Raw genomic sequence first — 230,686 nt, forward strand, 5'->3', positions numbered from 1 at the left:
AGATAGACCGCCCCCATGCCGCCGCGACCGAGCGTTTTTTCCAGTCGATAGGGGCCCAGTTGTTCCAAAGCCATTCAGCACATCCCGAGTGTTGCGAGCCACGATCGCGCTCTCGCCCTAGAGAAACAAGAGCTGCCGCGCGAATCTTATTGTCGCCGAAATCACTGGGGGCGGCTACTCAACCCGATTCGTCAAGATCGCCGGGTGCTAAACGACACGATAAGTTTCGCCACTCGCTTGGCTATTCGACACGAGTTCGCAATCACCAAAGCGGCGATCTGGAAACATGACAATAGACCCGTCGCCTGAGGAAGTAACAAATTCAGCGACAGGCTGGCAACTTATTTCGCTGCGTCCGGGGGAACATCGTTGGAATCCTGCGACGCGCGGCGCAGTGTCATGTTTTGATAACCGGCCAGGGCGCTCGAACTGACCGCCCAGAGAATGCTCAGTGCGACACCCCCGAGTGCGATGCTCGAATTGGTGCGGACGTAACACAGCACAAACCCCGACGCGACCAGCAAAGCCATGAGCGAGAATACCGTTCGCTTCGTGACTCGCTGGGCACTGCTCTGCTGCTTGTGCGTTTCGATCGCGCCACGAGCCGCCGAGTTCGCCAATTCGCGCATTGCTGCGAGATTGGCGCCTAGTTCAGGTGCCTGACTACGAGGAGCCAAGTCCGACAAGCTTGTGAGCGGCGTCGAATCTGTCTGCTTCACCGGAGCCACCGGAACCACGGGGGCGGCAACAGGGGTTGAAACGCGCGAGTGATTATTTCCCGTGTTCTTCTTGACCGGTTCTTCGACCTCATCACTTTTTCGCAGACGCTGCATCAACCGCGACATGTAAGACTCGATCGAATCATCAGCCTCGCTTTGTTCGCTGGTGGGAGATTCCAACAAGCTGGCCTTCGCCGGAGCACTTCTCGCAAGTAGCGCGAGGTTGTCCTCTGGTTCCTCTTCGACCTGCTCTTCAACGTCAGCTGCGGTGGGCAGATCACCGACAATCGCGCCAACACTGCTCTGCCGGCAGAGACCTTCATCCACGGGGGGATGCGAACTCGGCAACTGATCTGATTTCGCGGTCCCCTCACCCTTCCACAAACCTGCTTCGCGCAGGCGGTCGAGGACGCTGTTCACCGCTTGAGATTGCGTGGGAGGAGCTTCGGGCTCGGCGGGAGCGAGATTATCGGAGCCTTCGTTGCCAGTCGAACTGGCTGCGTTCCACGACGACTTCTCTTGCCGCATGACGCGGGCCATACGGGCTTCGAGCTGACTTTCGAAGTCATCACCTGCGCTTGACTCCTCCGCATTGAACAACGGGGGAGTTGCCTCGACGACGTCATCGGCACTGGGCTGAATGATGAACTCATTGCTGACGGCGTCCGCCACCTCTGCGTCTGCGGGCGAAGTCGTGGGAATGATCAGCGATTCTTCTGCGTCTGGTTCCTCAGCGTTCGATAGCGGTTCTTCCGGGTTGGAGAACGTTGCCGGCGAATCGTACAGGCTATCGTGCACGTTGGCATCGGCCAGAGATACTTGCTCGTTGACAACTTCTTGCGGTTCGCGATAAAGCGCCGCGACCTGGTCGGCCATTGCCGCAAAGGCTTCGCTTTCCGACAGTGGATTGGACTCGCGCTCGGCTTCTTCCGCTCCGCCATACGAGTGCTCGTAATAGTGATCGGCAGCTGGTACGGCAGCAGCGTTTGCCGGCATCGAAGCCAACTGCTGCAATTCTTGTTCGCGGTGCAGGAGCGTTTGTTCCAACTCGACCAGCGAAGCTTGGAATTGCTCTAACTCAATGCGTTGGCGAGCGACGATGGCCTGCTGTTCTTCCAGCTGAGATTGTTGCGCTGCGAGCTCTTCAGCCTGTTCCTGCAACGTGGCCGCGCGAGCTTGCAGTTCGGCCGAGTCCGGCACGTGAGAGACATCGTGCGGAGCCAGGAGGCCACCTGGCACCACGGCCGCCAGCATGCTTTGCTCTTGCAAGGCGGCCAGATCTTGATTGTTAACGTTGATCGTCCGTCCCAAATTTTCTTCTGCCGGCGGGGCTGCAAACGACGACGGAGCACAGGTCACGGCGACGGCTGCGTGAGCATCGGCCAATTGTTGCTGGAGATCGTTGATGGCCGTTTCGAGGTGTTGCAGGCGTTCGTTCGAACTCTGCTGCAAGATCTCGAGCTGTTCCCGCTCCAGTTGCCAGGCAAGTTCTTGACGCTGAAACTTGGCGGCGGCGGCCAGCAACTCTTCGCATTGCAACTTGTTGGTGGTCGCGGCCTCCTGCCAATGCTCGAGTTGTTGCTGCGCGGCGATCAAGGCCTGCTGCGCGGTGTCGACGCGGCGTTCCGCCTCCGACGTTAGTTGCTGGCGAGCCGCTTCTTCAGCAGCGGCCTGTTCGGTGGTAAGACGCGTGACTTCGGTTTGCAACTCGGCAACGCAGAGAGCCAGCGCATTTCGCTCTTGCTCCCATTCGGCTCGCTCGATCTCGAGCTGGCTTTCGACGCCACCGCGATCAATCTGCAACTGCTCCATCGAGACCGTCATTTGCTGCAGACGATTGTTCACGCCATGTTCGGCGGCAAACAGAGCCTCCTGGCTTTGCTCCAATTCAATTTGCAATTGGGTCAGCTGATCTTGCAGCTGACGGCTCTCGCTGCGGGCCAGTTCGTAGGCTTGTCGTTGGGTCGCAAGTTCGGCCTGCAGGCCTGCACAGCGTTCTTCAGCAAGTTGGCGTTCTTCCACACCGGCCGCTTCCAGCCGAGTGCGGAATTCGGTCCAGTCTTGTTGTTGACGCAACATTTGCGCGCGGACGGCATCTCGCTCTTTGCGAGCCGATTCAGCTTCCGCCAGCACTGCCGCTTGCAGCTGACCGGAGTTTTCTCTCGCTTCGTGCAGCAGTTCTTCGCTTTGACGCAGACGGCCATTGAGCGCGACGAGCTCAGCTTCGAGCGATTTGCGAGCCTGGGTCCAACCATCGCGTTCTTGTTGTAGCGACGTCGAAGCGCCCGCCGTTTGCGAGCGGAGTGCGGTGAGCTCTTGTTCGAGTTGAGCAGCCTTCGTATCGGCATTGCTCTGCACTTCGCGCAGTTGACGCAGTGCCGATAACCGAGCTTCATCGGCCTGCGACTGCGCGCGGGCCAGTTGTTGGTCGAAGTTCAGTTGCTCGTCCTGCAGGCGCTGAAAGAGCTCATCGCGTTCTTGCCGAACCAGCTCAAAGGCGTGCGACAATTGTTCGATCTGCGACGCAATCGATTGCCGAGAGAACTCTTCGCTGTGTTCTTTGGTTTCTAGGGCCAGCTTGAGCGCGGCGACCTCCCGAGCCAGGGTCTCTCGCTCATCCGCGATGGCCGTCAGCTCGGCTTTGGTACTGGCAGCAGCGCGAATCGCCGCATCGCGCAGCTGCGCGATTTCCCCATCGTGTTTGGCCTTCAATTCCGCGGCCATCTTGCTCGACTGCAACGCCTGTTCTTGCTGCAGTTCATCGCGCAGTTGCTGCAATTCCGCGGTTCGTCGTTGTTCGGCCTGTTCTTCCCAGTTCGCACGTTGGCGACTGACCGATTGCTGCTCCAGCGCGCGACGTTGGGCGGCAGCCTCGAGTTCCTGGCGAAGTTGCTCGACAGTCTTGGCCAACTGCTGCTGCACGCAATCGTCGATTGCAGCTGTCGAGGTGCGTTCGACGTTCGTGGCGGCGACTGTCACTTGCTCAACCTGCTGCTGCATCGCCTTTAGCTGCTCTGACTGCGACTGAATCGTCGCTTGGAGCTCGGCCTGTTGTTTGCGATCTTGTCGCAACACGTCAAACAGCTGCTTGCGGCGATTGCGAACGCGGGGCGAAGGGCGCTGCGGCGGTTGTGCCTCTGGTGTCTGATTAACCGTTGAACATTCGGCTTCCTCTTCAGCAGGCGCCTCGTCTGCAGGTGCCGGCCGGCCAAGATCCACCACCGATAGCTTGACGGGACCGAGTTGCAGCGAGTCCCCCACGCCGAGGGCAGATTCCGAAAAGCCCCGCTCATTGAGCAGGACATCGGCCGTCCAGCAGCGGACGACCGCGCCGCGAGGTCCCCGCAGGATGAGGCAATGGATCGGGCGAACTCCCCGGGCACGCAGCCGCAGCGTGCAGCCGGTGGCGGAGCCGATTACGCACTTGGCCGCTGCAATCCGCAGCGTTCGGCCGTCGTGCTCGCCGCCGCAAATCTGGAGTACCAGGTCGCCGGTCGCAGAACCAAGCAAACCAGTTTTGAATGTTCGGGGGGGTGTCATCAGTGACTGCATCGTTCGAAACCTTCAAGGGTGGTCGCAACATCCACGAGCGCGAGCTCGCGCAGGGACTGCCAATCGGTACTGCCCAAGGGCATGTAGCTTGCGAACCACCTGTCGTCAAAACTCCACGCCCCTGCCTAACCCTAAAGAACGGCTGAGCCGGCAGGTTTTGCCGATTCTGACGACAAGAACTGAATGCGGCCGCCGAATATGCCGATTATCGGAGTGCGGCGGGGATTGCCGACTGTAGTGAACCGCAGCACGTCGCTGGGGAGTCAATTCTGCAGTTCGGCCAAGGATGTTGAATTGACCGTGTGTCCGCATCACGAACTGTCAAGTTCGCTACCAACGCGTAGCAGGCGACAGAATGGTCGATGCGCTAAGCACTTAGGTCAAATCGAGCTAGTTTCGTCATTTACCTAAGTCGATAAATTCGCCAGCCGCAGTAGCCGGCTTTCGTACTATATTTCGGTTAATGCTGGGCGAACAAATGGGGTGGCAGCACTGTCTTGCGGGCACAAGCACAGAGGCGACCACGGCAGCGGTAATTACGGTACACCACAGAGGCAACGAGTGATTCACAGCGTTTGAGGCGGCCGACATCCAAGCTCTCTTTGGGGCAAACCGGACAAATCAAGCGGGAGGAGACCAGAACAATGGCACGTAAAGAAGCAGTAGCACAACTTCGTCAAATCCTCGTTCGCCGGCGCGACGCTCTGCGTAAAGCCCTTGCGGGCGACTTGAGCTCGCTCAAGGAACTCCGCCAGCAGACTTCCGGCGACATGATGGACGCCGCTATGGACTCTGCCCAGGACGAAATCAGCTCGCAGTTGGCCGAAGTCGAAAGTCGCGAACTCGCGCATATCGACGTCGCCCTCGAGCGGATGCGCCAAGGCGACTACGGCAGCTGCGAAGGTTGCGGTCACGGCATTCCGCTCGCCCGCCTGCAAGCCCTGCCCTATGCCACCATGTGCATCACTTGCCAACGCGAAGCCGAAAAGAATGGCGACACCATCGGCTCCGGTGCCAAGCAAATGTTCGACTTCGGGCTCGACAGCGATGTCTCGTCCGGCGATGTCGAAATCGATATCTCCTAGCATTGCACCGCCCGAGATCGCAGCTCAGCAGCGTCTCCGGCAATCGTCAATGCCTACGAGCCGGTGAAGTGACTTCACCGGCTTTTTTTCGGGCTGTTTCCAAGGAAGGATCTCGGCCATGCCTGTCATTCGTCGCAATTTCCGCTTCTGGCGATTGGTTCGCGCCCACGGCACTGGCCTCCTCCTCTTCGCCGGTGGTCTGACGGCCAGCCTGCCCGCGACTGCCGAAGAGTTGATCTCCATTGATAACCGCGCCCGGCTCTTTGCCGAATTAGCTCGGGACGTCGAACACCTGGAACAACAGGGAAACATCCTCAAGCGAACGGTCAAGCTCGTCACTCCTTCGGTTGTGCACATCGAAGCCAAGCGCGACGACGATGCTCGCAATCTGAACAAGACGGTCGAAGAAGCCGGTTCGGGCGTCGTCATCGAACGGGCTGGCAAGCACTTCGTGATCACCAACCGCCATGTGATCAAGTACTCGTCGCTGGCCAGCATCAAAATCAAGCTCTCCGACGGCCGGTTACTGGCACCAACTCAAGTCTGGGCCGATCGCGAGACCGATATCGCCATTCTCGCCGTTCCCGGCAAAAACTTGATTCCGGCGAACATCGGCGACAGCGATAAGCTCGAAATTGGCGACTTCGTTCTCGCCGTCGGCAGCCCGTTTGGCCTCAGCCATTCGGTGACATATGGCATTATCTCCGCGAAAGGTCGCCGCGACTTGCAACTCGGCGACGACGGCGTCACCAATCAAGATTTCCTCCAAACCGATGCCGCCATTAACCCCGGCAACAGCGGGGGACCACTCCTTAACCTGCGCGGCGAAGTAGTCGGCATCAACACCGCCATCGCCAGCAGTTCGGGCGGTAACGAAGGAATTGGCTTCACGATTCCCGTGAACATGGTCATGGTCGTCGCCGATCAACTGATCGATCACGGCCAGGTGGTCCGCGCCTATCTCGGCGTTCAACTCGATGCCACTTTCACCCGCGAAGAAGCAATCGCTGCCGGCCTGCAACGACCCGAAGGGGCGCGCATCACTGGCGTTACTCCTCGGTCCCCTGCCGAAATGGCCCGCCTGCAGCCCGGCGACGTCATCCTCAACTTCAACGGTTACCGCGTCGAAGACGACGACCATCTGATCAACCTGGTCAGCCTGACTCCCGTCGACAAGGAAGTCGAACTGACCCTCATGCGCGATACTCAGACCGTTCGCCTGCGCGTCCGTGTCGGCAATCGCAGCGATCTCAAGCCCGCTCTCGAAACCTCGCGCAACGAGTAGCGCTCCGCGAGACTGCCAAACACACACGGACGATCTGCCCGGGGTCGGGAGGTTTTTCGGGCGAGTTGACCCTGTCTTCTGCCGCCCGGCGATGACCCGAAAATCCTCCTGAACCCAAACGTGCGAATCCCGAAATCATGCTTCAGGTTGGTACCTCTTGAGGAAACCCGAAGCGTGAGCGAGGAAAGCGAACGGGAGGCATGGAAGCGTATTTCTCTCGTGATTCGTTGGGATGACGCAAGCTGCGCAATTGAACTCGGTAAAGTGAATGGTCTGGCAACCGCGACGGCTCTTCACCGCGATCAGCACGCGCCTCGCTCACGCTTCGGGTCTCCTGAATGGCGGCGAAACCGAGTGTCGGCACGCTGGCGTGAATGGCTACAATTCTGCTAGCGCTGTGACCAGACGTGTCAAGCGGGTGTGCTGGAATGGGGAGAACAACTTTTCCCTTTTTCAGGAGGACGCACCACCATGGTTGCCGAACTGCATGCGCCGCCCAGTGAGCGGGACTTTCAGGTCTTTCGTCTGATTAAAGTCGAACAGCGAACGACTCGCGAAGTGGCCGAAATCGTGGGAATTTCGCAGACTCGCGTTTGTCAGATCGTCCAGCGAGTGCTGGACTTTTTGGTGGCGACGGCCCCTGCTGACGATGATGAAAAACAGCGGGCTCAGCGGCTGTATGTTGCCCGGGAATTGGCCGCGGAACGGTTCGATTTTCTCTTCAAGGCCGCGCTCGATAGTTTCGAAGAGTCGAAAGGTGAAGAGACGATCACCCGCACGGTCAACTCGCAGTTTCGCGCCGGCTTGGAGACGAGCACGACCCGCTCTAGCTGCGGCGATGTTCGCTACCTGGCTCAGGCCGCGCGCATCAATGTAATGGCGGCGAAGCTGGCCGCGTCTCGGTTGCCACCTTGGAACCTCGCGGTCGATGAGAGCATCGCGGATGCAAACGAACACGATACTTCCCCAGCGCCCAGGAACCACCCGTTGGAGGACTGTTCAACGGAGGCGACCGAATCGCCGCGAATGGCTGAGAAGAAGTCCGGTCAACAGGCTGTAAGTCGTGGCAAGCGATACCTTTCGCGCCGCGAGCTGATTGAGTTCTTTCGGGGAATCGAGGGGCGCACAGTACCTGTTCAAGAGGAGGCTGAAGGGTTCTCGCCGCGCGAGGAACTCGAGCAAGTGTTGGCCACTTCCGCCCCGCTGCCAGACCAGCAACCGGCGGCCACGGGCAAGCCGCTGACTGCCAAGCAGCGCCGCGCGCGAGCAAAGTTCTTGCAACGCAAGAGAAGCGCAAAGTAACGCGCAATCGTGGCTGCCCGGTAGTTGGCTTCCAACCAGGCTATGCGTTGCCAACGAGATAGCGTTTTTCGATTTTGGTGGCGACCGTGCCGATGGCGTAGTAGCCCACGCTGATGCTGGCGACGTGCGTGAGCAGATCGTAGGCTCGCCAGCGATCCCAACCATAGTCAGCTTCGAGCCAGAGGATGAGCTTGGCGAAGGCTTCGGCAGTGGCGCGTTCCATCGGGCAACCGGTGGCGACGGTCATGAGTTCGGTGGGTGATTCGATCCGCGGCCCGGAGATTTTTTTACCTTTACGCAGCTCGACGGTGATGGTCGATTCGGCGGGCATCTCGAGGCCACTGGCTGAGAGTTCGCCGTGCCCCATCGCTGCGTGGGCATCGCCCAGGTAGAGATAGCCGCCGGGGACAAACACCGGCAAGTAGATGGTATTGCCGGGGCAGACTTCGATGATGTCCATATTGCCGCCATGCACGCCAGCGGGAATGGTGGTGGGAACACCCCAATCGGGCGCGGTGCCAATGCAGCCCAGCATCGGGCGATAAGGGATCGTGAGCTTGTCGCTCCAATGAATCTGGCCGTCGTTGATGGCGCAGACGTGGGTGCCGTGCGGGCATTCGGTGCCAAGCCATTCGGCCAGTTGGCGCGGGTCGCTGGTGCGCGTGCTGCATTGGCCAATGAGAGGTTTGATTTCACGAATGGTCACAGCTAGCGAATCGCCCGGTTCGGCCCCTTCGATCCAGATCGGGCCGGTCTGGGGATTTCCTTTGGGCTGGATGGATTTGTCGCGGCGGTCGGCATTGGTGCGAATCTGCCCGCTGAAGGCGTCTTCACTTTCGACGACGATCGTTTCGCCCGGTTGAATGCGGAGGCGAGGTTCGTTGTGACGGCTGTATTCGTAGTACAGCGGGCCGATGGGGAGGCGTTGCATGGCAGGTTGTTCCAGGCGGGCGGGTGCGATGGAGGAGGCGAGGGGCGACGACATTTTGACAATGTTTGAGGGCTGCCGCTACGCATGCCGCTGGGCAGGAGGGCCGATTTTGCTACAACGGGAGATTGTGGATTCCCCGTCTCGCTGACCGCTGCCGATTTCGCTCCATGCCTGAAGTTTGGTTACGCACGAACCGCCGAGCCCTGCTGCTGGGACTGATCTTGCCTGCGCTGGTCGCCCTGAGCGGCATCTTTCTGCTGGTGGCTGCCTGGCTCGAAGGTTGGCACTGGGGATTCTTCGTGCTCGCGGGCGCGATCATTGCCGGGGCGGCGTTTCTCACGGGCAATATCCTGTGGCTAGCCGCCCAGCCGCGGCTCGCCTTCGAACCGCACTGGCTGCTGGTCTATTTCGAACAGAACGATCCGGTGCGAGTGCCGCTGGAGATTGTCGAGTGTTTTTTTCTGGGGCAAGGACCGAGCAATTTGCCGAACCTTGAGGGCCGCGAACCAGAAACGAGCAACGTCATCGTCCGTCTCGCCGAACGAGCCAAGGATTGGCACCATCGCGATGTGAAGCCCGCCCTGGGGCATTGGTGCGAAGGTTACATCACCCTGCGGGGCGCGTGGTGCGAACCGATCAGTGGTGAAGCGCTCAAGCATTTGAATCGCCGGCTGGCCGAAGCGCATCGTGCCCAGCGTGCTCAAGCCGAAGTTGCCACAGCGGATGTTGCCGCAGGGGAAGTGACTCAGTGACGCGTCTGCTGGTGAGTGTGCAGGGTCCGGACGAAGCGCTGCTGGCCGTGGAGTGCGGCGCACAGTTGATCGATGTGAAGGATCCGCGGCACGGATCGCTGGGCGCGACATCACCGGCCGTGTGGCAAGCCGTGATGGCTGCGGTGGGCGAGTATATGCCCGTGAGCGCCGCGCTCGGCGAATTGCTCGATCGCGAAGTTCTCGGCCGAGCGCAGGCCACAGCGGGTCTGACGTTCGCCAAGGTTGGTCTGGCCGGTTGTGGCGCGCTCAACGATTGGCAGGCTCGTTGGTACGCTTGGCAACAAAGCCTGGCGACCGGCGTGCAAGCGGTGGCGGTGATCTATGCCGATTGGAATTCGTGCGGCGCACCGGCACCAGACGAAGTGCTCGACCTGGCCGCGCAGGCAGACATCGCAGCCGTGCTGATCGACACGTTCGATAAGACGCGGGGGTCGGTGCTGCAACTGCGCTCCACTGCCGAGCTCGCGGCGCTTGCCAGTGAAGTGCAACAGGCCCAGCTGATGCTCGTGGTGGCGGGCTCGTTGCAACTGGGCGATGTTTCCGCATTACTGCCGCTGCGCCCCGCTTATCTGGCGGTGCGTGGCGCGGTTTGCGATGGTCCGCGCAGTGGTCAATTATCGGCGGCGAAGATTCGTCAGTGGTCGCGCGCGCTGAGCACTCCCCAAGATCACTGTCAAGCGCTGCGTTGAAATTCTCAGCCCTTGGCGACTGGCTTGGCTGCGCCAATTGCTTGACTTGATGGCGACGGAGTTCAATACTGCTGTCGTCGTTGGTGAGAGCTCGCAAGCTCATCTTTCTGCCAGCTCGCTGACGACCCGGTTCATTTCCACTGCTCCCAACGATGTTGCCTCATCACGAGGCATGGGGACGTCAACCACAGGCCGCTCATCAGCACCCAGGCTTGTTGTGTTACATTCAACGACAGTTCCGTTCTGCGTCTAAGGAGATCTACACGTGCCGCGTTCTGTGTTAGAAGCCATTCGCGACGGCGAATGGAATTACGAACCTGAGCAGCAGCCTTCTGAAGGAGTAGAAGGAACCAAGGCCATGCCGGGCACACAGGAAAAACTCGACGTGCTGGCCGAACGATTAAAACAAGGGATGCCCTTGTGGAATCCGCTCGATCGCCGGGATTACGAGCACATGAACGAACGGTAGAATGAAGAGCACTTCGACTCCCTTCATTCGTTAGAAAGTTTGTGCATGCCCTCGCTGAAAATTAAAGTTCCTCACGCTCTGCAAGTCGCTGAGGCCGTCAAGCGACTGCAAACGTTTCTCGATGAGGTTCGCCGCGATCACGCCGATCGGGTGAGCAACGTGCAAGGTGTGTGGCAGGACGATACTCTGGCCTTTGGCTTCACGGCGATGGGCATGAAGATTGACGGCACCCTGGTGGTGTATCAAGAGGAAGTGCTGGTGAGCGGCAACCTGCCGTTCGCGGCCTCGCTGTTTCGCGGGCAGATCGAGCAGACGATTCGCGGCGAGTTAGAAAAGCTGTTGGTGTGACGCAGCTTGTCGGACTTGCATCCGGCCCTGCCAACTTCAATCGAATCTGCCAGATTCCGCTTCTGCCCGTTGTGCCGAAGCGTGCCGGCCAGCCGCGAATTTCTTCTCTGAATTCATAACGGTTCCCGGCTGCCGCGCCATAAGCATCGGGTAAAGTTCACTACCCCCCTCTCTTGGCCGCTGGAAGCGACTGTCGGCAACGGGGCTGCGAATTCAGGAGTCTGCGATGTCGGCCGAGAATGCTTACGACGAAGTTTTGTACGAAAGCCATCCGTTCGCGCAAACGCACCCCAATCGCCTGGCGACGATCGGGCAGTTGTTCGGCATGCAACCCGCACCACTCGCCAAGTGCCGCGTGCTGGAACTCGGCTGTTCGAGTGGCGGCAATATCATTCCACTGGCCGAGCGCTTTCCGCAGAGCGAGTTCGTCGGCATCGATGCTTCGTCGCGGCAAGTGGCCATTGGTCAGAAGACGGTCCAAGCGCTGAACTTGCCGAACCTGCAACTGCTGCACGAAGACATTCTGAAGTTCTCGCCGCAGCAAGGAAAGTTCGATTACATCATTGCGCACGGTGTCTTCTCGTGGGTGCCGCCCAATGTGCAGGACGCGATTCTGCACATTTGCCACGATCATCTCACGCCCAATGGCATCGCCTATATCAGTTACAACACGAACCCGGGCTGGCGCTTGCGGGGCATGATTCGCGACATCATGACTTACCGCGCTCGCAAGATCAGCAACCCGGCTGAGAAGCTGCGTGAATCGCGAGCGTTGCTCGATTTTCTCGCCGAGTCCGTTTCGACCAAGGGAAATGCGTACGGCATTCTGCTGGCCGACGAAGTGAATCACATCCGTCCCAAGCAGGACTGGTATCTGATTCACGAATATCTCGAAGAGGTCAATGAGCCCGAGTATTTTCATCAGTTCATGGACCGCGCTCATCTGCACAACTTGCAGTATCTGGGCGAAGCTGACTACAGCACCATGCTGGCCAGCAATTTTCCGCCCGAAGTCGAAGCCATGCTGAAGAAGCTCGGCACGGACATCATCGAAACCGAGCAGTACATGGACATGGTGCGGAATCGCCTGTTTCGCCAGACGCTGCTGTGCCAGTCGGCTGTGACGCTCGACCGCACGATTCCGCCCGAGCGAATTTTCAACATGCATGTCGCGTCGTCGTCGGAACCAGAAGGGGGCGTGCAAGTCGATCCGCGCAGTTGGGATCCCGTGACGTTCAAGCGTCCTGGCTCGACACTCTCGACCAAAGAACCGCTGCTCAAGGCGGCGATGTTGGAACTACGCGCTGCCTGGCCTCGGGCGATTCCCTTCATGGAGCTCCTCTCGAACGCCCGGGGACGATTGCATCCCGGTACGCAAGTGATCGACGCCGAGCGGGCTGCGAACGATGCGAAGAATCTGGCCCGTCCGCTGCTCCGCTGTTATGCGACGACACACGTCGACTTGCATGCCGAGCCACCACAGGTGGCGTATCTTATTCCGGAACAGCCAGCTATCTCTCGGCTCGCACGGTTTCAGGCGAGTCAGCCGGGCGCTGTGACCAATTTGATGCACGAAGTGGTGCAATTGGGCGACTTCGAACGGCAAGTGGCCAAACTGCTCGATGGCTCGCGCGATCGCGCAGCAGTGATCGAGACGCTAACGGACCTCGTTGCCAAAAAGACACTCGTCGTTCACGAAAAAGGGAAGCCGGTCGCCGATCTCGATCAGGTGCGCGTCATCCTCGGCAAAGTGCTGGAAGATGCACTCCCCTCGCTGGCGAGAAAGAACTTGCTGCTGCCGCAGTAGGCGGAATTATTTTTCGAGCGGCACAATCAGCGGGGCGATAATCACGCTGGCGACAATTGGTTGCAGCGGATTATCGCCATAGCGAACCGTTCGCCCGCGATCGTTCACACCCACAAACAAGCACTGCGAACCCGTGGCGGGTGCATTGAGCTCGCCGCTCAGCGGCACGAGTAACATCTGCTCGAAGCCGGCGAGTTTGACGAGCAAGGCTCGCTCTTGCTTGCGCCCTTCCACGACCCGCTGCACCGTGCCGAAGAAGACCACGCCAGCGCCCGCGCGCGTGACCTCTTTCTCGGCAAATTCATTCAAGACAATGATCTGGCCGCCGTCGTTCCAGGCATGTTGATGCAGCTGCGCTGCCACGCGGTCGGCTTCTTTGACTAACTCGTCGAGCCGATCGCCGAGTTCGCTCTTGGTGGTGAAGTGTTCCGGCACGTTGGCCAGTGTCACACCCCAAGCGAGGTGCTGCAGGCGGGAATAGTCGGACCATTCGTGTACCTGCCACTTGGTGGCGCGGGCTTCGTCGGCCAGTTTCCGCAGCTTTTGCGCCGACGTCTGCCAGGTGGCATCGCGGACGCGGGCGTCGCTCGCGGCAAACCGCTCCAGCGGCTGCACCTCTGGAAGTCGCAGGTTGCTCAGGTTTTTCAGGGCGGCAACGGGCAAGGCATAGCTATAGTCGGATTGGCGGTCGACCCACATATTGAGTCCGATCACTTCTCCTTGGTCATTGGCCAGCGGCCCGCCACTATTCCCCTCCGAGAGTTTCGCCGTGTGCTGGATCCAGGTTTGCTCGGTGTCGCCACCGGTCAATTCGCGCACAAACTTTTGCAGACCGCCCGGCAACTGGCTGCTGTCGATGAGCCGGCTGACTTTGCCATCGAAGGGGGAAAATTCAATTCCCTGCGGATGCCCCCAAGCGATGACAGGCGTCAACTGCGTGGGCGGAGTCTCTGCCAACACAACTGGCTTGAGCGACGACGGCGGTTCTTTCAGTTGCAGGAGCGCCAAATCGTTGGCGGGATCAACGGCCGCATAGCCGGCGACATCGAATACGCGGCCGTCACTCAAGCGAACCACGGCGCTCGTGGCCCGACTGATAACGTGCAGGCAAGTGACAACCTCGCCTTGCGGCGTCAGAACGAACGCGCTGCCGATCACCTCGCGTCCTAAGGGGCCGTCGGCTTCGATGAGCGCGACGCTCTCTTTCAGCTTCGCCAAGCCGGCATTCAAGGCAGGTGCCGGGGTAATGGTCTTTGTTTGCGTGACCAGCGGATCGTGCGGACGATGATCGGGCGGTGTGATGATCACATCGTTCATGCGCGATGAACGTCGATCGGACAACAGTTCATCCCAATAAGACCACGGGCGAATGGCAACAATTCCCAAGACCACTAACAGCGTGATGAGCAATCCGCGCAACAACTTTCCCCGTCCCGTGCGGCGGGGGCGCGGCGCACTCGGCCGCTCGGTCGAGATTGCAGGAACTTCAGGTACTGGCATTGGTTCGCGGTCCACGCTCAATATCTTACCATGCGCGCCCCAGGGTACTATGCCGAAACGATGACTCAAGTAGTGGGCCCCTTTGGGTGCCTGTTGTTTTGCGCAGCAAAACACAGTGCAGCGGGACTGAGTTCCTTCTGCTGTGTTTTGCTGCGCAAAACGACAGGCACCCAGCTTCATTTCTCAAACTAGCCCACTTCCAGAACTCAAAGAAGCGCGTGGCCTATCCTCGCGAAGCCTGCGACTTCAGCCGGAAATAGAGCCGCTGCACTTCAGGCAGACAACACCGCCCATTCGGTGCGGCACTGCTACAGTGGGCCGCGGGCGATTTCGACTTCGCCAGTAGTTCGCGAATCCGCCGCGGAACAGCCTCGGCCGCGTCATCCTCGATATCTTCCAGTTTGAAGCCAAAGCACCCGCAGATTGGTGCCGCGGGATCCTTGGGATAGATCGGCTGATTGAGCGCCGCGGCTTCGATGGCGCCTTCCATTGCATCGAAATAGGCCACGGGACAACTGGTCGTACTGCAGAAGTAGACCGTGTCGCTGAGCTTCTTGCGCAATTCGGCCGACACATAAGAGCTCACCGCCGCTTCGGGTACGGCATCGCCGCTGGCACCGCACTTGGGACAGAGCACATCGTCGGCATCGGGTTCGCGAGTGAAGGCTTTGTTCATGCGCGAATCATCGGCTCCCCGACTTCACAAAGCAAGGACTGCCAGCGGAATTCGCGGGGCTGCGAATGCGGCGTTCAGTACTCGCATCGGCACGCGGGAATCGCTATCGTTTAGCGAACCTGAGTTCTGCCCATTCGTACTTCACCCGAGATTGCCAATGCTCTCCCGAATTGCACTTTGCTTAGGAATTGTGCTCGTGACTTTGCTTACCGACGACGTAGACGCCGCCGACAATCTCGACCGTTTTGAAGCGCGGACCTACGCCGGCGCTGGCGGCGAGAAGCTTAACTATCGGCTGCTGAAACCCAAGGACTATGACCCCAATAAAAAGTACCCGCTAGTGCTCTTTATGCATGGGGCCGGCGAGCGCGGAGATGACAACAAGCGCCAACTCGTCCACGGCATGAATGACTTCGCCTCGGACGAAGTGATGGCCAAGTATCCCGCGTTTGTCGTCGCCCCGCAGTGCCCCAATGGCAAGAAGTGGGTCGAAGTCGATTGGGGTGCTGCGAAACATACAGCACCGGAGAAGCCATCGATTTCTTTGCAGCTTACGTTTGAAACACTCGACGCGATTGCGAAGGAATTCAGCATCGATGACAAGCGGATCTATGTGACGGGCCTCTCGATGGGGGGCTACGGCACGTGGGATAGTATTGAACGAAAGCCCGATTACTTTGCAGCTGCTGCGCCGATTTGCGGAGGGGGCGATGTGGAACAAGCCAAGAAGCTGACTAAGTTGCCAATCTGGGCCTTTCATGGCGACAAAGACACTGCCGTCAAGCCAGAACGCTCGCGCGATATGATCGCGGCAATCAAGGCTGCTGGTGGCGAGCCGAAGTACACGGAGTATCCCGGTGTGGGGCATAACTCGTGGACGGCAACCTACCGCAATCCTGAGTTTTATGCCTGGCTGTTCGCACAGAAGAAGTAGTAGTCTCGCGCAGAGGGAGCAAGGAAGCGGATGGCCAAGTCGAAACAACAGCGTGGAAAAGGAAACGTCAGCAAGAATGCTGCATCTGACCGCGCTGCTGCGCCCTTAACCGACGAAACGAATGCCGAATCGCAAGCAAAGTCCGACCAGCCGACCGATCCGTTGCGAGCTTACCGGGCCGATCCGCCGCGGCAAAATCTCCCGCTGCTGATCGTTAGCGTCGGCCTGTTTGTGATTTGGTTCGGTTACCTGGCCTATGTGGCGCTGCGGGGTTAACCACCCTTGTTCATTGCCGGGAACATTTCGCGGACCATCGTGATTGCGGCCGGGCCAACGAGGATCACAAAGATGCCGGGGAAGATAAAGAGCACCAGCGGGAAGATGAGTTTCACCGCGGTTTTGGCCGCTTTTTCTTCCGCAATTTGTGCGCGGCGAGTACGCATCGCTTCGCTTTGCACGCGAAGCGCTTGAGCGATACTGCTGCCGAACTTATCGGCCTGAATGAGAATGGAAGCCAGCGATTTTAGATCGTCGACACCACTGCGCGAGCCCAGTTCCTGCAGCACTTGCGAACGGACGCGACCCATTTGCAGTTGCAGGTTGCAGAGGCCGAATTCGTCGGCAATGTTGCGATAGGCCTTCTTCATTTCTTCCGCCACTTTTCGCATGGCCTGATCGAGACCGAGGCCAGCTTCGACGCAGACCACCATCAGGTCGAGCGCATCGGGCAGGCCGAGGAAGATCGATTCCTTCCGCTTTTTGGCCAAGTACATGACGACCAGTTCCGGCAGATAAAAGAAGCCACCGGCCAGCAACACGACTTTCATCAGTGCGCCTTGGGTGAAGCCGTACGTCAAAATGGTAATACCACCACCCAGGAACAGGCCAATCATCAGGCCCAGGAACTTCGCGGCTTGAAAGACCATCGGCGCGCCTTCGCTCCGAAAGCCCGCGTACGACAATTTGAGCTTGACCTTATTCATTTCCGCTTCGGTTTTGGGCTGTAGCGGTTTGGCCAGCGCCGGCGAAGCTGCTTCGAGCATGCGCGAGAGGTTATCTCCCTTGCGGCCACCCTCTTCGCGCTTCTTTCGCCCCACGGGGTCGCGGAAGTCTTCGAGCCGTTGTTCGGCTCGGCTGTTGCTGCCTGAGAAGAATTCGATGGCGAGCCACGTCAGGGCCGCAATCAGGCCGAACACCGCGATTTGCACAAAGATTGGGTTGGTGAGGATCTGATTCATATAAACCGCCGAGCTAACAAATGGAACAAACCAATCGCGCGAAACAGAGCCCCGTCGCTACACCTTGATATTCACAATCTTGCGAATGACGAGCGCGCCCACAAACTGCAGCACCACCGCACCGGCGAGCATTTGATGCCCCATCGGGTCGGTGAAGAGGGTCGTCAAATAACCAGGATTCAAGCGATACATGACAATTGCCAGGCAGGGGGGCAAACCGAGCAACACCGATCCCGACAAGCGGCCTTCGCCCGTGAGGGACTGGATCATGCCGTAGATTTTGTATCGTTCGCGGACGAGGTGGCCGATCTTATCGAGAATTTCAGCGAGGTCACCACCTGTCTGGCGTTGCAGAATCACGGCCGTCGCAAAGAATCGCAAGTCGAGGTTCGGTACGCGGTCGGTCATTTCTTCGATGGCATCTTCGAGCGGCTGCCCCAGGTTCTGGGCTTCGTAGCAGCGTTCGAACTCGGTGCCGATTGGCGCGCCCATTTCATCGGCACACAGCTTGAACCCTGCGGCCAAGCTATGCCCCGCGCGCAAGGCGCGAGAGATCAATTCCAATGCTTCGGGCAACTGCTTGGCGAACTTGGCCAGGCGACGAGCACGCCGCATGTAGAAGTAAATGAATGGTCCGCAACCCAGCACCAGGCCGATCGGGGCAAACACCAGTGGCACCCGGCAGAGTACTGGCAAGACAACGCCACCCACGGCCAGGCCCAACGACATCACCACCATCTTGGCTGGCGTGACTTTCGTATCTGCCTGTTGCAAAAACAGACGCAGGTTGAAGTTCTTCGACAACCATTCTTCGAACGGGCTGCTGTCGCCCATTGTGGCCAGCAGGTTGGTATCGTCCTTTTTCTTCGCAGCAGGATTCGACAGACCGGCGAGCAGGTCGAGCCGGTCTTCGACCATGCTGCCTGTGCTCGACTTCGAGAATACGCTCGCGACACCGCCGACGAGACAGGCTACGCCGATGAACGAGGCACCGATGATGAGTAGCGTTAGCATGGCGATGACTTGGTTGAAGCGAAGCGGATTGGAGTTGTCTGTTTTCGAGCTGAAATGCAGAACGTAGTAGTCAGAATGCAGAATGGATGTTGTGGTCTTTCATTCTGCGTTCTGCCTTCTTACTTCTGGATTTCCTTAGTCTGGCAACATTACGCGTTGGCGGAATGCACTGGACGGGAGACGGATACCGGCGGACTCGAGCTTGTGCATGAAGGTGGGGCGAATGCCGGTGGCTTCGAAGCGACCACGAGCACGACCCGTTTCGTCGATGCCTTCTTGCACGTATTTGTAAATGTCTTGCATCACGATCGTGTCTTGTTCCATGCCCACCACTTCGGTGATGCTGGTCACGCGGCGGATACCACCTTGCAACCGGTTCGCCTGAATGAGCAGATGCACAGCGCTCGAGATTTGCTGACGCATGGCCTTGATGGGGAGTTCGAAGCCCGACATCAAGATCATCGTTTCGAGACGGGCCAAAGCATCGCGGGGTGTATTGGCGTGCAACGTCGTGAGCGAGCCGTCGTGACCCGTATTCATCGCTTGCAACATGTCCAGCGTTTCCGGTCCGCGGCATTCGCCGATGATGATTCGCTCAGGACGCATACGCAGAGCATTCTTCACCAGGTCGGTGGCGGTCACCGCTCCCTTACCTTCGATATTCGGCGGCCGAGTTTCGAGACGGACCACATGCTCTTGTTGCAGGCGAAGTTCCGCCGCGTCTTCGATGGTGATCACGCGCTCGTGATTCGGAATGAAGCTGCTGAGCGTATTGAGCAGCGTCGTCTTACCCGAACCGGTACCACCCGCAACGATGATGTTGAGTCGTGCTTTCATGGCCCCTTCGAGCAACATGACCATTTCCGGCGTGAGCGCTTTGTAGTTCAGCAAGTCTTCGAGTTTTAGTGGCGAAGAACCGAAACGACGAATGGAAACCGCGGCACCATCAAGGGCAAGTGGCGGAATGATGGCATTCACGCGGGAGCCGTCGGACAGACGCGCATCGACCATCGGGCAGACTTCGTCGACGCGACGACCGACCTTCGACACGATGCGGTCGATGATTTGCAGCAAGTGGCCGTTATCGCGGAACTCGACGTTTGTCCGTTCCAACTTGCCGCGACGTTCGACAAAGATGTGCTTGGGACCGTTGATCAAAATATCGGAGATCGTGTGATCCTTCAGCAGCATTTCGAGCGGGCCGAGTCCGAACGTTTCGTCGAGCACTTCTTCAATCAGTCGCTCACGCTCGGTGCGGTTGAGGAAGGTTTCTTCCGTATCGCAAAGATGTTCGACAACCAAGCGGATTTCGCGGCGAAGGACATCACCTTGCAATTCGCCGACGCGATTCAGGTCGAGCTTATCGACGAGTTTGTTATGGATCTTGCGCTTGAGGAGGTCGAACTCTTCGGCCTTCGAAGCTTCGGCGGCTGACCGTGCTGCAGTGGGAAGTGGTTTCATTTTGCAAGCTGACTCCGCCCAGGGGATGGGCAACTCGAATTGGGCAAGACGGACGATCAATGGCCTGCCGCGCAACCTTCGCGCAGCAAACCCGACTGGTTCTCCGTCGAAACCATAGCTCACGCGTTGCTAACGAGCGATCGCGATAGTGGCAAAATGTCAACATTAAGAAAGGCGATCCGGTTATGCTGAAAGCACGGTCAGTACCATCCCTTCAAACGGCACAACCACGAACCAAATCAAGTCAACATGCGAGCCGGCGGAATCATTCTGTGCGGTGGAAAGAGCAGCCGAATGGGGCTGCCGAAGGCCACACTTCCCTTCGGGTCAGAGTTCATGCTCCAACGAGTCCATCGCCTGCTGAGCGAAGTAGTGCGGCCGATTGTGGTGGTTGTCGCTGAGGGGCAACCTTTGCCCGGATTACCCACTGGCACGCTCTATGCCTGCGACCAGCGCCCGGATCGTGGCCCGCTCGAAGGCTTACTGGCAGGCATGAAAGCAATCGAGCCTGTTTGCGACTTGGCTTACGTCACTAGCTGCGATGTACCACTACTGCAGCCCAGCTTGGTTCGCCAACTGCTGCAACTGACGGCTGATTTCGATGCTGTCGCGCCGCGGCAAGAAGAGTTTTGTCACCCACTCTCCGCCGTTTATCAGACCAGGATCATTCCCACGATTGAGAAGCTGTTGGCCCGCGACCTGCTGCGGGCGTCGAACTTGCTGCAGCAGATTCGCACGCGATACATTCCGGTCGATGATCTGCGTCTCAGCGATCCAAACTTGCTCACATTACGAAATCTCAATCGGCCCGAAGAATACTTCGAAGCGCTTGCCGTAGCTGGGTTTGAAATTGATCCGACCATCAAAGCCGGACTTTTGGCAAAGTAAGAACTACAGTTGCAACGGTTCGCCGGCGAGCTGTCGTTCGTTACGAGTCAGTTCGTACATATCGTGAATGAGTTGAGCATCGCAGGGCCGCTGCTGAACACTACGGCGGGCAAACATTCGCTGCTGAGTGGCGATCATGATGTCGGCAGGCAATTCAGTGACCTGCCCGAATAGCCGGGCATAGTTCACAAAGCTGGCGACATTCGTCGTCACATAGCCATAGAGCATGCTGCAACAGCCCACAGTCTTGCCAGTGAAGATGCCGGTGTTGATGGCCGACTTGGAATAATCGCCCATCATGCAGCCGACAAACTGCATGCCGGTTTGCACGGCCTCGCCGCGGTAATCCATCTTCACGTTGCCGTACGTGTTCTTCAGGTCGCTATTGCAAGTTCCTGCACCCAAGTTGATCCAACTGCCAAGATAGCTGTGCCCGAGAAAGCCGTGATGCTGCTTGTTCGTATACGGTTCGACGATGCTGGCTTCCACTTCGCCACCGATTTTTGTCGTATGCCCCAGCGACACAGCATCTTTAATCGCCGAGTGCTCGATCACTCGTGCGCGTGGCCCCAAGTAGGCGGGACCTCGCAGGAACGAATATGGTCCGACGGTCGCATTTTCATCCAACAACACGGGACCTTTACTCGTATCGGTTGTGCAATATTGCCCCAGCAAAGCACCCGTCGCAGCAAACACACCGTCCGCAATTTCTTGATACTTGCCGCTGGCAATGCGCCGTTCGAGGCTGGCCGCAATAATCGAAAGGTTGTAACGAACCAGATCGTGGGGCCAGGTGAGCAGCGGCAAATCGCGCTCAATCACTGGCAGCTTCCACAGTGCCGGCGTATGCAGGTACTCGTGAAAGCGATTCACATCGGCGTGCGAGGGAGGCTGTGGACCTTCGCGGTGAATCAAGGCAGCTGCGATGGTTTCACCGTCGCGCACGGTTCCCGGTCGACCTTCAGCGACCAACTGCTTCAATGTTTCGAAGGTACCCACGGAAGGAACCAGACGGGCATTCACGAGCAAAGCGGTTGCTTCACCATTGGCGGGTACCGCGGTGAATTGCGGATAATCCACTTGCTGAATCGTGGTCAGATGCGGACGAACAATGCCACGCAGCGAAGCGCCTAATTCAGTGCTTAATTCGCCCAGCCAATCAATGAGTCGATAACTGCCGCAAGTCATCGCGTACGCGGCTCGGCCCACGGTAATGGGGAAAAGTCGATTGATCCATTCGTCTTCAAAAACGATGATTTGCATCGCAGGCTCGGGCAAGGTGAGGGGGCATGCGCCATTGTAGCGCATCGGGCCGCCTTGCAAGGGTAGCTTGCGGTTTTGCGCGAACGTTATTCCGTATCGCTTGAATAGATTTCCGGCACGAGCAGATATTCGCTACCTTCGGCAATACTCGTTGGCTGAAACGCAGTCACATTCAGCCGCTCGTTGAGCGCAGCCAAACCTTGACAGAAGACAAGGCCAGTCGGACAGCGATCACGAACGACGACAGCCACGTCTTGTTCGCTTTCGGCAAAATGCTCCATCATTTCGTTTAAGGAGGTTGTTTCATCAAACTTGGCAAATTCGGTCTGCATGACATGCCGCACCAGCCGTACCGATGCCTGCCGCGGACGACTTCCCTGAGAACGAACATTGGCCAGTTTAGTAGCTGTGATTAAACCTAAAAGTCGCCCTTCGAGATCAACGACCGGCAACGTGGCCAATTGAGTTTGATCGAAAAGGGCCAGTCCTTGATCGACCGTTTCATCCGCGCCGATCAGCACGGGGCAAGGAATCATCACATCGCGGGCGACGGTCGTTGCAAACAACTGCCCTTCGGATGCCAACTCAGTCCAGCTTTGCTGATCTTCGTCCACCTCGTCGCTATGGACCACGCAGTTGCGACCCGAGACCTTGGCCAACTGCAGCGCGGTTATGGCCCGTTGCAGGGCGATGTCGGCTGGCTCGTCGGTTTGCACCGCAGTAAAGCCCAAGCTGGCGGTGACTTGCACCGAAGTGCCATTCGCCTGTAGCGAAGTCGCCTGCAATGACTTTAGCCATCCGCTGGCGAGAGACTCGGCCGCAGCGTCGTCGTGTGCGGCGAAGAGTATCGCCAGTCGATTATCGTGGAGCACGCCCGGGAGCGCCGTTGCCGGGAGCGCTTTCTTGATCGATTGCGCCGCGCCACGGAGCAGTTCGCGATAGGCAATCAACCCTTGCACGCGGGCAAAGCGGCCAAACGAATCGAAATCCAGCACTGCGACGTAGGGGGGAGTTGCCCTGGCTTTTTCTGCGGCAGAGGCCTGCAACCACGGTTTCCACTGTTTGAGCCAGGCATTTCGTTCGGCTAAGCCCGTGATGACATCGAGCCCGTTCTGCTCGGCGAGGCGGCGTTCGTATTCCAGCACACGTGCGCCGGCGCGTAGGCGCGCCAGCAATTCCCCATAGACAACGTCGCGTGCGAGAAAGTCGTCGAAGCCGGCTTCTAACGATTCAGTAAGTGCGGCGACCTCAGGAAGTTCTACCAGGAGCATGCAATAGGTGAAAACCTGCTGGGCTCCAAGCCTGCGTACTTGTCGACAAAGTTGCTTGTTCGCCAGGCTCTCTGTCGAACCATCGACGAGCAGGAAGTCCGGCGGATTTGCTTCCGCGGAGGCCAGAGTCTGCGCTTCGTCGCTCGCTTGCCGCACTTCGTAGCCAAAGATATCGAGAAATTTCGACATCCGCCGCAGCAAGGTGCGATCGGCCGACACAATCAAAATGGAGAAAGGGCGAGCTGACATCGGTGGCTTTCACCCAAGGGTGCAAAGGGGGCAACGCCAGGCGCGAACACACGTAGATCGCGCGGAAGCATGGCCTCTGGCACAAACTTAGGTTACAGATTCGGTGCTGCCTTAGCCGCGCCAAATATTTCTCAGCAAGATAGCGGCTTCTTGTCAATTCATGACGTACGTTTCAGTTGGCTCGCGCTGCCGAAGCGGTGTCATTGTCGGCAATGCGTAGTCAAATTCGACAGGCTTGGTCGACCCAGATCCAAACCACTGGTCGCAAACCACTGCGGGGCTGTCATGCGAACGAAGATTCTATTGCCGGAAACAAAGCTATCTCCTTATCTCGAGCGTGTTGGGGGGACGCCCGGCGAGCCCGTTGTGCTCGAGAAGTTCCCTTTTACCCTGGGGCGCAACGAGTCGTGCGACTATCAGGTCCCTTCAACGCGAGTCTCTCGCGAACATGCCGCCATCAATAAAGATGGCCGCCACTTTCGGATCAAAGACCTGGGCAGCACGAACGGCACGCTCTTGAACGGCAAGAAGGTCGCCGAAGCGCTACTAAGTGACGGCGATCTGCTCACTTTTGCCGATGCCGAGTTCTGCTTCCGCACGCCTTGTAACGAATCAGCTCGCGTCACAGTGACCCACGTGATGGACGGCGGCTCGGTTGCCGCCCACGACAACGATCTGCAGTCCGAAGACCGCGCTGCCCGCGATTTTATCCTGGCCGTCCGCTCATTGAACGAAGGCTTACTCCATCGAGGCCTGCGCACCCGCTTTCAGCCTGTTGTGGAATTGGCGACCGGGCAAGCCATCGGTTACGAGGCGCTCCGGCGAATCGAGAACCACTCGGGCGAAGTCCCTGCAGGCGAACGAGTCCTGCAAAGCGTCGATTGCCGGCTGACGGAGCGTTGGCATCAGTTGCATCGCCTGCTGGCCGCCGAACAAGCCGCTGAAGCCACGGGCGCGAACCTGCTGTTCTTGAATCTGCAGCCCGCTGAAGTCGGTGCCGATGGACTTCCCGAGACGTTGGCTCAACTGCAAAGTCGCTTGTCGGGCAAAAAGCTGATCGCTGAGATTCCTCACTCTGCGGTCGTCGATATTCCGTTCTTCCGCGACTTCCTCAGCCGGCTACGGGAACTGAATGTCGGCGTCTGCTATGCCGGCTTCAGTAGTGGGCAGAATCAGGTGCGGGCCCACGAGCAATTTGCGCCAGACTATTTGCAACTGGCTCCCGCCTTGGCACGCGGCGTCGATCGCAGCACGCAGCGGCAACAGCAGATCAAGGCGCTCGTTGAAGCCGCCGTTGCAGCCGGTTGTAAGATTATAGCAACTGGAGTGCACAGCGAAAACGAAGCCCAGACCTGCCGCGAACTCGGCTGTCAACTCGCTCAAGGCGACCACTACGGTCGACCTCAAACAATGCAGTGGGCGTCACTTGCGTAAATGCAGAACGTAGAACGAAGAATGCACAATGAAAGACAACAACATATATGTCTTCATTCTGCGTTCTGCATTCTTACTTCTGCATTCCTAGTACTCGTTCGTCTTTTCCTTCTCGACCAGCCCTGCACTGCCGCTGTAGGTTTTGCGCACGCGGCGTTCGGCGATTTCTGCTTGCAGGTGCGCAATAGCAGCATCAAGGGACATGGCACCTAGATCTCCTTCAAGCCGATCACGGACCGAAACGGTTCCTTGTTCGGCGTCGCGCGGGCCGACAACGAGCATGTAAGGAATTAGTTCCAACTGACCGTCGCGAATCTTCGCGCCGAGCTTTTCAGGGCGGAAGTCGCCGGTAACGCGCAGACCGCGGATTCGCAGTTGCTGCTCGATCTTGCGGCCGTACTCTTCGCTCTTTTCGCTGACGGTAATCACTCGGACTTGCTCGGGAGCCAGCCACAGGGGGAACGCGCCGGCAAAGTGTTCGATCAGCACGCCGATGAAGCGCTCCATCGAACCCAACGGAGCCCGGTGAATCATCACAGGCTGATGGGCCTTGTTGTCCGAAGCGGTGTACTCCAGACCAAATCGTGCCGGCAAGTTATAGTCGAGCTGCACCGTGCCTAGCTGCCATTCGCGCCCGATACAATCGGTCACGACGAAGTCGGCCTTGGGTCCGTAAAACGCAGCTTCGCCGGGCTCGGCGGTGTAGGCAATGCCGAGGCGAGTGCAGACATCTTCGAGCGCGTTCTGCGCGCGATTCCACACCTGCTCGCTGCCGACGTACTTGTCGCTCTTGGGATCGCGGAAGCCCAGCCGCACGCGGTAATTGTCGAGCCCCAGCGACTTCAGTACGAACTGAGTCATCGCGATGCAGCCTTCGAACTCGGCGGGAACCTGGTCTTCCATGCAGAACAAGTGAGCATCGTCCTGAGTAAAACCACGCACGCGAGTCATACCGTTAAGCTGGCCGGTTTTTTCAAAGCGATAGACGGAGCCGAACTCAGCGAGCCGCAGCGGCAGTTCTTTGTAGCTCCGCTTTTGCGCCTTATAGATCTGAATATGATGCGGGCAGTTCATCGGCTTCAGCAGATAAGCCTCTTGTTCGTCGAACCACTCCTTGATCGCGTGCATCTTGTCGGCATCGGTCTTGGCATTACCAAAACCACCGAACGAAATCGGCACCAGCCCATCGATGTTGACCTTCAATGCTTCTTCGAAGTGGCCGATGAACCGATTGTCGGCCAGCTTGCCTTGGAACTGCAGCGCAAAGAGTTGCTGCACGCTTTGCATGAACGGATCGAAGTAGAACGGCGGGAACTGGCTTTCCATGTAGTACGGAAAGTGTCCGCTGGTTTGATACATCTGAATGCGGCCGATGTGCGGTGTGTAAACCGGCAAATAGGCCCGCTGAGTCAGCTCCTGCTTGATGAATTCTTCGAGCTGCGAGCGAATCATCGCTCCCTTGGGCAGCCACAAGCACAACCCTGGACCAACGTCGTTGCTCAAGGTAAACAACTGCAGTTGCTTGCCGAGAACGCGGTGATCGCGGCGTTTGGCCTCCTCGATTTTCTTCAGGTGTTCATCGAGTTCTTCCTGAGTGAAAAACGCGGTGGCGTACAGCCGCTGCAACTGCGCGTTGTCGGAATCACCTTTCCAATACGCACCGGCCAGCGAAAGGAGCTTGAACGCTCCGACGGCACTCGCACTCGGAATATGAGGTCCCCGGCAAAGGTCGATGAACTCACCCTGGCGATAGAACGACAATTCGGGGTGAGTCGCCAGCCCGGTCTCGATGTGCTCGACCTTATACTTTTGATCGAGTCCCTGGACGATCGCCAGAGCCTTCTCGCGTGGCACTTCGATTCGCTCAAAGCCTTCATCGAGCGCGATGATCTTTTTCATCTCGGCTTCGATGGCGGGAAAATCGTCGTCGGTCAGCGGTTCGGGAAGTTGAAAGTCGTAATAAAAACCACCTTCGACGGTCGGACCGAAGGCCAGTTGCACCCCCTTCTTCAGCCGCATGACTGCGCGGGCCATGATGTGAGCGCACGAGTGCCGCATAACGGCCAGCGCTTCGGCATCTTTGCGGGTCAGCAGCCGCAGCTTGACCTCACCTTCGCTGGGCAGGACGTAGTCGGAACCGACTACTTTCCCATCCACTTCGGCAGCCAGCGTGGCCTTGGCGAGTCGCGGGCCGATTGATTCGGCAATCGCTCGCGGGGTGGTTGAGGCGGGAAACTCCTTCACGCTGCCATCGGGCAAACTGACCTTAAGCATCGAACCATCTTCCTGAAGAGGGACCAGCTGTTCGCTGCGGCACGCCGCTACAAAGGGTGTGCACCGACAACGTCTGCCGACGCGTAACATAACGGTCCGCCATGGTTTGCGACAAGGCAGGCTAAGCAAACGACAGCACCGTTCGTTCCGATTACCTCCGAGACACAAGGTCATACTCGCGGGTTCAGCGTACGGCCGCCCGTTGTGAGAAATGGCAGTACGACCTACGATGATGGACTCGCAATTTGCGGGCTGCGGCCAGCAGATGCGTCCAGGAAAGTGGAATGTCCCCTCCCAAGCTGATTCTCTGCGAACGAACCCCTCGCTGGCTGGCGGCGTGGCGTCTTGCGCTCCCAGATTCTCGCTGGAGTTTGCTTTCGAGCGCGGTCTCGCTCGCGCAGTGCGAAACTCAGCTTCAAGAATCGCCCGAATCGGTCGCTGCCGTGCATGTCAACGAGCAGAACTTGTCCACCGTTATCCCAATCTTGCATCGCTGGCGGCGCGACTTCCCGGCAGCTCGTTTTCTCGCTCTCTGTTCGAGCGATGTCGCCCAAAAAGTCCCGGCAGTCGCGTTATTGCAAGATGCTGGCGTGCTACTGGTGATCGACCGCCTCGAACAACTGCCCGCTGCCACCCGGTTGGTGCAACGGCACTTGCGCCGCCACGTGGCGACCAGCACGGCATTGCCGACCACCATCTGGCAGCGAATTCCCTGGCCGCGGTTTGCGGTCAGCACCACACCAGTCATCAACTAATACCTTTTGAATTGCAGAGGATGGACGGATGAGTATGGACGTAACGGTAGCGGCTGTCGAAAAAGTATTGGCAGAGTTCAAAGATCCCGAAACCGGCCGCAGTGTCACCCAAACGCAACAAGCGCGCGACGTGCAAGTCGCCGGCGACAAAGTCACACTCACGCTGGCGCTCACCTCCCATTCCGCTCCCATCAAGAACGAGATGAAGGAAAGGTTAGTTGAGTTGCTGCGGCGTCGGTTTCCTTCCCTCACCAGCATCGATGTAAATCTGGTCGTTCACGAACGGGCCGCAGTCAAGCTCGGTCAAATCGGCCTGACGGCCAAAAGCGTGATCGCCGTCGGTTCTGGCAAAGGCGGCGTGGGCAAGAGCACCGTGGCGGCGACGATCGCGCTGGGCCTGAAGCGCGCCGGTTGTAAAGTCGGCCTGATGGACGCCGACGTCTACGGCCCCAGCATTCCGCACTTGCTCGGCCTTAGCGGCAAGCCGGTGATTGAAAACAACAAGCTGCAACCGATCATGTTTCAAGGCATGCCGACCATCTCGATGGGCTACCTTGTTCCTGCTGGCGAAGCAGTCGTCTGGCGCGGGCCCATGTTGCACGGGGCGATCACGCAGTTCTTGCGCGACACCGCCTGGGGCGATCTCGATTATCTGATCATCGACATGCCTCCCGGCACCGGCGATATCGCCCTCACCTTGTCGCAACAACTGCCGCTCACCGGCGCGGTCGTCGTTTGCACGCCGCAGCAAGTGGCACTGATCGATGCGGTGAAGGCTATCGCCATGTTCCGCAAGGTCAACATTCCCCTGCTGGGGATGGTCGAAAACATGAGCGGTTTCATTTGCCCCGATACCGGCAAACGCTATGACATTTTCGGCAGTGGTGGCGCTCGTCAGGCAGCGGAAGAGTTAAAGGTTCCGTTTCTGGGCGAAGTGCCGCTCAACATGCAGATTCGGATCAACGGCGACGAAGGCCTCACCCTCGGCAATTTCGACGATCCAATTCTCGGACCTTACCTCGAGAAGATCGTCACCACGCTGGTGCGCAACATCGCTGACAACACCATGAGCAAGCCACCGAGCATGCAACTACCGATGTTGGGGTAACTCGGTGGCATAAGCTTTCTGCCGGTGAGAAACTGCGTTTCGGCTTTGACAGGCAGGGTGCCCAACCCACGAAAAGAGGAGCACGACCATGGTCGAGTTTGGTAATCCACCGCCGGGAATGCGTTCCATCCAAGCGTACCTGGTTTGCAAAGACGCGGCAGCGGCGATCGAGTTCTACGGCAAAGCATTCGGCGCAAAAGAAAAGTTTCGCATGCCGATGCCGGATGGCAAAACGGTGATGCATGCCGAGCTCAATCTCGGCGATAGCATACTGATGCTCTCGGAAGAGAATCCACAATGGAACACCAAGTCGCCCCTCACGCTCGGCGGCACTCCCGTCACGCTCCATTGTTACGTTGCCGACGTCGATGCGATCTACAATCAGGCTGTCGCTGCTGGCTGCAAATCGCGGATGGTGCCAACCAACATGTTCTGGGGCGATCGGATGAGCTCGGTCGAAGACCCCTTCGGCCACATCTGGTCCATTGCCCAGGCGGTGGAAGATGTCTCGCCCGCAGAGATGAACGCGCGGGCCGCCAAGTTCTTCAACAGCCAAACCGGCGCTTGCACCTAACCACCATCGCTGCTCGCCATTACTCCGCTGGAAACAATCTCGTTTTCAGCGCGTTCGTTGAAAAAGTCGGCGACTTATTCAACACCACACGCAGCCAAACCCGCGTGCGGCGCGCCTGACTGTTGAAAAAGTCTACCCCTTTTTCAACACCCTCCGAATCGGGCAGATGCGAGGTTGCGTTCAACGTGATCTGCCGGCAACCGCGAGTAAAAGACGTGCAGACTTTAAACTTCTGACGTGGGTCGTCTCAGGGCGGAGAACCGACCTGACAAACCGGCTAAAAGTTTGAAATGGCTTCGGGGCACCGTCGGCCAAAGGTTCGGAATTACAGATCAGGAAAAATGGTCTTGCCGGCGAGGATTGCTTGCTCGAGCAGCTCGTCTCGTACGACCTGTAAGTTGTCAGGGGGCGACATGAGAGGTGATTGCAGAAACGGATGAGAGAGTGACGGAGCGGCAAGCTTTTGAAATCTTCGCAGCCGGAGAATGCAGAGGGCTTCCCACGGGATTGATTCGCAATAAGTGGAAAAGAAGTCCATCTCGTCGCACTCACGACTCGTATGGCCATTTGAGACGTGATACTCAGCGGCAGCATCAAGGGCCTCGCCTAGACGTTGGTGATCATCCCAATAACGCCAGATGTCGTCGTAGGCCTGACAAGGACGGCTAATGGAAATTTGCGTGGGGTCAACGTCACGCTGCAGCCAACGGCCGGCGATCTTGTAAACCAGGAGATTGACCGGTGACCAGTCGGGGCGTTTCTGAAACAATTGCTCGCTGTCCACGTCGCTCAGCAGCGCATTGCCCAGCCAGCTTGCCGCTTCATCTTGGTGAAATGCGAAAGCGACGCCGAAAGCCATCGACGTCTTCAACCGATCAGCGAGAATCCGCCGATCCTTTTTGTTCTGAAACCGAAATTGGACAAGGCGAAGTTCCATACGCCGCACCCAGTACATGATCGGGATGCTTTGTAGAATATCTCCCCATCCACTTTGGTCACCGCTCAACACACGCTCGCACCCTATAGCGGCGCAGCGATGGGCAATATCGGCGAGATATACTGACACGACACCCGGATATGCCCCCACTTCCGAGTTTCGTCGAGGGGCCAGAGGATCATTGATCCATGCGCGCACACAATCCGCCGCGCGATTGAGACGGCTCTCGGCATCTCTAAGAATGCCATTCTGAAGAACACGCACTTCTTTCGCGGAGTTCCAAGCCGAATTCATTCTGGCTCTCAACTATTTACCACCACTTGCTAATCGTATTTGCCTGACTACTCGAACTCAGATTGGTGATTTCGATCAAGCCGCCACCTACTAGTCCCTGCCTTCTAATGTCCTTCAATATACTGTCTGCCCTATGTTTTTTACTGCTGCTGATATTCCACTCATCGCGGGCACGCGTCAGCCGAGAAGTTGCATACCAGTTCGGTCCCATTACTTGATCCGTACTCAGAGCTGGGGCTCGATTGCTGCGGCTGGGGGATTAGCGGCGAAGTACCAGTTGCCAAACCCGAGCAACTGGTATGTGTTAATGGCTAGAGAGGAGCAGCTACAGTGACTGACGACAATCCGTATTCTTCCCCATCCCATGCTGGTAAAACCGGGAAACAGGATAACATTGCCGACATACTTAAGCTTCAAATTGTCTGGGCTCTGGCAATAGCAGGACTGGCGTGTGTTGTTTATATCTGGTGCAGGTTGCGATTTCCGCCTAACGGCCGAGACTACAAGTTCGATCTTGAGTTAGCGTCTCTTGCCGGACTTGGATTGAACGTTCTGAGCCTATGCGCTGTGTTCCTTTTGCCAAAGCGAACTGCAATTGTTGCTTTGAATGTTCTTGCACTTGCCTGGAATCTCGCCATGAATCTGCTTGGACCAATTCCATAGATTTGTCGGGCATCACTGGGGCGCAAACCGCAAAAGGGGGGTGTTCAATTAAGCGGTCGCTATTTGGACAGTGCATGGCGTAACTCTCGGGTTTGGCTGCAGGTGTCTGTCCAACTAAGGGTTCCTTGTTTGGACAAGTTGGTTGATTTTGGGAGGGGCTGGGGCCGCGACAGCTCTCGTGGGGCGCAGTTCAGGGGAGGAGAGGTCCGGCTCCCTAAACCACGATCATTCAGCGGGCATACTTGGAGATCTGCAAAGTTGTGGTTTCCGGCCCGTGCGAGTCTTCCCGCGACAAGCTCACCCCCAGGTGGTAGAATAGGCGTGCGGCCAACGGAAAAACCAGCAGGCCGCGAGGAATTGCAAAGTGGGCGGTGGCATGGGTAAAGATGAAACAGCAGGGCTATCGGTTCAACAGGCGCGCGAGATGCTTCGCGCGGCCGACCTGCGTAGCACGGCCTCGCGCCTGGCGGTCCTGCAGTACCTGGCGAACTTCAACAAGCCCCTGAGCCATGCCGAGGTTGCCGACGCACTGGTGCCGCAAGGGTACGACAAGTCGACCCTGTATCGCTGCTTGGTCGAGCTGGCCGACTCGAATTTGCTGAGCCGGCTCGATGCGGGCGATCATGCCTGGCGGTTTGAGTTGCGGCGTACGGACGAGCACGAGGATGGCCAGCATCCCCACTTCATGTGCTTGGATTGTGGCAAAGTGACCTGCCTGCCCGAGGTCGAAGTGAAGATCGTTCCCTCGTCCGGCAAAAAGACGGGCATGATGGGAGACGTGACGGAGATTTTCCTCAAAGGACACTGCACCGAGTGCAAATAAATGAGTGCCGATCAACTGATTGAACGATACCTGGCTGGACCGGCACTGTTGCGGCAAGCGGTGGCGGGCATGACGCGCGAGCAACTGCTGGCCCGACCAGTTGCCGGCAAATGGAGCACACTGGAACTGGTGGCGCACATTGCCGACTTTGAGCCCGTTTACCTCGATCGTATGAAACGGACGATTGCCCAGCACGAACCGACGATGTTCAGCGGCGATCCTGATTTGTTCGCCAGCAAGCTCGCTTATCACGAGCGTGACCTGGAAGAAGAACTGAATCTGATTGCCGCCTGCCGGACGCACATGGGCCGGATTTTGAAGACGCTGCCGGCAGACGCTTTTCACCGGTGCGGCATTCACACCGAAAACGGGCCAATGACGCTGGAGAAGATTCTCACGAACATTGCCAACCACATTCCTCACCACCTGCCATTTGTGCAGGAGAAGCGCCAAGCCTTGGGCGTTTAAACGGGCGACCGTTTGTAGCGTCCCTACATTCGTTGCCAAGCCTACGCTCCGTCAAATTGTCGCGAGCGAGCGACTTTCTTGGAAATTGCAACCAGTTGGTACCTAAATACTTGCGCGCCTGATAGCAACAATCCCTGGTCCCTACGGCCGATTACCGTTTATACTTAAGACAGGCAGCGATCGACCGAGCGTCGATTTTGAGTGAGCTGCGAATTGTTCTCCCCTTGGCCACTGGTGTGCGAGTTGCAATTCAGTTGGTGAAGGTTCCTTAGGACTGCCACGATTCAGACTTTCGTACTACGCCTGCGTTTTCGTTCTCCGCGGCGTCTTGTCGCGACCCGACTCGACTTGGGTTCGTGCTTCTTGGCCACTCGGTGCAGCCTCAGCTGCTCTGCTCCATGATCGAACAGATTATTACGCTTAACGACCCGAGTCAGGCCTTGGCCCTCTTTGGTCCCCGCGACCAGTATCTGCGAGCATTGCGAGAAACCCTCAGCGTGACCATCAGTCATCGCGATGGGCAACTACGCATTCAGGGCGAAGAACCGGCGGTGAACAAAGCGACCTCTGTCTTCGAGCAGCTCTCGGCACTGCTGGCGCAACGGGGTGAGCTCGATCCCGAAACGGTCGGCGGCATCTTGAGCGCTGCTGGGGGCAAAGTGCTGGGCCTGGTGGCTCAGCCCATTGATGTCATTAACGTTGCCAAACGAATTGTCCCCAAGACCGCGGGCCAGGCCCGCTACGTCGACTCAATTCGTGCGCACGACATTACCTTTGCCGTCGGCCCAGCAGGCACAGGCAAAACATACCTCGCGGTCGCGATCGCTGTGGAAGCGCTCAAGCATCATCAAATGCGGAAGATCGTGCTGGTTCGCCCAGCCGTCGAAGCGGGCGAAAGCCTCGGCTATTTGCCCGGCGATATGTTCGCCAAGATCAATCCGTATCTCCGCCCCCTGCTCGATGCCCTGGCGGAAATGATCGACTACGACCAGATGAAGCGGTACATGGAACAGGACGTGATTGAAGTGGTGCCGCTTGCCTATATGCGAGGTCGCACGCTCAACGAAGCGTTCATCATTCTGGATGAAGCCCAGAACACCACCGTTTCGCAAATGAAAATGTTCCTGACTCGCATGGGTCATGGTTCGAAGATTGTGATCTCTGGTGACGTGACCCAGGTTGACTTGCCGCGCGCGAGTGCCAGCGGATTGACCGATGCGTTGCAACGCTTGCGCGATATTCACGGCATCAACACCGTGCATCTCGGCAAGGGAGACATCGTCCGCCATAAGCTCGTCCAAGAGATTGTCCGCGCTTATGAAGACGAACCACGTTCGAATCCGTCGACATCCAAAAAGTCCAAGTAACTCCCTACTCTCGTACTTCCCGATTGCCCGTGTCTCACAGCCTTTCACGCCGACTTCGCAATAGCCGGGTAACCACGCTACCCCCAGGCATGGTCGCGCGCGGACTGTCTGTACTGCGGCGTACCGACGTGCTCATTCGCTTGGGCTTGTGCGTACTCGCTGCGCTGGTGATGTGGGGAGTTACTGGCAGTTGGGCTCCCTCGTTCTCGTATCGCACGGGTTTCATACCGAACCGCGATATCATCGCGCGAGTCGATTTTTCCGAAGAAGATCCCGTCGAAACCGCCAAGCGCAAAGATCAGGCTCGCTCGCAGGCTGAGTTCGTTTACGAACAAGACGCCCGACCGCTGGAAGAATTGCGACAAGAGCTAAAGAACAAGGTCTCGCAGCTCGCGAGTGTGGAAAGTTACGACAAGGTCGAGCCCAAACTGTGGGAAGAGTTCTCGCCAGCTGGCGAAGGGAAGACACCTGAAACGGAAAAGCGAAAGTTTGACGCCCTGAAGGGCTTCTTCATGGTCGGCATGGACTCCGGCCGCTTCGACGAAGCGATCAAGCGGGCCTTTGTTCCGCTCGAACGGAGCGGCGTTATCGATGTGCTGCAACACACCAGCACCGAAGGGAGTCAACAAGGTGTGAAGGTTCGCCCCACGGGCAAGCCCCAATGGACTCACCGCGCTGCAGTCGAAGAGGTGCTGGTCAGCAAGATCAAACCACAGCTGCAGCAACGCTTGATCGAAGAGCTGAAGTCCTTCGGCGGCATGAGCGAAAACAGTCTGACCGTTGCTGACCTGACCTATGCCTGGCTCGATCAGCGATTGCAGAACGCTCGGACATTGCAGCTCGACCGCGAAGCGTCTGAAGCCGAAAAGAAGGCAGCTGCCGATGCGGTTGTAATGGTCATCCGCGAATACAAAGCCAACGACGCCCACCTGGCCGAAGCTCGTCAGCCGCTCGATAGCAGCCACGTGCAGCTGTTGCGAAGAGAGTACGAGGCCTGGCGAAAGCAGATGGGCTGGTCCGAAAAGATTGGCCACAGCCTGGCGACGTTCGGCATGTATGGCGCGCTCTACACGCTGTGTGGTTTCTACATATTGAACCGCCGCCGCAAGTTGGTTGAAGACCTGAACAAGTTCTCGGTCCTTTTGGGCGCGATCGTCGTCACGGTCATCCTCTGCTGGGGTGCTTCCAAAGATCAATGGCGCGCCGAGATCATTCCGCTCATGCTGTTCGGCATGACCGCCGCAATTGCCTATGAAAAAGAACTGGCTCTGTTGCTGGCAGCTTCGGTCGCGCTGATCGTTTCATTCCTGCTCGACCAGGGGCTGGCTGAGTTCGTCATCCTCGTCTCTTCCGTCGCGGCTGCGATCTTGTTTCTGGCCCGCATTCGCAGCCGGACCAAGTTGATTTATGTCGGTGCCATATCAGGAGTCGTTGTCGTTGCCACGACGTTCGGTGTCGGCACACTTGTGGGCCAGGCATTTGGCGCCACCGATAGTGCCCTCAACGTTGTCGAAGATTGGCTCCCCGCGACTTGGACCAATTCCTTCGTAGTTACGCTAGCCATCGGTGCCTTTTGGTTCGGCTCTTGCTCACTTTTGGCCAGTGTATTAATGACGGGGCTCCTCCCTTTCATCGAACGATTGTTCGACGTGCAAACCGACATTAGCTTGCTCGAACTGGGTGATGTGCAGCATCCGCTGCTGCAGCAATTGGTTCGCCGCGCACCGGGAACGTATAACCACTCGATCAACGTGGCGTCGATCGCCGAGACGGCCGCCGAAGCCATTGGCTGTAACGGCCTGCTGGTCCGGGTCGGCGCTTATTTTCATGACATCGGCAAGATGCTGAAGCCGGCGTACTTCGTCGAGAATCAAGGGACCGAAGGAAATCGACATGAGTTCCTCCAGCCTGCTATGAGTACGCTCGTGATTATCGCGCACGTGAAGGATGGCGCAGACTTGGCTCGGCAACATCACTTGCCGCGGACGATTATCGACTTCATCGAGCAGCATCACGGCACCACGCTTGTCGAGTACTTCTATCGTCGAGAGGCTAAGCGACTGGAGTCCGATCCCACAGCCGCCGAACCCGATGAATCGACCTTCCGCTATCCCGGCCCGAAGCCGCAGACCAAAGAGACCGCCGTCTTGATGTTGGCCGACGTGGTCGAAAGCGCCAGCCGAGCCCTCTCCGATCCCACACCGGCCCGCATTGAAAGCCTGGTGCACGATCTGGCTCTCAAGCGTCTGCTCGATGGGCAGTTCGACGAATGCGGCCTCACGCTGCAAGAGCTGCGAATTCTCGAAGATAGCCTCGTAAAATCGCTGACTGCCGTTTATCACGGCCGCGTGAAGTATCCCGAACATCAGACGGTGTGATGCCTGTAAAAGTGACGACCTTGAAGCTGCGCATCGACATCGCCGACGAGCAAGAGACTCATACCGTTAACTACGACCGGCTGATTGCCGCCGTGAAGTTGATCTTTGCTGATGCCGGTTACGTGCGGGGAGAAGTGAGCATTGCCATTGTCACCGATGAAGCGATGCACGACCTGAACCGGCAGTATCTGCAGCACGACTATCCCACCGATGTCCTCAGCTTTGTTCTGGAAGAAGACTCTGATCGGCTCGATGGCCAATTGATCGTCAGCGCCGATTACGCATCCCGCGAAGCACCCACCTTTGGCTGGACAACCGACGACGAACTGCTGCTGTACACCATTCACGGCGCTCTGCATCTGGTCGGCTACGATGATCTGGAACCGGAATTAAAAGCTGAGATGCGCGAGCAGGAAAAGCGCTACCTCGCGAAGTTCGGACTGACACCCAGTTACTCTTGATTGGCAGCAGCCGGCGCATGAGCGCGGTCCCAAAGCAGACTCAGTGAACCACCGGCCGCAGCGATGCCCGCCGGCAACAGGGGAGCATACAGCAAGCCCCAATAAAAATTCACCTCCATTCCCACCAGGCAGAACGCAGCCAGATAACTGGCTGCAGCCACGAACTGTAGGTTGAGTCGCTCATCGCGAAGGCTAAGGAGCCCGAGCAGGCCAAGCAGCAAATACAAAAAGAGGACTGGCCCGATCGCCGTGAACAGGAACGAATTCATGCGCGCGGTCAACAGAACAAAATCAAGCCCACCGAACTTCAACCACTGCGAAATGCCGCCGCCATTCGTTGCCAGATCTGCCGGAGTCAACTGAGCCGCGACTTGCTGACTATGCCAATACAAGAAAGCAACGAAGAGCGTGATGCCGGCAGCCCAAGCAAACGCCTCGGACCAACGCCTGTGATAGACGGCGAAAACTCCTGCCCAGAAGACGAATGGCAACGCAAGTTCTCGAAACATTAAGGCGGTGATGCCGGCAATGATCGCTACCACCTGCCAGCCTTTGCCCATTGCTGCAATCGAAAGCAAGATCAAGACACTCGCCCAGAGTTCTTGCGTGTAAAAGGCCAGACCATCGACCGACCACTTCACCACCCCCAGTAGCAAGAAGGAAGAGACAACCGCGGCAGCCATTCCACGCGCTGAGAACTCCGCTTGGAAGTGCAGGACAAGTGCGACCACAGCCAAAAGCACTAGCAACGCTTGAATAGCCCACGGCCCGGGCAAGAGTGCGAACAGCCAAGCGTAAGTGGGGAGTCGCCAGTTAAAAGTGCTGCGAACCGGGAAGCCACTGGCGATCAGTTTGGGCTTCGCCGCGACGTAGTAGTTCTCACCCCGACGCACCGCATCCACCATGTCGCGATACAGTTGCAAATCAGGTGCGACGGCGTCTGGAGTTTCTGCGACCGCTGCTTCAACTGGCGCTACATCGCGCACGGGTAATTTGCCGCGATTCCAAGACGCGACGCCACCGACAACTGCAACCAAGCTTAAGACGACGAGCACCCACCGCGCGTACAGCGGTGAGAGTTCAGAAATGCGATTGGATTGCGGTAGCATCGTGCGGCTCGCCTTCACATCCAGCGATGGCAATTCCGCAGTCTACCGCTCCCTTGCCCGCTCCAGCTAGATCAGTCGTAGCGTTCACCTTCGTAGGCAGCCGTTAGCCGACTGCGAAAGGGTTGCGATGGTGCCAGCCGAGTATGTTCTTCTTTCCCGTTGCCCGAGGCATAGCCGGCTCCCAAAGAACCGTTGCCAAACATGGCCCGCGTCGGCAGTTGCAAGTTCTCGGGAGCGGTAAGGTCTTGCTCCATCGTGGGAGTCGTGCGCAAATCGAGCGTGAGAGGCATCTCGGCATGATGCTCTTCGGCTGGTGTGACTAGCCCACTTCCTGGTGAATGTCCCATGGCGAAGAACCGGGCATGACGACGACCTTCGGCTTCGTTGGCATTCACGGGGAATGTCTCATAGTTGCGACCGCCCGGATGAGCCACATGATACGTGCAGCCACCGATCGAGCGATTGAGCCAGGTATCGATAACGTCGAACACCAGCGGGGTGTGTACACCGATGGTTGGATGCAAGCAGGATGGAGGTTGCCAGGCGCGGTAGCGGACGCCAGCCACGAATTCGCCGTTCACGCCGGTCGGATGTAGCGGTACGCGACGACCATTGCAGGCGATCACGTGCCGGGTATCAACCAGCCCACTCACCTTCACTTGCACGCGTTCGACCGATGAATCGACGTAACGGGCAGTGCCATTGCTAGAGCCTTCTTCGCCCAAGACGTGCCAGGGTTCGATTCCGGTTCGCAGTTCCAAATGCAGGCCACGTTGAGAAATGCTGCCCAACGTCGGAAAGCGGAACTCGAAGTGTGGGGCAAACCAGGCTTCCTGCAAAGGGAAGCCGGCATGCCGCAGTTCGAAGAGTACGTCCTGCAGATCTTGCTGAATAAAGTGCGGCAGCGCGAAGCGGTCATGCAGTTCGGTACCCCAGCGGACGAGGCGTGCACGATAGGGTTCGTGCCAGAAGCGGGCCAGCAATGACCGGAGGAGCAACTGTTGCACGAGGCTCATTTGCCAGTGCGGCGGCATTTCGAACGCACGCATTTCGAGCAAACCGCGACGGCCTGCCGAACTATCGGGCGAATAGAGTTTGTCGATGCAGAACTCAGCACGGTGTGTATTGCCAGTCAGGTCGGTGAGCAAATGACGGAAGATGCGATCGACCATCCACGGCTTCACGCCCTGCTGATTGCGAATCTCTTGGAAGGCGATTTCCAATTCGTACAGAGAATCGTTGCGAGCTTCATCGACTCGCGGTGCCTGGCTGGTTGGCCCTAAGAACAGACCGCTAAACAGGTACGAGAGTGACGGATGATTGTGCCAATACGAGACCAAACTGCGGAGCAAATCGGGCCGTTGCAAGATCGGACTTTCGGCCGGCGTTGGGCCACCGATGACAATGTGATTGCCACCACCCGTGCCGGTGTGCTTGCCGTCGAGCATGAACTTCTCGGCACTCAGTCGCGATTCATGCGCCAGGCGATACAGCACTTCGGTGTTCGCCGCCAGTTCTTCCCAATTGTCGGTCGGGTGAATGTTGACTTCGATTACGCCGGGGTCGGGTGTGACCGACAGACTGTCCAGGCGATAGTCGTGCGGAGGTCCGTAACCTTCCATCTGCACCGGCATGTTAAGTTCGGCAGCGGTCGCTTCCAGAGCCGAAACCAGGTCGAGGTAATCTTCCAAGATGGGTAGCGGAGGCATGAAGATGTACATCGTGCCGTCGCGCGGTTCGATGCAGAGCGCCGTGCGGACAATTCCCGAGGCGGATTGGCCAGGTTGCGGGCGAGTATCGCTGGACGTTTGAAACTTAACGAGCGTCTCGCGGCGACGATCGCCAGCATTCGGTGTATTGAAAGCGGCAAAGTCCTGTTCGTGCGAGCGCGAAGTCGAAATCGCTCCGCCCGGATAGCCCGGCATCTCCATTCCAAAGTTACGTTCCCAAACCGTTTGCGGTCGATTGGCGGAATCGTAACGCGCCATCAAGTCGCCAGCGTCGGGCGACCAGTAGCGGCCGTCGTTGGCTGCGGGCAGGGGCGGCAACTTGGCGGAAGGATCGACTTCGTCGGGCTTGAATAAATCGCCTGGTGCAACCCAGGGAATACTATCCAGCGGCAAGCGAAAGCCCATCGGCGAGTCGCCTGGGATCAGGAACATGTGTTCGCGTCGCAGGAACCAGCTGCCGCTGATCCAATACGCACCTTCGCGAGTGTGGATCCGCTGAACCGGCAAAGCGTAACCGATGATCTTTTCCAGACCATGATCGAACACCTTGGCAATTCGAGCGCGCTCCTCGGCATCGGCCAAATTGTTGGCAAGTGGATCGACATTGGTGGGCAGGCGGCGCTCGCGCCACATGTAATACCAAACGTCTTCGTAGCCAGGAATTTCTTTGCCAGGATCGAGGCCAAGCCGACGCGACAAGACTTGCGCGAAGCGTTGAGCGTCGCGATCGGTGAAGCTGTAGCTCTTGCCGTCTTCAGCTACGAGGGCTGGGTTGCGCCAGAGCGGCTGCCCGTCTTTACGCCAGAAGCAACTGAGTGCCCAGCGGGGCAACGATTCGCCGGGGTACCACTTTCCTTGACCGAAGTGAAGCATCCCTTGGGGGGCAAAATGGTCGCGCAACTTGCGGAACAAAATGCCGGCTCGTTCGCGCTTGTGCGGACCAAGGGCAGCGGTGTTCCACTCGGGAGCATCGCGCTGGTCGATGGAAACAAACGTGGGTTCGCCACCCATCGTCAGGCGGCAATCGGCGGCTCGCAGTTCGTCGTCGATCTGGGCACCAAGCGCTTCGATCGAGTTCCACTGACGGTCGGTGTAGGGCTTCGTGACGCGCGGATCTTCGTGAACCCGCGTCACCGTCATTTCAAATTCGAAATCTTCCTTCACCTTGGCATCGGCAGGATCTGTGGCGAGCTTGGTCCAGGTGTAGCTGCCTGTGATGGCCGCCGCCGAGATCGGATCGGCCGCACAAGCGAGCGGAATGTGCCCTTCGCCGGCCAGCAGACCGCTGGTTGGGTCGAGACCTACCCAGCCCGCACCGGGAATGAAGACTTCTGTCCAGGCATGCAGGTCAGTAAAGTCTGCAGTCGGCCCGCTCGGACCATCGAGTGACTTCACATCAGCTGTCAATTGAATCAGGTAGCCAGAAACAAATCGGGCGGCTAGTCCCAGGTGTCGCATCAAGTTCACTAGCAGCCAGGCGGAATCGCGGCAACTACCTGAACCAAGCGTCAGCGTTTCTTCAGCCGTCTGAATGCCGGGCTGCATGCGAATGACGTACGAAACTCGTTCTTGCACGGCCTGATTCAGTGCGACCAGATAGTCGACCGTCACCGCCTCGGGGCGGCGCATTTTTTCGACCAGTTCCGCGAGCAGCGGCGTCGCAGCGGCGATTTCAAAATAAGGAGTCAGTTCGCGGGCGAGAATCGGTTCGTAGGTAAACGGAAACTTTTGGGCATATGTATCGATAAAGAAGTCGAACGGGTTAATCGCCGTCATCTCGGCGACGAGGTCGACCTCGAAGACCGCTTCGGTCGCTGGTTCCGGAAATACGAACCGCGCCAGGTAGTTGCTGTATGGATCTTGCTGCCAATTTAGGAACTGCAGTTCAGGCTGCACCCGGAGAGAATAACTCAAGATGGGCGTGCGGCAGTGCGGTGCCGGCCGCAGCCGAACCACGTGCGGCATCAGCGTTACGGGGCGGTCGTAGCGATAAACGGTGCGATGGTGAAGTGCGACGCGGATGGCCATAGCGATTCAGTGCAATCTGGGCGAGTGGTCTGTGGATCGGAGGTATCGGCAAGGCAAAGAGATCGGCTTGGGCAAATCGTGCAGCCTCAATGCAAGCGCTGCGACCGATTCATGCGGCAGGTGCTGGAACTCTGCTCGATCCATCGAAGAGATTGTCGCGCCAGCCTCTGCGCGCAAAGCGCCCGGAGAGCAATTCCCATTCCGTAGGGCTGAAAGTAAGTCATTTCACGCTTTTGCGCTGTTCTAGTGAGCAATTCGCACTTGCGGGAACGAATTGATTCTAGTCACTGCCTGACGTTTGGGCGAATACTGCCCGTTTTCTGGGCCCCGGCGCAGCCCTACAGCAGCGGCAACCGCCAACCGCGGATCAGGGCGATGCCAAGAGCAATCAGTGCGAGACCAAGCAGGCTGAGGCAAACTCTCGCGACATTCCGGCCCCAGAGATTCGTCAACCAGCGTGTCTTGTGCAGGCCCAGAAGAAGTTCGCTGTCGGCCGCAGCACCCAAGATGAACAACAGACCGGTAACGCAAGTAATCGCGCCGACAAAAGCATCTTGCATGGTTGAGCGAAACTGAGGTTGTTAGTTGACATCGCCGGCAGACGCATGCTGCGGGACATCTAGGTGCGGCAAAAAGGTCTGCCAGGCAGCATACTTCGGATTGCGCAGCTTTTGCAGCAGCAGCGGATTGGCAGTCGGCTCGATTGGCTTGGTCATCAAGTGCATATGAGCTTCGTGCGGCGTCCGGTTTCCCTTTTTGGTGTTGCAGCCAACGCACGAGCAGACGACATTCTGCCAACTTGTTTCGCCGCCGCGACTACGGGGCATCACATGATCCAGACTTAACTGGTGTGAAGGAAATGAGCGCCCGCAATACTGGCACTTGTGGCCATCGCGGGCAAACAAGTTTCGCCGGTTAAACCGCAAAACGCTGCGGGGAGCCCGCTCGTACTGGAGCAGTCTCACTACGCGCGGACATTGCACTTCGAACTGGACGGCCCGGACCCAATCTTCGTGCGGCTGCTTTTCCTGCGAACGAAAGGCGCTGATTTCGCACCAACTCTCGAAGTCGTAATTCGTGAACTGACCATCTTCGAGATGGACGATCTCTGCGCACTCGCGATACAACAGAATGAAGGCCCGGCGAACAGATATGACGTGCACGGGCGAATAGAATCGATTCAGCACAAGAACGCTGGAACTCAACACTCGGTCTGAGTCCGCATTGATCACGCAGAGTCCCTCCGCTGGCGCTGGATTCGATCTCAATTTATTCTATCCCGCCTCGAAGCGTTCGGCCAGTCGAGAGCGCAGGATCCCGCCCTATCAGCCGCGGTACTGCCAGCTGATGCATCGAACTGTCGAGTTATTCAACTGCTGCTCGCGCAAACCAATGGGCCGACATGCGAAAAAAAATCAACACCCGCGCGTTAAATTTTTCGCAAGTGGCACGATGTCGCCAAACGACTCGCGCCAAAAGCTGGAACCTTGCGACTTTCTGGTAGAATCATCTTGTGGGTTTTCGGGAGTCGGCGTTAGGATGAAGGTCGTCGTGAGTGGGCACGTCCGGGTGCAGACTCGCAGCTGATCGAGGCTTTAAAGGGGTGGATTGTATGCGTCATTACTCGTGTGATCGGTGCAAACGGGTACTCGATCCGCAGGAGGATCTGCGGTATGTCGTGCGGCTAGAAGTCCAAGCCGTGATGGAGCCGATCAACGACAACGAACTGGCCGATGACCGCGATCATCTGTGCGAGATCGAAGAGATTCTCGAACGGTCAGATGACGAAATGAACGAAGCCATCGGCAACGATGTCTATCAAAAGAAGAGCTTCGATCTGTGCTGCGATTGCTATCGCACCTACATTCAAAATCCGCTGGGACGCGAGCCCAAGGTTTCGCTCAACTTCAGCCAGAACTAGTTCAACGCGCTTGTCAGCATAGGGCCGCAAGTATGTGGGGCCGCTATCGGCGCTGGCCTAGACTGTCACCCTTATTGTTCACCGCTGCTGTCTTGGCCGCGGTTGGATATTTTGGTCGTCAACCGGCGCAGCCGCGCAATCTCCTCGCGGCATTTTCGCAGGCGACAAGTTTCGCGCGCTCAGGGGCGTGTGAAGTTCTGGTTGTCATTGATGGCGATACACTGCTAGTGAAGCAGGCCGCCAGTGAGCGCGCGCCGGAGTTTATCGGCATTGTCCGGCTGCTTGGCATCAACACTCCTGAAACAGTCAAACGGGGCGTTGCTCCGCAACCTTACGGTGCGGAAGCAACGGCCTTCACCAAGTCAGCCGTTGCAGCGAGTGCGGTTAGCTTGCAACTCGATAAGCGTCGAGTCGACCGTTACGGGAGGTTTCTCGCGTACGTCTACACGGGGCAAAGTCTGCTTAACGAAGACCTCGTCACAGCTGGCCTCGCGCGGGTTCACACTTATCCGGGCGATTCGATGACCATCAACCGGCAACTGTTGCGAGCTCAGGACGAAGCGAAACGCGAGCGACGGGGAATGTGGCAAGAGCCTGAGACGGTTCCAATGACCGCCGATGAAGATTGAATCGCTACTTCACGCCCCCTGGCCTGCCCCGGGGGTTTAATGGCTTCCGCACTACTTGTGACTTTGCATTCGGTAGTGGATAAGCCAATGAAGCCCCGCCGCAGGGGCGGAGGCGATTCACGATCTACAGCAACCCGCCCGATTGCGGATCAACGGCTACGCCGTGGCAAAGCTTGGCAAGTCGGGCGAGAACGAGGAGCAAGGTGCCCGGATCAAGCGGCCCGTCATCGTCGTCGATGGAGTCGCCCATTTCTTCGAAATGGAAAACGTCGAACCGGGCATTGCATAGCAGCATGCGGTCGAACTTGGCTTTCTCTTCGGCGGTGAGGGCCTGGCCGCGAAACTCCTTCTTGAGTTCCGTAATCTGCTCGCGGACTTCATCACCTTCGATATAGGTAATGTCGATCCCCGACGAATCGATATGGGACAGGAGCGACATTCCTTCCAGGTTGCCGTCGTCCGAATCGGTCGCTTCGTTGATGTTCAACCCGGCCTTCAATTCCTGCAGGGCCTTTTTTACCGCTGCGGAGGAAGGGCGATTCTTCGCATCAAAAAGCACGAAGTAAGTTTCGCGCCATTGAAAGCGGGAATCTTCGAAAAGGGACATGCGAACGTCTCCCGCCGAGGCAAGTGCTGCGCGAAGTCTGACTACTCGAAATCGTGGCCCCGCTCGTGGCCGTTGTACCACGCTTCGAGCGCCTTGAGCACCCCGTCGCGCTCGATCCGCGACGCAAAAACCGATTCATCCCCTTCGAGACGAACTTCGTAGTCCCCTTCGAAAGTGCAGTCGTCGTTACCGCAAAAATGGGGAACATCTGCGATCCAGACAATGCGATAAAGCGGCACATGCTTATCGTCAATCAACGCGAAAATCGAAGACACAACCGCACTCCTCACAACCAGCCGGGAATACGCTCTCTTGTGCATTTCCACTGACGAGCGTTCATCAGCCCTGAAAAACATTAACGCCAGAATTGTACCCCAAACCGGTCGGTGCGTCGAATGGGACCGGCTGGCAAGAGATACCCCAAATATCCGCTGCTCTACGGCGATTGCGGCAGGAGTTCAATTCGTCGTAGCCAACGCTCCAACCAGTGCCAGTGCAGCAGCAGGGCAGTAAAGAGACAAGCGACAGCAGCGCCCGCCAGGGTATCGCTTAGGTAGTGAGCACTGCTGACCACCCGCTGAAACATGGCCAAGGCGGCCAACACCAAAAACCACCAGGTGCCACGCGGATAAAGGATGCTCAATGCCAGGGCCAGCCCCACTGCGGTGGCAGAGTGCCCCGAGGGAAATGACTGCAGCCCGCGATTCCACTCGCCGGGCAAATCCGAGCGCCAAATCAGCGGCAGCCAGCCCACGAAGGAATCGCGAAAGCCCTCCGGACGAAATTCGGTATTCGGCCGCCACCGGGCGACAAAGATTTTGCAGCAGTCTGAAAAAATTCCGCTACCTAGGCCACCCAGTAGAAGTCGCGGGGCCACGCGCCAGCCACGTACGTCGAGCACTCCCGCCGTGATAATAATCATCACCACACTCAGGCCATAACCAAATACCTCGCCGAGCATAATCAACCGCAACAGATCCCCCTTGATTGGTTTCTGGTCATGCCGAATCCAATTTGCCAGCGGCACATCGACGAAGAACGCGACGAACATTAGCACCACGAGCACTGCGCTCGCTACCAGACAGCCCATGCTGGTGATGTGCCAGGGAGCCAGTTCGTCGTTTGCGGGGAGGTGCGCAACCGCTTCGGCAGAGCGCGGAGCAGGTTGCTGTGGCGAAGGTGTGCGAACAAGCCCGCGAGGTTTCTTCTGAGCTTTTCGGCGATGCTTCTTCATGGTTCCTTCCAGAATGACTCATCCGTGCGCTGAATTCCCCTGAATCCAGGCGTTCTCATTCGTCAAGAAAAGAGCGCGGGCGTCTGTCGCAGTGACAAACGCCCGCTCAATATAGCGAAAGATTCAATTCTGCTGACCAGCGATTTCGCCGGTTAGCCGATCTCGATTCGTTACTTGTTCTCGCTGAGCGACTTCACCGCTTGCGTGGCAGGCTTCTTCTTCGCAGCCTCTTCCGCGCGGAAAGTAGCTTCGCGTGAAGCCCGCACGCCAAACTCAAGCTGACCGGCGGTGAAGTAAGGCTCGAGCGTGCCGTCGAGATGCTTTTTGCCAATCTTATTGGCGAGTTCATTCCAGGGCAGATCGCTGCTCAGGTGCCAGGCAGCTGCTTGAGCCGACTTCTGATCGATTTCACCCTTCGCCAGCATTTTTACAAGCTCAATCACTTCGCCCTTGTTGGTGAACGACTCGATGGGGCGCAGGTCGTAAGGAATTCGCGGGTTTGGATCGTCTTTGCCATGCTCCAGACAAACGGCTACGACCTTCAACTTGCCGACCTTTTCGGGGCCAACGTTGAACAGGCCACCACCACCACCACCGAATCCACCGCCGCCCATACCACCCATCATGCCGCCGCCCATGCCACCCATCATGCCGCCGCCCATGGCTTGGTTTTGCTGATTGTTATTGCCGCCTCCACCGCCCAGGCCGCCACCCATGCCACCCAATTGGGCCAACACAGGCACGCCCACGAAGGCTTCTGGCAATTTGATGGTGAGAGGCTTCTTGGTCTTGTTCTTGATCGTCACCGTGCCAGTGGTCGAGTCTTTGGGAATCAACCGAACTTCGATATCGCCCTTCGCAGCTGCGGCGAACATCTCGACCATTTCGGCCGGCGGTGCTGCATTCGGCGTGGCAGTTTTGACAGGAGTGGGTTCCGCCGCTGGGGTGGACGTAGCGAACGCAACCAAACCAAGGGCCAGAAAATAACCGAGTAGCGACCAGCACTTCATCGTAAGCCTCACCCTTCTAATGTTTTCTGTTCTGAGCTATTCCGGCACTTAGCTCTTACCACAGGACCGAATGGTCGCAGCGCATGGCACTGCCAAAGTGGTCAAAGATTGTCGTTCCGGACTCAGAGCGCCCCTGCAACCGCCGCGATCCTTTGAAAAGTTGTTCCTGCGCGGCCAGCTGGTTGTCTCCCAGAATAATCGAGGCGTCGCCAGAAAACAAACTGAAAAGCCTGGGAAAAAAGGCCCCGGACGGCAATGGGCGAAAATGGTCCCGTGAATTCGGCCCATCGGCAGCCGGAATTACCCACAAAACCGTTAGCCACGCATTGATTGCTGCAACCAGCACCATACTGCAGCTTTTTCGCAACGCCGCAGGTTGCTTTTTCGCTTCATGTTGCCAAATTGAGTGGTAGGCTTGCAGGGTCCCTTACTCTGTTCGCACACAGCCATGCCTACGATTTTCGCCAGTTCGAAATCCGCCTTGTTGCTCGCCGTGTTAACGGTCGCAACTGCGGGTGGCTGCGCGATTCCAGCGATTGATCCCACCGGCGAAGGAATCTTCTCAGGGACCACGACGTTCGCCCGCCTGCGCGATTGCCCCTTGATCGCCCGCCACCATCAACCGCAGCAACCGCCGGTTCCCATCGGCCCACCGGTCATGGGGCCAATTGTGGGACCTGCACCCTGTGGACCGCCACCGGTAATCGCCATCCCCGTCAGTTGCACACCGCCTGCCCCACCGCCGCTGGTTGCCATTCCACTGGCGCCTGCCGTTCCCCTAACACCTGCGGTTTGCGCAGTACCACCGCCGAGTCCGCCGCCGTTGCAGGTTGTGCAGTGCGCCTCGCCTGCTCAAGCGCCCGTCGATGACTGCGAAAATGGACCGACACTAAAAATCACCCCCAATCGCCTGGTGGCAGCCGTCGGCAGTGAGGTTGTCCTCGCCGCCGGCATTTGCGGCAAAGATGGCTACTACGTCATGCGGCAGCCTTTGGAATGGATGCTCGCGCAGGATGGTGCCGGCCAAATTGTGGCCATTGGCCAAGAGAGCCCGCTGAAGGCTTCCTACTTCTTGCGTCATTCGCCCCAAAAAATCTCGCCGCAATACGCGCTCGCTCATACCTCGACCATTTCTCAAAACATCGACCGAGGTACCAAAGACCCCAGTGACGACATTGCCCTCAAGCGTGGGCAAAGCTGGATTAGTGTAACTTCGCCCAAAGAGGGCGCATCGTACGTGACCGTATGGTCACCCAAAGAACACAACTTTGATCGCCGCCGCGCCAATGCGACCATCTACTGGGTCGACGCGGTCTGGACGTTTCCTCCTTGCTCCGTCGCCCCCATTGGTGCTCGCAATGGTCAGCGATTGACGACGGTCGTTCGTCGCTCCGGTGGCGCGCCCGTCACAGGTTGGACTGTCCGCTACGAAGTGCTCGAAGGGCCCGATGCGGCGTTTGGTGCCGGCAAGGCCCGCGCTGTCGAAGTGAAAACGGATATCCAAGGTGTGGCCATCGCCGATTTATTTTCGCTCACCGGTTCGCAGGGCATTACGACAGTCCGAGTGCAGATCATTCGCCCCACCGGTGGCGACGTGCCGGAAATGATCGTCGGCCAAGGGCTGACGAGTGTGAACTGGACGGCCCCAGGCCTGAGCGTTTCGGCCAGTGGTCCCACAACAGTTCCCGGCGATGGCTTGCTTAGTTATCAAGTCGAAGTGATGAACACGGGCGATCAACTGTCGCGCGATGTGGTCCTGAAGTTCACGCCGCCAACAAACGTGACAGTCCTGAATAGTGCTCCCTCGGCCGAGGTTTTTGGCAATCGGCTCGAATGGCGACTGGGAGATCTGCAGGCCCGCTCGCGTGCCGTCGTAAAAGTGAATTGCCGCGCTAGTGTCGATGGCGACCTGCGGTCAACCTTCATGGCAGTCACCAGCGATGGACAATTGAAGGCTGAAGGGGTCGCGGCGACGCGCGTTTTCCGTCAGGCGTTAGCCGTGCGAATGAGCGGACCCGATTCGGTCGAAGTGGGCAAGCGAGCTACCTTTCAAATCGAAATCACCAACACGGGCAGCGAAGTGCTGCGGAATGTCACGCTGACCGATCGCTTCCCCGCCGAACTTGTACATGCCGACGGTCAGCAGAGCCCGATTGTGAAAACGATTGGCGATCTGCAGCCGGGACAAAAGATCAACTCGCCGGCGGTCACGTTCATCGTCACCCGTCCCGGTCAGCATTCGCATCGGCTGGACGTAACTGCCGACGGACAGCAATCGGCCACGGCCCGCAGTGTGGTCACTGGCATTCAAACGCAAGTGATGCCAGCCAAGCTCCAGCTTCGCTTTTCTCAGCCCCAGCAAGTGCGGGCGGGTGAAACCGCAGAAGTGGTGGCCGAAGTAACCAACCTTGGCGGCTCGGTGGCTCGCAACGCCAAGTTGAGTGTCGCCTATGGCGTGAACTTCACACCTGACCGAGCAACGCCCGGCCATCAATTCGACGAAGCTCGCCGTACGCTCTATTGGAACATCGACCAACTGGCCGCGGGTGCGTCGCTGAGCAAGCAAATCAACCTGAAGGCCTTGAATACAGACGAGCGGGCCTTTTTGCAGATCACACTGCAGCCGGAACAAGGAGAGCCCGAAACGCGGCAGATCAATATTCCGATTGTGGCCGGCGCTCGTGCCGCTCCCGCCCCCGTACCGCTCCAACGGAATCCGCCCACACCTGCTCCAGGACCGGCTCCCACGCCGCGCCCCGAAATTCCTCGTCAGCCGCCGCGCGAAGCAGTTCTGCCGGGTGGCAACCTGGAAGTGACGCTCAGCCAGACTGCCAACCCAATTCCCCAGGGAAAGACGACGACCTACATCGTGCGAATTAAAAACGACGGTAGCGGTGCCGACGAAGACCTGTCGATAACCCTGTTCCTGCCCGCGGGACTCAGCTTTAAGAAAGTTGTGGCCACCGAACAAACCGCGTTCAGGGTGCAAAGTTGGAATGCGGATAAGAGTCAGGTCGATTTTACACCGGTCGCTTTGGTGCGAGCACGCGAGGACATGCCGCCACTACAAATCGAAGTTGAAGGGTCAAAGCCAGGCATGTTCAAGTTCCAAGTCGAAGTGCGCAGCAAGCGGAATCCGAAGCCGATCGTCCGCGAGCGCGAAACCACGGTGAACATGCCAGCTGGTGCCCGCTGAACAAGCATCGCACTATGGCCAGAAAGGAAGCACATGTCGCCGGCCAGTGATTTGGATATTCCCCCGCCAATTAGTTCGCTCAGCGGTTTGACAGCGCTCGTTACGGGCGGTGGCACAGGCATTGGCCGCGCGATTTGCCAGCAATTGGCTGCCGCCGGCGCGAAGGTCATCGTTCACTACCATCGCAGCCACTTGGAAGCAGAAGCGACGTTGCAAGCGATTCGCTCCGTCGGTGGCGACACCTACTTGGAACAAGCTGATCTCTCGAATCCCGCTGCTGCTGCCGCGCTCGTCGATCTCGCGGTCACACACACGGGCGGGCTCGATCTGCTGATTAATAACGCGGGGTCCGTCGTCGAGCGCGCGAAGCTCGAAGAATGCTCGCTGGAACTTTGGCAGCAGGTGATGAACGTCAATCTGACCTCCGCCTTTGTCGTCACGCAGCGGGCGATTCCTCATCTGCGTAAAACTGGTCGCGGGGCAATCGTCAATCTGTTGTCGCTCTCGGTGCAAACCGGCGGAGCTAACGGCGCGGGCCCTTATGCTGCTGCCAAAGGTGGACTGCAAGTCTTCACTCGCACCTTGGCGCGCGAGCTAGCGCCGCAAGTTCGCACGAACGCGGTCATGCCGGGAGTGATCGAGACTCGCCATCATGAACAATTCACCACGCACGAACGGATGGAACAATATCGTCGCGAAACGCCCCTGGGTCGCAACGGCACCGCCGATGAAGTGGCTTCAGTCGTTTCGTTTCTCGTCAGCGATGCCGCCCGCTTTGTCAACGGCGCGCTGATCGATATCAGCGGCGGCCGCTTCCTGCGGTAGTCAACAACCTTTCCTGCGCTCACGCTTCGGGCTATTGAATATGCAAATTGTCGTCACTGCCGTTGGTCCAGATAACGTTCGCCTCGCCGATCCGATCATTCATTATCTGACCGGGCAAGGGGCGAACATTGCCGAGATTCAGATGTACGATCACGACGAAGAAGCACTCTTCGCCATGATGGTACGGGTTCATCTTCCCAGTGCGCAACTGGGCGAAGTTCGTTCGGCGCTGAGCCAGATCGGCCAGGCAACCAAACTCAGCGTGCGCGTCTGGTCGCCGGAAGAACGAGCCGCCCGACCACGGTTGGCCATTTGTGCCACCTACCGCACCGAACCTCCGCTGGCGATCCTGCGCGCGATTCGCGATGGCGTGCTCAAGGCCGATGCTGCCGTGATGATCGGGAACCGACCGAACTGCCGCGGCATTGCCGAGCAGTTCGATGTGCCATGGGAAAGCATTGGCGAGAACGATGGCAAGGCGAACGACGACCGAATGATCGACATTCTCGATCGCTACAACGTCGACTACGTAATTCTTGCCCGTTACATGCGAATTCTTCCGGCCGGCAGTTGCTGGAAGTATGCCGGCGGCCGAATCATCAACTTGCATCACGGACTGCTACCAAGTTTCCCCGGCTTGCGACCCTATCACGATGCCTATGCCGGCCGCATGCTGACCTACGGCGCAACTTGCCACTTCATTGTGCCCGAACTCGACGCCGGCAATCAGACCATTCATCAATCGACGTTCACCGTGCCCCCCGGCATGAAGCTGGACGAAATCATTCGGATTGGACAAGAAGACAACGAGCCGCGCTGCCTGGTCGAAGGAGTGCGCCGCGTCGTCGATCGTGAAGTGCAACTGCACTTTCATCGCGTGATTGCGTTGCCAAAATAGTTTGGCATTTCTAGACCGTCGCGAGTTAGGGACAGCTACTTCTCAAGTTTAGAGGCAGCCAGTTTTTCGAGCGGAGGCCGATTCAAGTGGGCTCCGCTGGCCTGCTGATAAGCATGAGCGAGTGCGAGAAGTTTGGACTCGCCAAAGAGTGCGCCCGTGAAGGTGATTGTCCCAGGCTGGCCACTCACGCTGTTGGGACGTTCGCCGTCGGGAATGACCACCGTGGGATGGCCGGTGAAGTTGGTGAGCACCAGGTCGTCGCCACCGATATAGGCGTCGATGCCGTCCATAACTTCTGCCATCTCTTGCATCACTAGCGTGCGAATGCGGCAGGCGCGCAAGTACTCGACGGCGGGGACGAACTGCCCCTGGCGGAACGTCGTTCCCCATCTGCCGATGCCATCGCGAATGCCGGCGCGGGTCAGGTCATCGAAGGCGGCAGCCGCTTCGGTGTTAAGGATCAGAGTCAGAGGCCCGACGGGATACTTTTGCGGCAGTTTGATGGGAACGAGCTTAACACCCAGTTTCCTCACCATGTCGATCGCCCGCATTTCTTCTGGCGGTCGCTCTCCTTCAAAATAGCCGACTTTAAGCGAAGTGATTTCATCCTGCAGTGGCCAGGCAAAGGAACGATCGACCGCCGAAATGTCGTGGGGATCGCTGCCGTGAATCGCGCCGAAAATGAGAGCGCAGTCCTCCAGCGAACGAGCGATTGGACCGATCTTGTCCATGCTCCACGAGAGGGTCATGCAGCCGAACCGACTGACACGCCCGAAGGTTGGCCGCAACCCCGACGCACTGCAGCGACGGCAGGGAGAAACGATGCTTCCCAGCGTTTCGCTGCCGAGAGCAAAGCCCACCAATCCGGCTACGACCGCAGATGTGGAACCGGCAGATGAGCCACTCGAGCCTTCTTCCGGATTCCACGGATTGCGAGTCATGCCGCCGAACCACTCGTCACCCAGCGCCAGTGAGCCGACCGTCAGCTTGGCGACGAGGACCGCACCTGCTTCCTCCAATCGGCGGACAACCGTTGCCTGCACTGCGAGCGACTGGTCTTGATAGTGCCCCGCGCCCCAGGTTGTCTTGTAGCCCGGCACGGCGATGATGTCCTTCGCACCCCACGGAATTCCATGCAATGGCCCTTGATATTTGCCAGCTGCAATTTCCTCATCCGCGCGCTTTGCCTGCTTGAGTGCTAACTCCTCGGTGAGTGTCACCACGCACTTCAGCAGCGGATCGTACTTCTTCAGCCGAGCCAGATAGAGCTGTGTCAGTTCGGTGGACGAGACCTGCTTCGCTTTCAGCAGTGCGGCTAGTTTAGTCACCGGCAGAAAAGCCAGGTCTTCTTCAGAAAGTGGCTTCTCAACGGCTTCTTTGCCGGTCAGGGGCTGAACAGCCTGGCGATCGATTTGTGCTGTTGTTTCTGGCGGCGGAGCGGCAAAGAAAGTGAGCGCGGGAGGAACGCTGTTTTTCAGATCGACTTGGCGCAATAACTCGAACTTTCGCTGATCCCGCTGCACAGCGTCTGCCACCGCCTGGCGATCTTCCTCCGCAAGCTTAATGCCGGCGATCCACTCGGATTGCTGGATGAGCTCCGGTGTCACTCTTCCCGCCTGCTCCGCTTGGACAGCAAGTGCACGCTGAAAGGCGATGGTTCCTACTCCAACGCCAGCCAAGGCAGCCAGGATGTGGCGGCGGGAAACTGGCCCACTAGCGGCCGAAGCTTCGAAAGAGACATCGTCGGAACTTGGCATCGTCGCAATCTCACCGTAAAAAGGCTCAAAGCTGGCGGCACACCAGGCGCAGCCTAACAAATATCCAAGCCAGCCGGAAACCACTTTCATTGAGAGATTGCGTTAAGATACTTTCGTCGCGCCTTACATCAGCGGAATCGCGCTTGCTAACGCGCGGTTTCATTCTTCGTCGGAAGTTTTTATGCAACGCTGCTCTGCCCTGGTCCTCGTCTGCACCTTCGCTCCCTGCTACTTCGCAGTTCAGCCAATCCGAGCTGAGGAAAAAGCTCCTTCGAAAGCAGCGGAACTGGTTGCGACCAAGCGGGTGCTAATCATCGCTCATCGCGGCGCAAGTGCGCATGCTCCCGAGAACACGATCCCCGCGTTCGAGGCCGCGCTAAAGACAAAGTGCGATCTAATCGAACTGGACTATTACCACTCGAAGGATAGCGTGCCCGTCGTCTTTCACGATAAAGTCCTCGATCGCACGAGCAACTCCGTCGCGAAACTCGGCATAGCCAAGATTGGAATTGGCGACTTAACGGCGAAGGAACTGCAGACGCTGGAGGCGGGCCAGTGGTTCAAGCCGCCCTTTCCAGGTGCGAAGATTCCCACACTGGTCGAAGCGCTCGACGTCATTCAAAACGGCGGCAAGACACTTATCGAACGAAAAGGGGGCGATGCGGCGACGGTGGTGAAACTGCTCGACGAAAAACAACTGCGCGGCAATGTAGTCGTGCAGGCCTTCGATTGGAAGTATATCGCCGAGTGTCACAAGCTGGCCCCCGATCTGGTGCTGGGCTGTTTGGGTAGTGAGGAACTTTCTGCGAAGCGAATCGCCGCCGCCAAAGCGGCCGGTGCCACTGCCATCGGTTGGCGTCATGGAGATTTGAACGAAGCAGGAATCGCCTCAGTCCATGCCGCCGGTCTGAAGTGCTGGGCTTACACGGTGAACGATCGTCGCCGCGCGAAGTACCTGATTGAGGCAGGCATCGATGGCCTCATCACCGATGACCCGGCCAACATGCAGGGACTACTCGAGTTGCTGGCCAAAGAAAAAGCGGCGAACAAGTAAGGCGGAATCCTCTCATGGGCGACATCAAGCATCCAGCGCTCCTGTATCTCAAAGGTGGCCTGTTCGTAGCGCTCGGATTGCTCACCGTAACGGCAATTTTGGTGCTCCATCCCAGCTTGCAGTTAGCGGCACTGCTGGCGATTGCGATTTGGTCGTTTTGCCGCGCGTATTACTTTGCCTTTTATGTGATTCAGCATTACATCGATCCGAAGTTTCGTTATGCGGGACTGTGGGACTTTGCCCGGTATGCGCTGAAGAAACGCGATTCCCAATAGTCAGTTGCGGCGTGCCTTCGAGTCCCCGCAAGCCATCTACTGGTTTTCTAGTTGACAACCTACTGGTTATGCCGTAGATTGCCCCTCGTCCTACTTTTCCGATCTGCTGTTCAGCAACTGAGGGAACCATGCGAGCGCACGTTTTAGCCTGCTGGTGCGCGGTCATCAGCGCGATTATTTCTTCGCATGTTGCATCGGCAGCAGAAAAAGTTGACTACGACCTTCTCCCTTGGGCCTTTCGCCCACTTGCCCGGCCTGTAGTTCCCGCAGTCAAAGATGAAAGTTGGCCGCGCGCAGAACTCGATCGCTTCATTCTCGCCGGGCTCGAGAAGCAAGGCATTCAGCCCAATGCCGATGCCGATCGCCGCACGCTGTTGCGCCGAGCTTCGTTCGATCTGACTGGTCTGCCACCAACGCAGCAGGAAATCGCCGAGTTTGTCGATGATCCAGCCAGTGATGACGTGGCCTTTGCCAAGGCCGTCGATCGATATCTCCGTTCACAGCACTTCGGCGAACGCTGGGGCCGGCATTGGCTCGATATTGCCCGCTATGGCGACAGCACCGGGCGGGCCTGGAATGCCCCGTTTACGTATGCCTGGCGCTATCGCGATTGGGTGATCGATGCCTTTAATGACGATCTCCCTTACGACCGCTTTCTCACCGAGCAGTTGGCTGGAGACTTGTTGCCCGCGAAGTCGGCGGCGCAGGCTCGTTCGCAATTGATTGCCACGGGCTTTCTCGCGATTGGGTCGCACGATCTGCAGAATCTGAGTTACGAGCAGTTCAAGTTCGACGTGATCGATGACCAAATCGATGCCACGACGCGGGCCATTCTGGGTCTTTCGGTCAGTTGTGCTCGCTGCCACGATCACAAGTACGACCCGATCAAGATGCACGACTACTACGCACTGGCGGGCGTGTTTCGCAGCCTGCAGTTGCGACCGGGCGTTACCCATCAGCGCGAGAATGGTAGCGAGGGCTATCTACACCCCAGTCGACTAGTACCGCTGCCCGGCGTTGATGAATCCATTGCTTCGCGCCCGTCGATGATTTCGCTGCCGCCGGGCGTGCATTCGATGACCGACTATCAAGACGAATGGCGAACCGGGCTGCGCGATATTCGATTCACCACTGCGCCGAATGTGGCAATGGGTGTGATCGCCGGTGAACCGCGCGATTGTGAGATTCTGCTCCGCGGCGAGCCCTATGATCTGGGTGAAGTGGTCGCACGTGGCGACTGGCGAATCACCGGACTACCACCTGGGCCGCGCGTAAGCGCAAACTCTGGCGGCCGCTTGGAACTGGCGCGCTGGCTCACCTCGAACGAACAGCCCTTAACTTCGCGGGTCATGGCGAATCGTGTTTGGCAACATTTGTTTGGCGTGGGGATCGTTCGCACGGTCGATGACTTTGGAATTAATGCCGAAGATCCCACGAACCCCGAACTCCTCGACCACTTGGCCTGGCAGTTTCGCAGCGACGGTTGGTCCCTGAAGAAGCTGATTCGCACTATCGTGCTCAGCCGGGCCTATCGCTTGAGCAGTGCGAGCCAAACGATTGGGCAGGAGAAAGATGGTGCCAATGCCCTCATCTGGCGTATGAATCTGCGCCGGCTGGAGATCGAACCGCTGCGAGATTCGCTGCTGGAAGTAGCGGGACGATTGGATTTGGACCGGCCCCCAGGAATTCAAATCGCGGGCGTCGGTGGCAAGAGTCCGCAGTCGCAGGTGCGTAGTCTGCTGCCGTTCAGTTCGTCGTATCGCACGGTGTACTTGCCCGTCGTGCGAGCCAAGATCTCCGATGAGTTTGCGACATTCGATTTTCCCGATCCCTGCTTGCTCCAAGGCCAGCGCGAAGTGACAACCGTCGCGCCGCAGGCTTTGTTCTTCTTAAACAGCAGCTTTGTCGTCGATTGCTCGCAGGACGCGGCCGATCGTATGCTTGGTGCCGTGACCACAGATGCGGCCAGAGTCGATTGGATTTATCGCCGGCTCTTCGCGCGGCCAGCGACTGCTGAAGAAGTAAGAGCTTCAATCAAGTTAGTTACTGAATTGGAACCAGGTGCAAGCGTGAGAGATGCCGAGCTCTATCGCTGGAGCACGCTGGTTCAAGCGTTATTCGCAAGCGCCGAGTTTCGTTACCTGAAGTAACCCTCGCCCGACCAATTGAATTATCTGCGAGAGAAAACCATGTTCACACGTCGCCAAGTGTTGCAATCTTCGGCTGCCGGTTTCGGCTGGCTCGCCTTCTCGGCACTGCATGCTCAATGGACAGCAAAACGGTCTCACGGTGCGGAGCCGACGAAGTATCGGAGCCCGCTCGCACCAAAGCCGCAGCATTTTGCCGCCAAAGCAAAGCGAGTGATTTTCTTTTTCATGGCCGGTGGGCCGAGCCACCTCGACACCTTCGATTGGAAACCAGAACTCGCCAAGCGCGGGCCCGGCGGTCGCAGCCAACACTTGGCACCGGTGTTTGGCTTCCAACCCAGCGGCAAGTCTGGGCTGCCAATTGCCGACGTTTTCCCACATTTGGCTAAGCACGCCGATCATCTCTGTTTGCTCAATGGCGTTCACACAGCGGTGGCCGGTCATCAGCAGGCTACGGTCGCGGTACATACCGGCAACCCGAGTTTTGTACGCCCGTCGTTTGGTTCGTGGATCACTTACGGCCTCGGCAGCCAGGCCGACGATCTGCCGGGCTTCGTCACGCTCAATCCGCTGGGCGATCAAGGTGGTGCGCAAAACTACGGCTCTGCCTTTTTGCCGGCCGCCTTTCAAGGAACCCGACTGGGGACCGGCTCGCGCGGCGTGCCGAACATCGAGAATCGTCATCTGGCCGGCAACGACCAGCGCAAGCAGCTCGACTTTGTCGAGCAAGCGAATCGCCGCTTGCTCGAACAAGATCCTAACGACCCGGCACTGCAAGGGCTGATTGAGTCGTACGAACTGGCTTACAAAATGCAAACTTCGGTCCCTGCGACGCTCGACTTAGAGCGTGAATCAGCAGCAACGCATTCGCTGTATGGACTCGACGATGCAGCGACTTCCGCCTTTGGGACGCAATGCCTTACCGCGCGTCGCCTGGCCGAAAAAGGGGTGCGGTTCATTCAACTCACGAGTCAAGGTTGGGATCATCACAACAATCTGCGCGAATCGCTCGGCCGCAATGCAACTTCCATCGACAAGCCGATTGCCGGGCTAATTGCCGACCTGGCGCAGCGCGGCATGCTCGATGAAACCCTGCTTGTTTGGGGCGGCGAGTTTGGCCGCACCGCACGCGACGACAAGGGAGACGGCAACGGCCGCGGCCATGCCAACAAGGGCTACACCATGTGGATGTGCGGTGGCGGCGTGAAAGGTGGCCTGCGTTACGGCGCAACCGATGAACTGGGCGAAGTTGCCGTCGACGGACGAATGGGGACGCACGACCTGCATGCGACCATTCTTCACCTGCTCGGCCTCAATCACGAAGAGTTGACGTATCGCTATGCGGGGCGTGACTTCCGTCTGACCGATACCGCCGGTGAAGCGGCGAAGGGAATCGTGGCCTGAGATCCGGCCAGATAGTCGGCTCCCGGTCGTTCGCAGCGCTACGGCAGATGGGGGGTGTTGATAAATGAAGAGTTTATTCAACACGTTTGTGCGTGGCGCTCGCATTTGGCGCTAGGTAGCGTTGATTTAATGGGTGTAATGATCAACGAATAAGGGCCGTTGTGAATGGTGCAGGCCGACCGAAACGTCCGTTCACCGAATTCAGTTTGACAGCCAGTGACGATTGAACAGAAAATGTTCGTTCATTTTCCTTTCGACCTTCACTTTGCGACCACAGACTGGCCCTATGCCCACTGCCTTGGCGATTGCCGCGCATCCGGATGACATCGAATTTCTCATGGCAGGGACTCTCGCTCGGCTGCGGGCAGCGGGCTACGAGACGCACTATTGGAATCTGGCCAATGGCTGCTGCGGCACAACCCAGTACGACGTGCAGACCATCACTCGCCTGCGTCGGGAAGAAGGGATGGCCGCCGCTGCTGCGATGGGTGCCGTTTTTCACGATAGCATTTGCGACGATCTGAGCATTTTCTTCGACCAAGCTACGTTGGCGCGAGTCGCCGCAGTGATTCGCGAAGTCGCGCCGACCATCGTGCTCACACACGCGCCGGTCGATTATATGGAGGATCACACCAACACCTGCCGGCTCGCCGTCACGGCCGCCTTCACCCGCGGAATGCCGAACTTTGCGACCAATCCACCTCGCCCGCCAGTGGCGGGAAAGGTGACGGTCTATCACGCGCAGCCCTATTCGCATCGCGATCCGCTGGGAAATTTGGTGGAGCCGAAATTGATGGTCGATGTGACGAGCCTGATGGAGCAGAAGCGGCAATGGCTGGCATTGCACGTGAGCCAGAAGGCCTGGCTCGATGAAAGCCAAGGGCTCGATTCGTATCTCGATACGATGACTAATCTCGATGCTGAAGTGGGGCGCATGTCATGCGTGTTTGAGTATGCTGAAGGGTGGCGGCGGCACATGCACATGGGCTTTTGCGACCCCAGCGACGATCCGCTGCGCGAAGCCTTGGCCGAGCACGTGCTGGTCGCCGATTCACCGTCGCCTCAACCGCCCCAGGCAGAAGTGTAGTCTGCCGAAATATGACGCTCGCGACATTCGACGACATTTGCCACGACTTCGACCAAACGCTGCTCGCCTGCCGCGAGTTGTATGTCAGCTCGGCCCATTTGTGCCTGGAAGAGTGCCCGCACCTGGTGCCCGGCAAACCCGAGGCCTACGTCGAACTGCTCGACAATCTGCATCGCGGGCTGCTGTTAAAAATCTTCTCGGCAGTCGCGAGCAGCGATCGAATTTGCAGCGCAGCAGAACAGAAGTTGGCGGCCCGGCTCCTCTCACATGCGTGGGAAGAGGGGATGGATGAACACCGTGTGCGCGAGGTCTTACCGCACGTCATCACGCAGGCCAGCGGACTCAGTTGGTATAGCCTGGTGCGACCATTCGATGTAATGCCTCCACTGCAGCAGCGCGTGGGAGAACTCGAAACGATTGTCATGCGGATAGCCAATCTCACCGCCAAAGCAGATGGCGTGGTCTCGCCTGTTGAAGCAGGAATGTTGAAGTCGATTCAAGGTGAAATCGACCGGCACCTGAAATTAATTCCGCTCGATGACGAGTCCCCTTCGTCGCACAAATCGACCACCGCTCAGGCTCGGGCGCGCGACGTGGCTTTGCCCAACATGGGTAGTGATGGATCAGCGAAACAATCGCCCACCCTCGAAAAAGCAACTCTCACACCCCAAGAGCAGATTGCCGCTGCCTTGGCGGAGCTCGACGCGCTGATTGGCCTCACAGCAATCAAGCAAGAAGTGCGCACGCTGGTGAACGTGCTGCAATTGCAACGTCAGCGACAGGAACTGGGGCTGCCGCAAACGCCGCTCAGTTTGCACCTGGTGTTTCGGGGCAACCCAGGGACCGGCAAGACCACGGTCGCGCGAATCATCGGCCGCATTTACGCAGCGCTGGGCATGCTCGAAAAAGGGCATCTGGTCGAAGTGGACCGGAGCGCGCTGGTTGCTGAATTTGCGGGGCAAACGGGGCCGAAGACCCATCGCAAGATCGACGAGGCGATTGGCGGTCTGCTCTTCATCGACGAAGCTTACAGCCTGGTGGCTCCGGGTCGCGAAGATCCTTACGGCCACGAAGCAGTGCAAGCACTGTTGAAACGGATGGAAGACGATCGTCACCGGCTGGCTGTGATTCTCGCGGGCTACCCCGAACCGCTCGCTGGTCTGCTCACGAGTAATCCCGGCTTGTCATCGCGCTTCAATACGAATCTGACCTTCGACGATTACGGCCCCGGTGAGCTCGCCCAGATCTTTCGCAAATTATGCGAGCAGAATCAGTATCGCGTCGTCGGTGCAGCGCAGGCTCGTTTGCTTTTGGCCCTGGCCTGGTTGCATGAGGAGCGGGACGAGCATTTCGGCAATGGCCGCTTAGTGAGGAATGTGTTCGAGCAGTCGATTCGCAGGCTGGCCAATCGAGTTGCCAGTATCGCCCCCATGACCAAGGAACTCCTCACCACGTTTGAAGCAGCTGATATCGCGGTGCAGGAAGTGCCGGAGTCGGCGCTCACCATCGACGCCAGCAAGCCACCGCGGTTGCGAATTGCTTGCCCGCATTGCAGCGCGACAGTGAAGACCTTTGCCACGTGGCTCGGCCAGATCGTACGCTGCCCGAAGTGTGAGGGGCGGTTTGTCGCGGAGTGGGGCGAACCGGTGCGGGAATAGCCAGGCGTTCTGAGCAGGCGATTAGCCTTCTTTCCATTCCCAGCCCAGCGGAATATTCAGTTCGTGCTCGGCCAATTTGGCCCAAGGAGTGCCCGGGTGTTCGTCTTTCACCCGCTGCAGATACATGATCGCTTTCTCCGACATTTTCTGAATCACACTGCCAGTTTCAATCTTGATTCCCTGCTCCAGCAGCCATTCACGGCTACTCGGATTTTCGAAGTTCTTTCCTCGCTTGAGTGCTGCGAGCATCGCGTTGTAGCCGTCGAGACGCACTTTGGCAGCCAACGTGCGGCCCATGGCCAAGTCGAATTCGGCCTGCAAACGGAGGCTGGTGAGTTTATCGCGATCCCCTTCGCCATTGCTGAGAATGTTGAAGAGTTGATCGACTTCAGGGGAATGACGCGCGGCGAATTGTTGGGCCGTGTTGAGCTGCCGAGCCATCTGCGCTTCGTTCTTCTTTTCGAAGCGTTGCGAGGGAAAGGCATCGATGCTGATGGGGGCCAACTTGGCTGCATCGACGAGCGCTTGCCGGGCTCGGTTCTTGGCAAGCATCTGCTGAAAGTCAGCCTGCGAAACGTAGTCCGGCGCATACTTGCCGACTACCTTCGGATCGAAGCGAAGTTCACTTCCCGTCGGCCAAAATTTATGCCCGATTGCTGTACCGCGATATTGATAAATGCTGCCAACCGCAGGACGAATGGGAATGAACTCTCCGCCGCTAACCCGGCATAATCGCTCGAGCGCGAATGGACCAAAGCCCGAGTCGATCATGCTCAGGTCTTCGCGCGCGCCGTATTGATTCCCCCACATTTGAATGTTGACCCGTTCCGACATGATCGATTCGGGGCCATGCGTGGGATAGGTGTCGTCGTTGGGTCCCGCTGGCTTAGCACCGGCGGCAACATAGGGATTCGTCTGCCCCCACGGTGCCGGTGAGCCAATGACATAGACGGGGATCGCATTCTTCTTAAAGATGTCCGTGACGGTATCTACCTTATCGGCATCGTCCCCCGCTTCATCGGTGAAGACGACGAAGATGACTTCGCGACGATCTTTGGTGCGGAGCGGCAAGTACTTTTCGACTGCCTGTTGAATCGCGGTGAAGGTCATTTCTTTGCCGCCTTCGGCCAGCTTCACCTGGTCAAAAGCGTCCTTCGCTTTCTGCCAATCCGCGACCGGTGGATCGAGGGTGAATTCGACTTGCTCGTCAAACATGACGACGGCCGTCAGCAGGTTCTGGTCGCTGCCGATGGTCGCCTGGCGAATTTCGGGCACGTCGTACATGGCTTTCGCCGCGGCGGTGCCATCAGTGACGGTTTTGCTGGCGCTGGGTGTGCGGTCGATGACCCAAACGACGAGCGTCGGGCCGACTTCCAGAGAAGCGCGCACGGCGGCTGTAATTCGACGCAAGGCGACTTCTTCAGGCTTGCCCGTGACGAGCGCCGTTGCGCGACTGGCCTGAAACGAACGTTCCAGGTCGCTGGCATCGCTGGCGATTGGTTGGCGGCGTTTCAAACTCGGGTTGGCCTTGGCGCTATCGTATTTGCCGGAGGGTTTGAGAATCTTGCGATTCTTATAGTCCTTCGTCTTTTGCTGGCGCGTATCAAGCTTATTCATGCTCGCATCTTTGCAGCCTGAATGCAGACCAACGATGGCAAGCAGAAGCATCCACACAACCCAGTGGCGGTTAGCGGGCACGGCGTATCCCTCACGAGTGTTCTGGCAGACTTGCGGTGTCACGATAAGTCACTAACGAACCGCATTCTAGCAAGCCAGCGGGAAAATCTCACGCTCTTCGGCGAATCGCGGTCGTTACAAACGAGTTACCCCCAGATTTGACGTCCGGAGCTAGAATCGGCCGAAGAGAGTTCCAGTTCGAACCAGCGATGAAGGAGCCGGTTATGAAACGAATGTTGATGGCCGTAGTGCTGTTGGCTGTGATTGGCAGCTTGGTTGAGGCTGCGAAACCGTCCAGCCCCATCGATCAGATTCTTGCCAACCCTGCGGCTCGCGAGCAAGCCATTGCCAATCTGCGGGCAGAAGGGCCGGCCGGCCTTGCCAAGTTGGATGAGCTGCGCAAGTCCATTACTGACGAGATTGTAACGCACTCCGCTGCTAATCCGCAGCAGCCCGATGCCAGGCTGACCGCTCGCCTGGCAGCCGTCGAAACACTCATGGACGAAGTGGCAGCCCAGCGCTATGCCTGCAAAAGTCGCCTCTTCTGGTACACCGACTTGGAACAGGCTCAAGCGGCTGCCACGAAACAGAACAAGCCAATTCTTAGTTTGCGAATGCTCGGCAAACTGAACGAAGATTTCAGTTGTGCGAACAGCCGCTTCTTTCGGACGACTCTTTATGCAAACCGAGATGTTTCGGAACTGCTGCGCGAAAACTTCGTCCTGCATTGGAAGTCGGTTCGTCCCGTGCCGCGCGTGACGATCGATTTTGGTGATGGCCGCAAACTAGAACGAACGCTCACCGGCAATAGCATTCATTACGTGCTGACGAGCGATGGCCAAATTGTCGATGCTTTGCCGGGTTTGTACGGTCCAGCTGCATTCATGTCGCAGTTGAAGACATCGCTGCAACTGATCGAACAGCTGGCCGGAACCGACGAAGCCACTCGGAGCGAGCGCTTGGTGGCGTTTCATCAATTGCAACTCTCTGCGCTGGATCAACGCTGGGCCAGCGACTATCAAACGGCTACCCAGTTGCTGAATAGTGGCAGTTCGGCTGTTCACTTGGCCGCGCCATCGCCACTTCGGGCTGCCCAACCACTCAAGGCTACCGCCGCACCGCCGAATGCAGCCGCTGCTGCGCAGGTGACTCGTCCAAAGAAGATGGTCGAAATGCCGCTCGTGCGTGCGGCTATTCCAGGAGCCGAGATTCCCGCGAATGTTACCGACGATAAGCTGTGGCAGATTATCGCGTCGTTGCACGCAGCTGAATCCAAGCTCGATGAGGCGAGCATGGAGCTCATTCGAAGCCAGAATCCAATCGCCGCCCACGCAGTGCGGCTGGCGACCACGAAGGCCCGGATCGAAGATCCACTGGTGAAGCTGGTGCGAACTCTGGAAAACTCGATCGCGGTCGATACGGTTTGCAACGAGTATCAGTTCCATCGCCAGATTCACGAGTGGCTGGCCAATTCAGGTCGATCCGACGTGGAGCAGTTCAACGAACGGGTTTATGCCCAGCTGTTTTTGACTCCCAGCTCCGATCCTTGGCTAGGGTTGGCGCCGATCGATACCTACACGGCTCTGCCCAATGCAGGCGTGGCTGCGAATCGCTAGAGTCCACAACAGAGTAGAATGAGGGTGCATCGGTGCGATGCACCAAGGAATCAATGATGACTGCCCGCACGATTTTGACAGTCGAAGATGACGCCGCCATTCGCCGCGGCATCGTCGACTCGCTTCGCTATGTTGGCTTTCAAGTGCTGCAAGCGGGGCATGGCGATGTGGGGCGCGAAATGGCCGTGCAGCAGTCTTATGACTTGCTGCTGCTCGATCTGGTACTGCCGGGCTGCTCCGGGCTCGATATTTTGCGAGCAGTGCGATCTACGCGACCGACACAACCCGTCATCATTCTCACCGCGCGCGGCGAAGAACAAGATCGCGTAGAAGGTCTGCGTGCCGGTGCCGATGACTACGTTGTGAAACCATTCAGCGTGAAAGAACTGTTGGCCCGCGTCGATGCGGTGCTGCGTCGCTCGCCAGCTCGACCTAGCGATATCGAACAGATCCTATTGCCTTCGGGTTCGGCCGATCTGGCACGTCGGGAAGTTCGTTTTCAAGATGGCGAGCGGTGCGAACTTTCGGAGCGCGAAGTGGAACTGCTGCGGTACCTTGCCAGTCACCCGCAACGAGCAATCTCCCGCGACGAGTTGCTGGCTAACGTCTGGCGAATCAATCCTGATGGCTTGCCGACCCGCACCATCGACATGCATATCGTTCGCCTCCGCGAGAAACTGCGCGACGATCCTGCCCAGCCCCGCGTGCTGCTGACTGTACGTGGCAAGGGCTATATGTTCGCGACAACTGACCAGTAAGGTTCGAAGAAACATCCATGCGACGACCTTGGCATTACTGGGCGACGTTCCTGCTGGGACTTTCGATAGTCCTGCCGGCGATGCTCTGGCTCACCATCAAGGCGATGGAACTTGACCGGGCCAATGCGGTCGCGATCCGGCAAGCGGAACTAGAACAAGACATTGGCCGCGCGCTGTGGCGGATGGATGCGCTGCTGACACCATTACTCGCGCAAGAGGCAGCCCGGCCCGATTTCGTCTATCGCACCCAATATGCGACCCTCGCCGATGCGGAGTCTGCATCGAAGGCACCCGGCAAGCCGCCAACTCCGGTGCAAACTCTTTCGCCTCTCGTGGCTGAGCCTCCGCCATTTGTTCTACTTCATTTTGAAGTGTTGCCAGATGGCAGCGTCGTCTCGCCGCAAGCGCCAACAGCTAAGGATGCCAATTGGGCCCTCGATAATGGCGCGCGTCAGGAAACACTGGATGCTGCCGGTGAGCGGTTGCTCGAGTTGCAACAAGTATTAGCTGATATGCCGCTCGCCGATCAGTTGCCACAGGAGACGCTGCCGCTGGCGGGAATCGTGCTCGATATCAACAGCGGTACCAACTCGCTGGCGCAGAATAATGCGAATCCGCCGATCTTCAACAAGGCGTATACGCAGCCGCGCGCGAACTTTTACGGCAACAACTATCAGTCGCCGCAGTTTGCCGATAATCAGACTCCCAATGCCCCTGCTCCCCAACCCGTGGCACCCAACCCAGAGCCGCCTCCAGCGCAGCAAGGGCAACTTTCGCCCCAGCGCGGCACGCAATTTCCTCAGCAGCAGGCTGCTCGTCAGCAAAGTGACTTTAGCAACGAACCGCTGCTGCCTCCCACACAGGAAGAGACGCAGCAACTGGCGCAAGTCGACGGGCTGAACCAAGGCAATTTCCAGGCAACTCGCTCTTCGCGTTCGCAGCAGCAATCGCGAGCGGGGAACGACCTGGAGAATCGCGATGCCGCCCTGCAAGCATTTGCTCAGAAGGCCATCAGCGAACAACGACTGAATCAACGCGTGGTGATGGAGACTGCACCCGCAGTGGAAGGTGTTAGTCAACCATTGTGGCTCGGTGGGCGATTGCTGCTCGCGCGGCGGGTGCAAATCGGCAATCAAGTGCGCGTGCAAGGGTGCTGGCTCGATTGGCCAGCCTTGCAACGCCGCTTGAAGGAAGAAGTCGCCGACCTGTTGCCGAACGTCGACCTGACTCCGGTCACCAGCACCGAGCCGATCAAACTTAGTCGATTGTTGGCTAGTCTGCCGGTTCAACTTTCCGTGCCCATGCCCGCTGCTGAGCCCGCACCGTTTTCACCCATTCGTGTTTCGTTGTTGGTTGCCTGGAGTTGCTTGATTCTGGTATCGATCGCGGCTGCCATCACGCTGCAAAGCGTCGTTACGTTGAGCGAGCGCCGAGCCTCGTTCGTTTCGGCCGTTACTCACGAACTGCGCACGCCGTTGACGACGTTTCGCATGTATGCCGAAATGCTCGCGGGAGGCATGGTGCCCGAAGCTGAACAGCGGCAACGCTATCTCGAAACGTTGCGGGTCGAAGCAGATCGTCTCGCACACCTGGTCGACAACGTGCTGCAGTATGCCCGCCTGGAACGAACGAATCCCAGTCGCCGCCGTCAGCAGGTGGCCGTGCACGAACTGTTCGAACGAATGCAGGAGCGGCTAGCCGATCGCGCGAGTCAGGCAGAGATGCAGCTTGTCGTGCAAACCGAGTCGTGTCCCGATCAGACTTTGGTGACCGATCCCCAAGCTGTGGAGCAGATTCTGTTTAATCTGGTCGATAACGCCTGCAAGTATGCCGCACATGCCGACAAGAAAGAGATCAATCTCAGCGTCACTTGCCTGGCCGAGAAGTTGCTCATCTGCGTGCGCGATTTCGGCCCGGGAATTTCTTCCGCAGGTCGGAAGAAACTCTTTCGGCCGTTTTCGAAGTCCGTGCACGATGCAGCGCATTCCGCGCCGGGTGTTGGCCTTGGTCTCGCATTGTGCGAACGGCTGGCCCGCGACCTGGGCGGGCGTTTGCAATTCCAGCCCGCCGAACCGGGCTGCAACTTCTGCCTGTCATTGCCGTTGAAGTAAAGACCTTCGCTAGCCGCGTCGCGCCAGGAGTGACAGTTAGCTATTTCTTTCCCACGCAATAGAGCGTGGTCGTGCTGCGGATGAAGAGTTGGCCTTGCACGGGGGCGAGTGACGAGCGAAAGATTTCGTCCTTGCCGGCGGGAATTTCACTCTCGGCGACAATCTTCAACGCTTCACCCGGCTCAATGGCGTACGTCTTGCCTGCTTCGTTCAGGAAATAGGCGAGACCATTGGCGGCAATTGGCGACGCGCTGAATTTCCCTGCGATTCGCTCTTTCCAATAGACGTGGCCATCGACGGCGTCGTAGCAACTGGCGATGCCATCGAGGCTGCAAACGATCACGTATTTGCCGATGACAATCGGGCTGGGGCAGTCGCGGCCGCTCTTGCGCGGTGTATGCCAGGCCATGTGCGAATCGGTGACGTCCCCGTCGCCGCCCGGCTTCACGCAATAAAAATCGCCGGGCTGCCCATTCACCACGCACAACCAACCACCAGCAGGCGTAACCGTTGGTTCCCCACGACCAGCGAAGCCTTTGCAAAACCACAGTTCCTTCCCCGTGGCAGGATCATAACCTTGCACACCTTCGTGACCGTTCAAGACCATCTCGCGGCGACTACCACTGTTGATGATGATCGGCGTACTCCAACCACGATGTTCGCGGCGCTTGGTTTTCCAAATTTCGTCGCCAGTGTTCTTGTCGAGTGAAATGAGATAAGCGTTCACGTCGGCATCGCAATTCTGAATCACCATATTGTCGACGAGAATCGGACAGGCCGAAGTTCCCCAGGGCCCTTCGAACCGGCCGAGGTCTTTTGTCCACAGCAGCTTACCGTCGACAGTGTAGGCATGCATTCCACCGCGGCCAAAGAAGGCAATCACCACTTCGCCATCGGTCACGCAAGTCGACGATGCCCAACTGTTCATTGCGTGAATCGGCTCTGGCTCACCCGTCCAGGCCGACTGTTGCCAGAGGATTTTACCGTCAGTGCGCGAGACACAAAACACAACTCGTTCTTTGCCATTCTCCAGGGCAGCGGTCAGAAAGATCTTGTCGCCCCAGACCACGGGAGACGATTGACCTTTTCCCGGCAATGCGGTCTTCCAAGCAAGATCTCCTTCCGACCACTTCAGCGGCACGTCCTTATCGCTGGTGTGGCCGTTTTCATTCGGACCACGCCAACGAGGCCAATTGGGTTCGCTGCGGGCTGAACTTGTAAACGTGGCAACGAGGAGAAGTGCCCCAAGTACGCGAGCGAAAGAAGAAAGGAGGCTCATGGCGAACTCCGGCGCGGTGGGTGGTGGGCGGTGAGAGGCGAGCTTTTATTCGACGGCGAACTGCGCCAAGTGTAACGAGCAAATCGGCCTGTTGCCAGCTTTGGCGGCGTGATGAGGACTAGCGCCGGAGCGTTACGCGAAACGTAGAGCCTTGGCCAGGCACGCTCGTGACACCGACGGTGCCGCCGAAGGCCTGGGTCAGATTCTTAACGATTGAGAGTCCGAGACCCGTGCCACCCATTTCGCGCGAGCGAGCGCGATCGACGCGATAGAACCGTTCGAAGATCCGGCTCAACTCGCGCTCGGCGATGCCGATGCCACTGTCCTGCACTTCGAGCGTTACCGTTTCGCCATTGGCTTCGCAGCGGACCTGCACCTCGCCGCCAGCGGTCGTGTACTTAATCGCGTTATCGACCAGGTTGCTCAGGATCGTGCGCAGCCCCTCTTCGTCGCCGCGGGCGGTGATGGTCTCGTTGGGCAACTCGCCAACCAGGTCGATCTGCTTGGCTCCGGCGACATCTGCGAATTGTGCAAGGCATTCGTCGATCAATTCCGCCAGCGAGACATCGACAATGTTGAACGTCTGCTGTCCCGACTCAATGCGGGCGATCTGCAGCATGTCGAGAATCAACTCGTGCAATCGTTCTGCCTGCTCTTCAATTCGCAGCACAAAATTGAGATTGTGCTCGGGGTCGTTCACGGCGCCCATTCGCAGCGTTTCGGCATAAGCCTTGATCGCGGCGAGAGGAGTTTTTAATTCGTGCGAGACATTGGCAACGAATTCGCGCCGCAGATTCTCCAAGCGACGAATTTCGGAAACATCGTGCACCACGACCATCACGCCGGGGCAAGGTTCGCCGGGCAAACACGTGGCACGCAGCAACAGCACGCGCCGCTGCAGGCCCGGGGAATCGAACTCTCGCTCGACGGGGGCAAGCGTTTCAAGCACTTGCTCCACGGCCTCGTGCACGGCCCGAGCGCGGGTAACTTCGAGCAGCGGGCGACCATGCGGTTGCTGTGTAGTAAAGTCGAGCAAGCGACGACCGGCCTGATTTGCGAGCAGGATGGACTTATCCGGCCCAACTGCCAGAACTCCCTCGATCATGCTGGCGAGCACTGCCTGGAGGCGCTCGGTGTTTTGTTGGGCCTGGCCTTTACCCAAATCGAGGCGGCCCCGAATTCGCTGCAAAGCGCCGGAGATTTCGACCAGTTCGTCGCCGGGCTGAGCCGGGGGAAGGTTTTGCTCGTCGCCCCCCGAGAGTTGCCGCGCAAGCTGCGCTAGTTCGATAATCGGCCGCTGCACTTGCTTCCAACTAAACCAGGTTGCCAGGGCGCTGGCTGCCACGGCGATGAGAGCGGCAATCGCCAGCCCGCCGATGAGCGACCACGACCCAGGGTTGGCTGTTTGTTCTAGCGAACTGACCATTATCAGCGTGACGATGGCAAATCCGGCGCAGACTAAAGCCTGGAGCGCAAAGAGTCGCCAGAACCAGGTATTAAAGTGCATTCCGTCATCCGCTGGGTGAGCCCTTGAAAGTAAGGAGCTAGCGGTCGCAAGGGAAGTGCCCCGTTCGCAAAGATTCGGTGAAGAAACCGTCTCAGTCGCGATCCCTAGGCCGCACGACCGAGCGGCGCTATCCGAGCGCGGCGTTTCGAAAGCCAACCTTCGCCCAGAACAGTAAGGGCAATGCGATCCTCGAGATTGGGGCGGAAGACGGTGAGGAGCATCAGTGGCATGAACCACGCGATGAAAGTACCGCCACCGTAACCGTGCCAGAATTGCACCGCCAGCATCATGGCTGCCGAGCAACTGAGCAACGTGCCGAGGTTCTTCTGAGCCGGCCAGATCGCGAAGCTGGCACTCAAACAGATCGAGAGCGCAATACAAGGCAAGCGATAAATCGGATCCCAGCCAAAGGAACGTTCCCACACCCCACGCAATTGGGTTTCATCCATGTTCGGCAGAAACAGGCCGAACATCTGCCGGATCTTCGACCAGAACGAAATCATGTCTTCCGAAACGAACGCCAACGAGATTGCCGTCACCGCAATCGCCCCAATCAGCCCCAGCAGGAACCGCAGCACACCGCGCTGCCAATAAAAGCTGATCCAGAGCGGTAGCAAAAAGAGCGGATAATAGATCGTGCCGACCGCGAGTCCAATGAAGATGCCCGCTAAGGCCGGACGACGATAAAACACAATCGCCCACAGCATGAGCGCCGAGGGTAAGACGTGGTCGATATGACCGGTCATTTGCGCTGTGTAGGGCAACATCAAGTACAAAGCTGCAGCACCAATGCCCAGCTTTACGTTGTCGAAGTGCCAGAGGCCGACAATCACCAAGGCAATGACAACGGCCAGGTGAGAAACGATAGCCATCGTTCGTGCGGCGGGAGCGAAGGCCACGCGCGGATCATCTTGCGCGAGCTTGCCGAAGGGGAGCGTCGGAATCGACGGGAGCATATTTAGCACGTAATGCATGGGGCCAAAGCGGCGATAGTCTTCCACGGGTTTTTGCTCCGTGCTGGTATCGCGACCTTGGACAAAAGCAGCGGCCCCTTGCGAACCGTTCAAATCGTCGCTGCTGACTTCCGACGTGAGCACATTGGCCAGCAAAAAGAAGAGGAGCGCACAACCAATAAAGAGCAGGCCCCCGTTCGACAGATTCGGCTCGAGCAGCGGGCGGCGGACCATGGTCGGATCGCAGAGTAAACGTACGAGCAATAACAGCGACACGCCCAACAGCCACAAGTAGCCAAAGTGCATCACACTCCGGGCCTTCTCGGGCGATAGTTGAGGCATGTTTGCCAACATGCGGTCTGTTTGCGACTCAAACCGTGGGTCGGCAGCACCAGACTCCAGGGGACTTCTCGCCTCAGGTGGCGCTGTCTCGCTGGGATCGCTGGGGGGCTCAATTGCCGGCGGGGCATCTTCGCTGCCCGCCGTGGCTTGAATCATGTGGTAGGTATGCACCGCTTCCAATTCGCGAGCTTCTACTTCCAGCGGCACTTGGAAGTCGGGGGGGAGCGGCAGAAATTCGCCAGGTTCGCTGACAAAGTAGTTATCCGGATGAACCCACGCCGTTTTGAGTGTGGGCTTCGTGGTGCGTGAAGTGGGGACAACAGCCGGCCCTGCTTCTTGCAGCGGCGATTCTTTGCCTTCGTCCGGTTGCTTTGACTCCGGCTGATTGTCCGACTTCTCACCACTTGAAGCAGGAGCATCAACCTTCGGTGGATCATCCGTCTTTGTCGACGGCGCTAATGTTGGGCTAACGGGGAGTGCTGTTTCTGAAGCCACGGACGCAGTGCGCGGCAGGCGAGAAAGCTGCTCGCCGTAGTAAACCATCAGCAAGCCCGGCGCGAGGAGAATGATCAGGCAGAGATCCAGATTTCGCACGCTCCAAAAGCGATTGAATTTGAAGTACAAGCCAATGATCAACAGCGACGATAGGTAAGCCCACGTCGTTGGCTCGACTTTCTGGTATTGAAAAAGAATCTCGCTCATTCCCGCTGATCAAATTCCTGCTGATCTTCTTCCGCTGCGGCCCTGCAGCGCGAACGAAGCAACTGGTTGTCTCTCCAAGGTAAATGGCCAACCGCGAACCGATGCCGCCTGCATCAGCTGTTTGAGTTGGCAAATCGACGAGCCGTTCCACCAATTCTTATCAAACTGGCCCAGCAATCGAACCGGTTGACGGGAAACCGGTAGAGAGGGAAGTTGCCCTAGCGAAAACTTGCCTTACGGGAACAATCGCACCGCAAACGGGCGCATCTTCGCTAAAGTAATTGTCTAGCGTACGTATTTCGAGTTTCATTGCAAGGTCTAAAGGCCGGGAACCGGATTCTTTTGGGGGTGGTGAATCGGTCGCAAACTGCTGCTAACATTCGCCTTGCAACACGAACGCCGCCCGGCGGCAGTTCCCAGCCAAACCTTTTTTGGGGATCTCTTAAGTGGCTGACTCGGTTTTTGTCCGCTTGTGTGCACTGCTCGATGCCCGCCAGCTGCCTTACGAAGTGTTGCATCACGCACCCGTGTTCACCAGCGAAGAAGCAGCTGCCATTCGGGGCACTACGCTCGCCAGCGGGGCGAAAGCGCTCATCTGCAAAGTGGATGAACAGTTCGTTCTGATCGTCCTCCCGGCCGATCGCAAACTGGCGAGCAAACTTGCCAAAAAAGCACTCGGAGGGAAATCGCTCCGCTTTGCGACAAAGGAAGAAGTCCTGCAACTGACGGGACTCACGCCGGGGTCCATCCCACCCTTTGGTAGCCTGTTTCAACTTCCCACTTGGTGCGACGAACAGCTGGCTCAACAGCCGCAGCTCAACTTCAACGCCGGCGATCACGCGATCTCGCTGAAGCTGACTTACGAGACCTTCGTCCAAGCCGAACAGCCACGACTGGCCGCGCTGGCTGAATAAGATTTTTGCTGGCGATAACAGCCCCCGACTGCGCTGGTAGTTGTCTGTGTTGAACGATCTTGATTTGATGGCGCAGCTCGCAACCCACCAAAACAAGGGGTGTTCAATTAAGGGTTCCTTAGTTGAACAGCAGATAGCGTAACTCTCGGGTTTCCGAGCGATTGGTGTTCAACAATGAGGATGATTGTTGAACATGTACGTTAAAATTGGGCGGGGAGATTTCACGGCGAAAAGCTGAGTAGTGCCGAACCTGTTTCGCACGCCGGTAGTAGTTGCCTGAGATGCCTGCCCGGTTCAATTTCCAGCCGTCCATGACCAGGCTGGTCAATCAAAATAGTCCACGACCAATGCGCCTGGCTGATTGCATTGGTCAACGGATTTGCTAGCATTCTTGGCTAGTCTGCAAAGCAGTACGCTTTCTGGGTCCCAGTGAGTCTTTCGTGCGAGCAAATGGAACGCTCCAAACTTGGGAGCGAATTCTTTGAGCCAGTCCAGCAAAGGAGTGCGAACATGCTAGTGCTCAGTCGTAAAGTTGGCGAACGGTTATTGATTGGCGACGACATCTCGATCACCGTCGTCCGAATTCAAGGTGGCGGCGTCCGCATCGGCGTCGAAGCTCCTTCTCACCTCGCCGTCGTTCGTGAAGAGCTTAAAGAGAAGCTCGCGCAGCAACGCTTGGATGAGCAGTCGTCTGCGAGCGAATCTGGTTCGCTTTAGAAGTCTCTAGTCGCACGACTATTGCCCGCGTTGAAAATACTCCTGCGCCTTCGCAGCAAACTCTGCTTGGTGCGCAGCACTTTGAAACGCGCGAGCGGGAACAGCGTGAGCCGATGGCTGGGCTTGGACACAATTTCCCACACGGTAAAGGTTGTTTCGCGAAAATTCATCGAAATCTATTGATACGTCTCCGCCGATAGGTATAAAGGAGGCTGGATTTATCCGAATCTGTAATCGATTTTGCCCGGACGTGTAACAATCCTGGGTCGTTGATACATATTGGGATGCAGTCCTCACCCCCACGCAGGTCCTCCCCGCCCCCCGTAAAGGAATGTTTCCATGCTCGAAGTCACGTGCGGCAAAACAGGTCGTTATTGTGATGGCATCTCGCGTCGGAGTGCGCTCAAGCTGGGGTTTGCCGGTCTCGGGGGGCTGACGCTGGCGGGGCTCTATCGGGCCGAAGCTGCTGCGGGCATTACTAGCTCGAATAAGGCGGTAATCAACATTCACCTCGGTGGCGGACCTTCGCACCAGGACATGTTCGACCTGAAGCCGGAAGCAGCTAGGGAATTCCGTGGCGAGTTCAACCCGATCAAGACAAACGTTTCGGGCTTCGATATCTGCGAACATTTCCCCCGTCTGGCCGCCATGGCCGATAAGTTTGCCGTCATTCGCTCACTGATCGGCATGGTCGACGACCACAGCAATTTCCATACACAAACGGGCTACGGCCGCAAAGACCTACAAAACATCGGTGGCCGGCCTGGCATCGGCGCGGTTGTGAGCAAGTTGCTCGGCCCCGCGGGCAGCGGCGCTCCGGCGCACATTGCATACAACGATGCACCCGTCGGCTATCTGGGACCAGTCTACAAGGGGTATCGTCCTTCCGGCGGCGATCTGAAACTCGTCGGCAGCATGACCGCCGATCGGTTGGAATCTCGCACGAATCTACTGTCGTCCCTCGATAAACTACGCCGCGAAACCGATGGCTCGGGGCAGATGAAGGCGCTCGATTCGTTCACTCAGCGTGCGGTGGGCGTGGTGACTTCGGGCGATGTGGCCAATGCCCTCGACCTGGACAAGGAAGATAAGAAGGTTCGTGAACGTTACGGCAAGGACATGGATTCATTCCTGCGTGCTCGCCGTCTGGTCGAAGCCGGGGTGCGCGTCGTCACTTTCGATTGGGGTGGCTGGGACACGCACGCTAATAATTTCGACTCACTGCGCAAGCAACTCCCGCGGCTCGATCAAGGCATGAGCGCTTTAATCAACGACTTGCACGAGCGAGGCATGGAGAAAGACGTCACGATTGTTATGTGGGGCGAATTCGGCCGCACGCCGCGCGTAAATATGGGCGCTGGTCGCGATCACTGGTCGCGCGTCGCCATGGGCTTCCTCGCCGGCGGTGGCATGCGAACCGGTCAGTTCATCGGCTCGACCACCAAGAACGCCGAAGAAGCGAAGGATCGGCCGATTCACTTGCAAGAGGTCTTCTCGACCATCTATCACAACATGGGGATCGATGTCTCGCGCACGCAGATCATCGACCCCGCTGGTCGCCCGCAATACCTTACCGACAAGCGTGACCCGATTAAGGAATTGGTCTAATCAATCGGCAGGCAAGTTACGCAGCTTGCCCTTCCTTCACTTTCGGTGATTGCTGACGTTCGCCAGCCAAACGCTTTACTGCGATTTGGCCACTTTCGGTCAATTTTTATCAAGTAGTCGTCGTTCAAGCGTCGACTGCCCGATATACGACCTTCTCGACACACGTCGACCGCTGCGTAAGCAGCTTGTCGTCGGCCGCGAACTGCTAGCAAGGAAGCGAGGCAGCCGCATGATGCGTTTACGTTGCTATATTTCGATGTTGCTCGGACTGGCCCTCTTGGGCTGCAGCGCCGAGGATGGCAGCCAACATGCGCAGGCGCCTACCGCCCAATCTTCGTTGGCCCCGTCGCTCGCGCCATTGCAATCTCCATTGGAGGTGCCGGCCGACTACATCGCGCGTCGACCAGCTTCGTTAGCACCGGCTATTGTCCCTGCGGCCGATGACTTACCGCTGTGGCCGCCGGCACCGCCGGTTGCGCAACCCGCGATTACTCCAGCGCCCGCCACAACTTTTCAACCGTTTCAACCTGCACCTGCACCAACAAGCGCTCCGCCTCTGTTGCCGGAAACAGTTCCACAAAGCCCAGCGCCGCCGGTTGGCACACAACCGGGCGAAAACTTCATACAACCTCCGTTCAGCCCGGCGCCAAGTAATCCTGCCCATAGCGAAGCGCCACCAGCCACGACGATGCCGGCAGTGGTGCCACCAACAGCTAGTACACCAAGCGATTTCGGTCCTGCCCTCGGCGATCCCAATCCGCTCCGCGATCCCAAAGCGGACCTGCAAGAGCCTGCTGACACTACGCCGCCGGTGATTCCCGCTCCGGCCCCAGTCGCACCAGTTCCAACGCCTCCTTCGATCCAACCAACTGCTCCAGCGACCATTGGCAATCCGCTGCGAACTTATTCGTTGCCACTTGCTGGCGAGCGCCCTGTTCGGCAGTTTGATCAGATGCCAATGGCCCCCGTTGTTCCTACGGCCGAAGCGCCAGCCTTTGTGCCGCGCATACCGGCTGAGCCGGCACCGGGAGAATCCCGCCCACTGACGGTCCAATCGCGCGTGCCGGAACCGATGGGCTCAGGCGGCTTGCTGCCGCACGCGCCGGAGACTACTGCTCAGGAAACGATTGTGACCAGCCCCATGCCGGTCGTTCGCACTTACTCGAAGCTGCCGCGTGTCTCTTCGGCCTTGCCCAAGCCTGGTGCATCGCGTTCGGTGCAGCCCAATTCGCTCAGTTCATTACCCAAGTCGAATGCTTCTAATCTGAGCAGTGGATTGGTGGCGGGTTCGAATTCCTCGTCGCTGCCACGAGCGAACTTATCCCCCGCACTTCCGCAATACCCCGCGCCGAATATGACGCAGCAAAATCCCAGTGGCGGCTCGGCGTCACCGTCGGACTACAACCCGGCCGACTATGGCGAACGCTATGGCCAGCCGGTTACTCCGCCGTCACCGGTTCCTCCGGCAGCAACGCCGACAGGTGAAGTGACCGCAAACGATCCTCCGCGGTTTCTTTCGCCCGGAACCAAGTCAGACCCGCCGGTGGCTGCTCCACCGGCGTTTGCTTTCCCAGCCGATGGTGCTGGTCCCGCTACTCCCCCTACGGCGCCGCAAGCCTTAGCTACCGTTGAACCCGAAGCATCGCAAGTGCCGGCAGCCGTTGAAGCGACGCCCGTTGAACCCGCCGCGCCCGCGCCAGCTTTCGAATCGCCGATGTTTGAAGCGCCGGCGTTCGTGCAGCCATCTGCACCTGAATCTGCAGCTCCCAACGATGCCGCTCCGGTGTTGGAGGAAATTGCCGGTGCACAAGCGGCCACCGCGCCGCAGGAAGTCACTCTTCCGCCGGTGAAGACAGACGAGCCGTTCGACGTCGTGCGCGTGTTTTATGGTACAGACCGTCTGCCGATAATCGTCAATCAAGATGGCCTGGTGCAGCGTTTGATTCGCTTCACACCACCGGCAATTTTGATTCTGCTCAGCCTCATGGGAGTCGGAGTGGTCATGGCGGCTCGCCAGTTAACTTGGTTGATTGGTACTTCGCTGCTAATCGTGCTAAGCACTCTGGCCACTTGGTACAGCGTGCGCGAGACGATCGCCATTGCCGAACGGGCCTCGCTTGAAGAGCCCAAGTATTCGGCCGAAAAGAGCGAGCGTGGCCGCGTCGAACGTGGCATCTGCGAAGTGACGATTCCCAAAACGCACAAACCAGGTGAGCTCGAAGGCCCATCGATCCTTCGCCTCGAAGTTCGCGAAGACGTCAGCAAGCACATCGTGCTGCGCAAGACCGTTCGCTTGCAAGATCAGGCGTTCTACGAACAACTGAAGGCACAGGTTCATCAATCGCCCGAACGCGAGTTGCTAGTATTTGTGCACGGCTTCAATGTTACCTTCGAAGATGCCGCTCGCCGCACGGCGCAAATGGCGAAGGACCTGGAGCTGCGCGGCGCGCCCGTCTTCTTCAGCTGGCCTGCAGATAAGTACTTCCTGCTGACGTATGGCAAGGACGAAACGAACGTGGGCTGGGCGACGCCGCACCTCAAGCAGTTCCTGCTCGATATTGTTGCCCACACCGACGCCAAAGCGGTGAACCTTGTCGCACATAGCATGGGCAATCGCGCGCTGACAACCGCGTTGCGCGAGATCGACCTCGAACTGCGAGATCAGGCCCGGATGTTCAACCAGGTGGTGCTCGCCGCACCCGATATCGACGCCGACGACTTCCGCGACAATATTGCGCCGGCCATTCAGCGGACTGCCAAACAGGTCACGCTCTATGCCTCGGCCAACGATATCGCCCTCGGCGCGTCGCGATTCTTCCATCGCAATGCTCGCGCGGGTGATACCAGCCGCGGACTGGTACTCGTCGCCGGCATGCACACGATTGATGTCTCTGCCATCGACGGCGGCCCGTGGGGACACTCGTACTACGGGGCAAGCGATCCTGTCCTTCGCGATCTCCATTTGCTCTTCGGCTCACTACCGCCCGAACGTCGCACCTGGCTGAAATCCAACGAACTCGACGGCCAGACTTATTGGGCGTTCCGACCTACCGATACTGCGAAGGCGCCGGCGATAATCACGCCGCGATAGGTAACTTGACAACTGTTTGGCTTTGAACTGAACGAACAGCGCGGCCGCTAGAAGGGCTTCATCAAAACGCTGCTTCCAGTATTGCCAGCAGGTCTTGCTCGCTGGCGACCCGAGGATTCACATCGCGTAGACGTTTGATGGCATAGGCCTTACTTGCGAATGTTGGCAGTTGCTCGCGCGTGCCACCAAGCTCGCGAATTCTCGCGGGGATGCCAATTCGAGCTCGTAGTCGTTCCACGGCAAAGATTGCGCGTTCGGCTGCTTCAGGCTCCGTCGTGCCGCGGGTGTCTTCGCCCAGGAGTCGGGCGATGCGTGCGAACTGAGACGTCCGCTCCGGCAAGTTGAACCGCATCACATAAGGGAGCAGGAGACCATTTCCGGCTCCGTGAGAACAATGGAGCACCGCACCAAGCGGGTACTCCAACGCATGGACAAGTGCCACGGCACAATTCGAAAAAGCCAGCCCGGCCAGAGTAGAGGCTAACGCCATCCCTTCGCGGGCCGCGCGGTTCGAGCCATCGGCAACTGCCGTGGCTAAGTGTAGACCAACAAGTTCGATGGCTTTCTCCGCCAAACATCCCCCCAACGGATGCGCACCGCAGTAGGCCACATCGTCTTCGGGCGGAATCGGCAGGAGCGAGTAGTCAATCGCCGTCAAGGCTTCGATTGCATGCGTCAAGGCATCGATGCCGCTATCGGCAGTCACCTTCGGCGGGCAGGTGTAAGTGAGCTCTGGATCAACCACCGCCAAGGTGGGCCGCAAGTGGTTACTAAGCGTGCTGACTTTGATATGGTTTTCGGTATCGGTGAGTACTGCAGCGTGCGAGACTTCGCTTCCCGTGCCAGCCGTCGTCGGCACACCGATGATTGGCAGCACTGGTCCAGGAACGTTGTTAAAGCTGAAATAGCGACTCGGGGGGCCGCCGTGCGTCACTATCACAGCGGCAATCTTCGCCAAATCCATATTGCTGCCGCCACCGAGGCCGACGATTGCATCCGGCGAAAATGCCTTGGCTTGCTCGGCCAATTGCACTGCCAGCGCCACGCTCGGCTCCGCTGCCCCCTGATCGAACACTTGCACATTCAAATCGGCCTCGCGCAGTAGTTGATCAACTCGGGGGGCAATGCCCGCTTTAACTAGGTGCTGATCGGTCACAACGAGAACTCGCTGCCAATTTCGCTCTAAGCACCGCTGGCCGAGCTGGTTGACGGCGCCATTGCCAAAGATGAGTTGTCCCGCTGAGTGAAAAGTCCAGGTGTTGCGCATGGTTGGAATTAGTTGGTTAAGTGAAGACGGTTCGCTTGGCCGAGTTGCAATTGTAACAAAGCTAACGCAGCTCTTCGGGAATAAGTGGGCGAGCGAGTTGCGAATGAAGGGGCGAATCGGTTGTCTGCACTTTTGAATTTGATGGCAAGGGTCGTGGCGATGAAACCCGAATGGAATCGCTTCAAGCCGAGCAAGATCGCCATCGATATGACGCCAATGATCGATATTGTCTTCCAGCTGCTGACTTTTTTCTGCATGACGCTGCGAGTCAGCGCGGCTGAGGGGGACTTTCAAATTCGCATGCCGCACGTTGGTCTGGGACCAGGCGGAGATGAGCGATTGCCGCCCATTGTGCTGCGATTGCAATCGAACGAAGCCGGTGAATGTACGCGTGTGCAGTTGGCTGACGTGGAGTTCACCGGCCCCGATCGCTGGGACCGAATGCACCAGCGTCTGGCGGCTATGGTGGGAGACGGTTCGCTGCGCAACTTGGCCGAAGTCGAATTGCAGTGCGACGCGAACTTGAAGTACGAACACACGGTTGCCGCGATCACCGCAGTTTCCGGGCGCATCGATCGGGCAAGTGGAGCAACGATCAAGCTGATCGAGAAAATCAAGTTTGCGCCGCCGCGGTCTTGAGGGTTGCGATGAAAGACGCGGGCTGTGTTATGCTGCGTCCAATCGCAGCCAATCATCCTATCGCCGAGCCGCCACATGTCGTTACCTCTCGTCTTTCGCGGTCAACTCGTATTGCCTGATCGCATTGAACCGGGCGCGCTCGTCGTGCAGGGCGAACGGATTCAAGCAGTGCTGCCGGCCAATGCTCCACTGCCTCCACAAGCGGAAGTCATTGACGTCGAAGATGGCTTCATCTCGCCGGGCTTCATTGACTTGCATGTGCACGGCGGTGCTGGCGGTGACTTCATGGATGGAACGGCGGAAGCGTTTCGACTGGCACTCAGGGCCAACGCACGGCACGGCACGACTCGGCTGGCTGCCACCACGACGGTGGCCACGCACGAGCAGATTATGGCGACACTCGAACAGACGCGTCAATTTCGACATTCGCCCGAGCCAAACGGCGCTCGTGTACTGGGTGCTCACTTCTACGGCCCGTACTTTCGCTACGAAGCCCGCGGTGCGCATCCCGGAGGTCCCATTCGCCCGCCGGTGGAAGCAGAGTTTTCACAGTATCTCGCGTATGCCAGCGACCTAGTGACAGCCACAGTCGCGCCCGAATTGCCGGGAGCCAAGGAGTTCGCCTTGGCTTGCCGTTTGAAGGGAGTGCGAACCAACGTCGGACATTCTTGGGCGACATTTGACCAGATGACTGCTGCCGTCGAGTGGGGCGTGCGGCACGTCGATCATCTGTACTGTGCAATGTCGGACAAAAGTAAGCTGCGGCAATTTCAGATGTATCCGATGCAAGGTGGCGTGCTCGAAGCAACGCTGTACTATGACGAACTCACCACCGAAGTAATTGCCGATGGAAAACATCTGGATGCGGGACTTTTGCTGCTTGCGCTCAAGATCAAAGGGCCCGATCGGCTGGCGTTGGTCACCGACACGAGTCGCGCGCTCGATATGCCCAACGGTCAGTATCTGATTGGTCCGTTGCAAGGGGGCGAGCCCTTGTTGAAGCAGGACGATGTCGGCATGACGCTCGATGGCAAAGCGCTAGCGTCGAGTTGCATGGGTATGGACCACATGGTTCGCACATTTCAACGACTAACGGGGCGCCCTCTGTGGGAAGTGATCCGGATGGCTTCACTCACCCCGGCTCGAATCGCTGGGCAAGACAACGAACTCGGCAGTTTGGAAAAAGGAAAGCGGGCTGATGTGCTGGTGCTGAGTAAAGAATTGGCCATCGAGAAAGTGTTCATCGACGGCCGAGAGTTGAGTTTCGCGTAGGGGTTAGAATTCGGGCTGCCAGCTGCGCATCTACCCTGGACTGCCTGGAATATCTTTCTTTCGCTCGGGAATGACGTTTTGCTTCATGAAAGCTTGCCATGCCCGCTCGTTTTTCAGACGCGGATCTGCCATGCGCAGTCGATCAAGCGTTACGCCGTCGTATTTTTCCGGAATGTCCGTCATTTTCTTCCATTCGTCCACTGAGAGCGCAGTTTGAGTGGGAAGCGACGCAGGTGGTTTAGGCGTTCCATCACACCCGGCCAAGATGACCGAAACAAAGCATACGAGCGCCAAGGCAATTTGAATCGAGGCTTTCATAAATCAACCGCTGGAGATAGAAGATGAACGAAGCAGCAGCGGGACCGCCACCGCTGCGTTTGTAAATCAAACGACTCGATTGCGTTACTAAGGCAGCGTTAAGGCTTCACCGCCATCGCGAGTTGCTGCCGCTTGATAGATGGTGTTATCGAGGCCCTGAGCGACAAATCGAACCGACCCATCTGCGAGGGCGAAATTTGCTCCACCCGGATGCTGACTACGGAACGCGCTATACATTGAAGTTCCGACCGCCCAATCATGCTTGTTGAACGGATGATAAGTGGTTCCCATGCTGTATCCGATGTAACCGTACTGCCAGAGCCCCCCGTACACCTTCGAGGGCCTGCCTGCGGGGGCGAAATCGGATTCACCCAAGAATAATGTGTTGGACGTACCGTCCGTGATATCTCTCATCTTGGTCGGCTGCGTATTTAATGCGGTCGCAGTCTTGACCTCGTTTTTCAGGGGAATAATGGCCCCGTTCCATACTGGTTCGGTGCCGTAAGCATAGAGTTGGCCGTCATGCGTCCCAGCGGAAAAGATATAGCTGCTGGGAGAACGATTTTCTGTCAGCGGCTCTGAGGGTGGGGTCATCGTTGGGCAAGTGTAGACCGGAATTTTCATTTGCGTCAGCATGGCGTTGGTAAAGCCATCGCCGTCAGTATCGTCGGTGCTGCCGCGTGGCTTGGTGGGATCCCAACGTCGCGCCAGAGCATCGCCCTCCATGAAGGGCATAATCTGAATATGCGCCGTATACCAAGTTCCGGTGGTGTCGCTTTCTCGGCCAGGCTGGTAGTCGAGCGTGGCATAGGGAAACTTCAAATAGGTATCGTGAAAGTTGTGAGTGGCCAGGGCCACTTGCTTCATCTTGCTGGTGCATGACATGCGCCGAGCTGCTTCGCGTGCGGCTTGCACAGCCGGCAACAGCAGCGCGACGAGAACTCCAATGATCGCAATCACTACAAGCAACTCAACCAACGTAAACCCGCGGCAACGACGACGAACCGCGCAAGCAATGCGAATACCCATAACACGCTCCTCCAGCGGAAAGATGCTTCTTCGGGAAGCACAGGGGAAAGAGGTTTCGCACACACGCGAAACCGGATGGAGTGGGCATCACTGGCGAGGACGCGGCGCGAATAAAGATGCGCTACGATTGCCTGGCTGGTTATTACCAAAGAGACTAGCCAACCTTAACGAACAAAGTCGTTAATTAAGACTGAGTCTCAATTGCAAGAATATGTGCTTGCGTCGGCGACTAGTCAAGTGGTCCTGCGAAAAAAGTTGCTAAACCCCAAGCGAATAAGCGGGTTCTCGACCGCTTGGGGATGATGGCTTAAATTCAGGCCTGTGGGCTCCTGACCAAAGATTTGTACTAAAAAACCATGAGTGACTCCGAAACTATCCGCCGTCTGATCGTCCAGCAACTTGAATCGCTGCGGGGATATGGCGTGCAACAAATCGGAGCGCTGCCAACAGATGTGTCGCGGCCACTCGTTGTAGCTAGCAGTCCAGCCTTGCCAACTGCAACTCCTCAAACTCCAAGGACTGCGCAAGCATTTCCCTCCAACTCCTCAGCGAACCTTGAACCTATGCCACGTAAAGCTGTTGCTGGAACCACATCGACAACTCCTTCGTTGCGACTGCTGCCGTGGGATGGAGCGATTCTGAGCCGGGAAGAGCGCTTGGAAGTCTTCGAAAAAATGCGTAAGGAAGTTGCCGGGTGCATTGCCTGCCAGCAACTGGTGCGAAACCGCTCCCGAACCGTTTTTGGCGACGGCAATATCACGCCGCGAATCGTCTTTTTTGGTGAAGCGCCAGGCGCGGACGAAGATCGCGAAGGCATACCGTTCGTGGGGCGCGCGGGACAACTGCTGACCAAGATCATCGAGGCCTGCACGTTCAAACGAGAAGATGTCTACATCATGAACGTGCTTCGCTGCCGTCCGCCCGATAACCGCAAGCCCGAACCCGACGAAGTGAGCAACTGTCGCAACTTTTTCGAGCGACAATTTGCGGTGTTGCGCCCGGAGTACATCGTTTGTGTGGGGGCGACTCCCGCGCAGGCCCTTTTGGAAACGACCGAGTCGATTGGCAAGTTACGTGGGCGGTTCCACGATTATCGCGGCAGCAAAGTGGTGGCCACTTATCACCCGGCCTATTTGCTCAGAAACCCAGATGCCAAGAAGTTTGTGTGGGAAGACCTGCAAATGATGCTTCGCGATATGGGCATCGATCCTGCTGCCCGCAAATAACAGAGCGTTAGTTCATTTAGCTGAAAGGGACGCGAATGCCTCAGAAGAAACTGCTGATGCTGGTAGGAGACTACGTGGAGGATTACGAGGCAATGGTCCCCTACCAGATGCTGCTCTTGGCGGGCCACCAGGTCGATACGGTTTGCCCAGGAAAGAAGGCTGGCGAGTCGGTTCGCACCGCGATCCATGATTTCGAAGGCGATCAAACCTACAGTGAGAAACCCGGTCACAATTTTCGGATCACGGCGACCTTCGAAGGGCTCGACGAGACCAAGTACGATGCCCTCGTAATTCCAGGAGGTCGATCTCCGGAGTACCTGCGAATGACGCCGCGCGTACTTGAGATCGTGCGACACTTTGCCGACGCCAACAAGCCGATTGCGGCCGTCTGTCACGGGCCGCAGCTATTATCTGCAGCCAAAGTAATTGTTGGCAGGAAACTCAGCGCCTACCCGGCTTGTCAAGCAGAAGTGGAATTGGCCGGCGGCGAATACGTTGCCGCTGCGAGCACTTTCGATAATGCCTACACCGACGGCAATCTGGTGACTGCCCCCGCCTGGCCAGCCCATCCCGCTTGGATTGGACAATTCCTTACAGTGCTTGGCACAAAGATCGAAACTTGAATTGGCTCAAAAAAAACGTCCCGAGTTCAAGCAGACCTCGGGACGCTGCGTTCGATCAATCAGGTAGTAATGGTCGCTAAATTATCGATTAGAAGAAACCGCCACCGCCACCAGCGCCGGCACCTTGGCCGTTGTTTTGGTTCTGTTGGTTGTTCTGGCCTTGGCCACCTTGCTGCTGAGTCTGTTGACCACTAACGAAGTTGAATGTGTAAACTTCGGCAATCAAGGTAAACGAAGGCGAAGGAGAGACGCGGACATAACGACGGTCAGCCGAGATTACCGCATTCGACATGAACTGAGCACCTTCCGGCAAAATCGTGATCTGCGGACGATAACCCACGGCGGCATTGCGACCGAAGCCAAGGCGATTGGCCAGTGCTTGATTCAAACCCTGCGAGTTCGCAAAGTTCTGAGCGGCGTTGCCAGAGTTGTTATTTAAGCCAGCCATCTGCTGGGCCAAAATCGCTTGGTTCACTGCATTCTGCACGCGAGCGACTTGAGCCACCTGCGCTTCGGGAAGGGCTTCCTTTCGGCGGCCATCCTTCATTTCAAACACCACTACAGCATTCTTGTCCGTGAGTGGAATTTGCTCATGAATCATCTTCTGCTGAGGAGTGCCATAGTGGCTGTAGATATCGATAGTTACTTTTCCGCCGGTGGGCTTGCCCCACACATTCTTAAGCGCGACGCGATATTGACCATCGAATCCTTCGCCGCAAACGTAAACTTCTTTGCAGCCATCGGTCGTTTTGCCAGCTTCAATTGACGAAACATCTCCCAACAAGACACCGCCGCTCGTGGAGCGAGGCTGACGGAAGGAGCAAATCGTGCCGGCTGGCTCTTCGACCGATAGGTCGATATCCGCATCACCCGTCCAAGAGACAATGACGACGCAATCTCGCTCGCCTGCCTTGCGAACAGCTTCGTTCAGTTGTTTAGCTTCTGCAGTTCGCTTTTCAGCAACTAATTGGTCGTGAGTTGCCTTGGCCGTACGAAATGCATTAGCTGCCAGGTGTTGCTGCTCCTTCGTCCACGACTGGCTGAGAATGCCGACGCAAGCCCATTCAATGGCTTTGGTGTCGTTCAATCGCTGGGCGAGTTGCAGACCTTGCAAGTAAGCATCGTGCCGCGAAGGATTGGCTGCTGTTACCTGCTGGCACATTTGCAGGGCTCGCTTATGCAAGCCTGCTTTGTGCATGTAGGCGACAATGAACAACACTTCGTCTTCGGAGTTTGCGAAGTCGACAGCTGACATCAGTGCCCGTTCGAGTTCTTCGGGCGATGCATGATTGGCTTGCATGGCGAGACCAAGAGCCTCATACATCCAGTGCTCCACACATCCCTGCCGCATGGCAGCCTGGATCAGCGTGGTGATTTCGCCGAACTTTTTCTCGTCCATCAGTTGACGGATCGATTCACGAATATCAGCCATCAGTTGACGAGCCTGAGGAGCCGCATCGTTGTTGGCTTCAATCGTTGCCTTGATTTCTGCCTTTTGTGCAGCAAAGTAGCTGTCATACGAACCGTCCGTGGCGAGCGAGATTTGCTTGCCAGTGATTGCAGTTGGACGACGAACTTCGGGCTGAATTGCAGCTGGTTCTTCAACTGGCTTGGCTGCTGGAGCCGGAGCGGGCTTTTTGGCACCGAGGTTGAGGTCGTCTTCGACGGCAAACAAGCCACCGCCACCCATACCACCCCCACCCATACCACCGCCCATACCACCGCCCATTCCTCCACCCATGCCACCACCCATGCCACCGCCCATTCCTCCTCCCATCATCCCGCCCAGCAAACCGCCGAGCAGGTTGTTGTTGGAGATCGGCACGACAAGGTCACCCACTGGGTAAACCTTTGTCGACATGTTTTCTGGACTTTGGGCGTCTTCCACAGTCGTAATCTTGAGCACTTCGTCCTTCACCATGTAGGTGAGATTCAAGTCGCCCAGGAGAAGCCGCAAGGCAGAACGCAAGCTGATTTGCTTCAGGTTCTTGGTAATCGGTTGATCGGGTTGAACGCCGGCATCTTCGATCTTCTTGGTAAGAACAATCGTGATGTCGTGATTGTCGGCCAGATACGTGATCACGTCCTTGAGCGGTGTATCGACGAATTCTAGCGTCGTGTCCTCGTTCAGGGCCTTATAAACCTTCTCTTCTTTGCTGCCTTGCTTGGCTAGGTCGACCGACGCGTACTTTCTGCGTCGAAGCGTCAATTCTTCCCAACGTTCAGCTGGCGGATAAACAATTGGTGGTTCATCCGGAAACGGAATATGCGAAAGTTCGACAAGATACAAGGTTTCGAGGAAGTTCTTGCGACGTAGTCGCTGAACTTCGGTCAGCTGAAAGTAACCTCGTTGCATGCGACCAGCGGTGGTCACCGATTCGGCCAGCACGCTGCTACGGCGAGTCATTGCTGCTTCGCGGTCCAGACGTTCGACTTCGGTGGCCACTTCGTCATCCGCAATCTGATAGCGGCCTTCCTCCATCAACGAAGTAAAGCGTTCCATAACCTGCTTGAGGCGTTGCTCACCCAGAATCAACTCGTGATTGATTCGTTCGAGTTCTTTGCCGATCGCGATTTTCTCTTGAGCTGTGGCCAGCCGTTCTTGAGCGACCACTGACTCGCGGCGAGCTTCACGAATGGCGGTCTCAACCCGCTCCCGCAATTGCTGACGAATTTCAGCTGTAAGATCGGGTGTGGCCTCGATCGTGGCCTGAATTCGCTTGAGCTGATCTTCGACGTCCGTTGGACTGGTAGCCATGTTCCGTCGAGCTTCGTTCAGTTGGAGCTCGACTTCAGCCTGCATCCGCTGTTGGTTCACCTGATTCAATTCGTCAAACTGACGAATGAGGGGCGCACCTTCATCGGCAAGCAAGGGTTGACCTTCAACCGGAGCCGGTTGTTGCAAATTGACGAGATTCAGATCTGGCTCACCACGAGCGGCCGTCACAATGCCCGCTTGACGCTGAGCAGCATCTCGCAGGGCAATGGCACCTGGGTTCTGCGGATCGCGGGCCAGTGCCGCATGAGCTACGTGCAACGCGCCACTGGTGTTTCCCGAAGCGAGTGCTTCTTGACCGAGTTTGGCCAATTGTTCGGCGCTCTGCAGAGTGGTGATCGCTGCTTCTCGCAAACCAGCGGTGCCGACAGTCGGCATCGACAGGCCACGATCCTGGCGAGCAATTTCAACCAGTCGTGGCAGGAAAGCGAAGTCTTCCGACGACTTTTCAGGAGCGACATTCCAGTTGAGATCGACCGTCTGGCCGTTCATGTCGGCGCTAATTTTGATCGTAGCGGCATCGCGATTGGCAAGCTTGCCGACCAAGATCGTATCGCGATCTGATCGGAGCGGAGGAACTTGCTGCGGATAAACAGCCGACATCGATTTGGGCAGAGTCGAAGCGATCGGCCACATCACGGTGCCGCGAACGGCAGCCCCAAGCGCCAATCCATTTAGTGTGGGATCAAGCTGGCCACTGGTGCGAACCATACCGCCGGTTTGATTGGCCAAAGCGGCCAACATTGCGACGTTGGCGTCTTTACCCACCACATAGCTGGTGACTGCAGCCTTGTTCTTCACCAGGCGATTGACCGAGTCGGCCAAACGATCAGTGGTGAGGATGTTGGCTTTGCTGTTGCCATCGCCCAGATACACGATGCTGTGAGCAGCCTTGCCGGGAGCAAAGCTGTCGGCAGCTGTTTCCAGTGCCAACGGCAAATCGGTGGCGCCGAGTGGTGCCCGCTGTTGTAATTTGGCAATGGCCGCATCCATGTCGGCACCCGTAGGGGCGACAAAGCCGCGAGACATTTCCACTGCGTTCAGGTCGACCGCAACCAGCTTAACGCGGTCGCTGGGGCCAAGCTTCGCGAGCATGGCTCGCAGAGCAGATAGGGCGTCATCGCGGTAGATACCGGCCTGACTGGCCGAAGTATCGAACAGCACGACAACTTCATTCGTTTGTTGCGGGTCGCTTCCCTTTTCAGGGACCAGACTCGCGGCGAAAAACATCTCGCCGGCGGCGTTCTCGTACGTGGCTAGCCGGGCTGAATCAGCCGGCGGTGCAGCGTGAACTGCAGCCGAGAGAACAAAAACCGTCAGACCTGCCAGCCAGAATTGACTGCGCATCGACATAAGTGAACTCCGAACAACGGTGACGTGACGGCGTGAGTATCCTCTGTTCCGAGAAGAGACTGCCGTCGCCCCTGAAGCCTGCGCCCCTGCATGAATGGCGATTTGTGCTATCGCCAGAGCCCATTCTATTCAGTCGGAAGGGCTTACGCTATCAAAAAAATGGAAATTGCCCCACTGGACAATTTCGAGCATCTTTGACTGGCAATTTTCACTTGTGGGCACCAGCTCTCCCAGCCCCAAGTGTACGCCAATGGAATCCAGCCTTTGGGGTGGTAGTCCCGGCAATTTAGGACGGCTGACTAACGCGGCGACCAAAACGTGTCGCGATTTTCATGGCGAGCCACTCGCTGCAACTGTTGACCGGCCTGATGCAGAAGCGACTCGGCAAGTTGGCAATAATCGGCCAAGGTCTGCGAAGATTGCTGCAGGAGCGACAGGGCTGGTTCAAAACTCGAAGTGGTTGCCTCATGGCGATCAGCGAGACGTCGGTCGGCAAAGGCGAGATAGTCGTCCCAGGTAATACAATCAGAGGCTGCCGACCCGGCTCGTTGGCGGAGCAGCAGTTGGCGGCGGGCTTCGGAGCGAACTTTGGGGCTGTTCAGCATTTTAGGAAGGAGCGACATCGACCAACGCATCTCGAACGCTCGGCGAGCGGGTGCCAGGTAGGCAAAATCATAGTGAGCAACCTGCGAGGAACTCCAATTGCTAAGAGCCTGCCAGCGAGAATGCAGTGACTGCCAGGCGGCGAAGTCGCCGGCGGACTGGAAATCGCTACTGAACGATCCCTGCTTGTCGTCCACGCCAGCGGCGGCTAACTCTGCGGCAGCATATTCGGCGGCCATCTCGTCGTAAGAGAAGGTGTCTGTCTTCTGATACCCCAGCACTGCGGCATCGTAGGCTGCGTCATATCCGGTTGCCGAAGCTTCAAGTTGAGCCGACTCATCAGGCAACACGAACACTGGCAACGGTGCCGAGCGAATCGCGCTCCGAACAAATGCCGCAGGCGATACAAGCGGAGGAAACGCCGAATATACGCGACCTTCACCCCGATCGAGCCCGCAGCCGTGTTCGAAAGCGAGGCAACCGGAAGGAGCGGAGTTGGCAAATTGCCAGCCTTCCTCTTCCGACTGCTCAGTGGCCGAACTGCTGGCCTTGGCAGGCACGGCCGGCACATTTTTTTCCTCGGCCATATTGCGGCTGAGAGCCACTTGATCTTTTGACGAAATGCGCACGGCGGCGAGAATTCCGCCTAAGCAGATCGTAAAGATAGCCAGTGCTTCTAGCGAACGGTTCATCCCAGCCGCTCCTCAACGATGTCTTGCCAATCGATGCTCGCGTAGTCCAACTGCGCGAGCCCGGCCAAGCTCGCTTCCCAAGCGAGTCAGACTCACTGGCTATCGGAAACCGGCGACTTGGCTGATGAAGCAAACCTTGCTTGCCAGCAAAACCGTACCGACTGCGGCAGGTGGATGCGGCGGGAACGATTGCCCGGCTGGCTGTCTCGCGCTTTACCGCCACTTGCTGAGCGGCTAACGTGTGGCGTTATCGAGTCCACGTTCAATCTCCCACCAAACCTCTCTCGCGAAAGCCCGCTCGATGTACATCGCTGCTACTCGAAGGATCGATTTCACGTTCCTGATGCTGCTACTCGTCGTTACATCCAGCAATCTGACTGCCGAAGAGGTGAAACCTCTCGACTTAGTAAAAAAATCGCAGCGGATATTGTTCCTCGGGGATAGCATTACGGCCTCGGGGCAATACGTCGGATTGTTCGATGCCTGGCTGGTGGCCAATCGCTGGGAAAAGACACCCACGGTGATTAACTGCGGGTTAGCCAGCGAAACCGTCTCGGGACTGAGCGAAGAGGGACATGCCGGCGGCAAGTTTCCCCGGCCCGATTTGTTCGAGCGACTCGATCGTGTGCTACCCCTGGTAAAACCCGACCTCGTGTTCGCTTGCTATGGCATTAACTGCGGCATCTATCAGCCCTTGGATGCCGAACGATTTGCCAGATATCAGCAAGGCTGGCAAAAACTAAAGGAAAAGGTCGAAGGTGCCGGCGCGAACCTGATCATTATCACCCCACCGTTTTACGACGACTTGCGTTCACCAAAGTCACTCTCCTACAACGAAGTCCTCGACCGTTACAGCGACTGGCTGGTCAAGCAGCGGGAACAAGGCTGGGTAGTGATTGACCTGCACTCGGCCATGACGACCGCGGTGAAGAAGCAGCGGCAAACGGAACCAAAGTTCACCATGCAGCCCGATGGAGTTCACCCCAATAGCGATGGTCACTGGTTCATGGCCCAGCAGTTGATCGCAGCGCTGGGAGACAGCAAAATCACAAATGCGAAAGCGTCGGCAGATTACTTCGCAGGTCGCAAGTTGCCAGCCGAAGCGCTCCCCCTAATTCAGCAACGCTTGTCGACGCTAAGGGATTCTTACGTTGGCACTGCTGGGCACAAGCGACCTGGGGTCGCCAAAGGCCTGCCAATTGAAGAAGCGACGAAGAAAGCCGAAGAAATCACCGCCAAGCTTAATGACCTCCTCAAATAATTTGCCCTTCCTCCTCATCCAAACTTGCTTACGCCTCTCTCGGAGCACCTCCTGATGCAACTCACTCGTCGCGAAATACTTGGCACCCTCGCCGGCGCATCTGCTTCGCTCGCACTTCGTCCCGCATGGGCTGCTGACAAACAGAAACCGGTGGCCTTCGCTCTGATTGGCGATACTCACTACCTGGCTAACAAAGAATCGCCGGGCGAAATGTTTGCCGATTCGGCTGTTGTCACTTCGCAATTGGTGCAAACGCTGAACTCGCTTCCCGGCAAAGCCATCTCGGCCGAAGCAGGGGGAGGCGAAGTGGCTCCAATTGATGGTGTGATTCACGCTGGCGATCTGATCGACACTGGCGATAAGAGCGGCGGTGTTCATGAAAAGATGCAGCAGACCGAATGGGAAGCATTCACTGCCGATTTTGGTCTGACGGGTAACGATGGAAAACTAAAGTTCCCGGTGTACGAGGTGCACGGCAATCACGATGGCCCGCGCGGCACTGGCATCGCCATCGACGGAATCAAGCAGCGGAACAAGAAGCGAGCCGGCGTCAAAAACGTGTCGGCCAATGGTCAGCATTACTCGTGGGACTGGGGGACGGCGGGCAATCAGGTTCACTTCATCAACCTGGGCATCGTCGTCGGTAGCACTAAAGACAAATCGCAGCCACGGCGCTACAACCCGCTCGATAGTCTCGAGTTCTTGTTAGACGATCTGCAAAAATCGGTAGGCGAAAGTGGCCGACCTGTCGTAATCACACACCACATTGATGTACAGCGATACTCCGGCCCCTGCGAGATGGATGAAAAGAATGCCGGCAAAGAGTGGCATCCCTGCGATGCTCGCTCATTCCATGCGGCCATCGCCGGGTACAACGTGGTGGCGATTCTCTACGGCCACACGCACGCGCGGAATGTTCTCAAATGGAACGGCACCGCAACGAAAGCCGATCGAGGCTTCGACCTGTTTAATGTCGACAACGGCGCTCATTTTCGCAGCGACGCGCAAGCCTTTTTCTACTTCGAGATCGCTCCCGGCAAACTCACTGTGCGTGAATTGGCAACGACCGATCGCTGGCAAACATCGAAGTGGACGCCGCAAGTTTGGCAGCGTGACTTGAAAGTTGCCAAATCCTAGTTCACATCACCGACTACCAATTTCCTGTTGGGAATGTCCATCATGCAGAAGCTCCTGTTAGGCGCGTCTTTTCTGTTTCACATGCTGGCTGCCGGCATTTTGCTGGCGCAGAACGCAGCACCTTCATCGAGTACAAAGCCAAACATTGTGCTAATTGTTGGTGATGACATGGGCTATGCCGATGTTGGCTTTCACGGCTGCAAGGATATTCCCACGCCTCACCTCGATAAACTTGCCGCAGTTGGAACACGATTCACGAATGGCTACGTCACGGGGCCTTACTGCTCACCGACGCGCGCAGGCTTGCTGACGGGCCGTTACCAGCAGCGGTTTGGTCATGAATTCAACCCCGGAGTCGCAACTGGTTTGCCCACTACCGAGAAAACCATCGCCGATCATCTCAAAGCAGCTGGTTACAAGACTGCACTTGTCGGCAAGTGGCACCTCGGCGATCGACCTGAGTATCATCCGCATCTGCGAGGTTTTGAGACGTTCTATGGCTTTCTCGGCGGTGCGCACGATTACTTCGACGACAAAGGAATCTTGCGCGGCAACGAACCGGTTCAAGAGAAGGAGTATTTGACTGATGCCTTCGCACGTGAGGCAGAAGTCTACATAGAGAAACAGAAAGCCAATCCATTCTTTCTCTACCTGGCGTTCAATGCGGTTCACACTCCCATGCAAGCCGATGATCCAAGGCTGCAGAAGTTCGCCCATATCGAAGACAAGCAGCGGCGGACTTATGCGGCGATGATGTCGGCCATGGACGATGCAATTGGCCGAGTGATCGCAAAGCTCAAGGCTACCGGCACCGACAAAAACACGCTGGTTATGTTTATCAGCGATAACGGCGGCCCTACCATGCCCGGTGTGACCGTGAACGGCTCAATCAACAAGCCGTTGCGAGGTTCGAAGCGGACCACCCTTGAGGGCGGCATCCGCGTCCCCTTCGTCGTGCATTGGCCCGGCAAGTTTGAAAGCAGCACGTACGAACATCCGGTCATTCAACTCGATCTACATGCGACGATGCTTGCCGCCGCAGGTGCAAAGCCACCAGTGGAGTTCAAGGCCGATGGCGTCGATCTATATACCTACGTAAGCAACGCTACCAATAAGCCGCCACACGACGCACTCTACTGGCGCTTTGGTTCGCAGTCAGCAATTCGCATGGGCGCCTACAAGCTGGTTCGCTACGACACCACCGCCGACCTCGATCCCAACCTGCCGAAGACCACTAGCAAAGCCAAACTCTATAACTTGAAAGACGACATCGGCGAAACGAAGGATCTGGCAGCAGAAATGCCAGAAAAGGTTCGCGAGCTGCAAGCCAAGTGGGACGCTTGGAACGCGGAGTTGGCCAAGCCGCTGTGGGGCGGCAATCCCGCGGCGAAAGGCCAGGGTAAAAAAAAGAACGCCCCCAAAAACGAATAGCTGGGCGCGGGTAATTTCGCGGCAAACTGACCTTGGTCTTTAGACTCCGCCGCGAGTACTATCCGCCGCATGATGCCACCGCTGTTGCTAGCGAATCTCTTCAGCACCTATGGGCTCGCTGCTGCGCTGGCAATCATTTGCCTGGTCGTCTTGCGAGGGAACTGGTTCCGGCAGCGGCGGTCGAAAGAGTCGGAAGCGGATCCGAGCGAGATCAAAAAGGCATGCGCTCCGAAAGCGCGCGAGACTGCTTTCGAAAACGCCCCCAACGATTTGCTCCGCTGGCAAGTCGAAATGCACGAGATGGCTCGCGACATTAAAGGGGAGATCGACGCAAAGATGTTGGCCTTGCAATCGCTGATGATCGTTGCTCGCGAACATTGCCAGCGGCTGGAATCGTTGTTGCAGCATGCCGAGCAACACGGTGACCGCCAATCTCCAGAGTTCGTCGGTGGGCGTGAAACGCTAGAACGGATCGAAGCTGCCGAGGGAAATGTGCCACCTCTTCCGGTTCCGCCGCACGGCAACAATGTGTTGTCGCCCGCTCAGGCAGATCGCGCCAAGCGACTCGCAAAGCAAGAATGGTCGCCGCAGCAGATTGCACGTGAGATCGGGGCTACGCTCGGCGACGTTGAACTCTTTCTCAGCTTGCATCAAGAGATCTTAAGCAACTGAGCCCCTGGCGTTGTAACTTGCTGTGCGACCGGAACGGCGATTGTCACCAACACGTTCTTGAACGCAGGCGTTTTGGAATACGGATCAGCAGTCCGCGGCACCAGCACGTTTGCCTCGGGATAGTACATGAGTGCGTTCCCTGCACGAATCTCGGGATATGGCCGCACGAGGATATTCTTCATCTCGCCCACCTCGCTGCGGATTGTCACCTGCTGATTCTCTTCAAGTCCCAGTCGCTGCACATCGTCAGGATGCAGCAGAATGACGTCGCGGCGGGTCTGGTTGCGATACAAGTCCTCCGTTTCGTAAACGACCGTGTTGAACTGGCCTTCACTCCGAACAGTCATCAAGCGAAGCTGTTCGCCACCCCCGCGAAGTTCCGGAATTTGATGGACGTGCATGATCGCTTTGCCCGAAGGGGTCGGGAACTTGGGCTTATGGAACGTGCGTCCGGGAATCTGAAACTCTTGCTTTGTTTCGCCGATGGTTGCCAGCTGTTCGAAACCAGGAACGACCTTCGAGATCGCCTCGCGGATCTTGCCGGTGTTCTGCATCGACGACCAATCAATGGGCCCTTGATCGCCCAGTGTTTGCGAGGCCATGGTCGCCACCACTTCCACTTCGCTCTTGGGTCCTACATGCCGTGCAGGACCACCATCGCTGAGGCGGACGTAGTTGAACATAGACTCCTGCGTCGTGGACTGGGGTTCTTCATCGCGGGCCAGCATGGGCAGGATGAAAGTCTCCTGACCAAGTCCGTGAGCATGGCCAGTATTGAGCGTGGTGCTCAGGTAAACGAGCGTTTCGAGCTTCGCCAGCGATGCTGCCGCGAAAGTCGCTTCCGGATTGCTGCCATATAGGTTGCCGCCGAGGCAGAGGCCAAACTTCAGCCGGCCGGCAAACGACTCCTCCATGCAGCCGAGCGTATCGAGCCCCTTCGTGGTCGGCAGCTGCACGGCAAACTCCCGTTCGAGGGCCGCAAACACACTGTCTTTCAGTTTGGGCGTAACACCCATGCTGCCGATGCCTTGCACGTTCGAATGGCCGCGGATCGGCATCACTCCGCAACCTTCCTTGCCAATCATGCCGCGCAACAACGCGAGATTGACTATGGCCTGCACGTTCTCGACGCCGTTTGCATGATGCGTAATACCCATCGTCCAACAGAAGTTGACTCGCTTGGCCGCCGCGTATTGCCGGGCCATGTCGTCGATCTCGCCGATCGTAACACCCGATTTCCGCTCAATTTCGTCCCAGGGCGTTGCAGCAATCTTGGCTAGCCAAGCGTCGGCACCCTCGCAATGGTCAAGCAGGTAGGCTTCGTCATGGGCCTTCAGTTCAACGACTCGCTTGGCGATGCCAACAAGCAGCGCCAGATCGCCACCGATGTGAGGCTGCACGTAAGTCGAGGCAACCTTGGTACCGAAGAACAGGCTCCACATATTGCTGGGAATGCGAAAATTGACCAAGCCGGTTTCAATCACGGGATTGATCGCAACGACCTTGCCACCTTTGTTGCGGACCATCATCAGCGACGACATCAGCCGCGGATGATTGCTGGGAGGATTTCCGCCGATCAAAAACACCAGGTCCGCCTTCTCGACATCTTCCAGCGTGACCGTTGCCGTGCCTGTGCCGAGCGAAGTCGTCAGTCCAACGCCACTGGCCTGGTGACAATAAAAGCTGCAGTTGTTGACATTGTTCGTGCCATACAACCGCGCAAACAGCTGAAGTAAGAAGCCTGCTTCGTTGGAGCTGCGGCCGCTGAAGTACCAGAAGGTCTCGTTCGCCGTGAGTTGCTTTAGCTTGGATGTGATCCGCGCGAATGCATCTTCCCAGGAAATCGGCTTGTAATACTGCGATCCTTTTTCCAACACGACGGGCTGGGTGAGTCGACCGCAGGTTTCTAAGTCGAGCGGCGAAAACTGCTGAAGTTGCGGCACGCTATACGTGCTCCAGAACTCGGGCTTGATCGCCCCCTGCATGTCGGCGGCCATTGCCTGCAACGACTTTTTACAGAACTCCGGCCAACTCCCCGCTTCGTTGACCATGCCTCCTTTTTGCCCGCCCATTCCCAGAGCGCACGTTTTGCACGCGTTCTTGGTGCGCATGGCCTGGAACATCTTCCAGATGCCGCCGACCTCGCGAGATTTCTTCAGCGTGTACCAGATGGCACGAAAGCCACCACCACTTTTGACTTTTGGCATGGGAGAGCGGGTGTGAAGGGAGGGTTGCGGGAGATAACTTTAGTGTAGCCCAATTGCCGAGAAATCCGAAGCATTCAACTGTCAAACTTGTCACGCAACACAAGCTAATTTCTATGCCCGCAATTGCACGCGCATATCGACTGGCTTGCCGGGACGCAGCGTAATGGCTGGCATGATCGGCAGCGGTTCGCGATCAATCAACTCCAACTCAACGCGCTGCGCCATGAGCGCGAGAACCAGGACCCCTTCGAGCATGGCGAAGTGATTGCCAATGCAGGCCCGCGGGCCGCCACCAAAGGGAAAGTATGCGTACTTGGGTAGTGAATGGCTGAACTCACTCGTCCAGCGATTCGGTATGAATTCCGCCGGCTCATCGAACCAGCGTTCATCGCGATGCACCAGCCACTGGCACATCAGTACGTTGGTCATCGCGGGGATGAAGTGTTCCCCAATCGTGCAATCTTCTTCGCAGCGACGACCAACGACATACGCTGGTGGATAAAGTCGCATGGCTTCTTTGATCACACGTTCGCAGTGCATAAGCCGCGGCACATCGGCGGGCGTCGGCACGCGACCTGCAAGCACATTGTCCACCTCCTGCCGAACCCGCTGCTGTTCCTCGGGATGTTGCCCCAGCAAGTACCATGTCCAGCTGAGCGCGTTGGCAGTTGTCTCGTGCCCGGCAAGGAACATGGTCATCACCTCGTCCCGCAGTTGCTGATTCGAAAGAGGCTTTCCGTCTGTTTCATCACGAGCGGTGATGAGCAGCGAGAGAAAATCCCCGGGAATCTCTCCCTGCCCTTCAATGGCAGTGCGGCGTTCGTCGATCATCTGCTGCAGCACTGCATCCAAGCGGCGAATCGTTCGCTTCAATCGCCAGTTGCCGAAAGTCGGGAACCAATAGGGGATCGGCAGTGGACTGCGAAAGCGGGCGAGAAAATCTCGCATCACGCTTTCAAGACATTCGACAACCTGCTGATAGCGACCGCCGACATCAACGCCGAGCAGCGTTTTGCCGGCGATGGCCATCGTCAGTTGCATCATCTCGCGGGCCAGGTCGCGCTCGTCGCCGTTCTGCCAGGTCGAGAGCATTCGCTGCGTGAGATCGACCATCGCCTGCGAATAGTGCTCGAGCCGTGGGCGGGCGAAGGTGGGCTGAATCAAGCGGCGCTGGCGCAGCCAATCCTGCCCTTCGTTGATCAGTAAGCCATTGCCGAGCAGCGGACGGAGAAAGAAGCTGAGAGCAAAGTTCTTGATGAACTTCTTGTTGTCGGTGACCAGCACTTGCTCGATATCGTCGGGATGGCTCAGCAGCATGCTGCGCCGTTGACCGACGCGAAAATAGGCCGCGTCGCCATATTCTCGCTGGCACGTTTCAAAAAAGCCGAGCATGTCCTGCCGAATGGCCGGCAAACTGCCGAGCAGCCAATTGCCACGCGGTCCCGGTAAGCGCTCTACAGTCGCCATAATCGTCGCTCGATTTGCCAGCGGCAGGCGTGAACAAAAGTTCCCAGTCTACTACACATGCTGGCCGGCGAGCATGCCCGTGCTGAAGGCGGCTTGAAAGTTGTAGCCGCCGATCGGGCCATCCAGATCGAGCACTTCGCCGGCAAAGAACAGTCCCGGAACCAACTTGCTCTGCATCGTCCGCGAATCGACTTCCGCCAGATCAACGCCACCAGCCGTGACTTCGGCTTTGGCAAAGCCACGGGTGCCAGTAACGCGAATGCGGGCTTCCTTGATCCACCGCACCAGTTGAGCGCGCGATGCTTTCGAAAGTTCCGCGGCCCGCTGTTCGGTCGAGACGCCGGCGCGTTGAAAAAGTTCTTCCGCCAGGCGATGAGGGATCCACTTCTGGAGCACACCACCGACCTGTTTCTTTCCAGCTGCCAAGCATTGTTCGCGAATGCCAGCATCGAGATCCTCAGCGCGAATGTCCGGCACAAAATCGCACACCACGTCGAGACTCGTCGGCTGCGAGTGCCCTGTCACCGTGCGGCTAATATCCAGCACCACCGGCCCCGACAAACCAAAGTGTGTGAACAGCAACGACCCTCTTCGTTCGTCTAACCAGGGCGACTTCTTCTTCATCTTCTTCCCTAAATTTGCCTCGCCTCCCGCCTCTCGCACCCGGTCCGGCTCTCCCGCAATTCGCAGCACGATATCTGGCAGCGTGAGCCCTGAGAGCTTCAGTACCCAAGGCTCATTGGTGGTGATCGGAACGAGCGCCGGACGAGTGGGAATAATCCGATGCCCCAAGCCTTCAGCCCAGGCATAGCCATCACCGGTTGTCCCGCAGCCCGGATAGGACTTACCGCCGGAAGTGATCAGCACGCTCGTCGTTCGCAGCGACTTGCCATTGGTCACCACCACAAACTGCTCGCCATCGCAATCAACTCTTTCCACCGTCTGTTCGGTACTCATGGTAGCGCCACTGCGGCGAAAGCGATTCACGAACGCCGCGAGCACATCAACGGCTCGATCGCTGACGGGAAAAATCTTACCGGTCTCTTCGCGCTTGGTGGGCACCCCTTCATCTTCGACAATCTTCACCAGGTCAGCTGGGCCGAGCAACGCGAGGGCCGAGTGGAGAAACGAGCCTTGTTCGCGATAGGCCTGCACGATGCCCCGCTTGTCGGTCGCTTGCGTCAGATTGCAGCGGGTGCCGCCGGAAATAAGAATCTTGACACCCGGCCGGCGATTCTTTTCCAGGAGCAGCGTCCGCCGACCGCGCTGGGCAGCTTCCGCAGCGGCCATCAAGCCTGCTGCACCCGCACCGATCACAATCACATCCCAGGGCTGCGTTTCATCGAGTGTTACGCGGGGCAGTTCGACGGCTGAAAGATCTTCCGCCATTGCAGAACTAAACCAGCCACGTCAGTACGAGGATGATCAAAAAAATAGCGCCGATGAACGTGGTCATCCACACCGCTGTGTTCCACGCCTGACGCATGATCGGGCCGGGCAATTCGTGCCGTGTCGCGCCGTACACCAGGCTGATCGCGACCAGTAGCGGCAGGTAATACCACAATTGGCCGAAGGGCAACGAGGCGAGCAACATCGAGTCTGCAATCATCGTGAGTTCGCCGTTATACGGTGACAGGTGTCTTATCGTCGACAGGCTTCTTGTCATCCTTCTTCTTCGGTTCGACAGGTTCGCTCGGCGCTGGTCCCGCGGCCGCATCCCAAATCACGAAGAAATTGAGAATGCCCGCGATCATGGTGTACAAGACGCCCATATCGAACCGCTGATTCAATTCTCGTTGCCAAATGGCCAGTTCGTCGGTCGAGCGGGGCGGAGCCATCAGTCCGCCAAACAGCGGAGGTTGATTGTTCTGAGCACGGAATCGCTGAATGACGGCGGGCATCGCGGGCAAGCCGGTTCCTGCCTGCAACCAAAACGGCAGGGGAGCAATCGCCGCCAATCGGGCCAACGTGCCGCGAGCCTCTTGCTGGCCTCGGCCGCCAGGATGCATGGCATACACTACGCGTCCTTGCCCCAGGATCAGGCCAAAGACAAACAACGACAGGATGCAGCCCATGAAGAGCAACCCCTTGCCGTAGCGCCGTTGATACAAGTGTCCTGCGCCGGGCCACAGCCAGGCGAGCAGACCGGCAACCCACGGATTGCGCAGGTCGATCAAAATTGAATCGGCCTGCGTGACGCTTTTAGTGCTGTCGCTCATGAATCTTTATTACCGGCCGTCTGACGAACGGGCATGCAGGCGAGTGGAGAGGTTTCCCGAGGGAGAATTCGTTTCCAAGTTGCGGATATTGTGACCGAAGCTCGCCCCGGCAACCAGGGCAGTTTGGCAACCAAAAGGCCAGTCACGACGACGTAACTCAAAAAAGATGCGCGCCGAATTTCAACCAACTTGTGCAACAAGGACCCCGATTGTTGAACACCAAATCGCGCCGTTCCCGAGAGAAACGCGATCCACTGTTCAATTATGGCGATCATAATTGAACACCCTCACTTCTCAGTGCAACACAACTTACGTCGATTGCTGTGACGCAAAACAGCTACGAAACCATCTGGGCTTCGAAGGCCGAAATCTTGTCGGCATGCTTGAGGGTGAGCGCGATGTCGTCGAGCCCGTGGATCATATTGAACTGCCGCGACGGATCGATTTCGAACTTTAGGTTCAGCCCGAAATCGTCCTGCACCGTGCAGTTCTGCAGATCGACGTTCAACCGATATCCCGGGTGCTTCGCTGCCCGCAGAAACAAGTCTTCCACTTGCTCCTCGCTCAGACGAATTGGCAGCACCCCATTCTTCGAGCAGTTGTTGTAGAAGATGTCGGCGAACGACGGAGCTATGACGACGCGAAAACCGTAATTTTCAATCGCCCACACGGCATGCTCGCGGCTCGAACCGCAGCCAAAGTTGCGGCGGGCAAGGAGCACCGTCGCACCTTGCGCCTCTGGCTTGTTCAGTTCAAAAGCCGGGTCGTCGGTCTTGCCGTCGTTCAGGTAACGCCAATCGAAGAACAACATCGGACCATAGCCCGAGCGTTCGATCCGCTTCAGGAACTGCTTCGGAATGATTTGGTCGGTATCGACATTCGCCCGGTCCATGGCGACAACCAGACCGGTATGAGTAGTGAAAGCTTGCATGGTGAGTTCTCTGTATTACTTAGCCCGACGCGTAAGCGAGGGGAGGTCTTAGTTGATGTTCACTTTGGATTGAGGGGGGAACACCCCGATTCGCCAATTCCCTCGCTGTCGCGTCGGGCTACTTGACTTATTACGCCTGATACTTCCATTCGCGAATATCGACAAAGTGGCCAGCAACCGCAGCGGCAGCAGCCATCGCGGGGCTGACGAGGTGCGTCCGCCCACCCTTCCCTTGTCGACCTTCGAAGTTGCGATTACTGGTCGAAGCACAGCGCTCGCCCGGTTCGAGCTTATCGGGATTCATCGCCAGGCACATGCTGCAACCAGCCTCGCGCCATTCGAAGCCCGCTTCGCGGAAGATGCGATCGAGCCCTTCTTTTTCGGCCTGTTCTTTGACCAGCCCGCTCCCCGGCACAACCATCGCGTGAACGTGGCCGGAGACATGGTGCCCTTTCACGGCGGCGGCCGCTTCGCGCAGGTCCCCAATGCGGCCGTTGGTGCACGAACCGATGAAGACGCGATCGATTTTGACTTCCGTCAGCGGAGTTCCTGCCGACAGGCCCATGTACTTCAAGGCTTGATCGCAGGCTCGCTGATCGGTGGCGTCCGAATAGTCGGTCGGGCTGGGGACCTTGGCGACGACTGGTGCCACTTGCCCGGGGTTGGTCCCCCAAGTGACTTGCGGCGAAATATCGGCTGCCTTGAAGACGAGCGACTTATCGTAAGTAGCCCCGGCATCGGTCGGCAGTTCCTTCCAGCGAGCGACTGCCGCTTCGTAATTCTTCGGTGCGAAGTCGCGGCCCTTGAGGTATTCGTAAGTCTTCTCGTCGGGAGCGATCATGCCGGCTCGGGCGCCAGCTTCGATCGACATGTTGCAGACGGTCATCCGCTCTTCCATGTTCAGATCGCGAATGGCCTGCCCCGTGTATTCAATCACCGAGCCCGTACCACCATCGGTCGTGATCTGGCCGATGAGATACAAAATGAGATCCTTGGCCGTGACCCCGCGAGCCAGTGAGCCGTCGACCCGCAGTTCCAGCGTCTTCGGCAGCGATTGCAGCAGCGTTTGAGTAGCCAGCACGTGTTCGACTTCGCTGGTGCCGATGCCGAAGGCGAGCGCCCCGAACGCGCCGTGCGTGGCCGTGTGACTATCGCCGCAGACGATTGTCATGCCGGGCTGTGTCAGACCTAGCTCTGGTCCAATGACGTGAACAATGCCCTGATTCTTGTCGTGAATGTCGTACAGTCGAATGCCGAACTCTTTGCAGTTGTTTCGCAGCGTCTCGACCTGTTGCTTGGCAATAGGATCGGTAAACGGCAAGCTGCGGTCGGTGGTCGGCACGTTATGGTCGGGGGTGGCGACGGTTCGTTCCGGGCGACGAACCTTGCGCCCCGAAAGCCGCAGCCCTTCGAAGGCTTGGGCACTGGTCACTTCGTGGACCAGTTGCAGGTCGATATAGAGAATAGTTTGCTTGCCCGCTTCGGCATGGACGACGTGGTTGTCCCAGATTTTCTGGAACATGGTGCGAGGCTTCTTCGCGGCAGTCATGGCATTGGCGGCGAGCCGAACGCTCGCCCTCTCTGGTGCGTGGAGAACGGACCTTTATTCAGCGGCCCACATGGCTTCCGCCGAATCTCTAAGTGTACCAAAACGGCTGCCCCACGGCGAGACTTCATCCGTCGCGGTTGTGGGCGAAATTGGGACCGCAGCAAGAGCTGACGAGAGGATTGGCTCGGCTCGACCGTGGTCAACAACGAATGGCGAGGGGGCAGACTTACGTCTTTCGTGCAGCGGAGAGAACCGCTGCTGAAACGAACCTAAACGTTCAACAATCGTTCAAATTGTTGAACACGCCTGCAGCGGAAACCCGAGAGTTGCGCTAGTTCGTGTTCAACAATGCCACCGATTGTTGAACACCCTTCTTGGAGTACCGGCTTCAGCCGGAGGTTGCCTGTTGAGCATCAAGCCGGCTAAAGCCGGAACTCCAACAGGACGTCGATTACTTCTTTTTCTTGGCCGTCTGCTTGGTGGGCACTGCTGCCTTCTTCACGACCTTCTTGGGTGCTGCTTTGGCAGCCGCCTTCGGTGCGGCCTTCTTGGGAGGAGCCGTTTTCGGTGCTGCCTTTTTCGGCGCTGCCTTCTTGGTGACCTTCTTCACAGTCTTTTTGGTCATGGCTTTGGTGCTGGCAACGAGCTTGCCGGCGGTTTTCTTCGTACCTGCCGCCAATGACTGAACTTGGGGATTCGCGGCAATTGCCTTGGCATTGGCACCGGCAATGCCACCAACCACCGCGCCGATCGCGGCTCCCACTGGTCCCACCAGCGCGCCAGCTGCTGCACCTGCGGCCGCGCCGCCAGCCATGCCGAGCGTCGATGAAGAACTAGAAGCTTCTACAGGTTTCGCAGGTTTCGCCTTAGCCATACACGTTTCCTTGTTTTCAACTTGCTCATGGTGCCGGACCGACAATGGAACAGCAATCACATTGCGGCTGATTTATACCACGGCAATTTGCGGACAAAAGTCCAATCGCGAATAACTTGGCGAAGAAGTCATTTTCGTCGCCCGCATCCAGAGCGAAGCGAGCGCGTCCGCAGTATTTCTACGGCCTCACACTCCACTTCACGCCGTTCCTCAACACATAAATCTGCGTATGAGAACGAAAGTCGCGAGTCCGTCCTGGGGTAAGCGTAAAGAAAATCTGCTCGGGAAACGACTCGGCGACGGCGTAGCTCAGCTTGTCTTGGCCAGACCCCTTCCAGGCAAAAACGAGCACGAACTCCTTTTCAAAATCAACTTGCTTGTTCAATGCAGTCGACGCATCCTCGGCAAAGTGGCCGGCAGCCTCGTCCTTTGCCTTGAGCACGAGGGGCTTATCCCGCTGTGTGACGGCAAACACCTCTGGCTTGGGTTGCACGCCTTCCAAGAGTTTGATTGGCTGTTCCACAGCACACGCCCGTAAAGTGATAGCGAACAAGAAGGCAAATGCGAGCAAACAGGCGGATCGATTCATCGGTAGCTCTCCAGAATCGAAATGAGGTTCCAGACTAGACGACGCGCTGGGACGTCACGCTCTGCAAACGTTTGTGCGTCTTACCGCAGGTTCGCACGCAGTGAGATATGACCTAGAGATCGGGCCGTTATGGCTCAGCTTTTTCTCGTAAACTGGCGAGGAACTCTTGGTCTGCCTTGCCGAGCGCGGCGCTCGGGACGGTCAACTCTTTGCCGTTATCTTTCCGCTTGAGCTGCACGTTGGCACCGTCGACTTTGATCAATTGTGCTTCGACGGTGAAATTACCATCCGCCGAACTCCAGCGACGGAATTCCGCCGAACGCTCAGCCGCTTTGGCTTCCAATTCTCGTTGCTTCGCTGCTTTGGCTTTGGCAACTTTCACAATCGCGGTGGGAGCGGTTGGATCGTCTTCGAGCGGATAACGCTCGACGTGAAACTGAGTGTCCCCCGCTGTGGTCGAGCCGGTAGGCAAGTTCGCTGCCAGTTCACGAAAGCACTCCAGCTCTTCATTGCCAAGAGTGAATTCGAGGGTACCAAGTCGAACCTTAACGACCTTGGCTTTGACCAGTTCAGCGAAAGCGTCAAGCCGGATTATCGAAGTCATCCGTTCTGAGCAACCCGCGCCAAGTCCCGGCAGAATGTCTCCTTTGTGCTTGGGTTCGCTCAGTTCGACCGACTTATCGTCCAAGAGCAATTGAAACCGCCGAGCATTGCCTCCCAAGAACGCGAACGATGAACTGGTGACGCCGAGTTCCCAAATAATGGCCGGCGCAGGTCCGGTTTCGTCGTAGGGAACGCCAATCCGCAGGCCACAGGTTTTCAGCCGTGCGTCGTTGTGTCGCAGAGGAATCCACATGGTTCGAAGCCAAGTAATTTTGTCAAATTCATCTACTTCTTTACCAATCTTGTACTTGTGACCAAAGCGTCGCTCCGCAGGCAACTTAACGACAACCGTTTCAGCGGGAGTTTCGGTCGGGCTTCCCGGCATCGGCCCGCGCGTCGGCCTGGAACTTGGCTGCGGTTCAATCTTCGTGAGCGATTCAACCTTGTTCTTGGCAGCCTGATCAAGGACTAGGCCAATGTCTGCGGCCGAGATGGCAAAGTTCACGTTCTGAGCGGTTGCCAGGCTGGCGGTATTCGCGCCCACGACCTCGCCGCTCAAGTTAAGCAAAGGACCACCGCTGCTGCCGGCAGAGATCGGCACACTAATCTGCAGCCAAGTACCGTCGGCATCGTTGCCAAACTCCCGCAACTCGGCACCGGTTCGAACAGCGCCGATAATTCCTTCGGAAGCCGTGAACGACAAACCTCGCGGCGCGCCAATCGCGACTGCCGATTCGCCTTTGCGCGGTCGCAGGGCCGAAAGATTGAGGGGCTCGCGCAGTTTGGCGAGTTTCACTTTGAGTACGGCGACATCACGACGTTTGTCGAGGGCGAGATAGCCCTCGATTTCTCCCTTTGTCCCATCGGCAAAGCTGACTTCACCTTTGGTCGAGCCAGCAACCACGTGGTAGTTCGTGACGACCCAATCCCCTTGTCGAACCACGAAACCGCTGCCAATCGCTCGCCCATCGCGCTGCGTCACGTCGACGCGCACACAGGAAGGCTCGACTTTTTCGATCAAATCGGCCAGCGATAACGGCGCGGCTTTGGCGGCGACATCCTGCGCTAACAGAACTTGCGGGACCAATCCCGAGATGACGCTAATCGCGAGCAAGAATCCAAAAATTCGACGCATGGGCTCCAGCCCTTGTGTTGGCAACTGCGAATAGAACCACATCAAACCAACAGTACGAGGTGAAATCAAAATATCGAAGTGCGGAGAGCTTTGCGAGTATTTTTCAGCAATCGAGTCCTCACCCCTTTGCTGGAACCGACCGCGCGGGCCGGGTATCATCGGCTTCAGCCCACCTTCCTCACTGCTGGAGCCCGCCTTATGCCGTTCGTCGCGATTCGTGTTTGCCTGACCGGGCTGTTGGCGATGGTTTCCTCCGCTGTGGCAATGGCCGCCGATGTGGACTGGAAAACGGTCGCAGTGCCGCAGGCGTGGAAGGCTTCGCCCGGCGGGACCGATACGCGACTGTGGTACCGGGCCGCGGTGCGAATTCCCCAGGATTGGCAGGGACGCGAGGTTTCACTGGCGATTGAATCGGTCGACGATGCTCGCGAGATCTATTTCGCCGGGCAAAAGATTGGCACCTTGGGTCAGTTTCCGCCGAACTTCCTCAGCGGTATCGGTGAAACCAAGCGGCTGAAGATTCCCGCCGAGAAACTCCGTCCCGGCGAAGTGCATCAATTGGCCATTCGCGTTTGCGTGGTCGACGGACGTTCGGGGTTCAACGTGGCCGCCCCGGTCCTGTTCGCTGGCGATCAAGCGGTGCGCATGCTCGGCAACTGGCAAACTCGCTCTGGCGATGACCTGGCTTGGGCTTCCGCCACTGCTGCCGAACTCGCCAGTATTCCCACCTTTGAAAAAGTCGAACCAGCCGACGTCGTCGAACGGGAACTGAAGAAACTGCAGGACGAAGTCGGTCCCCTTTCGCCCGAGCAAACCTTGGCTCACTTGAAAGTCCCCGACGACTTGAAGATCGAACTGGCCATTAGCGAGCCCGCGGTTCGTCAGCCCTTGTCGATCAAATGGGATGCCCGCGGCCGCTTGTGGTGCGTGCAGTACTTGCAGTATCCCCATCCCGCTGGGCTGACGGCCATCAGTCGCGATAAGTTCCTGCGCACCGTTTACGACAAAGTTCCACCAGCACCACCCCATCATTTTCTGGGCGAAGACAAGATCACGATTCACGAAGACACCAACGGCGATGGCAAATACGACCAGCACAAGACATTCGTCGATGGCCTCAGCGTCTGCTCGTCGTTCGCCTTCGGCAACGGCGGGGTTTGGGTGCTGAATCCCCCTTACCTCCTCTTCTATCCCGACAAGAACGGCGACGATATTCCCGACGGCGATCCGGAAGTCCACCTCGAAGGTTTTGGCATCGAAGACTCGCACTCGGTGGCCAACAACTTGCGCTGGGGCCCCGATGGTTGGCTGTATGGCGCCCAAGGGAGCACCGTGACCGGCGACATTCGTCGCCCCGGCGAGAAGAAGGCGGTTCATTCCCTGGGTCAGTTGATTTGGCGATATCATCCGCCGACGAAGAAGTATGAGATTTTCGCCGAAGGGGGCGGCAATGCGTTCGGTGTCGAGTTCGATGACGAAGGCCGCGTCTTCTCCGGGCACAATGGCGGCAACACGCGCGGCTTTCATTACGTGCAAGGTGGTTACTTTCAAAAAGGGTTCGGCAAGCACGGCGAACTGTCGAATCCCTTCACGTTCGGCTATTTCGAAGCGATGGCGCACGCCAAAGTACCGCGATTCACCCATGCGTTTGTGATTTACGGCTCGCACGCCTTGCCGGCGAAGTATCGCGGCCAATTGATGGGCGTTGCTCCGCTGCAGAGTCACGTCACGCTGAGTGACCTGAAGGCTGACAAGTCGAGCTTCAAGACCGAAGACGTCGGCCACCTCTTCACCAGTAGCGATCCGTGGGTGCGGCCCATCGACATTCAGGTCGGTCCCGATGGAGCCGTGTATGTGGTCGATATGTACGAACAGCGAATCGATCACGCCAGCCACTATCAGGGGCGAGTACACAAAGAGAGTGGTCGCATTTGGCGCATCGTAGATAAAGAAGCGGGTGCTACAAAACTGAGCGACCTGAGCCAGAATTCTGCCGATGATCTGATCGCCACGATCTCCAGCAATCTGGACGACCGTTGGCAGCGTCAAACGGCCCTGCAACTGCTCGCCCAAGTGTCGATTCCGCCCAAGCACCGCGAACTGCTGGTGACGAAGCTTGAACAGCAACTGGCGGATGCCAAGGGCCAGCAGGCGCTGGAGCTGCTGTGGGCGGTCAATGCACTTGCTGGATTCAATAATCGCCAGACTGCCGATTGCCTTAAGCACTCAACTCCTGCCGTGCGCGAGTGGGCTGTGCGGTTAGCCTGTGACGATGATGAAGTCTCGTCCTCGTTGGCACGCGACCTTGCCACCTTGGCCAGCCAGGAAACAGATGCCCGCGTCCGCAGTCAACTCGCCTCGTCGGCTCGCAGATTGCCCGCTGAACCCGCGCTGGCGATTGTGAAAGCGCTCGCGACAACAAACGATGACGCAGCCGATATTCACCTGCCGTTGCTGATGTGGTGGGCCATTGAAGCCAAGGCTGCGACCGATCGTGATGCCGTCGTCGAACTGTTTGCCGATCGGCAGTTCTGCGCCACTCCCTTGGCAAAGTCGCACCTGCTTGAGCGCGTGGCTCGCCGCTATGCCGCCACCGGCCAGCGCAAAGATTTGCTCACCGTGGCCCAGTTGCTCAAGGCCGCACCTTCCAAAGAAGATGCGGGCAAAATGATGGTGGGAATCGAAGCGGCCTTTCAAGGCCGCGCGATGAATCAACTCCCCGCCGAGTTGGTTACTGCGATGGCTGCTGCCGGCAATGCCTCGCCGACGCTGCGTTTGCGGCAAGGGGAGTCTGCGGCCGTGGCAGCGGCGATCAAAGAGATTGGAGATGACTCCGTCGACGCTTCCAAGCGGCAACAGTTGGTGGCGATCTTCGGCACGATCAATCAACCATCATGCGTGCCCGCGCTACTCAAACTGGTGAAGGATTCGCGCAACGACGGCCTCCGCAGCGTGGCACTGGGCTCGCTGCAGTCGTATGCCGACCCCACCATCGGCGAGCAAGTTGTCGCCGCCTATCGAGACCTGCCCGAAGAGGTCCGCGCAGTGGCCCAATCGCTCTTGGCTAGTCGTAGTGCTTGGGCGAAGTCACTGATCGACGCCATCGACGCAGGCCAAATTGAACCCGCCTCAATTCACGAATCGACCGTGCGCCGGCTATTACTAAGCGACTCTCAGGCCATTCGTGCTTCGTGCAAAAAGCACTGGGGGGAACTGGCGGGCACATCGAGCGAAGCACTTCGCGCGCAGGTAGAGCAACTGCTGGGCGTAGCTGCGGGCGGGAGTGGCAACCCCTATCAAGGTAAGAAGATCTACATGCAGTCGTGCGGCAAGTGTCACAAGTTGTTCACCGACGGCGGCCAGATTGGCCCCGACCTGACGACTTACAAACGTGACGATCTGCGTGGCATTCTGCTGAACGTGGTGAACCCCAGCGCCGAAATTCGCGAGGGTTTCGAAAACTACCTGGTGCAAACCGCCGATGGCCGCACGCTCAGCGGGTTTATTGCCGAACAGGATGCCCAGGTTCTCGTCCTCCGCGGCGTCGATGGTCAAAGCCTCTCGCTGCCGCGCGATGAAATCGAAGACCTGCGAGCCGTGCCGATCTCGCTGATGCCCGAAGGGCTGCTGAAGAAGCTCAGCGAGCAGCAGATTCGCGATTTGCTGGCCTATATTCGCAGCACGCAGCCGCTGCCGTAACGTTTGCGAGGTTCGCAACGACTCAGATTTCCCTCTGCTCCTTTCCAGAAGGGAGCGCGGCGCGATATCTTCTTGAACACACCTTTTCTGGATTCTCTACTCTTATCGCGAGCCGATCATGTCTTCGCCTGCCAGCAGGATTGCTCAACTTCGCCAGGAGATTCACCGCCACGATGACCTGTATTACACCAAAACTCAGCCGGAGATTACCGATCTGCAATACGACCAGCTGATGCAAGAACTGCAGCAACTGGAGGCCGCTCATCCGGAACTTGTTACCGAAGACAGCCCGACGCAACGACTCGGCGACAAGCCCGTCGAAGGGCTGAATCAGGTCGAACATCGCGTGCCGATGCTCTCGATCGAGAACTCGTATGACATTCCCGCCGTTCGCAAGTTCGCTCAGAGCACTGCCGACGCGCTCGCAGGCGAACCTGTCGAATGGGTCGTGGAATACAAGATCGACGGCGCTGCCATTTCGCTCACGTATGAGCAGGGTAAACTCGTTCGCGCGTCTACTCGGGGCAACGGGCAAGTGGGTGACGACATTACGCACAATGCTGTGACCATTCTCGATGTGCCCCGACGACTCAAAGGTTCACCGCCGCCAATTCTCGAGATTCGCGGCGAGGTCTACATGACCAATAGCGACCTGGTGAAGCTGAACGAACGGCAGGCCGCCAAAGGGGAGGCCGCCTATGCCAATCCGCGCAATGTCGCGGCCGGTAGCATTCGGCTGCTCGACCCCCGCGAGTGCGCCGAGCGGCGGTTGCGCTTCTTCGCGCACGGCGTGGGCTATTGCGAAGGGCTGCAAGTCGTCAATCACATTGAGTTCTTGAAGGATCTTGCCGCCTATGGCCTGACACCGACGCCTCTCGTGCGCTCCTGCAAGGACGTCGACGAAGCTCTGGCCCACTGCGAGCAGATGATCGAGAAGATCGACGAGCTTGATTTCGAAATCGACGGCCTCGTGCTCAAAGTGAATCGCTACGACCAGCGCGAACGCCTCGGCATGCGCAGCAAAAGCCCGCGCTGGGTCATTGCTTACAAGTTCGAGAAGTACGAAGCCAAAACGCGCGTCAACAAAATCACCGTCCAAGTTGGCAAGACGGGCGCGATTACTCCGGTGGCGGAACTCGAACCCGTGCAACTTGCAGGCACCGTGGTGAGCCGTTCGAGTCTGCATAACGCGGACGAGATCCGTCGCAAGGATATCCGGGAAGGGGATATCGTCATTGTCGAGAAGGCCGGCAAGATCATTCCTCACATCGTGCGAGTCGAAAAGCACGAACGAACCACCGAGCTGCCGGAGTTTGCCTTTCCCACGCATTGTCCCGAATGCAAAACCGAATTGGTGAAGGATGAAGGGGGCGTTTATATCCGCTGCCCGAGTCCCGTTTGCCCGGCGAAAGTGCAAGAGCGAATCCGCTTTTTTGCCTCGCGCGATGCGATGGATATCGATGGCCTCGGCGATAAACTCGTCGAGCAGTTGGTCGATAGTGGACTCGTGAAGTCCTACGGCGATCTTTATCGGCTAACGCTCGAGCCGCTGCTGAAGCTCGAACGGATGGGACAAAAGTCTGCCGAGAAACTGCTGGCCGGCATCGCAGCCAGTAAGTCGCGTGGGCTCTCGCGGCTGCTAAGTTCGCTGTCGATTCGTCACGTCGGTCAGCGCGGTGGGCGGCTATTGGCCGAACACTATGGCACGATCGAAGCCTTGCAAGAGGCGTCGCAGGAATCGCTGGCGGAAGTGAACGAAATCGGGCCGGCCATCGCAGCCAGCGTGTATGAGTTCTTTCGCAGCGAGTATGGAATCGAACTGTTTCGAGACCTTAAGTCGCTTGGGCTGCGTTTGGAAGAAACCAAGAAGGCAGTTGCTCCCAAACCGACGGGACCGCTCGCCGGCAAAAGCATCGTTGTGACTGGCACACTCACGAAGTACAAGCGAAATGAGATCGAAGAATTGATCACCAAACACGGTGGCCGCGCAGCGTCCAGCGTGTCGAGCAAAACCGACTTCATCGTCGCCGGTGCCGAAGCAGGCAGTAAGCTCGATAAAGCAACCAAGCTAGGCGTGAAAGTCCTCAGTGAAGACGACTTCGAACAACTTCTGGCCGGCATTTAGGCTCATTGAATTTTCTCGCGGTTAATCAGAATTGATGGCAACATGCACTCCCGCTCGCTTGGCCGGCTAATTGTCTTTCTCAAAGCGACCATCGTAGGCGGGCTCTTCGTCCTCGTGCCGGTTGTGCTCATTTCGATTGTGATTGGCCAGGCGGCCCAATTTGCGTATGAAGTGGTTCATCCGCTCGTGCAATGGCTACCGGTGAAGTCGGTCAGTGGCGTTTCGCTCTCATTTCTGATCGGCCTCATCGCGCTGGCACTCTTGTGTTTTCTCGCCGGCTTGCTCGCCCGAACTGCTGTCTCGCGCTGGTTCGTCGGCACACTCGAGCAGTTGATTGTGTCGTTCGTCCCGGGCTATGCCCTCATGAAGAGCATGGGGCAAGGCTGGGTCGGCGTCGAAGAGAAAACTCCGCATCAGGCCGTTCTCGTGCGGTTCGACGATGTCGCTCAACTAGGCTTTGTCATGGACACACTTCCCGACAGCCGCCACGTCGTCTTCGTGCCCGATGTCCCCAATCCCTGGTCTGGCACACTGCTGTTCGTCACCCCCGACCGTATCGAACCGCTGGCCATCACCACCAAGCAGGCCATCGATTGCCTCCGCCACCTCGGTGCCAACACCAGCAAGATATTGAGCACGGTCAAACCGGCTGGTTAGCAGTTCTCGGGTGGCACGTGGTGTACTCACCCGTGTTCCTGGCAATTTTCGAACGAACCATGCGCCGCCGTTAACGTCCGAATTCAAGCCATTTTTCATTAGCGCCGCGACGCATCCTAAGTTAGAAAGTGAATGTCGCTGGGCAACGTGCAACAATCTTGGGCGCTACAAATTCGCCCGAGGCAGTCACCATGAAAGATGGCCGGCAAAAATATAAAACGATCAAGCACTATCACGAGCCAAGCGATCTCCACGAGTTGACGTTCTCGTGCTATCGTCGCATCACGCAGCTGACCAATCACGAGATTCGTGAGAAGCTCGCGCGCTCTATCGACCTTGCAGGCGAGAAATGGCGATTCTCACTCGTGGCTTTCGTCTTCATGCCCGAGCATCTGCATCTGCTGGTCTGGCCACACGACGATCAGCCTGCGATTGACGACTACCTGCGAGACGTAAAGTTGCCTGTCTCAGTTTTTCAGAAGGCACAACTGATTGCCCACCGAAGCCGTTTGCTGCAGCGTTTGACAGTTCCATCTGGGGTCGATCGGGGGCAATTTCGCAGGTAGCAAGAGGGGCCTGGCTACGATCGAAACTTGCAGACCTGTGAGTCAGCTCAGGCGTCGATCGACTAACTTCATGAGAACCCACTGCGGCGTAAACTTGTGCAAAGCACGACGGAGTGGCGCTGGTCGAGCGCGAAGTTCTACGCGACGGACGGGCAACATCAGGATCCAGAATTGCCCAAGATTAGTCCCTTGCCTGGAGAGTTTTGGGATAGCCAGCGGAGTTGACGCGTGGGCTGCGGCGCAGCGTTAACGAAAAATGGCTCAATGTCCAACAAACGCGAACAGCACGCGTGCGCGAAAATGGCTGGCAAACACGCGCTGAGTACACCACGTGCCACCCAGAGTAGACAAGAATTGCGTTAGATCAACTCTTTCATCGCTTGTGCCTGGTCATGCACCAGGTATTGGGGCCGGCCGGAGAGGTCGGTGACGGTGGCGTGGGGCGAGATGCCGAGGTTGTGATAGAGCGTGGCGAAGATTTCGCCGAACTTGGTGGGACGGCTGGTGGCTTCTCCACCGTGGCGGTCGGTGCTGCCGATGATCTGGCCGGTACGCATGCCGCCGCCGGCGAGTAAGCAACTGTTGACGCGGGGCCAGTGGTCGCGGCCCACTTGCTTGCTGATGATTGGCGTGCGGCCGAATTCTCCCCAGACGAGCACGGTCACATCGTCCGACAGTCCGCGGTCTTTCAAATCGTCGAGCAGGCAGGCGAGGCCGTTATCGAAGATCGGGAAGTCTTCTTTTTCGCGCAGGAAGATGGAGTTGTTCGCCCGGCCTTCGGCATTAAGCCCGCCGTGCCAATCCCACTTGCTGTAGTTGAGCGTGACGACGCGGCAGCCTGCCTCGACCAAGCGGCGGGCCAGCAGAAAGCTCTGCGGCACGCGCGGGGCGCCGTTGGCGTCGATCATGATCTTCGTGTTGCCCGTGCCATAGCGGGCCACTGTTGCCGGATCTTCCTTCGACAGGTCGAGCGCATCGGCCAACTTAGACGAGGTGAGGATATCGAAGGCTTGCTGGCAAATGGCATCCATCCCGCTCAGTTTGCCGCTGCGGTCGAAATCGCGGCGGAGCTTATCCATGCTGCTGAGCAAGTTGCGGCGGTCGCCGAGACGCTCGGGCGTGACACCGTTCAGCACCATGTTCTGGCGAGCATCGCCCAGCGCGCCGAAGGCCGATTGCCCAATGCCGAGAAAGCCAGGCCCCGGTTCGTTGTACGGTCCGTGAGTGGTGGTGTAAGCCAGGCTGGCGAACGGAGGAATCGCGGCTTCAACCGGCCCTTGAATTTTGCCGACGACGGAGCCGAACTGCGGCCAACCACCGGCAGGTGCCGACTTGCTGGGGACTCGGCCAGTGTAGCACTGGTGAGCATCGTGCCCGGCTTGCGAGTCGACGATCGAGCGGACGACAGCTAGACGATCGGCCCGCTGATTGAGCTTGGGCAGCAGGTCGCAGAACTCCATGCCCGGCACATTGGACGGCGCGGGACGCATCGGCCCGGCGATTTCGACCGGGGCATCGGGCTTCATGTCCCACATGTCTTGATGGGGCGGCCCGCCGACCAGGTAGACCATAATCACCGACTTTGTGCCCGGCTTGCGACCAGCACTGCTACCTTGCGAGTTGGCTCCACCCGCTTGCGCTTCCGCCCGCAATAACTGACTGAGCGTAATGCCGCCGAGTCCGAGGGCACCGATCTGCAAAAAATCACGACGCGTATGGCCGTTGCACAAGGGCGAGACCGTCCGAGCCGAGTATTGCAGATTGAGCATGGCAGGCGTCCTGAGGCGGGGTAGGAATTGAGCCTGATCCTACCCTATCGGCACTGCCAGTTGCAATAGTGAGCGTTTATGCGACGGGGCTACGCATTCTTTGAACTTATGTTCGACTGGAGTGATGGAGTGGGTGTCAGGGCCAATGGAATGCCCTTCGCCCTTGATTAGCGGGTGCGAGGGACTTCGCCATCCGTTAGCGGTCGCGTCGGCTGCGACCGTTTGTGGCATGCTGACCATCGCCCCGGGCTGCGAAGCGAATCGCGCTGGGGGGCCGCGAACTGTTGCCAACACGTATCGCAATCTGCTGCGACACTTGCCAGTCGATGCGCTCGTCGCAGCGGGAATGTATACCTTATGATGATCTTCGTTTCGGTCTCGCGGCCCCCAAGTCGAGTGCTCCGATACCTTCAACGACATTCCCCGCGCTTAGTAGGTTCGAATGATTACCGTTAGTGCTCGCATCACCATTCCCGAAAGTGAACTGCGCTTCACGTTTTCTCGTAGCAGCGGGCCGGGCGGGCAGAACGTGAACAAGGTCAGCAGCAAAGCGACCATGCACTGGAACGCCGTGGAATCGCCCAGTTTGCCCGACGACGTCAAACAGCGGTTCCTCACGACCTACAAGAGTAAACTCACCACGCTGGGTGAAGTGGTGATTGTCAGCCAGGAATCGCGGGACCAGCCCAAGAATATTCAGATTTGTCTCGATAAGTTGCGGGGCATGATCTTGGAAATCCTCGTCCCGCCCAAAAAGCGACGCCCCACGAAGCCCACCAAGGGATCGAAAGTTCGCCGGTTGGATGCCAAAAAGGGTCGTTCGCAAACCAAGCAAAACCGTCGGCCTATCAAGGGCGAATAGTTACCTTACGGTGTAGAGTGGACTTTAGCCCACGTCGCCAATCCATCCATGTGGGCTCAAGCTCACACGACAACTCGAGAGGCGATTGAACCAGCTATATGACTGACCGCAACAAGCTCATCGAAAAGTTTCGCGTGTCCCCGGGCAAGAAGTTCGATCTTGCCGATCACGACCCCGATTGGTCCGGCGACAAAGATGTTGCCGTCGAAAAGCGGAAGGAATATGCGAAGGAATCGCTGACGTTGGACGTGAGCGAACTGGCCGAAGCGCAAGAGATGCTCTACGCCGACAATTCCTGGTCGCTCCTGGTCATCTTTCAGGCAATGGATGCCGCGGGCAAAGACAGCACGATCAAGCACGTCATGTCGGGCATCAACCCGCAAGGCTGCCAGGTCTATTCGTTCAAGCATCCATCAGCCGAAGAACTCGATCACGATTTCCTCTGGCGCTGTAACCGAGCACTCCCCGAGCGCGGCCGCATCGGCATCTTCAACCGTTCCTACTACGAAGAAGTCCTGATTGTCCGCGTGCATCCCGAGCTGATCGGTGCCCAGCGGATTCCCGGGGTGCAGCCCGGCGAAGCGCTCAAGAAAGAGTTCTGGGAGCATCGCTATGAAGATATCAACTCGTTTGAACGCCACCTGACGCGCAATGGAACCACTATCGTCAAGTTCTTCTTGAACATCTCGAAGAAGGAGCAACGAAAGCGGTTCCTCAAACGCATCGACGAGCCCGAGAAGCATTGGAAGTTTGCCGCATCCGACTTGCACGAGCGAAATTATTGGGACGACTACATGCGGGCCTACGAAGATTGCCTCTCTGCCACCAGCACCGAACATGCTCCCTGGTACGTAATTCCCGCCGATCACAAATGGGTGACTCGGGCAGCGGTGGCGGCAATTCTGAACCAAACCATTCGCGGCCTGGGGCTCAAGTGGCCACAGATTTCGCCAGCCCAAGCAGCCGAGATCGCCAAAGCGCGCGAGGAGTTAAAGGGAGAATAGAACGCTCGCGGAACGGCCCCATGTTTGCCACCACCAGCGTTTGGACCCTACAATCAGGCATCTCTTCTCGGAGCGGCGGGATCATGCACTTGTCTTCCCTCAGAATGGCGATTTACGCCTGCGTGCCTTGCCTGGCAATCGCGCTGACGGCAACCGCGCAGGAACACGATGCGGCGAATGCTCGCGCGGCGATGATTCGCCAGATCGACCGGCGCATCGACGAAACGCTCGCCAAGGCGCAACTGGCTGCGGCTGAGGAAGCAGACGATGCCGAGTTTTTGCGGCGGGCCCATCTCGATCTGACTGGCGTGATTCCGCGCGTGGCTGAGGTGCGCAGATTCCTGGCCGATCAGCGGCCCGACAAACGTGCGCAATTGATCGACGACCTGCTGGCCTCGCCGGCTCATGCGAATCATCTGGCCAACCTCTGGCGCTCGATCATGTTGCCGGGTGGCATCAGCTTGGAGCAGATTAATAGTGTGGTTGGCGTGCAGAATTGGCTACGGCAACGCTTCATCGAGAATCTGCGTTACGACAACCTCGTCTCCGAGTTGCTGGTTGCTACCGCCGGAGATGATGCCGGCCCAGCGCTCTATTACACCTCGCTCAATCTGGCTCCCGAGAAGCTGGCTTCCAGCACTGCCCGCATCTTCCTGGGGCTGCAGATTGAATGTGCCGAGTGCCACGATCATCCCACCGATCAATGGAAGCAGGCCGATTTTTGGGGGTACGCGTCTTTCTTCGCCCAGTTGCAACGACCCGAGAATAATCTCCCTGGCATGCAGGCCAGATTGATCGACCTCGAAACGGGCGACGTGAAGATTCCCAATACGGAATCGATCGTCCCACCGAAATTTCCCAGCGGGCGTAATCCCGCGCCCGATGAACTTGGTTCCCGGCGCATGAAACTCGCCGTCTGGATGGCCTCGCGCGACAATCCGTACCTCGCCCGGGCAGCCGTGAATCGAGGGTGGGCCATTCTGTTCGGCCGCGGGCTGGTGGAACCGGTCGATGATCTCGGCCCCCACAATCCAGCATCGCATCCAGAACTTCTCGACGAGTTGACTCAATATTTCATCGACACGGGCTTCGATCTGCGCGAACTGCTCCGCACTTTGGCACAGACCAAGACATATCAGCGGACCAGTCGCTGGACATCGGTCGAAGTGCCACCGGAATTGTACGCGCACATGCCCGTGAAAGCCCTTTCCGCGGAGCAACTCTACGATTCGCTCAATCGTGTGCTCGTGCGGCGCGGTCAAGGCGATATGCCTGGGCTGAACGTGCGCAGTCCGCTGCTCGATCCGCAGCGGCAGCAATTCCTCGCCAAGATGCAAGGCCAAGGTCGCTCGCCGCTGGAATATCAAGCCGGCGTGCTGCAAGCGCTCACGCTGCTCAATGGTGTCGATTTGACCGAAGCGACAACCGCCGAGAGAAGCCCGCTGTTGCTAGCGCTCGATGCTCCTCTGTTCGACGATGGCGAAAAACTCGAAGCGATGTTTCTCGCCACGGTCACTCGCCCACCGACAGCTGATGAAGGTGGACTGTTTCTCAAGCATGTTGCCGCGCGCTCGCCGAGCGAGAAGAATAAGGCCTGGAGCGATTTGCTCTGGGCCGTCCTCAACACGGCCGAATTCGCAACGAATCATTAACAAGTAGCCCGACGCGTTAGCGAGGGTGCGGCTCATAGGGGATGCTGATTCGCACTTCTCCCTTGCTGACGCATCGGGCTACATCGGAAAATAGAACTCTCCCTGCATGGCTCGCATCTTGATTACGTCTGGACCGACGAGGCAATATCTCGATCCGGTGCGCTACCTCACCAATGGTTCCAGCGGACGCATGGGCAAGGCGCTCGCGCAGGCAGCGCTCGACCTGGGCCACGAAGTGGTGATTATCACCGGCCCCGTGAATGTCGATTATCCGGCTGCGGCTAAAATCATCCCGATCATTTCGACCGAAGAGTTGCTCGCCGCTGCGCGGGAGGAATTTGCTCGGTGCGATGGCGTGATCGGTGCAGCAGCTCCGTGCGACTATCGTCCGCTGCAGGTTGAAACGCACAAGATCGCGAAAAATGGCCAACCGCTATTGTTGCAACTGGTCGAAACACCGGACGTGATCGCCACGCTCGGCAGCGAGAAGCGGCCCGATCAATGGGTTGTCGGTTTTGCGCTCGAAACCGACGATGCGCGGTTTCGGGCCATCACCAAGCTGGAAAAGAAGCACTGTGATCTGATTGTGCTCAATGGACCGACCGCCATGGATGCCGGGGACAACGATATTGAGTTGTTGGACCGGGAAGGGGAGGTGATTTTGTCAGCGCACGGTTCGAAGGACGAAGTTGCAAAGCAGATTGTGCAAGTGATTCAGGCCAAACTAATCGCACATTTTCAGTTGCTCGCGAAGGAATAAGCCACAGTCCCCGCGTCGCTGGTTGTTCGGAGGAAATCCGGCAACCGGCCCCGAGAAGCGGTCGATACCTGCAGAGAGCACGATTGGCGAAGAGCTGCCGGTTGCGGCGAGAAGTTCTCGCGGTCAGCGGGAGTTTTTGGAAATTAGTTTTTTCGTGAAAAGAACTAATCGCCTGTCGATTCGCCCTCGAACGCTTGTCAGTTGGCATAACAGTTGCCAAATTGGGGAAACCTGTGCTTTGTGACTTCGCAACTAGCTACTTTGCCACTGATCTGGTCGGTAGCTGCTTAAAGGTTGGGCAGTCTCATCCGAACGCACGTCCCAGCGGAGGGTCGGTGATGGATTTTAGCGCGTACCAGACGGACGAATTTTACGACGAAATGTTCGAGGCTCCTGGCAAGCCCCGTGAACGTAGTCAGCACCTCGTCAGTCGGCTGCAATCGCTCTCTGCGGGAGAGTTGCAGCGGCGCCAAAAGTCGGCCGAGCTAGCCCTCCTCAATATGGGGATCACGTTCAACGTCTATGGCCACGAAGCGGGTACTGAGAAAGTGTGGCCCTTTGATCTGGTGCCACGCATCATCGACGGTGGCGAATGGGACATGATCGAGCGCGGGCTCAAGCAGCGCATCACTGCGCTCAACATGTTCATCGACGATGTCTACAACGCGCAGTACTGTCTGCGCGATAAAGCGGTTCCCGATTGGTTGATTGGTTCCGCCAAGAATTTGCTCGAACCGTGCCGCGGCATGACTCCTCCCAAGGGAATCTGGTGCCATATCACGGGTACCGATCTGGTCCGTGACACGAACGGCCAGATGTACGTGCTCGAAGATAACTTGCGTTGTCCCTCGGGCGTTTCGTACGTGCTCGAGAATCGCGAAATCATGAAGCGGACCTTCCCGCAAGGTTTCGACGGTTTCTCGGTGTTACCGGTCGAAGATTATCCCGATCGTCTGCTCGACATGCTGCAGCATATCGCGCCTGAAGGAGTGAACGACCCCACGGTCGTCGTCCTCACGCCCGGGATCTATAACTCCGCTTATTTCGAGCACTGCTTCCTTGCCCAGCGGATGGGTGTCGAGTTGGTGCAAGGTTCCGACCTGTGCGTGACAAATGGTCACGTCTTCATGCGGACCACGAAGGGTCTCGAACGGGTCGATGTGATCTATCGCCGCATCGATGACGAGTTCCTCGATCCGAAGACCTTCCGTGCCGATTCAACGCTTGGTGTGCCGGGCTTGATGGACGTCTATCGCGCTGGTCGCGTTGCCTTGGCCAATGCACCGGGCACCGGCGTGGCCGACGATAAGGCCGTCTATGCGTTTGTCCCGCAGCTAATCAAGTACTTCCTCAACGAAGACGTGATTCTGCCGAATGTGCCGACATTTGTCTGTGGCGAAGAGCAGCAGTGCGATCACGTGATTGCCAATATCGATAAGTTGGTCGTTAAGCCAGCCAATGAGTCGGGCGGCTACGGCATTCTGCTCGGCCCTCGCGCGAGCAAAGCGGAACTCGATAAGTACAAAGACCTGATTCGCTCGAACCCGCGGAACTACGTCGCTCAGCCGATGCTTGGACTGTCGCGCGTGCCGACGATTGTGGAAGATCATTTCGAAGGGCGGCACGTCGACTTGCGTCCCTACATCCTCTACGGCAAAGATATCTTCGTGCTGCCCGGCGGTTTGACGCGCGTGGCGCTGCGTAAAGGCTCGCTGGTGGTAAACTCGTCCCAAGGTGGCGGCAGCAAAGACACCTGGGTCTTGAGAAACGGATATACAGGCGGTCGTTTTCCCACCCAGCGGCAGACCATGACGAATGGCTCACAGTCGCAGTACCAGGCCAGCTAATTTCGGCCCCGTTGAGACAGGCAACCTGAGGAATGCTAAGTCGCGTAGCAGATTCTATCTTTTGGATGAGCCGAGCGATCGAGCGTGCGCAGAACATTGCGCGGTTCATCAACGTCAATCTAAAGTTATCGCTCGAACTGGGCCCCGCGGCGCAAAGCCAGTGGGCTCCCCTGATCTATACGAGCGGCGACCAAGAGCGTTTCGCCGAGTTATACGGTGAATTCACGCAGCGCAATGTGATCGATTTCTTGGCCTTCGATTCCAAGAATGATAACTCGATTGTCTCTTGCCTGCGGACCGCTCGCGAGAACGCCCGCACCGTGCGCGAGATGATCTCGACCATGATGTGGGAAGAGCTGAACAAGTTCTTTCTTAGCGTGCGGGCCGCTGCCAACGATCAAACGATTCTCGATTCTCCCTACGAGTTCTTCACCCAGGTGATTCTGGCCAGTCATCTGATGGAGGGAATAACCGATGCGACGATGTCGCACGATGAGCCTTGGCACTTCGCCCGGCTGGGACGTCTACTGGAACGGGCCGACAAGACTTCCCGCATTCTCGATGTGAAGTATTTCATCCTACTCCCCAGCGTGGGTGATGTCGGCACGAATATCGACACGATTCAGTGGGGCGCGCTACTAGAGTCAGCCAGCGCGTTGGAGATGTATCGCAAGCGGCATGGACGCATCGCGCCGGAATCGGTGGCCGACTTTTTGATTCTGGATCGGGAATTCCCCCGCGCGATGCATCACTGCTTGATCGAGTCGGAAAAGTCGCTAAGCGCGATCGCCGGTGGCCGCGCCGACCGCGTATACAACGTGGCCGAGCAGAAGCTAGGCCGGCTAAGAGCCGACGTGAACTATTCGCTCATTCGCGAGATTATCGATGGAGGGCTGCATGAGTTCATTGATGGGTTTCAAGTGAAGTTAAACGAAGTGGGGGCTGCAATTCACGAGACGTTTTTTGCGGCACCACCGTCAATTCTGGAACCAGTTTCCTCCCAATGATCCAGCCGCGGGGCCTTCTGCCCTTGTCCCGCGTCGCCCCTCGCACTTATGCTGGCAACAGTTTGCCGGCAACTGTTCGGTACTCCTCCGGAAGAGCGGCCGGTTGAGAGTCCAAGTTATCCGGTCCCGCCTTCGTTCCCGCCACGCGAGTACCTATGTTGCCGGGAGTGGTTGCACCTGACTCGCACGCTGGACGTGACCTGCTTAAGGGTTATCAGCCCTACGCGCAGGTGCACGATGAGCTGCTGTCGTCGGATGGCACGCTCCGTCAGCAATGGCAGAAGTTCATGCCGCTCCTCGGGCAATTGGGGAGCACGGAAATCGCCCGTCGCTGGGAACAATCGCGGCGCGTGATTCGCGAAAATGGCGTCACCTACAACGTTCACGGTGATCCTGCCGGGCTGTCGCGTCCGTGGGAACTCGATGCAATCCCGCTCCTCCTCCCAGCTTCGGAGTGGAAGAAAATCTCCGACGGGCTGATTCAGCGCGCGACACTTTTGAACCTCGTCCTCGCTGACCTGTACGGCCCGCAGCGGCTGCTGGCAGAAGGACTGTTGCCACCCGAACTCGTCTTTGCGCACCCTGGATTTTTGCGGCCGTGCAAAGATCTGGCGGTCCCGCGTAATCGCTATCTATACCTTTCGGCGGTTCACTTGGCCCGCGACCGGAGCGGCGAATGGCTGGTGATCGCCGATCGCACTCGCGGCCCAACGGGTGCGGGTTACGCGCTCGAAAATCGCCTGGTGATGTCGCGAATGCTGCCCGATGTATTTCGCGATTGCCAGGTTGAACGCCTCGCCACATTCTTCGCCACGCTGCGCGACACGCTGCATTCGAACGCGCGCAATCAAGAGAATCCGCGCACCGTACTACTCGGTCCCGGACCAACCAGCCCGACATATTTTGAAGACGCTTACCTCTCACGCTATCTCGGTTATGCCCTGGTGGAAGGGGGCGACCTAACTGTTCGCGAAAATCAGGTTTATTTGAAGACGCTGGGCGGCTTGCTTCGCGTTGATGTCATCCTCCGCCGCGTCCGCGATGAAAATTGCGACGCGCTGGAACTCCGTGGCGACTCGATTCAAGGTGTGCCGGGTCTCACGCATGCGGCCCGCAGTGGCAACGTGTTGTTGGCCAATGCATTGGGCAGCAGTGTGGTGGAAAGTGCAGCCCTCGTTCCCTTTTTGCCGACGCTGGCGCGCTTCTTTTTGCGAGAAGAACTTAAACTTCCTTCGGTCCGCACCTGGTGGTGTGGCGATGGCGAATCGCTGCAATATGTGATCGAGAATTTCGACCGCTTGGTTGTAAAGCCCAGCTTTCCGAACGGTCGAGGGACAGCGGTCTCCGGTGCGCTGCTCGCGCAGGACCAGCGCCAGGAATGGATCGATCGGATCAAGCATCGGCCGCAGGATTACGTTGCACAAGATCTGGTCACCGGTTCTTCCGCGCCTTTGTGGGCTGGTGGCAGCATGAAGGCCTGTCATGTTGCCGTGCGTACATTTGCTGTGGCGGCAGGTGACAGTTACGAAGTGATGCCCGGCGGTTTGGCGCGGGTCTCCACGTCATCCGATCCACTGGCGGAATCGGCGCTGGGTGGACAAGGCAGCAAAGACGTTTGGGTTCTCAGCGATGGCCCGGTGAACAACGTCTCGCTCCTCCATCCGGCTGGCACGCCCGTCTCGTTGCAGCGCAGCGGGAACGATCTGCCCAGCCGCGTGGCCGATCACCTATTTTGGTTGGGCCGCCATGTCGAACGTCTGGAAGGAACGGCCCGCGTCCTCCGTACGACCCTTACCCGACTCACGAGCGAAACCGCAGCAACGGGCTCTCAAAGCTTGGGGCCGCTGCTAAAGATGCTCGCAGAATTGATGGCCTTTCCGGCGCCCATGAAGCTCTCTCTGACTTCCTCGGCAATGGTGCAACTTGAAGCCGAACTGGGACGCTGGATTGCCGACCCGGCGCGCAATAGCGTGGCCAGCATGGCTTCAACAATGCGCTCCGCAGCAACCGTCGTCCGCGATCGCCTGTCGCTCGATAGCTGGCGTATTTTGAATCGCCTGGGGCAAGAACTGACCAGCCAGGGTAAAGAGTCGGTGATGCAACTGGCAGATTCGCTCCCACTGCTGAACCGCCTGATTCTCGACCTCGCCGCTTTCAGCGGTATGGGTACCGAGAGCATGACCCGTGGCCCGGGCTGGCGATTCCTCGATCTTGGCCGCCGGCTCGAACGTGCCTTACAGGCCATGACTGTGCTGCGTGTCGCCCTGGTCGAGCCCCCCGCCGATGAAGACTCACTCTTCGAAGCGTTGCTCGAAATCGGCGACAGTTCGATGACCTATCGCAATCGCTATTTGACCACGCTGCAGTTGCCGCCACTGCTCGACTTGCTGCTGACCGACGAGACCAACCCGCGCTCGGTGGCATTTCAAGTCACTGCGCTGCAAGGGCACGTTGATGCGTTGCCGCATTCCAATCGGCAGTTGCTGCTCAGTCCCGAGCAGCGCCTCGTGCTCGATACTTGCACGCAATTGCGCCTGGCCGATGTTTTTGCGATGTCCAATCTCGATCGTCAGGGTCGACGCTCGGCCTTGGAACGATTCTTACTCCGCCACAGCGAACAATTACGCACACTGTCGGACGAAATCAGTCGCCACTACTTGATTCACGCTGGGCCTTCTCGTCAGCTCAATGAGATTCGACCTTCTGGTCGCCTGGAGTAAGCTTTGGTTGAAAACTCGCGCAGCATGAAGTACAAGGTCACGCATACGACCATCTACGACTACAGCGATGCGGTCCCGGTTTGCCATAACGAGATCACGCTCTGGCCGCGCGATCACCGGCGCCAGACCTGTTTGACCCATCGCCTGCGCGTGCGGCCGGAACCGGTCCACCTCGATCATCGCACCGATTATTTTGGCAACCACACAGGCCAGTTCGCGATCGAACAGCCCCACACTCGGCTGACAGTTACCGCCGTCAGCCAGGTGCAAGTGTTGCCCCCCGATATACCCGCGCCTTCTTCCACGCCTCCGTGGGAAGATATTCGCGACCGCTTCACCATTGGGCAACCACCCTGGTGGCTCGAAGCCCGGCAGTTTGTGCTCGACTCGCACTACGTGCAAGCCACGGCAGCCTTGCGCCAATTGGCCGAGCCGTCGTTCACACCGGGTAGACCGTGGCTTGAAGCGGTGCTAGACCTGACGACGCGAATTCACGCCGAGTTCAAGTACGATCCCACGGCGACGACGATCAATACTTCGCTCGAAACGGTGCTGCGGATTCGTCGTGGTGTTTGCCAGGATTTTGCTCACTTACAAATCGGCTGCCTCCGATCCATTGGACTCCCTGCTCGTTACGTCAGCGGCTATTTGCTAACTGCTCCAGCACCAGGCCAGCCGCGGATGATTGGTGCCGACGCATCGCATGCGTGGGTCGCGGCCTTCTCGCCCGAGTCGGGCTGGATCGATTTCGATCCCACCAACAACGTCATTCCCGGCACCGGCCACGTCACACTGGCCTGGGGACGCGATTACAGCGATATCTGCCCTATCAAGGGTGTGCTCGTCGGCGGTGGCAAGCACCGCATGCGAGTTGCGGTCGATGTTGTACCGCTGAGCGAATAGTTACTGTCGGTCCAGCAATTCTGCTGCTGACGTTGAGTTATTCGCCGAGTTTTGCTACCTACCTGCCAGCTCAATACTGGACAGACTCCGCTAGCAGTTTGCTCGGAGCAAGAGGCAGGCATGGAATGCACTCGAACATCGCCGCGAACCTGGTTTCTGGCGTTTGCTTGCGCATTACTCTCCGCCTGTTCACGCAGCAGCCCGCCACCATCGCCGTTGCAGACCCGCGCGCAGAATCTGGTTGCCATTCCAGGTGCGCAGGGTTCAAGCCATCCGCAGTTACAACTGGAGTTGAAGCAGCTCGCCGAACTGAAGCAACTGCCAGAGCAAATCGATGCCGCGATGCCTGCCAGCGATCGTGATCGTAGCGAGGGGGCGTATGCCAGCTTCGTGCGGGCGTATCCCGCGCTGACCAGACCGGCAATTGGCCGCGAAGTGAATGAAATCTGGCCAACTCTGGGAACCTGGTTTGAGCCAGGCGCTGTGCAAAAGGCGCGCGAAATTGTATCACTGCAGGCCGCTGCCAGGCAGCGATTTGGTGCTGCCTTGGATGAACATGGGGGCCGGCCACAGGGAAGAATTGCCGATGCTCTGCTGGCCGATGACGAATGGCTGGATGCAGCCGTAGTGGGTTGCCGGATCGAAGGCCTCGCGGTAGCTGAGGCTTTGGCTGAGCAGCAACCGGCTGCTGCCGTTCCGCTCTGCGAGCGAATGTTGCAGGTCAGTCGGCAATTGGCGGCCGAACCAAATCTGAACGCCCGCCTGGTAGCCGTCGCGTTGCGAACCGATGCCCTGCAAGTGCTTAATGCCATCGCGAATCATCCCCTAGCAACGCCTGAGGTATTGCAACTGCTGCAGCAACGGTTAATTGCCCACACAGCCGATTGGCCCAGTGACGAGCGCGTGCTACAAGCCGAGCGAGCACAAGGGCTGTTGATTTTCGAACTCGTTCGCAGTGGGCACTACACCTCGCTGCTCACCAAATTGCACCGATCGCAGCTAGATAGCAAAGGACTGATTCGCTCGACCGAGATAGCTGCTAAACGCGACATCGATACCGACCAACTCTTTTACCTGCGGGCGATGCAGCAGCAAGTTGCCGCTGCTCGACTTCCCTTCCTTCAGCGTACGAGCAGCACTGAAGCATTGCAGACCGAGCTAGCGACTCGGGAAGCAACTGGTGAGTATCCACTCGTCGCTGGCACCCTGCTGCTACCACGAATCGCCGACGTTCACTTGCAGCTGGCGCAAGATCGGGCCCGCTGTGAGGCTTGGCTGCTTGTCCTGACTGCGGTGACCGAGCAACCGCTGGGGCCGATGCCGGTTTGTCCATTGACTGGCACCGCTTACGAATTGCAGCAGGACCGTGAAGGGGTGAAGGTGGTCAAGCTAGCGCTCAAGCCCGGTGAAGCGATTCAAATTCGCCGGCCGGGACTCATTCAGGCTCGCCGCCGCGCAGCGGGCTTTGACTTTACGCCCGCCAGTATCCGCTGAGCGGTGGTGGATTTCTTCGCCTACAATGGCCAGCATGATTCGCTATCAAGATTTCGCGCCGCGGATGCTGACACCACCCGGCTTCTTGGCCCACGCGACGTATGAGCCGCTGGACATCGCCGTGCAAGCAGCGAATGCCTGGATCGAAGAACATCGCATCCACATGATCACCATCGAGACGCTGCTCCTGCCGAACATCTGGAGCCGCTACGAAGAAGGGACGAGCGACCCTGCGCTCGGCACCAGCGGCGAATCTCCCAGTCAGTGGCATCAGGTGGTAAGAGTCTGGTACCACGGAGAGTGACGGGCAAGAAAACGAAAAACGCCGGACCTTGCGGTCCGGCGTCGTTCCGTTGCTTTTAATGAGGTGGGGTAAGGGAAAGCGCTGGACCGGGATTCCAGCGCTCTCTCAGCCGACTCTTTCGACTGCCCCTTTTACTCCGCCTCTATGTAGAACCGACGCGGGGGTCAAACCGCGGCAGGCTAAGGCATTTCGTTCAAGCAATTGTCCAAACAGTTTGGGAGGGCGAGTCCCACCTGAATGCGTCGCTGGCGAGAGGAGAACAGGTCGTTAGACCAGTTCCTTCCGGGCGCCGATCAGGGTGCGAAGTCGTTCGGCCAGAAGTTTGGCATCGAATGGCTTCTTAAAGGTTTCATTAATCGCCGAGCGGTCAAAGCTCAGCGGGCTGCCGTCATCGGGCAGCAGCGCGATCAAGATCGTCTCGGAGAAGTCCACATTTTTGCGCAGATTCTGGCAAATTTGCAGTGCTTCAACCTTGCCGATCGAGAAGTCCACAATGATGCAGTCGGGGTGGAAGCTTTCGGCTTGGATTCCAGCTTCAAATCCGCTGGCAGCCACGGCAACCTTGAACGACCGTTCAGTGGGCAATTCGCGCTTCAAGTTTTCAATGAGAACCTGGTCTTGCGCCACAATCAGCACTTTTGCCATGGCCTCGTCTTCGAGGTCACCCAAGGGCATTCCGTGCTCTTTGAGGAACTTGATCAGATATTCTCGCGGGATACGACGGTCTTGCGAGCCGGGGATGCGGTAGCCTTTAAGGCGTCCCGAATCGAACCACTTGCTAACCGTACGCGGGGCCACTTTACAGATCTTAGCGACCTGTCCAGTAGTGAAGACCTTCATCGCAGGCTCTCCATTACTCTCTCGTTGACTCGTTGGTGTGAAGCACCACGGTGAGCGATGCCGCTGAGCTTCACGTATCTGCCCCTATTCAATCGACCAGGCCTTGGTCTCGATCCATCTCGCCAGCTGTGGGATTTGGCCTGGTTAATCAAATTCTGGGTCGGGGCGGTTCTACTGGGTTTCAAGTAACTGAAAACAGTTCCCTCTGCTTCAGCCACCTTTTAACCATCGGCAATCAGGACCTCCGGAACGCGGCGGAAATCCCCAAAATCGCAAACAACCGGCAAAGCTGTTTCGCGTGGGGCCATCCGGGCGACCTGCGCCGTCAAGCGGCGTGGTTCAACCGGCAGAGAGAAAATGCACCCGTTCGTCACTCAATGGGTCTCGAGTCACGAGCAAGCATTTGGAAGTGCTGCGCATTTCGACTTGCGTCGAAACTTGAGCACCTATAGCAGATTCCCCCTGAGAAAACGGTTGTTGCCCGGCGGTTCACGAACCTCGGCATGGTAGGTGCCGAGAGTCGTATGCTGCCGTGCAACACACGTCTTCCGAATGTTTCTTTCGTATCAAATGCGAACCCAACTTCACAAAATCCCGTCAGTCGCAAGACTCGCAGGGGTGAAGGGGGTTGTCCGCAAGCCAGCAGCAGCTAGGATTTTGCTGATCTTGCGGAAAAAGCAGGCAAACAGACTCAAGAATTTTCGTCATCCACTGCTCAAAATCAGCTGCGGTTCAGCCACCGAAATCCGCAGGTGGGAAGGCCTTCGCTGCGGAATTCATGCAGCGAAACGACCATTTCATAGCGCGTACAGACTTTGCCGAACGTACGATCCGCACGAAAGGTTGCTAAGTTCGCGCCTTGAACTACCGAGGCGACGAAAATCTCGCCCTCGGCGGCAAAAATCTCTGCCCTGCTCGGACTATTCCGAGCGTACCAGCAGCAGAGGACTGAGATTGATGCCTTGCTCAGCCAATTCTTCGTGGCTGAGGTCTTCCAGGCAATCGAAATCGAGCTCGGAATAGCCGGCATCAATGCCCAAAAAACTCAAGAATTCGCCCAGCGGTTGCTCGGGCGTCTCATCTTGCGTCGCTAACGTTTCAGCGACCGCGGCGGGATCGACACTTTTGCCCAATAGCGGCTGTAGCGCTCCCAGATGCTGCTGCAAAGCAGCCTCGCTCAACATAGGTCCGTCGCCAATCTCTTCATCCTCATCTTCGTCGGAAAACTCGTCCGACGGTTCGTCATCTTCCGTGTCACCTTCACCAAAAAAGGCTTCTTCTACATCGTCGTCGGCAGAGAGCAGGTCGTTTTCGCCGTCCGACTGGCTAAGTTCAGCAAATCGCTGCAACTCTTCACCCGTCGCCTGGCCAGCGAGTACTTTGGAAAACAGCTCGGCCATATCGGGCGGCAGGACTCCTTGCAGCATGCTGGGAACACCATCTTCGTCGTCAGCTTGAAAACCGTTCTGAAAAACGCCTTGCATGGCTGCCGTTAGTTCAGCGGTCTGTGCCTGCAGCTGTTCCTGAAAGCGACTGAGTTCAGCCTGATTGGCCTGCGACCATTGGTCGAACCGTCGCATTTCGCCAAGCGTGGCCTTGCCTTCGTGCAGCCGTTCGTAAATGGCTCGGACGTCGTCGGGCATCTTGCTCGAAATCTGCTCTTGCAATTCGGCGATCTTTGACAATCCTTCTTGAACCGGGCCGGCCATTTCATCATCGTCGTCGGCACCAATGGCTTGCGGACCATCTTCGTCGTCGAATTCTTCGGCAAGTTCATCCATGTCGTTATCGAGAAACTCTTGCAGTTCGTCTCCGGTTTCGCCCGTGCTATCGAACTGGTCTATCTCTTCGCCCTGGTGAAACAGGGAGTAGTGCCAAGAGGAACCTTCATTCGTCCAAATGTTCAAAACGTGAGTCTTTAACTGCTTCGAGAGTTCTCGGCCGATCTCTTGTTGAAACAAGAAATCGGAGCAAAACACCGTGGCCCAATCACCCTTCGATTTCGCGATCCAGACGCCGCGGGTGATTCCCTGATCGAGCGAGTCCGGGTTGGCAGTGTCGGCGTCCAATACCTGAAAGCCTTCGGACGAGAGCAAATCGGTGACGGCTTGCTGCAGGCGCTTGGCCGTAGCCCCCTTCACATGCAGACTGCTGGTAAAGCCTTCCATCGCACTGCTCCTCTATTCCACTCGCTAAGGCGAGAACAATTCCGCTTCCAGTTAAATTTGCCGCTGCAGCTCACCTACCTGCGAACCTACCGCAGTCAGGCGGAAGTGAATAGACGGGGCGAACAAAACAAGACCGAAACGATTGTGAAGTCGAACCATCTGAACCTTGAACGTCGCGTAAGGCACAGGTATGCTGCAAGGACCACCAATTTGGGTGCTTGGCCCGCATCCCATACCGCTGCAGTTGGCGTCGCCCCTCTCCACCACGCGACTCATTTGCTGATCTTGCTACTTTGATGTTCTTTTTTTCTCAGCATCGCCGCAGGGTTGCCTTCACCTTGGTGGAGCTGCTGGTGACCATTGCCATCATCGGGCTGTTGATCGCACTCTTGTTGCCCGCAGTGCAAGCAGCGCGGGAAGCGGCGAGGCGAATCCAATGCACAAACAATCTCAAGCAACTGGGACTGGCCTTTCAGAACTATCACGACACCTGGCAGAAGTTCCCAGCGGGAGGCATTTCCTACGGACTATGTTGCAACACGCCCAGTTACGAATCTTGGACCATCTCGCTGCTGCCTTACCTTGAGCAGCAACCATTGGCCGCTCGTTACAACTTCAACGCGTACAACGAGGCACCGGAAAACAAGTTCGTTCGCGAACACAAAACGCAGAATTATACTTGCCCATCCGAACTAGAGCCAAACATCTTGCTCAAGCCCGAATCGGGACCCGGCAATACGATGGAATATCGCACAGGCACCTATCGCGGTGTCGGCGGCAAGAGTGACGGAACCGGCTGGTGGAGCATTTATCAGGACTACGTCACTTTACCGATGGATTGGCGCGGAGTGCTGCACGTTGTCGATGGTCGTGAACTGACCTACGAGGGCATTGCGAACGTCACCGATGGGACATCCAACACCTGGTTGGTCGGCGAATATAGCACCAAGAGCACTCCACGCCGCCGGACGTTTTGGGCTTATACCTACCGCTCGTACAACCGTTCCGATTGCACGAACCAACCCCGCACTTTGTGGAACGACTACACCCGCTGCGTAACCCAAGGCGGACCAGGCATGGAACTGGCTTGCGCTCATGGTTGGGGTAGCTTTCATCCGGGCATCATCAACTTTCTGCTCGTCGATGGCAGCGTGCGACCAGTGCAGACCAACATCGATATGAATATTTTCGCGGATGTGGCCACCATTAGTGGTGGTGAAAATAGGCAAGTCCCTTAAGACTGCAAGCAGCCTAGAATATTGCCATGCAGGCTCCCGAACCGTTTGAACCCGACCATTTCGAAATTCGCGGCGATATAGCCTATTATCGTCCTCGCGGAAGCTATGCGGAGTTTCGACTTGCCGTCGCCGCAGTTGCCCGAGGCATGGCACATGCCGTGCGCCAGCCCGGCGTGCGCCGCATGCTGGTCAATTCCTCCGAGCTTTCCGGCTTCCCGCCCCCCACCATGATGGATCGCTACGAGATGGGAAAACTCTGGGCAGAGAGTGAGGCCGGCAGCGGCATTCATATCGCCCTGGTAGCTCGGGCCGAGCTAATCGACCCGAAGAAATTTGGTGCGCTCGTCGCAACCAACCGTGGGACGTCCAACGACGTCTTCACCAACGAAGAGGATGCCTTGCGTTGGTTGGCACAGTTCGCCGAAAAGTAGGCGGCTATTTGCCGATCTTTGCCTGGTGCTTCTTCAGCACTTCGTCCAATCGCACGGTCTTGCCTCCGGCGGCTTTGCTCTCTTCCGCTGCTTGCAGAAAGGTAAACAGCTCGATCGTTTCGGCTGGGGAGACAGGAACCGGAGCCCCTTTGAAGAACTTGGCCATCTCGATGGCAATTCCTTCGTAACCCATGTATTTGTCTTTGGTCGGGACGATGCCACCCACCGGCACACCATGACCGTAAACCCCAGCGGTCGAAACGCCCTTGTCGCCGAACACCGTGGCGCTGTACTTCACTTTGCCCTCCTTGATGCCGCGATAAGTTCCCACGCGACCATCGGCCCACACTGCGGTAAATTGCTCGGCGGTTGGCGTGGACGTGCAAGTGACCGAAGTCACGCCGGGTCCCATAATCGCGTATAACGTTTCGATGCTGTGTAAGGCGCTCCAGAAAAATTCCGGTGTGCTGGGGTCGCTCGTGCAGCCGCCGTACACATCGCAGCCAATGACCTTGCCGACTTCGGGATGGTCCTTCATCCCGCTGAAGCCAGGACTGAACCGGTGCTGCGAACTCGACCAGCAGGGGGTCTTGGTCTCTTCCGCCAATTTCATGATTGCGATAGCATCTGCGAGTGAAGCCGCGAAAGGGCGACCGATATAGACCGGCTTGCCGGCGCGTAGCACGGGTTCGATTTGCTTCAAGTGGTCTCGGCCGTCCATAGTCATCACCATGATGACGTCGGAGCGCTTTAGCAGTTCATCGACCGAGTCAACCATCTCGACGCCATACTTGCCAATCTGAGCTTGCCACCTGGGAATGTCCTTCAGTTCCAGGGGCAACTTCTCACTGCCAATCGGCAAGGCAGCGACCACTTTCAGCCCGGCGAGATCACCTTCGGCCTTCGGGCTATTAAAGAGTTGCGAATATGCCACCGCTTGATAATTGTCGAGTCCCAGCACTCCCACGCGGACTGGCGGCTTGGCTGGAACGTCTTGCGCGGCGACGAAAGTCGCGGGCATAAAGAGGGCAATCAAAAAGGCGAAACACAAGCGACTCAACATCGGAGAGATCCTCGGCGGGAGTGAATGGTGGGGTGGAAACCGCAGTAGCCTAGCCGATGAAGGGGGCTGATTTCAACAAAAACTTCGGACTCGCGCGGCGCAAGTGCTGCCTTCGTCTCGACATCGGCCGCAATTGCTCAATCTCTCCAACAGCGATTGCCCTCGCAGGGAGGTCGCCAGTAGTCTGTTATAGATGGCTCCCACTGCTCAAAAAGTCGCGTCCTCAACTACCTCTGCTTTATTGCGGCCCGAACTTCTCGCGCCCGCTGGCGACCGAGATTGCATTCGCGCAGCCATTGAGAATGGGGCCGATGCTGTTTATTTCGGACTCGATCGCGGCTTTAACGCGCGGGCCCGCGCCAAGAATTTTGCCACCGAAGAACTCCCCGAAATCATGCGGCAGTTGCACAGCCGCGGGGTGAAGGGCTACGTCACTCTTAACACGCTGATTTTTCCAAGTGAACTTGCTGAAGTTGAGCGGCATGTAATTGAACTCGCGGAGGCAGGTGTCGATGCCGTGCTAGTGCAAGATTTAGGACTCGCGCGACTAGTGAAGGCAATTTGCCCTGACTTGGCCGTTCATGCTTCGACACAAATGACCCTCAGCAGCAGTGAATGCATTGACGTGGCTCAGGAATTGGGGATTGAACGCGTCGTGCTGCCGCGGGAGTTGGCACTCGACGAGATTCGCCTCATTCGAGCGGCGACAACCATGCAACTCGAAGTGTTTGTCCACGGCGCACTTTGTGTTGCATATTCCGGGCAATGCTTGACCAGTGAGTCGCTCGGCGGTCGTAGTGCCAATCGTGGGCAATGCGCGCAGGCCTGCCGCTTGCCTTATGACTTGCTCTGCGATGGCAAGCTGGTTGAAACTGGCGATCAAAAATATCTGCTTAGCCCGCAAGATCTGGCTGCTTATGAATTGATTCCGGAACTGGCCGAGCTTGGTGTCTGCTCGCTCAAGATCGAAGGTCGGCTGAAGACACCCGAGTACGTTGCGAACATCACGCGCCATTATCGCCAGGCCATCGACGAAGCGCTGGCGGGTCGCGCGGTGAAGTTCCCCCCTGAAGAAGTCGAAGCGATGGAACTCTCATTCTCGCGTGGTTTCTCGCCGGGTTGGCTGAAGGGCTGCGATCACAAGATGCTCGTCCCCGCAATTAGTTCCGACAAACGGGGCGTGCTGCTGGGAACTGTGGAGTACGTTCGCAACGGCCGCGTTGCAGTGCAACTTGCGGCTTCTATCAAGCGCGGCGATGGCATCGTTTTCGATTGCGGCCGGGCCGAAGACGATCAGCAAGGCGGCCGTGTCTATGAAGTTTATCAACGAGGCCGTTCGCTAACGGAGCCGGTTAACATTGGCGTTGCCGAATTGACCTTCGCGCATGGAGCAATCAATTTTGAAGAGATTCAACCCGGCGGCGAAGTCTGGAAGACTGACGATCCGGAACTAACCAACCGCTTGCGCAAGACATTTGCCGCTGGCGTAATCAACCGCCGCGTGCCGGTCGACTTCGCCGTAACTGCGCACGAAGGCCAGCCGCTGCTCATTCGTGCGACCGCCGAAGGCCGGGCACCAATTGAAGTGGCTTCGTCGCAACCGCTCGAAGCTGCAAGGCAACACGTGCTCGACGAAGCCATGTTGCGCACCCAGTTGGGACGCCTCGGCAGCACTCCATTTGAGATAAGAAATCTGCAAGCGGAGATTACCGGCCGGCCCATGGTGCCACTCAGTGTGCTTGGCAAATTGCGGCACGAAGTGGTCAAAAAACTAACGGCCACGATGGAACAAGTTCCCGAACGCCGCATTATTCGCGCTTCCGCCCTCAGTGAACTGCGAGCGACGTTGCCGGTCGATGCGACCCCTGCCGAGAACGATGCGGCACCGCAGTTGCATGTTCTCTGCCGCTCACTCGCGCAACTAAATGCGGTGCTCAAGTGCGCTGCCAACAGTGTGTATGTCGATTTCGCGGACATTCGCGAATATCGCGCCGCAGTGGAATTGGCCCACGAGGCCAGCGCCAAGATTTGGCTGGCTACACCGCGCATTCAAAAGCCGGGTGAAGCAGGCATTTTTCGCGCGCTCAGCAAGCATGGGGCCGATGGTGTTCTCGCCCGCAACCTTGCGGGACTTCGCTACTTTGTACAGCAGGGCTTGCCTGTGGTCGCCGATTTTTCGCTTAACTGTTCCAATGAACTGACGGCGCAGTGGCTCGATCAGCAAGGGGCCACGAGAATCTCCCCATCCTACGATCTCAATCGCGAGCAGTTGCTGGAACTGGTGGCAGCAGTTCCGACGAAGTGGCTCGAATGTGTAATTCACCAGCATATGCCCATGTTCCACATGGAGCATTGCGTGTTCTGTGCGATGCTCTCACCCGGTACCAATAAAAACAACTGCGGCCGCCCTTGTGATAATCATCAAGTGGCGCTACGCGACCGAATGGGCATCGATCATCCGCTCACGGCCGACGTGGGATGCCGCAATACGCTCTTCAATGCCGTGCCGCAAAGTGCGGCCGAAGTCGTTCCCGCGCTGCTAGCGCAGGGAGTGCGACACTTCCGCGTAGAACTGCTTGAAATGGCCTCGCGTCAGGAGGAACAGCAGATTCTTCAGACGCTCGAACTCTATCGCCGGTTATTGCGCGGCGAAGTAACTGGACGCGAAGTCTGGAGCAAACTAAGCGCTGCCAACCGCGTTGGCGTCACCCGCGGCACTCTTGAGGAACGTCGCCATCCGCTGGCGATAATTTAGCAGTTGGGACGACGAAGTGACACATAGCTCCAAGTTGCCGTAGCACCTTCTGTCATCGGCAAAATGTCTTAAAGACATTATCTCTAGGTTGAGGCATATTGATGATTGCATTGTGCTAATGCCGTGATAATTTGCTCGCCGGAGATACCTCTAAATCAGCCGTATAGGCGAGTTTGCTCGTCAATCCCCCAGCCGCAGCGGCGTGGGGAACTCAAGCGTGAACTGCGTGCCGCGGCCGACCTGGCTGTGAACGTCAATGCGGCCGCCGTGGGCTTCGATAATCTTGCGAGCCGTGGGTAGGCCGAGGCCGGAGCCGCCGCTCTTGGTCGTGTAGAACGCTTCGAACATCCGCATGGCCGTTCGCTCGTCCATTCCGCAGCCCGTGTCGATCAAGTCGAGAGCTACACCAGTACGCGTGAGGCGAGTGCGAGCGACGAACTGTCCGCCGGTGGGCATCGCTTCGAGTGCGTTCTTCACCAGGTTCACCAGCGCTGCTTGGACTGTTTCAGGGTCCAGCTTGACGCTCGGCAAATCCGGATCGAGGTAGCGAATCACTTCCACGCCGTTTTCGATCGCTTGCGGTTCGAACAGGTCGAGCACTCGTTCGATTTGCTCGTTAAGATTGCCCAGGCGGAGTTCCAGATTCCGCAGCCGCGAAAAGCGCAGAAAATCGTTCAGCAGATTTTCGAGCCGCGTGCATTGGCGCGTGACCATCTCGATCTTGGCGAGGGCGCGGCGTTCTTTGGGCGTAGCTGGATCGGCGAAGTCTTCCGCTAACAACTCCATGTTCATCCGAATTACGGAGAGCGGGTTCTTTATCTCGTGCGCTAGCGAGCCGGCCAGTTCGGCCAGTTCGACATACTGCGCCCGCAGTTCCTCGGGTGAAGCCGGCAGCGGAGTTTCATCAACCATCAGCTGGCCCTGAGACAGGAGGTCGGTATTACGTGGGACAGGCATCCTGCCTGTCATGAAATTTTTCACAGGCTGGAAGCCTATGCCACGAAGACAGGCTGAGAGCCTATCCCACGTTGGAAAATACAAAACCCGCGAGAACGACTTCCCGCGGGTCTTGATTATGAACGCTGAAAGCTAGTTTTGCCTAGCGACGGTCTCGACCGCCACCGCCACCTCGGCCGCGACCACCGCCGCCGCCTCGATCGCCCCCACGGTCATGACGCGGACGGTCGCCGCGATCTCCACCACGGTCACCACCCCGATCGTCGCGTGGCGGACGAGGAGGACGTGGTTCGCCACCTTCTCCCGGCGGGCCTTCTTTCGAAGCCAGTTCATCGGGTAGACCGAGTTCTTCCAAGGCCCGACGACGGCTGAGCTTCACGCGGTCGTGATCGTCAACGTCGATGACCAGCACCTTCATTTCGTCGCCGACGCGGCAGATATCGCCGACCGAGCTGACGAAACCACCAGCCAGTTCGCTGATGTGAACCAGGCCATCGCGGCCGGGCAGAATTTCGACGAAGGCACCGAAATCCTTGATGCTGCTGACCTTGCCGTTGTAGATCTTGCCGATCTGCACGGTGGCCGTGACGGCTTCGACTTGAGCTAAAGCGGCTTCGGCCCATTCGCGATTGCTGCTCGCGATGGTCACGATGCCGCTGTCGTCCACTTCGATCACGCAACCCGTGGCTTCTTGAATGCCACGGATCATCTTGCCGCCAGGACCAATGAGAGCGCCGATCTTCTCGGGGTCAATGGTCGTGCGGAGCAAGCGCGGAGCGTAGAGGGAGATGTCTTCTTTCGGACGCGAGATGCACGAAAGCATCTTGCGCAGGATCTGAATCCGGGCTTCGCGCGATTGCTCGAACGTCGCCTTGATGATCTCCTTGCTGATGCCTTCGATCTTCAGATCGAGCTGAATGCCCGTGATGCCGTTTTGGGTTCCGGCAATCTTAAAGTCCATATCGCCGAAGTGGTCTTCGTCACCGATGATGTCGGTGAGCAAGCACCATTCGGTTTCCGATTGCTGCACCAGACCGACCGAGATACCGGCGACTGGATTGCTGATTGGCACACCCGCGGCCATCAGGCCGAGCGTCGCACCGCACACGCTGGCCATCGACGAGCTGCCGTTCGATTCCAGAATGTCGCTGATGACGCGAATTGTGTAAGGGAACTCTTCGGGCGAAGGAAGAACGGGTGCGACGCTCCGTTCGGCCAAGGCGCCGTGGCCAATTTCGCGACGACCCGGACCGCGAATCGGGCGGCATTCGCCGACCGAGAAGGACGGGAAGTTGTAATCGAGCATGAACTTCTTCGAGTACTCTTCGAACAGGCCATCGACCCGTTGCTCGTCACGTGAGGTGCCGAGCGTGATGGTCACGAGGGCTTGCGTTTCACCACGTTGGAACACAGCCGAGCCGTGTACGCGGGGCAACACATCGACTTCGCATTCGATGTTACGCAGCGACTTGTTGTCGCGGCCATCGGGACGGTTGCCAGAGAGAATCAGGTCGCGAACGACGATCTCTTCGAATTCGTGCCACACCGACGAGAAGCGTTCGGGCTTGTAAGCGCCGTCAGCCTTGGGATCGGGAATGATGGCGGCCAAGGCTTGAGCCTTGACTGCCTTCACAGCTTCAGCGCGGGCTTGCTTCCCAGAGGTCAACTTGGCGGAACGATAGGCGTCGTAGTAGCCACTCTTGATGCGGTCCATCAGGCCGTCATCGGGCGGCGCGACGTAATCGGGGCGCTTGACGCCCACCTTGTCCGCAAATTCGCGCTGCATCTGGCAGATTTCGATAATCACCTGATGGGCGAACAGAATCGCCTCGTACATGTCGTTTTCGCTCATTTCGCGAGCAAAGCCTTCGATCATGGCGACCGAGGTTTCGCTGCCCGAGACGATGAGGTCGAGATCGCTCTCTTCCAAGTCGTCTTGACTCGGGAACGGAATGAACGTGCCATTCACGCGGCCCACGCGAACCGAGGCGATGGGCCCGCGGAACGGCAGGTTCGAAATGAACAGGGCACAAGCGATACCATTCATCGCGAGGACGTCGGCGTCGTTTTGGGCGTCGCTCGACATGACCATCGCCTGGCATTGCACTTCGTCGCGGTATCCCTTGGGGAACAGCGGGCGAATCGGGCGATCGCAGAGGCGCGAGGTCAGAATTTCTTTCGTGGTCGGGCGACCTTCCCGCTTGATGAAGCCGCCGGGGAACTTGCCCGCGGCAGCAACTCGCTCGCGATAGTCGCAAGTGAGGGGGAAGAAATCCTGGCCAGGTCGGCCGGCACCACCCACAACCGCGTTCAGAACGACGGTGTCCGCATATTGGGCGAGAACAGCTCCCGCTGCCTGCTTGGCGAGAAAACCTGTTTCGAACGAAAGAGTATGACTGCCGATTTTCTTTTCGACGCGATGCTTCACTGCTGCTACCTGATACTTTCTTTTCCTATGTTCCGGCTGCGACCGCTGCCCGCTTCAACTGAATATTCAGACTGAAAAAAAGGACAACACAAACGGTTGCGAACTGCGCGAACCTGAGACCACGAAACGGGGACTTGCAGAAGAGTTATGTTGCGATTGACGAAGCAAGACTAACCGCCCACTCTGCTAGACAGATGCGAGAGCGCGCGAACATCCAACTAACCATCAGCTCCACCGAGACTGAGGATGGCTAGCTACTCGACGCGTGGAAGACACATTCCATTGACAGACCAGCTACCTGGCCAATCAAGCCCTGCCAATCAGGGCTGACATCATTCACGCCCAGTGCCAAATGGCCCGCTGAGCGCCGTACTTCAGAACGTAAACGGTAGAGAAAACCAATTTTCTCGACGACTATCTGTCTGCTCGGATCCAACTGCTGGCCACGAACGGGTTCGTGGCAACCAATCCACCACCCAACTACTTACGAATACCAAGCTTACCGATGATTTCGGTGTAGCCGGCCGCATTCTCGCGACGCAGGTAGTCGAGCAACGTGCGACGACGGCTGACGAGCGCCAGCAGCCCACGGCGGCTGTGGTAGTCTTTGTCGTGCGTGCGCATGTGCTCGGTCAGGTTGTTGATGCGGGCTGTCAGCACCGCAATTTGCACCTCGGGCGAACCAGAGTCTGTTTCACTCCGGCGATACTCAGAAATCAACTCTGTTTTACGTTCTTTCGTAACTGTCATATTCCGCCGTCATTCCTCCACGCGGCCGAGCGGCAATGCCTGCCCAGCCTGGGTGCAACGAACTATCCTTCAGTGCCGTTTTTTGGCCCCTTTGGCCTCTTGGCATGTGACCGGAACTGGTCCTTACGTCACCCAAACCCAAAAACGATAAGCCAGTGAGTTTACCAGCGGGAGAAGAGATTGCAAGGGCGTTTTGGAAGAAGAGTGGGTGAGGGAGAATCGAAATCAAACTCCGCCCCCGGGGGTTTAACGGCTTTTGACCAGCTCGCCCGCGCAGTTCGATGGCAGAAATGTAGTGCAAAAGCAAATGAACCCCCGCCGCAGGGGCGGGGGCAAAAGGAGGTTGCTGTTGAAGCTGGCTACCTCTGCCCCTTCCATTCAGCAAAAAACTGCTCCAGGAACTGTTCCATAAACCGATGCCGCTCGGAAGCTAGCTGCCGGCCAACGTTCGTGTTCATCCGGTCCTTGAGGAGGAGCAGCTTTTCATAGAAATGGTTGATCGTGGGGCCGGTGTTCTTTTTATAGGAGCCAAATGAGTCGTGCGGCGTCGGAGGGACGGCCGGGTCGTACATTTCGCGTCCCTTGTGACCGCCATAGGCGAACGCGCGACCAATGCCGACCGCGCCGATAGCATCAAGCCGGTCTGCGTCCTGTACGCACATGCCTTCGAGAGTCTTCATAGGAGTCGCGACGCCAGCTCCTTTGAACGAGAGCGTGGCGATGATATCGCAAACCTGGTCGATCGTTTCTTTCGGCACACCGAGCCCCATCATCCAATCGCGGGCTGCTCGCGGTCCGGCTTCCTCGTCGCCGCCGTGAAATTTCCAATCGGCAATGTCGTGCAGCAAGGCAGCCAACTCCACGACGAACAGGTCGGCCCCTTCACCCTTGCCGATCCCCACCGCCGTTTTCCAGACTCGCTCGATGTGATGAAAATCGTGCCCCGAGCTATCGCCGGTTAGCAGTTTGCGAATGTGGTCGGCGGTAGCTTCGAGAATATCGGACTGAGCGCACGAACTGAGCGGCTGAGACATCTGGGAAACTCCGTTTTCGAATGATGTGCGAGTAACTACTTCGCTGCTGGACCCGCAGAACTGCGTGCTTTCAATTCTTCTTTCAACTCGGCTTCTAACAACCGCAGATGTGCCGGTGCCGACAGATTCTTATTCACATCGGCGACGATCTCCAGGGCCTTCTCGGGCCAGCCGGTATCGCGATAGTAAATTGCCAGAGCATAGGCAGCGTTCGTCGAGCGAGGATCGAGCAGATAGGCCGTGAGCAGTGCGTGCGAAGCTTCTTTGCGCCAGCCTTGCGTATGCCTCGCAAAACCTAATTGCTGCTGCATGAGGGGTTCTTCAGGAACCAGACGAGCGTCGCGCTCGATCAGGCTTAGTTCATCCTGCCGCAATCGCTCCATTTCGAAATGCAACGAGGGAATCGGCCCGAGCGCTGCTTCCATCGCCGCTTTGTTGCCTTGCTGCGAAGCTTGCTGAGCCTGACTTTGTGCTTCGTCAATCAGGCGTTCAAGCAGCATTGCCAATTGCCCGCGCGGCCCGGTGACGCCAGGTTGCACGCGCATGGCGTTCTCATAATGACGTTGGGCATCGGACAATCGCCCGCGACTTTCAGCTAACACGCCGAGCATCAAGTGCCCTTCCGCCCGATCGTTCACTAAACTGGCCGAAGCTTCGAACTCGGCCAGTACTTCGCGCAGGCGGAGTAATTTATCGCCGCGCAGTTGTTCGTCGGGAATGCGGGCCAACACGCGCGCAGCTTCGGTGCGGACAAGTCTCGACGGATCGTCGAGCACCGGCACAAGCGCGCGGATAATGGTATCGTCGGATGCACCTTGCAGGGCAATGACCGCTGCCGCGCGTACCGAGGGATCTGAATCCTTGAGCACGCTGACGAGTGCTTTGGTCACACCGGTATCGCTGCTTTCTTGTGGGTTCACGAACGAGCGAATCTCCATAATCGCCGTTGCCCGCGCGATCGCGGGCTGTGTCGATTTCTCAATCATCGCCAGCAATTGCCGCTGCGCATCAACCGAATTCGTACGCGCGGCGTGCAATGCTTCGGCGAAGTGTGGCTCCTTCTTCCGCCTGCTGCCGTACCACTTATCGGCGTGTTCATCGGCCCAGCGGTCGATCCGAGTCAATTCGTTTTTCACTGCCGATTCGCCGCGTTGGCTCGCGCGAAGCCAATCGGCATAGCTTTTCAGATCAGGTCGCTCGCGCATTTTGACGGTCGCGGCATCGGTCTGCAAATGGCAGCCTGTGCAAGCGTTGCCGGTGCCAAGTTTCACGCTCAAATCGGGGCGCGGAATGCGAATGCTATGATCGCGGCGGGGGTCGACTTCCATGTACGTCGTCGATGGCATGTGACAGTCGACACACGAGGCTCCTGCCGAACCTTCCTTGTGATGATGGTGAGCAAAAGTGTCGTATTTAGCGGCTGGATGCTGATGGCAGTTCGTGCAGAGTTTATTCCCTTCGTACTTCAGCTTGGCGGAATGCGGGTTGTGACAATCCGAGCAGCGAATTCCCTTGTGGAACATCTTGCTTTGGATGAATGAACCGTATTCGTACACCTCGTCCTGAATCTGTCCGTCCGCGTGATAGATGTTCGTGTGCAGCAATTCATTGGCAAAGTAATCGTAGTAACCACAGCCCGCCTGATGACCGGGTTGTACACCGCGGCGGCGCGAGTGGCAGGTAGCGCACATTTCGACCTGCGGCCGATTGTCAGTCCCTTTCAACTTTGCCAGCGCAAAGCCCTGCTTGCGGTCCCAAAACGGAGACTTAGCCTTGGCCAGTTGCACGTGCAAGCTTCCCGGCCCGTGGCACGCTTCGCAGCTGACATCGATCTCGGAGAACGTGGTGTGATAGATACCACTGGCGACGTCGTAGTTCTTTTGCAGATTGGTCGAGTGGCAATCGGCGCACATATGATTCCAGCACTGGGCAAAGCCGGTCCAGTGAAGCATATCACTTGGATCCAGCTTTTCCTTCACATCGGGGGGATCGAGATGGAACCACTTTTTCTGCAACGTGTCCCAACTGACACGCAACACTTGCAGACGGGCGATTTCATTCTCCGGGAGGTCGTCAGGCCGATCGAACTCCACCATGTACTGCTGCAAGGGTGTCACGCCGAAGACATACTTGATCTCAAAGTCGGCCAGCTTGCCGTCGGGTCCTTCGGTATTGATGAAGTACAAGCCATCGCGGCGAAACATGCGGGACGTGATGCCATGGTGCGTCAGTTCGGAATCATTGAAATCCCCCAGCACTGTTTCTGACGTCGCGCGGTCCATCGCCAGGTCGTGATGCGAACCGACAAACTGCTCGTGCTGGGGCTGGTGACATTCGATACACGACTGACGGCCGACGAACTTCGGCTGCGCACCTTCGGGCAGCCCGATCCACCAATCGGCAGCCAGCGCACCTCCAGCCATCACCACGATCGAGCCGATGAACAGCCAGATCCAAAACGAGCGTGAAAGGGCCCGCCGCGGCGCAGTGGCTCGGGCAGTTGTTGATTCAGCGGCTCGCTGGCGACGACTCATGCGTTAGCTAACTGATTGGCAATGAATGGGGAGGAATCCGAACCATTCATTCTAATCACGAAACCAGCCCCGTCGATTACTCGGCAGGGGTAAAGAGCAGGACATCGTCAATGCCGAAGACCACGCCCGCCGGCGACGTGATTTGAATCTCGTCCACCTTGGTTCCCGTTGGGACTTTGAATTGCAGGAAAACCGTTTGAAAATCATCGGCCGGCAAACTCAACACCTGCGACGAGCCTTGCGTCTCTCCGCTCAGCAACAATTGAATCTTTAGCTCGGTGTTCGCCGGCGCTTGAAGTTTCAGCTGCAGCACTACCTTCTCATCCAACTCTCGCTGGCCACGCAAGGAAAGAGAAATCTGGCTGCTGCCATCGGCCCGTGACAGCGAACGGGCAAACTTCCATTTCCGCGGCTTCGCGTATTCGACGATTTCGAAGGCTCCCTGCCATTCAACACCTTGCTTCCCCGTGTCGAACCAGCCCGTGTAGTGGATTCGCCGGGGAAACGGGCGAGATTCGCTTGCCGGTGCAGCTTCGTAGAGCGCGATGTTATCGATCAGCAACTCAGCGCGCGGGTCGACATAAAACTGGATGTCATCAATCCGCTCATCAACCGCGAGCGGGCCGCCGGTACCATCCGGGCGACGCATGGCCGTCATATCGACACAGCCTGTTTGCCACTTGTCTTGCTGGAGCCCCTGCAATGACAAATAGCGATGGTAGCCGTTGGTCAGGCTGTAAAGTTGAATGCGGAGCGTATCGGTCCCAGACAATTTGTATTGGAATCGCAATCTGGTATTCGGCCCCATCGGCGGACCAGGAACCGGATTGAAGATGACGGCGCGGTACATCGCCTTCGTATCGCCCTGCCGATCATCGAAATCCTGCGTGAGAACCGCGCGGCAAACTCGTTGGCCAAGTTTTGCTTCTGATTCTGCCCTTTCAACCTTGCCGCACATCCACCAGCGCTTCTCAATGTCCGTTTCGTAGTTTTCGAAAGTGTGAATCTGCGCCGGGAAACTACCGACTTCGATCATGGTCGATAAGTTCGCCACAGGGCGAGGCAGGACTCGTTCGCCGGTTTTGGTGATGCGGTCGACATACCACTGCAAGAACGCGGGGATATCTATCTGGCTGGCGACTGTAACTTCGTGGCCGTCCGCTGCACGAGTTGTTAGTCCACTAGTTGTCACTTTCAATTTCATGGGTCTGACGATTACGGTTGGTTGAGAAAATGTCGCTGCGATCGCAACGGGATCGAAAAGAATCGGTGTATCATCGTTCCACAGTTCGTAAAGGTTCTGCAATTGCCAGGTGAGTGGCGTTTGCGCGGCGAAGAGTTCCGTTCGCAGTTCTTTGGTGAGTGCCAGGTTAGCCGTCACATCGAGCGGCACGAGCGTGAGCGGAATTGAGGACGCAAACACTTGCTGGGCAGCGGCAATATCGGTCTTGAGGTTCCATTCTGGTTCGGGCCGCTTGCTGCCGTCGTAGCCTATATCGATCGCGCCACCCATGATCACGATCCGCTTGATGCGTTTGGCGGCAGTCGGCTCGTCTTTCAACAACCGCGCAACGTTTGTCAGTGGACCAAGGGCGATGATGGTGACATCGTCGCGCTCTTTCAGGAGTTTTGCCATTAACTCCACCGCAGACTCTTTCGCCGGCTTCATCGTCCGGTTGTAAATGGCCGCGGGATGACGCCGGTACTGAATCTGGTTGTCGATGGGAGTTTTGTGCTGGGGTTCTGCGCCCGCAGCGACGGGAATTGGCTTGGCTCCCACTTGCGTGAGAAAGCGGCAAGTGAGCCAGGCTCGATGATCGTCCCGATCCTTGCTCTGACCAACAAACCGGTCGTATTCATTGCCGCCGCCGACGGTGGTAATGCCAAGAATTTCTAATTCCGGCGACACAATCGCCAGCCCCAGCGCAAAGGCATCGTCGATGGCACCACCAATGTCGGTATCGATAATGACCGGAATCGGTTCAGAGCTCGCAGCCTTCGCCGGTGCGACCGCCTGAGCGACGGTGAAATTTTCACTGCTTGTAACAAGCACCAAACTGGCGAGTAATCGAGTCAACGGCAACTTCATGGAGAGGCTCCAGGTTTGTGTTGCCCTGATGATACGAGTTGGCGGGCATCCTGGCGAATAAAACGGATCACTGAGTTGGCCGGCTAGATTCCAAGAAACGGCACCCCGCCCCCACGTCGTCTTACTTCCGATTCACAGATTTCGCGAGCCGAATCCGGCATTCATTCCATCAGCGAGTAGACTTGTACCACCGGCCGACGTTTGCGGCGATCAAACGTAAGTGCTGGCGAACTAATCACTTGGCAAGATCACTGCCACACAGGAAGATGACCATGCGTAGGGCGTTGCGACAAACATTGGCGGCGGTAGGAGTATGTTGCCTTATGTCTCTCTGGGGTGCCGCACAGGGCGGTGAGATCGATTTTCGCGAAGATTTCGCGCTGGCTCGCGATCGCACCAAGGCGTTGGCCCAGCTGATACCTGGCACGGAAGAATACTACTACTATCACGCTTTGTACTACCTCGCGACCGAGCAGTTCGAGAAGGTCGACCAATTGCTGCCCCCGTGGGTGCAGAGGCACGGAGAAACCGGCCGTGTTTGGGAAATTCGGACGCGCCAGCACTTGCTGACCTATGATAAGAATCCGGACAAAACTCTTTCTTACCTGCGCAATCGTATTGGCTTGAATTTTCCGCACCAGCGCGAAGTGCTCGGGGCCGAACCGAACCTGCCGACCGCCCTGGATGCCGCGGCAATCTCGCGCCAGCAATTCATCGCTCGGGCTAAGCCCTACTCGAACGATAACTTGGAGCAGTACGAAGAAACGGCCCTCGACTGGCTGCTGGTGAGCGAACTCAATCCGCTGCAACGCCGCAGCCTGCTCGCACGCTTGCAGCGGCCCGATCATCCGAACCTGCCGAAGGTAATCGTCGACGACTTGAACCATGAAAACTCAGGGGGTTTCGGCTCGCTGAATATTCACAACCAGTTGCTTCTCGCGCAACTCGATGAAGTCGTCAAGCTGAAGCCAGATGTATTGAATCATCAGCGCTTCGTGGCGGCCTATATCACCCGCTTGCAACCAACAGCTGAAGAAGATCTGCGGCACGACCCCAAGGTGCTCGAAGCTTACCTCGACCGTTTGACGGCCTTTGCCGATCGTCTGTCACCTGTACACAACAGTTTGAAGTCGCACGTGCTTTATCACCGCCTGGTGCTCGATCGCCAGCGGGGCATCTACGACAAGGCCCGCTTTATGGCCTATATCAAACTGCCACGTCACGTGGGCTATATATCGCGGGCCATGCAAGAGTCGCAGGCCTATCGTCAGTTTCCGAGCGACTTGAACAACAACTATGGCGGCGTCACCTTGTTGCCACCTATCGGCAACGACGAGCAACTGGTGCGTTCATACTTGATGCACTTCCTCCGCGATGCTGCCGATGCGAAGGAGTTCGAACCGTACATCAACGATCTTTACCTCCGCCAACTGCTAGCCGAAGTGAAAATCGTCAATGGCTTGGGTGATGCAGAGAAGTGGGCCTCACTCATCGCACCCGAGCAGTTCAAGCAATTGAAGGATCGGGTCGATATCGACTTTGCGTTCACGAATCAGACCAGCTTCACGGCCGATGAACCGGTCAAGCTTGACCTGTTCGTCAAGAACACCGGCACGCTGATTGTGAAGGTCTTCGAACTGAACACGAAAAACTTCTATCGCACGCAGCTCCGCGAAGTCGACACCGATATCAACCTTGATGGGCTCGTGGCGAATCACGAACAGACATACACGCTGACCGAAGCCCCGCTGCTGCGAGTTGCCAAAAAGTTCGATTTTCCGCAACTCGCGCGGCCCGGCGTCTATGTGATCGACTTCATCGGCAATGGCCGCAGCAGCCGAGCGCTGGTGCGAAAAGGCAACTTGCGACAAGTAGTTCGCACCACCTCTGCTGGGCAGGACTTCACCGTTCTCGACGACCAGAACAAGGTCGTGAATGATGCTTCGATTTTCCTCGGTGGCCACGAATACACAGCCGCCTCAGATGGGACGATTAACGTCCCGTTCAGCACTCAACCGGGTCGCAAGCCCATCGTCATCTCGGCACCAATCATGAGCGAAAAGGGTGTAACAACCGAATACTCTTCGCTGTCGCACTTCGTGCACGAAGCCGAGAATTACGGCCTGACTGGGGCCTTTTATGTCGACCGCGAATCGCTCCTCAAACGCAAGTCGGCCAAGGTGCTGGTCCGCGCGTCGCTCGCCATCAATGGTACTCCCGTTTCCCTGAATTTACTGGAAGAAGTGAGGTTGCAAATCACTTCAACCGATCTCGATGGCGTCGGTTCGACGCAAGAGATCAGTGATTTTAAGCTGTACGAAGACCGCGAATCGGAACACGAGTTCCAAGTTCCAGCGCGACTGGCCACGATTACTTTTCGACTCAGCGCGAAAGTGCAGCAGGTCAGCGTCGGAAGTCAAAAGATCGACCTCTCGACCAACCACAGCTTCTCGCTGAACGGCATCGACCGGACCGAAAAAGTCGAAGACCTCCATCTGCTTCGCAGTGCCAGTGGTTTTGTGCTCGAACTCCGCGGCAAGACCGGCGAAGCCCGCATCTCGCGCCCCATCTCGCTGAGTTTGAAGCATCGCGACTTCCGTCAACCGCTGCACGTCACGCTGAAGTCCGATCCTGAAGGGCGAATCAAGCTGGGCGAGTTGAACGACATTGCCCATATCACGGCGAATGGCCCGGAAGGTACTTCGCATACTTGGCATCTGCGATTGGATGCCCACACCTATCCGCAGACCTTGAATGCCAGAACTGGCGATGTGATCTCGCTCCCCTATCTGCCGCGCGTAGGCGATTTGACTGCAGCAGACGCCGATCTTCCGGCAGAAGACTTACGGAAAGAGATTTCGGTGCTTGAACTGCGCGGGGACTCATTCACCATCGATCGCTTTGAAAACGTGACCATCAAAGACGGCCTGCTCACGATTGCGAAGTTGCCGGCCGGCGATTTCGATCTTTATCTCAAGACCTATCAACGTCGCATCCGAATTCGTGTGAGCGATGGCGCCCAAGCAGGCCGCTATGTGCTTGGTCGGTGGCGTCAGTTGGAGACCAAGCCGCTTAAGCCGGTGCAGATCGAGACGGCGGTATTTGCACCAGAGCCAGCCAAAGGAAAAGACAAGCCAGCTGGCGAAAAACTGGTCATTCAGTTGAGTAATGTCAGCAAGTTCACACGTGTTCACTTGTTCGCCACCCGGTACGTACCCGAGTACAGCGTCTTCGATCAATTGTCGCGAGTGCGCGATGCCGAGCCTTATGTTTTTCGGCAAACACCGGCACAGTCGGTCTACTTGACGGGCCGGAACATTGGCGATGAGTACCGCTACATCATTGATCGCAGATACGCGGCGAAGTTCCCCGGCAACATGCTGGATCGGCCTTCACTCCTACTCAATCCCTGGGCCGTTCGCACGACCGAAACGGGCGAACAACTGGCCGAAGGTGGCGATGCGTTCCGAGCCGAGGGTCAAGGTGGCAATGCCGCGGCGGCTCGACCTGCCGAATCAGCTCCAGATCAACACGGCGGAGATAACAACTTCGCCAATCTCGATTTTCTCTCGCAGGCCTCGGCGGTTCTCGTCAATCTAACGCCAAACGATAAAGGCGTAGTCGAAGTCGACCGCGTCGCGCTCGGAAGTCATCAACAGCTGCATATCGTGGCTGTCGATCCGGCTAACACGACGTATCGTCAATTAGAATTGCCCGAAGTCAAAATGGACTTTGTCGATCTGCGGTTGATCAACGGCCTCGCTCCGAAGGGGCACTTCACGCAGCAGAAGCAAATCACCGTGGTCGCGGCCGGGCAGACGTTCACTTTACACGACATCACGACCAGCAAGTTCGAAGCTTACGACAGCCTGGCCCGAGTCTATTCGCTCTACACTACGCTCAGCCATGATCCGAAGCTGGCCGAGTTCGCCTTTATTTTGAATTGGCCCAAGCTCAAGACCGAAGAGAAGCGGACGTTCTACAGCAAGTACGCCAGCCACGAACTGAGTTTCTTCTTGTTCAAGAAAGATCCCCAGTTCTTCAAGGAAGTAATTGTTCCCTATCTGGCCAACAAAAAAGACAAGACGTTCGTCGACAACTTCCTGCTCGAGAACAACCTCGACGAGTACCTGTTGCCGTGGAACTACGGTCAGTTGAACACGGTCGAGCGAATTCTGCTGGCGCAGCGAGTCAAAGATGAACGGGCCAACACAAATCGCTTTATCACCGAGGCCTATTCACTGTTGCCGCCGAGCATCGACAACTTCATTCGCCTGTTCGATACGGCAGTGCAAGGGAGTGCGCTCGACTCCAACGATTCTCTTGGCCTACTGGAAGCCAAGCGGGAAGCGCTGTCGACCAATGGGGCCAACCGGTTCTTTGGTGGGATTGCTCCAGCCGCTCCTCCTGCGCCAATGAGTGCCATGCCTGCCGCCGACAGACCGATGATCGCGCAATCCTTGGCCCGCAAGGCTGGAGAGGTCGACAAGTTGCAGCGCGATGCGCAGGCCTCTGCGAAGAAATCGGAGGCCCGCGATGGCCGCTCACTCCGTTACAAGCAGAATGCGCTCGCCGACGAGAAGGCGGTCGCGGATCAACTCAAGGATGTCGAACTAGAGTTTCATGATGCCAACGGCGAGCAAGCCAAGCGGCGGGCCGCAGTTCGGCAATTGTTCCGCCAACTCGAAAAGACGATGGAATGGGCGGAAAACAATTACCACCACCTGACCATCGATCAACAGAACACACTCCTGGTGACCGTGAACGCACTTTGGAAAGACTTCGCGGCACACGACCCGGCTGGCGCGTTCTACACACGCAACGTCGCTGAAGGGGCCAGGAATTTTCCCGAGATGATGTTCGCCCTTTCGGTTCTCGATCTTCCCTTCGAATCTCCCAAGCATGAAACGAAGTTCGATGGCTCGAAAATGACGCTGGTGCCCGGTGGCCCGCTTGTGGTCTTCCACGAAGAAATTCGCCCTGCTCCCGCTGCTGATGGCACGAACAAGGTTCTCGTCAGCCAGAATTTCTATCGCCACGGCGATCGGCATCGCCAAGAGAATGGAGAGCAAGTCGACAAGTTTGTCTCGGAAGAATTCCTGGTGCACACCGTCTATGGTTGCCAGATTGTTGTCACCAATCCAACTTCTGCCCGGCAGAAACTGAACCTGCTCACGCAGATTCCGCAGGGTGCCATTCCCGTTCTGAATAGTCACGTGACCAGAACCATTCACTTGCAACTCGAGCCGTACCACACGCAAACGCTCGATTACTATTTCTACTTCCCGACCGCTGGCCGCTTTCCGCAGTTCCCTGTGCACGTGGCCAAGAACGAAACGCTCATCGCGTCACCGGAGCCGTTCTTATTCAGCGTGGTCGATAAGCCGAGCAAGATCGACACTGAATCGTGGGACTACATCTCGCAGCACGGCACCGATGAGCAAGTCCTCGCCTTTCTCGATAAGAACAACCTGCAGAGTATCAACCTGGAGCGAATCGCCTGGCGGATGAAAGACGCCAAGATGTTCACCGCGGTTACTCAAAAACTTGCCCTGCACCACGTCTATGTGAATACCCTTTGGTCGTATTCGCTGTTGCACAATGTTCCCGCAGCTGCCAAAGAGTTCTTACAACATACCGATAAGATCGTCAATGAATGCGGTGGCCGGCTGACGAGCAGTTTGCTGGTGATCGACCCGATCAAGCGCCGCACACTCGAACATCTCGAGTACAAGCCGCTGGTGAATGCTCGCGCCCATGCCCTGGGCAAGCGGCGGCAGATTGTGAACGATCGATTCTTCGAACAGTATCATCGCTATCTCAAAGATTTGACCTATACCCGCGACTTGAACGACGAAGATCTGCTCGCAGTGACGTATTACCAGTTGCTGCAAGATCGAATCGAAGAATCGCTGGCCATGTTCGATCGCGTAAATCCCGCGAAGCTCGAAATGAAGATGCAATATGACTATTGCACCGCTTATCTCGGCTTCTTCACGGGCGAACTGGCCGAATCCCGCGCCATCGCGCTAAAGTATGCCAATCATCCTGTCGATCGGTGGCGGAACACCTTCGCGACCGTTGTGCAGCAGTTGGACGAAGCGGAAGGCAAGGGCTCCCGGGCCGTCGATCCAGAAGATCGTACCCAGCAACAAGGGACCCTGGCAGCGACCGAGCCGAGCTTCGATTTCCTCGTCGAAGCGAAGCAATTGAGAATCGACCAGCAGAATCTGAAGACGCTCCGAGTCAACTACTATGAGATGGACGTCGAACTGTTGTTCAGTCGCAATCCTTTCCAGCAGGTCAGTGGCCAGTTCAACAGCATCCGGCCGAACTTCTCGCAAGATGTGGAAGTCCCCGCCGACAAGCGCTCGTTCACGGTCAATATGCCGCCGGAACTAACCAATCGCAATGTGCTGGTCGAAATCGTCGCCGGGGGGCAAACCAAGACGCAGGCCTATTACGCTCACTCGCTCACCTTGCAAGTGATTGAGAACTATGGCCAGGTGAAAGTTACCCACCAGGGTACGACCAAGCCGGTGCCTAAGGCCTATGTAAAAGTGTACGCCCAAATGGGGAACGGCCAAATCAAGTTCTTCAAAGATGGCTACACGGATATCCGTGGACGGTTTGACTACGCCTCGCTGAGCACCAACGATTTGGACAGCGCGCAGAAGTTCTCTTTGCTGGTACTTAGTGATGAGTATGGCGCACTTGTGCGAGAAGCAAGCCCACCGAAACGGTAGTTGGTGAAGTAGCTATCGATCTGTCGGGACATTGACGATGCGTAAACAAAGCCGGCAGGATTGTGTTCCTGCCGGCTTTTTCGTTTCACTCTTTGCGTTGACAGAACGAAAAACTACAAACTCTTCACGCTAATCTTCCGCGGTTGAGCTTCGGGTTTCTTCTTGAACGTCAAATTCAGGATGCCGTCGTGCAACTCGGCTTCGATGCTCTCCGCATCGACGGTCTCGGGCAGCGTAATCAAACGTTCGACGCGGCCATAGCCCCGTTCTTGGTGAGCGTACTTCCGGTCGGTTTCGGGGGCCAGGCGTTCGGCGGCGATCTTCAGCTGATTCTTTTCCAGCGTCAGTTCGATTTGCTCTTGCTTAATCCCGGGTAGTTCGACTTCCACTCGCCACTGGCCCTCTTCCTCCCACAGGTTCGTGGGTGCGGAAAAGGCTCGCGCCAATCCATTGCCGCTGACCAACTGCTCGAAGGCCTGCTCGACATCGCGAGAAACGGAGTCGAGAGTACGGGGAAACGCCAAAGTCCAACGGGGTTTGCAACTGTGCAACATGACTTCACCTCTCTACTGACAAGTACCAAGGAATGTTCGACGACTTGATTTGTTTGTCTCTGCGAGATGCTGATCCGCGGCTGAACATCTCGGCTCGACTGAGCTTTGATAGGCTAAATAAGCAACGGGCGTGCCAAATAGATGGGGGGCACGATTGCAGTTCTGGCGAGTCGTCGGAACCAATTGAAATTGAATCACTTATGCGCGGCTCTCGAAACGTTGCTTTTCACTAGCCAGTCGCTTGACCACCGCGCAGAAAAAAGGCCCTGTCAAAGTGACAGAGCCCGTTGGAGCATTTCGATTGTTGGATCAAGCAGCCAGGTTATCTTCAAGCCTTCTTCAGGTGCAGGGCATAGTTGCGAGTCGCATGTTGCGAGACACCAGGCTCGTTATCACCGATATAAAGCACGTCCTTATCGGGCCCAATCGCCGTGGCGGTGAGCATGGTCTCGCTACCGGCGGCTCCGACTTTTTTCTGGCGGAGAATATCTCGCACATCGTAGAACAGGGCCCCCATCGTGACGGCCAGCCAGGCAAACGACTCCATCGTCTGATCGCGCATCAGCAGCAGTACGAACGGGGCCGCGATGACACTGATCCACGCCAGCGTATATGCCCAGCCTTGCCAGCGAACGGGGGTTAGCCCCCAACCAATCGTCTTCGGCTTGAACCAATCCGGACTTCCAAACATTCGCAGCTCTCCTGTTCACTGGCGGCGAAACTGCTAATTGCAAACGCCAATCTTCGCCCGCCCTCAAGACTCTTATTCGCTACCGTTTTCCGGATATTGGAAACGGAGCAAGAAAAAATTATCGCGGGCAGCCGCAATGACATGCCCGTCGAAAAAGCTGCGTATTCGGCAGCCAAGCTGACGGTTAGACTGACGGTGTGACCCAGCAGCCGTTCGCCCAACAATGCCCAACAAACGGGACTTTGTCGATGACTTCTCCCAAATTCCGGATGGCACTATCAATCGTCTTAGCCCTGGGGGCGGCAATCTTTTCTAGCGCAAGCAGTCGCGCGGAAGACACTGCGGAAAAGCCACTGAGCGCACTCATCGTTTACGATCACGACGGGAAGACCACGGCAATTCGCGTGGAAGGTACACGGCAACTGGCGATTTTGGAAAGCTATTTTCCCAGCTATCGCACCCGGCCAGAGAGTGACGAAGCGGGGGCCTGGGAAGCCAAGTACGAAGTGTTCTTTAATATGAAGCACGGGCAGTCGTATCGTGTGCTCGTCGCCCCCAATTCGCGATTCTGGTCGATGGGGCGCGGCGACTTCGAGATTCGCGGCTACTTCAGCGACTTTGTGGCCGCGCTCCTCAACATGCCTAAGTCACGCGGTGCGACGACGCCTCCCGCCAAGGAATAAACGCCGGCGAGAAATCCTCATTGCTACTTGCCCGGCGTAAACGCGGCAGGTACTCTGACCGAAGATTGCGATCTGCCCCGCAATCGCCTCGCCATGCAATTCCTACCCGCCTATCGCCGACCACTCCTGCAGCGCGCTGTTGCTGCGCTGTCGCTCGTCGGCTTTCTGGCCGCGGTCATCGGCGTACCAATCATCGAACCCACCAGCCCCGAAACGGTCAAAGATTTGTCGCAGCCGTTTCCTTGTCAGCACTCCGCGTGCGGCTGCCGCAATGCCACGATGTGCTGGCGGGCCTGCTGCTGCAATACCAACAAAGCCAAGTTGGCCTGGGCCAAGAAGAATGGCGTGAAGCCACCCGCTTTTGTGGCAATTGCTGCCGCCAAAGACGAAGCAACCTTGGTGGTGAACAAACCATCGTGCTGTGCGACGAAGACTGCCGCCCCGGTGAAGTCCTGCTGTTCCAACGGAGATAGTGCCAAGGCTGATCTGGCTACTCGAAATGTTGAATCGCCCGGGAATGTCGAATCATCGCTGCCCTGGCGACTGACGCTCGTCAATGCAGTCGCAGCGCGGCAGTGCCAAGGACTGGATCAACTCTGGCTGATTTTCTCGGCCGCGGCACCACCGCCAGTACCAGTCAAAATCTCAATCGAAGAAAAGACTGCCGAACTGTCTGAGCCAATCCAGGCGGCACTTGTCTCCGTGAATCTTCCGCCGGACTCTCCGCCCCCGAAAGCCTAGCGAACAACATCGCTGGCGTTTCGTTCTGGTTTTGCGCGCTGCTGCTGATACGCAACGTGCTGCGCGCGTTTCTCGGGGGATTTGAAGTGTTACTTTCCTGGTTAAGAAGATCGCGCCCTGCGCGGTCTGGATTTACGCTCGTGGAACTGCTGGTAGTGATTGCCATCATCGGCATTTTAATGGCGTTGCTGTTGCCCGCCGTGCAATCGGCTCGCGAAGCGGCCCGCCGCGCCCAGTGCGGCAGCCAATTGCGACAGTGGGGCATCGCCACGCATCTTTATCACGATTCGTTTCTGGCGTTTCCGATGACGAACGCACAGAACTATCAACCCAACGTGCAGGGATTTTCGCCCCAGGCGCGGATCCTGCCGTTTATCGAGCAAGCGAACCTGCAGGGCAAGCTCGATTTCGCACAGCCCGCCTTCACCGGGCCGTTCAATGCCCTGGTACCCAATCCGCTCTTCGCCGTGGCCTTTGCCACTCCCATCAAGGTCGCCCTCTGCCCCAGCGATTCGGCTCCGGTTCTGAATACGGGTGCCGGCGGCAGTCAATATTCGGGCATTAACTACATGGTCAGCTATGGGAGTGGCACCAAGGCTTATTACGACCTGCGTTGGCGAACCGATGGCTTTGTGTACGAGAACTCCGGAGTCCGTTTTGCCGAGATTACCTCGGGGACTTCGAACACCGTCATGATGAGCGAAGCGGTTCGCAGCGTGGGTGCCGATTTTACGTTACCGGCTGGTACGCTGCCCAAGGCTCCCTACCAGGCGACGCTCAACGGCTCTTCCGGTGTCGACGCGACGCTGCAGATGCAACAAGGCTTAGCTGCCTCCGGCGGCGGTTGGTCGAATGGTCCTAATGGCGTGATTGAGAATCCCGACCTGGCCTCCATCTGGCCGCAGAAGACCAATTGGCGTGGCGCTGCAAGCGCCGCCCTGCGCGGGCGCGGTACTTCTTGGGCTCATTCGGGAGCGATGAGCACGCTGACCAATGGTTACTTGCCGCCGAACAGCCCGATTCCCGATGTGGTGACTCACTTCACCGGTTTTTTTGCGGCCCGCAGCTTTCATCCCGGCGGGGCAAATGTGGCAATGGGTGATGGCTCGGTACGTTTGCTTGCGAACACACTCGACGCCAGAGTTTGTCGCAGTTTGCATAGTTGTGAAGGGAGCGAATTTGGGCTCGGTTCGTTTTGATGGTCGCGCGTTGCTGCGCGCCATTCCATGGAATCGCTTCAAAATCACTCTCTCCTTTCATATAAGTAAGCCCAGTTATGCTCGATTTGTTTCCTAGGGTTCCGCGGCCCGAACGGGCGCGGAACCGAATCGTCGCGTTTTTGTTTTTGATTGACCTCGCCGTTATCCTGGGCTGCGGTCCACGTCCGGTCACGGGTGGCACCAAAGGAATCTTGCGCAGTGGCGGCGCGCCGCTGAGCGACTTTCAATTGACCGTGCATGCCGAGCAAGGTGGACTGTGGTCGCCAGTGGGATTTGCGGTCTCAACCGCAGACGGCTCGTTCGAATTGGTCACCAACGGCGCGAAGGGCTCGCTATTTCTCGATCCAGGCGAGTATCGCTGCACGGTGGAATCAGCGGGGGCACCACTCAAGGTTCCGGCCAAATATGCTCAAGTGGAGAGCACGCCGCTGAAGGTTACCTGGCCCACCGCGACGAACAGTCTCGAGTTGGAATTGCCGCCACTCCCCATGATTCGCTAACGAAAGTCATCGCCATGAATGAACATTCGGCCAAACCGGGCAAGGGAAAGTTGCTGTGGCTGGCTATGGCAGCAGTGGCCGTTGTGGCTGCGATCGCAGTGGGCTATTTCCTGCCACCAGCCGATCGAGTTCCACCACTCGAAAGTCAAACCGATCAAACGTCGGTTGTCGTTCCAGCCGAAACAGGCCCCTGGAAAGATGCCGTTCGCCATTCGTTTCCGCTGGCAGCGGCAGACATTCGCGACTCACAAGAGGCTCCTGTCGTAGCCGTCGACGCGCAGCAGCGAATCTATCTAGCCTGGTCGTCGCAAACCGGTAGCGACGAACGCACATTATTTCTCATGACTTCCGTCGATCGTGGCCAGACATTCGCGTCGCCCCGAGCATTTCGCAAGTCAGGCATTTTCAAGTCCGTTTCGCAGATGAAGGGCAAAACAGTCGCCCGCGAACGTCGCATGCTGCCACAACTGGCTGCGTACGGCGACAAAGTCGTGATCGGCTGGGGCGATGCTCCCGCCGATGGCCAATCAATTCAACTGCTCGTTGCCGAAACGAGCGATGGCGGAGTTACATTTTCAGAACCGGTCACCGCGCACGAAAGTGCTGACGCGCGGCCAACGTTTATCTCCATGTCGGTCAGCCCGAGTGGCAAAGTGGCCTGCAGCTGGCTCGATAGTCGCAATCGCGCTCAGCAGCCGTTTGCTGCGGTTCGATTTGCGGGGAGTGATACGTTCGGCGCAGAGCAATTGATCTTTGCGGGGCAGGACGACAAAGGTGTTTGCCCCTGCTGCACGACGGTCGTGAAGGTGGCCGACGACGAAACGGTTGTCGTCGCCTATCGTGGGCAAGTTGATGGCTATCGCGATATCTGGATCAGCGTCAAGCGACCGAGCGACACGCAGTTCTCGCAGCCCGTTCCGGTGGTCTCGCCGACTTGGGAGTTCGCGGGTTGCCCGCACGATGGTCCGTCGCTGGCCATCACGGGCGATGTCCTGCATGCGGCCTGGATGGATGCCCGTACGGGCCAGCAGCGCTGCTACTACGGCTGGGCGAACTTGCACGACCTCAAGTTCACAACGCAGGAGTTGCACTCCGCGGGCCCAGGAACTCAAGGGAATGCCCGTTTGTGGACCGATGGCAGCGGCGCGGTCCACGCGATCTGGGAAGAAAGCCTCGCCGATGAGCCAGTTGCGAAAATCGGTGAGCCGGCCGAGCATCAACATGGTCCGCCAACGGGCGCGGGGCGGGTGGTGATGCACAGCATTGCTCCACGGGCCGATGGCAAGTTCGATCTGCCCCATCCACTTGCCAGCCGGCCGGGGAAATTTCAAACGCGACCAGGCATCGCCAGCGGAACTTCGGGTCTGTTGGTTGCTGCTTGGAACGAATTGGATGAAACGGGCAAGCGGGTAATGGTTGCAGTTCGCAACACGTCTGCCGTTGCTAATGAGCCGGTTGCTCAAGTGAATGCCGACTCACAGGACGGCAAATAGCTCATGGAACTACAGCGGCCATCATCGCCGACCCAATCGCCGCAGTCCCTTTCGTGGGGCTGGAGTGCAAGTTGCCTCTTGCTGTGCGCGCTGTTGGCCGCGGCGGTATTTGCCGGCCGTCAACTCCGCGCGCGGTCGTTGCCGAGCGCTCAGGCTGCCGCAGGTCAACACACGACTACCGTAAGTCGCGGCGAGATCGTATTTCAGATTCACTGCGCCAAATGCCACGGTCCCGACGGACGCGGCGACGGCGAGGGTGCAGCCAAACTGAAACCGCCACCGCGCGATTTCGCTGTCCGGCCGTGGCGTTTTGAACCGACGAAGGACAAGATTCGCGAAGTGACACTCCACGGAATTGCCGGCACCGCGATGCCCAGTGCCAAGGGGGCTATTGAAGGTGTGGATTTAGAAGCAGTCGTCGATCACGTGTTTTTGCTGGCAACGCGCCAGCCTCCAATTGTGCAGCAAGTCACTCCCGAGGCGCATTTACTGCAAACGGCCGGTTTTTATCCGGCAAACGGCCAGCAGCCAGCGCCGCAGTTGGAAGTAGTCGATGCGGCTGGCGTGAAGCGAACGTTGAGCGAACAAAAAGGGAAGTTAGTACTACTCAATTTTTGGGGCACAAACTGCGAGCATTGCCTCAAGAAGTTGCCGCAGTTGAATCAATTGGATGAGGAGTTTCGTAAGCAAGGCCTGGTCGTCTGGAATGTCTGCGCCGATGTCGAATCAGCAGCGGAAGCCCAGGAGCTAGTCGGTCGTGTCGCTCCGGGCGTGCAGACCAGCGTCGACGAATCAGGACTCGCCAACGGCCGCTTCGAAGTACAAGCTCTCCCCACCGTCTGGCTCATCGACTCCACCGGCAACGTCATCGGCCGCTCGCAAGGCGTGCAAGACTGGACCCGACCGGAGATGAAAGCAGTAATCAAGCACTACCTGCCTTAGCGAAAAGTGCCCCCGAGCTCTGCCCATTCACAACGCCCGATTTGCTCCGGAGCACGCTCATTAGTTAAGCTACTATGCTATGAAGCATACTTTCCAATTGACGTTTCTTGTTGCGCTAGCCTGTGGCTTGACGTCAGCTTTTTCTCGAGCAAACGAAGCCTCGACGGCAGTTGGCTTGAAGCTATTTAGCGAACAGATCGAGCCCGTACTCAAGCAGCACTGCTATAGCTGTCACAGTGCTGACGCCAAGATGGTCGAAGGTGGCCTGCGACTCGATGGCCGCGAACTAGCTCGCCGCGGTGGCGATTCAGGGCCGGCGGTCGTTCCTGGCAAGCCGGCTGAAAGCCTGCTCGTGCAAGCGCTGCGGCACGAAGGTGGCCTTGAAATGCCCCCAGAGCAGCCCAAACTAACGGCAGCAACTATTGCCCACTTTGTCCGTTGGATTGAACTCGGCGCTCCTGACCCGCGCGAGGATGCCATTGCACTCGCGGATCAATGGCCCACCGCAGTTCGTCAGCACTGGGCCTTTCAACCCATCCCGCAAACGGTTGCCCCGGATAAATCAGCCGGCACTGGTGCTGTCGATAGTTTCATTCAAACAAGACTGGCCGCCCAAGGTTGGCCATCGGCACCCGCTGCAACGCGCGAAGATCTGGTGCGCCGCGTCTATTTCGACCTGCTGGGCCTCCCTCCATCGCCGGCCGCAATTACCGCGTTTGCGATTGATCCCGCGCCCGACGCCTATGAAAAGCTGGTCGACCGCTTAATGGCGAGTCCGCAGTTCGGCGAACGTTGGGCTCAGCATTGGCTGGACGTTGTCCGCTATGCCGAGAGCGAAGGTTACGAATACGATCGGCACGTGCCCGATGCCTGGCGCTTTCGCGATTATGTGGTGCAAGCCTTCAATCTCGATAAACCCGTCGATCAGTTTGTCGCCGAACAAATTGCGGGGGATGAATTGGCTCCGCAAGATCATGAAGCGTTGAGCGCCTCTATCTTTCATCGCTTGGGGCCCGTGCGACGCAACGCGGGCAATCCCGACATCGCCCTCAGCCGCAACGAAGTATTAACCGAGCGAACCGATATCATCGGCGTAGCCTTCCTCGGCCTCTCGGTGGGCTGTGCTCGTTGTCACAACCACAAGCTGGAACCCATTTCGCAGCGGGACTATTACCGCCTGCAAGCCTATCTGGCGGCCACTCAAGAAAAGAACGTTCCGCTCGCTCCGCCTGCCGAGCAGCAAGCTTGGGAAGCGGAGACCAAACGGATCAAGGCTGAAATGGACGCCCTGAAGTTGGTGCTGCGGACCAAGACGGGTGAAGAGCGAGTGCGGATGCAGGCGATGTTAGATGCGATGGAAGATTCGCTGCCACCGATGCTTGCCACAATTCCGGCCACGTTCAACGATTTCTCGAATCGCACGCCCATTCACGTGCTGCGGCGCGGCGTCTGGGAAAAGAAACTCGAGCCCGTTGGTCCCCGGCCGCCAAGCATTTTGGTCCCTAGCGAAATGCCGGAGTCGCCGGCCGATAGCAGCCAGCCCCGCACGGAACTCGCGCGCTGGCTCACGGCGACCGATAACCCCCTTCTGGCCCGCGTATTTGTGAATCGCCTTTGGCAGGGGCATTTCGGAGCGGGAATCGTCAAGACGACCAACGATTTCGGCACCAAAGGCGATCGGCCCAGCCATCCCGAATTGCTCGATTGGCTCGCGCGACAACTGATCGATGGGGACTGGGAAGCCAAACGCATTCATCGCGAGATTGTCCTCAGCGAAACGTATCGTCAAGCCAGTTCAGCGCCCAGTGCGATCGAACCGGCCCGGCTCGATCCTGAGAATCGCCTGCTCTGGAAGTTCAATCGTCGTCGGCTCTCTGCCGAGGAATTACGCGATGCTATGCTTGCCGTCGCGGGCCGCTTGAATGACGAAATCGGCGGCGCGAGCGTGATGACCCCCGTCGATCCGCAATTGGTCGATCAACTCTACAAGCCGTCGCAATGGCAAATCGCCAAGCGGGCCGGTGAACACGACCGCCGGACGATCTACTTAATTGCCAAGCGCAATCTGCGGTTGCCATTTCTCGAAACCTTCGATGGCCCGGCGCTCCTTTCCAGTTGTGCCCGTCGCGAATCGAGTACCCATGCGCCACAAGCTCTGGAATTGCTGAACGGTAATACGTCGAACGAACTGGCGCCGGCCTTTGCCGAGCGGCTGGTGGCCGAAACGGACGCCCCCCTTGGTCCTGCTCAGCGTAACGAACGGATTGTGCAGCGGGCTTTTGAACTGGCTGCGGGACGCCAACCAACGACGAAAGAATTACTGGCTTCGCTCCTCTTTCTCGCCGAAAGTTCGCTGGAAGAATTTGCCCTGGCCATTTTTAACCTGAATGACTTTGCTTATGTCCGCTGATTTTCGAGAGCATGCCCGGCCAACCCGCACGCGGCGCGAGTTCGTGCGCGACGCCTTCTGCGGCTTCGGCGGGCTGGCGCTCGCTTCGCTCGTGCAGCAAGAGCAGGCCCGCGCGGCAGGCAATCTGCTGGCAGCCAAAGCTCCGCACCAGGCGGCGAAGGCCAAGGCAGTTATTTTTCTGTTCATGGCTGGCGGACCAAGCCACTTGGAGACATTCGACCCCAAACCGCTGCTGAACACGTTGCACGGGCAATCACGTCCCGTGGAGTTCGGAGAAGCGAAGTACCAGTTCATCAATAAAGAGGCCAAGATTCTCGGCACGCAGCGGAAGTTCAAAAAGTACGGCCAGAGCGGTATCGATGTATCCGATCTTTTCCCGCACATGGCCAGGTGCGTGGACGACCTCGCGATCGTTCGTTCGTGCCACGGCGATATGGTCGTCCACTCGGCCGCGCAATACGAGCTTTTTTCCGGGCGGATTACGCCGGGCTTTCCCAGCATGGGCTCGTGGATCTTGTATGGCCTTGGTGCCGAAAGTGATTCGCTCCCCGCATATGTTGTGCTTCCCGATCCAAAGGGAGCACTCGAAGCGGGTCAGCCGATGTATATGCACGGTTTTTTGCCCGCAGCGCTTCAGCCCACCATGTTTCGGCCAGGCGAACGGCCGGTGCTAAATCTCGATTTGCCGAAAGGTGTCGACCCACTCGTACGGCAGAAGACAGCAAAGTTCATTCGCGATTTGAACCAGGCCACGCTTGACCCAGCTGATGAAGAGTTTCATGCACGCGTTGGCGCTTACGACCTGGCATTCAAGATGCAAAGCGAAGCTCCCGAAGTTCTCGACCTGTCGCATGAGACGCAAGAAACGCTCGATTTATATGGCGTTGGTAAGGAACCAACGCACGACTATGGCCGCCGCTGTCTCCTCGCGCGGAAGCTCGTCGAACAGGGAGTTCGCTTCACTTGCGTGGTTTCCGGCGGTGGTCCCGGCAACATGCAGTGGGACGCCCACAGCGACATTGAAGAGAATCACCTGCGCAAAGCGGCCGAAACCGATCAACCCGTGGCCGCCCTCCTTACCGATCTCAAACGGCGCGGACTGCTCGATAGCACGCTGGTGCTGTGGGGTGGCGAATTTGGACGGTCACCGGAAGCAGAGTCAGGCAAGGGTCGCGACCACCACAACCTGGGCTTCACTATGTGGATGGCAGGCGGCGGCATCAAGGGTGGGCAAGTGGTCGGCGCGACCGATGCCATCGGGCTCAAAGCGGTCGAGCAGCCGTATCACTTCCGCGATATCCACAACACAATCTTGCATCAACTGGGGCTGAATCAGCACAAACTTACCTACCCTCACCTAGGCCGCAACGAGCGGCTGACGTTCGTCGAGGGCAAGGTAATCAAAGAGATCATTTCGTAGATTTGCAGGCTAGCACGCTTATCCGTGCAAGTTACGCCTGACCGACCGGAGCCAACGCTAGCTAACTGTTCGCCTTGCCCGTCACTTCTGCAGCCTGCCTTCTCACTCTTGCCTTCCCCAGCTTCGCCTTGACCTGTTTTCGGCAGCCTTCTATAGTCCGGCCGCTGATCGCAGCAGAGCCGTTTTCTTGAATGTTTTTGCCGCGAATTTGCAAAAAGCTGCCAAACGACCCAGTTTGCTCGGCTGGCGAGGTGTGCCAGTCGCTGCTGCCAACGGACGCCCACAAGGATTGAGGGAGAATGCTCATGACAGGTAAGGAAACCCACCGGTCGGCTGCCAGTGCTCGCCGCCGCCAATTTTTTGCTGCCGTGACCAGCGCGGGTCTGTTTGCTGCTGCCCTACTGGGTGCCGGTGATTTCGGCTCGCAAGCTGCGGCTCAAAATACTCGCCCCGCCCCGGTTCCGAATCGCTATCAAGGGGCTCCGGGACAACCCAGCTCGACCGCTCGACCCAATGGCTCAGTGGTTCCCGCCCAACAAGTTCCTCAGAATCAAATCGCGCCGCGCCCGACCGGCAATGCTCCGGCAGCTCAAGCACCGATTCGCCCCAACCCTACTCAGTTGCAAGTGATGGCCGTCGTCAATGGCGAGCAGATCAGTCAGGCCGATCTGGGCCGCGAATGCTTGTGGCGGTTCGGCAAGGAAGTGCTCGAAGGGATGGTCAACCGCCATCTGATTGCCGAAGCTTGTGCTGAGAAGCAAATTGTCATCACGACCGCCGATATCGACGGCGAAATCGAACGGATTGCCAGCAAGTTTGGCTTGCCGCGCGATCGCTGGATGCAACTGCTGCGAGAAGAACGCGGCTATAGCGAAGCCCAATACAAGCGCGAAATCGTGTGGCCAATGTTGGCCCTCCGCAAACTATCGGCCGACCAAACCGAAGTCACTCAGGAAGAAATGCAAAAGGCGTTCGACTCGGAGTTTGGCCCCAAGGTCAAAGCCCTGCTCATCGTCCACAGCGATCGGAAGTTGATCGACCAACTGCACGCTCATGTGGCTGCCAAGCCCGAGACGTTCCGCGAGATGTCGAAGCAGCATAGCGACGACCCGGGTGTGGCTTCGGCCTATGGCGTGATCCCGCCGATCCGCCGTCACTTAGGCGACGCCAACCTGGAGCAAATCGCGTTTAGCTTGAAACCCGGCCAGATCTCGCCGGTCATTCAAGTCGCCGACAAGTACTACATCCTCAAGTGCGAAGAACAAATTGCCAATCGCGTGATTTCGCCCGAGCAAATGCCTCTGGTTGATGCCAAGTTGCGCGAACGTTTGAAGGAAGGCAAGCTTCGCGGTGTAGCGGCGAATTTCTTCGAGACGATGGCCAAGAAGGCGACAATCGTCAACATCTACAACAATCCCGAACTTGCCAAGCAGGTACCGGGCGCTGCCGCCACCATCAATGGCCGCCCGATTACTACGCAGCAATTGACCGACGAGTGCCTCTCCCGCTACGGGCATGAAGTGCTCGAAGGCGAAATCAGCCGCAAGGTGCTGGGACAAGAGTTGGTCAAGCGGAAGGCGACGATCACGCAGTCCGATCTCGATGCTGAGATTGCTCGCGCGGCCGACATGTATGGCATGCAGAAGCCCGACGGCTCGCCCGACGTGGACCGTTGGCTCAAGCAAGTGACCGAGCAAGACAAGGCACCGGTCGAGTTGTACGTGCGCGATGCCGTGTGGCCATCGGTCGCACTGAAGAAGATCGTCGGCAGCCAGGTCGTCATCACCGAAGACGATTTGCAAAAGGCCTACGAAGCGAACTACGGCGAGCGGATGGAAGTCCTCGCCATCGTACTCGGCGATCAACGCCAGGCGCAAAAGGTGTGGGAAATGGCCCGCAATAACCCGACCGATGCCTTCTTCGCGAGCCTGGCCGAGCAGTACTCGGTCGAGCCTTCGTCCCGTTCGAACGGTGGCAAAGTTCCGCCGATTCAAAAGCACAGCGGCTCACCGGAACTCGAAAAGACGGCTTTCTCGCTGCAAGCCGGCACCATGTCGGGCATTGTGGCATTGAACGATCAGTTCATCATTTTGCGTTGCCTGGGCCGAACTCGCCCGGTGGCCGTCGATCCGCAAATCGCTCGCAAGGAATTGACCAAGGATTTGGAAGAAAAGAAACTGCGGGTGAAGATGAGCACCGAATTCGACCGCCTGCTAAGAACTTCGCAGATCGACAACTACGTCGCAGGTACGTCGCAATCGGGTCGCGAAGGAATGGCTCCGGGTGCCGGCAAGGGCCCGCTTCAAAGCTCGGGCGTCAGTCCTGCTGGTGGACCAGGTGCTGTGCGTTCGCTGGGCGGCGTGACACCAACGGCTGGCACCATGCCCCGCGGACCTGCTCCGACGAAGCGTTAAACGCTATTCGTCGAAACGATCAAACCTTTCCAGAACCGCAGGCCAATTCGCCTGCGGTTTTTTCGTGGGGCAGCTAGCCGGTAACAAGTTCGCGTAGCGTGCGAAGGTTGACAGCGTCCCAGGGTTCGCCATCGTCGTTCTCGGCCTTTTCAGTTTCGAGATACATGGGCGTCTGCTGCAGGCGAACATCGTTCATGAGCAGGCGAAATGGCTCCAGTCCCAGCGCGCCATGGCCGATGTGCTCGTGACGATCAACGCGCGAGCCGAGTGGCTTCTTACTGTCGTTCAGATGCATCGCCTTGAGCCGATCTCGGCCAAGAAGCGTATCGAACTCGTTCCACATGGCTGTGTACGCTGGCAAAGTTCCCAGCGGATAGCCGGCAGCAAACGCGTGGCAGGTATCGATGCAAACACCCACGCGATGTTCAAGCTTTACCCCCGCGATGATGGCTGCCAGCTGTTCAAAGCGACGCCCCAAGGTGGTCCCCTGTCCTGCTGTGTTCTCCAGCAGGATCTGCGAACCGACTTCGCCGGCCAAGTCGTGTACGCGATTGATGGCTGCCGAAACACGAGCGATGGCTGCTTCTTCTGTCAGCTTCACTCCCGCACCGGGATGCACTACGACGTGAGGAATGCTCAATGCCGCGGCACGTTGTAGTTCCACCACTAGTCCTTCAACGGATTTGTTCCACAGCTCGTCCGCTTCAGCCGCCATGTTGATCAGATAAGAGGCGTGCGACAATACATGCTGGATATTGTGCTTCTGGCGAGAATCAGCGAACTGCCCAATCTCCGCCTTGGTGATTTCTTTCGCCCGCCACTGATTGTTATTCTTCGTGAAGACCTGACAGGTCTCCATCCCCAGCGCGCCGGCAGCATCGAGGGCCTTGTAGTAGCCGCCAGCGATCGACATGTGGGCACCGAGGAGGGGCATTCGCAACGTCCTTTCACTGCTTAAGGAAAGGTCCGATTCTAAGAGTTGCGAGTGTAGTTCGATACCTACCTTACGCGGCCCGTTTTTCCGAAGGCTTCTCGAACCAGCGGCGGGGAGAGAACCAACGGCGAATGCGCCGCCATTCAGCTTTCGGGTCGCGGTGCATGACGAACTCGTCGGCGTCCCAATTGAGCTGGGCGATATTGCCTGGGACGTTCTGCTGCCACTTGAGCTTCGGGTGCTTGGGGAAGAATTCGGCCAGCGTATCGACGTCGCCGTTGTCGAATTTGAGTTGGTCGTACGGCAGCTTGGCGGTGATCTTGGGCGTGATGATGCTGATGTTATAGCCGTAGCACTTGACGCGAGCCTGCGAGCAATCGAAGCCGGCGAGAATCAGGTTGTAGAGGACGATACCGGCGTTCCACAGCGTGACGTGGCCGCCGACGATTTCGTGTTTGAGTGGCGGCACACTGATGGCCAGCAAGCCCCCTTCTTTCAGATCGCGATGCAACTTCTTGAGGAAGAAGTTGACGTTAAGTTGATGCTCGAGCACATGCGAAACCCAGAGGCAATCGAACTGCTGGCCAAACTGCACTTCCAGATAGTCGCCGGTGACGACGCCGCCATCGAAGAACGAAAACATATCGGTCGGCGTGACTTGTTTCCCAGCAGCACGAAAGCGGGCGGTATGCAGGCCGTAGCCGCAGCCCACATCGAGCACGGTGTCGAACGAAAAATCGCGAATCAGCTTGTTCAATGCTTCCTCAGCTTTGAGGGCTTCTTTTTTGGCGGTCATCTGGGCCTCACGGAAAATAGTTGTTCGCTGGCTGAGGAAGTTGAATGCACTCAGGCAGCGCGGCGTCCGCTGCCAGTCCAAGGTGTAAGCAAGTGAATCAGCTGAGACCACAGGCCGTAGGGTTGATCGGCAAAGTCAACGGTACCAGCCAGGAGTTGATCGACAATCGCCGGCAAACGCTGGGGGATTTCGGCGTGCGTCCATTGATGGCTCATCACGCGGTGATAGGCAGCAGCCACGCGTTCGACGGTGAGGGTGCAGTGTCCGTGCTGTAGTTCACTCGTCACCTGTGCCGTCGCGGCTGGGTCGTTGTTCAGGCAATAGACGGCCCCTTCGTGCCGATAAATCGACTGACCGAAACACAACACCGGCAACTGCTGGCCCAGTGCTTCCACACCCACGGATGAATTGACGAGGGCAACGGCCCGGCAGCGCTGCACGGCCATGGCAAAGTTCGAGCTGTCGTCCCAGCTTCCTCCGAGACGCAAGGTCGTCTGTTGCAGCAGCGGATCGGCCGGAGCTTTGGGATGTGGGCGAACTCGCACCGGCAAGCGCGAATTGCGGCAGAGAAACTCGACCAAGGCCCTCATGTTGGCAAAGGAGGGTGACAGCTGCGTGATTTGCGTATCGCGATCGAGTTGTAGCGGAACGAGCAGATCCCCCTGCGGACGGACGGCCAGAGGAGTCTTGCCGACGGTCAGCAGCGGCTCGCTCGACCAACTGGCCGTGGCATTAATTCCTGCGGTATCGATCTGACAAGTTCCACGTTGCGGGTTCCAACCCAATTCGACATTAGCGACTCGCGCTTGCATGGCCGCCAACTCGGCCATCGCAGGAGCGTAGCTGGGATGAACACCATTCCACACAAAGGCAGCATGGCAACGCTGTAAACGGCGCGAATGAGGCACACGCCCCGAGAGCGGACCTCGCCAGCGAACGACGCGATGGCCCAGCGAAATGCACGTATCGGCAATCGCCTGCAGCACTGGCTTGGCGAGCAGGCAGGTACGGTCTTCAACGACGATCGTTTTCATGGGCGGCGATGATGACTCCGTTCAATCTCGCGCTGAGCGCAAGAGGCCTGCCGATCCGCGCTTCATCCCCGAGCGCTGGAGAGTTTGTGTACCAAATTAGGCCCATTCGACCAAGACGAATTCGTTTGCTAGCACACGCCTAGCGGGGATCGACGGCTGATTTAACAACCGCTTTGCTAAGTAGCAGATAGTTCGTACCTCGGAATTCGGTCAACACGCCACTGACCGTCCATTCCTGCCGAGCACGACTTTCGCTGAGCACCTGGCCGACTCGTTCGAGCGAAAGATTCTCAAGGACTCGATAGGTTTCACGCCCACTACTTGGATAAAACGTGATCCGATCGCCAGCCAGTTCGAAGCGGCCAGTCACATCGGTCAGTTTCGTTCCTTCGCGTTGACGATCACCTGCTCGCTCTCCCTCTGGAGCGCGGCGCAATGAGACTGGTCGCGTTTGTGCCGCGACCGCGGCACCGGCCGGAGCATCGCCCCGCCCGAGCGGACAAAGCAAGGTCAACAGAAGTAAAAGAGACAATGTTCGGCAAGCGCGCATGGGCATCTCAGGGTGGCAGCTAATCGTGAGAATCGTTGATCCTGAAATATAGGTCACGTCGAGCGCGTGGTGGCATCGCGTCATTCGGCTTGTTGCTTTCTTGCCACATGATGCCGGCGGGCATCTTGGAGCGACACGTCCGCCCCGGCAATCTCGGCGAACGGCAAACACTAAGTGCTGAAAAGCCAATAGGTTGGACACTCGTCCGGTGGTTACTAAATGGCATTGGGCGCGGTTGTTGCGTTGGATAGTCATCGGTTCTGTTGGTTCCGTTTGTGCCGGTGACTATCCGTCCGGCCTGATCCATTCGCACGGGCATCGCACCATGATTCAGCATCGAGCGTTGTTAGTGGCCATCGCTGGCTTGGCCTGGCAAGTAGCAGCCTGCGTGGCTCAAGAGTCGACGACCATAGTGATCGAAACGTTTTCGGGTCGTAAGTGGGAAGGGCTGATCGACGACAAATCGAATGCTCAGCAGCTGGTCTTGCGCTTCGAGCGCGGCGGCGCGGTGCTGTGGCGGCCCATTGCCTGGAGTGAAGTGAAAGCAGCCTTCCTCGCAGGTAAGCCCATCGCCGCAGCAACGCTCGCTACCAAAGTAAAGGAATTGGCAACGCCCGCGAAGTCAAAAGCGGAACGCGCGAAGCTGCAGCCTTTGCCGCCAGCCGACGAATTCCCCAGTGACACAAAACCGCCACTGCCGCCGGCAAAAGTGATTTCCATCTCGACCGATGCCTTGCTGGCCAATTGGGACGGAGATGTCGAGGCCGACGGACTCGTCATTTATATGCAGCCCATCACCGGTTGGCAGGACGTCGCGCTGGCCAGCGGCACATTGGAAGTGGAGCTCTACGCGCTCGAAGCTCGTGACTTCAGCCTGGCATCGACTAGTCGCGGCCGTATGGTTTCGCCAATCGCTCGCTGGTCGCACGCGGTAAACCCCAGCGACTATGGCCAGCGGGGTGCCACGATTCAACTTCCCTTTCAAGCTGCACATCCTGAATTTGACGATCGCCTTAGTGCTTATGGCCTCGTACACATCAAGTTCTCGGTTCCTGGTAGCGGCGTGTTCGAGCAATCAATCGACGGCGTCCGCATTCGCCCCTGGGCACCGCTACGAGACTATTTGCAGGTAGATACCGGAGCACGATTCTTACCGCACGAAACAACCGGCCGCGGCAAAACTTCGTGGTACACCGACGATCAATAACATGGCGCTCAATAACCAGTAAGAAGCGTTTCACGACTTCCGCGGCGCGGCGGTGGGCTTGGGCTTAACCTGGCTCAGCTTGCGAGGATCGCGGAGTGAAGCAGTAGCATCGAACAACCAGCCCTCCTCTTCGCGCGTCCAATACTGCATGATTTTTCGCGTACCCAGGATCCGAGAGCTGATAATGACGTTCGCCACCAATTGATCAGAATCGGCCTCAATTACTTCGACTTGAACATTAGTTGTGTCGTTGGGTCGAAACTTCTGCTGGATCGAAGCGAAGTGCGTGATTCGCCATTTCTGAAAATCCCCCAGCTCGTACTCATCTTCTCCCACGAGCGCCTCGGCCAGTTCCCAGTCTCCGGCAAGACAGTGGGCAGTCATCTGCGCGGCGAGGCTTTTGGGCGATGTCCCCACCAGAAGCCAGCGCGAGAACATGACGAGCAACAAGCAGCCTAGAACTGCACCCGCAATCAGCACAGTGCGAGAAGGGAGTTGGCTGGTAGTTACTCCCTTCGCAGCCTTTTCTTGTTGACGGTGAAGGAGTGACTTCTCCTGCATTTCGCGAAAGAGGCTTGCCACTTGTTCGACGCTGTGCAGTTTGCCGTCAGGTCCTCGCCTGAGTGGTAATTGGCACGATGTGCATGAAGCGTGGTCGTTCACGTCGAGCAGGGCGAAGCCTGCAATGTGGCACCTCGGACAAGTGAACTCACGCTCGCGGGGGTTACGTCTCAGCAAAGCTTGCCCACTGCGGTCCACTTGATACCAGGCGCGGCACTCCAGGCAGCGCATACCGCGATCCAACTGGTCGACCTGTGCCCATCCGCGCGCGCGGCACGATGGGCACTCCAGCGGCACAAACAAATCCTGTCCCACTGCAGGACGACTTCCCGCAGGGGGCTTTATCTCTGGCTGAGACATTCGACTTTAGTAATCTGTCGCGCTCAGGGCCTCGCCACCCGACCGAGTCGACAAGGCAGCCAACACCCACAGAGCGACTTTATCGGAAATGAACTCCACAGAGCCATCAGCAATGGCAAAATTCGCTCCCCGATCGTGGAAGCTGTAAAACAAGAAGCCATATTCGTTTGAACTGTTGATCTTCATCTTGCCAGGGATTGTGCCACCACACCAATCGACGCGAGCACCGATGGTGTAGGGATTGTCATTCGTGGCCCAAGCGCCACCACGAGCACGAGCGCAGTTGGCGCTCATGGTGTCAGCCACTGCAGGCCTCATCACGCGGCCGCGCCAAACGTCTTCACGGCCCGCACATTCGCCCATCAGAATCGTGTTCGAAGTGCCGTCGGTGATCGACTTGAAGGTCGTCTTGCGAAAGGCGTAAGGATAGGTGTTGCCAGTCGGAATGTTCGGGTTGGCATCTTCGAATGGACGAAGTGCACCAGCCAGGAACGAAGCTCCATTAAAGTTAATCTGGTAGGCGGTCGGCAGATCGGTATTGATTGCCGAAGAAACACCTTCCACGGCGAAATAATCGCCACAGGCACCCACTTTGTCGCCAGCCGATGAATCGAGCTTGTTCTGAATTCGCTCCGGGATCGGAGTCGACGGGCAGATAAACGCGCGAATGTGCTTCTTTGCAGTGGTGCCGTTCGGAATCGCGGTCATCGTCGCTTCGTCGGTATCGCGCCACCAGTTGCAATCGAGATCGTAGTTGGCGTCGCTAACCATGTTCGCCTGCTCGAGGAACGGCAGGATATCAGGAGCCCAGCTACGTTGTGGCTTGGTAGTACGCTTGCTGGCGGGAAGATAGCTCAGCGCATTTTCGTGATTGTGCATCGCAAGGGCAATTTGCCGAAGATTATTTGAGCAGGATGCTCGAGACGCAGCTTCACGCGCCTTCTGCACTGCGGGCAGCAGTAGCGCCACGAGCACGGCAATAATTGCCATCACTACGAGCAACTCCACCAAAGTAAACGCACGTCGCCGAACCAACATTTTCATTGTTACCGCTCCCCGCGCAGGACCACCTCGTTCCCCGCGAGCGAACGTCACGCGCAAGGTTCGAAACAATTTCGTGTGCAACAAACGTCATCGTTTGTTGTCGGCCTGCCGCCCGATGCAAGCGGAGTGCCGCAGAATGCTACGGGAGGTAATTTGAAGGATTCTTCGCAAAACAAGCGGAATTAGACCGATATGCGTTTTGCTTGTCGGTGAAGCGGAGAATCCGGTGTCGGCGACTACAGCGCGCATGTCGAATCTGTCGTCACGCAAACTTAGTCCTTCATGGGCGGCGGGCCGACTGCTGCTTCGGCTTCTGCCCAATCGAGCGTCGCCAGAATTCCGCGCAATGGAATGCGAGTCCAATCGGGACGCTGCTGTAGCTCGAGTTCCAACTCGCTGAGCCACTTGTCGAGCATCAAGCTGGTCAGCAGCAATTTCCGATCGGCTTCGCTTGTGGGCAGGATGGGAACGCCTGCGACGGTCGAAGCATACGACGGCACAAAAGTCCCAGCGACCCAGTTGAACCAGAGCCGGCCCCACAGTCCAAGGCGCTGGCGATCTTCATCCCGAATTGTCCCCTGCGGCCGCCCGCGCCCGGTGCTCAAACCATAGAGGGTCGATATCGCAGCACTGGCAAACGAACTGAGCATGCCCACCACATCGCTGAGCGGTGTGCGTTTGATGCGCCGCTCGCCGATGGTCTGCGTCGGCAACCCCTCCAGGTCGATGAAGACAAAATCGCGACCGGTATGTAACACCTGTCCCAAGTGGCACTCCCCCTGCACGCGCGTTCTTAGCATCGGCAGCTTGCGATCGATCAAGCGGTGGAAACAGGCGAGGATGGCAACTTCGCTCTCAATCACTTGAGCAGCCATCGGACGCAATTCCACGGGCAATGCACTATGCTGCTGTGATAATTCGTAGAGCACATCCAGGGCTTGCGTGCGCATCGCTTGGTAGAGCGACCGTTGGTACTGTGGCGAGAATTCGAGCGGCGCAAACGCGGGTCGTTCGGAAGTATTCGCCAGCGCTAAATGCAATTCGCCCAAGCGGCGTCCCAGAATGCGCACATTCTCGAGATAGCTGCCGATTAGTTCCTCCGCGATTTCCGGCAGCATTCGATCGGCAGCAAACGGATTAAAGCTACTGCCGCGCAGCGTCGCATCAGGATCGGGCAGTGTCGCAACGCGTTCGTAGAACGTGCTGAGGCAATCGAGCGTATATTGCCAGGCGTCGGACTCGTGCGGAACATACTGAGTGACGATCCCCAGGGTCATCGGTTCCGCCTTACGGCGTTTGTATTCCACACTGGCGATCAGCGGCGCAACAGAAACCGGCGCCCCTTGCTCACTCAGCATCGTGCCAATCTCGACCTCCGGATGGGGACCTGCTTCCACGCCCCGATAAACCTTTAGCAGCCATTTGTTGCCGAAGTTATAGCAATGATTGAAGTGCTCGGTAGTAACGATCATGGGTGGCAGCGATGAATCATCGACAGGCATGCTTTGCAACTTCGACGTCACCAACTCGCCACCGAATGCCCCCGGAACACTGCGGCCACTTTGAATGGCGTCAAAAACTGCCTGGGCAAAGGCCGGCACTTCCGAAGTGTCGTAGAGCACTCCCTGGACACTATCTGGACTTCCTTTCAGGCGAGCTACGATTCTGCCGAGTTGTGTGGCAGGCCATTCGTCAAGCACATCGAGCGGAGCGAAGCCCAACGGAATTGCATGCGACTCAGGATCGCCTTCGTTAAATTCCATTTCCATGATTGCCAGATGGAACATACCGGGAGCGATGGCCAAAACATCGCGTAAGTGCGTCGCGCGAATCTTGCGAGTTGCTTTTTGCTGGGGAATCGTACGCTGCAAGTAGGTGCGCAGTACCCCGGCGAGTGCCAAGTCACCAGCGCCGGCAAAGATCTGCTCCCAACTGATTGCGGAAGCGGGCACGATCAATTCGGGCACTCGCGCGGGTAGCCCCGCGGCAATCGCTTCGGTCTTCGAACCAAGAGAGAACCAATAAAACGTGTGTGGGCCGAGGGTGAGCAGGTAAGGGAGTTTGCCGATTTGCGGAAAGGGAGTCTGCCCAAAAAGTTCGACCGGGGCGATTCCTTCGAACGAACTCAAATCAAGCTCGACATACTGCACGAAGCGCGAGAGGTTTGCCACTACAAGCAAGGTCTCGCCCTGATATTTTCGTACGAAGGCCAGAATTTTGCGATTCTGCGGGTCAAGAAACTCAATCGTGCCGCGGCTGAAGGCCTGATGCTGCCGGCGCAAACCGAGCAAACGCTTATTCCACCACAACAGTGAGTGTGGATTCGACTGCTGCGCTTCGACGTTGATGGCTTCGTAGTGATATTCCGGATCGATGATAATCGGCAGGTAGAGCTTCTGCGGATTGGCGCGAGAGAAGCCGGCGTTGCGATCGCCGCTCCATTGCATGGGAGTGCGCACGCCGTTTCGGTCGCCGAGATAGATATTGTCCCCCATGCCGATTTCGTCGCCGTAGTAGAGCACGGGTGTCCCGGGCAAAGAAAACAACAGCCCATTCATCAGCTCGATGCGGCGGCGATTATTGCTTAACAAGGGAGCCAGGCGGCGGCGGATGCCGAGGTTGATGCGGGCATCGCGATCGTGCGCATAAGCGCGATACATCGAATCCCGCTCTTCGTCGGTCACCATTTCGAGCGTGAGTTCGTCGTGATTGCGCAGAAACAGAGCCCACTGGCATGAATCGGGAATGGCCGGCGTTTGCTCCAGAATATCGACAATCGGAAAGCGATCCTGCGTGTGCATCGCCATGAACAGGCGCGGCATCAGCGGAAAGTGAAAGCACATATGGCACTCATCGCCGTCGCCGAAATAGGCGACAGCATCTTCGGGCCATTGATTCGCCTCAGCAATCAGCATGCGATTAGGAAACTTCTGCTCAATATGCGAACGGACAGCTTTGAGAAAGGTGTGAGTCTCGGGCAAGTTTTCGCAGATCGTCCCTTCGCGCTCGTATAGATAAGGCACGGCATCGAGTCGCATGCCATCGACGCCCATCTCCAGCCAGAAATCCATGATGGGAAATAGAGCTTCCCAGACTGCAGGATTATCGAAATTCAAGTCGGGCTGATGCGAGTAGAACCGATGCCAGAAATAGGCTTTGGCAACGCGATCGTAGGTCCAGTTCGAGACTTCGAAGTCCTGGAAAATGATGCGCGCGTCGCGATACTTCTCGGGCGAATCACTCCAAACGTAGAAGTCGCGCTCGGGACTTCCCGCCGGTGCGCGGCGAGCGCGCTGAAACCACGGATGCTGGTCGGAGGTGTGATTGAGAACAAGTTCCGTAATCACTTTGAGCCCGCGTGCATGCGCAGCAGAGAGAAATTCGCGAAACATCTCCATGTTGCCATACTTGGGATGAATCGACGTGTAGTCAGCGATGTCATAGCCATCGTCCCGCAGCGGCGAAGGATAGAACGGCAATAACCAAATGGCGGTAATGCCGAGGTCTTGCAGGTAGTCAAGCTTTTGCGTCAGCCCGCGAAAATCGCCCGTGCCATCGCCAATACTATCGTGAAACGCACGAACGTGTAGTTCGTAAATTACGGCGTCTTTGAACCATTGCGGGTCACTCATGATGTGCTCTCCTCAGTGAATGCTTGGGGGTGAAATCATTCACCACCCTGCATTTTTTAAAGCAACTGAAGTGCCACGCCCGAGTCTTTCGCGCGCTGACGTTTGTGAAGCTCTTAATGAAGAGCCTTTTCGGCGACAATTCTCGTAACAGGTATTTGTGGTGCATCGGGCGACACGGGATCGCGATCGAAAATCATGGTCAAAGTAGCTAATCGTTTTTCAATCGCGGGGGTGAGCGCGCCGGGCGGCATCCGCCAGGACCAATTCCCGGTGCCGGTACCGGGGAGATTCATCCGCGCTGCGGAGCCAAGTCCGAGCAAATCTTGTGCGGGCACAATGGCGGTGTCTGCAATCGAACCCAGTGCCTGTCGGATCATATCCCAATGAATTTCGGAACCGTCGCCCCCTACATAACTCAAGACAAGATTTCGCTCGCGCTCGACCTGTTCGTTGTTACGCGTGGTGCCGTCCCCTGCTGCGCTGAGAAACCAGCCGACGGTTGTGTCGTTATCGTGAGTACCGGTATAGACCACGCAGTGGCGCGGGTAATTGTGCGGGCGATAGTCGAGTGACTTGGCATCGTCGCCGAAGGCGAATTGCAACACTCGCATGCCGGGCAAGCCTAGTTCATCTCGCAATTGTTCAACTTCCGGCGTAATTAGCCCCAGATCCTCAGCGTAGATCGGCAGCCCGCCGAGTTTGGCAGCGAGTGCTTCGAATAATGCTTTGCCGGGACCGAACACCCAGCGCCCACCGACTGCAGTGGGTGAGGTACCAGGGATTTCCCAATAGGCTTCGAAACCACGAAAGTGATCGAGCCGAACGAAATCGAACATTTGCAGAGAGTGAGCCATCCGCTGGCACCACCAGTCATAACCGTTAGCGTGCATGCGATGCCAACGATAAAGCGGATTACCCCAGCGCTGGCCCGTCGCACTAAAGTAGTCGGGTGGCACACCGGCGACGACCGTTGGTTGCCCTGCCGCATCGAGATAGAACAAGTCGGGATTCGCCCAAACGTCGGCCGAATCGTGCGAGACGAAAATTGGCGCGTCGCCGATGATCATAATTCCCGCGGCATGACAGCGCTTGCGCACGGCTTGCCACTGCCGCGCGAACAGGAATTGAACGAATGCATGACGTTCAATGGCTTCTGCCAAGGCCACGCGCACACGCGCTAAAGCATCGAGATCGCGCCGCGCGAATTCGGCTTGCCAGACGGTCCAACCACTGCCGCCATGAAACTCTTTCAAAGCTGCAAACAAGGAGTAATCTGCCAGCCAGGCTGCTTGCGAATTCTGAAACGCTATAAACGCAAGTTTTAGCTTCGCATTGGCAAGCGATCGGTAGTTGTCGTAAGCACGCCGTAAAAGTGCTTCGTGTGCGGGGCGAACCTGATCGAAGTCGACTTTGGTTTCGTCAGCGGAGACCGGAAAAGCTTTCAAATCGGCCGCGGTCAACAAACCATCGTCGACGAGTCGCTCCAAGCTGATGAGCAGGGGATTGCCCGCGAACGCAGAGTAGCACTGATAGGGGGAGTCCCCATAACCGGTGGGGCCCAGCGGCAAGACTTGCCAGCGGGTTTGGCCGGTTCGCTGCAGGAAATCAATGAAATCGTCGGCCGCAGGCCCGAGGTCGCCGCAGCCGAATTTGCCGGGGAGTGAGGTAATGTGGCAGAGAATGCCCGAAGATCGATGGGCGGAAATGGCAGGTCGAGTCATGGTGTCTCCTTACAACTTGATAGATTTCCGCCTACTTGCGCAACCATAATGATACGGGAAAATTCGCCAGCGCCAGGCCCGCTTGCAATCGTTCGCCAAGCGCGCACTGTTCGGTGCTAAATACGTTCTGCCAACCTTCGCCGCGTAGCGATGCCGGCATTAAAACGGCGGCATCCATCCACACGCTATCGCCAACAGGTGCATTCCCGCCCGGAACGAGGCTGGCGATCATCCGCGGCACAATGACAATTGCCTGTTTGCCTTCGTGGATGCGCGCGAACGCGCAAATGTGCTCGGCTTGCGAACCACTCACCTCCAGCGGTACGTACTGCCCGCCAGTGAACAACTCGGGTAACTCACGCCGCAATTGCAAAGCCTGCTGGTGAATGAACAGCTTGATGTTGCCATCCGTAGCCCGTTCAACCAGATTCTTCAGTAGTGCGGCGCGGCCGGGATCCTTAGCACGGTGTTCCAACGCCCGCAGTCGTTCGTCGAGAAGGCGAAAATCGACCGGGCGACGATTGTCGGGATCAACAAGCGTCAAGCTCCAGACTTCGGTGCCGGGATAAGTATCGGGAACTCCGGGAGATGTTAATTTCAGCAGCGTTTGCGACATCGAGTTCCACCAACCCCAGCGCGTTACCAGATCGGCAAAGGGCTCGAAATCGACTCGGAACGCGCTCGCTGGCTCGACGGCTAGAATAGCCTTTACAAAATCGTGCGTGGCATGTTCGTAGGCTTCATTCGGCGCGATCCAGCTCGAATTCGTCTTGGCCTCACGCAGGGCTTTGCTCAAGTACTGGCAAATACGTTCGATGTATTCGTCGAGCGCCGAACCCGAAAGAGAGGCCGCTGGCCAGCTGCCGAGCAGGGTTTGATAAAGCAGGTACTCGTCATTGCGACTCGGGGCCAGCTCGCCATCGACCTTGATCTTTTTTCGCTTATTCCAGCGCGACCATCGGAGCACGCATTCTTTCCAGCGAGTGGGAATTTCGGAGAGGGTGTTAATCCGCGCACGGACATCTTCGCTGCGCTTGGTATCGTGAGTCGAGAGGCAAGTGAGTGAGCGGGGATAGCGATTCTGACGATCGAGATTCTGTTGATGAAAGGCGGTCGTGCTCAAGCCGAAACGACTCGGGTCGCCGCCCACTTCGTTTAACGAGATGAGCCGCAGATAGCGATAGAAAGTGGTGTCCTCGACCGCCTTGGCCATCATGGGGCCAGTAAACTGCTGGAAGCGGCCGACGAAATTTAAACGCAGTTGGCGCTCGCGCTCGGACGCTCGCTCTAAATTGCCGTGCAACAACACTTCGCGAATGAAGTCATAGACGTGATGGCTATCAGCTGGGTTTTTGCGCTTCGCGCGGGCAACGGCTTGTTCGACGTAGGCACGATCGCGCTCGCGGACCTGGTCGCCCACGGTGTAAGTGCGATAGACCGGAAAACAGGCGACAATCTCGCGCAGCGCCAATGTTAGTCCGTTGAGCGTGAAGTCGTGCGACCAGCGCTGACATTCGGAAATGCGGTCGAGCTGATGGCTGAGAACATGGAGTTCGCTCGCCATCGAGACCTTCATGATCAGCCGTTTGCTGTGATAGGTCATTTCTTCAAAAGAGGGCTTATCCGAGATGAACCGCTCATAGATGGAAGTAATTGCTTTTTCATTTCGACTGTCGACAAACAGGCTATTCACGTCGACGAGAAAATCGTAGCCCGAAGTTCCGGCGACGGGCCAATCGATGGGAAGTCGTTCGTTGCGTTCGAGAATTTTCTCGACAACTACATACAGCGCTTTGCTCGCTTCAATCGATTTTGTGGTGCGGTAGCGATCCGTCACCAGTTGTCGGAGGCGAGGTACGAACGATTCCCAGGGAAGCATTGGTTCTGTTTGAGTGGCGGACTGCACTGCGACGCGGTCGTACTCCGCGCGACAGAACTGCAACCAGCGCTCGATCTGCAGATTGAGCAGATAGCCGGCCGGATCGTAAAGCCCATCCGCGTGATCGATACGGAGGCCATCGAGTTTTCCATCGGCAATCAGCTTGAGCACGAAGGCATGCGAACGGGCAAAGACTTCTGGCTGTTCCATGCAAACGGCCGCCAGGCCATTCACATCGAAGAAGCGACGGTAATTGATTTCGTCAGAAGCCACGCGCCAATGAGACAAGCGATAAGCCTGATCTTCGAGCAGTTGTTCCAAGCGGTCGAAGCTCTGTGGATTTCCCGCTTCACCATTGAATTGTTGCACGTTCTTCTGAATAAAGTTGAGAATCGTCGGTTCTTGATCCGCCACCGTTCTTAGTCGGCGCTTGATGATTTCTTTCTCGCGATCGCGCTCGGCCCGTTGTGCCGGATCGGTTGTTTCGCGCGGCGGGAGGTGATTGATGGCCGTGAGAATGCTTTGATATTCGAGGGCTGCGGGATTCTCCGCACCGAGTGCCGTCGTCAATTCCTCCAGACGATGGCCGAGAATCAGCGAGTAAGTGCGGGGGGCAATGGGAAACGAGCGCTCGTAGTATCGCAATAGGAACGAACCATCGGCATATTCCAATTGCAACTGCTGGTTCTCGAGAACGCGGCCAAATTGATCGCCCAGAACAGGAAGCAAGACTTTGTTGGCAAGTTCTGATTTGAGCGGCGACCAATCAATGTCGAAGTAAATCGCGAACTGAGAACTGGGGCCATTTTCGAGCACGTCTTGCCACCAGAGATTGTCATTGCTGGCGACACCCATGTGATTGGGAACGAAGTCGAGAATATGCCCCATGCCTGACTGGCGAAGCGCGGCCACAAAGGCATCAAAATCCTGTTCGCTGCCGATCTCAGGGTTCAGCTGACCGTGATCGACGATGTCGTAGCCATGTTCGCTGCCAGTGACCGCTTTAAGGTATGGCGAAGCATAGCAATGACTTACGCCGAGGCGTTGCAAGTAGGGAATAATCGCGGTGGCATCAGTGAAGCGAAACTTGTGATGCAACTGCAAACGATAAGTCGCGGCGGGTTGCACTTGCTGCTGAGCCTGGCGCTCGGCAACCGCCATCCACTCGGCGGCGAGAAGACCTTCGGTATCTCCGGCAGCGGCCAACGACATGTGAGGTTCTTTCTGCAATAACGACTCACTCGCTAAGTGCGAGGAATCTAGCGAGGCAATTAGCCTTGCCGACGGAGTTTCCTCCAGCAGTTCAGAATTGGGAGAGAGAGTCTGTTCAGCAGCTGGCAGGGACGTCATCGGCAATGCACCTTCCTTAACACTTCGAGCATTCAGCCACCAGCGGGTCGCAGCTGCTGCAGGCCCTTGCAGCGCGCGGCGCTGCCGAGGGCAGAACTTCGCCGCCAGCAGAGCAAGCGGCATGCCGATGCGTCTTGCGACCCGAGGCACATGTCGCAAGCCATTACACAGAAATAACTTACAAACACCGTGCCGGATTTGCAGATAGATTCGTTGAACGATTTGCAGCCAAGGTTCGGTCGAGGACGTTACACTGGAGGTCAAAACGGAAGAAGCCTACGATGCCTTGGAATAGTTGGAAGAAATTGCCATTGCCGGTGATTGGCATGGTCCACTTGTGGCCACTCCCGGGCACGCCGCGGAGTGAATTGAGTCTGTTGGACATTCGCGATCAGGCGCTCCGCGATGCCGAAGCGCTTGTCAGCGGTGGCGTACACGGACTGATGATCGAAAACTTTGGCGATACTCCGTTCGAGCCCGGCTGCGTGCCACCGGCGACCATTGCCCAATTGACCTGGCTACTCGCTGAGGTCAAACGTCTGGCCGCCACCATTCCTTGCGGCGTGAATGTGCTGCGGAACGATGCCCTGGCTGCGCTCGCAGTGGCGGCCGCAGCGGGGGGCGAATTCATTCGCGTGAACGTGTTGACTGGCGCGCGCGTGACCGATCAAGGAATCATCCAAGGGCAAGCGCACGAGTTACTGCGTGAGCGAAAACGCTTGAATGCCGGGGCTATTCAAATCTGGGCTGATGTCGACGTCAAACATTCCGCTCCGCTCGCGCCACGCCCCATCAGCGACGAAGTCGGCGACCTCGTGTACCGCGCGCATGCCGATGCCGTGATCGTCACCGGTCGCAGCACCGGCGCTGCGACCAGCCTTGATGATTTGCAGCAAGTCATTACGGCTGCCGCAGGCAAGCCCGTAATCGTCGGCAGCGGCGTATCAGCCAGAAACATCGCCAATCTGCGCGGCAAAGCTGCGGCCGTCATTGTGGGCTCGTCGCTGAAAGTCGATGGCGTGGCGACGAACGGGGTCGATCCGCAGCGGGTAAAGGAACTGCTGAGTTTGCTCGCTTAAGTTTCCGCGGGTGGCCGGAAAACACGAGAAAACTCGCAGTGAATGCCGCTCTTTCTTGTTACCGCCCCGTTCATCCGTTAAGCTGCCACGCGGTTCGCTGCATTTCACTTCCCGCCTTCCCACCTCTGCCGGAGCCCGCCTGTGCTATTGGCTGAAATGAATTGGCCTGCTGTGGCCGCGTTGCCCAAGACGACGCCGGTCGTCATTCCCATCGCTGCCATCGAACAGCACGGCCATCATATGCCGGTGTTCACCGATAGCCTGCTGCTGGGCGAAGTCATTCGCCGGGCCCACGAGCAGTTGAAAACGAAAGTCCTGTTCACGCCCCTGATGTGGCTGGGCAATTCCGAACATCACATCGACTTTGCCGGCACCATGACAGCTGCCCCGCGGGTTTATCTCGACCTGCTGAGCAATCTGATCGACAACATGATCACGCACGGCTTTCAGCGGATTGTGCTGGTCAACGGCCACGGCGGCAATCACGTGCCCGGGCAACAGGTGGTCTTTGAACTGCGGCAGAAACATCGCCAGCGGAACGACCTGTTGCTTCTCAACGCCACCTATTGGCTGCTCGGTGGCAAACCCTACGAACTCGATTCCGCGCTCGAACAACGCCGCATGGGGCACGCCTGCGAATGGGAGACGTCGATGATGCTCCGCATTCGCCCAGACCTGGTGACCGACCTGAACAAGACCGTGAACGTCGACTTCGGCAATCCCTTTGAGCCGGGGAGCCGCGGTTGGATCACAAAAGAACGAACCCCGACCGGACACATTGGCGATCCGCGCAAGGCGACTGCCGAGAAAGGTGAAACGCTGTTCAGCGTGTTCACGGCAGACGTTGTTACCTATATCGAGCGGATGCTGGCCTGGGATGGCAAATCATGGAACGGTTAAGCGACGATTCCACTCCAGCCCGGCCGGGCTATTGGAAGTGGACGATCTGCGGCATGTTGTTCTTGGCAACCATGCTGATGTATTTGGATCGCCAAACGCTGTCGGCCATGTCGAAGCGAATCATCGAAGAGTTTTCGCTCTCCAAAGAGCAGTACGGCATGCTCGAGTGGGGCTTTGGGCTGGCCTTTGCTGCCGGAGCCATCGTGAACGGTCTGCTGGCGGATCGGTTCAGTGTCCGTTGGCTCTATCCACTGGTGCTGATCGGCTGGTCACTGGCCGGTGTCGCCACCGCCTGGAGCGCCGAAATTGGCGCAGCACTGCTGCCGATTGTGGGAGACAATCACACCTGGCTCGGCATGACGGGCCAGAGTAGCGACGGCGGTTACCTGGGGTTATTCGTTTGCCGCGTACTGCTGGGCTTTTGCGAAGCGGGGCATTGGCCTTGCGCACTCATCACGACGCAAAGGTTGCTATCGGGGGCCGATCGAACCTTGGGCAACAGCGTGCTGCAAAGCGGGGCTTCGGTCGGCGCTGTGCTCACTCCTCTCGCGGTGATGGTGATGCTTACCGAAGACTCGTCCAGTTGGCGGCGGCCGTTCATTGTCATTGGCTTGTCCGGTATGACTTGGGTCATTCCCTGGCTGCTTTTGGTGCGCGATTCTGACCTGCGCTTGAAAGCGGCCCCAGCGCCAGCCAGCGGTGAGACTGCGCCACCGATCTGGACGCGTGCTATCTTTTTGAAGATCGCCGTGCTTCTCTCGATTGTGGTGACCATCAACATGACCTGGCAGTATTTGCGCGTGTGGATGCCACTGTTGCTGCAAGAAGAGCACAAGTACAGCGAGACGTTCATGTTCTATTTCATCATGGCGTTCTACCTGGTGGCCGACGTCGGCTGCATCGCCGCTGGGGCAGCGGTGAAAGGTCTGGCCGGGGGCTGGCTATCGCTCAATCGCGCTCGTTTGGCGGTCTTCGCGGTCTGTACAGCCGGAGCGATGCTGACGGCCGTGGCTGCGAAAATGCCCGCCGGCCCCATATTGCTCGCCGTGTTTTTGATCATCGCCGCTGGCACGCTCGGCTTGTTCCCGGTGTACTACTCCCTTTCGCAGGAACTCTCGACCCGCCGACTAGGAATGGTGACTGGCGTGTTCGGTGCCACGACGTGGATCATCACGTCGGTCATGCAGCCCATCGTGGGGCGCAGCATCGATGTTTCGCACTCGTACGCGACCGGCCTGTTTTGGGCCGGCCAAGTGCCGCTCATCGGCTGCTTGGCGCTCGCGCTGCTGTGGCCAGACTCGCCGGAAGAGAAGTCCGTGGGATAGGCTTCTAGCCTGTCGTATCTGTTCGCTGCTCACACAGGCTGGAAGCCTATGCCACGTTTAAGTTAACCCGGTGATGGGCTTCGGGGTGGTAATGGCGCGGACCAGATCTTGTGGCATGCCGGTCATGAGGCGAACCTGACCCAAATCGAACAAGCTATGCATGACGGTGGCCAGCAGGTTATCGAGTTCCTGCGGTTCGGTGTGTGGCTCGCCCGCATCGTCGGTGCTCTGACCGATAACCTGGCCCATATTCAGCCCGCCACCGCTCAATAGCAGTGGCGACAAGCCACCCCAGTGATCGCGACCGCCGTTCTTATTGATTCGCGGCGTGCGCCCCATTTCGCCACATACGACTACGAGCACTTTCTCGCTCAGCCCGCGCTCGTGCAAATCGTCGATCAAGGCCGAGAGAGCGTAATCGAGCGGGTTGCCCATGTATTGCATCCCCTCTTCCACGCCCGTGTTGTTCACATCCGCGTGCATGTCCCAGACAAAGTTGGTGGTGACCGTGACGAACCCGCAGCCCGTTTCGCACAGGCGGCGAGCCAGCAGCAAGAGTTTGCCCAGCGACTTGGCGTTGTCGACGTAGTTGTTGTAGTTCTTCCACTTGGGGTTGATCTGATTGGGACGAACGAGTGGGGCCGTATCGTAACGGGCCACCGTCTTGGCATCTTCGGTTGAAAGGTCGAAGGCCTTGGCAATGCCGCCGAGTACGGTTTGAAAGGCCTGCTGCTGCAGACGATCGGCCCCGAGCAGGTTGCCGTCTGAATCGAGCCCGCGTTGCAAGCGATCGAGTCCAGCAAGAAGATTGCGACGATCTTCGACGCGATCGCGCGACAGTCGCAGTTCGAGGTCTTTCTGAAAGTTCCCTTCGCCACCTGGGGAGAACGGCGCGTAGGCAGTTCCCAGGCTACCGGTCGAGGCAAACTTGCCGAACTTATTCTGTTCCGCTTGCGTGCTGGGGTCGACGGCCCGAGGAAACAGCGCCGCGTTCATCGGCATGCCAGTGACCGGATGATTGGTTCCCGCAATGCGCGAGTAGAGCGAACCCATGTTCGCCCCCATCGTGTGCTTGCCGACGATGGGCTTGATATCGTGATTGGCATCGCCCGTGCGGAACGAGCGGACGATGCTGAACTTGTCGTTCATGCTCGCCAGCCGGCTAAACGTGCTGCCGAAGGTAATGCCGGGCAACTTGGTCGAGATTTCGCCGGTCGCGCTGCGCACGCCAGCGGGAGCGGTCATCTTGGGATCGAACGTTTCGATCTGGCTCGGCCCGCCATGCAGGAAGACAAAGATCACTGAACGATCGCGGAGCCCCTTCGCCTTGGAGTTAGCCGAGCCGGCCAGTGCTTCACGCTGGGCGAGCAACTGCGGCAGTGTTAGTCCACCGAGCGCGAGGCCGCCAACGCGGAGGAAGTCACGGCGTCCGAAGCGCGAATTTCCATCATGAAAGGTGAGCATGACTAAGCTTCCTAAAAACGAACCAAGGCGGGCGAAGGAGAGGCGGGACTAACCAAACAGTTCTTCAAGCGGGCAGCCACCGTCCACGATGGGTACCGGGCGACCTTGCATATCGGCGAGTTGCATGTGCGGATCAATGCCGAGCGCGGTGTAGATAGTCGCGGCCAGATCTTCCGGCGTGACAGGCTTATCGATGGGGTAGGCTGCGTCTTTGTCGCTGCTGCCGTAGACGATGCCGCGCTTGATGCCGCCTCCGGCAAGGACTGCGGGGAACAGCGTACTCCAGTGACTGCGGCCCCACGTGGCGTTGGCTTGCGGCGTGCGCCCCATTTCGCCCATGCAGACGACCAGCGTTTCGTCGAGCATCCCGCGATCTTTCAGGTCCTCGACTAGCGATGCGAGCGCGTTGTCGAGCGAAGGAAGCAAATGTTTTTTTACGTCGTTGCTGGACGAGTGCGAGTCCCAGCTTTGGCCATCACAGGCATCGAAATGAACTGTGACAAAGCGAGTGCCCGCCTCGACCAGGCGGCGCGCCATCAGCGTCGATTGACCGAACAGATTGCGGCCGTAACGATCGCGCAGGTCGGGGTTTTCTTCGGTCAGGTTCAGAGCTTTGCGCGTGGCGGAAGAAGTGGCCAGCGACCAGGCCCGTTGTTGCAACCGATCCCAGGCGGCGATGCCGGCGTGGTGATCGAGTTGGCGTAGCGAATCGTCGAATTGGCTCACGAGGGTTTGTCGTTTTTCCAAACGATCGAGCGTGATTCCTTCGGGCAGCGAGAGCCCTTGGATCTCGTATTTGAGTTCGTCGTCCGTGCAAGCGCGGAAGTAAGGATTGTCCTTGGCTGACCGCTTGGTGATGTTCGTCGTCAGGCCGTCGTAGCCACGCCCGAGCCAGCCGCCATATTCGCCCGGCCGGCGCAGTTGCGACGAGAACTCTTGCAACTTGCCGAGAAAATTCGGCAGCACCGCATAGTTCGGCAGTTCGCTCGGCTTGGCACCAGCCCGGTGCTGTTCGACATACTCCGTTACCGAGCCCATGGACGGCCAGTCCCGATTGGTGGCATTGAAGCCACCACCCAAGGGAACTTGCCACCGATGGCCCGTTTGAATGTAGTGCCCACCCCCGCTGTGATCATTGTAGTTGTGGGTCATCGTGCGGATGACGCACAGTTGGTCGGTAATGCCCGCCACGCGCGGCAGGTGCTCGCTGATGCGCAGATCCGGCGTGCGGCAGGCGATGGGCATGAAGGGGCCGCGAATCTTCGCCGGCGCGTCGGGCTTGCAGTCGAATGTTTCCAGTTGGCTGGGACCACCAAACAGGAACATGAAGATTACGGACTTGGCCCGCGGCTTCAGTTTGGAGGTTGATGGTGCCAGCTGTTCCGCGGCCATGACATTGGCTAGCGACAGGCCCAACAGCCCCGAGCCAGCAGCTTGGAGCGCAGTGCGACGCGTGACGCGATTGCAGGCGGTAGGGGGCGAGTTTCCCAGCAAGTTCAGCATTGGTCGCCTCACAGGCAAGGTGGCGGGGCGGGCATTAGTACAAAGTATCGGCCACCGCTGATGTATGCAAGAGAATTCTCGTTGCCCGAGCCCGATTAACCCGCCCTAAAGTGAAGTGAAATCGGTGGTTGAGTCACTTGGCCACGTTTCCGATGAATTCGCACGCAGCAGTGCTGGTTTTGATTTTGAACTGCTAGATTTGCTGACGTTGGCCTAAAAGTCCTCCGGACTCCAGACGAGGGCGTCCCGGAAACATCGGTCAGGTTGGTGCTGACTGCCAACCAACTCGCGCAGCTACTGCGGCGCGGGCTTGCCGACTTCGAAATCCTTTACCGTCTTTTCGAGTGGAAATTCGACGGTCGTTTCGTAGGGCTCAAAGAGTGGCTGACCATCGGCAAGCGTTTCTCCCTCGATGGTTGCGGGCACGCCATCGGTGCCAACGATGCGAACTTTATAGGCTCCGCCGACAACGCCCTGCTCGAGTGTCGTATCGTACTTACCATTGACGATCTCGGCACCGCCACCGGGACCGCTATTGCCTTGCTCGATGCTCGGCTCGAGCGTGATGAACCCCTTGGGAACGGGCTTACGATTGAAGGTAACCGTACCCGAAACCGGATATCGCTTCGGCCCACTTTGACTGGGTCCGCAGCCCGCTACGACGAACAGCAGTGCTAGGCCCGCGATGATTCCCTGCGGAACGCGAAACGATCGATCCACGCTCACTGCTGGAATCCTCCTGACGGGAGACCGTCGTCGCGTTGAGCGAGTTGGCGATACATCGAAAGATCGATATTCTGCGAGACAAAATGGACGGAGCCATCGAGCATCGCAAAACCAGCTCCGCCGGGATGATGGCTGCTGAACCCGCGCGTATCGTGAATGCCTTGGTTCTTGTGCAGATTGATCGCGTCCTGAGCACCAGCCAGGTTGCGCGTGTAGGCACAGCCATCTTGTTTCGCACTGGCCGCCCAAGCAGCGTTGCCATAACGCGACTCGCCAAGCAGAAAGACATTAGCGGAACCATCGGTGGCGTTGCGAAAGCCAAGCTTCGAGCCGCCGAAGAGCATGCCGGTCACATACATGCCCCGCTCGTTTGCCGGGCTACAACTGGAGTTGCCACAGTCGGGAGCAGAGCCGCCACCTTGCACGCCAAAGTAGCTATTCAACTGCTTGTTCTTAACGAACCGAATGTCGCTGGGGCACTGATACATCTTGAGCGGAACGACCACGGCACCATTCGCGGCTGCCATTTGATTGCTAACGTCTTGAAACACGACGTTGAAGTCAAAGCGCGAGTGCATCGTCGCTTGTTCGCTGTAAGGCAGAATCAAGACCGTGAATGGCGCTCCCTGCACGCCGCCAGTTCGGCACCAGGTGGAATTGGTCGAAACGCCGGGATTGCTGGAGATATAACCGGGAGGCAGATACAGGAACGTATCGTGATAGTTATGAATCGCCAGAGCGAGTTGCTTGAAGTTGTTCTTGCAGTGCGTGCGACGGGCCGCTTCGCGAGCGGCCTGCACGGCTGGCAGGAGCAGTGCCACCAAGACGCCGATAATGGCAATCACTACGAGCAGCACAACGAGCGTGAAGCCCGTGGGTCGACGAATACGTGCTGCCATGACGAGCAATCCAGCTGGGGAGGGTTACAGCTTTGAGTTTCAGCTCTTGCGCGATCTATTTTAGCCACAGAAGATCGAGTGCCCACCGCTATATCGGGTGACAGGCTTGCGAATTGCCGCAAATTCTCGCCAGAAAATCGCTGCTTCAATTCTATGGTGACGAAGTGGCCCCGTCAGTGGTTGGCAGGTCGAGCGGCGTACTCAACTTCTCGACGAACTTCACGGCGATCTCGAACAGGGGACCATTGCGGCGACAGCGAATGCGCTGCGCAAGCAAGCGAACAACCAGTTCGTGCTCGGCCGCCTGAATGCTGACGATGGCCAGATCGGTGAGGAGTGGCCGATCGCAACAAAAGCGCAGACCACTTTGAGAAAGGTCGAGGCTGACCGCGTGCAAGGGTTCACCAGCGGCCTCGTGGCCACCGGCAACGGGCTGAATGATCAAAACCAACGATGCCGGGTGCCGGACAGCCTGTCGGCGATTCGCTTCAACCTGGAATGTCATCATTGCTTCTTGCAACTGTGGCTGACGCAACGCCAGCCCGACCGAGAGTCTCTCCAACGAATTCTCGCCCAGCACAAACTTACTGCGCAAATACGGGAGCGAGCGAATTGGAAATTGTGCGGCTCAGCGCAATTCAAACGAGCAATTAGCTGCAACACTGCGACAATCGTTAGTCGCGCGGATCGCAGCCGATGACATTTTCCAAAGTGGCGGGTTGGTCCGTCGATTCTTCGCTGTCTGCAAAACAGGCTCGGCTGCGGCGAATGTCGGCGATCAACCGACTGAGTTCCTTCACCGGCAGTGTATTGGTGACGGGCCGAACGTCCCAGGTCGACCTGGCCGAAGCGAGCCTGAGCGTGGCGTTCAATTCAAGCGGGTTCATGTCGGTAACTTCTGCAGCGGAGTGTGGCAATCGTCTAAGCCCCAACTAAGAGTTGGCCAATGTTCGCCAAACGCAAATTTGCGGGTGATATTTACAACCGATTCGCGCTAATCGTTTTCAAGGGTGCTTTGTTAAAGCCTTGCAGACCGCCTACTCCGCTTCTCACCGACTCAACCGTTAGAATGATTAGAACCGGACGCGCTCAATCGTAACCCTCCCTTGCTGAAGCAACCTTATGCCTTCCTCTCGTTCCATCATTCGCTGGTTCTGCCCTTACTGTTCATGGCAGGAAGATGGCACGGTGGCCGAACTGGATAGCCGCCTGCGCGGGCTGGGCATGATTCGGCGGGAAGAGAAAGCCGAACTGAGCCTGATGCTCGAACTGGCGCGGATCAAGAAGCCCGACCTGCGTTGCCCCGGGTGCAACCAAACGGGCTTCACCGCCGACGCCATTAATCCCGGCGAAGACGACTGGGGTGCCGGCAAACCCTGCGCAAACTGCGGCACAACCATTCCCGCCGAGCGTTTGGAGCTGTTTCCCGAGCAGGACTTATGTGCGAAATGCCAAGGGACCGTCGAACGGGGCGGCCAACTCTCGGGGGACGACTATTGCCACCATTGCGGCACGCCGATGGTCGTCAAGCAAACCAAAGGGGGCGTCAGTCGTTATCAACAAGTCTGCCCGAGTTGCCGCCGATAACAACGGTTTGCCCCCCGCGCAGAAACAATAGCCGTAGACTATGGATTCAAAATCGCGCTGTTGTGGTCAGTTTTCCGTGAAATCTTGTTCCGCCAGCGGGTAGCGTGGCTGGACAAGAGTCGCTGCTATCAGGTAAGCTTTCGAGCTTCCCACTTTTTATTCAACCCTGGGAGATTGTGGTCATGGCGAGTTCGTTCTGGAGGCACGATGGTTAAGCTTGTTGTTCGCGACCGAGAAAGCATTCAGGAGGCAGTCCGCCGATTCCGCAAGTTGGTCGAGCGTAGCGGCATCAAGAAGGAAATGCGCCGCCGCGAGTATTACGAAAAACCGAGCGAAATTCGCCGCAGGTCGCGTCTTCGGGCTGAACGCCGAGCACGCCGGAACAAATTGATGCCAGGCACTTAGTTCACATTTGAACTGATCGGCTGAGCGATTTGTCCCTCTGACGCTCCTAAGCGTCGTTATTATTGTCTGCTCGACTGTTTGCTCGACCGCATTGTCGGGCAGGGCGGAGGTCGAGCCTTCTGGGCGAAGCTTCCCGAACGGGTCGATTTTCGAGGTTGGCCCTCCCGGCTGGAGCTTTCCAGCGCCGTGAAGTTCCATTTTGATCCATCCCCCTCCTGCAGGTCCGGTGGCTGTCGTGATCATTATTCTCAAGTCAGAAGTCACCGAAGATCAGATTCAACACGTCATTGAGCGGGTTGAAGCACTCGGCATGAAGGCTCACCTGAGCCGCGGCACCTATCGCACCATCATTGGCGTGATCGGGGACGAGCAGAAGATCGGTGCCGAACCGCTGCGAGCTATTCCGGGCGTGATGGATGTCATTCCCGTGTTGCCCCCCTACAAACTGGCCAGCCGCGAAGCCCATCCGCAGGCCAGCATTGTGGATGTCGGTGGCATCAAAATTGGTGGCGGCAACCTGGCGATGATCGCCGGCCCCTGTGCCGTCGAAGAACCCGAACGAATGATGGATATTGCTGCGGCGGTCAAAAAGGCCGGGGCGAATATCTATCGCGGTGGTGCTTACAAGCCCCGCACCAGCCCATATGCCTTTCAAGGCTCCGGCGAAGAAGGCTTGAAGATCTTACGCGAAGCAGGCGATGCCCACGGCATGCCCGTCGTCACCGAAGTAATGGATCCCCGTTGCGTCGAAATCGTCGATCAATATGCGGACATGATCCAAATCGGTGCCCGCAACATGCAGAATTTCGTCCTCCTCACCGAAGTGGGGCGCACTCGCAAGCCCGTGCTGCTGAAACGCGGCATGAGCGCCACGATCGAAGATTTGTTGATGAGTGCCGAATACATCCTGTCGCAAGGCAACAGCCAAGTGGTGTTGTGCGAGCGAGGCGTAAAGGGCTTCGATAAAGTCACCCGCAACCTGTACGACGTGGCCGCTGTGGCCGTTGTGAAGGGCTTGTCTCACTTGCCGATCATTGTCGACCCCAGCCATGCGACGGGCCGGCCCGACCTGATTCCGCCGTGTGCCTTGGCCGGTGTGGCAGTCGGTGCAGATGGCGTTCATATCGAAGTACACGATTGCCCCGAACGGGCAAAGTCGGATGGTCCGCAGGCTCTCCTCCCGCGGCAGTATGCAGAGCTTGTCACCCAGATTCGTAAGCTGGCCGAGTTGTTTGGCAAAACCATTTCAACGATCGGCCCGGAGAAAGCCGCATGAGACGCAAATTTATCGCTGGCAATTGGAAGATGAACACGACCGCCGCGCAAGGGGTCGAATTAGCAACCGCGCTGGCCAAGGCCGTCGGTTCGGCGAGCGATGTGGAGGTCGCCGTTTGCCCCCCCAGTGTTTACCTGAGTGCAATTGGCGCTGCAATCAAGGGCTCGGCCATTGGCCTCGGTGCCCAAAACTGCCATTACGAAGCGAAGGGCGCGTTCACGGGAGAAGTCGCTCCCGCGATGCTGCTCGATGTCGGCTGCAAGTACGTGATTCTCGGCCATAGCGAACGCCGCCAGCTATTCCACGAGACCAATCAAGACGTGAACAAGAAGGTGATCGCCGCGTTGGCAGCGGGGCTGACGCCGATCGTTTGCGTTGGCGAGACGCTGGACGAGCGTCAAGCGGCTCGGACACAAGCGGTTGTACGCGAACAGGTCGAGGGTTCGCTGGCTGGTTTGACCGGCGAGCAAGTTCTGAAGTTGGTCATTGCCTACGAGCCCATTTGGGCCATCGGCACCGGCGTGGTTGCGACCCCGCAGCAAGCGGAAGAGGTGCATGCTGACCTACGCTCGCTCCTGTCGTCGCGGTATACTGCCCCGGTCGCCGAGGCGGTACGGATTCAATACGGTGGCAGCGTGAACGCAGAAAATGCGGCTACGTTGCTGTCGCAGCCCAATATCGACGGCGCACTCGTCGGCGGGGCTGCACTCAAGGCGGATGGCTTTCTGGCGATCATTCAAGGCGCGCGGTAGGCCCGCCTGCCAACATATGCGTGCCAGTCGGCCGCGGACGAAATAGGGAGATGTCATGCTGGAACTACATCAAATGCCGCTGCCTTTGGCCCTGGGTTTCATGCACTGGATGTTCATCATCCCCCTGAGCCTCCTCAGCGTGTTTTTGACGCTGCTGATCCTGGTGCAACGAGGTCGCGGTGGCGGCTTGACGGGTGCATTAGGTGGTATGGGCGGACAAAGCGCGTTCGGCACCAAGGCTGGCGACGTATTCACCAAGATCACCGTCGTCGTGGCACTGCTTTGGATTGTCCTCTCGATGGGTGCGCTTCGCGTGCTGCACGTCGGCAAGTTCGGCGAGACCGTGGGAAATTCGACGCCGGTCAAGGGTGGCGTGATTCCCGTTGATGATCAGAAAGTCGACGATAAAAATCCGCTCAATGTCACTCCTGCTCCAGGACTGACTCCTGAAAACACACCGGCACCCATGGGAACGACCCCAGAGACGCCGAAGGCCGAAACGCCCAAGGCTGAAGAGCCCAAGACAGAGACGCCCAAGACGGAAACTCCTGCTACTCCGGAAACGCCGAAGACCGAAACACCTCCGGCCAAGACGGAAGCCCCACCTGCTGAGTCGCCGAAGAGCGAAACACCAACGGCTGAGTCGCCCAAGGCAGAAGCCCCCAAAGAAGCTGAACCAAAAACAGCGGAACCCAAGGGCGATGCTCCCAAGGCCGACGCCCCGAAGGCAGACGAAGAAAAGAAATAGTCACTAACCTGCAGCAGTCGCTGAGCGGGTTGTTCGCCAGCGACCATTGTCATCCCAGTTTTTCACCGTGGGCTTCGGCTATTTCAGCTGAGCCCTTTGATTCTTTCTTGCGGAGCGGCAGCCTTGTTATCGAGCATGACGGGGCATGGCGAAGCACACCGACATCAGGACGGTTTGTCCGTCGCGGTCGAGGTGCGCAGCGTCAACAACCGCTACTTCAAACTGAACTTCCGCGCCAGCGAAGGTTATGCAGCCCTCGAGACGCAGGTCGAAGCGCTCGTGCGGCAGCAGGTTCGCCGCGGCACCGTGCAACTCTCGCTGCGGGTCGATCGCCAGGCTTCTCCCGATGATTATCGCTTGAATGCGGCCGTCATTGCCGGTTACATGCGTCAGCTCAACGCTCTCGCCAAAGAAGGCGTGGGAGTGGAAGGAGTCCGGGCCGATTCGCTGCTCCAACTGCCGGGCGTGGTTTGCGAACCGGTAGCGGACTGGGCACTGGTCGAATCGCACTGGCCGATCATCGAAGGTGCGGTGAAGGAAGCCGTCACCCAGTTTGCCGCGATGCGGGCAGAAGAGGGTGCCACAATGGCCGTGGACATGCGGTCCAACTGCGCGTTGATTCTGAAAGAACTGCAGCAGATCGAACTTCGTGCTCCCTTGGTCATCGATGCCTTTCGGACTCGCATCGTCGAGAAGCTGAACAAGCTGCTGAGCGAAATGGGGACGCGCATCGAGCCTGCCGACGTCGTCCGCGAGATCGGCATTTTCAGCGAGCGGAGCGATATTTCCGAAGAAATCGTGCGACTGAAGAGCCACCTCGAACAATTCGAAACGGCCATGCAAGTGGAAGAAGCCGGCGGTCGTAAACTCGACTTTTTAACCCAGGAAATGTTCCGCGAGACAAATACCATTGGCAGCAAAGCCAACGATGCCCAAATTGCGCATCACGTCATTGAGATCAAGACCGCCATCGAACGCGTCCGCGAGATGATTCAAAACATCGAGTAGTCCTTCATAGCCCAACGCGTGAGCGAGGGGGTAGCTGGTACCCGCCACATCCCTCGCTGACGCGTCGGGCTACTAAATATCATGAACCTCAAGCCCCAATCCGCGACCAGTTCTGCCGTGAAAACCGGCCGGATGATCGTGATTTCCGGCCCTTCAGGTGCCGGCAAATCGACGGTCGTCCGCAAACTGTTGACGGATTGCAGCCTGCCGCTGGCACTGAGTGTGTCGGCGACAACGCGCCAACCGCGGGCAGGGGAAGTACACGGGCAGGACTACTTCTTCCTGCCTGCCGACGAGTTCGATCGTCGCCGCCGGGCGGGCGAATTCCTCGAATGCAAGGAAGTCTTCGGCCGCGGAGACTGGTACGGCACGCTGCAAAGTCAGGTTGCCGCTGGCCTTGAGGCCGGGAAGTGGGTAATCTTGGAGATAGACGTGGATGGGATGCGATCGGTTCTGGAGCGTTATCCGGACACGATTACCATCTTTATTCACTCCGGTGGCATCGACGAACTCGAACGCCGTCTGCGAACTCGAAACACCGATAGTGACGATGCCATCCGACGTCGGCTGGAAGTTGCCCGCCACGAACTTGCCTACCAGAATCACTATCGCCATCAAATATTGAACGACGACGTCGATCAGTCCGTACGCCAGATTTGTGAAATCTTGTTGCAATTGGGAGCTTGAACGAATGCTTGATGATTTGCGCGAAGAAGGAATTGTGAACAAGGTTGGCGGCCGCTTTAAGCTTTCGACGCTGATTCAAAAGCGGATGGTGCAGCTCAATAAGGGCGGGCACGCGCTGGTCGACAAGAACACGCAAGACAAGATGCAAATCGTGCTGGAAGAAATCAAGCAGGACAAGATCTATCTTGATGCTTCGAACAATCTCCGCAGCACCGAGTTCCAAGGGACCGGCGAGACAATGGAACTCGACCTCGGCGATTTGTAAATCGCGTTGGATTTTCAGCTTTTGTTGGAGTATCGGCCTTAGCCGGAATTTCACTGTTGAGCATCAGGCCGGCTAAAGCCGGAACTCCAACAGGAGTACTCCAACATGGCCGATCCGAACACCAATCGCGAAATCGTCGTCGGAATTACTGGCGGCGTCGCGGCGTATAAGTCAGCGATGCTAGTCAGCCGCCTGGTGCAAGCGGGCCTGGGTGTAACCGTGGTCACCACGCGCGCTGCCGAGCAGTTCATCGGCCCCGCAGCGCTCGCAGCTTTGGCGGGTAGGCCAGTCGCGCGCGAGTTGTTCGACCCGGCCTTTCCGCTGGGCGCGCACATCACACTCGCCGAACGAGGCGAGTTGCTCGTCATCGCCCCCGCTTCGGCTGACTTCATGGCCAAAGCAGCTCACGGGTTGGCCGACGACCTGCTTTCGACGCTCTATCTGGCGTTCATCGGCCCCGTAATGATGGCCCCGGCGATGAACACTGCAATGTGGAACCATGTCGCCGTGCAACGTAACGTGCAGCGATTGCGGGACGATGGCGTGCAATTCATCGATCCCGAAGCGGGCTGGCTGAGTTGCCGGCAACAAGGTGCCGGGCGCATGGCCGCTTGGGAATCCATCGCCGCGGCCGTGAAAACTCGCTTGGACGCGCTGCCCGCTCGCGGTGCATAATGCACCTTGGTCACTAGGGGTGGCCAGCACTTTTGCGAGGATCAGCGTCGATGACCACGCGCGATGAACTCCTCGAACAATGGCAAGACGGCCTGGCGGAGGCCGATCGTGCGAGCGAGCGCGGCGTTACCTGGTCCGATCGCTTGCGGATCAAGCTCTACCGCTTTCTGCTGTCGATGTATGGTCAGTCGACCTGGCCCGGCGAGCCGAGCGACGTCGACAACGAGCAAGGCCGCGCGCGGTCAACGTTGACGGTCGACAAGCCGCCCGATCATGGCCTTGGCAAAGCCCCGCGCACACGGGCCGAAATTCTCGCCGGGCTGAGAAATGTGAAAGGCCTCTCGGAAGAACTGGCTCCGCCGGGGCCGCTGCAGCAGGGACTTGAACCCGATTCGCCGGTGGTCGTGGCCGCGAATCGCAAGCGGGCGAAAATCGAACCGCTCGTTCGACATCTGAGATCACTCGGCGTGGAGCCCGAAGTTCGCTTCGCAGGCTCGCTCTGGCAGGTATTCGTTCCCCATCGCAACGCAGCTTATGCGGCGCAAGAGATTGCCGAGTTCACTCCGCCGCCGCCGCCGCCAATGCCCGTCATCGAACTAAAGTGTTCCCGCAGCTCGCTCAGTGGTGTGGTGCTCTTCGGCTTCATTGGTTCGTTGCTGTCGGTGCAGTTTGCCGCACTACTCGTGGGCGAAGCGTCGAATCAATCGACGGCGACCGCTTGGATTGCGGTCGTCGGCACTGCAGCCGCGGTTTTTGATATGCTATTTCTGCTGTGCCTCTACTGGGACGTGCAGGGATATTTTGCGGCATTGAAGAAATGCGAGCAACGCGAACGACTCGAAAAGGAATATGGCTGAAACCGTACACGCTTTCGATTTTGTCAAAACCACCACGCCGCCAGCGACCGGCGTGTGCGTGCTGTTTGGCGACGAGCCCTGCTTGCGGCAACTGGCCCGCGAGCATGTGCGCGGCATCATGACGCACGGCGATGCCGATACTCCCGTTTCGCAGCACGACGGGAGCGAAAAGGTTCCCGAGTGGCGCGATGTGATCGACGAACTGGCGACTGCTTCGCTCTTTGGTGGCGGCGGTGCCCGGCTGGTGGAACTGCGCGAGGCCGATTCGTTTGTCTCGACGCATCGTCAGCGACTGGAAGACTTCGTCACCAAAGGGAAGTCGCACGGTGTGCTGGTGCTGGAAGTGAGCGAATGGCCCGGCAATACGCGACTGGCCAAGATGGCTGCCGAATCGACGGCGACCGTCGTCGACTGCCGCCCGCCGCAGAAGGTAGTGGGCAAAAATAAAGTCATCGACGAAAGTGCGATCGCTCGTTGGCTCACCGATTGGGCACGCACCGCTCACAGTGCTCAGCTGCCCCCAGACGCAGCCAAGCTGTTGCTCGAATTGACCGGGCCCGTGTTCGGCGTGCTGGTGCAAGACATTGCCAAGCTATCGCTCTTCGTCAAAGCGGGCGAAAAGATCACGCCCGAGATGGTGCAAGACATTGTCGGCGGTTGGAAGGCTCGCAGCCTGTGGGATCTCGGCGATGCGGTGGCTGGTGGTGAAGCGGGCGATGCACTCGCGCAGCTCGATCACGTGCTGCAAGCGGGCGAACATCCGCTGGCAATCACCGGCTCGCTGGGCTGGGGTCTGCGGCGTTATGCCCTCGCCACGCGTATTTTTCGCGAGGCGGAACGCTCAGGCATCAAAGTGCAACTCCGCGATGCCTTGCTGCAGGCCGGCTTCAAAGATTGGCCGCTGGGGACACTCGCCAAAGCCGAAGCTCGTTTGAAGCAACTGGGACGCGTCCGCGGCGGCCAGCTGTATCGTTGGCTCTTGGAACTCGATCTGTCCCTCAAGGGAACTCACTCCAATGAGCGCCGCGGTCGTTGGGCGGTCGAACGAATGTTCTTGCGACTGGCGAAGCAAGCGGCGCCGAAGCGTTGAGACGTGCACCGCTTAATCGCGACTGCTCGCTTCAATCACTGCAATCATTCGGGCAATGTCTTCCGCGTTGTTGTACCCGTGCAGACTGATGCGCACACCGCCGCCGCGGCAGCTCACCACCACTTCGGCAGCGAGTAACTTTTCGCGCAGTTGCGTGGGTTCGGTGCCGGGAATCGCGAACGTCACAATGCCGGAAGTATGTCCGGGCTCATTGGGGCTGAGCAAGCGGGCACCGCAGCGAGCCAGTTGTTGTCGCGCATGCTCGGCGATTGCCAGGATGTCGTTGGCGACGGGTGAAGCTTGTGGCGAAACTCCCAGTTCGCGCAGCAGCCCCAGGCTTTGCGCCAGCGCGATCTGCCCGCCCATGTTCGCCGCACCACCTTCATAGCGTGCGGCGCTCTGCTTGATGTTGAACGCAATCCGGTCAAACTCATACGGACGCTGCACGCTGTTCCAGCCCACATGCGCAGGGCGGATGAAGTCGAGATGTTCGCGGCGCATGAACATCAGCCCGGCCCCTTCTGGTCCGAGGAGCCACTTGTGTCCGTCGGCAGCTAAAAAATCGACCTTCGTCCGCCGCACATCAATGGGGAACACTCCCAGCCCTTGAATGGCATCGAGAAAAAAGAAAATGTTCTTCCGCTGACACAACTGGGCCACTTCGTCGAGATCGATCCGATACCCCGAGGCGTAGCCAATCCAGCTGAGGGAGAGGAGGCGAGTTCGCTCGTCGATGGCTTCTTCCAGGCGGTTCAAATCGACGAGGCCCCCCGGCACATCGACCAACCGGGTCTGCACCCCCTGAGCAGCGAGATTCAGCCACGGATAAGCATTCGACGGGAACTCGTTGGCGAGGGTGACGACATTATCGCCAGCCTGCCAAGGAAAGCCTTGGGCAATGTAATTGATGCCCGCGGTGGTATTGGGAATCAGGGCTATTTCGTCGAGTTCCGCCCCCATCAGCTCAGCGGCATGCCGCCGGGCCTGCTCCAGTTGGCCGTTCCAGCGTGGCCAAACCGTGTCTCCCAACTCGGTCGCTTCGGTCAGCCACTGAGCCACCGCCCGTCGGGAGGGCTCCGGCAACGGCCCCACGGCGGCATGGTCGAAATAGGCGAACCGCCGGACAACGGGCATCTGGTCGCGGAATATCCGGGCGGTTGGACTGGGCAGAGTTGGGGTGGACACGATTGTAGGACCATTGCGAAAGATGACGGCTTCGACGACAACTTGAGGGCCGACAATGATCGGCCTGCGTAGGTGACACCGCCGACGCTCGAATTATACTAGGACGCCGTAGCAAACAGGCGTGGTGCCATGAGCGTTGCAGCTTTGAGGATGTCGGGAATGCCAAAGGTTCTTTGTATCGCGGGGATGGTCGTCGCCGTTCTCGTCGCGATACTTTTCATTCTCGACCTGGCCCTGCCCACGATGATGTTTCGTCGCGCGAGCATCCTGATGGACGTCGCCATGATCGCCTGCGCCATCATTCTCGGTTTCGCCAGCTGGATGACGCTGAAAGAGCAGAAGTAAGTTCGATTGAGTCCGGTAGCCAGTCTGAATTGCTCGTGCTCGATTCAGAAGCGATTGATAATCTGACGCGGACTCTCTAGGAGTAGCGCGACTTTCTTCGCGGGCAGCATTTGTTTCACTGGTGGCGCTTGCTTAGTCGGTGCGCCGGGCTTGGTTGGCGGAAGAGGATCGGCGTGCCAGTAGGCGCTCATGCCGAGAATCAGGCGGAGCAAAACCGTGGTGGCCAGATACACCGTGTAGTGCAGCGCGGCAGCACCGAATTCAAGTTCGAGACTGGCCTGTGCGCAGACTGCGCCAATGACAATCACCACGGGAATCGCGAAAACTAACATCAGGCCGTTGCCTGCGGGATTGATATCGAGGTACGTGAACACGAACCAGTACAAACCCCAGATCAGCGGATAGACGACCGACGGCGCAATCAACCGCAACAAAAGTTCCTGCCTCGTGAAAGGAGCCAGTTCGTCGTCGCGCAAAAATGTGTACGCGGCGAATGACAGCGGTGGGGCGAGCAGGACCGAGCCGGTAATCAAGATGACCAGCGGCACCTTCCCGCCGGGGAATCCCAAGCGCAGCAGAAAGGCCAGCAACAGCACAACGAACACGCTCGCGACAATGCCAATGATCATTGGCTTCGAGAGCTTGGTTTCGGTGCGCACCACGGGCTTGAGAACAGCCTGCCCCTTGGAATCTTTAGGGCCGGTCGGTTCTGGCGCGTGCACGACAACTTGCTGCGCGACCGTAGGAACGGTGATGACCGTTTTGCACTTGGGGCAGGGCCCCTTCTTGCCGGCAAACTTCTCACTGACCTGAAAGCGTGTTTTGCAATTCGCACAGGTGACATCAATGGGCATAAACGAGGTCCACGCAGCAGCAGTGGCAGAGGAGCGCCGAGCGACGATGTTCGAGACGAGACTTCAGGGGACAAAAAGTTCGTGAAGACGAGATTCTGCAGACAAGTATTCTTCGGACGAGTGCGGGCAGATGGCATTTTTCAGGACGATTTTTTTCAGACTAGCTAGCGACAAATTATATCACCAATCTGTATCGGTTGTGACGATAAGACCAAGGAAGCCATCCCCCCCTCCAATGGACTCGTTTTCCACGCTGGTGCTGCCAGCGTGCCGCGACTTGCCTGCTATTTCAGGGGAAAATTGCAATGACAAATAGACGGACAGCTTCGACCAAAGCCTTTGGTGTGGAAGACGGATACGCTCCGTATCGCCTGCGGCAAGCCCGCTACTACGACCTGGGTGTCGACTGTGCCCAGTGGGCCAACGAACACTTCGCAGCGACCGGGCGCAAATGCGAGCTGCTCGATATCGGTGCCAATGATGGCATCACTCGGCGGTACGTCGAATTGCATCCCGGCCACGAACACGTCAACTACCATGGTGTGGACCTGTTCCCGGAGGGAACATCAGCGGTCTACAAGCAGGAAGAATGGCAACTGCACCAGATCGATCTGTCGCAAGGACTTCCCTGCCTAGAAAGCGAAGCCTACGACATCATCGTCTGCGAGCAAGTGCTCGAACATTTGCACGACCCCGGTCTGGCGATGCGAGAAATGGTGCGCGTCCTGCGCCCTGGGGGGCGGCTGGTTTGGGGTGTGCCCATTTTCCCGCACGGCGTGCACCTCCTTCGCCGACACGTGGTTCCCGTCGTCGACAAGTGGACTAACGCTGGCCCCCGCGGCCACGTTCAGGCCTGGTCGAAGCAGACTTTTTTAGATCTGGTCAAAGAACAATGCCCTGAGCTGACGGTCGAAGCTTCGCGCGGATTTCGCATCGTTTCGGGTGGCCTGTTGCGGCCGCTCGAGTACAGCCGCTGGTGGTGGCAGTTGAATCGCCGCGTGGGGGCTGCGGTGCCGGGCCTGTGCGTCGAAGTTCAAGTGCTGCTCCAAAAGCGGGCTGCTGGCGAAGCAGAAGTTCGCCGCGCCGCTTGAGATTTCGTTTGCCAATTCTGAAAATGCTCGCCGCATTGTGAATTCAATGCGGCGTTTTCATGCGCACTTCGACTCTCCCCCTCTCCTTGTCTCTGCCCAGCCCTCGCGGATAATTCATTCTCGACCTTTCCGCGAGTTCGTTCCTTCCCGGCCAAGGGTGCGCCGATTATTGCCAGCGATATCATTCTCGACGATCGACTCACTGCGCTGCGCGATGCGCTCCTCGCCTTCTTGCGTCCGTTGCCGAGCGCAGCGGTAGCGTTCTCGGGAGGTGTCGATTCAGCGGTCGTCGCCCAGGCGGCGTTCCTGGCATTGGGAAACCGAGCGGTCGCGGTGACCGGCGTGAGTGCCAGCCTGGCCACGGGCGAATTGGAACATGCTCAACAGATCGCCGCGCAAATAGGCATTCGGCACGAGATTGTTTCGACCGAGGAACTGGCTCGCGCCGGTTATGTGGCGAATTCGCCCGATCGCTGCTACCACTGCAAGACGGAGCTCTACACCAAGCTGACCGAGTTGGCTCCCTCCTGGGGCGTGAGCGCGCTGTTGAATGGGGCTAATCTTGATGACCTGGGTGACTATCGCCCCGGCATGCGAGCGGCGAGTGAGTTTCGCGTGCTAAGTCCGCTGGCCGAATGCGGCCTGAATAAAGCCGACGTCCGCGAACTGGCCCGCCATTGGCACTTGCCTTGTGCCGAAAAACCGGCCACGCCGTGCTTGAGCAGCCGGATTGCCTATGGCGAACAAGTCACTCCCGAACGTCTCGCGCGGATCGATCAAGCGGAAGTCTTTTTGCGTAGCTTGGGTCTGGGAGACCTGCGCGTGCGGTTGCATGCGGGAGAGCTCGCCCGCATTGAAGTCCCACTCGATGTGCTGCCAACCTTGACGCAGCCTGAACTGCGTGAGCAGATTGCCCAGCAATTTAAAGCACTCGGGTTTCGCTTCGTCACGCTCGATCTGCAAGGCTTTCGCTCCGGCAGCCTGAACTCGCTGCTGAGCTTGTCGAAAGCGACCATTCCTGAGTAGGGCGGACCAGTCGAATGTTAGGAAGGGACTGGGGTTTACATTTAAGTTTCGGGGCGACGGACCGGCAGCGCAAGCGCCGAGAGTAGCGTGTCGATCGTCCTAAGTACGTTCTTGCTCAAGTCCGTTTGCGCTCTATTTGTTGACAAACCACCGGAGCCTTTCCCCGCAACCTAGCGCAACTCTCGGGAAATACGCGTGTCAGCGTAAGACTGCGAACCGCCCCCCCATAGGAGCGATAGCGCCACTTACGGCGATTCAACTGCTGCTTTACGTGCCACCAAGTTGTCAAAGACCTACGGACTGTCCGCCATCGCTAATAGACGTTCAAGTGTGGACTCGTCTGGTCACGGATCTTGGGAAATCATCCAGGCTCTTACACGTAGGGTGCGGCTGATGTCGCGGCGGTCGTCTTGGCGATGACGATGGAGTTTCCCGCGACGAGGTCTACCAAAGGGTCCGTCAGAGTGGCAGTCGCTCGCTACGCGAAAGCGCCATAAAGTTTGAAGGCGAGAACGTACTTCCAACAGGTTACCGATAACGCTTTCACGGCCAGTGAGAATTGGCTTAGCTACCTTCTCTCACGGTGAGCCGCATCGCGTTTGAGTCCAGCGAGATTCGGGAGCCGTTAGCACGATTCTATCCACCCTAGCCATGAATGGTCGCCGCGGCTGCCTACCTACAGCCGCTTCTGCATGCTGAGCGAGCCGACGACAAGGGCGAAGAGCGCCATCGACCAGAGTACGACGGCATGCAGCCAGAGTTCGTTCCAGCCGCCACCACGCAGAATCACACTCCGTGAGGCGTCGATCATCCACGTGGTCGGAATGAGCTGCGAAACCCATTGCAGCGGCAGCGGCATCGAGTCGATCGGGAAGACATAACCCGACAGAAAGATCGAGGGCAGGAAGGTCCCCATCGCGACCTGACCAGCTGCTTCCCGCGTCGCAGCCTTGGTCGAAATCCAGAGGCCAGCACCCAAGTTTGCCAGCACAAACGGAAACGTGATCATGAGCAGGGTGATGAACAGACCGTGAATCGGTACGCGGAAAATAACTCGCATCAGCAGGGCGATAAAGCAGAATTCGAACAGTGTCAGGATGATGTACGGTGCCATCTTGCCGAGAATCAACTCGCTGCGGCGCACCGGTGTCATGTAGAGCTGTTCGAGCGTGCCAAGTTCTTTTTCTCGCACGATGGCATTGGCCGATAGGACCGTCGACATCATCTGGCACATCACCACCATCAGCCCGGGAATGAAAAAGTTCGCCGAGCGCATGTCGGGATTGAACAGCAGACGTGGCCGCGCTTCGATGGGGAGCGCATTGTCGCCGAGAATTCGAGCTAGCGATTGACGCAAGGCAATCGCGTTGCTTACGTTCACGGCTTCACCAGCGATGCTCGATTCGGTTCCATCGACCAGCACGAGAAACTGAGCGGAACGATCCGCTTCGAGTTGACGTGAGAAGTCTTCGGGAATGATGATTCCCACCCGCGCTTTGCCCGCCACAATCAACTGGCTCGCTTCTCGATCGGTAAAGGCGCGATGCACGATCTTGAACGAATGGGAATTCTCGAACTGTTGCAACAGCTGACGACTTTCCTGGGTTCCCGCCAGGTCAACGACCACCGTGCGCACATTCCGCACATTCGTGTCGATGGCATACCCCAGCATGAAGAGCTCCATCACGGGGACAAACAGCGTGAAGAACAGCGTTTGCGGATCGCGCAGGATATGGAGCATTTCCTTGCGGCCAATCGAAAACGTCCGCAAGAGTGTGTCGCCATTCATCTATGGATCCAGTTCGTGGAACTATTTCGTTGGTGGTTCGGTGTGGTCGGTGGTTCGTATTCACAGACTCCCTCTTCTGACTACTTCGGGGAGAGGGAACTTGAATGAGACGTCAACCTGCTTGGGCTAACTCGCGCGTGCGATTCCGGGCGATTGTCACAAAGACGTCTTCGAGATTTGCGCCTGCGTCGCGAATGGACACATCGGGAGCGACGAGGTCGCGCAAGTCGTCCCGTACATCGACGAGCGCATGCACGGACTGTCCGAAGATGGTTGCCTCTTTAACCGTCGGGCGAGTCTTCAAAACATGTAGCAGTGCGGCGATATCCGGCGCGACGATTTCGACCCGCCGAAATCCCGCGGGAGTGACTTCCGGCAGCTGTTTCAGTTCCGTGGGGGAGCCGATGACCAGCAGCTTCGATAGATGCAGATAGCCCACGCGTCCGCACCGTTCGGCCTCATCCATGTAGTGTGTAGTGATGAGCAGCGTGATCCCTTGCGCAGCGAGTTGAAAGAGCAAGTCCCACAGTTCGCGGCGGGCGACGGGATCGACCCCCGCAGTCGGCTCATCGAGAAACACCAATTGCGGGCGATGAAGCAGCGCGCAGACGAGTGCCAGGCGTTGCTTCCAGCCACCTGATAGCCGCCCTGCCCAACGATCCAAGTAAGGACCGAGTCCCGTCAGTTCGATAAGTTCCTTCTGCCGCAGCTTAGCCTCTGTCTTACGCAGGCCATAAATGCCCGAATAGAAGTCCATGTTCTCCTGCGTCGTCAAATCTGAATAGAGCGAGAACTTTTGCGACATGTACCCGATCGACTGCCGCACTTCGTCGGCTTCTTTCACCACATCGCGCCCCAGCACCGTCGCCGTACCTTCAGCCAGGGGCAACAATCCGCAAAGCGCGCGAATGAGAGTCGTCTTTCCCGAGCCGTTGGGCCCGAGCAGTCCGAAGACTTCGCCCCCATACACTTGCAAGTCGACCTGGTCGACTGCAGTAAAACTGCCGAAACGGAGCGTCAAACCACGGACGTCGATCACGGGTGTGGATGGGATGGACATGGGTTTGCTCAATTTGCTCGGGGGTCGAATTTTTAAACGCCCTCTCCTTGGTGGTCCGGGGAGAGGGGACCAGAGCGCGAGTTGCTCACTCACCGCGCCGCGACAATCATCTACTTCTTCAACCATACATCCGCAGCCATGCCGGATTTGAAGACCCCCTGCGGATCGGCGACGCGCACTTTCACGGCAAACACCTGGTGACGACGTTCGTCGATCGTTTGAATGTTGCGCGGCGTGAATTCACTTTCGGGGGCAATGTAAATCACTTCGCCTTGAAAGCGTTTGTCGGGAAATGTGTCGATCGTCACCGCCACTTGTTGGCCGATCTTGATCCGGCCAAGATCGATCTCCGAGATATACGCTTTCACCCACAGATCGTCGGCTCGCAGCACGAGTGCGACAGGGCGGTTCGGTGCAGCGATATCCCCCGGTCGCACACTCAGCGTTTGCACAATGCACTTTTCCGGAGCATAGACCGTCCGTTCGCGGCGCATCACGTCGAGCTCGGCAATCTTGGCTTTCAAGTTTGCAACGGTCGCCTGGGCTTCGTCGATTTCCTCGACGCGTGTTCCTGCCTTGAGCAAGTCGAGATTAGCCTGCAGCCGAGCAAGTTCCGCAATCGATTCGGCAATCTCTTCTTCGCGATAGCCACTTTCGTACATTCGCAATTTGGCGGCGAGGGCATTCACCTGGCCGTGCAAGCGACCGTAGCGCGAGACCGCTGCATCGTAAGTTCCTTTGCTCGTGGCATTCTTTTCGAGCAGTCCCCGCTCGCGAGTCATTTCGATGCGAGCATTTTCCATTTCGGCTTTGATGCTCTCGAGTTCCGCGCTAACCTGCTCCGTCTCCTCTTGGCGAAATCCCTTTTTCATGCGCGCCAGGCGAGCATCGGCGGCTTCCTTTGCAGCCTGAGAGGCGGCGATCTCTTCTTTACGCGGTCCTCTCTCGAGCCTCGCGAGCACAGCCTCCGCAGCAGCCAGTTGAGCTTCAAGCTGCGACCGCTGGGCATCGAGTTCGGGCATTTCCAGCTCGATTACTTTCGCGCCGGCTTCCAGCACGTCACCGTCGTCGACGAAGACTTTCGTCACTCGCCCCCCCGAACGCGAACTGAGTCGCACTTCTTGCGATTCGACCGTCCCCGGCAATTTTAGTTCGCGCGAGCTCGGGAAGAACTGGTACCAGAGGCCAGCAGATGTGCCGCCGAGGGCCAGTAAAATCGTGCCGACGAGAAAAGTCTTAGTAAGCATAGTTAGTTTCGGTTTTTTAGTAGTCATGTTGGTGCTGCGGCAGCCGACAGTTGCAGCCGGCAGCATCTCCTCTTAAGCTCAGTCGGGGTGAACCAGTCGGATGACAGACTAGTCTCCCTAAATAGCTGAGCAGCCGCGGAACCCTTTTCAGACACAAAAACCGCGCAAAGAATCGTGATCTTCCGTAAGTTCCTGGTGCTGCACACTTTGCGACAGGTAAAATAACGCATGGATCCTGCGGCCACGGTGGAGTTACAGCTGCTGCTCGACCGCCTGCGAGCAGGCGACGAACAGGCTCGGCGCGAGTTCTTGGAACGAGCCTGCGAGCGGTTACGTCGCCTGGCAGGCAAGATCCTTTCGGGATCGTTCCCCCAAGTGCAGCGTCGGCACGAGGTCGACAGCATCGTGCATGAAACGTGGTTTCGCTTGGTGCAAGCGATGGAAAAGGCCGATCCACCCACCGTCGCCGATTTTTTTCGTTTGGCCGCTCATAAGATTCGGCAAGTGCTGCTCGATATGGTGGCGACTGAGCGACGCGGCGGACATCAGCACGAAACACTCGTTCCCAACAACGATTCGTTTGCCAGCCGGCATGAACCGGCCGACCACTCGCTCGATGGCGCGCGGCTGGCCGTGTGGACTGAATTTCACAACAAGGTTGGCAAGCTCGCCGAGGCAGAGCGCACTATTTTCGAAATGCACTACTATCTCGGCCTGCCTCAGGCGGAGATTGCGAGGATCCTGGAACTTCATCCGCGCAAAGTCAGTTATCTTTGGGTCTCAGCCACGGAAGAGTTAGCTGGCGATCTGACGCAAATCGCGAGGTTATGAAGTGAATCGCGAGCCGATCGAACAAACGCTTGCCGAGGGGAGCACACCCGGTAGCAGTGATGCATCTGGGATGAATCCGCTCTTCGAATTGCTCGTGCAGTGGGAAGAGCACCGCGCTAGCGGAGACGACCTGTCTGCCGAACAACTTTGCCCCGACAATCTCGCATTGCAGGCAGAACTGCGCGAGCGGCTCGTACGCCGGCGTGTGATGCTGGCCGCAATCGATTTCGCTGAAAACAATGTCGGTGAAGCGAGTCAGCGAGCACCGTCGCCGCTGCCACAACTGGCAGGGTACGAAATTGAAGGTGTAATTGGCCAAGGGGGCATGGGTGTCGTTTATAAAGCTCGGCAGTTGGGTCTGAAACGTTTGGTCGCCATCAAGATGATTCTCGCCGGCGCGAATGCCAGTTCCCAAGAGTTGGCCCGCTTTCGGAGCGAAGCCGAAGCGGTCGCTCGGCTGGCCCATTCCAACATTGCGCAGATATTCGAGATCGGCCAGCAACAAGGGCGACCTTATCTGGCGCTCGAATACGTCAGCGGCGGCAGCCTGGCCCAGCAGCTCGATGGACAGCCCGTGCCACAGCGCCGGGCAGCTGAGCTAACGCTCGCGCTGGCGCGGGGTGTACAGCATGCGCACGATAAGGGAATCGTGCATCGCGACCTGAAACCAGGCAACGTGCTGATTCATTCCGACGGCACTCCGAAAATCGCCGACTTTGGTTTGGCGAAGCATGTGCAAGGAAATCCCACGCACACCATGACCGGCGCGATCATCGGATCTCCCACCTACATGGCCCCCGAACAGGCTGCCGGGAACTCAGCGGAAATTGGTCCAGCGACCGATATCTATGCATTGGGCGTCATTTTGTACGAGATGATTACCGGCAAGCCGCCGTTCACAGGCGATTCCGTTATCGAGACCATTCAGCAGGTGCGCGAGCAAGATCCGCTGCCACCGCGCCTCGTTCAACCCAAGTTACACCGCGACTTGGAAACGATATGCCTCAAGTGCCTGGAAAAGAAGCCGCAGCAACGTTATTCCAGCGCTGCTGCCTTAGCTGCAGACTTGAAAGCCTACTTAGAGGGCGAGCCCATTCAGGCGCAGTCGCTAACGCTTCTCGACCAGGTGGCGCGCTCGATTCGTCATCAAGGATTTGATGAACGGATTTATGGCTTCGCAAACCGCATGCTTTACTTTGCACCGGTTCCCATTACTGTTCACGCGATCGCTTATCTTCTGCTCGCCGGCCAACCCTATTATGCCATCGGCATGATTCTGACCACGGCGACCATGCTGCTGACGATGCTACCGTTATTGATATTCTTGGGCTATCCGTCGCTCCGCCAAATCCCCAGCTGGCAGCGCAAACACTTCATGACGACCTGGATCGGGCACTCCGTTGCGATGGGGGTGATTCTGGCAATCGTACTGTTGGGCATGAGGCACGAGAAGCCCGAGTCGATGCTCATCATTTACGCCATGTGGGCCGTGGCGGCGGCCTTGAGCTTTTTGTCGCACGCTGTCGAAGCTGGCATTTATTACATGATTGGCGGTGCCATGCTAGTCATGGCAATTGTGTTCGCACTAACACCCACTTGGGCACCGCTGGAAGTTGCAGTTCTCATGTCGGCCAACATGCTATTTCAGGGACTCTACCTGCGTACGCAGTCGCGTGAGTCTGGCGACGACCCGGTCGCCAGTGAAAAGATCGCTGCGGCGACAACGATGATTCCTCCCAAATAAGAGCACATGCAACTCAAGCTAGACCGTCGCGCTCACCCATTCTGGCGGCGGCTGGATCGTTTCGGCTGGCAGGCCGCCGCTATCTTTGCGACCACTGCCGGCAAATCGGCTGATCGCCCGCACGGTCATGTCTTGATTGCAGGCAATTTGGCAACTGAGTCGAATTCCACTCAATCCCTTGGCAGAGAGCAAGTTCTGTTCGGCCAAGGTCATTTCGGCCGGTTCGCCGCTAATGAACTCGACGCGGCAAGTGGTGCACCGCGCATTGCCACCGCAGGCGTGCAACTGATCGACGCCCGCATCCTGCGTGAGGGCGAGCACCAGACGCTTGTTTGCCGGCACTTCGCACTCGCCGACACCTTCGACTGTTAACTTGGGCATGTCCATTCCTCTGCTTGGTTGTTTGGCTACTTGGCTGCAGCATTATTCGCTGCCTGAGCAATCGGAGCAATGGCGTGACTGGTGTGTCGGCTGACCGCGAACAGGTATTTACTCTGGGATTGGATCCGCACGGCGAATTGGTTTTCCTTCCCAGGTGGCTTCGTCCTTGGCCTTGTCGTAGGTAAGTACCCGGCTCGCACTGCGCGGCGCAGGTGGCAGGTCGATCTTGGGCAGCCAGCGACGATGCTCAGCAATCACCGCGGCATGTTCTTGCTTCTCAATCACATTCGTCCACTCGTGCGGATCGTTCTGCAAGTCGTACAGTTCTTCACTGTTGTCGGCATAGCGAATATATCTCCACCGCTCGCTGCGAATGCCGTGATTCCCCTGATTGTGCGAAGTGATCGCGGGCCGCTCGCGCATGGCATCGGCATTTTGCAACTGTGGCAACAGACTGATGCCTTCGAGATCGGTCCGTTTGGGCAACTGACAGAGGTCGATCAACGTGGGATAGATATCGAGCAACTCGGCGGGCTGTGTGCAGCGGCCAGCCTTGATGCCGGGGCCAGCAAAAATCAGTGGGACTTTAGTCCCACGATCCCAGAGTGTGTTCTTGCCTGTGATCCCTTTCTCGCCCAGATGCCAGCCGTGATCTCCCCACAGCACGATGACGGTATTCTCGGCCAGCCCAGCCTCTTCAAGTGCGGCCGTGATGCGCCCTACCTGAGCATCAACAAAGCTCGTGCAAGCCAAATAGGAGCGTACGAGATTCCGCCACTGGTTATTCTCTTGCACCCACTTCAGTCGCGGCTCCGGCAAATGCCAATGCAAGTACCAAGAGAATCGCGGCGTATCGGCACGGTCGTCCGCTTTGAGCAGCGGCAGCACACTGTCGTCGTCCGGATACAAGTCAAACCACTTCTGCGTGGCATAGCAGGGAACATGCGGCAAAAAGAATCCTGCTGCGAGGAAGAAGGGCTGATCCTTCGGCGCGATTTTGATTTGTTCGACAGCCCAACTAGCAACCTGGTAGTCACCTTTGTACTCATCGCGGTGTGGGAACACGCCCCAGTCCATCAGCGGATTGTTACCCATTGGCGTTGGGCCAATCAGCTTCTTCTCGGGCTTGATGCCGATGCCACCGCCGGGTCCCCAGACATCAAACTCCTGCAGTCGTTGTTGCGGGCTGCCCGCACCGCCGTGATAGATCTTGCCGGCAGTCAGCGTGCGATAGCCGCCTGCTTTGAAATGCTGCGGCAAGGCGACGCGGTCTTTCCAGTCGTCGAGCGTGCGAAACCAAGGAGAAAGACCGTAAATGCCCGTCGTCGTAGGTCGCAAGCCAAGTAGCAAACTAGTACGAGACGGATTGCAGAGCGGAGCCTGGCAATGAGCATTCAGGAAGGCGGTACCGCGATTCGCCAACAGGTCGATATGCGGAGTCTTCGCCAGCTTGTGCCCGCCAAAGGCACCGATCCAATCGTTCTGATCGTCGATGGCGATGAAGACGACATTCGGCCTCTCAGCTGCCGTCGCCGGCGTGATACTGACCACGAGGCCCAGCATTACTAGCAGGCAGCGAATGATTGTTGACATGGAGAGGTATTCCGCGAGTGAAACTGGAGCGTTACGGTGAGGCATAAACCTGGTGCAGCAGTGGTTCCCCGGCAATTCCACGCAGCAGGTTTTCGACGGAGATCTCGGCCATGCGACGGCGAGTCTGTTCGGTGGCGCTCCCCAGATGCGGCGCGATCGTCACGTTGTCGAGCTTGAGGAGCGGATGGTCGCGGGAGAGCGGTTCGGGATCGGTCACATCTAGCCCGGCTGCATAAATTTGATTTGTCTGCAGCGCCACGGTGAGCGCTTGCGTGTCGACCACGGGTCCGCGGGCGATGTTTACCAGAATGGCGGTCGGTTTCATCTTGGCGAGCGCGGCGGCATCGATCAGCCCGCGCGTCTCGTCACTCAGGGGGCAGCAAAGCATGACGTAGTCGGAAGTGCGGAGCAGTTCGTCGAACCCGACATACCGCGCCTGCAGCTCTTGTTCAACGGCTGCGTTTTGACGGCGGTTGTAATAGAGGACCGGCATATCGAAGGCCCGAGCGCGGCGCGCGACCTGCTGCCCAATTCGCCCCATGCCGACGATACCCAGCGTGCGGCCGTGAACTTCCTGCCCTAGCATGTAACCCGGATCGTACCGCGTGAAGTCTGCGCAGCGGGCATAACGGTCCCCTTCGATCAGTCGCCGGGCTGCGGCGAGCAACAGCGTAAAGCCCATGTCGGCAGTGGCACCGTTCAGAATACCCGGAGTGTTGCCCACCGGAATGTTTCGTGCAGCCGCATCGACCAGACGAATGTGATCGACTCCCACACCGTAGTTGCTGACGACCTTCAGGCCGGGCAAGCGATCGAGCATTGGACCATCCACCAGCAAATGGCCATAGGTATAGAGTCCTGCAACAGGTTCGCTCGTTCCCTCAAGCGCGACCGACCACGGCAATATCTCAACCTTGCCGGCCAAGAGCGCCTCGATGACAGGGTTGAGAGGAGTATCGGCAACAACGCGCGGCAAGGGCATGGAGATATCAGGGCAAGGGGCAGAAGTGCGAACCGGTGGTGCAGACTAGAATAGCTGGTCGCGCGCCGAGAAAGTAGACCGAAGCGTCAGTGGTCAATGCGCACTGGCTTTTGCTAAGAATTCAGTGACCAGACCTGTATCAGGCCGGCGATATCGGCGACAGCTACGGTTTGCTCGTCCGGCGAGATAGCGAGCGCCGAAAACCAATCTTTGAACTGCCCGCCGCGGGGACTTCCGAGCGCACCGACTTCTTTGCCGTCCTCTAGATTCGTGATGCGAAGCGTAGTGTCGCGGCCCGTCGAGAGGAGGTACTTTCCGTCCGCCGAGAAACGGGCATCGGTAACGCCATAACGATGGCCGCCGATTTCGCGCAGCACCTTGCCAGTTTCCATGTCGATAACGTGGAATTTGCCGGTATCGTTCTCGCCACCTTGGCCCGCGACGGCAAACTTGCCATCGGGCGTGATATCCACGGCAATCAGCCCTGCTGAGACGAATTTGCGCCAGACTTGCGCGCTGCCGTAAGAAGTCGCCTTGGTATCGTACTTGGACAAGTTGATTTTCAGAATGTCGAACTTCACGTCGCCTGTGGTGGCGTCGTGAATGCGCAGCGCGGCAGCGGGAATATCGAAATCATCGTGCTTGTCGCATTGCTCACTGACGAGAGCGGTCTTGCCGTCTTGCGACAACGCGGCCGCGCGGATCCAGTTCCAAGGAAGTCCGGTCCAACGAGCCACTTCCTTCGCTGCGGGCAGATCCCAAACAATGACTCCTGAGCGGGCATCGCCACTGATCAGGCGTTGCTCGTCGCCGCTCATTCCGAGGGCCATCACCCAATCGGTATGCCCGGCCAGCGCATGCTTGGCCGTTACTGTCTCTACCTTAATGCCCGGCGCTTTCAGAATCTGTTCTTCCAGTTTCTTATCTCGCTTGGCTTTGCTGCGGCGCTGATCGCCGTCGAGGATTACTTCCGCAGTGCCGGAAGGCGCGGCAGCCGGATCCCAAATTCGCACGCTATGATCGAGACTGGCGGAAACAAGCAGTTTGCCGTCGCGGGTCGAACGGAGCCTGCTGACGCCGTTGGTGTGCCCGATGAACTTGCGCGCCGGATCGTGATTCGGCGCTTTCCGCTCGCTGTTTTTCTCGGCCTCGAACTTGCCAGGCTCCGCAGGAAGATCCCACAGATAAATGTCGCCTTCCTGGTTAGCGGCAACCACACGCTGCCCCGAGCCCACAAAGGCGACTGCCGACGGCCAAGAACCTTCGCAGGTCAATTGCCAGAGGAGTTTGGGATTTTTGATGTTCATGCGAGGTCTCAGCAAAAGACGGCTGTGGACAACTACCCCAACAAATCGCTCACCACTTTCGAACCGAACGGTGCGAGTGGAATTGGACGAACACCGGTGTAGTTCTCAATCTTGGGATCGATCGAGAGCGCTTGATAGATCGTGGCGAAGAAGTCCCCTTCGGTGACGGGGTTACTCTTTACTTCGACGCCTTCGGTATCACTCTCGCCATACATCTGGCCACCTTTGATGCCGCAACCCGCCAAGGCCGCAGACCAACAGCGGACATAATGATCGCGGCCCGCGCGATTGTTAATGCTCGGCGTGCGCCCAATCTCACCCGCCCAAACAATGAGCGTCTTATCGAACAGCCCGCGCTGCTTGAGGTCGGTCATCAGCCCGGCCCAGGCATGTTCCATCGAAGGAACGAGCCCACGATGCCCGGTGAAATTGTCGCCGTGCGTGTCGTAACCACTCTGACCCACTTCGATGAATGGCACTCCAGCCTCGACGAGCCGTCGCGCGAGCAAGCAGCGCCGCCCCATGGCGCTATCGCCATAGAGTTCGCGATTCTTCTCCCATTCATCGTCGATGTTGAAAGTCTTCCGCGCTGCACCAAGTCGACGGGCCGCTTCGTACGATTCACGATGGAGCCGCGCGAGCTCCGATTGATGGGCAGCGGCAAATTGATCTTCCAAGAAAGCGCGCACTTCGTGGCGACGAAGTTCTTTCTCTGCCGCCATGTTCGAGCCAGAGAACGTCGGTAGCGAACCATCCGGCCCAATACCGAAGGGCTGGTATCGGGGCCCGAGGAAACCGCTGCCGGCATCGCCATGACCGAAGATCTTGATGAAATTCGGCAGATCGGTCTGTTCGGTGCCGTGATATTTGGCGACGATCGATCCAAACTCCGGAAAGCGAACATTCGGCGTAGGCTGATAGCCGGTGTGCATCAGATAGATGCCGCCGGGATGGTCGACTTGGCTCGTCTTCATCGAGCGAATGACGGCCACCTGATCCATTTGCTGCGACAACTTGGGCATCAGTTCGCAAACTCGCGAGCCCGGGATGTTGGTCGAGATTTCGCGGAAGGGTCCGCCGGTCCGCGCGCCGACCTTCATGTCGAAGGTTTCGAACTGGCTTGCACCGCCGTTCATAAAGAGGTAGATGCAGTGCTTCTTCTGCTTGCGCACTTCATCGGCAAGCGAGGTCTGCGTCAGCCCGCCCCAATTCATCACCACGCCGCCGGCTCCGACGCCGAGAGCGCTTTGCATCAGTGCGCGGCGGGAGAAATGCTCGCCGGGGTTACATCGAACTGCCATGTTACTACTCCTGAAAACGGCTGTCTGCGATTATTAGCGCGCGATTAATGGTTAAAGCGGAATTCGCTGCAAGTCAGTAAGGCCCAAACGAGATCATTCACTCGATCTTCGACATCTTTCTTATTGACCATCTCAATAAATTTCTCTCGCTCGGCCGTGGTTGGCGGGCGCGAGAGGATTTGCAAAAAGAGCCGCTCGATTCGCTCGTCCCCCGACATCTCTTTGTTGATAATCGTGCCGAGCAGGCTACCCGGTGTGCGAAGCAGCAGGCTGCCAAGTTCGCCATTATTGAAATAGAGGTGTTCCGCGAGGCCACCCTGAAAATCACCGGTGCCGTTGTTCGGCTGGCCAAAAAAGCGGACGACATAGTCCCGGTTGAGCGGACGAAAACGGCTGGGAGTCTTCTCCGGCGGTTTATCTTTCGTGGCTTCGTCGTAGCCCGTTGCGATTCGCCAACTCTCACCCAATTCTTCGGCCGAAAGTGGCCGAACGCGAGCGTGCTGGAACCACATCGGCTGGGCTTCGCCGCTCGTGCCGCGACTCGAAAGTTGATATGTATTACTATTCAGCAGTTCGCGGGTGAGTGCCTTAAGGTCGAACTTCTTCTCAACCAGCCAGATGGTAATCGCATCGAGCAGCGCGGGATGACTCGGCTCGTTCGCAGGGCTCAAGTTATCGACGGGATGTACAATTCCGCGACCGAGATATTGGCCCCACATGCGATTGGCAATGGCTCGCGCGAAGTAAGGATTATCAGCGCGGGCGATCCATTCGACCAGTTTGTCCTTGCGGGAGAACGTGGGAGGCGGCGGTGGTTTCTTCTCTTCCAGTTTGGGCTCTTTGTAACCTTCCGGAAGTGCCGGCTCATCTAGACCGCCGCCGAGCAGGAACTTTGGCTTGATCGGTTCGCCCTTCTTACCGGGAGTTTGATCCTTGGCCGGACCAGTGAAGAGAACGTCGCCGCTGTTCTTTTCGCCAATGACGTACATGGCGATGTTATCTTTCTTGCCCACTTCGACGACGGTTAACCGGGCGAAAAAGGCAGCCATGCCGAAAAAGTCGGTCTGCTTCCAGTCGTCGAACGGATGATCGTGGCAGCGGGCACATTGCAACTGCACGCCGAGAAAGGTTTGTGTCACCTTTTCATTCAAGTCCTCTGGCTGGTTGCGGAACTGCACGTAGTACATCGGCGGGCCTTGCTCGACCGAGTTCCCCTCGGCCCGCAGCAGGTCGCGAATCATTTCGTCGTAAGGACGATTGGCTGCGAACTGTTCCTTTAGCCAGTTCTGAATCCCTTCCCGTTTGTCGGTACCAAAGCCGGGAGGATTGCGGCCGAAGAGAATCAAATCCCACAGATCGGCCTGATGCTGAGCGTAGCGCGGATGGTCGAGCAAGCAGTCGATCAGCTGCTGGCGTTTGTCGGGGGACTGATCTTTGAGAAAAGCAGTGGCTTCGTCGTAAGTGGGAATGATGCCCGCGAGGTCGAGATAGATGCGGCGCAGGAATTCGGCATCGCTTGAAGGCGCAGCGGGCGTTAGTTTCTCTCGCTGCCAGACAGCCGAGATCTCGCTATCGATCACATCGCGCAGTGGTCGATCCTCTGCGTGGACCAGCAAAGCGGCGTTCAAAACGCCAACTAGCAGGAGCCAAATCGATGGCGAGCGACTGCAAGGGGAGAAGTTCATGCGGGCCTCGACGGGTTGGACGATTCCAGGTGGGAATGGATGGTGGGTCGTCTCTCCAGTAACTATCGACGCTTTCGAATTCCATAGCAAGCTTTGCCGCTAACACACTGGGATTGTGTTTGTGTAAATAGCGTGACGAGCGTGGTGGTTTGGGCTAACATATCGCTCCATGCCAAAGAATCCTTCAATACCGACGAACGCTTCCCCGAGTCTTGCGCGGCTCGATCGCCCGCTGTCGTTATCCGCGCAGGTGGAGCGATTGCTAAGGCAGTCGATCACTGAGGGGAGGTTTGCGGGCGGTAAATTGCCGACGGAAGTGGAACTGGCCGAACAGTTGGGGGTGAGTCGCGAAACGGTTCGACTCGCTGCGGAGGTTTTGCAGCGAGAAGGACTGCTAGTCAAGATTCGCCGCAAGGGAACCTTCACGCAGCAGCAACCGGCCGAGATGCAATTGCGCGGGCCCGAGTCGACGGTGCTCGGGTTCTTGCAAGCGACCTATCCTGCGCCGCAAGGTGCCGAGGAAGCGGTAACTTCGGAAATCAACGCGCTGATGCTGCATGGTGCCGTCGCTGAAGCAGGACAAGCAGGCTGGGAACTTTTTGTTCGCGATGCACCAAGCACGCAGATGAGGCCGGCCTTTCAACGACTCAAATCCAAAGCGATTCTCAGCGGGCTGATCTTCACGTCGTTCGGCGAAGAGAAACTGCTGCGGCGCGTGATGGGGCTGGGAATTCCCGTCGTGCTGCTCGATCACGATGCCCGCGTTCCCCAGATTAGCGCCGTGTGCGAAGACTCCACCGGAGCTGCGAGGCAAGCGGTCGAGTATTTGGCGGGCCTGGGACATCGGCGTATCGCCACTGCCTATTGGCGGCGAACCGATTTAAATCCCTGGCGACTGGAAGGTTATCGACAAGGAATGCGTGAGGCCGGACTGCCGCGCAAGCGCCAATGGGAACTGGCCACCGAGTTGACCGAGCGCGGCGCAAAGCTCCTCACCAAGCAATTCCTGGAGATTTCGCCGCGACCCACTGCGCTCTACTGTTTCAATAACACACTGGCCAAACGGGTAATCGAAAACCTGCAAACCCAAGGACTGCGGGTTCCCGACGATGTGAGCGTGCTTGGCGGTGGTGGCGAAAACGTCTACGGACTGACCTGCCATCAGGCCGAATGGCATTCGATGGGGCGCAAGGCGGTGCAAATTCTGCTCGAACACGTTTCTGCCAAACAGCCGCGAGAACCGGAGATCCATCTCTTCCCTCACAGCTTGCGGTTCGGTCAAACGACCAGCCCGCCGCAATGAGCGGCATCTCGATATGATGAATTGCTCCAGAACGGAGCACTGCTAGAAAGTCCGTCATGCCCCTGCATTTCGAAGCGCGACAATCATCTTCCTTGCCAATCGAGGTTCACGGCATCACTCCCGACCTCCTGCGCGAAAAGTCAGTTGCCGAAATCGAGAAGTTGGAAATCCTGCAGGGCAATCGCCGCTTGCCACTCGCTGAACTGTTTGTAGTAAAGGGAACTGCGGCGGAACAAGTGCATAGGTGGAGTGGAACTCTAACCAATGTGCATTGGCTGGGCGCGAAGATGAAGAGTGGCCGAATTGAAGTGACCGGAGGTATAGGTCGGCATGTGGGTAGCGAACTCCGCGGCGGCGAGATTCATATCCACGGCAGTGTCAGCGATTGGCTGGGTGCCGAGTTGCATGGCGGGCTGATTCACGTGCGCGGCAGCGCCGGTGATTCGGTCGGCTCGGCATATCGCGGCAATACCAAGGGGATGACGCGGGGGACGATCATCGTCGGCGGCAACGCTGGCCACGAGCCGGGACATTCGTTACGGCGCGGGCTGATCTATATCGCTGGCAACATCGGCGACATGGCCGGGCTGAACATGTTAGCTGGAACAATTCTCGTGGGGGGTAAGGCGGGCCTTCGGCATGGCGCGGGCATGCGCAGGGGCACGATTGTCTTCTTAGGCAGCCAAGCTCCGCCGCTGCTGCCAACCTTTCGTCGGGGCTGCCGCTTCCAACCCGGAGTATTTCCGCTGCTTGCCGCCCAATTGCGCCAAGCTCAGGCCCCTTTCAGCGAAGAATCAATGGCAGCCGCTTTCGACTTGTATCACGGCGACCTGCTCGAAGGTGGCCGCGGCGAAATCCTGGTCCGCGCGACAAACCACTGACTCGCATTGCTGCTCTCTATCCCCCAATCGTTGGCTTACCCGCATTATGCAGTAGAATACCGACAGGGATGTGTTCTAGCTTTGGAGATTTAAATCATGATTAAACCTTCCCTTGCTCAACGTGTATCTGCCCTTGAAGAAGAGGTCGCCAGGCTGGCTCTCGTTCACGATCACCGAACTCCAGCCGCCCCGAATGCTTGGCGTTCGACGATAGCGATGTTTGCCAACGATCCGGTAATGCAAGAGATTATCGAAGAAGGGCAAAAACTTCGGCAAGTTGATCGCGAACAATCGCAACCATGATCGTCATCGATTCAGATCACCTCTCGATCCTGCAGCAGAATCGGAGTCCGCAATTAAGTCGGCTTCTGGCTGCCATGGATCAATCTGTAGATACCGATTTCGCAACCACTGCGATATCTCTGGAAGAGCAGATGCGGGGCTGGCTCGCCGCAATTAATCGCACTCGTGAAGTTATCGATCAACCTCGCTATTACGCTCGATTAACTGGACTGATCGACTTCTATTCCCGCTGGCAGGTAATACCGTTCGACGAGAGTGCAGCCGAGATGTTTCTAGCCCATCGCCAGGCAGGGGTTCGCATTGGAACCATGGACTTAAAGATCGCGGCAATTTGCCTATCCAAAAACTCGCTGCTACTTTCGGCGAACTTACGAGACTTTGAACAAGTTCCGGGCTTGAGAGTCGAAAACTGGTTGAAGTAGCTACTTCGTGGCAATCCGAACCACCCCCAGCGGGCTACGCCGGTGCGGCGTCTGCCGATAGAATGCCCTAACGCTGGCACGATGCCTCGCCACCCGGAAATGACGATTGCCTGGAGACACGCTTGCGCATCGAGTCGCAACTCTCTGCAATGACGCGGGGCGAGTGGAGTAACGCATGGCACGCCTGGTTTCGTTTGTAGTCCTGCTAGTCATTTTGATTCTGATCGCGCTCCTCTTTTTCCGCGTGATGGAATCATTTCTGCTGCCGGTCTTTTTGGCCGCCCTTTTGGGCGTGGTGTTCCAGCCCTTGTATCGCTGGACCGTGGCCCATTGCCGCAATCAGCGCTATGTAGCCGCGACCCTCACGACCTTGATGGTGCTGATTACGGTACTTGCCCCTGCCGCTCTGGTCCTCACGTTGGCCGGTGCGCAAGGTCTTTCGCTCGCTACTCAATTGCAGGGGACCGACGTTCGCAAAAAACTCGACGAACTGCGGAGCGAATACTCGCTCGATATTCCCATCCGCGATGATTTGCAGGGAATCGATTTCAAGCTCAAGGCCTGGCGCGATCAATTGCGCAATGGCGAAACGCCCAAGTACTCCGAAGTTTCGGTCGAGAACCTGATCACACGCGTCGAGCGAATCGAAGCTTGGCGCAAGCAGGCAATCGAGGCTGGCGTTCATGCCAACCCGATACCTCTCCTCGCTCAATTGGAGATTCTGCGCAAGGTCGAGTCAGAGTCGCCACAGGGTGACGACGCATTGCTGGCCGCGGTGGCAGAGTTTCGCATCTACAAGCGCGACTTGCTCGGAGGTGCGTTCTTGTCGGTCGTGAAGGAAGTGGTCAATCCGACCGACGAACAAATCGAGAAGCTGTTCGGGCCGTCGTTCGCCATCGGGTCAAAGTTGTATTCGTATGGCGGTGAAACGTTGATTATCCTGGGAAAATTGCTGATCGGGACGATCATCATCATCGCCACATTATTCTTCTTGTTTGCCGAAGGCTCGCGCATGCTCGATGCGGCCATTCGCCTTAGCCCACTCGAAGAACGCTATGTGCGCGAACTGGTCAGCGAGTTCGATCGCGTTTGTCGCGCCGTGGTTGCTGCAACGCTGCTATCGGCCGTCGCCCAGGGAATTCTCGCAGGCATTGGGTTTTATTTCGCAGGGCTCGAGCATTCGGTGGCACTGCTCATGCTCCTCACCATGGTCCTCGCGATGGTACCGTTCACCGGGGCAGCTTCGGTTTGGGTGCCGGTTTGCGTGTACCTATATATGTATAAAGGAGACACCACCGCAGCGGTCGGACTGGCCGTTTATGGCACGCTGATTATTTCCGGGGCTGACAATTTGATTAAGCCGCTTGTGCTGCATGGGCAGTCGAATTTGCATCCGCTACTCGCACTGCTTAGTGTTATCGGCGGGCTGCAGCAACTGGGGCCGATCGGCATTCTCGTGGGGCCGATGGTCGTGGTCTTTCTGCAAACGCTGCTGAAGATCCTGCAACGCGAACTAATGACCATGGATCGTCTGGCAGCCGCCGCAGCAGCAATTGGAGTTCAACTTCCTTTAGGCCAACGCGCGCCCCCAACTTCCGCGGTCCCCGCAGCGACGGAAACTGTCGTCGACCCAACCACGGGCTTACCTGTCGATGCCAAGCCGATGGATTCAACCTATGGCGAGAATCCACCAGCCAGCGGAAATGGCTCACATCAGCCTTCACCACCCGCGGTCCAAAGTCCACCGACAAACCCGAATCTCAAGCGGAAGAAGAAGCGGTAGCCAGTCCTGTTTTCAACGTACTTGTTCAACATTGCCCCCCATTGTTGAACACCAATCGCTCGCAATCCCGAGAGTTGCGCTATCTGCTGTTCAACAATTGCCTCGATTGTTGAACACCCCCCCTTTCGCGGTCTGCAAGATGTTCGGGCTCCGCGGACGATCGAAAAGCAGACGAACATCAGCCTTGTTGCAGCCCGAAAATCACATCCTCGACCCATTCTTCGGCTAGGCCAAGCGGCCGACGATCATAAGACCACTCACTGGGGCAAAAAAGCTCTCGGAGCCTCTCTTTGGCGGCGGATAGTGCGGTCGAATTAGCCTTTCCCCAATGAAACTCTCGATTCTCCGCTCGCAATCCCGCGAGCACTTGAAGCGGGGGATAGGTACCGAACTCGGCACATGCGTAAAGGTAGTCTGAAACTCTTGATTGATGCGCGCACCAGCATCCCAGGCTGCCGCGCACCTGGTAGTTCACATCGCTGCCGTCGTTTTCAACAAACGAGCCTGAGTCCAAGTATTCGATCAGGAAGTTGCGTTGCGACTCGGTGAGCGCATCATCAAGTAGCAGCTTTCCCTCGCCAGCTCTGCCGAGTCCCGTATGGAAATCCAGGTGCACAACGCGACTACTGCTCGCCAACCACCGAGGCAGATTTGCCGCCAGGATCTGCTGCGTCTGAGAGGGACCGTTGCCACCAAAGAACAGACCTTGGGGAAAATCGAATTGGCCAGCAGCAATGGTTTGCGTTAGCTGGCGCACTCCCATTCGCGCAGCGGCCAGCGCGAGCTTCACTGAAAATAGATCGAACCAGCCTGCGGAGGACCGAGGATTTAGCAAAGGATCGAGTGCAGCATAGCCGGCGGGCGAACCACGATAATCATCGCCAGGCAACAGAAAATTGCGATTGAGATCGATGCCATCGGCATCCATTCGCCGCAACCAGGCGAACCCATAGGGATTCAGGCCATGCATCATTAGCAGACGAACTTCGCCTAGCTTTAGCTCTGGCAAATGCAACTGCTCGTGAAATAACAGTCGATTCAGGATCGCACACTGTACGGCAGATCCAAAGAACCCTTCCACACCATGCAACCCGCTCGAAAGCACGAGCGTCGGCGCATCAGGAGGCGCAGGAGACCAGGCGATATCGATCGTCAGATCATCGCCCGCGGGTGACTGGCCAGCGATGTCGTGAGCTTCGTGTTGCCAGCCGAGTAGCTCGACACAATGACGAAACGTGTGTCGAGCTTCTTCATAGTTGGCAGAGATTTCGACGCAGAGCCCAATGCCCATTTGAGCATGCCTCGTCTATCGAATCCTCCTGCCAACACTACGCCAAAGCAGCTTTCGCTTCTTGGAAGATCGCATCGAAGGCCGGTGGATCGTGAATTGCGATTTCCGACAGGCTCTTGCGATCGAGCGTTATGTTAGCCTTCTTCAGCCCATTGATGAACAGGCTATAGCGGAGACCTCGTTCAGCACAGGCAGCACTGATGCGGATGATCCACAATTCGCGAAAGTTACGCCGTTTGACGCGGCGATCGCGATAGGCATAGCGGCCGGCACGAAGCAGGGTTTCTTTGACGGTGCGAAGCAGCTTACGCCGACCGCCCCAAAAGCCCTTGGCTCGCTTGAAAATCCGCTTCTTCGATTTGTTACGGGCGTGACCGTTGGTGGTACGCATGGCAAATACATCCTGACTTCAGCCGCACAACGAGGCCCTCGGGACGAAAATCCGAGCGTTGACTGCCCGTGCACTGGCACTAGCGAAACTCTGCCCCACCGCCTTACAGGCTGTAGAAACCGAGAGCTCGCGCGATCTGGTGATTGACAGAATCGTGCAACACACGCGTTCCCCGCAGGTTGCGGCGACGCTTCTTCGACATGCGCGAGGCGAGATGGCTCGTCCCGGCGCAGCGGTGCTTGAACTTTCCTGTGGCCGTCACCCGGAACCGCTTCTTGGTTCCCTTGTGGGTCTTCATCTTCGGCATGGTAAATACCCCCTTCGGTGAGAAGGGCTAACTGGGTGAAATGTCGGAAGTCCCGCATCGTAGTCCCTTTTCGGCGCGCCGAAAAGGGGAATGACCGGGAAAATATCACCGCCCCGGCAACGAATGCCAAGTTGGAAACAAGCATTTATCGGCCGCTGGCAATCTGCCGGCCAGCGAATCGCCTAAAAAAAGGCGAGAGCAATGGTTATAGCTTCGAATACAGCCGAATCATTGCTTCGTCGTTGTACGCTCCGGCAAGTCACTAAAGAAGGAATTTGAAGTCTGACTTCTCGCACAGCTATCGGTACGCGGAGGGTGAAACTCGTGACCGTTGCGCAACCAGTACGCACAACTGAAACCGACCTATTTGTCCAACCACTTTGGACCCCATCTGCCAAAACGCTGGCATTTCGCAGCATAAACACCCACAAACACTCCGAATCATGGACACCACCCGATTGAGCGACTCGCAAATTAGTGGCAACTAATTTCCCATAACGCAATTACTCGTTACGTTCTGATCGCGACTACGTTTCCATGTTGTTAAATATCGCTGCGTTCTTATTCATGATACAGCCTGCACTTGACTAGACTGGTCAACTAGGAGCAACTCACAAAAGCGACTCTCCCAGAAACTCGCTGCTACGTCTGACCTTCTAGGTACTCCAGCAGAAAATCTGCGAGCGAATCACCAATCTTCCTTGTCCAGGCACTGGGATCGCCTCCGTTGTAAAATCGTTCGTGATCGAATTCGTAGATCTCTGGTCCGAACGATTCGCCGTTTCGAAGGTATCCAATGCTGTTGCCGTCGGAGGTGAGGTTGTAAGCCGAGATCGCGAGTACGAGCGGTGTGCCATCGTAGCACCACTTGCTGTGAGTCGTTTGTAACGCGTCTTGCGGGGACTCGATGATAATATTCGCCACTCCAGGGAGATGCACCGGCCCAAACTGCTGCAACAAGTCTTTGTAGTCAGCCGGGAGTTCGGCACCCAATAAGCGTTCTTGCTGAATCAGTTCATCTTTGGCAAGCGGCAAGAACGTCATCTTGACCGGGTAACTAATAAAGAGAACGCCATCGAACTTGATCCCGAGGTTTTTGAAGAACTTTGCCGGCTTGGGATTTGCTGGATCGAAGCCCGGCCATACGTACATCTGGTTCTCGCATCGCGCGTCGCTTAACGAGCGAATCTTCGCCGTGAGTGAGTCAAATGCTCGCGACATAATTGTTTTGGCTAACGCCCAGTTACCCTGCCCACTTCAATTCGTCAGGGCCGACATATTGGACTGACCTACTCAGTTTGCCAAAGTACCGCTCCACTGCAAGCGACCAGCAATCTCTTGTACGCCATCGACTGCATCGGTGGGCATGCTAACACCGCTTCGCAGAACTCGACGGGTGGGGAGTAATAGTGCGCGTTGATGTAGTGGGTGATTAATTCCGGACAGACATAAATCTTGCCCTCGTACGGAATGAAGAGATTTGCCGTGCCGCGTTTCTCGCCGCCAAACTGGCAGATACCGCATTCATGGTAACCGGCTGAGACGAACGGCTGCCACGGATTGCGAGCGAACTCCGTCAGCTTCGCGAACACCTCTTGCGGCGTGGGGCCAGTAGGAATTTCAAATGCCTTCTCCAACCAGCCGACCGCAAGGATGTGATCGGCAACGACTGGCAGGTATGTGCAGGGCGTGAGATCGCGCAATTCAGCCAAAGTGATGCACCGCCTAATCTCGTGACATACCAAGCTATAGCTGTCGATCAGTCGTAACGCTTGCTGCAGCTTCTCGACCGTCGCCACGCGCGACCACATGCCCCCACTTGTTGTATTCGGTGCCGCACACCTTGCAGGTACATCCACCCCACAGTGTCTGACGCCAATTCTGGGGAAACCGGATCGCCGGAGCAGGCTCGCCACAATCCGGGCAACGAACGGGCCGTAGGTTGATGCCCCAACGGCCCCGGTGGCGAACGGTGTCCCGAAACACAAGGCAAAGCCCAATCACCAGTAGGATATTCCCACCAACTGCTAGGGCCACACCCGCAATTACTAAGGCTAGGTCATCTCTCATCACCGGCCCTCCGCCCCCGCTCACCAATCTGCGGCGACTACTTCTTCTCAGCTTTCGCAATATCTGCACGGGCTTTCTTTTCTTGCTCGGCAGAGACTTCTGGATTCGGAGTGGCATCCCCTTCTTCGAGGTTCAGTTCCCACTTGATGCCATTGAGGAGCGAGGCCATGTAGCGCTCATCGGCCCAGACAGCTTCGTTGTGGCCGAGGCTCATGTGCATGGCTTTGCCGTCGCCGTAGTTCTTCACCCAGGCGATTGGCACGTGATACGGACCTTCGCCAATGCGAGCGCGGGTCTTGGCGGCGTCTTCGGTCTTACCCATCTTTTCTTGATTGTTCGCCTGGCTGCGCAGTTGGTCGTCGATCTTGTTCGCGGTTTTGGCCATGTTCAGGCTCATCAGCACGCGGACTTTTTCAGGTTGCCAATTCTTGAAGCGGTAGATTTCGTCCTTGATGACAAACTCTTCGCCCCACGGCTTGCTAACGGGGTGCTTCGTGTCGTGCACGCTGACGGTGACGGTATCGCCCGAACCCCAGGGGTGGCCGTTGAACGTGCCGCCTATCATGTCCCAATAAGGTTGATAGTTGTGATAAGTGTCGGCTGCGGAATGGGTGCCAATGAAGCCGTGCCCCTTTTGCTTCAGCCAGTCTTGAAAAAAGTAGTCGAGGTCTTCGGGTTTGATGGGCAAATTGCCGGTAGTGTAGAAGAGGACGATGTCGTAGTTCTTCAAGTTCTCTTTGGTAAAGTCCTTGGCGACATCCTGGCTGCAATCGGCACGGAACAGGTTGCTCTTCACGCCCAATTCGGTGATGGCCTGTTCGGCGGGTGCTAGCTTGGCATCTTTGCGATTCACGCTGCCGTGGCGAAAGCCAGCGCTCTGCGTGATCATCAACAGGCGGTAACCACTGGTGCGTGGTTCTTTCTTCGCTTCTTTGTCTTCGCCGACGGCCAATGTGGTGAGCAGCGACAGGAGGAGTAATACGGAAAGGGAAAGGACTCGTTTCATCGGACGGTTACCTGAATTCTGGAGAGTACTTGTTAGCGAGGAGGGCTGATTTTCGCCGCCCAACCATGGTACGCCAAGCCCCTGGCCATTGCATCTGCTGGCGAGTTTTTTCACTGGTACGGCCGGTCGTAGTGAATGCTAGCCACTCGTCGGAGATGAATTATCGAATTGGCTGGCGAAATTTTGGATGCGGCGAACCTTCCTTTGCCTATAATGAGCTTCACTCCAATTTTCTCTCGCTGGCGAGACCGGACTTGGGATACTGGGCATGGATAACGTCCTGAATGATCCAGAACGATCGGGCAATCGGCGTGCGCCGGAGAGTGCCCTGGCCGAAGAGCTTTCCCCCGCGGAGCGGAATTCGCTCGTCGAGCGATTAAAAGTTCTGCCGCCCTTGAACGCGTTGCCCGAGAGGTCGACTTCGAGTGCCGCTGGCAAAGAGTCGGCTAAGTGGCACAGCGACGAAACCGAGTTGGCCGAAAGTGAGGCCCGCCCGGGCATTCGTGACGAACTGCGTATTCGCCTGGCCTGGGCCAAATTGCTTTGGCTCCTCACGTTTCTCGGTGTGCTGCTGGGGGTGACCTACCTCGTGCCAAATATGGTCGAGCAGATTCAATATGCTTCGGCCCGCGGCAAGCAGCGCGCCGAACATGAATTGGCCAAGGAGGAATTGAAAGATCAACCCCTCGCACAGTTGTCGCGCGCTTCGCAATTGGTTTCGCAGCGAGTTGGTCCCAGCGTGGTGCATATCACCGCGCAAACGAACATGAATAAGGTGGCGATCGCTGGCGGCCCTCTCGGCGGTGCCTGGCGAATTCCGCACGATGGCCAAGGTTCTGGCTTCGTGCTCGATCGAGAAGGGCACATCGTCACGAATCACCACGTGATCGACGGTGCTAAAGAAATTGAAGTCTTCCTTAGCGATGGTCGCCGCGCCATGGCACAGATCATTGGCCAGGATCGCGAGACCGATCTGGCCCTGCTGAAGATCGATGCCGACGGTCTGATTCCCGCTGATTGGGGCGAAAGCGATGACGCCGAAGTGGGCTCGATGGTCTGGGCGGTGGGAAGTCCCTTTGGTTTACAGCGCAGCGTGACGAGCGGCATCATCAGTGGCAAACATCGCACGGGAATGTCGCGGTCCCCCTATCAGGATTTTTTGCAAACCGATGCCGCCGTGAATCCGGGCAATAGCGGCGGACCACTCGTCGATATTCAAGGCCGCGTGATTGGCGTGAATACGGCGATCGTTGGCGACGCGTATCAGGGAATCAGCTTTGCGATCCCCAGCCACATTGCCCGGCAGATCATCACTCGTCTGAAGACCGAAGGACTGGTGCGCCGCGGTTGGCTCGGCGTCGAACTGGCCGATGTGGCTATCGCGGCCACGAACTTGCCCACTGCGAATAGTGCGACACCGGCAGCCAAGGGAGCGATGGTGCTGCGTGTGATCAACACTCCCAAACAACCTTCACCAGCCTATGAAGCAGGCATTATGGAAGGCGACATCGTGCTGAGTTGGGACAACCGCGAAGTAACTACCCCGACAGAGTTGCGCCAATTCGTGGCCCAAACCAAGATCGGCACGCGCGTCAAAGCCACCGTCAATCGCAACGGCAACCTGCTGGAGTTGGAAGTTGCCGTCGGTGAACGGCCGGCGCAGTTGTAGGCTACTTCTGAATGATTGACCGAGCCGCGTTTTGATTGGCTTGATTGACCTGATTACCCGGTGGGGCCAGCGGGCCGCGAATGCTACCGCGGGCGAGGCACGTGGTTTTGCCGCCGACTTTCAGATCGGTTTCGATTTCGATCGTTTGCTGAATCTCACCGTTGTTCTCGTCTGCTGTGAATGTGACCGGAACCAGGTGCACCGGTCGAGCCTGATCGGTCGTCTTGAACTGAAACGCTTCGCCATCGCAGCGAACCGCCAGAATCTTGAATGGCTGACGAGCGCGGACGACAAGCTGCTTGGTCACGCTTTGGCCGGGTTGCAACACGCCGAGGAAGAGCGCGCTCGGGCTGACGGTCAGTGGCGGAACGATCTTTCCTTCCACCGTCAGCGGCACGGTCGCCAGCGTACGATCATCGGTCACAAGCGTCAGCGTATCGCTGATATAACCGGCCGGGGCATTGTCCTTCAGCTTGACGCTCATTTGATACGTCGTGCGGCCACCACCTCGCACCGCGTCGCTGAGTTCCACTTCTAAGAACTCATTCACGCTGCGAACGTCGGTGATGTTCCAGTTGTTGCGGCCATAAAAAGTAACAGCCACTTTCTGCTGCACGGTGGTCCCTTGGTCAACGTCGCCAAAGGCAATCGAGCCGGGCTGGAAATCGACATCGGTGTGGATGTAGCCGCTAACCTGCAGCTGCACTTCGGCATGGAAAGGTTTATCGATGACAACGGTCAGCGTCGAATTTCGTTGACCGGTAAACGAGCGCGTATTGAAGGCGGCGATGACAGCCCCCTTCTCCCAGGTCTTGAGCGTGGTCTTCGTTACGGTGGGAGTCGTGCAACCGCAACTGCTGCGGACTTCGGCAATGTGCACGTCTTCTTCGTAGGTGTTTTGAATCTCGAAGGCAAACTCGGTTTTGGCCCCCCGGGCCACGTGACCAAAATCATGCGTGCTGATTTTGAACATCTTTTGCGCCCAATCCTTTGCGCTGACTTCGCCGCAGAGCAGCAAGCCGGCCACAAGGAAGGCGCAAGTCACTTTGCCAGCAAGTTTGCCGGTAAACGAGAGCGTCGACGCGTAGTTGCGAATCATGTATCTCCCTCCGCTGGCCGCCGGCAATCCGCCTGGATTTGCGCGCCGATGGACAGTGGTCCCCCTCAAACCAGCCTGCATCGGGCTGGGCGACCACTTCTCAGCGTATCGCGCTGGCCGTGGTCGTGACAAACAAATTCGCTCCCCCAAGCTACCCCCCTGGCATGCCACGCTGTGGCATGCCAAACGGGCACACTGGGTGCGAACCGCATGGATACTTATTCGGCCAGTCCTGGGTCCGGCTACAAGACTTTTTCCGGCTGGGTAGAAGGGAGGTAAGCCGCGTAAAGTTTGCGGCGAGATTCTTTTTTGCAGCAGTGCTATCACCCCTGCTGTGGGGAAGGCTGGCGAGCAGTTCACTTCTGCCGCGGCGTGCGGTACGATGATGGCGGTCAAACTGACCGTTTCGACTTTCGGCTGGGAAGGGATCGATATGATTTGGATGGCAACCCGCGGCACGGTACTTATGCAGGCATTCTTGGTGCTCGCAGCAATCAGCGCCAGTGGATGCGTGCAAGAAGCTGCCTCTCAGCCCAAGTACAAACCGGCCGCCGAGACGGCTGCCACGACCGTGGCAGAAGCCACATCGCCCCCCGTGACTGAATCCGCCAATGCTCCGCCGGGGCTAGATCCAAAAAAAGAAGTTCCTGAAGTTCCGCCTGCTGATAAACCCGTCGAGCAGCCAGCGGCTGGCCCGGAAGCGGCGACCGAAGCTCCGCCCGATAAAGAAACGCTAATCGCCATGCAAGCACCGGGCAAAGCGGTGAATCCGTTTCGTCGTCGGCTCGAAGCACCCGACTTTCCCAAGGGAATGGAATGGATTAACACCAAGCCCCTGAGCAAAAAGGACTTGAAGGGAAAATTCGTCCTGCTCGACTTCTGGACCTATTGCTGCATCAACTGCATGCACATCCTCCCTGAACTCAAGAAGCTCGAGAAGCAGTACCCGAACGAGCTTGTCGTCATTGGCGTGCACTCGGCCAAATTTGATACCGAGAAGGATCGCGAGAACATTCTCGCCGCTGTGCTGCGCTACGAAATTGAGCACCCTGTCGTCAACGATGCGGACCACAAAATTTGGGACACCTTCGGCATCAACAGTTGGCCGACGGCGCTTTTGATCGATCCCGAAGGGCAAGCGGTCTGGGGTCGCAGCGGTGAGTTCAAGGCCGATGAAGTGGCCGAAGTGCTGAACAGTGCGATTCCCTTCTACAAAGAAAACAAACTTCTCGACGATTCAAAGCCCTTC

General features: G+C 57.7%; 188 protein-coding genes (2 of these 188 cut by a window edge). 102 read left to right on the forward strand and 86 right to left on the reverse strand.

What is annotated here, in order from left to right; translation table 11 throughout:
- Positions 1-74: the 5' portion of a serine/threonine-protein kinase gene (locus ETAA8_RS24440; RefSeq protein ID WP_145094701.1), read on the reverse strand. The gene continues 1,825 nt to the left of window position 1, outside the view; 74 of the gene's 1,899 nt are visible here — the first part of the coding sequence; it begins with the start codon at positions 72-74; its stop codon lies beyond the left edge, outside the window.
- 267 nt (positions 75-341) lie between these two features.
- Complete coding sequence (locus ETAA8_RS24445) at positions 342-4,259, reverse strand: FHA domain-containing protein (protein ID WP_145094704.1); 3,918 nt, start codon at positions 4,257-4,259, stop codon at positions 342-344.
- 656 nt (positions 4,260-4,915) lie between these two features.
- Between ETAA8_RS24445 and ETAA8_RS24450 the strand changes: the two genes are divergently transcribed.
- The 3 genes from ETAA8_RS24450 (at position 4,916) to ETAA8_RS24460 (ending at position 7,943) form a co-directional block, all read left to right on the forward strand.
- Positions 4,916-5,356 (forward strand): TraR/DksA family transcriptional regulator, encoded by a 441-nt coding sequence (locus ETAA8_RS24450; protein WP_145094707.1) that lies wholly within the window; start codon positions 4,916-4,918, stop codon positions 5,354-5,356.
- Positions 5,357-5,474: 118 nt separating this feature from the next.
- Entirely contained in the window at positions 5,475-6,641 is a 1,167-nt protein-coding gene (locus ETAA8_RS24455; protein WP_145094710.1) for a S1C family serine protease, read from the forward strand.
- A gap of 471 nt (positions 6,642-7,112) precedes the next feature.
- Positions 7,113-7,943 carry a sigma factor-like helix-turn-helix DNA-binding protein gene (locus tag ETAA8_RS24460; protein WP_145094713.1) on the forward strand — a complete coding sequence of 277 codons (831 nt, stop codon included), beginning with the start codon at positions 7,113-7,115 and terminating at the stop codon, positions 7,941-7,943.
- 40 nt (positions 7,944-7,983) lie between these two features.
- Here ETAA8_RS24460 and ETAA8_RS24465 read toward each other — a convergent pair whose 3' ends face one another.
- On the reverse strand, positions 7,984-8,874 hold the full coding sequence (locus tag ETAA8_RS24465) for an acetamidase/formamidase family protein (protein WP_145094716.1): 891 nt from the start codon (positions 8,872-8,874) through the stop codon (positions 7,984-7,986).
- Positions 8,875-9,041: 167 nt separating this feature from the next.
- Between ETAA8_RS24465 and ETAA8_RS24470 the strand changes: the two genes are divergently transcribed.
- The 5 genes from ETAA8_RS24470 to ETAA8_RS24490 all read left to right on the forward strand — a co-directional run bounded on the left by ETAA8_RS24470 (position 9,042) and on the right by ETAA8_RS24490 (position 12,960).
- Positions 9,042-9,626 (forward strand): hypothetical protein, encoded by a 585-nt coding sequence (locus ETAA8_RS24470; RefSeq protein ID WP_145094719.1) that lies wholly within the window; start codon positions 9,042-9,044, stop codon positions 9,624-9,626.
- Complete coding sequence (locus ETAA8_RS24475) at positions 9,623-10,336, forward strand: (5-formylfuran-3-yl)methyl phosphate synthase (protein ID WP_145094722.1); 714 nt, start codon at positions 9,623-9,625, stop codon at positions 10,334-10,336. Before ETAA8_RS24470 ends, ETAA8_RS24475 begins: the two co-directional genes overlap by 4 nt.
- Positions 10,337-10,601: 265 nt before the next feature.
- Positions 10,602-10,805, forward strand: coding sequence for a hypothetical protein (locus ETAA8_RS24480; protein WP_145094725.1), 204 nt, complete (start codon positions 10,602-10,604; stop codon positions 10,803-10,805).
- Between the two features lie 45 nt (positions 10,806-10,850).
- Positions 10,851-11,153: a polyhydroxyalkanoic acid system family protein gene (locus ETAA8_RS24485; protein WP_145094728.1), complete on the forward strand. Its 303-nt coding sequence runs from the start codon at positions 10,851-10,853 to the stop codon at positions 11,151-11,153.
- Positions 11,154-11,379: 226 nt separating this feature from the next.
- Complete coding sequence (locus tag ETAA8_RS24490) at positions 11,380-12,960, forward strand: class I SAM-dependent methyltransferase (protein WP_145094731.1); 1,581 nt, start codon at positions 11,380-11,382, stop codon at positions 12,958-12,960.
- A gap of 6 nt (positions 12,961-12,966) precedes the next feature.
- Here ETAA8_RS24490 and ETAA8_RS24495 read toward each other — a convergent pair whose 3' ends face one another.
- Positions 12,967-14,460, reverse strand: coding sequence for a S1 family peptidase (locus ETAA8_RS24495; protein ID WP_202921246.1), 1,494 nt, complete (start codon positions 14,458-14,460; stop codon positions 12,967-12,969).
- A gap of 223 nt (positions 14,461-14,683) precedes the next feature.
- Positions 14,684-15,136 carry a hypothetical protein gene (locus tag ETAA8_RS24500; protein WP_145094737.1) on the reverse strand — a complete coding sequence of 151 codons (453 nt, stop codon included), beginning with the start codon at positions 15,134-15,136 and terminating at the stop codon, positions 14,684-14,686.
- Between the two features lie 157 nt (positions 15,137-15,293).
- On the opposite strand from ETAA8_RS24500, the gene ETAA8_RS24505 reads away from it, so the two are divergent.
- Together ETAA8_RS24505 and ETAA8_RS24510 are read left to right on the forward strand one after the other, a co-directional pair.
- Entirely contained in the window at positions 15,294-16,070 is a 777-nt protein-coding gene (locus tag ETAA8_RS24505; RefSeq protein WP_145094740.1) for a carboxylesterase family protein, read from the forward strand.
- Positions 16,071-16,100: 30 nt separating this feature from the next.
- Entirely contained in the window at positions 16,101-16,346 is a 246-nt protein-coding gene (locus ETAA8_RS24510; protein WP_145094743.1) for a hypothetical protein, read from the forward strand.
- Here ETAA8_RS24510 and ETAA8_RS24515 read toward each other — a convergent pair.
- From ETAA8_RS24515 to ETAA8_RS24525, 3 genes are all read right to left on the reverse strand, one after another.
- The gene (locus tag ETAA8_RS24515; protein ID WP_145094746.1) at positions 16,343-17,308 is read right to left on the reverse strand and encodes a type II secretion system F family protein; all 966 of its coding nucleotides are present in this window, start codon (positions 17,306-17,308) and stop codon (positions 16,343-16,345) included. The genes ETAA8_RS24510 and ETAA8_RS24515 overlap by 4 nt on opposite strands.
- A gap of 57 nt (positions 17,309-17,365) precedes the next feature.
- A complete protein-coding gene (locus tag ETAA8_RS24520) occupies positions 17,366-18,322 on the reverse strand; it encodes a type II secretion system F family protein (protein WP_145094750.1) in 957 nt (318 codons plus the stop codon).
- 135 nt (positions 18,323-18,457) lie between these two features.
- Entirely contained in the window at positions 18,458-19,783 is a 1,326-nt protein-coding gene (locus tag ETAA8_RS24525; protein WP_145094752.1) for a CpaF family protein, read from the reverse strand.
- Between the two features lie 249 nt (positions 19,784-20,032).
- On the opposite strand from ETAA8_RS24525, the gene mobA reads away from it, so the two are divergent.
- Positions 20,033-20,671 (forward strand): molybdenum cofactor guanylyltransferase, encoded by a 639-nt coding sequence (gene mobA, locus ETAA8_RS24530; RefSeq protein ID WP_145094755.1) that lies wholly within the window; start codon positions 20,033-20,035, stop codon positions 20,669-20,671.
- 3 nt (positions 20,672-20,674) lie between these two features.
- Here the strand turns inward: mobA and ETAA8_RS24535 are convergent, their stop codons facing one another.
- Both ETAA8_RS24535 and ETAA8_RS24540 read right to left on the reverse strand, forming a co-directional pair.
- Positions 20,675-21,934, reverse strand: coding sequence for a putative sugar nucleotidyl transferase (locus ETAA8_RS24535; protein WP_145094758.1), 1,260 nt, complete (start codon positions 21,932-21,934; stop codon positions 20,675-20,677).
- A gap of 86 nt (positions 21,935-22,020) precedes the next feature.
- Complete coding sequence (locus ETAA8_RS24540; protein WP_145094761.1) at positions 22,021-23,454, reverse strand: diguanylate cyclase domain-containing protein; 1,434 nt, start codon at positions 23,452-23,454, stop codon at positions 22,021-22,023.
- Positions 23,455-23,739: 285 nt separating this feature from the next.
- Here ETAA8_RS24540 and ETAA8_RS24545 point away from each other — a divergent pair, with 285 nt between their 5' ends.
- Positions 23,740-24,888: an EAL domain-containing protein gene (locus ETAA8_RS24545; protein WP_202921248.1), complete on the forward strand. Its 1,149-nt coding sequence runs from the start codon at positions 23,740-23,742 to the stop codon at positions 24,886-24,888.
- 87 nt (positions 24,889-24,975) lie between these two features.
- On the opposite strand, the gene thrS is transcribed toward ETAA8_RS24545, so the two are convergent.
- Positions 24,976-27,162, reverse strand: a complete 2,187-nt coding sequence (thrS, locus tag ETAA8_RS24550; protein ID WP_145094767.1) for a threonine--tRNA ligase — start codon at positions 27,160-27,162, stop codon at positions 24,976-24,978.
- A gap of 284 nt (positions 27,163-27,446) precedes the next feature.
- On the opposite strand from thrS, the gene ETAA8_RS24555 reads away from it, so the two are divergent.
- The 3 genes from ETAA8_RS24555 to ETAA8_RS24565 all read left to right on the forward strand — a co-directional run bounded on the left by ETAA8_RS24555 (position 27,447) and on the right by ETAA8_RS24565 (position 29,599).
- On the forward strand, positions 27,447-27,917 hold the full coding sequence (locus tag ETAA8_RS24555; RefSeq protein ID WP_145094771.1) for a hypothetical protein: 471 nt from the start codon (positions 27,447-27,449) through the stop codon (positions 27,915-27,917).
- Between the two features lie 34 nt (positions 27,918-27,951).
- Complete coding sequence (locus ETAA8_RS24560; protein WP_145100928.1) at positions 27,952-29,025, forward strand: Mrp/NBP35 family ATP-binding protein; 1,074 nt, start codon at positions 27,952-27,954, stop codon at positions 29,023-29,025.
- Between the two features lie 88 nt (positions 29,026-29,113).
- On the forward strand, positions 29,114-29,599 hold the full coding sequence (locus ETAA8_RS24565; RefSeq protein WP_145094774.1) for a VOC family protein: 486 nt from the start codon (positions 29,114-29,116) through the stop codon (positions 29,597-29,599).
- A gap of 325 nt (positions 29,600-29,924) precedes the next feature.
- Here ETAA8_RS24565 and ETAA8_RS24570 read toward each other — a convergent pair whose 3' ends face one another.
- The gene (locus ETAA8_RS24570) at positions 29,925-30,830 is read right to left on the reverse strand and encodes a hypothetical protein (protein WP_145094777.1); all 906 of its coding nucleotides are present in this window, start codon (positions 30,828-30,830) and stop codon (positions 29,925-29,927) included.
- Positions 30,831-31,160: 330 nt separating this feature from the next.
- On the opposite strand from ETAA8_RS24570, the gene ETAA8_RS24575 reads away from it, so the two are divergent.
- The 6 genes from ETAA8_RS24575 to ybeY all read left to right on the forward strand — a co-directional run bounded on the left by ETAA8_RS24575 (position 31,161) and on the right by ybeY (position 36,990).
- Positions 31,161-31,493, forward strand: coding sequence for a hypothetical protein (locus ETAA8_RS24575; RefSeq protein WP_145094780.1), 333 nt, complete (start codon positions 31,161-31,163; stop codon positions 31,491-31,493).
- A gap of 376 nt (positions 31,494-31,869) precedes the next feature.
- Positions 31,870-32,316, forward strand: coding sequence for a Fur family transcriptional regulator (locus tag ETAA8_RS24580; protein WP_145094782.1), 447 nt, complete (start codon positions 31,870-31,872; stop codon positions 32,314-32,316).
- Positions 32,317-32,784, forward strand: a complete 468-nt coding sequence (locus ETAA8_RS24585; RefSeq protein WP_145094786.1) for a DinB family protein — start codon at positions 32,317-32,319, stop codon at positions 32,782-32,784. It abuts the gene before it with no gap.
- Between the two features lie 398 nt (positions 32,785-33,182).
- Positions 33,183-34,151, forward strand: a complete 969-nt coding sequence (locus ETAA8_RS24590; RefSeq protein ID WP_145094789.1) for a PhoH family protein — start codon at positions 33,183-33,185, stop codon at positions 34,149-34,151.
- Between the two features lie 29 nt (positions 34,152-34,180).
- Positions 34,181-36,529 carry an HD family phosphohydrolase gene (locus ETAA8_RS24595; protein ID WP_145094792.1) on the forward strand — a complete coding sequence of 783 codons (2,349 nt, stop codon included), beginning with the start codon at positions 34,181-34,183 and terminating at the stop codon, positions 36,527-36,529.
- Positions 36,529-36,990 carry an rRNA maturation RNase YbeY gene (gene ybeY / locus ETAA8_RS24600; protein WP_145094795.1) on the forward strand — a complete coding sequence of 154 codons (462 nt, stop codon included), beginning with the start codon at positions 36,529-36,531 and terminating at the stop codon, positions 36,988-36,990. The genes ETAA8_RS24595 and ybeY overlap by 1 nt, the downstream gene beginning before the upstream one ends.
- Here ybeY and ETAA8_RS24605 read toward each other — a convergent pair.
- From ETAA8_RS24605 to ETAA8_RS24620, 4 genes are all read right to left on the reverse strand, one after another.
- Positions 36,981-38,099: a hypothetical protein gene (locus ETAA8_RS24605; RefSeq protein ID WP_145094798.1), complete on the reverse strand. Its 1,119-nt coding sequence runs from the start codon at positions 38,097-38,099 to the stop codon at positions 36,981-36,983. The genes ybeY and ETAA8_RS24605 overlap by 10 nt on opposite strands.
- Before the next feature lie 71 nt (positions 38,100-38,170).
- On the reverse strand, positions 38,171-41,857 hold the full coding sequence (locus ETAA8_RS24610; RefSeq protein WP_145094801.1) for a transglutaminase family protein: 3,687 nt from the start codon (positions 41,855-41,857) through the stop codon (positions 38,171-38,173).
- Between the two features lie 338 nt (positions 41,858-42,195).
- Positions 42,196-42,417 (reverse strand): hypothetical protein, encoded by a 222-nt coding sequence (locus ETAA8_RS24615; protein ID WP_145094804.1) that lies wholly within the window; start codon positions 42,415-42,417, stop codon positions 42,196-42,198.
- 21 nt (positions 42,418-42,438) lie between these two features.
- Complete coding sequence (locus tag ETAA8_RS24620; RefSeq protein ID WP_238397559.1) at positions 42,439-43,020, reverse strand: HNH endonuclease; 582 nt, start codon at positions 43,018-43,020, stop codon at positions 42,439-42,441.
- A gap of 449 nt (positions 43,021-43,469) precedes the next feature.
- Between ETAA8_RS24620 and ETAA8_RS24625 the strand changes: the two genes are divergently transcribed.
- On the forward strand, positions 43,470-43,778 hold the full coding sequence (locus tag ETAA8_RS24625; protein WP_145094807.1) for a hypothetical protein: 309 nt from the start codon (positions 43,470-43,472) through the stop codon (positions 43,776-43,778).
- A gap of 92 nt (positions 43,779-43,870) precedes the next feature.
- The gene (locus tag ETAA8_RS24630; RefSeq protein ID WP_202921249.1) at positions 43,871-44,407 is read left to right on the forward strand and encodes a thermonuclease family protein; all 537 of its coding nucleotides are present in this window, start codon (positions 43,871-43,873) and stop codon (positions 44,405-44,407) included.
- Positions 44,408-44,531: 124 nt separating this feature from the next.
- Here the strand turns inward: ETAA8_RS24630 and ETAA8_RS24635 are convergent, their stop codons facing one another.
- The 5 genes from ETAA8_RS24635 to ETAA8_RS24655 form a co-directional block, all read right to left on the reverse strand.
- Positions 44,532-45,014 (reverse strand): hypothetical protein, encoded by a 483-nt coding sequence (locus tag ETAA8_RS24635; RefSeq protein ID WP_145094812.1) that lies wholly within the window; start codon positions 45,012-45,014, stop codon positions 44,532-44,534.
- A 41-nt stretch (positions 45,015-45,055) separates the two neighbouring features.
- Positions 45,056-45,289: a hypothetical protein gene (locus tag ETAA8_RS24640; RefSeq protein ID WP_202921250.1), complete on the reverse strand. Its 234-nt coding sequence runs from the start codon at positions 45,287-45,289 to the stop codon at positions 45,056-45,058.
- A 161-nt stretch (positions 45,290-45,450) separates the two neighbouring features.
- Positions 45,451-46,248, reverse strand: coding sequence for a phosphatase PAP2 family protein (locus tag ETAA8_RS24645; RefSeq protein ID WP_145094818.1), 798 nt, complete (start codon positions 46,246-46,248; stop codon positions 45,451-45,453).
- Positions 46,249-46,418: 170 nt separating this feature from the next.
- Entirely contained in the window at positions 46,419-47,258 is an 840-nt protein-coding gene (locus ETAA8_RS34915) for a hypothetical protein (RefSeq protein ID WP_202921251.1), read from the reverse strand.
- 55 nt (positions 47,259-47,313) lie between these two features.
- Complete coding sequence (locus ETAA8_RS24655) at positions 47,314-47,607, reverse strand: hypothetical protein (protein ID WP_145094824.1); 294 nt, start codon at positions 47,605-47,607, stop codon at positions 47,314-47,316.
- A gap of 99 nt (positions 47,608-47,706) precedes the next feature.
- On the opposite strand from ETAA8_RS24655, the gene ETAA8_RS24660 reads away from it, so the two are divergent.
- Genes ETAA8_RS24660 through ETAA8_RS24670 form a run of 3 tightly spaced genes read left to right on the forward strand, consistent with a single transcriptional unit; the run spans position 47,707 to position 52,177 of the window.
- The gene (locus ETAA8_RS24660) at positions 47,707-50,454 is read left to right on the forward strand and encodes a COG1361 family protein (protein WP_145094827.1); all 2,748 of its coding nucleotides are present in this window, start codon (positions 47,707-47,709) and stop codon (positions 50,452-50,454) included.
- Positions 50,455-50,487: 33 nt separating this feature from the next.
- A complete protein-coding gene (locus tag ETAA8_RS24665) occupies positions 50,488-51,279 on the forward strand; it encodes an SDR family NAD(P)-dependent oxidoreductase (RefSeq protein ID WP_145094830.1) in 792 nt (263 codons plus the stop codon).
- A gap of 40 nt (positions 51,280-51,319) precedes the next feature.
- Positions 51,320-52,177 carry a formyltetrahydrofolate deformylase gene (locus ETAA8_RS24670; RefSeq protein ID WP_145094833.1) on the forward strand — a complete coding sequence of 286 codons (858 nt, stop codon included), beginning with the start codon at positions 51,320-51,322 and terminating at the stop codon, positions 52,175-52,177.
- Positions 52,178-52,212: 35 nt separating this feature from the next.
- Here ETAA8_RS24670 and ETAA8_RS24675 read toward each other — a convergent pair whose 3' ends face one another.
- Positions 52,213-53,934 carry an amidase gene (locus ETAA8_RS24675; RefSeq protein WP_145094835.1) on the reverse strand — a complete coding sequence of 574 codons (1,722 nt, stop codon included), beginning with the start codon at positions 53,932-53,934 and terminating at the stop codon, positions 52,213-52,215.
- Between the two features lie 181 nt (positions 53,935-54,115).
- On the opposite strand from ETAA8_RS24675, the gene ETAA8_RS24680 reads away from it, so the two are divergent.
- From ETAA8_RS24680 to ETAA8_RS24705, 6 genes are all read left to right on the forward strand, one after another.
- A complete protein-coding gene (locus tag ETAA8_RS24680) occupies positions 54,116-54,988 on the forward strand; it encodes a glycerophosphodiester phosphodiesterase (RefSeq protein ID WP_145094838.1) in 873 nt (290 codons plus the stop codon).
- A gap of 14 nt (positions 54,989-55,002) precedes the next feature.
- A complete protein-coding gene (locus tag ETAA8_RS24685) occupies positions 55,003-55,263 on the forward strand; it encodes a hypothetical protein (protein ID WP_145094840.1) in 261 nt (86 codons plus the stop codon).
- 128 nt (positions 55,264-55,391) lie between these two features.
- Positions 55,392-57,413, forward strand: coding sequence for a DUF1549 and DUF1553 domain-containing protein (locus ETAA8_RS24690; RefSeq protein WP_145094844.1), 2,022 nt, complete (start codon positions 55,392-55,394; stop codon positions 57,411-57,413).
- Positions 57,414-57,452: 39 nt separating this feature from the next.
- Positions 57,453-58,814 carry a DUF1501 domain-containing protein gene (locus ETAA8_RS24695; RefSeq protein WP_145094846.1) on the forward strand — a complete coding sequence of 454 codons (1,362 nt, stop codon included), beginning with the start codon at positions 57,453-57,455 and terminating at the stop codon, positions 58,812-58,814.
- A 286-nt stretch (positions 58,815-59,100) separates the two neighbouring features.
- On the forward strand, positions 59,101-59,901 hold the full coding sequence (locus tag ETAA8_RS24700) for a PIG-L deacetylase family protein (RefSeq protein ID WP_145094849.1): 801 nt from the start codon (positions 59,101-59,103) through the stop codon (positions 59,899-59,901).
- An 11-nt stretch (positions 59,902-59,912) separates the two neighbouring features.
- Positions 59,913-61,559 (forward strand): AAA family ATPase, encoded by a 1,647-nt coding sequence (locus ETAA8_RS24705; protein WP_145094852.1) that lies wholly within the window; start codon positions 59,913-59,915, stop codon positions 61,557-61,559.
- Between the two features lie 21 nt (positions 61,560-61,580).
- Here ETAA8_RS24705 and ETAA8_RS24710 read toward each other — a convergent pair whose 3' ends face one another.
- Entirely contained in the window at positions 61,581-63,176 is a 1,596-nt protein-coding gene (locus ETAA8_RS24710; RefSeq protein ID WP_202921252.1) for a vWA domain-containing protein, read from the reverse strand.
- A 284-nt stretch (positions 63,177-63,460) separates the two neighbouring features.
- On the opposite strand from ETAA8_RS24710, the gene ETAA8_RS24715 reads away from it, so the two are divergent.
- From ETAA8_RS24715 to ETAA8_RS24725, 3 genes are read left to right on the forward strand one after another with little or no spacing between them, the layout of a single operon-like run.
- Positions 63,461-64,852 carry a thioredoxin domain-containing protein gene (locus tag ETAA8_RS24715; RefSeq protein WP_145094858.1) on the forward strand — a complete coding sequence of 464 codons (1,392 nt, stop codon included), beginning with the start codon at positions 63,461-63,463 and terminating at the stop codon, positions 64,850-64,852.
- Positions 64,853-64,908: 56 nt separating this feature from the next.
- On the forward strand, positions 64,909-65,610 hold the full coding sequence (locus ETAA8_RS24720; protein WP_145094861.1) for a response regulator transcription factor: 702 nt from the start codon (positions 64,909-64,911) through the stop codon (positions 65,608-65,610).
- A gap of 17 nt (positions 65,611-65,627) precedes the next feature.
- A complete protein-coding gene (locus ETAA8_RS24725) occupies positions 65,628-67,721 on the forward strand; it encodes a sensor histidine kinase (RefSeq protein ID WP_145094864.1) in 2,094 nt (697 codons plus the stop codon).
- Between the two features lie 40 nt (positions 67,722-67,761).
- On the opposite strand, the gene ETAA8_RS24730 is transcribed toward ETAA8_RS24725, so the two are convergent.
- From ETAA8_RS24730 to ETAA8_RS24740, 3 genes are all read right to left on the reverse strand, one after another.
- On the reverse strand, positions 67,762-69,000 hold the full coding sequence (locus ETAA8_RS24730) for an outer membrane protein assembly factor BamB family protein (protein ID WP_145094867.1): 1,239 nt from the start codon (positions 68,998-69,000) through the stop codon (positions 67,762-67,764).
- Between the two features lie 118 nt (positions 69,001-69,118).
- The gene (locus tag ETAA8_RS24735) at positions 69,119-70,507 is read right to left on the reverse strand and encodes a sensor histidine kinase (RefSeq protein ID WP_145094870.1); all 1,389 of its coding nucleotides are present in this window, start codon (positions 70,505-70,507) and stop codon (positions 69,119-69,121) included.
- A gap of 104 nt (positions 70,508-70,611) precedes the next feature.
- Entirely contained in the window at positions 70,612-72,504 is a 1,893-nt protein-coding gene (locus ETAA8_RS24740; RefSeq protein ID WP_145094873.1) for a glycosyltransferase family 87 protein, read from the reverse strand.
- 446 nt (positions 72,505-72,950) lie between these two features.
- On the opposite strand from ETAA8_RS24740, the gene ETAA8_RS24745 reads away from it, so the two are divergent.
- The 4 genes from ETAA8_RS24745 to ETAA8_RS24760 all read left to right on the forward strand — a co-directional run bounded on the left by ETAA8_RS24745 (position 72,951) and on the right by ETAA8_RS24760 (position 78,834).
- Positions 72,951-73,418, forward strand: coding sequence for a YbaK/EbsC family protein (locus ETAA8_RS24745; RefSeq protein WP_145094876.1), 468 nt, complete (start codon positions 72,951-72,953; stop codon positions 73,416-73,418).
- A gap of 510 nt (positions 73,419-73,928) precedes the next feature.
- On the forward strand, positions 73,929-74,135 hold the full coding sequence (gene csrA / locus ETAA8_RS24750) for a carbon storage regulator CsrA (RefSeq protein WP_145094879.1): 207 nt from the start codon (positions 73,929-73,931) through the stop codon (positions 74,133-74,135).
- Positions 74,136-74,474: 339 nt separating this feature from the next.
- The gene (locus tag ETAA8_RS24755) at positions 74,475-75,743 is read left to right on the forward strand and encodes a DUF1501 domain-containing protein (protein ID WP_145094882.1); all 1,269 of its coding nucleotides are present in this window, start codon (positions 74,475-74,477) and stop codon (positions 75,741-75,743) included.
- Positions 75,744-75,972: 229 nt separating this feature from the next.
- On the forward strand, positions 75,973-78,834 hold the full coding sequence (locus ETAA8_RS24760; RefSeq protein ID WP_145094885.1) for an alpha/beta hydrolase: 2,862 nt from the start codon (positions 75,973-75,975) through the stop codon (positions 78,832-78,834).
- A gap of 61 nt (positions 78,835-78,895) precedes the next feature.
- Here ETAA8_RS24760 and ETAA8_RS24765 read toward each other — a convergent pair whose 3' ends face one another.
- Positions 78,896-80,101 (reverse strand): iron-containing alcohol dehydrogenase, encoded by a 1,206-nt coding sequence (locus tag ETAA8_RS24765; RefSeq protein WP_145094888.1) that lies wholly within the window; start codon positions 80,099-80,101, stop codon positions 78,896-78,898.
- 159 nt (positions 80,102-80,260) lie between these two features.
- On the opposite strand from ETAA8_RS24765, the gene ETAA8_RS24770 reads away from it, so the two are divergent.
- The gene (locus ETAA8_RS24770; RefSeq protein ID WP_202921253.1) at positions 80,261-80,740 is read left to right on the forward strand and encodes an ExbD/TolR family protein; all 480 of its coding nucleotides are present in this window, start codon (positions 80,261-80,263) and stop codon (positions 80,738-80,740) included.
- Between the two features lie 75 nt (positions 80,741-80,815).
- Positions 80,816-82,012: an N-acetylglucosamine-6-phosphate deacetylase gene (locus ETAA8_RS24775; protein WP_145094894.1), complete on the forward strand. Its 1,197-nt coding sequence runs from the start codon at positions 80,816-80,818 to the stop codon at positions 82,010-82,012.
- A 30-nt stretch (positions 82,013-82,042) separates the two neighbouring features.
- Here ETAA8_RS24775 and ETAA8_RS24780 read toward each other — a convergent pair whose 3' ends face one another.
- Both ETAA8_RS24780 and ETAA8_RS24785 read right to left on the reverse strand, forming a co-directional pair.
- Entirely contained in the window at positions 82,043-82,330 is a 288-nt protein-coding gene (locus tag ETAA8_RS24780; RefSeq protein WP_145094897.1) for a hypothetical protein, read from the reverse strand.
- Between the two features lie 87 nt (positions 82,331-82,417).
- Positions 82,418-83,359, reverse strand: coding sequence for a DUF1559 domain-containing protein (locus tag ETAA8_RS24785; RefSeq protein WP_145094900.1), 942 nt, complete (start codon positions 83,357-83,359; stop codon positions 82,418-82,420).
- A 563-nt stretch (positions 83,360-83,922) separates the two neighbouring features.
- On the opposite strand from ETAA8_RS24785, the gene ETAA8_RS24790 reads away from it, so the two are divergent.
- Together ETAA8_RS24790 and ETAA8_RS24795 are read left to right on the forward strand one after the other, a co-directional pair.
- Positions 83,923-84,585, forward strand: a complete 663-nt coding sequence (locus ETAA8_RS24790; protein WP_315851578.1) for a uracil-DNA glycosylase — start codon at positions 83,923-83,925, stop codon at positions 84,583-84,585.
- A 35-nt stretch (positions 84,586-84,620) separates the two neighbouring features.
- Complete coding sequence (locus ETAA8_RS24795; protein WP_145094903.1) at positions 84,621-85,208, forward strand: DJ-1/PfpI family protein; 588 nt, start codon at positions 84,621-84,623, stop codon at positions 85,206-85,208.
- Between the two features lie 88 nt (positions 85,209-85,296).
- Here the strand turns inward: ETAA8_RS24795 and ETAA8_RS24800 are convergent, their stop codons facing one another.
- Together ETAA8_RS24800 and ETAA8_RS24805 are read right to left on the reverse strand one after the other, a co-directional pair.
- On the reverse strand, positions 85,297-89,337 hold the full coding sequence (locus ETAA8_RS24800; RefSeq protein ID WP_145094904.1) for a vWA domain-containing protein: 4,041 nt from the start codon (positions 89,335-89,337) through the stop codon (positions 85,297-85,299).
- A 299-nt stretch (positions 89,338-89,636) separates the two neighbouring features.
- Complete coding sequence (locus ETAA8_RS24805) at positions 89,637-90,632, reverse strand: hypothetical protein (protein ID WP_145094906.1); 996 nt, start codon at positions 90,630-90,632, stop codon at positions 89,637-89,639.
- Between the two features lie 301 nt (positions 90,633-90,933).
- Here ETAA8_RS24805 and ETAA8_RS24810 point away from each other — a divergent pair, with 301 nt between their 5' ends.
- The 4 genes from ETAA8_RS24810 to ETAA8_RS24825 all read left to right on the forward strand — a co-directional run bounded on the left by ETAA8_RS24810 (position 90,934) and on the right by ETAA8_RS24825 (position 95,133).
- Complete coding sequence (locus ETAA8_RS24810) at positions 90,934-91,893, forward strand: SGNH/GDSL hydrolase family protein (RefSeq protein WP_145094908.1); 960 nt, start codon at positions 90,934-90,936, stop codon at positions 91,891-91,893.
- Positions 91,894-91,947: 54 nt separating this feature from the next.
- Complete coding sequence (locus ETAA8_RS24815; protein WP_145094910.1) at positions 91,948-93,030, forward strand: metallophosphoesterase; 1,083 nt, start codon at positions 91,948-91,950, stop codon at positions 93,028-93,030.
- Positions 93,031-93,072: 42 nt separating this feature from the next.
- The gene (locus ETAA8_RS24820) at positions 93,073-94,461 is read left to right on the forward strand and encodes a sulfatase (protein ID WP_145094912.1); all 1,389 of its coding nucleotides are present in this window, start codon (positions 93,073-93,075) and stop codon (positions 94,459-94,461) included.
- A gap of 69 nt (positions 94,462-94,530) precedes the next feature.
- Positions 94,531-95,133: a helix-turn-helix domain-containing protein gene (locus ETAA8_RS24825; RefSeq protein ID WP_145094914.1), complete on the forward strand. Its 603-nt coding sequence runs from the start codon at positions 94,531-94,533 to the stop codon at positions 95,131-95,133.
- Here the strand turns inward: ETAA8_RS24825 and ETAA8_RS24830 are convergent.
- The 10 genes from ETAA8_RS24830 to ETAA8_RS24875 all read right to left on the reverse strand — a co-directional run bounded on the left by ETAA8_RS24830 (position 95,112) and on the right by ETAA8_RS24875 (position 106,707).
- Positions 95,112-97,340, reverse strand: a complete 2,229-nt coding sequence (locus tag ETAA8_RS24830; RefSeq protein WP_145094916.1) for an FdhF/YdeP family oxidoreductase — start codon at positions 97,338-97,340, stop codon at positions 95,112-95,114. The two genes, ETAA8_RS24825 and ETAA8_RS24830, sit on opposite strands and share 22 nt — an antisense overlap.
- 111 nt (positions 97,341-97,451) lie before the next feature.
- Positions 97,452-98,807 carry a cytochrome P450 gene (locus ETAA8_RS24835; protein ID WP_145094919.1) on the reverse strand — a complete coding sequence of 452 codons (1,356 nt, stop codon included), beginning with the start codon at positions 98,805-98,807 and terminating at the stop codon, positions 97,452-97,454.
- 51 nt (positions 98,808-98,858) lie between these two features.
- Complete coding sequence (locus tag ETAA8_RS24840) at positions 98,859-100,196, reverse strand: BaiN/RdsA family NAD(P)/FAD-dependent oxidoreductase (protein WP_145094922.1); 1,338 nt, start codon at positions 100,194-100,196, stop codon at positions 98,859-98,861.
- A 7-nt stretch (positions 100,197-100,203) separates the two neighbouring features.
- Positions 100,204-100,416, reverse strand: coding sequence for a hypothetical protein (locus ETAA8_RS24845; protein ID WP_238397560.1), 213 nt, complete (start codon positions 100,414-100,416; stop codon positions 100,204-100,206).
- Between the two features lie 13 nt (positions 100,417-100,429).
- A complete protein-coding gene (locus ETAA8_RS24850; protein ID WP_145094925.1) occupies positions 100,430-101,026 on the reverse strand; it encodes a DUF6677 family protein in 597 nt (198 codons plus the stop codon).
- A 337-nt stretch (positions 101,027-101,363) separates the two neighbouring features.
- Positions 101,364-101,957, reverse strand: coding sequence for a 3-isopropylmalate dehydratase small subunit (gene leuD / locus ETAA8_RS24855; protein WP_145094928.1), 594 nt, complete (start codon positions 101,955-101,957; stop codon positions 101,364-101,366).
- 130 nt (positions 101,958-102,087) lie between these two features.
- Entirely contained in the window at positions 102,088-103,506 is a 1,419-nt protein-coding gene (gene leuC, locus ETAA8_RS24860; protein ID WP_145094931.1) for a 3-isopropylmalate dehydratase large subunit, read from the reverse strand.
- Between the two features lie 451 nt (positions 103,507-103,957).
- On the reverse strand, positions 103,958-104,380 hold the full coding sequence (locus tag ETAA8_RS24865; RefSeq protein ID WP_145094934.1) for a hypothetical protein: 423 nt from the start codon (positions 104,378-104,380) through the stop codon (positions 103,958-103,960).
- 178 nt (positions 104,381-104,558) lie between these two features.
- A complete protein-coding gene (locus ETAA8_RS24870; protein ID WP_145094937.1) occupies positions 104,559-104,969 on the reverse strand; it encodes a hypothetical protein in 411 nt (136 codons plus the stop codon).
- A 127-nt stretch (positions 104,970-105,096) separates the two neighbouring features.
- Positions 105,097-106,707: a trypsin-like peptidase domain-containing protein gene (locus ETAA8_RS24875; RefSeq protein WP_202921254.1), complete on the reverse strand. Its 1,611-nt coding sequence runs from the start codon at positions 106,705-106,707 to the stop codon at positions 105,097-105,099.
- Between the two features lie 198 nt (positions 106,708-106,905).
- On the opposite strand from ETAA8_RS24875, the gene ETAA8_RS24880 reads away from it, so the two are divergent.
- The 4 genes from ETAA8_RS24880 (at position 106,906) to ETAA8_RS24895 (ending at position 113,754) form a co-directional block, all read left to right on the forward strand.
- Positions 106,906-110,406: a PVC-type heme-binding CxxCH protein gene (locus tag ETAA8_RS24880; RefSeq protein WP_145094943.1), complete on the forward strand. Its 3,501-nt coding sequence runs from the start codon at positions 106,906-106,908 to the stop codon at positions 110,404-110,406.
- Between the two features lie 118 nt (positions 110,407-110,524).
- Positions 110,525-112,531 (forward strand): NAD-dependent DNA ligase LigA, encoded by a 2,007-nt coding sequence (gene ligA, locus ETAA8_RS24885; RefSeq protein WP_145094946.1) that lies wholly within the window; start codon positions 110,525-110,527, stop codon positions 112,529-112,531.
- A 42-nt stretch (positions 112,532-112,573) separates the two neighbouring features.
- Positions 112,574-113,188 carry a DUF502 domain-containing protein gene (locus tag ETAA8_RS24890; protein WP_145094949.1) on the forward strand — a complete coding sequence of 205 codons (615 nt, stop codon included), beginning with the start codon at positions 112,574-112,576 and terminating at the stop codon, positions 113,186-113,188.
- A 158-nt stretch (positions 113,189-113,346) separates the two neighbouring features.
- On the forward strand, positions 113,347-113,754 hold the full coding sequence (locus tag ETAA8_RS24895; RefSeq protein ID WP_145094952.1) for a transposase: 408 nt from the start codon (positions 113,347-113,349) through the stop codon (positions 113,752-113,754).
- Between the two features lie 359 nt (positions 113,755-114,113).
- On the opposite strand, the gene ETAA8_RS24900 is transcribed toward ETAA8_RS24895, so the two are convergent.
- Complete coding sequence (locus ETAA8_RS24900) at positions 114,114-115,523, reverse strand: DUF1501 domain-containing protein (protein WP_145094955.1); 1,410 nt, start codon at positions 115,521-115,523, stop codon at positions 114,114-114,116.
- Positions 115,524-115,752: 229 nt separating this feature from the next.
- Here ETAA8_RS24900 and ETAA8_RS35680 point away from each other — a divergent pair, with 229 nt between their 5' ends.
- The 11 genes from ETAA8_RS35680 to ETAA8_RS24950 all read left to right on the forward strand — a co-directional run bounded on the left by ETAA8_RS35680 (position 115,753) and on the right by ETAA8_RS24950 (position 128,076).
- Complete coding sequence (locus ETAA8_RS35680; protein ID WP_261343578.1) at positions 115,753-115,884, forward strand: hypothetical protein; 132 nt, start codon at positions 115,753-115,755, stop codon at positions 115,882-115,884.
- 81 nt (positions 115,885-115,965) lie between these two features.
- The gene (gene arfB, locus ETAA8_RS24905; RefSeq protein ID WP_145094958.1) at positions 115,966-116,385 is read left to right on the forward strand and encodes an alternative ribosome rescue aminoacyl-tRNA hydrolase ArfB; all 420 of its coding nucleotides are present in this window, start codon (positions 115,966-115,968) and stop codon (positions 116,383-116,385) included.
- A gap of 98 nt (positions 116,386-116,483) precedes the next feature.
- Positions 116,484-117,389: a polyphosphate kinase 2 family protein gene (locus tag ETAA8_RS24910; protein WP_145094961.1), complete on the forward strand. Its 906-nt coding sequence runs from the start codon at positions 116,484-116,486 to the stop codon at positions 117,387-117,389.
- Positions 117,390-117,472: 83 nt separating this feature from the next.
- Positions 117,473-119,041, forward strand: coding sequence for a DUF1549 domain-containing protein (locus ETAA8_RS24915; protein ID WP_202921255.1), 1,569 nt, complete (start codon positions 117,473-117,475; stop codon positions 119,039-119,041).
- Between the two features lie 106 nt (positions 119,042-119,147).
- On the forward strand, positions 119,148-119,801 hold the full coding sequence (locus ETAA8_RS24920) for a phosphopantothenoylcysteine decarboxylase domain-containing protein (protein WP_145094968.1): 654 nt from the start codon (positions 119,148-119,150) through the stop codon (positions 119,799-119,801).
- 338 nt (positions 119,802-120,139) lie between these two features.
- Positions 120,140-121,648: a circularly permuted type 2 ATP-grasp protein gene (locus ETAA8_RS24925; RefSeq protein WP_145094971.1), complete on the forward strand. Its 1,509-nt coding sequence runs from the start codon at positions 120,140-120,142 to the stop codon at positions 121,646-121,648.
- Between the two features lie 32 nt (positions 121,649-121,680).
- Positions 121,681-122,655 (forward strand): alpha-E domain-containing protein, encoded by a 975-nt coding sequence (locus ETAA8_RS24930; protein WP_145094974.1) that lies wholly within the window; start codon positions 121,681-121,683, stop codon positions 122,653-122,655.
- Between the two features lie 155 nt (positions 122,656-122,810).
- Positions 122,811-125,375: a circularly permuted type 2 ATP-grasp protein gene (locus ETAA8_RS24935; protein ID WP_145094977.1), complete on the forward strand. Its 2,565-nt coding sequence runs from the start codon at positions 122,811-122,813 to the stop codon at positions 125,373-125,375.
- Between the two features lie 3 nt (positions 125,376-125,378).
- A complete protein-coding gene (locus tag ETAA8_RS24940; RefSeq protein ID WP_238397561.1) occupies positions 125,379-126,278 on the forward strand; it encodes a transglutaminase family protein in 900 nt (299 codons plus the stop codon).
- 120 nt (positions 126,279-126,398) lie between these two features.
- Positions 126,399-127,772 (forward strand): hypothetical protein, encoded by a 1,374-nt coding sequence (locus ETAA8_RS24945; protein ID WP_145094980.1) that lies wholly within the window; start codon positions 126,399-126,401, stop codon positions 127,770-127,772.
- A 34-nt stretch (positions 127,773-127,806) separates the two neighbouring features.
- Entirely contained in the window at positions 127,807-128,076 is a 270-nt protein-coding gene (locus ETAA8_RS24950) for a hypothetical protein (protein ID WP_145094983.1), read from the forward strand.
- Positions 128,077-128,343: 267 nt separating this feature from the next.
- Here the strand turns inward: ETAA8_RS24950 and ETAA8_RS24955 are convergent, their stop codons facing one another.
- Together ETAA8_RS24955 and ETAA8_RS24960 are read right to left on the reverse strand one after the other, a co-directional pair.
- On the reverse strand, positions 128,344-128,916 hold the full coding sequence (locus ETAA8_RS24955; RefSeq protein WP_145094986.1) for a helix-turn-helix domain-containing protein: 573 nt from the start codon (positions 128,914-128,916) through the stop codon (positions 128,344-128,346).
- Between the two features lie 920 nt (positions 128,917-129,836).
- Complete coding sequence (locus tag ETAA8_RS24960; RefSeq protein ID WP_145094989.1) at positions 129,837-131,084, reverse strand: hypothetical protein; 1,248 nt, start codon at positions 131,082-131,084, stop codon at positions 129,837-129,839.
- 353 nt (positions 131,085-131,437) lie between these two features.
- Between ETAA8_RS24960 and ETAA8_RS24965 the strand changes: the two genes are divergently transcribed.
- Both ETAA8_RS24965 and ETAA8_RS24970 read left to right on the forward strand, forming a co-directional pair.
- Complete coding sequence (locus tag ETAA8_RS24965; protein WP_238397562.1) at positions 131,438-132,322, forward strand: DUF1559 domain-containing protein; 885 nt, start codon at positions 131,438-131,440, stop codon at positions 132,320-132,322.
- Positions 132,323-132,348: 26 nt separating this feature from the next.
- The gene (locus ETAA8_RS24970; RefSeq protein WP_145094992.1) at positions 132,349-132,753 is read left to right on the forward strand and encodes a hypothetical protein; all 405 of its coding nucleotides are present in this window, start codon (positions 132,349-132,351) and stop codon (positions 132,751-132,753) included.
- A 4-nt stretch (positions 132,754-132,757) separates the two neighbouring features.
- On the opposite strand, the gene ETAA8_RS24975 is transcribed toward ETAA8_RS24970, so the two are convergent.
- Positions 132,758-133,816 carry a Gfo/Idh/MocA family protein gene (locus ETAA8_RS24975; RefSeq protein ID WP_145094995.1) on the reverse strand — a complete coding sequence of 353 codons (1,059 nt, stop codon included), beginning with the start codon at positions 133,814-133,816 and terminating at the stop codon, positions 132,758-132,760.
- Positions 133,817-134,009: 193 nt separating this feature from the next.
- On the opposite strand from ETAA8_RS24975, the gene ETAA8_RS24980 reads away from it, so the two are divergent.
- Entirely contained in the window at positions 134,010-136,571 is a 2,562-nt protein-coding gene (locus ETAA8_RS24980) for a DUF3656 domain-containing U32 family peptidase (protein ID WP_145094998.1), read from the forward strand.
- A gap of 180 nt (positions 136,572-136,751) precedes the next feature.
- Here ETAA8_RS24980 and ETAA8_RS24985 read toward each other — a convergent pair whose 3' ends face one another.
- The 6 genes from ETAA8_RS24985 to ETAA8_RS25010 all read right to left on the reverse strand — a co-directional run bounded on the left by ETAA8_RS24985 (position 136,752) and on the right by ETAA8_RS25010 (position 146,363).
- The gene (locus ETAA8_RS24985) at positions 136,752-137,528 is read right to left on the reverse strand and encodes a sensor histidine kinase (RefSeq protein ID WP_145095001.1); all 777 of its coding nucleotides are present in this window, start codon (positions 137,526-137,528) and stop codon (positions 136,752-136,754) included.
- A gap of 142 nt (positions 137,529-137,670) precedes the next feature.
- Positions 137,671-139,956 (reverse strand): polyribonucleotide nucleotidyltransferase, encoded by a 2,286-nt coding sequence (gene pnp, locus ETAA8_RS24990; RefSeq protein WP_145095004.1) that lies wholly within the window; start codon positions 139,954-139,956, stop codon positions 137,671-137,673.
- 480 nt (positions 139,957-140,436) lie between these two features.
- Positions 140,437-140,706, reverse strand: a complete 270-nt coding sequence (gene rpsO / locus ETAA8_RS24995; protein WP_145095007.1) for a 30S ribosomal protein S15 — start codon at positions 140,704-140,706, stop codon at positions 140,437-140,439.
- 359 nt (positions 140,707-141,065) lie between these two features.
- On the reverse strand, positions 141,066-141,740 hold the full coding sequence (locus tag ETAA8_RS25000; protein ID WP_145095010.1) for an HD domain-containing protein: 675 nt from the start codon (positions 141,738-141,740) through the stop codon (positions 141,066-141,068).
- Positions 141,741-141,775: 35 nt separating this feature from the next.
- Complete coding sequence (locus ETAA8_RS25005; protein WP_145095013.1) at positions 141,776-144,274, reverse strand: ammonia-forming cytochrome c nitrite reductase subunit c552; 2,499 nt, start codon at positions 144,272-144,274, stop codon at positions 141,776-141,778.
- A gap of 76 nt (positions 144,275-144,350) precedes the next feature.
- Positions 144,351-146,363: a nucleoside hydrolase gene (locus tag ETAA8_RS25010; RefSeq protein ID WP_145095016.1), complete on the reverse strand. Its 2,013-nt coding sequence runs from the start codon at positions 146,361-146,363 to the stop codon at positions 144,351-144,353.
- Positions 146,364-146,686: 323 nt separating this feature from the next.
- Between ETAA8_RS25010 and ETAA8_RS25015 the strand changes: the two genes are divergently transcribed.
- Positions 146,687-153,109, forward strand: coding sequence for a hypothetical protein (locus ETAA8_RS25015; protein ID WP_145095019.1), 6,423 nt, complete (start codon positions 146,687-146,689; stop codon positions 153,107-153,109).
- 113 nt (positions 153,110-153,222) lie between these two features.
- Here the strand turns inward: ETAA8_RS25015 and ETAA8_RS25020 are convergent, their stop codons facing one another.
- A complete protein-coding gene (locus tag ETAA8_RS25020) occupies positions 153,223-153,663 on the reverse strand; it encodes an Hsp20/alpha crystallin family protein (RefSeq protein WP_145095022.1) in 441 nt (146 codons plus the stop codon).
- A 328-nt stretch (positions 153,664-153,991) separates the two neighbouring features.
- A complete protein-coding gene (locus ETAA8_RS25025) occupies positions 153,992-154,354 on the reverse strand; it encodes a hypothetical protein (RefSeq protein ID WP_145095025.1) in 363 nt (120 codons plus the stop codon).
- Between the two features lie 248 nt (positions 154,355-154,602).
- On the opposite strand from ETAA8_RS25025, the gene ETAA8_RS25030 reads away from it, so the two are divergent.
- The 9 genes from ETAA8_RS25030 to ETAA8_RS25070 all read left to right on the forward strand — a co-directional run bounded on the left by ETAA8_RS25030 (position 154,603) and on the right by ETAA8_RS25070 (position 166,177).
- Positions 154,603-155,037 carry a hypothetical protein gene (locus ETAA8_RS25030; RefSeq protein WP_145095028.1) on the forward strand — a complete coding sequence of 145 codons (435 nt, stop codon included), beginning with the start codon at positions 154,603-154,605 and terminating at the stop codon, positions 155,035-155,037.
- A 93-nt stretch (positions 155,038-155,130) separates the two neighbouring features.
- On the forward strand, positions 155,131-155,778 hold the full coding sequence (locus tag ETAA8_RS25035) for a hypothetical protein (protein WP_145095031.1): 648 nt from the start codon (positions 155,131-155,133) through the stop codon (positions 155,776-155,778).
- Positions 155,779-155,864: 86 nt separating this feature from the next.
- On the forward strand, positions 155,865-156,977 hold the full coding sequence (locus ETAA8_RS25040) for a DUF1559 domain-containing protein (protein ID WP_202921256.1): 1,113 nt from the start codon (positions 155,865-155,867) through the stop codon (positions 156,975-156,977).
- A gap of 77 nt (positions 156,978-157,054) precedes the next feature.
- Entirely contained in the window at positions 157,055-157,498 is a 444-nt protein-coding gene (locus ETAA8_RS25045) for a carboxypeptidase regulatory-like domain-containing protein (RefSeq protein WP_145095034.1), read from the forward strand.
- A 14-nt stretch (positions 157,499-157,512) separates the two neighbouring features.
- Complete coding sequence (locus ETAA8_RS25050) at positions 157,513-158,991, forward strand: exo-alpha-sialidase (RefSeq protein WP_145095037.1); 1,479 nt, start codon at positions 157,513-157,515, stop codon at positions 158,989-158,991.
- 3 nt (positions 158,992-158,994) lie between these two features.
- Positions 158,995-159,933, forward strand: a complete 939-nt coding sequence (locus ETAA8_RS25055) for a redoxin domain-containing protein (protein ID WP_145095040.1) — start codon at positions 158,995-158,997, stop codon at positions 159,931-159,933.
- A 175-nt stretch (positions 159,934-160,108) separates the two neighbouring features.
- On the forward strand, positions 160,109-162,343 hold the full coding sequence (locus ETAA8_RS25060; RefSeq protein ID WP_202921257.1) for a PSD1 and planctomycete cytochrome C domain-containing protein: 2,235 nt from the start codon (positions 160,109-160,111) through the stop codon (positions 162,341-162,343).
- Entirely contained in the window at positions 162,333-163,763 is a 1,431-nt protein-coding gene (locus ETAA8_RS25065; protein ID WP_145095047.1) for a DUF1501 domain-containing protein, read from the forward strand. The genes ETAA8_RS25060 and ETAA8_RS25065 overlap by 11 nt, the downstream gene beginning before the upstream one ends.
- Positions 163,764-164,068: 305 nt before the next feature.
- The gene (locus tag ETAA8_RS25070) at positions 164,069-166,177 is read left to right on the forward strand and encodes a peptidylprolyl isomerase (RefSeq protein WP_238397563.1); all 2,109 of its coding nucleotides are present in this window, start codon (positions 164,069-164,071) and stop codon (positions 166,175-166,177) included.
- Between the two features lie 73 nt (positions 166,178-166,250).
- On the opposite strand, the gene ETAA8_RS25075 is transcribed toward ETAA8_RS25070, so the two are convergent.
- From ETAA8_RS25075 to ETAA8_RS25090, 4 genes are all read right to left on the reverse strand, one after another.
- Positions 166,251-167,111, reverse strand: a complete 861-nt coding sequence (locus ETAA8_RS25075) for a deoxyribonuclease IV (RefSeq protein WP_145095054.1) — start codon at positions 167,109-167,111, stop codon at positions 166,251-166,253.
- 70 nt (positions 167,112-167,181) lie between these two features.
- A complete protein-coding gene (locus ETAA8_RS25080) occupies positions 167,182-167,907 on the reverse strand; it encodes a class I SAM-dependent methyltransferase (protein WP_145095057.1) in 726 nt (241 codons plus the stop codon).
- Between the two features lie 50 nt (positions 167,908-167,957).
- A complete protein-coding gene (locus ETAA8_RS25085; RefSeq protein WP_145095059.1) occupies positions 167,958-168,941 on the reverse strand; it encodes a capsular polysaccharide export protein, LipB/KpsS family in 984 nt (327 codons plus the stop codon).
- A gap of 139 nt (positions 168,942-169,080) precedes the next feature.
- Positions 169,081-169,575 carry a hypothetical protein gene (locus ETAA8_RS25090; protein ID WP_145095062.1) on the reverse strand — a complete coding sequence of 165 codons (495 nt, stop codon included), beginning with the start codon at positions 169,573-169,575 and terminating at the stop codon, positions 169,081-169,083.
- Between the two features lie 241 nt (positions 169,576-169,816).
- On the opposite strand from ETAA8_RS25090, the gene ETAA8_RS25095 reads away from it, so the two are divergent.
- Entirely contained in the window at positions 169,817-170,698 is an 882-nt protein-coding gene (locus tag ETAA8_RS25095; protein WP_145095065.1) for a hypothetical protein, read from the forward strand.
- A 30-nt stretch (positions 170,699-170,728) separates the two neighbouring features.
- On the opposite strand, the gene ETAA8_RS25100 is transcribed toward ETAA8_RS25095, so the two are convergent.
- The 5 genes from ETAA8_RS25100 to treY all read right to left on the reverse strand — a co-directional run bounded on the left by ETAA8_RS25100 (position 170,729) and on the right by treY (position 181,368).
- Positions 170,729-171,280 (reverse strand): hypothetical protein, encoded by a 552-nt coding sequence (locus tag ETAA8_RS25100; RefSeq protein WP_145095067.1) that lies wholly within the window; start codon positions 171,278-171,280, stop codon positions 170,729-170,731.
- Between the two features lie 345 nt (positions 171,281-171,625).
- Positions 171,626-172,657, reverse strand: coding sequence for a DUF1559 family PulG-like putative transporter (locus ETAA8_RS25105; RefSeq protein ID WP_449224064.1), 1,032 nt, complete (start codon positions 172,655-172,657; stop codon positions 171,626-171,628).
- Positions 172,658-172,935: 278 nt separating this feature from the next.
- Complete coding sequence (gene treS, locus ETAA8_RS25110; protein ID WP_145095073.1) at positions 172,936-176,295, reverse strand: maltose alpha-D-glucosyltransferase; 3,360 nt, start codon at positions 176,293-176,295, stop codon at positions 172,936-172,938.
- A 113-nt stretch (positions 176,296-176,408) separates the two neighbouring features.
- A complete protein-coding gene (gene malQ / locus ETAA8_RS25115; protein WP_145095076.1) occupies positions 176,409-178,016 on the reverse strand; it encodes a 4-alpha-glucanotransferase in 1,608 nt (535 codons plus the stop codon).
- A 31-nt stretch (positions 178,017-178,047) separates the two neighbouring features.
- Positions 178,048-181,368 carry a malto-oligosyltrehalose synthase gene (gene treY / locus ETAA8_RS25120; protein WP_145095080.1) on the reverse strand — a complete coding sequence of 1,107 codons (3,321 nt, stop codon included), beginning with the start codon at positions 181,366-181,368 and terminating at the stop codon, positions 178,048-178,050.
- Between the two features lie 158 nt (positions 181,369-181,526).
- Here treY and ETAA8_RS25125 point away from each other — a divergent pair, with 158 nt between their 5' ends.
- The 3 genes from ETAA8_RS25125 to ETAA8_RS25135 all read left to right on the forward strand — a co-directional run bounded on the left by ETAA8_RS25125 (position 181,527) and on the right by ETAA8_RS25135 (position 184,549).
- Positions 181,527-182,324: a BtpA/SgcQ family protein gene (locus tag ETAA8_RS25125; RefSeq protein WP_145095083.1), complete on the forward strand. Its 798-nt coding sequence runs from the start codon at positions 181,527-181,529 to the stop codon at positions 182,322-182,324.
- A 156-nt stretch (positions 182,325-182,480) separates the two neighbouring features.
- Entirely contained in the window at positions 182,481-183,224 is a 744-nt protein-coding gene (locus tag ETAA8_RS25130; RefSeq protein ID WP_202921258.1) for a creatininase family protein, read from the forward strand.
- Positions 183,212-184,549, forward strand: a complete 1,338-nt coding sequence (locus tag ETAA8_RS25135; protein ID WP_145095089.1) for an MFS transporter — start codon at positions 183,212-183,214, stop codon at positions 184,547-184,549. Before ETAA8_RS25130 ends, ETAA8_RS25135 begins: the two co-directional genes overlap by 13 nt.
- Positions 184,550-184,606: 57 nt before the next feature.
- Here ETAA8_RS25135 and ETAA8_RS25140 read toward each other — a convergent pair whose 3' ends face one another.
- The 6 genes from ETAA8_RS25140 to ETAA8_RS25165 all read right to left on the reverse strand — a co-directional run bounded on the left by ETAA8_RS25140 (position 184,607) and on the right by ETAA8_RS25165 (position 190,028).
- Positions 184,607-186,013, reverse strand: a complete 1,407-nt coding sequence (locus tag ETAA8_RS25140) for a DUF1501 domain-containing protein (RefSeq protein WP_145095092.1) — start codon at positions 186,011-186,013, stop codon at positions 184,607-184,609.
- Between the two features lie 48 nt (positions 186,014-186,061).
- Positions 186,062-187,516, reverse strand: coding sequence for a DUF1501 domain-containing protein (locus ETAA8_RS25145; protein ID WP_145095094.1), 1,455 nt, complete (start codon positions 187,514-187,516; stop codon positions 186,062-186,064).
- Positions 187,517-187,810: 294 nt separating this feature from the next.
- The gene (locus ETAA8_RS25150; RefSeq protein WP_145095097.1) at positions 187,811-188,242 is read right to left on the reverse strand and encodes a hypothetical protein; all 432 of its coding nucleotides are present in this window, start codon (positions 188,240-188,242) and stop codon (positions 187,811-187,813) included.
- Complete coding sequence (locus ETAA8_RS25155) at positions 188,239-189,141, reverse strand: DUF1559 domain-containing protein (protein ID WP_145095100.1); 903 nt, start codon at positions 189,139-189,141, stop codon at positions 188,239-188,241. Before ETAA8_RS25155 ends, ETAA8_RS25150 begins: the two co-directional genes overlap by 4 nt.
- 151 nt (positions 189,142-189,292) lie before the next feature.
- A complete protein-coding gene (locus tag ETAA8_RS25160) occupies positions 189,293-189,649 on the reverse strand; it encodes a PilZ domain-containing protein (protein WP_145095103.1) in 357 nt (118 codons plus the stop codon).
- 166 nt (positions 189,650-189,815) lie between these two features.
- Positions 189,816-190,028 carry a hypothetical protein gene (locus ETAA8_RS25165; protein WP_145095106.1) on the reverse strand — a complete coding sequence of 71 codons (213 nt, stop codon included), beginning with the start codon at positions 190,026-190,028 and terminating at the stop codon, positions 189,816-189,818.
- Positions 190,029-190,263: 235 nt separating this feature from the next.
- On the opposite strand from ETAA8_RS25165, the gene ETAA8_RS25170 reads away from it, so the two are divergent.
- From ETAA8_RS25170 to holA, 11 genes are all read left to right on the forward strand, one after another.
- Positions 190,264-190,728, forward strand: coding sequence for a TraR/DksA C4-type zinc finger protein (locus ETAA8_RS25170; protein WP_145095109.1), 465 nt, complete (start codon positions 190,264-190,266; stop codon positions 190,726-190,728).
- A gap of 207 nt (positions 190,729-190,935) precedes the next feature.
- Positions 190,936-191,133 carry a 30S ribosomal protein S21 gene (rpsU, locus tag ETAA8_RS25175; protein WP_145095112.1) on the forward strand — a complete coding sequence of 66 codons (198 nt, stop codon included), beginning with the start codon at positions 190,936-190,938 and terminating at the stop codon, positions 191,131-191,133.
- A 235-nt stretch (positions 191,134-191,368) separates the two neighbouring features.
- Complete coding sequence (aroF, locus tag ETAA8_RS25180) at positions 191,369-192,409, forward strand: 3-deoxy-7-phosphoheptulonate synthase (protein ID WP_145095115.1); 1,041 nt, start codon at positions 191,369-191,371, stop codon at positions 192,407-192,409.
- Positions 192,406-193,161 carry a triose-phosphate isomerase gene (gene tpiA / locus ETAA8_RS25185; protein WP_145095117.1) on the forward strand — a complete coding sequence of 252 codons (756 nt, stop codon included), beginning with the start codon at positions 192,406-192,408 and terminating at the stop codon, positions 193,159-193,161. Before aroF ends, tpiA begins: the two co-directional genes overlap by 4 nt.
- 55 nt (positions 193,162-193,216) lie before the next feature.
- Positions 193,217-193,909: a preprotein translocase subunit SecG gene (gene secG, locus ETAA8_RS34920; protein ID WP_202921259.1), complete on the forward strand. Its 693-nt coding sequence runs from the start codon at positions 193,217-193,219 to the stop codon at positions 193,907-193,909.
- 123 nt (positions 193,910-194,032) lie between these two features.
- Positions 194,033-194,917 (forward strand): YicC/YloC family endoribonuclease, encoded by an 885-nt coding sequence (locus ETAA8_RS25195; RefSeq protein ID WP_145095120.1) that lies wholly within the window; start codon positions 194,033-194,035, stop codon positions 194,915-194,917.
- Positions 194,918-194,998: 81 nt separating this feature from the next.
- Positions 194,999-195,604 carry a guanylate kinase gene (gene gmk / locus ETAA8_RS25200; RefSeq protein ID WP_145095123.1) on the forward strand — a complete coding sequence of 202 codons (606 nt, stop codon included), beginning with the start codon at positions 194,999-195,001 and terminating at the stop codon, positions 195,602-195,604.
- Positions 195,605-195,608: 4 nt separating this feature from the next.
- On the forward strand, positions 195,609-195,869 hold the full coding sequence (rpoZ, locus tag ETAA8_RS25205) for a DNA-directed RNA polymerase subunit omega (RefSeq protein ID WP_145095126.1): 261 nt from the start codon (positions 195,609-195,611) through the stop codon (positions 195,867-195,869).
- A 105-nt stretch (positions 195,870-195,974) separates the two neighbouring features.
- Complete coding sequence (locus ETAA8_RS25210; RefSeq protein WP_145095129.1) at positions 195,975-196,544, forward strand: flavoprotein; 570 nt, start codon at positions 195,975-195,977, stop codon at positions 196,542-196,544.
- Between the two features lie 50 nt (positions 196,545-196,594).
- Positions 196,595-197,401, forward strand: a complete 807-nt coding sequence (locus tag ETAA8_RS25215; protein ID WP_145095132.1) for a hypothetical protein — start codon at positions 196,595-196,597, stop codon at positions 197,399-197,401.
- Positions 197,394-198,491: a DNA polymerase III subunit delta gene (gene holA, locus ETAA8_RS25220; protein ID WP_145095135.1), complete on the forward strand. Its 1,098-nt coding sequence runs from the start codon at positions 197,394-197,396 to the stop codon at positions 198,489-198,491. The genes ETAA8_RS25215 and holA overlap by 8 nt, the downstream gene beginning before the upstream one ends.
- 12 nt (positions 198,492-198,503) lie before the next feature.
- Here the strand turns inward: holA and ETAA8_RS25225 are convergent, their stop codons facing one another.
- Entirely contained in the window at positions 198,504-199,676 is a 1,173-nt protein-coding gene (locus ETAA8_RS25225; RefSeq protein ID WP_145095138.1) for an aminotransferase class V-fold PLP-dependent enzyme, read from the reverse strand.
- A 159-nt stretch (positions 199,677-199,835) separates the two neighbouring features.
- Here ETAA8_RS25225 and ETAA8_RS25230 point away from each other — a divergent pair, with 159 nt between their 5' ends.
- On the forward strand, positions 199,836-200,021 hold the full coding sequence (locus tag ETAA8_RS25230; RefSeq protein WP_145095141.1) for a hypothetical protein: 186 nt from the start codon (positions 199,836-199,838) through the stop codon (positions 200,019-200,021).
- Between the two features lie 44 nt (positions 200,022-200,065).
- Here ETAA8_RS25230 and ETAA8_RS25235 read toward each other — a convergent pair whose 3' ends face one another.
- Entirely contained in the window at positions 200,066-200,875 is an 810-nt protein-coding gene (locus ETAA8_RS25235) for a zinc ribbon domain-containing protein (protein ID WP_145095144.1), read from the reverse strand.
- Between the two features lie 305 nt (positions 200,876-201,180).
- Here ETAA8_RS25235 and ETAA8_RS25240 point away from each other — a divergent pair, with 305 nt between their 5' ends.
- On the forward strand, positions 201,181-201,966 hold the full coding sequence (locus tag ETAA8_RS25240; protein ID WP_145095146.1) for a class I SAM-dependent methyltransferase: 786 nt from the start codon (positions 201,181-201,183) through the stop codon (positions 201,964-201,966).
- 231 nt (positions 201,967-202,197) lie between these two features.
- The gene (larE, locus tag ETAA8_RS25245; RefSeq protein WP_261343579.1) at positions 202,198-202,992 is read left to right on the forward strand and encodes an ATP-dependent sacrificial sulfur transferase LarE; all 795 of its coding nucleotides are present in this window, start codon (positions 202,198-202,200) and stop codon (positions 202,990-202,992) included.
- A gap of 676 nt (positions 202,993-203,668) precedes the next feature.
- Here the strand turns inward: larE and ETAA8_RS25250 are convergent.
- The 3 genes from ETAA8_RS25250 to ETAA8_RS25260 form a co-directional block, all read right to left on the reverse strand.
- Positions 203,669-204,781, reverse strand: coding sequence for an ABC transporter permease (locus ETAA8_RS25250; protein ID WP_145095152.1), 1,113 nt, complete (start codon positions 204,779-204,781; stop codon positions 203,669-203,671).
- A 112-nt stretch (positions 204,782-204,893) separates the two neighbouring features.
- The gene (locus ETAA8_RS25255; RefSeq protein WP_145095155.1) at positions 204,894-205,841 is read right to left on the reverse strand and encodes an ABC transporter ATP-binding protein; all 948 of its coding nucleotides are present in this window, start codon (positions 205,839-205,841) and stop codon (positions 204,894-204,896) included.
- 110 nt (positions 205,842-205,951) lie between these two features.
- On the reverse strand, positions 205,952-207,088 hold the full coding sequence (locus ETAA8_RS25260) for an HlyD family secretion protein (protein WP_202921260.1): 1,137 nt from the start codon (positions 207,086-207,088) through the stop codon (positions 205,952-205,954).
- 228 nt (positions 207,089-207,316) lie between these two features.
- On the opposite strand from ETAA8_RS25260, the gene ETAA8_RS25265 reads away from it, so the two are divergent.
- Both ETAA8_RS25265 and ETAA8_RS25270 read left to right on the forward strand, forming a co-directional pair.
- Positions 207,317-207,919 (forward strand): RNA polymerase sigma factor, encoded by a 603-nt coding sequence (locus ETAA8_RS25265; RefSeq protein ID WP_145095162.1) that lies wholly within the window; start codon positions 207,317-207,319, stop codon positions 207,917-207,919.
- 1 nt (position 207,920) lies between these two features.
- Positions 207,921-209,663, forward strand: a complete 1,743-nt coding sequence (locus tag ETAA8_RS25270) for a serine/threonine-protein kinase (RefSeq protein WP_145095165.1) — start codon at positions 207,921-207,923, stop codon at positions 209,661-209,663.
- Between the two features lie 18 nt (positions 209,664-209,681).
- Here the strand turns inward: ETAA8_RS25270 and ETAA8_RS25275 are convergent, their stop codons facing one another.
- The 6 genes from ETAA8_RS25275 to ETAA8_RS25300 form a co-directional block, all read right to left on the reverse strand.
- Positions 209,682-210,044, reverse strand: coding sequence for a 2Fe-2S iron-sulfur cluster-binding protein (locus tag ETAA8_RS25275; RefSeq protein WP_145095168.1), 363 nt, complete (start codon positions 210,042-210,044; stop codon positions 209,682-209,684).
- 108 nt (positions 210,045-210,152) lie between these two features.
- On the reverse strand, positions 210,153-211,637 hold the full coding sequence (locus ETAA8_RS25280) for a sulfatase (protein WP_145095170.1): 1,485 nt from the start codon (positions 211,635-211,637) through the stop codon (positions 210,153-210,155).
- A 31-nt stretch (positions 211,638-211,668) separates the two neighbouring features.
- A complete protein-coding gene (locus tag ETAA8_RS25285) occupies positions 211,669-212,619 on the reverse strand; it encodes a 2-hydroxyacid dehydrogenase (RefSeq protein WP_145095173.1) in 951 nt (316 codons plus the stop codon).
- Between the two features lie 113 nt (positions 212,620-212,732).
- A complete protein-coding gene (locus ETAA8_RS25290; RefSeq protein ID WP_145095176.1) occupies positions 212,733-213,926 on the reverse strand; it encodes a WD40 repeat domain-containing protein in 1,194 nt (397 codons plus the stop codon).
- A gap of 32 nt (positions 213,927-213,958) precedes the next feature.
- Positions 213,959-215,227, reverse strand: coding sequence for a DUF1501 domain-containing protein (locus ETAA8_RS25295; protein ID WP_145095179.1), 1,269 nt, complete (start codon positions 215,225-215,227; stop codon positions 213,959-213,961).
- Between the two features lie 44 nt (positions 215,228-215,271).
- Positions 215,272-216,912, reverse strand: a complete 1,641-nt coding sequence (locus ETAA8_RS25300) for a DUF1549 domain-containing protein (protein WP_145095182.1) — start codon at positions 216,910-216,912, stop codon at positions 215,272-215,274.
- A 169-nt stretch (positions 216,913-217,081) separates the two neighbouring features.
- Here ETAA8_RS25300 and ETAA8_RS25305 point away from each other — a divergent pair, with 169 nt between their 5' ends.
- The 5 genes from ETAA8_RS25305 to ETAA8_RS25325 all read left to right on the forward strand — a co-directional run bounded on the left by ETAA8_RS25305 (position 217,082) and on the right by ETAA8_RS25325 (position 221,604).
- Positions 217,082-218,215: a substrate-binding domain-containing protein gene (locus ETAA8_RS25305; protein ID WP_145095185.1), complete on the forward strand. Its 1,134-nt coding sequence runs from the start codon at positions 217,082-217,084 to the stop codon at positions 218,213-218,215.
- 56 nt (positions 218,216-218,271) lie between these two features.
- The gene (locus tag ETAA8_RS25310; protein ID WP_145095188.1) at positions 218,272-219,096 is read left to right on the forward strand and encodes a formylmethanofuran dehydrogenase subunit C; all 825 of its coding nucleotides are present in this window, start codon (positions 218,272-218,274) and stop codon (positions 219,094-219,096) included.
- Between the two features lie 96 nt (positions 219,097-219,192).
- Entirely contained in the window at positions 219,193-219,399 is a 207-nt protein-coding gene (locus ETAA8_RS25315) for a hypothetical protein (protein WP_145095191.1), read from the forward strand.
- Entirely contained in the window at positions 219,396-219,821 is a 426-nt protein-coding gene (locus tag ETAA8_RS25320) for a type II toxin-antitoxin system VapC family toxin (protein ID WP_145095194.1), read from the forward strand. Before ETAA8_RS25315 ends, ETAA8_RS25320 begins: the two co-directional genes overlap by 4 nt.
- Before the next feature lie 175 nt (positions 219,822-219,996).
- Positions 219,997-221,604: an AI-2E family transporter gene (locus ETAA8_RS25325; RefSeq protein WP_145095197.1), complete on the forward strand. Its 1,608-nt coding sequence runs from the start codon at positions 219,997-219,999 to the stop codon at positions 221,602-221,604.
- A 178-nt stretch (positions 221,605-221,782) separates the two neighbouring features.
- Here ETAA8_RS25325 and ETAA8_RS25330 read toward each other — a convergent pair whose 3' ends face one another.
- The 6 genes from ETAA8_RS25330 to ETAA8_RS25355 form a co-directional block, all read right to left on the reverse strand.
- Positions 221,783-222,895, reverse strand: a complete 1,113-nt coding sequence (locus tag ETAA8_RS25330; RefSeq protein WP_145095200.1) for a M14 family metallopeptidase — start codon at positions 222,893-222,895, stop codon at positions 221,783-221,785.
- Positions 222,896-222,932: 37 nt separating this feature from the next.
- Entirely contained in the window at positions 222,933-223,286 is a 354-nt protein-coding gene (gene rplT, locus ETAA8_RS25335; RefSeq protein WP_145095203.1) for a 50S ribosomal protein L20, read from the reverse strand.
- A 103-nt stretch (positions 223,287-223,389) separates the two neighbouring features.
- The gene (gene rpmI, locus ETAA8_RS25340; RefSeq protein WP_145095206.1) at positions 223,390-223,593 is read right to left on the reverse strand and encodes a 50S ribosomal protein L35; all 204 of its coding nucleotides are present in this window, start codon (positions 223,591-223,593) and stop codon (positions 223,390-223,392) included.
- A gap of 642 nt (positions 223,594-224,235) precedes the next feature.
- The gene (locus ETAA8_RS25345) at positions 224,236-224,814 is read right to left on the reverse strand and encodes an SMI1/KNR4 family protein (protein WP_145095209.1); all 579 of its coding nucleotides are present in this window, start codon (positions 224,812-224,814) and stop codon (positions 224,236-224,238) included.
- A gap of 68 nt (positions 224,815-224,882) precedes the next feature.
- Positions 224,883-225,404, reverse strand: coding sequence for a DUF7919 family protein (locus ETAA8_RS25350; RefSeq protein WP_145095212.1), 522 nt, complete (start codon positions 225,402-225,404; stop codon positions 224,883-224,885).
- A gap of 296 nt (positions 225,405-225,700) precedes the next feature.
- Positions 225,701-226,669 (reverse strand): ThuA domain-containing protein, encoded by a 969-nt coding sequence (locus ETAA8_RS25355; RefSeq protein WP_145095215.1) that lies wholly within the window; start codon positions 226,667-226,669, stop codon positions 225,701-225,703.
- A gap of 268 nt (positions 226,670-226,937) precedes the next feature.
- Between ETAA8_RS25355 and ETAA8_RS25360 the strand changes: the two genes are divergently transcribed.
- Complete coding sequence (locus ETAA8_RS25360; RefSeq protein ID WP_145095218.1) at positions 226,938-228,338, forward strand: S1C family serine protease; 1,401 nt, start codon at positions 226,938-226,940, stop codon at positions 228,336-228,338.
- 1 nt (position 228,339) lies between these two features.
- On the opposite strand, the gene ETAA8_RS25365 is transcribed toward ETAA8_RS25360, so the two are convergent.
- Positions 228,340-229,437 (reverse strand): DUF1573 domain-containing protein, encoded by a 1,098-nt coding sequence (locus ETAA8_RS25365; protein WP_202921261.1) that lies wholly within the window; start codon positions 229,435-229,437, stop codon positions 228,340-228,342.
- A 382-nt stretch (positions 229,438-229,819) separates the two neighbouring features.
- Between ETAA8_RS25365 and ETAA8_RS25370 the strand changes: the two genes are divergently transcribed.
- Positions 229,820-230,686, forward strand: partial view of a thioredoxin-like domain-containing protein gene (locus ETAA8_RS25370; protein ID WP_238397564.1) — the 5' portion only. The gene runs 1,515 nt beyond the window's last position; only the first 867 of its 2,382 coding nucleotides appear in the window; the start codon lies at positions 229,820-229,822; the stop codon falls past the right edge of the window.

Source organism: Anatilimnocola aggregata, from assembly GCF_007747655.1.
Taxonomy (GTDB): domain Bacteria; phylum Planctomycetota; class Planctomycetia; order Pirellulales; family Pirellulaceae; genus Anatilimnocola; species Anatilimnocola aggregata.

Coding starts and splice junctions, on each gene's coding strand:
- ETAA8_RS24445 (WP_145094704.1), bottom strand. CDS start 4,259: ATGACACCCCCCCGAACATTCAAAACTGGTTTGCTTGGTTCTGCGACC.
- ETAA8_RS24450 (WP_145094707.1), top strand. CDS start 4,916: ATGGCACGTAAAGAAGCAGTAGCACAACTTCGTCAAATCCTCGTTCGC.
- ETAA8_RS24455 (WP_145094710.1), top strand. CDS start 5,475: ATGCCTGTCATTCGTCGCAATTTCCGCTTCTGGCGATTGGTTCGCGCC.
- ETAA8_RS24460 (WP_145094713.1), top strand. CDS start 7,113: ATGGTTGCCGAACTGCATGCGCCGCCCAGTGAGCGGGACTTTCAGGTC.
- ETAA8_RS24465 (WP_145094716.1), bottom strand. CDS start 8,874: ATGCAACGCCTCCCCATCGGCCCGCTGTACTACGAATACAGCCGTCAC.
- ETAA8_RS24470 (WP_145094719.1), top strand. CDS start 9,042: ATGCCTGAAGTTTGGTTACGCACGAACCGCCGAGCCCTGCTGCTGGGA.
- ETAA8_RS24485 (WP_145094728.1), top strand. CDS start 10,851: ATGCCCTCGCTGAAAATTAAAGTTCCTCACGCTCTGCAAGTCGCTGAG.
- ETAA8_RS24490 (WP_145094731.1), top strand. CDS start 11,380: ATGTCGGCCGAGAATGCTTACGACGAAGTTTTGTACGAAAGCCATCCG.
- ETAA8_RS24495 (WP_202921246.1), bottom strand. CDS start 14,460: ATGCCAGTACCTGAAGTTCCTGCAATCTCGACCGAGCGGCCGAGTGCG.
- ETAA8_RS24500 (WP_145094737.1), bottom strand. CDS start 15,136: ATGAACAAAGCCTTCACTCGCGAACCCGATGCCGACGATGTGCTCTGT.
- ETAA8_RS24505 (WP_145094740.1), top strand. CDS start 15,294: ATGCTCTCCCGAATTGCACTTTGCTTAGGAATTGTGCTCGTGACTTTG.
- ETAA8_RS24510 (WP_145094743.1), top strand. CDS start 16,101: ATGGCCAAGTCGAAACAACAGCGTGGAAAAGGAAACGTCAGCAAGAAT.
- ETAA8_RS24515 (WP_145094746.1), bottom strand. CDS start 17,308: ATGAATCAGATCCTCACCAACCCAATCTTTGTGCAAATCGCGGTGTTC.
- ETAA8_RS24520 (WP_145094750.1), bottom strand. CDS start 18,322: ATGCTAACGCTACTCATCATCGGTGCCTCGTTCATCGGCGTAGCCTGT.
- ETAA8_RS24525 (WP_145094752.1), bottom strand. CDS start 19,783: ATGAAACCACTTCCCACTGCAGCACGGTCAGCCGCCGAAGCTTCGAAG.
- mobA (WP_145094755.1), top strand. CDS start 20,033: ATGCGAGCCGGCGGAATCATTCTGTGCGGTGGAAAGAGCAGCCGAATG.
- ETAA8_RS24535 (WP_145094758.1), bottom strand. CDS start 21,934: ATGCAAATCATCGTTTTTGAAGACGAATGGATCAATCGACTTTTCCCC.
- ETAA8_RS24540 (WP_145094761.1), bottom strand. CDS start 23,454: ATGTCAGCTCGCCCTTTCTCCATTTTGATTGTGTCGGCCGATCGCACC.
- ETAA8_RS24545 (WP_202921248.1), top strand. CDS start 23,740: ATGCGAACGAAGATTCTATTGCCGGAAACAAAGCTATCTCCTTATCTC.
- thrS (WP_145094767.1), bottom strand. CDS start 27,162: ATGCTTAAGGTCAGTTTGCCCGATGGCAGCGTGAAGGAGTTTCCCGCC.
- ETAA8_RS24555 (WP_145094771.1), top strand. CDS start 27,447: ATGTCCCCTCCCAAGCTGATTCTCTGCGAACGAACCCCTCGCTGGCTG.
- ETAA8_RS24560 (WP_145100928.1), top strand. CDS start 27,952: ATGGACGTAACGGTAGCGGCTGTCGAAAAAGTATTGGCAGAGTTCAAA.
- ETAA8_RS24565 (WP_145094774.1), top strand. CDS start 29,114: ATGGTCGAGTTTGGTAATCCACCGCCGGGAATGCGTTCCATCCAAGCG.
- ETAA8_RS24570 (WP_145094777.1), bottom strand. CDS start 30,830: ATGAATTCGGCTTGGAACTCCGCGAAAGAAGTGCGTGTTCTTCAGAAT.
- ETAA8_RS24580 (WP_145094782.1), top strand. CDS start 31,870: ATGGGTAAAGATGAAACAGCAGGGCTATCGGTTCAACAGGCGCGCGAG.
- ETAA8_RS24585 (WP_145094786.1), top strand. CDS start 32,317: ATGAGTGCCGATCAACTGATTGAACGATACCTGGCTGGACCGGCACTG.
- ETAA8_RS24590 (WP_145094789.1), top strand. CDS start 33,183: ATGATCGAACAGATTATTACGCTTAACGACCCGAGTCAGGCCTTGGCC.
- ybeY (WP_145094795.1), top strand. CDS start 36,529: ATGCCTGTAAAAGTGACGACCTTGAAGCTGCGCATCGACATCGCCGAC.
- ETAA8_RS24605 (WP_145094798.1), bottom strand. CDS start 38,099: ATGCTACCGCAATCCAATCGCATTTCTGAACTCTCACCGCTGTACGCG.
- ETAA8_RS24610 (WP_145094801.1), bottom strand. CDS start 41,857: ATGGCCATCCGCGTCGCACTTCACCATCGCACCGTTTATCGCTACGAC.
- ETAA8_RS24615 (WP_145094804.1), bottom strand. CDS start 42,417: ATGCAAGATGCTTTTGTCGGCGCGATTACTTGCGTTACCGGTCTGTTG.
- ETAA8_RS24625 (WP_145094807.1), top strand. CDS start 43,470: ATGCGTCATTACTCGTGTGATCGGTGCAAACGGGTACTCGATCCGCAG.
- ETAA8_RS24635 (WP_145094812.1), bottom strand. CDS start 45,014: ATGTCCCTTTTCGAAGATTCCCGCTTTCAATGGCGCGAAACTTACTTC.
- ETAA8_RS24645 (WP_145094818.1), bottom strand. CDS start 46,248: ATGAAGAAGCATCGCCGAAAAGCTCAGAAGAAACCTCGCGGGCTTGTT.
- ETAA8_RS34915 (WP_202921251.1), bottom strand. CDS start 47,258: ATGAAGTGCTGGTCGCTACTCGGTTATTTTCTGGCCCTTGGTTTGGTT.
- ETAA8_RS24655 (WP_145094824.1), bottom strand. CDS start 47,607: ATGGTGCTGGTTGCAGCAATCAATGCGTGGCTAACGGTTTTGTGGGTA.
- ETAA8_RS24660 (WP_145094827.1), top strand. CDS start 47,707: ATGCCTACGATTTTCGCCAGTTCGAAATCCGCCTTGTTGCTCGCCGTG.
- ETAA8_RS24665 (WP_145094830.1), top strand. CDS start 50,488: ATGTCGCCGGCCAGTGATTTGGATATTCCCCCGCCAATTAGTTCGCTC.
- ETAA8_RS24670 (WP_145094833.1), top strand. CDS start 51,320: ATGCAAATTGTCGTCACTGCCGTTGGTCCAGATAACGTTCGCCTCGCC.
- ETAA8_RS24675 (WP_145094835.1), bottom strand. CDS start 53,934: ATGCCAAGTTCCGACGATGTCTCTTTCGAAGCTTCGGCCGCTAGTGGG.
- ETAA8_RS24680 (WP_145094838.1), top strand. CDS start 54,116: ATGCAACGCTGCTCTGCCCTGGTCCTCGTCTGCACCTTCGCTCCCTGC.
- ETAA8_RS24685 (WP_145094840.1), top strand. CDS start 55,003: ATGGGCGACATCAAGCATCCAGCGCTCCTGTATCTCAAAGGTGGCCTG.
- ETAA8_RS24690 (WP_145094844.1), top strand. CDS start 55,392: ATGCGAGCGCACGTTTTAGCCTGCTGGTGCGCGGTCATCAGCGCGATT.
- ETAA8_RS24695 (WP_145094846.1), top strand. CDS start 57,453: ATGTTCACACGTCGCCAAGTGTTGCAATCTTCGGCTGCCGGTTTCGGC.
- ETAA8_RS24700 (WP_145094849.1), top strand. CDS start 59,101: ATGCCCACTGCCTTGGCGATTGCCGCGCATCCGGATGACATCGAATTT.
- ETAA8_RS24705 (WP_145094852.1), top strand. CDS start 59,913: ATGACGCTCGCGACATTCGACGACATTTGCCACGACTTCGACCAAACG.
- ETAA8_RS24710 (WP_202921252.1), bottom strand. CDS start 63,176: ATGAATAAGCTTGATACGCGCCAGCAAAAGACGAAGGACTATAAGAAT.
- ETAA8_RS24715 (WP_145094858.1), top strand. CDS start 63,461: ATGAAACGAATGTTGATGGCCGTAGTGCTGTTGGCTGTGATTGGCAGC.
- ETAA8_RS24720 (WP_145094861.1), top strand. CDS start 64,909: ATGACTGCCCGCACGATTTTGACAGTCGAAGATGACGCCGCCATTCGC.
- ETAA8_RS24725 (WP_145094864.1), top strand. CDS start 65,628: ATGCGACGACCTTGGCATTACTGGGCGACGTTCCTGCTGGGACTTTCG.
- ETAA8_RS24730 (WP_145094867.1), bottom strand. CDS start 69,000: ATGAGCCTCCTTTCTTCTTTCGCTCGCGTACTTGGGGCACTTCTCCTC.
- ETAA8_RS24735 (WP_145094870.1), bottom strand. CDS start 70,507: ATGCACTTTAATACCTGGTTCTGGCGACTCTTTGCGCTCCAGGCTTTA.
- ETAA8_RS24740 (WP_145094873.1), bottom strand. CDS start 72,504: ATGAGCGAGATTCTTTTTCAATACCAGAAAGTCGAGCCAACGACGTGG.
- csrA (WP_145094879.1), top strand. CDS start 73,929: ATGCTAGTGCTCAGTCGTAAAGTTGGCGAACGGTTATTGATTGGCGAC.
- ETAA8_RS24755 (WP_145094882.1), top strand. CDS start 74,475: ATGCTCGAAGTCACGTGCGGCAAAACAGGTCGTTATTGTGATGGCATC.
- ETAA8_RS24760 (WP_145094885.1), top strand. CDS start 75,973: ATGATGCGTTTACGTTGCTATATTTCGATGTTGCTCGGACTGGCCCTC.
- ETAA8_RS24765 (WP_145094888.1), bottom strand. CDS start 80,101: ATGCGCAACACCTGGACTTTTCACTCAGCGGGACAACTCATCTTTGGC.
- ETAA8_RS24770 (WP_202921253.1), top strand. CDS start 80,261: ATGAAACCCGAATGGAATCGCTTCAAGCCGAGCAAGATCGCCATCGAT.
- ETAA8_RS24775 (WP_145094894.1), top strand. CDS start 80,816: ATGTCGTTACCTCTCGTCTTTCGCGGTCAACTCGTATTGCCTGATCGC.
- ETAA8_RS24780 (WP_145094897.1), bottom strand. CDS start 82,330: ATGAAAGCCTCGATTCAAATTGCCTTGGCGCTCGTATGCTTTGTTTCG.
- ETAA8_RS24785 (WP_145094900.1), bottom strand. CDS start 83,359: ATGGGTATTCGCATTGCTTGCGCGGTTCGTCGTCGTTGCCGCGGGTTT.
- ETAA8_RS24790 (WP_315851578.1), top strand. CDS start 83,923: ATGCCACGTAAAGCTGTTGCTGGAACCACATCGACAACTCCTTCGTTG.
- ETAA8_RS24795 (WP_145094903.1), top strand. CDS start 84,621: ATGCCTCAGAAGAAACTGCTGATGCTGGTAGGAGACTACGTGGAGGAT.
- ETAA8_RS24800 (WP_145094904.1), bottom strand. CDS start 89,337: ATGTCGATGCGCAGTCAATTCTGGCTGGCAGGTCTGACGGTTTTTGTT.
- ETAA8_RS24805 (WP_145094906.1), bottom strand. CDS start 90,632: ATGAACCGTTCGCTAGAAGCACTGGCTATCTTTACGATCTGCTTAGGC.
- ETAA8_RS24810 (WP_145094908.1), top strand. CDS start 90,934: ATGTACATCGCTGCTACTCGAAGGATCGATTTCACGTTCCTGATGCTG.
- ETAA8_RS24815 (WP_145094910.1), top strand. CDS start 91,948: ATGCAACTCACTCGTCGCGAAATACTTGGCACCCTCGCCGGCGCATCT.
- ETAA8_RS24820 (WP_145094912.1), top strand. CDS start 93,073: ATGCAGAAGCTCCTGTTAGGCGCGTCTTTTCTGTTTCACATGCTGGCT.
- ETAA8_RS24825 (WP_145094914.1), top strand. CDS start 94,531: ATGATGCCACCGCTGTTGCTAGCGAATCTCTTCAGCACCTATGGGCTC.
- ETAA8_RS24830 (WP_145094916.1), bottom strand. CDS start 97,340: ATGCCAAAAGTCAAAAGTGGTGGTGGCTTTCGTGCCATCTGGTACACG.
- ETAA8_RS24835 (WP_145094919.1), bottom strand. CDS start 98,807: ATGGCGACTGTAGAGCGCTTACCGGGACCGCGTGGCAATTGGCTGCTC.
- ETAA8_RS24840 (WP_145094922.1), bottom strand. CDS start 100,196: ATGGCGGAAGATCTTTCAGCCGTCGAACTGCCCCGCGTAACACTCGAT.
- ETAA8_RS24845 (WP_238397560.1), bottom strand. CDS start 100,416: ATGATTGCAGACTCGATGTTGCTCGCCTCGTTGCCCTTCGGCCAATTG.
- ETAA8_RS24850 (WP_145094925.1), bottom strand. CDS start 101,026: ATGAGCGACAGCACTAAAAGCGTCACGCAGGCCGATTCAATTTTGATC.
- leuD (WP_145094928.1), bottom strand. CDS start 101,957: ATGCAAGCTTTCACTACTCATACCGGTCTGGTTGTCGCCATGGACCGG.
- leuC (WP_145094931.1), bottom strand. CDS start 103,506: ATGACTGCCGCGAAGAAGCCTCGCACCATGTTCCAGAAAATCTGGGAC.
- ETAA8_RS24865 (WP_145094934.1), bottom strand. CDS start 104,380: ATGGCTAAGGCGAAACCTGCGAAACCTGTAGAAGCTTCTAGTTCTTCA.
- ETAA8_RS24870 (WP_145094937.1), bottom strand. CDS start 104,969: ATGAATCGATCCGCCTGTTTGCTCGCATTTGCCTTCTTGTTCGCTATC.
- ETAA8_RS24875 (WP_202921254.1), bottom strand. CDS start 106,707: ATGCGTCGAATTTTTGGATTCTTGCTCGCGATTAGCGTCATCTCGGGA.
- ETAA8_RS24880 (WP_145094943.1), top strand. CDS start 106,906: ATGCCGTTCGTCGCGATTCGTGTTTGCCTGACCGGGCTGTTGGCGATG.
- ligA (WP_145094946.1), top strand. CDS start 110,525: ATGTCTTCGCCTGCCAGCAGGATTGCTCAACTTCGCCAGGAGATTCAC.
- ETAA8_RS24890 (WP_145094949.1), top strand. CDS start 112,574: ATGCACTCCCGCTCGCTTGGCCGGCTAATTGTCTTTCTCAAAGCGACC.
- ETAA8_RS24900 (WP_145094955.1), bottom strand. CDS start 115,523: ATGCTCAATCTGCAATACTCGGCTCGGACGGTCTCGCCCTTGTGCAAC.
- ETAA8_RS35680 (WP_261343578.1), top strand. CDS start 115,753: ATGCTGACCATCGCCCCGGGCTGCGAAGCGAATCGCGCTGGGGGGCCG.
- arfB (WP_145094958.1), top strand. CDS start 115,966: ATGATTACCGTTAGTGCTCGCATCACCATTCCCGAAAGTGAACTGCGC.
- ETAA8_RS24910 (WP_145094961.1), top strand. CDS start 116,484: ATGACTGACCGCAACAAGCTCATCGAAAAGTTTCGCGTGTCCCCGGGC.
- ETAA8_RS24915 (WP_202921255.1), top strand. CDS start 117,473: ATGCACTTGTCTTCCCTCAGAATGGCGATTTACGCCTGCGTGCCTTGC.
- ETAA8_RS24920 (WP_145094968.1), top strand. CDS start 119,148: ATGGCTCGCATCTTGATTACGTCTGGACCGACGAGGCAATATCTCGAT.
- ETAA8_RS24925 (WP_145094971.1), top strand. CDS start 120,140: ATGGATTTTAGCGCGTACCAGACGGACGAATTTTACGACGAAATGTTC.
- ETAA8_RS24930 (WP_145094974.1), top strand. CDS start 121,681: ATGCTAAGTCGCGTAGCAGATTCTATCTTTTGGATGAGCCGAGCGATC.
- ETAA8_RS24935 (WP_145094977.1), top strand. CDS start 122,811: ATGTTGCCGGGAGTGGTTGCACCTGACTCGCACGCTGGACGTGACCTG.
- ETAA8_RS24945 (WP_145094980.1), top strand. CDS start 126,399: ATGGAATGCACTCGAACATCGCCGCGAACCTGGTTTCTGGCGTTTGCT.
- ETAA8_RS24950 (WP_145094983.1), top strand. CDS start 127,807: ATGATTCGCTATCAAGATTTCGCGCCGCGGATGCTGACACCACCCGGC.
- ETAA8_RS24955 (WP_145094986.1), bottom strand. CDS start 128,916: ATGAAGGTCTTCACTACTGGACAGGTCGCTAAGATCTGTAAAGTGGCC.
- ETAA8_RS24960 (WP_145094989.1), bottom strand. CDS start 131,084: ATGGAAGGCTTTACCAGCAGTCTGCATGTGAAGGGGGCTACGGCCAAG.
- ETAA8_RS24970 (WP_145094992.1), top strand. CDS start 132,349: ATGCAGGCTCCCGAACCGTTTGAACCCGACCATTTCGAAATTCGCGGC.
- ETAA8_RS24975 (WP_145094995.1), bottom strand. CDS start 133,816: ATGTTGAGTCGCTTGTGTTTCGCCTTTTTGATTGCCCTCTTTATGCCC.
- ETAA8_RS24980 (WP_145094998.1), top strand. CDS start 134,010: ATGGCTCCCACTGCTCAAAAAGTCGCGTCCTCAACTACCTCTGCTTTA.
- ETAA8_RS24985 (WP_145095001.1), bottom strand. CDS start 137,528: ATGCCTGTCCCACGTAATACCGACCTCCTGTCTCAGGGCCAGCTGATG.
- rpsO (WP_145095007.1), bottom strand. CDS start 140,706: ATGACAGTTACGAAAGAACGTAAAACAGAGTTGATTTCTGAGTATCGC.
- ETAA8_RS25000 (WP_145095010.1), bottom strand. CDS start 141,740: ATGTCTCAGCCGCTCAGTTCGTGCGCTCAGTCCGATATTCTCGAAGCT.
- ETAA8_RS25005 (WP_145095013.1), bottom strand. CDS start 144,274: ATGAGTCGTCGCCAGCGAGCCGCTGAATCAACAACTGCCCGAGCCACT.
- ETAA8_RS25010 (WP_145095016.1), bottom strand. CDS start 146,363: ATGAAGTTGCCGTTGACTCGATTACTCGCCAGTTTGGTGCTTGTTACA.
- ETAA8_RS25015 (WP_145095019.1), top strand. CDS start 146,687: ATGTCTCTCTGGGGTGCCGCACAGGGCGGTGAGATCGATTTTCGCGAA.
- ETAA8_RS25020 (WP_145095022.1), bottom strand. CDS start 153,663: ATGTTGCACAGTTGCAAACCCCGTTGGACTTTGGCGTTTCCCCGTACT.
- ETAA8_RS25025 (WP_145095025.1), bottom strand. CDS start 154,354: ATGTTTGGAAGTCCGGATTGGTTCAAGCCGAAGACGATTGGTTGGGGG.
- ETAA8_RS25030 (WP_145095028.1), top strand. CDS start 154,603: ATGACTTCTCCCAAATTCCGGATGGCACTATCAATCGTCTTAGCCCTG.
- ETAA8_RS25035 (WP_145095031.1), top strand. CDS start 155,131: ATGCAATTCCTACCCGCCTATCGCCGACCACTCCTGCAGCGCGCTGTT.
- ETAA8_RS25045 (WP_145095034.1), top strand. CDS start 157,055: ATGCTCGATTTGTTTCCTAGGGTTCCGCGGCCCGAACGGGCGCGGAAC.
- ETAA8_RS25050 (WP_145095037.1), top strand. CDS start 157,513: ATGAATGAACATTCGGCCAAACCGGGCAAGGGAAAGTTGCTGTGGCTG.
- ETAA8_RS25055 (WP_145095040.1), top strand. CDS start 158,995: ATGGAACTACAGCGGCCATCATCGCCGACCCAATCGCCGCAGTCCCTT.
- ETAA8_RS25065 (WP_145095047.1), top strand. CDS start 162,333: ATGTCCGCTGATTTTCGAGAGCATGCCCGGCCAACCCGCACGCGGCGC.
- ETAA8_RS25070 (WP_238397563.1), top strand. CDS start 164,069: ATGACAGGTAAGGAAACCCACCGGTCGGCTGCCAGTGCTCGCCGCCGC.
- ETAA8_RS25075 (WP_145095054.1), bottom strand. CDS start 167,111: ATGCCCCTCCTCGGTGCCCACATGTCGATCGCTGGCGGCTACTACAAG.
- ETAA8_RS25080 (WP_145095057.1), bottom strand. CDS start 167,907: ATGACCGCCAAAAAAGAAGCCCTCAAAGCTGAGGAAGCATTGAACAAG.
- ETAA8_RS25085 (WP_145095059.1), bottom strand. CDS start 168,941: ATGAAAACGATCGTCGTTGAAGACCGTACCTGCCTGCTCGCCAAGCCA.
- ETAA8_RS25090 (WP_145095062.1), bottom strand. CDS start 169,575: ATGACGCGATGCCACCACGCGCTCGACGTGACCTATATTTCAGGATCA.
- ETAA8_RS25095 (WP_145095065.1), top strand. CDS start 169,817: ATGATTCAGCATCGAGCGTTGTTAGTGGCCATCGCTGGCTTGGCCTGG.
- ETAA8_RS25105 (WP_449224064.1), bottom strand. CDS start 172,657: ATGTTGGTTCGGCGACGTGCGTTTACTTTGGTGGAGTTGCTCGTAGTG.
- treS (WP_145095073.1), bottom strand. CDS start 176,295: ATGAGTGACCCGCAATGGTTCAAAGACGCCGTAATTTACGAACTACAC.
- malQ (WP_145095076.1), bottom strand. CDS start 178,016: ATGACTCGACCTGCCATTTCCGCCCATCGATCTTCGGGCATTCTCTGC.
- treY (WP_145095080.1), bottom strand. CDS start 181,368: ATGCCGCTTGCTCTGCTGGCGGCGAAGTTCTGCCCTCGGCAGCGCCGC.
- ETAA8_RS25125 (WP_145095083.1), top strand. CDS start 181,527: ATGCCTTGGAATAGTTGGAAGAAATTGCCATTGCCGGTGATTGGCATG.
- ETAA8_RS25130 (WP_202921258.1), top strand. CDS start 182,481: ATGAATTGGCCTGCTGTGGCCGCGTTGCCCAAGACGACGCCGGTCGTC.
- ETAA8_RS25135 (WP_145095089.1), top strand. CDS start 183,212: ATGGAACGGTTAAGCGACGATTCCACTCCAGCCCGGCCGGGCTATTGG.
- ETAA8_RS25140 (WP_145095092.1), bottom strand. CDS start 186,013: ATGCTCACCTTTCATGATGGAAATTCGCGCTTCGGACGCCGTGACTTC.
- ETAA8_RS25145 (WP_145095094.1), bottom strand. CDS start 187,516: ATGCTGAACTTGCTGGGAAACTCGCCCCCTACCGCCTGCAATCGCGTC.
- ETAA8_RS25155 (WP_145095100.1), bottom strand. CDS start 189,141: ATGGCAGCACGTATTCGTCGACCCACGGGCTTCACGCTCGTTGTGCTG.
- ETAA8_RS25160 (WP_145095103.1), bottom strand. CDS start 189,649: ATGATGACATTCCAGGTTGAAGCGAATCGCCGACAGGCTGTCCGGCAC.
- ETAA8_RS25165 (WP_145095106.1), bottom strand. CDS start 190,028: ATGAACCCGCTTGAATTGAACGCCACGCTCAGGCTCGCTTCGGCCAGG.
- ETAA8_RS25170 (WP_145095109.1), top strand. CDS start 190,264: ATGCCTTCCTCTCGTTCCATCATTCGCTGGTTCTGCCCTTACTGTTCA.
- rpsU (WP_145095112.1), top strand. CDS start 190,936: ATGGTTAAGCTTGTTGTTCGCGACCGAGAAAGCATTCAGGAGGCAGTC.
- tpiA (WP_145095117.1), top strand. CDS start 192,406: ATGAGACGCAAATTTATCGCTGGCAATTGGAAGATGAACACGACCGCC.
- secG (WP_202921259.1), top strand. CDS start 193,217: ATGCTGGAACTACATCAAATGCCGCTGCCTTTGGCCCTGGGTTTCATG.
- gmk (WP_145095123.1), top strand. CDS start 194,999: ATGAACCTCAAGCCCCAATCCGCGACCAGTTCTGCCGTGAAAACCGGC.
- rpoZ (WP_145095126.1), top strand. CDS start 195,609: ATGCTTGATGATTTGCGCGAAGAAGGAATTGTGAACAAGGTTGGCGGC.
- ETAA8_RS25210 (WP_145095129.1), top strand. CDS start 195,975: ATGGCCGATCCGAACACCAATCGCGAAATCGTCGTCGGAATTACTGGC.
- ETAA8_RS25215 (WP_145095132.1), top strand. CDS start 196,595: ATGACCACGCGCGATGAACTCCTCGAACAATGGCAAGACGGCCTGGCG.
- holA (WP_145095135.1), top strand. CDS start 197,394: ATGGCTGAAACCGTACACGCTTTCGATTTTGTCAAAACCACCACGCCG.
- ETAA8_RS25230 (WP_145095141.1), top strand. CDS start 199,836: ATGCCAAAGGTTCTTTGTATCGCGGGGATGGTCGTCGCCGTTCTCGTC.
- ETAA8_RS25235 (WP_145095144.1), bottom strand. CDS start 200,875: ATGCCCATTGATGTCACCTGTGCGAATTGCAAAACACGCTTTCAGGTC.
- ETAA8_RS25240 (WP_145095146.1), top strand. CDS start 201,181: ATGACAAATAGACGGACAGCTTCGACCAAAGCCTTTGGTGTGGAAGAC.
- ETAA8_RS25250 (WP_145095152.1), bottom strand. CDS start 204,781: ATGAATGGCGACACACTCTTGCGGACGTTTTCGATTGGCCGCAAGGAA.
- ETAA8_RS25255 (WP_145095155.1), bottom strand. CDS start 205,841: ATGTCCATCCCATCCACACCCGTGATCGACGTCCGTGGTTTGACGCTC.
- ETAA8_RS25260 (WP_202921260.1), bottom strand. CDS start 207,088: ATGCTTACTAAGACTTTTCTCGTCGGCACGATTTTACTGGCCCTCGGC.
- ETAA8_RS25265 (WP_145095162.1), top strand. CDS start 207,317: ATGGATCCTGCGGCCACGGTGGAGTTACAGCTGCTGCTCGACCGCCTG.
- ETAA8_RS25275 (WP_145095168.1), bottom strand. CDS start 210,044: ATGCCCAAGTTAACAGTCGAAGGTGTCGGCGAGTGCGAAGTGCCGGCA.
- ETAA8_RS25280 (WP_145095170.1), bottom strand. CDS start 211,637: ATGTCAACAATCATTCGCTGCCTGCTAGTAATGCTGGGCCTCGTGGTC.
- ETAA8_RS25285 (WP_145095173.1), bottom strand. CDS start 212,619: ATGCCCTTGCCGCGCGTTGTTGCCGATACTCCTCTCAACCCTGTCATC.
- ETAA8_RS25290 (WP_145095176.1), bottom strand. CDS start 213,926: ATGAACATCAAAAATCCCAAACTCCTCTGGCAATTGACCTGCGAAGGT.
- ETAA8_RS25295 (WP_145095179.1), bottom strand. CDS start 215,227: ATGGCAGTTCGATGTAACCCCGGCGAGCATTTCTCCCGCCGCGCACTG.
- ETAA8_RS25300 (WP_145095182.1), bottom strand. CDS start 216,912: ATGAACTTCTCCCCTTGCAGTCGCTCGCCATCGATTTGGCTCCTGCTA.
- ETAA8_RS25305 (WP_145095185.1), top strand. CDS start 217,082: ATGCCAAAGAATCCTTCAATACCGACGAACGCTTCCCCGAGTCTTGCG.
- ETAA8_RS25310 (WP_145095188.1), top strand. CDS start 218,272: ATGCCCCTGCATTTCGAAGCGCGACAATCATCTTCCTTGCCAATCGAG.
- ETAA8_RS25315 (WP_145095191.1), top strand. CDS start 219,193: ATGATTAAACCTTCCCTTGCTCAACGTGTATCTGCCCTTGAAGAAGAG.
- ETAA8_RS25320 (WP_145095194.1), top strand. CDS start 219,396: ATGATCGTCATCGATTCAGATCACCTCTCGATCCTGCAGCAGAATCGG.
- ETAA8_RS25325 (WP_145095197.1), top strand. CDS start 219,997: ATGGCACGCCTGGTTTCGTTTGTAGTCCTGCTAGTCATTTTGATTCTG.
- ETAA8_RS25330 (WP_145095200.1), bottom strand. CDS start 222,895: ATGGGCATTGGGCTCTGCGTCGAAATCTCTGCCAACTATGAAGAAGCT.
- rplT (WP_145095203.1), bottom strand. CDS start 223,286: ATGCGTACCACCAACGGTCACGCCCGTAACAAATCGAAGAAGCGGATT.
- rpmI (WP_145095206.1), bottom strand. CDS start 223,593: ATGCCGAAGATGAAGACCCACAAGGGAACCAAGAAGCGGTTCCGGGTG.
- ETAA8_RS25345 (WP_145095209.1), bottom strand. CDS start 224,814: ATGTCGCGAGCATTTGACTCACTCACGGCGAAGATTCGCTCGTTAAGC.
- ETAA8_RS25350 (WP_145095212.1), bottom strand. CDS start 225,404: ATGTGGTCGCGCGTGGCGACGGTCGAGAAGCTGCAGCAAGCGTTACGA.
- ETAA8_RS25355 (WP_145095215.1), bottom strand. CDS start 226,669: ATGAAACGAGTCCTTTCCCTTTCCGTATTACTCCTCCTGTCGCTGCTC.
- ETAA8_RS25360 (WP_145095218.1), top strand. CDS start 226,938: ATGGATAACGTCCTGAATGATCCAGAACGATCGGGCAATCGGCGTGCG.
- ETAA8_RS25365 (WP_202921261.1), bottom strand. CDS start 229,437: ATGATTCGCAACTACGCGTCGACGCTCTCGTTTACCGGCAAACTTGCT.